215 protein-coding genes, 6 tRNA genes, 1 other RNA gene and 1 pseudogene (1 of these 223 cut by a window edge) are annotated in these 230686 nt (G+C 74.6%); 136 read left to right on the plus strand and 87 right to left on the minus strand.

Annotated elements, in window-relative coordinates:
• The first annotated feature begins 469 nt into the window (after positions 1–469).
• Positions 470–607, plus strand: coding sequence for a hypothetical protein (locus BMW62_RS22415; RefSeq protein ID WP_170852172.1), 138 nt, complete (start codon positions 470–472; stop codon positions 605–607).
• On the opposite strand, the gene cysN is transcribed toward BMW62_RS22415, so the two are convergent.
• The 4 genes from cysN to BMW62_RS02055 all read right to left on the minus strand — a co-directional run bounded on the left by cysN (position 600) and on the right by BMW62_RS02055 (position 5419).
• On the minus strand, positions 600–2498 hold the full coding sequence (gene cysN / locus BMW62_RS02040) for a sulfate adenylyltransferase subunit CysN (protein WP_091929189.1): 1899 nt from the start codon (positions 2496–2498) through the stop codon (positions 600–602). The two genes, BMW62_RS22415 and cysN, sit on opposite strands and share 8 nt — an antisense overlap.
• Positions 2498–3403, minus strand: coding sequence for a sulfate adenylyltransferase subunit CysD (cysD, locus tag BMW62_RS02045; protein WP_244523783.1), 906 nt, complete (start codon positions 3401–3403; stop codon positions 2498–2500). The genes cysN and cysD overlap by 1 nt, the downstream gene beginning before the upstream one ends.
• A gap of 16 nt (positions 3404–3419) precedes the next feature.
• Complete coding sequence (locus BMW62_RS02050) at positions 3420–4220, minus strand: 3'(2'),5'-bisphosphate nucleotidase CysQ (protein ID WP_170852173.1); 801 nt, start codon at positions 4218–4220, stop codon at positions 3420–3422.
• Between the two features lie 221 nt (positions 4221–4441).
• Positions 4442–5419, minus strand: coding sequence for a sulfite exporter TauE/SafE family protein (locus BMW62_RS02055; RefSeq protein WP_091929454.1), 978 nt, complete (start codon positions 5417–5419; stop codon positions 4442–4444).
• 520 nt (positions 5420–5939) lie between these two features.
• On the opposite strand from BMW62_RS02055, the gene BMW62_RS02060 reads away from it, so the two are divergent.
• The gene (locus tag BMW62_RS02060) at positions 5940–7346 is read left to right on the plus strand and encodes a sugar transferase (RefSeq protein ID WP_170852174.1); all 1407 of its coding nucleotides are present in this window, start codon (positions 5940–5942) and stop codon (positions 7344–7346) included.
• 348 nt (positions 7347–7694) lie between these two features.
• On the opposite strand, the gene BMW62_RS02065 is transcribed toward BMW62_RS02060, so the two are convergent.
• Both BMW62_RS02065 and BMW62_RS02070 read right to left on the minus strand, forming a co-directional pair.
• Positions 7695–9404, minus strand: a complete 1710-nt coding sequence (locus tag BMW62_RS02065) for a fibronectin type III domain-containing protein (protein ID WP_091929192.1) — start codon at positions 9402–9404, stop codon at positions 7695–7697.
• Positions 9401–10504, minus strand: a complete 1104-nt coding sequence (locus BMW62_RS02070) for a hypothetical protein (RefSeq protein ID WP_139206166.1) — start codon at positions 10502–10504, stop codon at positions 9401–9403. Before BMW62_RS02070 ends, BMW62_RS02065 begins: the two co-directional genes overlap by 4 nt.
• Positions 10505–10735: 231 nt before the next feature.
• On the opposite strand from BMW62_RS02070, the gene BMW62_RS02075 reads away from it, so the two are divergent.
• Both BMW62_RS02075 and BMW62_RS02080 read left to right on the plus strand, forming a co-directional pair.
• Positions 10736–11872, plus strand: coding sequence for a glycosyltransferase family 4 protein (locus tag BMW62_RS02075; protein WP_091929194.1), 1137 nt, complete (start codon positions 10736–10738; stop codon positions 11870–11872).
• Positions 11869–12639 (plus strand): polysaccharide deacetylase family protein, encoded by a 771-nt coding sequence (locus BMW62_RS02080; RefSeq protein ID WP_091929195.1) that lies wholly within the window; start codon positions 11869–11871, stop codon positions 12637–12639. Before BMW62_RS02075 ends, BMW62_RS02080 begins: the two co-directional genes overlap by 4 nt.
• Before the next feature lie 5 nt (positions 12640–12644).
• On the opposite strand, the gene BMW62_RS02085 is transcribed toward BMW62_RS02080, so the two are convergent.
• On the minus strand, positions 12645–13595 hold the full coding sequence (locus BMW62_RS02085; RefSeq protein WP_139206167.1) for a sulfotransferase family protein: 951 nt from the start codon (positions 13593–13595) through the stop codon (positions 12645–12647).
• A 77-nt stretch (positions 13596–13672) separates the two neighbouring features.
• On the opposite strand from BMW62_RS02085, the gene BMW62_RS02090 reads away from it, so the two are divergent.
• Both BMW62_RS02090 and BMW62_RS02095 read left to right on the plus strand, forming a co-directional pair.
• Positions 13673–14995 (plus strand): O-antigen ligase family protein, encoded by a 1323-nt coding sequence (locus BMW62_RS02090; protein ID WP_091929197.1) that lies wholly within the window; start codon positions 13673–13675, stop codon positions 14993–14995.
• Complete coding sequence (locus BMW62_RS02095; RefSeq protein WP_091929198.1) at positions 14992–16110, plus strand: sulfotransferase family protein; 1119 nt, start codon at positions 14992–14994, stop codon at positions 16108–16110. Before BMW62_RS02090 ends, BMW62_RS02095 begins: the two co-directional genes overlap by 4 nt.
• A gap of 78 nt (positions 16111–16188) precedes the next feature.
• Here BMW62_RS02095 and BMW62_RS02100 read toward each other — a convergent pair whose 3' ends face one another.
• The 7 genes from BMW62_RS02100 to BMW62_RS02130 all read right to left on the minus strand — a co-directional run bounded on the left by BMW62_RS02100 (position 16189) and on the right by BMW62_RS02130 (position 24355).
• Positions 16189–16920 (minus strand): calcium-binding protein, encoded by a 732-nt coding sequence (locus BMW62_RS02100; protein WP_091929199.1) that lies wholly within the window; start codon positions 16918–16920, stop codon positions 16189–16191.
• A gap of 235 nt (positions 16921–17155) precedes the next feature.
• Complete coding sequence (locus BMW62_RS02105) at positions 17156–18247, minus strand: aminoglycoside phosphotransferase family protein (RefSeq protein WP_091929200.1); 1092 nt, start codon at positions 18245–18247, stop codon at positions 17156–17158.
• 140 nt (positions 18248–18387) lie between these two features.
• Entirely contained in the window at positions 18388–19569 is a 1182-nt protein-coding gene (locus BMW62_RS02110; protein ID WP_091929201.1) for a YveK family protein, read from the minus strand.
• Positions 19570–19642: 73 nt separating this feature from the next.
• Positions 19643–20800 (minus strand): hypothetical protein, encoded by a 1158-nt coding sequence (locus BMW62_RS02115; RefSeq protein WP_139206168.1) that lies wholly within the window; start codon positions 20798–20800, stop codon positions 19643–19645.
• On the minus strand, positions 20797–21795 hold the full coding sequence (locus BMW62_RS02120; RefSeq protein ID WP_091929203.1) for a glycosyltransferase family 2 protein: 999 nt from the start codon (positions 21793–21795) through the stop codon (positions 20797–20799). Before BMW62_RS02120 ends, BMW62_RS02115 begins: the two co-directional genes overlap by 4 nt.
• The gene (locus BMW62_RS02125; RefSeq protein WP_091929204.1) at positions 21792–23435 is read right to left on the minus strand and encodes an oligosaccharide flippase family protein; all 1644 of its coding nucleotides are present in this window, start codon (positions 23433–23435) and stop codon (positions 21792–21794) included. The genes BMW62_RS02120 and BMW62_RS02125 overlap by 4 nt, the downstream gene beginning before the upstream one ends.
• Positions 23432–24355, minus strand: a complete 924-nt coding sequence (locus tag BMW62_RS02130) for a sulfotransferase family protein (RefSeq protein ID WP_091929205.1) — start codon at positions 24353–24355, stop codon at positions 23432–23434. Before BMW62_RS02130 ends, BMW62_RS02125 begins: the two co-directional genes overlap by 4 nt.
• 442 nt (positions 24356–24797) lie before the next feature.
• On the opposite strand from BMW62_RS02130, the gene BMW62_RS02135 reads away from it, so the two are divergent.
• The 8 genes from BMW62_RS02135 (at position 24798) to BMW62_RS02165 (ending at position 33149) form a co-directional block, all read left to right on the plus strand.
• On the plus strand, positions 24798–25481 hold the full coding sequence (locus tag BMW62_RS02135; RefSeq protein WP_091929206.1) for a nucleoside/nucleotide kinase family protein: 684 nt from the start codon (positions 24798–24800) through the stop codon (positions 25479–25481).
• Positions 25478–26452, plus strand: coding sequence for an NAD(P)-dependent oxidoreductase (locus BMW62_RS02140; protein ID WP_170852175.1), 975 nt, complete (start codon positions 25478–25480; stop codon positions 26450–26452). The genes BMW62_RS02135 and BMW62_RS02140 overlap by 4 nt, the downstream gene beginning before the upstream one ends.
• Positions 26453–26503: 51 nt before the next feature.
• Positions 26504–27400 carry an isocitrate lyase/phosphoenolpyruvate mutase family protein gene (locus tag BMW62_RS02145; RefSeq protein WP_091929208.1) on the plus strand — a complete coding sequence of 299 codons (897 nt, stop codon included), beginning with the start codon at positions 26504–26506 and terminating at the stop codon, positions 27398–27400.
• Entirely contained in the window at positions 27397–28800 is a 1404-nt protein-coding gene (locus tag BMW62_RS22420; protein ID WP_170852176.1) for a carboxylate--amine ligase, read from the plus strand. Before BMW62_RS02145 ends, BMW62_RS22420 begins: the two co-directional genes overlap by 4 nt.
• A gap of 2 nt (positions 28801–28802) precedes the next feature.
• Complete coding sequence (locus tag BMW62_RS02150; RefSeq protein ID WP_170852177.1) at positions 28803–29696, plus strand: sulfotransferase domain-containing protein; 894 nt, start codon at positions 28803–28805, stop codon at positions 29694–29696.
• Positions 29697–30027: 331 nt separating this feature from the next.
• Entirely contained in the window at positions 30028–30825 is a 798-nt protein-coding gene (locus BMW62_RS02155) for a hypothetical protein (RefSeq protein WP_139206169.1), read from the plus strand.
• A 51-nt stretch (positions 30826–30876) separates the two neighbouring features.
• Positions 30877–31611, plus strand: a complete 735-nt coding sequence (locus BMW62_RS02160; protein ID WP_139206170.1) for a hypothetical protein — start codon at positions 30877–30879, stop codon at positions 31609–31611.
• A gap of 179 nt (positions 31612–31790) precedes the next feature.
• The gene (locus BMW62_RS02165) at positions 31791–33149 is read left to right on the plus strand and encodes a hypothetical protein (protein ID WP_170852178.1); all 1359 of its coding nucleotides are present in this window, start codon (positions 31791–31793) and stop codon (positions 33147–33149) included.
• A gap of 168 nt (positions 33150–33317) precedes the next feature.
• On the opposite strand, the gene BMW62_RS02170 is transcribed toward BMW62_RS02165, so the two are convergent.
• On the minus strand, positions 33318–35336 hold the full coding sequence (locus BMW62_RS02170) for an Ig-like domain-containing protein (protein ID WP_170852179.1): 2019 nt from the start codon (positions 35334–35336) through the stop codon (positions 33318–33320).
• Positions 35337–35830: 494 nt separating this feature from the next.
• On the opposite strand from BMW62_RS02170, the gene BMW62_RS22050 reads away from it, so the two are divergent.
• Positions 35831–37789, plus strand: a complete 1959-nt coding sequence (locus tag BMW62_RS22050; RefSeq protein WP_170852180.1) for an Ig-like domain-containing domain — start codon at positions 35831–35833, stop codon at positions 37787–37789.
• Between the two features lie 27 nt (positions 37790–37816).
• Here BMW62_RS22050 and BMW62_RS02190 read toward each other — a convergent pair whose 3' ends face one another.
• The 3 genes from BMW62_RS02190 to BMW62_RS02200 form a co-directional block, all read right to left on the minus strand.
• On the minus strand, positions 37817–38431 hold the full coding sequence (locus BMW62_RS02190) for a nuclease-related domain-containing protein (protein ID WP_170852181.1): 615 nt from the start codon (positions 38429–38431) through the stop codon (positions 37817–37819).
• A gap of 203 nt (positions 38432–38634) precedes the next feature.
• Positions 38635–39684, minus strand: a complete 1050-nt coding sequence (locus tag BMW62_RS02195) for a PHP domain-containing protein (protein ID WP_091929456.1) — start codon at positions 39682–39684, stop codon at positions 38635–38637.
• Positions 39681–40253, minus strand: a complete 573-nt coding sequence (locus BMW62_RS02200; protein ID WP_091929217.1) for a DoxX family protein — start codon at positions 40251–40253, stop codon at positions 39681–39683. The genes BMW62_RS02195 and BMW62_RS02200 overlap by 4 nt, the downstream gene beginning before the upstream one ends.
• Positions 40254–40411: 158 nt before the next feature.
• Here BMW62_RS02200 and BMW62_RS02205 point away from each other — a divergent pair, with 158 nt between their 5' ends.
• Positions 40412–40747 (plus strand): hypothetical protein, encoded by a 336-nt coding sequence (locus BMW62_RS02205; RefSeq protein ID WP_091929218.1) that lies wholly within the window; start codon positions 40412–40414, stop codon positions 40745–40747.
• A gap of 73 nt (positions 40748–40820) precedes the next feature.
• Here BMW62_RS02205 and BMW62_RS02210 read toward each other — a convergent pair whose 3' ends face one another.
• Positions 40821–41351 carry a CGNR zinc finger domain-containing protein gene (locus BMW62_RS02210; RefSeq protein WP_091929219.1) on the minus strand — a complete coding sequence of 177 codons (531 nt, stop codon included), beginning with the start codon at positions 41349–41351 and terminating at the stop codon, positions 40821–40823.
• Between the two features lie 103 nt (positions 41352–41454).
• Between BMW62_RS02210 and BMW62_RS02215 the strand changes: the two genes are divergently transcribed.
• The 6 genes from BMW62_RS02215 to BMW62_RS02240 all read left to right on the plus strand — a co-directional run bounded on the left by BMW62_RS02215 (position 41455) and on the right by BMW62_RS02240 (position 50142).
• On the plus strand, positions 41455–42654 hold the full coding sequence (locus tag BMW62_RS02215) for an MFS transporter (RefSeq protein WP_091929220.1): 1200 nt from the start codon (positions 41455–41457) through the stop codon (positions 42652–42654).
• Between the two features lie 166 nt (positions 42655–42820).
• Positions 42821–42909 (plus strand) — tRNA-Ser (locus BMW62_RS02220).
• A 20-nt stretch (positions 42910–42929) separates the two neighbouring features.
• Positions 42930–43002 (plus strand) — tRNA-Arg (locus BMW62_RS02225).
• A 309-nt stretch (positions 43003–43311) separates the two neighbouring features.
• Entirely contained in the window at positions 43312–44619 is a 1308-nt protein-coding gene (locus tag BMW62_RS02230) for a heparin lyase I family protein (RefSeq protein ID WP_091929221.1), read from the plus strand.
• Positions 44620–45031: 412 nt separating this feature from the next.
• Positions 45032–47272, plus strand: coding sequence for an MMPL family transporter (locus tag BMW62_RS02235; RefSeq protein WP_091929222.1), 2241 nt, complete (start codon positions 45032–45034; stop codon positions 47270–47272).
• Between the two features lie 215 nt (positions 47273–47487).
• A complete protein-coding gene (locus tag BMW62_RS02240; protein ID WP_244523784.1) occupies positions 47488–50142 on the plus strand; it encodes a transglycosylase domain-containing protein in 2655 nt (884 codons plus the stop codon).
• Between the two features lie 195 nt (positions 50143–50337).
• Here BMW62_RS02240 and BMW62_RS02245 read toward each other — a convergent pair whose 3' ends face one another.
• A complete protein-coding gene (locus BMW62_RS02245) occupies positions 50338–51615 on the minus strand; it encodes an alpha-hydroxy-acid oxidizing protein (protein WP_091929224.1) in 1278 nt (425 codons plus the stop codon).
• A 340-nt stretch (positions 51616–51955) separates the two neighbouring features.
• On the opposite strand from BMW62_RS02245, the gene BMW62_RS02250 reads away from it, so the two are divergent.
• The 16 genes from BMW62_RS02250 to BMW62_RS02325 all read left to right on the plus strand — a co-directional run bounded on the left by BMW62_RS02250 (position 51956) and on the right by BMW62_RS02325 (position 69403).
• Positions 51956–52978: a hypothetical protein gene (locus BMW62_RS02250; protein ID WP_139206173.1), complete on the plus strand. Its 1023-nt coding sequence runs from the start codon at positions 51956–51958 to the stop codon at positions 52976–52978.
• A 40-nt stretch (positions 52979–53018) separates the two neighbouring features.
• Positions 53019–53519 carry a MarR family winged helix-turn-helix transcriptional regulator gene (locus BMW62_RS02255; RefSeq protein ID WP_091929226.1) on the plus strand — a complete coding sequence of 167 codons (501 nt, stop codon included), beginning with the start codon at positions 53019–53021 and terminating at the stop codon, positions 53517–53519.
• Between the two features lie 109 nt (positions 53520–53628).
• The gene (locus BMW62_RS02260) at positions 53629–55179 is read left to right on the plus strand and encodes an acetolactate synthase large subunit (protein ID WP_211434945.1); all 1551 of its coding nucleotides are present in this window, start codon (positions 53629–53631) and stop codon (positions 55177–55179) included.
• A 161-nt stretch (positions 55180–55340) separates the two neighbouring features.
• Positions 55341–56309 carry a tripartite tricarboxylate transporter substrate binding protein gene (locus tag BMW62_RS02265; protein WP_244523785.1) on the plus strand — a complete coding sequence of 323 codons (969 nt, stop codon included), beginning with the start codon at positions 55341–55343 and terminating at the stop codon, positions 56307–56309.
• 42 nt (positions 56310–56351) lie between these two features.
• Positions 56352–57344, plus strand: coding sequence for a Bug family tripartite tricarboxylate transporter substrate binding protein (locus BMW62_RS02270; protein ID WP_091929229.1), 993 nt, complete (start codon positions 56352–56354; stop codon positions 57342–57344).
• Between the two features lie 82 nt (positions 57345–57426).
• A complete protein-coding gene (locus BMW62_RS02275) occupies positions 57427–57879 on the plus strand; it encodes a tripartite tricarboxylate transporter TctB family protein (RefSeq protein WP_091929230.1) in 453 nt (150 codons plus the stop codon).
• 3 nt (positions 57880–57882) lie between these two features.
• Entirely contained in the window at positions 57883–59571 is a 1689-nt protein-coding gene (locus BMW62_RS02280) for a tripartite tricarboxylate transporter permease (protein WP_091929231.1), read from the plus strand.
• Positions 59572–59640: 69 nt separating this feature from the next.
• Complete coding sequence (locus tag BMW62_RS02285) at positions 59641–60306, plus strand: 3-oxoacid CoA-transferase subunit A (protein WP_091929232.1); 666 nt, start codon at positions 59641–59643, stop codon at positions 60304–60306.
• The gene (locus BMW62_RS02290; RefSeq protein WP_091929233.1) at positions 60303–60980 is read left to right on the plus strand and encodes a 3-oxoacid CoA-transferase subunit B; all 678 of its coding nucleotides are present in this window, start codon (positions 60303–60305) and stop codon (positions 60978–60980) included. Before BMW62_RS02285 ends, BMW62_RS02290 begins: the two co-directional genes overlap by 4 nt.
• A gap of 481 nt (positions 60981–61461) precedes the next feature.
• Positions 61462–62952, plus strand: coding sequence for an HAD-IIIA family hydrolase (locus BMW62_RS02295; RefSeq protein WP_091929458.1), 1491 nt, complete (start codon positions 61462–61464; stop codon positions 62950–62952).
• A complete protein-coding gene (locus BMW62_RS02300; RefSeq protein WP_091929457.1) occupies positions 62949–64025 on the plus strand; it encodes a glycosyltransferase family 9 protein in 1077 nt (358 codons plus the stop codon). The genes BMW62_RS02295 and BMW62_RS02300 overlap by 4 nt, the downstream gene beginning before the upstream one ends.
• Positions 64022–65005, plus strand: coding sequence for a glycosyltransferase (locus BMW62_RS02305; RefSeq protein ID WP_091929234.1), 984 nt, complete (start codon positions 64022–64024; stop codon positions 65003–65005). Before BMW62_RS02300 ends, BMW62_RS02305 begins: the two co-directional genes overlap by 4 nt.
• On the plus strand, positions 65002–66246 hold the full coding sequence (locus BMW62_RS02310) for a glycosyltransferase (RefSeq protein WP_091929235.1): 1245 nt from the start codon (positions 65002–65004) through the stop codon (positions 66244–66246). The genes BMW62_RS02305 and BMW62_RS02310 overlap by 4 nt, the downstream gene beginning before the upstream one ends.
• 52 nt (positions 66247–66298) lie before the next feature.
• On the plus strand, positions 66299–66988 hold the full coding sequence (locus BMW62_RS02315; protein ID WP_091929459.1) for a D-sedoheptulose-7-phosphate isomerase: 690 nt from the start codon (positions 66299–66301) through the stop codon (positions 66986–66988).
• On the plus strand, positions 66985–68349 hold the full coding sequence (gene rfaE2, locus BMW62_RS02320) for a D-glycero-beta-D-manno-heptose 1-phosphate adenylyltransferase (RefSeq protein WP_091929236.1): 1365 nt from the start codon (positions 66985–66987) through the stop codon (positions 68347–68349). The genes BMW62_RS02315 and rfaE2 overlap by 4 nt, the downstream gene beginning before the upstream one ends.
• Before the next feature lie 85 nt (positions 68350–68434).
• Positions 68435–69403 carry a glycosyltransferase family 9 protein gene (locus BMW62_RS02325; RefSeq protein ID WP_091929237.1) on the plus strand — a complete coding sequence of 323 codons (969 nt, stop codon included), beginning with the start codon at positions 68435–68437 and terminating at the stop codon, positions 69401–69403.
• 64 nt (positions 69404–69467) lie between these two features.
• Here BMW62_RS02325 and BMW62_RS02330 read toward each other — a convergent pair whose 3' ends face one another.
• The 7 genes from BMW62_RS02330 to BMW62_RS02360 all read right to left on the minus strand — a co-directional run bounded on the left by BMW62_RS02330 (position 69468) and on the right by BMW62_RS02360 (position 77704).
• Entirely contained in the window at positions 69468–71066 is a 1599-nt protein-coding gene (locus BMW62_RS02330; RefSeq protein ID WP_244523786.1) for a substrate-binding domain-containing protein, read from the minus strand.
• Positions 71067–71223: 157 nt separating this feature from the next.
• A complete protein-coding gene (locus tag BMW62_RS02335; RefSeq protein WP_091929239.1) occupies positions 71224–72210 on the minus strand; it encodes a UDP-glucuronic acid decarboxylase family protein in 987 nt (328 codons plus the stop codon).
• 307 nt (positions 72211–72517) lie between these two features.
• A complete protein-coding gene (locus BMW62_RS02340; protein ID WP_091929240.1) occupies positions 72518–73849 on the minus strand; it encodes an ABC transporter substrate-binding protein in 1332 nt (443 codons plus the stop codon).
• 122 nt (positions 73850–73971) lie between these two features.
• A complete protein-coding gene (locus tag BMW62_RS02345) occupies positions 73972–75156 on the minus strand; it encodes a branched-chain amino acid ABC transporter permease (RefSeq protein ID WP_244523787.1) in 1185 nt (394 codons plus the stop codon).
• Positions 75157–75158: 2 nt separating this feature from the next.
• The gene (locus tag BMW62_RS02350) at positions 75159–76043 is read right to left on the minus strand and encodes a branched-chain amino acid ABC transporter permease (RefSeq protein ID WP_091929242.1); all 885 of its coding nucleotides are present in this window, start codon (positions 76041–76043) and stop codon (positions 75159–75161) included.
• 34 nt (positions 76044–76077) lie between these two features.
• Entirely contained in the window at positions 76078–76842 is a 765-nt protein-coding gene (locus tag BMW62_RS02355) for an ABC transporter ATP-binding protein (RefSeq protein ID WP_091929243.1), read from the minus strand.
• Complete coding sequence (locus tag BMW62_RS02360) at positions 76835–77704, minus strand: ABC transporter ATP-binding protein (RefSeq protein ID WP_091929244.1); 870 nt, start codon at positions 77702–77704, stop codon at positions 76835–76837. The genes BMW62_RS02355 and BMW62_RS02360 overlap by 8 nt, the downstream gene beginning before the upstream one ends.
• A 346-nt stretch (positions 77705–78050) precedes the next feature.
• Between BMW62_RS02360 and BMW62_RS02365 the strand changes: the two genes are divergently transcribed.
• Entirely contained in the window at positions 78051–79271 is a 1221-nt protein-coding gene (locus tag BMW62_RS02365) for a PucR family transcriptional regulator (RefSeq protein WP_091929245.1), read from the plus strand.
• Between the two features lie 159 nt (positions 79272–79430).
• Here the strand turns inward: BMW62_RS02365 and BMW62_RS02370 are convergent, their stop codons facing one another.
• Both BMW62_RS02370 and BMW62_RS02375 read right to left on the minus strand, forming a co-directional pair.
• Positions 79431–79664 carry a DUF2630 family protein gene (locus tag BMW62_RS02370; RefSeq protein WP_091929246.1) on the minus strand — a complete coding sequence of 78 codons (234 nt, stop codon included), beginning with the start codon at positions 79662–79664 and terminating at the stop codon, positions 79431–79433.
• Between the two features lie 58 nt (positions 79665–79722).
• Positions 79723–80682 carry a prephenate dehydrogenase gene (locus tag BMW62_RS02375; RefSeq protein WP_244523788.1) on the minus strand — a complete coding sequence of 320 codons (960 nt, stop codon included), beginning with the start codon at positions 80680–80682 and terminating at the stop codon, positions 79723–79725.
• Here BMW62_RS02375 and BMW62_RS02380 point away from each other — a divergent pair.
• From BMW62_RS02380 to BMW62_RS02400, 5 genes are all read left to right on the plus strand, one after another.
• Positions 80681–81394: an O-methyltransferase gene (locus BMW62_RS02380; RefSeq protein ID WP_244523789.1), complete on the plus strand. Its 714-nt coding sequence runs from the start codon at positions 80681–80683 to the stop codon at positions 81392–81394. The two genes, BMW62_RS02375 and BMW62_RS02380, sit on opposite strands and share 2 nt — an antisense overlap.
• Positions 81391–81894 carry a tRNA adenosine deaminase-associated protein gene (locus tag BMW62_RS02385; RefSeq protein ID WP_091929248.1) on the plus strand — a complete coding sequence of 168 codons (504 nt, stop codon included), beginning with the start codon at positions 81391–81393 and terminating at the stop codon, positions 81892–81894. Before BMW62_RS02380 ends, BMW62_RS02385 begins: the two co-directional genes overlap by 4 nt.
• Positions 81891–82538: an HAD-IA family hydrolase gene (locus BMW62_RS02390; protein ID WP_091929249.1), complete on the plus strand. Its 648-nt coding sequence runs from the start codon at positions 81891–81893 to the stop codon at positions 82536–82538. Before BMW62_RS02385 ends, BMW62_RS02390 begins: the two co-directional genes overlap by 4 nt.
• Positions 82539–82644: 106 nt before the next feature.
• A complete protein-coding gene (locus BMW62_RS02395) occupies positions 82645–83085 on the plus strand; it encodes a deaminase (protein ID WP_091929461.1) in 441 nt (146 codons plus the stop codon).
• Positions 83086–83095: 10 nt separating this feature from the next.
• A tRNA-Ser gene (locus BMW62_RS02400) sits at positions 83096–83183 on the plus strand.
• A 62-nt stretch (positions 83184–83245) separates the two neighbouring features.
• Here the strand turns inward: BMW62_RS02400 and BMW62_RS02405 are convergent.
• The gene (locus BMW62_RS02405; protein ID WP_139206174.1) at positions 83246–84868 is read right to left on the minus strand and encodes a serine/threonine-protein kinase; all 1623 of its coding nucleotides are present in this window, start codon (positions 84866–84868) and stop codon (positions 83246–83248) included.
• Between the two features lie 19 nt (positions 84869–84887).
• On the minus strand, positions 84888–85235 hold the full coding sequence (locus BMW62_RS02410) for a hypothetical protein (RefSeq protein WP_091929250.1): 348 nt from the start codon (positions 85233–85235) through the stop codon (positions 84888–84890).
• Between the two features lie 161 nt (positions 85236–85396).
• On the opposite strand from BMW62_RS02410, the gene BMW62_RS02415 reads away from it, so the two are divergent.
• Positions 85397–85481: transfer RNA gene (locus tag BMW62_RS02415), tRNA-Ser, on the plus strand.
• A gap of 54 nt (positions 85482–85535) precedes the next feature.
• On the opposite strand, the gene BMW62_RS02420 is transcribed toward BMW62_RS02415, so the two are convergent.
• Positions 85536–86459, minus strand: coding sequence for a DMT family transporter (locus BMW62_RS02420; protein ID WP_091929251.1), 924 nt, complete (start codon positions 86457–86459; stop codon positions 85536–85538).
• 178 nt (positions 86460–86637) lie between these two features.
• Here BMW62_RS02420 and ffs point away from each other — a divergent pair.
• An RNA gene (ffs, locus tag BMW62_RS02425) (signal recognition particle sRNA small type) lies at positions 86638–86733 on the plus strand.
• Between the two features lie 115 nt (positions 86734–86848).
• Here ffs and BMW62_RS02430 read toward each other — a convergent pair.
• A complete protein-coding gene (locus BMW62_RS02430) occupies positions 86849–87391 on the minus strand; it encodes a GNAT family N-acetyltransferase (protein WP_091929252.1) in 543 nt (180 codons plus the stop codon).
• Positions 87388–87642: a type II toxin-antitoxin system TacA family antitoxin gene (locus BMW62_RS02435; protein WP_211434946.1), complete on the minus strand. Its 255-nt coding sequence runs from the start codon at positions 87640–87642 to the stop codon at positions 87388–87390. Before BMW62_RS02435 ends, BMW62_RS02430 begins: the two co-directional genes overlap by 4 nt.
• A gap of 231 nt (positions 87643–87873) precedes the next feature.
• On the opposite strand from BMW62_RS02435, the gene BMW62_RS02440 reads away from it, so the two are divergent.
• From BMW62_RS02440 to BMW62_RS02475, 8 genes are all read left to right on the plus strand, one after another.
• Complete coding sequence (locus BMW62_RS02440) at positions 87874–90312, plus strand: DNA polymerase III subunit gamma and tau (RefSeq protein ID WP_091929253.1); 2439 nt, start codon at positions 87874–87876, stop codon at positions 90310–90312.
• Between the two features lie 131 nt (positions 90313–90443).
• Positions 90444–90785 carry a YbaB/EbfC family nucleoid-associated protein gene (locus BMW62_RS02445; RefSeq protein WP_091929254.1) on the plus strand — a complete coding sequence of 114 codons (342 nt, stop codon included), beginning with the start codon at positions 90444–90446 and terminating at the stop codon, positions 90783–90785.
• Positions 90786–90827: 42 nt separating this feature from the next.
• Positions 90828–91427, plus strand: a complete 600-nt coding sequence (recR, locus tag BMW62_RS02450) for a recombination mediator RecR (protein WP_091929255.1) — start codon at positions 90828–90830, stop codon at positions 91425–91427.
• A gap of 249 nt (positions 91428–91676) precedes the next feature.
• Entirely contained in the window at positions 91677–93383 is a 1707-nt protein-coding gene (locus BMW62_RS02455) for an ABC transporter substrate-binding protein (RefSeq protein WP_091929256.1), read from the plus strand.
• Between the two features lie 104 nt (positions 93384–93487).
• Positions 93488–94492 (plus strand): ABC transporter permease, encoded by a 1005-nt coding sequence (locus tag BMW62_RS02460; RefSeq protein ID WP_091929257.1) that lies wholly within the window; start codon positions 93488–93490, stop codon positions 94490–94492.
• A 101-nt stretch (positions 94493–94593) separates the two neighbouring features.
• Entirely contained in the window at positions 94594–95535 is a 942-nt protein-coding gene (locus BMW62_RS02465; RefSeq protein ID WP_091929463.1) for an ABC transporter permease, read from the plus strand.
• Positions 95532–96572: an ABC transporter ATP-binding protein gene (locus BMW62_RS02470; protein WP_244523790.1), complete on the plus strand. Its 1041-nt coding sequence runs from the start codon at positions 95532–95534 to the stop codon at positions 96570–96572. The genes BMW62_RS02465 and BMW62_RS02470 overlap by 4 nt, the downstream gene beginning before the upstream one ends.
• Positions 96569–97741 (plus strand): ABC transporter ATP-binding protein, encoded by a 1173-nt coding sequence (locus BMW62_RS02475; protein ID WP_091929258.1) that lies wholly within the window; start codon positions 96569–96571, stop codon positions 97739–97741. Before BMW62_RS02470 ends, BMW62_RS02475 begins: the two co-directional genes overlap by 4 nt.
• Positions 97742–97819: 78 nt before the next feature.
• Here the strand turns inward: BMW62_RS02475 and BMW62_RS02480 are convergent, their stop codons facing one another.
• Complete coding sequence (locus tag BMW62_RS02480; protein ID WP_091929259.1) at positions 97820–98179, minus strand: Rieske (2Fe-2S) protein; 360 nt, start codon at positions 98177–98179, stop codon at positions 97820–97822.
• Between the two features lie 117 nt (positions 98180–98296).
• On the opposite strand from BMW62_RS02480, the gene BMW62_RS02485 reads away from it, so the two are divergent.
• Both BMW62_RS02485 and BMW62_RS02490 read left to right on the plus strand, forming a co-directional pair.
• On the plus strand, positions 98297–100375 hold the full coding sequence (locus BMW62_RS02485; RefSeq protein ID WP_091929260.1) for a TPM domain-containing protein: 2079 nt from the start codon (positions 98297–98299) through the stop codon (positions 100373–100375).
• 61 nt (positions 100376–100436) lie between these two features.
• Positions 100437–101195 carry a VOC family protein gene (locus BMW62_RS02490; protein WP_091929261.1) on the plus strand — a complete coding sequence of 253 codons (759 nt, stop codon included), beginning with the start codon at positions 100437–100439 and terminating at the stop codon, positions 101193–101195.
• Between the two features lie 48 nt (positions 101196–101243).
• On the opposite strand, the gene BMW62_RS02495 is transcribed toward BMW62_RS02490, so the two are convergent.
• From BMW62_RS02495 to BMW62_RS02505, 3 genes are read right to left on the minus strand one after another with little or no spacing between them, the layout of a single operon-like run.
• Complete coding sequence (locus tag BMW62_RS02495) at positions 101244–101678, minus strand: PPOX class F420-dependent oxidoreductase (RefSeq protein WP_091929262.1); 435 nt, start codon at positions 101676–101678, stop codon at positions 101244–101246.
• A 14-nt stretch (positions 101679–101692) separates the two neighbouring features.
• Entirely contained in the window at positions 101693–102661 is a 969-nt protein-coding gene (locus tag BMW62_RS02500; protein ID WP_091929263.1) for a pirin family protein, read from the minus strand.
• A gap of 10 nt (positions 102662–102671) precedes the next feature.
• Positions 102672–103685, minus strand: coding sequence for a pirin family protein (locus tag BMW62_RS02505; RefSeq protein ID WP_091929264.1), 1014 nt, complete (start codon positions 103683–103685; stop codon positions 102672–102674).
• A 188-nt stretch (positions 103686–103873) separates the two neighbouring features.
• On the opposite strand from BMW62_RS02505, the gene BMW62_RS02510 reads away from it, so the two are divergent.
• The 9 genes from BMW62_RS02510 to mnhG all read left to right on the plus strand — a co-directional run bounded on the left by BMW62_RS02510 (position 103874) and on the right by mnhG (position 114350).
• The gene (locus BMW62_RS02510; protein ID WP_091929265.1) at positions 103874–104470 is read left to right on the plus strand and encodes a winged helix-turn-helix domain-containing protein; all 597 of its coding nucleotides are present in this window, start codon (positions 103874–103876) and stop codon (positions 104468–104470) included.
• On the plus strand, positions 104467–105759 hold the full coding sequence (locus tag BMW62_RS02515; RefSeq protein WP_091929266.1) for an MFS transporter: 1293 nt from the start codon (positions 104467–104469) through the stop codon (positions 105757–105759). Before BMW62_RS02510 ends, BMW62_RS02515 begins: the two co-directional genes overlap by 4 nt.
• Before the next feature lie 26 nt (positions 105760–105785).
• Positions 105786–107606 carry an ABC-F family ATP-binding cassette domain-containing protein gene (locus BMW62_RS02520; protein ID WP_091929267.1) on the plus strand — a complete coding sequence of 607 codons (1821 nt, stop codon included), beginning with the start codon at positions 105786–105788 and terminating at the stop codon, positions 107604–107606.
• Between the two features lie 248 nt (positions 107607–107854).
• Entirely contained in the window at positions 107855–110734 is a 2880-nt protein-coding gene (locus tag BMW62_RS02525; protein ID WP_091929268.1) for a Na+/H+ antiporter subunit A, read from the plus strand.
• Entirely contained in the window at positions 110731–111267 is a 537-nt protein-coding gene (locus BMW62_RS02530) for a Na(+)/H(+) antiporter subunit C (RefSeq protein ID WP_091929269.1), read from the plus strand. The genes BMW62_RS02525 and BMW62_RS02530 overlap by 4 nt, the downstream gene beginning before the upstream one ends.
• Positions 111267–113033 (plus strand): Na+/H+ antiporter subunit D, encoded by a 1767-nt coding sequence (locus tag BMW62_RS02535; RefSeq protein WP_091929270.1) that lies wholly within the window; start codon positions 111267–111269, stop codon positions 113031–113033. The genes BMW62_RS02530 and BMW62_RS02535 overlap by 1 nt, the downstream gene beginning before the upstream one ends.
• Entirely contained in the window at positions 113030–113611 is a 582-nt protein-coding gene (locus BMW62_RS02540) for a Na+/H+ antiporter subunit E (RefSeq protein ID WP_091929271.1), read from the plus strand. Before BMW62_RS02535 ends, BMW62_RS02540 begins: the two co-directional genes overlap by 4 nt.
• Positions 113608–113937 (plus strand): monovalent cation/H+ antiporter complex subunit F, encoded by a 330-nt coding sequence (locus tag BMW62_RS02545; protein ID WP_091929272.1) that lies wholly within the window; start codon positions 113608–113610, stop codon positions 113935–113937. Before BMW62_RS02540 ends, BMW62_RS02545 begins: the two co-directional genes overlap by 4 nt.
• Positions 113934–114350: a monovalent cation/H(+) antiporter subunit G gene (mnhG, locus tag BMW62_RS02550; RefSeq protein ID WP_170852183.1), complete on the plus strand. Its 417-nt coding sequence runs from the start codon at positions 113934–113936 to the stop codon at positions 114348–114350. Before BMW62_RS02545 ends, mnhG begins: the two co-directional genes overlap by 4 nt.
• Before the next feature lie 42 nt (positions 114351–114392).
• Here mnhG and leuA read toward each other — a convergent pair whose 3' ends face one another.
• The 3 genes from leuA to BMW62_RS02565 all read right to left on the minus strand — a co-directional run bounded on the left by leuA (position 114393) and on the right by BMW62_RS02565 (position 118762).
• Positions 114393–116081 (minus strand): 2-isopropylmalate synthase, encoded by a 1689-nt coding sequence (leuA, locus tag BMW62_RS02555; RefSeq protein WP_348271446.1) that lies wholly within the window; start codon positions 116079–116081, stop codon positions 114393–114395.
• 253 nt (positions 116082–116334) lie between these two features.
• A complete protein-coding gene (locus tag BMW62_RS02560) occupies positions 116335–116964 on the minus strand; it encodes a helix-turn-helix domain-containing protein (RefSeq protein WP_091929274.1) in 630 nt (209 codons plus the stop codon).
• A gap of 205 nt (positions 116965–117169) precedes the next feature.
• Positions 117170–118762: a phospholipase D family protein gene (locus tag BMW62_RS02565; RefSeq protein WP_091929275.1), complete on the minus strand. Its 1593-nt coding sequence runs from the start codon at positions 118760–118762 to the stop codon at positions 117170–117172.
• A gap of 74 nt (positions 118763–118836) precedes the next feature.
• On the opposite strand from BMW62_RS02565, the gene BMW62_RS02570 reads away from it, so the two are divergent.
• Both BMW62_RS02570 and BMW62_RS02575 read left to right on the plus strand, forming a co-directional pair.
• Positions 118837–120105 (plus strand): aspartate kinase, encoded by a 1269-nt coding sequence (locus tag BMW62_RS02570; protein WP_091929276.1) that lies wholly within the window; start codon positions 118837–118839, stop codon positions 120103–120105.
• Positions 120102–121148 carry an aspartate-semialdehyde dehydrogenase gene (locus BMW62_RS02575; protein WP_091929277.1) on the plus strand — a complete coding sequence of 349 codons (1047 nt, stop codon included), beginning with the start codon at positions 120102–120104 and terminating at the stop codon, positions 121146–121148. Before BMW62_RS02570 ends, BMW62_RS02575 begins: the two co-directional genes overlap by 4 nt.
• Before the next feature lie 40 nt (positions 121149–121188).
• Here the strand turns inward: BMW62_RS02575 and BMW62_RS22425 are convergent, their stop codons facing one another.
• The 6 genes from BMW62_RS22425 to BMW62_RS02605 form a co-directional block, all read right to left on the minus strand.
• Positions 121189–121719 carry a hypothetical protein gene (locus BMW62_RS22425; protein WP_170852184.1) on the minus strand — a complete coding sequence of 177 codons (531 nt, stop codon included), beginning with the start codon at positions 121717–121719 and terminating at the stop codon, positions 121189–121191.
• 260 nt (positions 121720–121979) lie between these two features.
• Complete coding sequence (locus BMW62_RS02585; RefSeq protein WP_091929279.1) at positions 121980–122561, minus strand: RNA polymerase sigma factor; 582 nt, start codon at positions 122559–122561, stop codon at positions 121980–121982.
• Positions 122562–122640: 79 nt separating this feature from the next.
• Positions 122641–123216, minus strand: a complete 576-nt coding sequence (locus BMW62_RS22430) for a hypothetical protein (protein WP_091929280.1) — start codon at positions 123214–123216, stop codon at positions 122641–122643.
• A 174-nt stretch (positions 123217–123390) separates the two neighbouring features.
• Positions 123391–125184 carry a S9 family peptidase gene (locus tag BMW62_RS02595; protein ID WP_091929466.1) on the minus strand — a complete coding sequence of 598 codons (1794 nt, stop codon included), beginning with the start codon at positions 125182–125184 and terminating at the stop codon, positions 123391–123393.
• Positions 125185–125252: 68 nt separating this feature from the next.
• A tRNA-Pro gene (locus tag BMW62_RS02600) sits at positions 125253–125326 on the minus strand.
• 49 nt (positions 125327–125375) lie between these two features.
• On the minus strand, positions 125376–126287 hold the full coding sequence (locus tag BMW62_RS02605) for a metallophosphoesterase (RefSeq protein WP_091929281.1): 912 nt from the start codon (positions 126285–126287) through the stop codon (positions 125376–125378).
• Positions 126288–126338: 51 nt separating this feature from the next.
• On the opposite strand from BMW62_RS02605, the gene BMW62_RS02610 reads away from it, so the two are divergent.
• Positions 126339–126791 (plus strand): GatB/YqeY domain-containing protein, encoded by a 453-nt coding sequence (locus BMW62_RS02610; RefSeq protein WP_091929282.1) that lies wholly within the window; start codon positions 126339–126341, stop codon positions 126789–126791.
• Positions 126792–126851: 60 nt separating this feature from the next.
• Here BMW62_RS02610 and BMW62_RS02615 read toward each other — a convergent pair whose 3' ends face one another.
• The 3 genes from BMW62_RS02615 to BMW62_RS02625 are packed head-to-tail and all read right to left on the minus strand — an operon-like array spanning position 126852 to position 131376.
• Positions 126852–129101: a transglycosylase domain-containing protein gene (locus tag BMW62_RS02615; RefSeq protein ID WP_244523791.1), complete on the minus strand. Its 2250-nt coding sequence runs from the start codon at positions 129099–129101 to the stop codon at positions 126852–126854.
• A gap of 41 nt (positions 129102–129142) precedes the next feature.
• Positions 129143–130384, minus strand: coding sequence for an ATPase BagB (locus BMW62_RS02620; protein ID WP_091929283.1), 1242 nt, complete (start codon positions 130382–130384; stop codon positions 129143–129145).
• A complete protein-coding gene (locus tag BMW62_RS02625; protein WP_091929284.1) occupies positions 130384–131376 on the minus strand; it encodes an ATPase BagA in 993 nt (330 codons plus the stop codon). The genes BMW62_RS02620 and BMW62_RS02625 overlap by 1 nt, the downstream gene beginning before the upstream one ends.
• A gap of 159 nt (positions 131377–131535) precedes the next feature.
• Here BMW62_RS02625 and BMW62_RS22435 point away from each other — a divergent pair, with 159 nt between their 5' ends.
• The 3 genes from BMW62_RS22435 to BMW62_RS02640 are packed head-to-tail and all read left to right on the plus strand — an operon-like array spanning position 131536 to position 132970.
• Positions 131536–131706 (plus strand): DUF4177 domain-containing protein, encoded by a 171-nt coding sequence (locus BMW62_RS22435; protein WP_091929285.1) that lies wholly within the window; start codon positions 131536–131538, stop codon positions 131704–131706.
• Positions 131703–132182 carry a RidA family protein gene (locus BMW62_RS02635; RefSeq protein ID WP_091929286.1) on the plus strand — a complete coding sequence of 160 codons (480 nt, stop codon included), beginning with the start codon at positions 131703–131705 and terminating at the stop codon, positions 132180–132182. Before BMW62_RS22435 ends, BMW62_RS02635 begins: the two co-directional genes overlap by 4 nt.
• On the plus strand, positions 132179–132970 hold the full coding sequence (locus tag BMW62_RS02640; RefSeq protein WP_091929287.1) for an NUDIX hydrolase: 792 nt from the start codon (positions 132179–132181) through the stop codon (positions 132968–132970). The genes BMW62_RS02635 and BMW62_RS02640 overlap by 4 nt, the downstream gene beginning before the upstream one ends.
• 294 nt (positions 132971–133264) lie before the next feature.
• On the opposite strand, the gene BMW62_RS02645 is transcribed toward BMW62_RS02640, so the two are convergent.
• Together BMW62_RS02645 and BMW62_RS02650 are read right to left on the minus strand one after the other, a co-directional pair.
• Positions 133265–133939, minus strand: coding sequence for a Crp/Fnr family transcriptional regulator (locus tag BMW62_RS02645; protein ID WP_091929288.1), 675 nt, complete (start codon positions 133937–133939; stop codon positions 133265–133267).
• 145 nt (positions 133940–134084) lie between these two features.
• Positions 134085–134324, minus strand: coding sequence for a hypothetical protein (locus BMW62_RS02650; protein ID WP_091929289.1), 240 nt, complete (start codon positions 134322–134324; stop codon positions 134085–134087).
• Between the two features lie 100 nt (positions 134325–134424).
• Between BMW62_RS02650 and nth the strand changes: the two genes are divergently transcribed.
• From nth to BMW62_RS02675, 5 genes are read left to right on the plus strand one after another with little or no spacing between them, the layout of a single operon-like run.
• Positions 134425–135225: an endonuclease III gene (gene nth, locus BMW62_RS02655; RefSeq protein ID WP_091929290.1), complete on the plus strand. Its 801-nt coding sequence runs from the start codon at positions 134425–134427 to the stop codon at positions 135223–135225.
• Positions 135225–135797, plus strand: coding sequence for a TlpA family protein disulfide reductase (locus BMW62_RS02660; protein ID WP_091929291.1), 573 nt, complete (start codon positions 135225–135227; stop codon positions 135795–135797). The genes nth and BMW62_RS02660 overlap by 1 nt, the downstream gene beginning before the upstream one ends.
• Positions 135794–136546, plus strand: coding sequence for an NUDIX hydrolase (locus BMW62_RS02665; RefSeq protein WP_091929292.1), 753 nt, complete (start codon positions 135794–135796; stop codon positions 136544–136546). The genes BMW62_RS02660 and BMW62_RS02665 overlap by 4 nt, the downstream gene beginning before the upstream one ends.
• On the plus strand, positions 136543–137031 hold the full coding sequence (locus BMW62_RS02670) for a plastocyanin/azurin family copper-binding protein (RefSeq protein ID WP_244523792.1): 489 nt from the start codon (positions 136543–136545) through the stop codon (positions 137029–137031). Before BMW62_RS02665 ends, BMW62_RS02670 begins: the two co-directional genes overlap by 4 nt.
• A 2-nt stretch (positions 137032–137033) precedes the next feature.
• Positions 137034–138215 (plus strand): MarP family serine protease, encoded by a 1182-nt coding sequence (locus BMW62_RS02675; protein WP_091929293.1) that lies wholly within the window; start codon positions 137034–137036, stop codon positions 138213–138215.
• A gap of 172 nt (positions 138216–138387) precedes the next feature.
• Here BMW62_RS02675 and BMW62_RS02680 read toward each other — a convergent pair whose 3' ends face one another.
• From BMW62_RS02680 to acs, 3 genes are all read right to left on the minus strand, one after another.
• A complete protein-coding gene (locus BMW62_RS02680) occupies positions 138388–139314 on the minus strand; it encodes an alpha/beta fold hydrolase (protein ID WP_091929294.1) in 927 nt (308 codons plus the stop codon).
• 5 nt (positions 139315–139319) lie between these two features.
• Positions 139320–139820 (minus strand): phage holin family protein, encoded by a 501-nt coding sequence (locus tag BMW62_RS02685; protein WP_091929295.1) that lies wholly within the window; start codon positions 139818–139820, stop codon positions 139320–139322.
• A gap of 160 nt (positions 139821–139980) precedes the next feature.
• On the minus strand, positions 139981–141927 hold the full coding sequence (gene acs, locus BMW62_RS02690; RefSeq protein ID WP_091929296.1) for an acetate--CoA ligase: 1947 nt from the start codon (positions 141925–141927) through the stop codon (positions 139981–139983).
• Between the two features lie 133 nt (positions 141928–142060).
• Here acs and BMW62_RS02695 point away from each other — a divergent pair, with 133 nt between their 5' ends.
• Both BMW62_RS02695 and ygiD read left to right on the plus strand, forming a co-directional pair.
• Positions 142061–142759, plus strand: a complete 699-nt coding sequence (locus BMW62_RS02695) for a (2Fe-2S)-binding protein (protein ID WP_091929297.1) — start codon at positions 142061–142063, stop codon at positions 142757–142759.
• A gap of 91 nt (positions 142760–142850) precedes the next feature.
• A complete protein-coding gene (gene ygiD / locus BMW62_RS02700) occupies positions 142851–143702 on the plus strand; it encodes a 4,5-DOPA-extradiol-dioxygenase (RefSeq protein ID WP_170852187.1) in 852 nt (283 codons plus the stop codon).
• Positions 143703–143901: 199 nt separating this feature from the next.
• Here ygiD and BMW62_RS02705 read toward each other — a convergent pair whose 3' ends face one another.
• The 3 genes from BMW62_RS02705 to BMW62_RS02715 are packed head-to-tail and all read right to left on the minus strand — an operon-like array spanning position 143902 to position 145964.
• Positions 143902–144207 carry a helix-turn-helix transcriptional regulator gene (locus BMW62_RS02705; protein WP_091929298.1) on the minus strand — a complete coding sequence of 102 codons (306 nt, stop codon included), beginning with the start codon at positions 144205–144207 and terminating at the stop codon, positions 143902–143904.
• A 3-nt stretch (positions 144208–144210) separates the two neighbouring features.
• A complete protein-coding gene (locus BMW62_RS02710) occupies positions 144211–145065 on the minus strand; it encodes an ABC transporter permease (RefSeq protein WP_091929299.1) in 855 nt (284 codons plus the stop codon).
• Positions 145062–145964, minus strand: a complete 903-nt coding sequence (locus tag BMW62_RS02715) for an ABC transporter ATP-binding protein (protein WP_244523793.1) — start codon at positions 145962–145964, stop codon at positions 145062–145064. Before BMW62_RS02715 ends, BMW62_RS02710 begins: the two co-directional genes overlap by 4 nt.
• Before the next feature lie 255 nt (positions 145965–146219).
• On the opposite strand from BMW62_RS02715, the gene BMW62_RS22440 reads away from it, so the two are divergent.
• The gene (locus BMW62_RS22440; protein WP_170852188.1) at positions 146220–147056 is read left to right on the plus strand and encodes a hypothetical protein; all 837 of its coding nucleotides are present in this window, start codon (positions 146220–146222) and stop codon (positions 147054–147056) included.
• Positions 147034–147663 carry a class F sortase gene (locus BMW62_RS02725; protein WP_091929301.1) on the plus strand — a complete coding sequence of 210 codons (630 nt, stop codon included), beginning with the start codon at positions 147034–147036 and terminating at the stop codon, positions 147661–147663. Before BMW62_RS22440 ends, BMW62_RS02725 begins: the two co-directional genes overlap by 23 nt.
• On the opposite strand, the gene cobA is transcribed toward BMW62_RS02725, so the two are convergent.
• Both cobA and cobC read right to left on the minus strand, forming a co-directional pair.
• The gene (cobA, locus tag BMW62_RS02730; protein WP_244523794.1) at positions 147660–148883 is read right to left on the minus strand and encodes a uroporphyrinogen-III C-methyltransferase; all 1224 of its coding nucleotides are present in this window, start codon (positions 148881–148883) and stop codon (positions 147660–147662) included. The genes BMW62_RS02725 and cobA overlap by 4 nt on opposite strands.
• Before the next feature lie 11 nt (positions 148884–148894).
• A complete protein-coding gene (gene cobC, locus BMW62_RS02735; protein ID WP_348271443.1) occupies positions 148895–150139 on the minus strand; it encodes an Rv2231c family pyridoxal phosphate-dependent protein CobC in 1245 nt (414 codons plus the stop codon).
• Here cobC and BMW62_RS02740 point away from each other — a divergent pair.
• The 3 genes from BMW62_RS02740 to BMW62_RS02750 all read left to right on the plus strand — a co-directional run bounded on the left by BMW62_RS02740 (position 150054) and on the right by BMW62_RS02750 (position 151964).
• Positions 150054–150347, plus strand: a complete 294-nt coding sequence (locus tag BMW62_RS02740; protein ID WP_091929303.1) for a transcriptional regulator — start codon at positions 150054–150056, stop codon at positions 150345–150347. The two genes, cobC and BMW62_RS02740, sit on opposite strands and share 86 nt — an antisense overlap.
• A 191-nt stretch (positions 150348–150538) precedes the next feature.
• The gene (locus BMW62_RS02745; protein ID WP_091929304.1) at positions 150539–151603 is read left to right on the plus strand and encodes an AbrB family transcriptional regulator; all 1065 of its coding nucleotides are present in this window, start codon (positions 150539–150541) and stop codon (positions 151601–151603) included.
• Positions 151604–151667: 64 nt separating this feature from the next.
• Complete coding sequence (locus tag BMW62_RS02750) at positions 151668–151964, plus strand: hypothetical protein (protein ID WP_244523796.1); 297 nt, start codon at positions 151668–151670, stop codon at positions 151962–151964.
• A gap of 6 nt (positions 151965–151970) precedes the next feature.
• Here the strand turns inward: BMW62_RS02750 and BMW62_RS02755 are convergent, their stop codons facing one another.
• Positions 151971–152477, minus strand: coding sequence for a type II toxin-antitoxin system PemK/MazF family toxin (locus BMW62_RS02755; protein WP_091929473.1), 507 nt, complete (start codon positions 152475–152477; stop codon positions 151971–151973).
• A gap of 173 nt (positions 152478–152650) precedes the next feature.
• Here BMW62_RS02755 and BMW62_RS22065 point away from each other — a divergent pair, with 173 nt between their 5' ends.
• Positions 152651–152860, plus strand: a complete 210-nt coding sequence (locus BMW62_RS22065) for a hypothetical protein (protein ID WP_139206177.1) — start codon at positions 152651–152653, stop codon at positions 152858–152860.
• Positions 152861–152920: 60 nt separating this feature from the next.
• On the opposite strand, the pseudogene BMW62_RS02760 reads toward BMW62_RS22065, so the two are convergent.
• The 3 genes and pseudogenes from BMW62_RS02760 to BMW62_RS02770 all read right to left on the minus strand — a co-directional run.
• A pseudogene (locus BMW62_RS02760) lies at positions 152921–153535 on the minus strand (RNA-guided endonuclease TnpB family protein); the annotation flags it as partial.
• 22 nt (positions 153536–153557) lie between these two features.
• Positions 153558–153983 (minus strand): VOC family protein, encoded by a 426-nt coding sequence (locus tag BMW62_RS02765; RefSeq protein WP_091929306.1) that lies wholly within the window; start codon positions 153981–153983, stop codon positions 153558–153560.
• 75 nt (positions 153984–154058) lie between these two features.
• Positions 154059–154682 (minus strand): MSMEG_1061 family FMN-dependent PPOX-type flavoprotein, encoded by a 624-nt coding sequence (locus BMW62_RS02770; protein ID WP_244523797.1) that lies wholly within the window; start codon positions 154680–154682, stop codon positions 154059–154061.
• Positions 154683–154722: 40 nt separating this feature from the next.
• Between BMW62_RS02770 and BMW62_RS02775 the strand changes: the two genes are divergently transcribed.
• Positions 154723–155112: an acyl-CoA thioesterase gene (locus tag BMW62_RS02775; RefSeq protein ID WP_091929307.1), complete on the plus strand. Its 390-nt coding sequence runs from the start codon at positions 154723–154725 to the stop codon at positions 155110–155112.
• On the opposite strand, the gene BMW62_RS02780 is transcribed toward BMW62_RS02775, so the two are convergent.
• From BMW62_RS02780 to BMW62_RS02800, 5 genes are all read right to left on the minus strand, one after another.
• Entirely contained in the window at positions 155099–156616 is a 1518-nt protein-coding gene (locus BMW62_RS02780; protein WP_091929308.1) for a cobyric acid synthase, read from the minus strand. The genes BMW62_RS02775 and BMW62_RS02780 overlap by 14 nt on opposite strands.
• Positions 156613–157278, minus strand: a complete 666-nt coding sequence (locus BMW62_RS02785) for a lysophospholipid acyltransferase family protein (protein ID WP_091929309.1) — start codon at positions 157276–157278, stop codon at positions 156613–156615. The genes BMW62_RS02780 and BMW62_RS02785 overlap by 4 nt, the downstream gene beginning before the upstream one ends.
• Before the next feature lie 112 nt (positions 157279–157390).
• Entirely contained in the window at positions 157391–158104 is a 714-nt protein-coding gene (locus tag BMW62_RS02790) for an ANTAR domain-containing protein (RefSeq protein ID WP_091929310.1), read from the minus strand.
• Positions 158105–158251: 147 nt separating this feature from the next.
• Positions 158252–159700 (minus strand): MocR-like transcription factor YczR, encoded by a 1449-nt coding sequence (locus BMW62_RS02795; RefSeq protein ID WP_091929311.1) that lies wholly within the window; start codon positions 159698–159700, stop codon positions 158252–158254.
• Positions 159701–159936: 236 nt separating this feature from the next.
• Complete coding sequence (locus BMW62_RS02800) at positions 159937–160881, minus strand: cobalamin biosynthesis protein (protein WP_091929312.1); 945 nt, start codon at positions 160879–160881, stop codon at positions 159937–159939.
• Between the two features lie 65 nt (positions 160882–160946).
• On the opposite strand from BMW62_RS02800, the gene def reads away from it, so the two are divergent.
• The 6 genes from def (at position 160947) to BMW62_RS02830 (ending at position 164702) form a co-directional block, all read left to right on the plus strand.
• Positions 160947–161504, plus strand: a complete 558-nt coding sequence (def, locus tag BMW62_RS02805; protein WP_091929313.1) for a peptide deformylase — start codon at positions 160947–160949, stop codon at positions 161502–161504.
• 157 nt (positions 161505–161661) lie between these two features.
• Positions 161662–162156, plus strand: a complete 495-nt coding sequence (locus BMW62_RS02810; RefSeq protein WP_091929314.1) for an FBP domain-containing protein — start codon at positions 161662–161664, stop codon at positions 162154–162156.
• A 44-nt stretch (positions 162157–162200) separates the two neighbouring features.
• Positions 162201–163379, plus strand: a complete 1179-nt coding sequence (locus tag BMW62_RS02815) for a glucose-1-phosphate adenylyltransferase family protein (protein ID WP_091929315.1) — start codon at positions 162201–162203, stop codon at positions 163377–163379.
• A 41-nt stretch (positions 163380–163420) separates the two neighbouring features.
• A complete protein-coding gene (locus BMW62_RS02820) occupies positions 163421–163744 on the plus strand; it encodes a tetratricopeptide repeat protein (protein WP_091929316.1) in 324 nt (107 codons plus the stop codon).
• A gap of 133 nt (positions 163745–163877) precedes the next feature.
• On the plus strand, positions 163878–164393 hold the full coding sequence (locus BMW62_RS02825) for an FKBP-type peptidyl-prolyl cis-trans isomerase (protein ID WP_091929317.1): 516 nt from the start codon (positions 163878–163880) through the stop codon (positions 164391–164393).
• A gap of 108 nt (positions 164394–164501) precedes the next feature.
• Positions 164502–164702 (plus strand): hypothetical protein, encoded by a 201-nt coding sequence (locus BMW62_RS02830; RefSeq protein WP_091929318.1) that lies wholly within the window; start codon positions 164502–164504, stop codon positions 164700–164702.
• Positions 164703–164739: 37 nt separating this feature from the next.
• On the opposite strand, the gene BMW62_RS02835 is transcribed toward BMW62_RS02830, so the two are convergent.
• On the minus strand, positions 164740–165291 hold the full coding sequence (locus BMW62_RS02835) for a histidine phosphatase family protein (protein ID WP_091929319.1): 552 nt from the start codon (positions 165289–165291) through the stop codon (positions 164740–164742).
• Between the two features lie 65 nt (positions 165292–165356).
• Between BMW62_RS02835 and BMW62_RS02840 the strand changes: the two genes are divergently transcribed.
• Entirely contained in the window at positions 165357–166142 is a 786-nt protein-coding gene (locus BMW62_RS02840; protein ID WP_091929475.1) for a Fic family protein, read from the plus strand.
• Positions 166143–166152: 10 nt separating this feature from the next.
• On the plus strand, positions 166153–167121 hold the full coding sequence (locus BMW62_RS02845; protein ID WP_091929320.1) for an aldo/keto reductase: 969 nt from the start codon (positions 166153–166155) through the stop codon (positions 167119–167121).
• 3 nt (positions 167122–167124) lie between these two features.
• Here BMW62_RS02845 and BMW62_RS02850 read toward each other — a convergent pair whose 3' ends face one another.
• Positions 167125–167967, minus strand: a complete 843-nt coding sequence (locus BMW62_RS02850) for an HAD family hydrolase (RefSeq protein ID WP_091929321.1) — start codon at positions 167965–167967, stop codon at positions 167125–167127.
• Between the two features lie 156 nt (positions 167968–168123).
• Here BMW62_RS02850 and ssd point away from each other — a divergent pair, with 156 nt between their 5' ends.
• From ssd to BMW62_RS02880, 6 genes are all read left to right on the plus strand, one after another.
• The gene (gene ssd / locus BMW62_RS02855; protein WP_244523798.1) at positions 168124–169167 is read left to right on the plus strand and encodes a septum site-determining protein Ssd; all 1044 of its coding nucleotides are present in this window, start codon (positions 168124–168126) and stop codon (positions 169165–169167) included.
• Positions 169164–170303: a TadA family conjugal transfer-associated ATPase gene (locus BMW62_RS02860; protein WP_091929323.1), complete on the plus strand. Its 1140-nt coding sequence runs from the start codon at positions 169164–169166 to the stop codon at positions 170301–170303. Before ssd ends, BMW62_RS02860 begins: the two co-directional genes overlap by 4 nt.
• Complete coding sequence (locus BMW62_RS02865; RefSeq protein WP_091929476.1) at positions 170300–171088, plus strand: type II secretion system F family protein; 789 nt, start codon at positions 170300–170302, stop codon at positions 171086–171088. Before BMW62_RS02860 ends, BMW62_RS02865 begins: the two co-directional genes overlap by 4 nt.
• Complete coding sequence (locus tag BMW62_RS02870; RefSeq protein ID WP_244523799.1) at positions 171085–171816, plus strand: type II secretion system F family protein; 732 nt, start codon at positions 171085–171087, stop codon at positions 171814–171816. Before BMW62_RS02865 ends, BMW62_RS02870 begins: the two co-directional genes overlap by 4 nt.
• A gap of 114 nt (positions 171817–171930) precedes the next feature.
• Positions 171931–172206, plus strand: coding sequence for a DUF4244 domain-containing protein (locus BMW62_RS02875; RefSeq protein WP_091929324.1), 276 nt, complete (start codon positions 171931–171933; stop codon positions 172204–172206).
• 3 nt (positions 172207–172209) lie between these two features.
• The gene (locus BMW62_RS02880) at positions 172210–172584 is read left to right on the plus strand and encodes a TadE family type IV pilus minor pilin (RefSeq protein WP_244523800.1); all 375 of its coding nucleotides are present in this window, start codon (positions 172210–172212) and stop codon (positions 172582–172584) included.
• A 347-nt stretch (positions 172585–172931) separates the two neighbouring features.
• Here BMW62_RS02880 and BMW62_RS02890 read toward each other — a convergent pair whose 3' ends face one another.
• On the minus strand, positions 172932–175445 hold the full coding sequence (locus BMW62_RS02890; RefSeq protein WP_244523801.1) for a DEAD/DEAH box helicase: 2514 nt from the start codon (positions 175443–175445) through the stop codon (positions 172932–172934).
• A gap of 510 nt (positions 175446–175955) precedes the next feature.
• Here BMW62_RS02890 and BMW62_RS02895 point away from each other — a divergent pair.
• The 3 genes from BMW62_RS02895 (at position 175956) to BMW62_RS02905 (ending at position 182107) form a co-directional block, all read left to right on the plus strand.
• On the plus strand, positions 175956–178220 hold the full coding sequence (locus tag BMW62_RS02895) for a sodium-translocating pyrophosphatase (RefSeq protein WP_091929325.1): 2265 nt from the start codon (positions 175956–175958) through the stop codon (positions 178218–178220).
• Positions 178221–178478: 258 nt separating this feature from the next.
• Positions 178479–181340 carry a type I DNA topoisomerase gene (gene topA / locus BMW62_RS02900; RefSeq protein WP_091929326.1) on the plus strand — a complete coding sequence of 954 codons (2862 nt, stop codon included), beginning with the start codon at positions 178479–178481 and terminating at the stop codon, positions 181338–181340.
• A 5-nt stretch (positions 181341–181345) separates the two neighbouring features.
• Positions 181346–182107: a class I SAM-dependent methyltransferase gene (locus BMW62_RS02905; RefSeq protein ID WP_244523802.1), complete on the plus strand. Its 762-nt coding sequence runs from the start codon at positions 181346–181348 to the stop codon at positions 182105–182107.
• Positions 182108–182286: 179 nt separating this feature from the next.
• On the opposite strand, the gene BMW62_RS02910 is transcribed toward BMW62_RS02905, so the two are convergent.
• Entirely contained in the window at positions 182287–183099 is an 813-nt protein-coding gene (locus BMW62_RS02910; protein ID WP_091929327.1) for a trans-aconitate 2-methyltransferase, read from the minus strand.
• A 252-nt stretch (positions 183100–183351) separates the two neighbouring features.
• Here BMW62_RS02910 and tmk point away from each other — a divergent pair, with 252 nt between their 5' ends.
• The 3 genes from tmk (at position 183352) to BMW62_RS02925 (ending at position 186965) form a co-directional block, all read left to right on the plus strand.
• A complete protein-coding gene (gene tmk, locus BMW62_RS02915) occupies positions 183352–185619 on the plus strand; it encodes a dTMP kinase (RefSeq protein WP_244523803.1) in 2268 nt (755 codons plus the stop codon).
• Positions 185616–186800 (plus strand): DNA polymerase III subunit delta', encoded by a 1185-nt coding sequence (locus tag BMW62_RS02920; RefSeq protein WP_091929328.1) that lies wholly within the window; start codon positions 185616–185618, stop codon positions 186798–186800. The genes tmk and BMW62_RS02920 overlap by 4 nt, the downstream gene beginning before the upstream one ends.
• Before the next feature lie 92 nt (positions 186801–186892).
• Positions 186893–186965 (plus strand) — tRNA-Thr (locus tag BMW62_RS02925).
• Positions 186966–187126: 161 nt separating this feature from the next.
• Here the strand turns inward: BMW62_RS02925 and BMW62_RS02930 are convergent.
• Positions 187127–187621 carry an inorganic diphosphatase gene (locus tag BMW62_RS02930; RefSeq protein WP_091929329.1) on the minus strand — a complete coding sequence of 165 codons (495 nt, stop codon included), beginning with the start codon at positions 187619–187621 and terminating at the stop codon, positions 187127–187129.
• A 56-nt stretch (positions 187622–187677) separates the two neighbouring features.
• Between BMW62_RS02930 and dacB the strand changes: the two genes are divergently transcribed.
• The 12 genes from dacB to BMW62_RS02990 all read left to right on the plus strand — a co-directional run bounded on the left by dacB (position 187678) and on the right by BMW62_RS02990 (position 198918).
• Positions 187678–189102, plus strand: coding sequence for a D-alanyl-D-alanine carboxypeptidase/D-alanyl-D-alanine endopeptidase (gene dacB / locus BMW62_RS02935; protein ID WP_091929330.1), 1425 nt, complete (start codon positions 187678–187680; stop codon positions 189100–189102).
• Positions 189103–189440: 338 nt separating this feature from the next.
• The gene (locus tag BMW62_RS02940) at positions 189441–190526 is read left to right on the plus strand and encodes a zinc-dependent metalloprotease (RefSeq protein ID WP_091929331.1); all 1086 of its coding nucleotides are present in this window, start codon (positions 189441–189443) and stop codon (positions 190524–190526) included.
• Positions 190527–190531: 5 nt separating this feature from the next.
• A complete protein-coding gene (gene tilS / locus BMW62_RS02945; protein WP_091929332.1) occupies positions 190532–191560 on the plus strand; it encodes a tRNA lysidine(34) synthetase TilS in 1029 nt (342 codons plus the stop codon).
• Complete coding sequence (gene hpt / locus BMW62_RS02950; RefSeq protein WP_091929333.1) at positions 191557–192141, plus strand: hypoxanthine phosphoribosyltransferase; 585 nt, start codon at positions 191557–191559, stop codon at positions 192139–192141. The genes tilS and hpt overlap by 4 nt, the downstream gene beginning before the upstream one ends.
• 391 nt (positions 192142–192532) lie before the next feature.
• Positions 192533–194503 carry an ATP-dependent zinc metalloprotease FtsH gene (gene ftsH, locus BMW62_RS02955; RefSeq protein ID WP_091929334.1) on the plus strand — a complete coding sequence of 657 codons (1971 nt, stop codon included), beginning with the start codon at positions 192533–192535 and terminating at the stop codon, positions 194501–194503.
• Positions 194504–194516: 13 nt separating this feature from the next.
• Positions 194517–195134, plus strand: a complete 618-nt coding sequence (folE, locus tag BMW62_RS02960) for a GTP cyclohydrolase I FolE (protein ID WP_091929481.1) — start codon at positions 194517–194519, stop codon at positions 195132–195134.
• 13 nt (positions 195135–195147) lie between these two features.
• On the plus strand, positions 195148–196008 hold the full coding sequence (folP, locus tag BMW62_RS02965) for a dihydropteroate synthase (RefSeq protein WP_091929335.1): 861 nt from the start codon (positions 195148–195150) through the stop codon (positions 196006–196008).
• Entirely contained in the window at positions 195995–196363 is a 369-nt protein-coding gene (gene folB, locus BMW62_RS02970) for a dihydroneopterin aldolase (protein WP_091929336.1), read from the plus strand. The genes folP and folB overlap by 14 nt, the downstream gene beginning before the upstream one ends.
• On the plus strand, positions 196360–196866 hold the full coding sequence (gene folK, locus BMW62_RS02975) for a 2-amino-4-hydroxy-6-hydroxymethyldihydropteridine diphosphokinase (protein ID WP_091929337.1): 507 nt from the start codon (positions 196360–196362) through the stop codon (positions 196864–196866). The genes folB and folK overlap by 4 nt, the downstream gene beginning before the upstream one ends.
• Positions 196867–196875: 9 nt before the next feature.
• A complete protein-coding gene (locus tag BMW62_RS02980; RefSeq protein ID WP_091929338.1) occupies positions 196876–197391 on the plus strand; it encodes a DUF3180 domain-containing protein in 516 nt (171 codons plus the stop codon).
• A gap of 64 nt (positions 197392–197455) precedes the next feature.
• On the plus strand, positions 197456–198382 hold the full coding sequence (locus BMW62_RS02985) for a helix-turn-helix domain-containing protein (RefSeq protein ID WP_091929339.1): 927 nt from the start codon (positions 197456–197458) through the stop codon (positions 198380–198382).
• Positions 198376–198918 carry a dihydrofolate reductase family protein gene (locus BMW62_RS02990; RefSeq protein WP_091929340.1) on the plus strand — a complete coding sequence of 181 codons (543 nt, stop codon included), beginning with the start codon at positions 198376–198378 and terminating at the stop codon, positions 198916–198918. Before BMW62_RS02985 ends, BMW62_RS02990 begins: the two co-directional genes overlap by 7 nt.
• Here BMW62_RS02990 and BMW62_RS02995 read toward each other — a convergent pair.
• The gene (locus tag BMW62_RS02995; RefSeq protein ID WP_091929341.1) at positions 198915–200105 is read right to left on the minus strand and encodes an ABC transporter ATP-binding protein; all 1191 of its coding nucleotides are present in this window, start codon (positions 200103–200105) and stop codon (positions 198915–198917) included. The two genes, BMW62_RS02990 and BMW62_RS02995, sit on opposite strands and share 4 nt — an antisense overlap.
• A 26-nt stretch (positions 200106–200131) precedes the next feature.
• On the opposite strand from BMW62_RS02995, the gene BMW62_RS03000 reads away from it, so the two are divergent.
• The 3 genes from BMW62_RS03000 (at position 200132) to BMW62_RS03010 (ending at position 202706) form a co-directional block, all read left to right on the plus strand.
• Positions 200132–200833: an ABC transporter permease gene (locus BMW62_RS03000; protein WP_091929482.1), complete on the plus strand. Its 702-nt coding sequence runs from the start codon at positions 200132–200134 to the stop codon at positions 200831–200833.
• Positions 200830–201564, plus strand: a complete 735-nt coding sequence (locus BMW62_RS03005) for an ABC transporter permease (protein WP_091929483.1) — start codon at positions 200830–200832, stop codon at positions 201562–201564. Before BMW62_RS03000 ends, BMW62_RS03005 begins: the two co-directional genes overlap by 4 nt.
• Positions 201565–201707: 143 nt before the next feature.
• Positions 201708–202706 carry a glycine betaine ABC transporter substrate-binding protein gene (locus BMW62_RS03010; RefSeq protein ID WP_091929342.1) on the plus strand — a complete coding sequence of 333 codons (999 nt, stop codon included), beginning with the start codon at positions 201708–201710 and terminating at the stop codon, positions 202704–202706.
• Positions 202707–202849: 143 nt separating this feature from the next.
• On the opposite strand, the gene BMW62_RS03015 is transcribed toward BMW62_RS03010, so the two are convergent.
• Entirely contained in the window at positions 202850–203455 is a 606-nt protein-coding gene (locus BMW62_RS03015) for a DUF1684 domain-containing protein (RefSeq protein WP_091929343.1), read from the minus strand.
• 83 nt (positions 203456–203538) lie between these two features.
• On the opposite strand from BMW62_RS03015, the gene BMW62_RS03020 reads away from it, so the two are divergent.
• A complete protein-coding gene (locus tag BMW62_RS03020) occupies positions 203539–204912 on the plus strand; it encodes a DUF6779 domain-containing protein (RefSeq protein WP_091929344.1) in 1374 nt (457 codons plus the stop codon).
• A gap of 3 nt (positions 204913–204915) precedes the next feature.
• On the opposite strand, the gene BMW62_RS03025 is transcribed toward BMW62_RS03020, so the two are convergent.
• Positions 204916–205668 (minus strand): SDR family oxidoreductase, encoded by a 753-nt coding sequence (locus BMW62_RS03025; protein ID WP_091929345.1) that lies wholly within the window; start codon positions 205666–205668, stop codon positions 204916–204918.
• Between the two features lie 275 nt (positions 205669–205943).
• Between BMW62_RS03025 and BMW62_RS03030 the strand changes: the two genes are divergently transcribed.
• From BMW62_RS03030 to BMW62_RS03060, 7 genes are all read left to right on the plus strand, one after another.
• The gene (locus BMW62_RS03030; protein WP_091929346.1) at positions 205944–206909 is read left to right on the plus strand and encodes a Rossmann-like and DUF2520 domain-containing protein; all 966 of its coding nucleotides are present in this window, start codon (positions 205944–205946) and stop codon (positions 206907–206909) included.
• A 2-nt stretch (positions 206910–206911) separates the two neighbouring features.
• Positions 206912–207760: a pantoate--beta-alanine ligase gene (gene panC / locus BMW62_RS03035; RefSeq protein ID WP_091929484.1), complete on the plus strand. Its 849-nt coding sequence runs from the start codon at positions 206912–206914 to the stop codon at positions 207758–207760.
• Positions 207757–208182 (plus strand): aspartate 1-decarboxylase, encoded by a 426-nt coding sequence (gene panD / locus BMW62_RS03040; protein WP_091929347.1) that lies wholly within the window; start codon positions 207757–207759, stop codon positions 208180–208182. The genes panC and panD overlap by 4 nt, the downstream gene beginning before the upstream one ends.
• Before the next feature lie 4 nt (positions 208183–208186).
• Positions 208187–208993, plus strand: a complete 807-nt coding sequence (locus BMW62_RS03045; RefSeq protein ID WP_091929348.1) for a type III pantothenate kinase — start codon at positions 208187–208189, stop codon at positions 208991–208993.
• Positions 208994–209004: 11 nt separating this feature from the next.
• The gene (gene lysS, locus BMW62_RS03050) at positions 209005–210525 is read left to right on the plus strand and encodes a lysine--tRNA ligase (protein WP_211434948.1); all 1521 of its coding nucleotides are present in this window, start codon (positions 209005–209007) and stop codon (positions 210523–210525) included.
• A 144-nt stretch (positions 210526–210669) separates the two neighbouring features.
• Positions 210670–211020 (plus strand): histone-like nucleoid-structuring protein Lsr2, encoded by a 351-nt coding sequence (locus BMW62_RS03055; protein ID WP_091929349.1) that lies wholly within the window; start codon positions 210670–210672, stop codon positions 211018–211020.
• Positions 211021–211512: 492 nt separating this feature from the next.
• Complete coding sequence (locus tag BMW62_RS03060) at positions 211513–214050, plus strand: ATP-dependent Clp protease ATP-binding subunit (protein ID WP_091929350.1); 2538 nt, start codon at positions 211513–211515, stop codon at positions 214048–214050.
• A 175-nt stretch (positions 214051–214225) separates the two neighbouring features.
• Here the strand turns inward: BMW62_RS03060 and BMW62_RS03065 are convergent, their stop codons facing one another.
• Entirely contained in the window at positions 214226–215116 is an 891-nt protein-coding gene (locus BMW62_RS03065; protein WP_211434949.1) for an A/G-specific adenine glycosylase, read from the minus strand.
• Positions 215117–215193: 77 nt separating this feature from the next.
• On the opposite strand from BMW62_RS03065, the gene BMW62_RS03070 reads away from it, so the two are divergent.
• A complete protein-coding gene (locus BMW62_RS03070; protein WP_091929352.1) occupies positions 215194–215859 on the plus strand; it encodes a MucR family transcriptional regulator in 666 nt (221 codons plus the stop codon).
• 27 nt (positions 215860–215886) lie between these two features.
• On the opposite strand, the gene disA is transcribed toward BMW62_RS03070, so the two are convergent.
• From disA to BMW62_RS03090, 4 genes are all read right to left on the minus strand, one after another.
• The gene (gene disA, locus BMW62_RS03075; protein ID WP_091929353.1) at positions 215887–216972 is read right to left on the minus strand and encodes a DNA integrity scanning diadenylate cyclase DisA; all 1086 of its coding nucleotides are present in this window, start codon (positions 216970–216972) and stop codon (positions 215887–215889) included.
• A gap of 117 nt (positions 216973–217089) precedes the next feature.
• A complete protein-coding gene (radA, locus tag BMW62_RS03080; RefSeq protein ID WP_211434950.1) occupies positions 217090–218454 on the minus strand; it encodes a DNA repair protein RadA in 1365 nt (454 codons plus the stop codon).
• A 111-nt stretch (positions 218455–218565) separates the two neighbouring features.
• A complete protein-coding gene (locus BMW62_RS03085) occupies positions 218566–219117 on the minus strand; it encodes a copper chaperone PCu(A)C domain-containing protein (protein ID WP_139206178.1) in 552 nt (183 codons plus the stop codon).
• A gap of 135 nt (positions 219118–219252) precedes the next feature.
• Positions 219253–220101: a UbiA family prenyltransferase gene (locus tag BMW62_RS03090; RefSeq protein ID WP_091929356.1), complete on the minus strand. Its 849-nt coding sequence runs from the start codon at positions 220099–220101 to the stop codon at positions 219253–219255.
• 130 nt (positions 220102–220231) lie between these two features.
• Here BMW62_RS03090 and BMW62_RS03095 point away from each other — a divergent pair, with 130 nt between their 5' ends.
• The 6 genes from BMW62_RS03095 (at position 220232) to BMW62_RS03120 (ending at position 224872) form a co-directional block, all read left to right on the plus strand.
• The gene (locus BMW62_RS03095) at positions 220232–220714 is read left to right on the plus strand and encodes a CarD family transcriptional regulator (protein ID WP_091929357.1); all 483 of its coding nucleotides are present in this window, start codon (positions 220232–220234) and stop codon (positions 220712–220714) included.
• A gap of 38 nt (positions 220715–220752) precedes the next feature.
• Positions 220753–221436, plus strand: coding sequence for a 2-C-methyl-D-erythritol 4-phosphate cytidylyltransferase (ispD, locus tag BMW62_RS03100; RefSeq protein WP_091929358.1), 684 nt, complete (start codon positions 220753–220755; stop codon positions 221434–221436).
• Entirely contained in the window at positions 221433–221954 is a 522-nt protein-coding gene (gene ispF / locus BMW62_RS03105; RefSeq protein ID WP_091929359.1) for a 2-C-methyl-D-erythritol 2,4-cyclodiphosphate synthase, read from the plus strand. The genes ispD and ispF overlap by 4 nt, the downstream gene beginning before the upstream one ends.
• A gap of 10 nt (positions 221955–221964) precedes the next feature.
• A complete protein-coding gene (cysS, locus tag BMW62_RS03110) occupies positions 221965–223368 on the plus strand; it encodes a cysteine--tRNA ligase (protein WP_091929360.1) in 1404 nt (467 codons plus the stop codon).
• Positions 223350–224342, plus strand: coding sequence for a 23S rRNA (guanosine(2251)-2'-O)-methyltransferase RlmB (rlmB, locus tag BMW62_RS03115; protein WP_244523804.1), 993 nt, complete (start codon positions 223350–223352; stop codon positions 224340–224342). Before cysS ends, rlmB begins: the two co-directional genes overlap by 19 nt.
• A 98-nt stretch (positions 224343–224440) precedes the next feature.
• Entirely contained in the window at positions 224441–224872 is a 432-nt protein-coding gene (locus tag BMW62_RS03120) for a CBS domain-containing protein (RefSeq protein WP_091929362.1), read from the plus strand.
• A 21-nt stretch (positions 224873–224893) separates the two neighbouring features.
• Here the strand turns inward: BMW62_RS03120 and BMW62_RS03125 are convergent, their stop codons facing one another.
• The 3 genes from BMW62_RS03125 to BMW62_RS03135 all read right to left on the minus strand — a co-directional run bounded on the left by BMW62_RS03125 (position 224894) and on the right by BMW62_RS03135 (position 228377).
• Positions 224894–226174 (minus strand): DUF445 domain-containing protein, encoded by a 1281-nt coding sequence (locus tag BMW62_RS03125; RefSeq protein ID WP_091929363.1) that lies wholly within the window; start codon positions 226172–226174, stop codon positions 224894–224896.
• Between the two features lie 43 nt (positions 226175–226217).
• The gene (locus BMW62_RS03130; protein WP_091929364.1) at positions 226218–227495 is read right to left on the minus strand and encodes a S1C family serine protease; all 1278 of its coding nucleotides are present in this window, start codon (positions 227493–227495) and stop codon (positions 226218–226220) included.
• Positions 227496–227603: 108 nt separating this feature from the next.
• On the minus strand, positions 227604–228377 hold the full coding sequence (locus tag BMW62_RS03135; RefSeq protein ID WP_091929365.1) for an ABC transporter permease: 774 nt from the start codon (positions 228375–228377) through the stop codon (positions 227604–227606).
• 148 nt (positions 228378–228525) lie between these two features.
• Here BMW62_RS03135 and BMW62_RS03140 point away from each other — a divergent pair, with 148 nt between their 5' ends.
• Positions 228526–229197: a hypothetical protein gene (locus BMW62_RS03140; protein WP_091929366.1), complete on the plus strand. Its 672-nt coding sequence runs from the start codon at positions 228526–228528 to the stop codon at positions 229195–229197.
• Positions 229198–229257: 60 nt separating this feature from the next.
• Here BMW62_RS03140 and BMW62_RS03145 read toward each other — a convergent pair whose 3' ends face one another.
• Complete coding sequence (locus BMW62_RS03145; protein WP_211434951.1) at positions 229258–229710, minus strand: SRPBCC family protein; 453 nt, start codon at positions 229708–229710, stop codon at positions 229258–229260.
• Positions 229711–229814: 104 nt separating this feature from the next.
• Positions 229815–230686: the 3' portion of a polysaccharide deacetylase family protein gene (locus tag BMW62_RS03150; RefSeq protein WP_091929368.1), read on the minus strand. Its footprint extends 10 nt past the window's final position; the window shows 872 of its 882 coding nt (coding positions 11–882); its start codon lies off the right edge, out of view — the gene reads right to left on this strand; it ends in the stop codon at positions 229815–229817.

Below are 230686 nucleotides of genomic sequence, written 5' to 3' on the forward strand. Positions count from 1 at the left end.
ACGACCACCCCGCCGACGCCCACGACCACCCCGCCGACGCCCACGACCACGCCGACCACGCCGACCACGCCGACGACCGAGCCGCCGACGACCGAGCCGACGCCGACCATCGTCTAGCGGGGACGCCGACGTGCGCGGTTCCCCGCCGCACGTCCGGCACCTGCGCCCCGACGTGCGCTGCGGAAGGCGCCGGTCAGGCTCCTGCCGCCGAGCGGTCGAGGGGCGGTGGCGGAAGCGGTCCGGGGGCAGCCGTGACCGCTGCGGACCTCGTCCGCCCCACGGCTGCACGCCCGGACGCGCCGGGCACCCCCGGCCTCGAGGGCGACTCCAACCGTGCTGCCTCCATCCTCCTCGTGAGGCGGCGTCCGGAGACGGCGGGCGGTCACACCACCGGATGTCCACCTCCCCGCCGACGAGCTGTCAACGGGCCGTCGGCCCGCGGACAGCTCGTGCCCGCATGATGGTCCGCATGATGCTGACCGTGCTCGCGATCTGGGCGGTCGTCGCCGTCCTGGCCGCCGTCTTCGTCGCCGCGCTCGGGAGGAGCGCGTTGCACGAGGAGCAGGCGCGGGACCGGGAACGGGCCGGCGCGGCGCTGATCAGGTGATGACGCCCAGCTCCCGGAGCCTGACGACGACCTGCTGAGCCGCCTCCTCGGGGCTCGTCGCGGTCGTGTCGATGTGGATCTCCGGATCCTCGGGCACCTCGTAGGGGGAGTCGATGCCGGTGAAGTTCGCGAGCTCCCCCCGCCGAGCCTTGCCGTACAGCCCCTTGACGTCGCGTCGTTCGGCGACGTCGAGCGGGGTGTCCACGAACACCTCGCAGAACTCCCCCTCGCCGACCATGTCGCGAGCCATCCGTCGTTCGGACCGGAACGGGGAGATGAACGAGACGAGGACGACGAGGCCCGCGTTCACCATCAGGCGCGACACCTCGCCCACGCGGCGGATGTTCTCGACCCGGTCGGCCTCGGTGAAGCCCAGGTCCTTGTTGAGGCCGTGCCGGACGTTGTCGCCGTCCAGCAGCGTCGTGTGCACTCCGAGCGCGTGCAGCCGCTTCTCCACGAGGTTGGCGATGCTCGACTTCCCGGCGCCCGACAGCCCGGTGAACCAGACGACGCAGGGCCGGTGACCCTTCAGCTCGACGTGCGCCGCCTTGTCGACGTCCATCGCCTGCCAGTGGACGTTCTGCGAGCGCCGCAGTGCGAAGTGCAGCATCCCCGCCCCGACGGTGGCGTTGGTCAGCCGGTCGATGAGCACGAAGCCACCCATGTCCCGGTTCTCCGCGTACGGGTCGAAAGCGATCGGGCGGTCCAGGTTGAGGTTGCAGACCCCGATCTCGTTGAGCGCCAGGGTCGTGGCCGCCGTGTGCTCGAGCGTGTTGACGTCGATGCGGTACTTGGGCCGGCTCAGCGACGCGGGGACCGTGCGCGTCCCGAGCTTCAGCAGGTAGGGCCGACCCGGCAGCATCTCGTGCTCGGCCATCCAGACGACGTGCGCCTCGAACTGGTCGGCGGAGCCCGCCGGTGAGTCCGCAGCGCACAGCACGTCGCCGCGGCTGATGTCGATCTCGTCGGCGAGGGTGAGCGTCACCGACTGCTCGGCGACGGCCTCGTCGAGGTCGTCGTCCATGGTGACGACGCGCGTGACGGTGCTCTGCTGCCCCGACGGGACCACCCGGACCCGGTCGCCGGGCCGCACGCGGCCGCCGACGACGACCCCCGAGAAGCCGCGGAAGTCGTGGCCCGGGCGGTTGACCCACTGGACCGGCATGCGGAACGGCCCATCCTTCGCGTGCTGCCCCACGGGAACCGTCTCGAGGTGCCCGAGCAGCGTCGGGCCGTGGTACCAGGGCGTGTTCGGGCTGGGCTCGGTGATGTTGTCGCCGCGGAGCGCCGACATGGGGATGCAGACGATGTCGGTCAGCCCGATCCGGGCGGCGAAGTCGCGGTACTCGGCCTCGATCTCCTCGAAGACCTCGCGCGAGTAGCCGACCAGGTCGAGCTTGTTGACGGCGACGACGATCCTGCGGATCCCGAGCAGGGAGACCAGGAAGCTGTGCCGGCGGGTCTGCGTGAGCACGCCCCGGCGCGCGTCGATCAGGATCACCGCGGCCTCGGCGGTCGACGCACCGGTGACCATGTTCCGTGTGTACTGCTCGTGGCCCGGGGTGTCGGCGACGATGAACTTGCGCTTCTCGGTGGAGAAGAACCGGTAGGCGACGTCGATGGTGATGCCCTGCTCCCGCTCGGCGGCCAGCCCGTCGACCAGCAGCGCGAAGTCGAGTTCACCGCCTTGCGTCCCCGTCTTCGAGTCGGCCTCCAGCGCCTCGAGGTGGTCCTCGAAGACCAGGTGTGACTCGTACAGCAGCCGGCCGATCAGCGTGGACTTGCCGTCGTCGACGCTGCCGCAGGTGATGAACCGGAGCAGCGACTTGTGCTGGTGGATGTCCAGGTAGGACTCGATGTCCTCGGCGATGAGCCCCGACGGCACGGTCATCAGAAGTAGCCCTCCTGCTTCTTCTTCTCCATCGAGCCGGCGGAGTCGTGATCGATGACCCGACCCTGGCGCTCGGAGGTGGTGGTCAGCAACATCTCCTGGATCACCGCGGTCAGCGTGTCGGCGGTGCTCTCCACCGCGCCGCTGAGCGGGTAGCAGCCGAGCGTCCGGAAGCGCACGCTGCGCAGCTGCGGCTCCTCGCCGTCGAAGAGCGGGAAACGCTCGTCGTCCACCATGATCAGCGCCCCGTCGCGCTCCACCACGGGCCGCGGCGCACCGAAGTACAAGGATACGATCGGGATGCCCTCGAGGTAGATGTACTGCCACACGTCGAGCTCGGTCCAGTTCGACAGCGGGAACACCCGCATGGTCTCGCCCGGGTTGCGCCGCACGTTGTAGGTGCGCCACAGCTCGGGACGCTGCTGCTTGGGGTCCCAGCGGTGCTGCGCCGAGCGGAGGGAGAAGACGCGCTCCTTGGCGCGGGACTTCTCCTCGTCGCGGCGCGCGCCGCCGAACGCCAGGTCGAACCGCCACTTGTCCAGCGCCTGCTTCAGGCCCTGGGTCTTCCACATGTCGGTGTGCGTCGCCGACCCGTGGCTGAAGGGGTTGATGCCCAGCTCCAGGCACTCCGGGTTCTGGTGCACCAGCAGCTCGATGCCGAGCTCGGCGGCCATCTTGTCCCGGAACTCATACATCTGCTTGAACTTCCATGTCGTGTCGACGTGGAGCAGCGGGAAGGGCGGGAGCGCGGGGTAGAACGCCTTCCTGGCCAGGTGCAGCATCACCGAGCTGTCCTTGCCGATCGAGTAGAGCATCACCGGGCGTTCGCTCTCGGCGACCGCCTCACGGAGGATGTGGATGCTCTCGGCCTCGAGCCGCTGCAGGTGCGTGAGCGTGTCGGTCATCGTCGACCCCCGGTCTTCACTGGACATCCCGCTGCACCCTCTCGATCTCGGTGAGCACCCGCTCGGCCATCTCGGGCCGGCACACCACCAGGTCGGGGAGGTACGGGTCGGGCTGGTTGTAGCGGAGCGGCGACCCGTCGAGGCGGGACGCGTGCAGTCCGGCCGCCACCGCGACGGCGACCGGTGCGGCGGAGTCCCACTCGTACTGACCGCCGCCGTGCACGTACAGATCGGCCTCGCCGCGGACCACGGCGGCGACCTTGAAACCGGCCGATCCCATCGCGACGAGGTCGGCGCCGAGGGCCTGGGCGACGCCCGTCGCGATGGCCGGGGGCCGGCTGCGGCTCACCGCCATGCGCCACGGTGCCGCGGCGTCCCGGGAGGGGGTCACCGCGGCGGGGTCGGTGGCGAGCACGGTCCCCAGCCCGGGGAGCGCCACGGCGCCGGCGACCAGCGAACCGGCCTCCCACAGCGCCACGTGCACCGCCCAGTCGGACCGGCCCTCCGAGTACTCGCGGGTGCCGTCGAGGGGGTCGATGATCCACACCCGGCTCGCGTCGAGCCGGGTGGCGTCGTCGACCGCTTCCTCGGACAGCACGGCGTCGCCCGGCCGGGCCACGGCCAGCCCGGCGGCGAGGACCTGCTGCGCGGCCGCGTCCCCGCGCTTCTTCACCTCGTCGGCCGGCAGGTCGCCCACGCCGGACCGCAGCTCGAGCAGGGCACGCCCGGCCGTCCCGGCCAGCTCGACCGCCAGATCGACGTCCGACAGCCCCTCCCGGTCGAGGTCCCTGGTCGGCGGCTGCGGCTGCGGGGGCATGGTCGTCCTCACTGGTCAAGCCTTCCGGCACGGCCGGGGGGCGGTTCGAGGTGCGTCATCTTGCATGTCGACCGGATGTCGGAACAGGGGCTCGTTCCTGGTGCGCAGCGGTGGTCGGGCGAAAGGCTGCCGGGGCGGCGCTGCGGGGTCCGCTCGTGGACTACCTGTACCGGCTCGGCTACCTCCTGTCGCGAAGTGCATCGGGCAGTCGCGTTCATCCGTCAGTTCACCGGCGCGGACGTCGCGGTGGGTCCGGCTTCGCGGGCGGCCTGGCGGCGGCGGCGTTCCTGGCGGGCCAGGGGCGCCTCGCCGTGCCGGACCCGCACCCACGTCCAGGCCGCGAGGCCGCCGACCAGCGCCGCGGCGACGGTGACGAGGACGACCACCGTCGAGGCCCCGAGCAGCTTCACCCCGGACGCCAGGAGGATCACGGTGAGCGCCCGCCGGACCAGGCTGCCGGGCGAACGCGAGGAGACCCGGGCGCCCAGCCAGACCCCGGGGATGGCACCGACCAGCACGCTGGCGGTCAGGGCGAGGCCGAAGTCGCCGAACATGAGGTGCCCGACCGAGGCCGCCGCCACCAGCGGCACCGCCTGGACCAGGTCGGTGCCGACCAGCTGCCCGGCCCGGATGGAGGGGTAGAGCAGCAGCAGGGACACGATCATCAGCGACCCGGCGCCCACCGACGTCATCCCCACGACCAGCCCTCCGCCTGCCCCGACGAGCACGGTGGCCAGGCGCTTCACCGGGATGGTGCTCAGCGGCCGCTCCGGCGCGTCGGCCCGGCCGCGGGCCCGACGCCGTTCCCTCTCCCTCAGCCGGAGGTAGGCCTTCGCGGCCATCGCCAGGGAGGCGAGGACCAGGACGCCGCCCAGCGCGGTCAGGAGGATGTCCTGGAGGTTCCCGCCCGCACCGATGGACCGCAGCAGCAGTACTCCGGTGAACGCCCCGGGGATCGAGCCCACGCACAACCACGCGACCATGCCCAGGTGGACGGTGCCGCGTCGCAGGTGCACCACGCCGCCGATCGGCTTCATGAACAGGCTGGCCACGACGTCGCTCGACACGGCCGCCAGGGGCGAGACGCCGAAGAAGAAGACCAGGATCGGTGTCATCAGGGCGCCACCGCCCATCCCGGTCAGTCCGACGACGATGCCGACCAGCAGGCCGGCGACCGCGATCGCAGGATCCCAGTCCATGTCCACCCCGTGCCTCGGTCGGTGACGCATCGCGGTCTCGTCTGCCCCGGCCGGCCTCGACGACGGGCCGGGCCGGGGGCCCTTCGTTGGCCGCCGACCATAGGGGCTCGTGCGGCCGGCCAGTAGGTTTCGCGTCCCGGGAAAAGAACGCCGCCCGACGGGTCCGCGAACACTCGTCGACGAGCGGACGGCCACCCGGCGAGTTCCTGACCGACCGTATGTGCTGGGTCAGCGCTCCGTGGGGGCGGCCGAGAAAGGTCGGCCATCCCCGCCGTAGCGCGTGCCGACCACTTCTCCTGGACGCCTGCGATCCCTATGGTCCGGCTCCATCATCGGGACGGTTGCGGGCGAGGATGGCCATGGCTGCAGACGCACAGCAGACGTACCTGCGAGTTCTGCCGACCGAGCACAGCAGCCCGCCCGGCACCCTCGCGACGGCCCGCCGGCGTCGGAGCGCCGTCCGCAGCAGCGGATGCGAGGAGAGATGAGCGGGCGGGCGCATCCTCTCGAGAAGCGTCGGGTGCGGCTGTCGAGGAACACCGTCCGGCAGCCGTCGGCGTCGACCTCGCTCGGCCACCTCCGCGGCGGCCGCAAGCGCGGACGCAAGCGCAGGTTCTTCATCCGCACGGTGCTCGTGTGCGCGGACCTCGCCGCCTTCGCGCTGGCGATGACGCTGACGTCCCGGCCCAGCTGGAAGATCTTCGTCATCCTCGTCCTGATCCTGGTGCTCTTCCACGCCGGCGGTCTGTACCGACCGCGGCTGAGCCTGTCGGTGCTCGACGACGTCCCCGACATCCTCGGGCGGTCGCTCGCCGCGGGCGCCCTCGCGATGGTGCTCGGCGGGCTGAACGACGGGACGGCCGGACTCGCCAGGCTGGTCACCTGCGCCCTCTTCGGCGTGCTCTGCATCGTCGGCCGGGCGGTCGCCTACGGCCTCATCCGGGAGGCCCGGCGCCGTGGCCGGCTGCGACAGCGGGCACTGATCCTCGGCGCGGGCTCGGTCTCCGGCGAGCTGGCCGCGAACCTCGCGGCCCATCCGGAGTACGGCCTCATCCCGAAGGGCATGCTGGACGACGACCCGCTGCTGGACCAGCAGGAACGGCCCGTTCCCCTGCTGGGCGGTTACGAGGCGCTCACCGATGTCGTCCTGGAGCACCGGGTCGACCTGGTCATCGTCACCTTCGGCTCGGTCAGGGAGTCGGAGATCGTGCACCTGCTGCGGGCCTGCGACCGGCTGGCCTGCGAGATCCTCTTCGTCCCGCGGCTGTTCGAGGTGCACGCGGTCACCAAGGACACCGAGGTGCTGTGGGGGATGCCGGTCGTGCGCATGCGGCGGGCGCCGTTCCGCACCAGGGCCTGGTCGGTCAAGCGGGCCAGCGACATCTTCATCTCATCCAGCCTGCTGCTGGCGCTGGCCCCGGTGCTGCTCCTCTGCACGCTCATGAGCCTCTGGGAGACCAGGTCGGTCGTCTTCCACCAGACCAGGGTGGGTCTGGACGGGCGCCCGTTCACACTCCTCAAGTTCTGCTCGATGCGACCGGCGGAGGAGTCCGAGGCCAACACCCACTGGAACATCGGTGAGGACAAGCGGCTGGGCCCGTTCGGGAAGGTCCTGCGCCGGACCTCGCTGGACGAGCTGCCACAGCTCTGGAACGTCCTCCGTGGCGACATGAGCCTGGTGGGTCCCCGGCCCGAGCGCCCCTTCTTCGTCGACGAGTTCACCCGTCAGTTCCCGTGGTACTTCGCGCGGCACCGCGTCCCCGTGGGGCTCACCGGATGGGCACAGGTGCACGGGCTGCGCGGGGACACCTCGATCGAGGACCGCGCCCGCTTCGACAACTTCTACATCGAGAACTGGTCGATGTGGGGGGACCTGAAGATCCTGCTCCGGACGGCCAGCCAGGTGTTGCGGGCCGCCGGCAGGTGAGCCCCCACCCGTCCTGGAAGGGCGGTGACCGCGTGTGGTGCCCGCTGCACCGCTGAGCTCGGCGTCCGGCCTCGGACCCGGGCGCGCACCGACCCCGTGGGGCCGGGGACACCACCGGCCTCGTGGCCCGGCGCCGCACCTCGCCCCGTGGCCCGGCACCGCACCGCACCCCGTGGCCCGGCGCCGCACCGCACTCCGTGGCCCGGCACGGACCCGCCCCGTCCACCCGGCCGGTGCGACGGCCGACGGGACCGGATCCTCTTCGCCGGCGGCTGCGACCGGGCACCGGTCCGATCGCGCCCGGCCTGAACGGCAGCGGACCCGTGCACGGGCCGACGTGCACCGGGCTCAGGCGACGGGGGTGCGCTCCCGGGTGAGCTCGCGGGACCGCTGCGGGGGGCGCGGCAGCTGCGTACCGCGTACCACTCTCCAGCGGTACAGGAGGTAGCCCGCGGCCAGGACGGCGGCCAGGGCCAGCAGCCCGACGGCGACGAGGACCAGCGTGCGTGACGAGCCGCCCGCGGGGATCTCCACGGTCAGCGCGGCCGGGGCGGAGCGGTTGCCGGAGGCGTCGACGGCGGCGACCGAGTACTCGACCACCCTGGAGGCCGCGGTCTCCGACGCCGCCGGCAGCTGGTCCCGCATGCCGGTCGTGGGCACCGAGGCGATCTCCACGCCGTCGCGCGAGACGACGTACCCGGCCACCGGGACACCGGTGCCGCCCGGCACCCAGCGGTCCCCGTCGCTGGCGGCGGCCCAGGAGAGGGCGACCGCCCCGGAGGAGAGCACCTGGGCCTGCACCGTCGGCGGCGACGTGGGCGGCACCTGGTCGGCGGGATCGGCCGCGGGCGGCCCCAGCGGCATCTCCGCGTGCCGGTAGGTGCGGCTGTGCCAGTCGCTCGCCAGGACCACCAGGCCGGATCGCGCGTCCAGGACGTCCTTGGTTCCCGTCGGGTTGCTCAACTGGTGACCCGTGCCGTTCACCAGGGTCGTGCCCATCCCGGGCGGGAAGGCGATCGCGTCCAGGGGGGACGTCTTGCGCACGATCGAGCCGTTGTAGCTCGCGAGGACGTGCAGCGAGTTCGTCGCGAGGTCGACCTGGACGATCGGGTCGTTGAACCCCTCGTCCAGCGAGCTGACGAGGACGGTGGACCACTGCCCTCCGGGAGCGCGCACCAGGACGGCGATCTTGCCCGCGGCGGGGTTGCCGATCGGATCGCCGTCCGCGGTCTTCACCACGGCGACGAGCGTGTCTCCTGACGCCCCGGGGATGCGCCCGAGGCTGACGTGGTTGTCGGCGACGTTGGGCCCGCTCACCGCCACTTCCTGCGTCCAGACCGTGGGGTCGTCCCCGGCGCGGTGCGACGCGAAGCGGAAGGAGCCGCTCGCCTGGTCAGACCAGAGCATCCCGACGCGGTCATCGAAGGCGATGAGGGCGCCGGCCTCCACGGCCCCGCCTGGCCCTCCGGACGACAACGTCGTCACGCGGCCCCAGGTGAGCCCGCCGTCCAGGCTGCGGATGACCACGACGTTGGTGGCGGTGGCGTAGCCGACCCAGAGCGCGCCCGCCGCGTCCTTCGCGATGGTGGGTGGTGAGCCGGAGTTGCGCGGGGTCACCAGCACGGGGGCAGCGACCCGGTAGTCCCGCGCGGCTGCGTCGAAGGACAGGTTCACGTAGAACAGGGACGCGTCGCTGCTCCGGGTCACGACGTGGACGGCGTCACCGTCCCGGAGGGCGTCCCCGACGTCCCCGGTGTCGGTGTTGACGACCGCCGATGTCGGCCGCCAGGTGTGGTCGGGCATGAGCTCGAAGACCCGGGCCGAGCGGCCCGTCGGCTCGACGATCAGCGCCCACCAGGCGTCCGCGTGGAACCACAGCTTGCTCTGGTTCTCGCTGCCGGTCGGCGGATCCGCGTACTCCGGGCTGTACCCGGGGCCCTGGAAGGTCTGCGGCTGCGTGGTCGTGTCGGCCCCGGCCGGGACGGTCCCGCCGGTGGCCAGCGCGACGACGAGAGCGAGGAGCCACAGGCCGCGAGACCGCCGGCCCCTCCGCGTCACGCCGGCTCCGGGGCGGGCACGTCACCGGCCGGCTGCAGTGCCCGGGTCGCCTGGGCGGGCGACCGCGAGACCCCGCGCCGTGCGCGCAGCCCGAGCCGGCGCTTGACGAGGATGACGCCGAGCAGGCCACCGTCGAGGTAGTCCAGCGCCAGCGCGCGCAGCCGCCGGGGGGAGATGCCGAGCGGCGCCACGGCGATCACGTACACGGGGGCCGCGGCCGGGTCGACGAGCTCCGACGGGGACCCCCCGTCGACGAGGAGCAGCTCACCGGTCTCCTCGTGGCGGAGCTCGGAGGGCATGGCGTCCCCGGCCTGGCGCGTCTGCGCGCGCGCCGCGTCGACGATCTCCTGGGGTGCCTGCAACCGCACGGGCCGGACGGTGGACATCGCGATCGCGACCATGACGAAGATGCGGTGCCGCAACCCCTCGGCCGACGGGGAGCTGATCAGGGTGAGCCGCCCGGCCGGAGCGGTGGCGAGCCAGCGGGTCACCGCGGCGATGCCGCGCACCCCGCGGGCGCCCAGGTAGGTCCCCGGCGTCGCACGGGGCAGCTCCACGATCCCCAGCAGGGGCACGCCCACGGCGTCCTTGACGTCCGGAGACGTCACGCAGGGCTGGCGGAGGGCGGCGATCATCGCGATCAGTCCCAGCCCGAGGGCCAGGCCGGCGAGTGCGCCCGCTCCCGCCTGCAAGGGGTAGGAGACCGGGTCCAGCGGCGTGGTCGGCACGAGGGCGGGCGAGAGCACGGCGAACTCGCCGACGCCGGAGCCGGCGCGGTTCAGCTCCGCCGCGTACGCCTGGGCCGCCAGGTCGGCCACCCGCGCCGCGGTCACCGGGTCGTCGTCGCGGGCCTGCACCACCATCGTCACGGAGTCCGGCCCGGCGACCACGGACAGCGTGCCGGGGACGAGGCCGTTCGCCGCACCGCCCACCGCCGGGCCCAGCGCCGGGTCCGCGGCCACGGCGTTCGCGACGGCCCCGCCGGAGAACACCGACTCGGCGAGCGACGGGAGGACCCGCTGGTGGACCGTGAGCTGGCGGGCGACCACCAGCGCCTCGGCCTGGTACGTCCGCTCGGCCCGCACCACGAGCAGCGGCACGGCGGCTCCCACGAGGAGGCAGACCAGCGGCACCCAGCTGAAGTGCCTGAGGCACCAGCTCAGCTTGCGACCGAATCTCGGTTGTTCGGAGCTCACAGACATAGTCCCCGTCCTCCACCTGGCCGGCTCGGCGGAGCGCCACCATAACCGCTGATCGGCCGTTGGGGATGGGGTATCGTCCGCCCTCCCTCGGAGGCCTCCCGGCCGCCCCCACGACCCCGGAGAGACCGGATGTCGAGCTCACGGCAGAACGCCAGCAGGAAGACGGTGCTGATGGTGGGGAAGGGAGCGCCCGACCGCGGCGGCATCCCGACCTTCCTGGACACGCTGCTCGGCAGCCGCCTGGCCCTGGACCACGACCTCCGGTTCCTCAACGTGGCGCACGCGGGCACACCCGAGGGCGGGCACGTGACCTGGGGCAACCTCCGTCGCACCGTCCAGGACGCGGTGTCGGTGTGGCGGCGGGCCCGCGGGTGCGACATCGTCCACATCCACTCGGCCCTGGCGCCGGCCGTGACCGTCCTCCGTGCGGCGCTGCTCGCCGTCGCCGGTCGCGCCCGGGGCTGCTCCGTCGTGGTGCACGCGCACGGCGGGAACATCCAGTTCTGGCTGACCACGCCGCTGCGCCGCTTCCTCCTGCGGCTGGCCATGGTCCCGGCCTCCCGGGTGGTCGCGGTGTGGACGGCGGGCGAGCGGGCTCTCCGCCAGGTCCTGCCCGAGGGGCGCGTGCTGCTCATCGACAACGGGGTGCCGGTGGAGGGCCGTCCCCAGCGCGAGGGCGACCACGAGCCGCCGCGGGTCCTCTACGTGGGTCTGCTGACGCCGCGCAAGGGGGTGCTGGACCTGCTCGAGGCGTCGCGGCTGCTGCGGGACAGGGGGGTCGACCACGAGACCTGGCTCCTCGGAGGGACCCCGGACGAGGGGCCGGCCGCGGAGGCGGAGGTCCGCGCCGGCCTGGACGGGTCCGCGCGGCTGCTCGGTACCCGAACCCCCGAGGAGATGCCCGCCGAGTTCGCCGCCGCGGACGTGTTCTGCCTGCCGTCCTGGTGGGAGGCGATGCCCTTGTCGGTGCTCGAGGCGATGGCCGCCGGGCTGCCGGTCGTCGCCACCGACGTGGGGGACGTGGCGCGCTCGGTCGCCGACGGGGTCACCGGACGTGTCGTGCCGGTGCAGAGCCCGAAAGAGCTCGCGGATGCGCTCGAGCCGCTGCTCACCGACCCGGAGCTGCGGCGCCGCATGGGGGAGGCGGGGAGAGAGCGGGTCGTGGAGATGTTCTCCAGCGAGGTCACCGCCGCTAACGTGTCCGCTCTCTACGACCAACTCGTCCCGGCCGCACGGCGGCGGGGCCGCGCGGGAGGAGCCCGATGACCATCCTCTGCTACCACTCGGTGGAGCCGGACTGGGAGTCCCCCCTCGCGGTCAGGCCCGAGGCGTTCGCCCAGCAGATGGCGTGGCTCAGCCGCAGCCGCCACGTCCTCCCCCTCGCCGAGGCCCTTCCCCGGCTGGACGCCCGCATGCGGTTGCCGAGCGGAACGGTCGCGCTGACGTTCGACGACGGTTTCGCCGCGCTGCACGAGCACGTGCTTCCGGTGCTCACCCGCCTGCGCCTGCCGGCCACCGTCTTCCTCGTCGCGCAGACCCTCACGCCGGCCGGCCGGCCGGTCGACTGGGTCAAGGGCGCGGGCACCGCGCGCCTGACCACGCTGACCTGCGACCAGGTCCTCGAGATGCAGGACGCCGGTGTGGACTTCCAGTCGCACAGCTGGGCCCACCACGACCTCACGGACCTGTCCTACGAGGAGTGCGTCCGAGACCTGCGAGCGAGCCGGGAGTTCCTCTCCGACCTCCTCGGCCGGGAGGTCACCCAGCTGGCCTATCCCCGCGGGCTGCACGACGCCGGCGTGCGCAAGGCGGCCGCCGCGGCCGGCTACACGCACGCGTTCGCGTTGCCCGAGACGGCCGAGGTGCCAGGGCCCTACGCCGTCCCCCGGGTCGGCATCTGGCGCGGAAACGGGTTGCTCGCCGTCCGCGTCAAGGAAGCACGTCCGTACCTGCCCCTGCGCACGTCGGACCCGGTCGCCCGGAGCGCCCGTCGGGTGAAGGCCGTGGTCGGGAAGGTGCGCGCGAGGACCTGAGCAGGTCAGGCCGGACGGGACGTCCCGCCCGGGAGCGTGCGCCGCAGCGGCCACGTCAGCCCCTGCACCAGGAGCTGGCGGTGGCGCGGCATGCGCCGGCTCCACTCGTCGTCCAGGCGGATGGTGACCGGCCCGACGCGGAACCGGTTCGGGTTGCCGGCCACGGTGTGGTTCACGTCCAGCACCACGGAGTCGTCGTCGACGAACGGTGCGGCGGCGTCCTCGCCGAGGAAGGTGAGGATGCGCGAGACCGTCACCCGGGGCTGGGCGGCGAACTCCTCGTAGCGCACGAACATCCACCGGTCGGCCGGGACGTGCCGGCGCAGGGCCGCGGCACCCAGGCCGTTCTCCATCCAGCGGCTGACGCTCGACAGCAGCCCCCGGGTCCCCATCGGCCGGGATCCCCCGTCCACCCGGATCGTCTTGTCCCGCCTGCCCCACGAGAAGACGACCGCGCGAGGGTCGCGCACCATGTGCAGGACGTAGAGGTCGACGTCCGGGAGCCCGGCGAGCACGGCGGCGTCCTGCGCCCGCTTGGAGCTGTCGACGATGACGCGCGCCCCGGTCACCTCGGCGACCGCCCGCACGAGCTGGCCCGTGACCGTCCGGATCGGCTCGAGCGGCCGCCAGTCGGCGCCGGTCGCCGCGCTCCGGACCACCCGCAGCCGGCGCCGGCGGGAGGTCAGCAGCGCCTGGGCCGAGGCGATCTCCCCGGCGAGCGCTGCGACGGTCCCGGTCCGGCCGGCCGCGACCTCGGCGACGACCGCGGACCATAGGGGGCACTCGCCCACCGGGAGACCGCACCCGCACGTGCGCCGCTCCAGCAGTCCGCGCTGCCACAACCACCGCAGCTCGCCGACGTCGACCACCCCGTCGACCGCTCCCAGGATGCCGGCGAGCACCGTCGTGCCGCTGCGTCCCGGCCCCACGATCGACAGAACCTTGATCCGTGCCACCTCGCGAACAGTAGCGGTCACAAGGGGCCCGGAATGTGCGACGATCCCCGGCCTGTGAGCGGAGAGGCGGTCCGGGCGTGGATCTGACCACGGTGTTCGTCGTGGCTCTGTCGCCGCTCCTGGGCGCCTACGTCATCGCCTGCTTCCGCGACCCGGTGCGCTACGCGTTGCCCCCCTACGCGGTCCTGATCCCGTTCGGCTCGAGCTTCAAGGTGTTCCCCGGGGCGTTCGGCGGGATCTCCTCGCTGCTCGGCCTGCTGCTGGGAGCCGCGCTCCTGATCCAGCTGGTGACGACGCGGAGGGGGAGCGCCCGGATCCCGCTGGCGATCCCCGTGTGGCTGGCCTTCCTCGCCCTGTCCGGGTTCTCGCTCTTCTGGAGCATCGCGCCGGGCGCGACCTTCCTCGACCTCCGCATCCTGGCCAGCAACGTGGTCCTGCTGGTGGCGCTCGTGCTGACCCGCTTCGACCACCGGACGCTGCGGCTCTTCGCGACCTCGCTCATGGCCGGCGGGGTCGCCGTCGTGGGCTACGGCCTCGTGCAGATGACCCTGCTCGGCGGTCTCCCGGGGAAGAGGACGGGGCCCGGTGACGGCCCCCCGCGGTTCGGCGACGACCTGCTCGGGGCCAACAACGAGGCCGCCGCCCTGCTCCTCCCTCTCGCGGTGGCCGCGTCGCGCACCCTGACGGAGTCCGGCCGGAGCCGCCTCCTCCACGGCGCCGCGACGCTGCTCCTCCTCCTCGGGATCCTCATGACCGGTTCCCGCGGCGGGTTGCTGAGCGCCTTCGTCGTCTTCGCGGTCGTCCTGTGGCTCGGCATCGCACCCCGGGCCCGCAAGGCGGTGATCGCCACCTCGGTGGTGGTGCTGATCGCGCTGGCGCTGATGTTCCAGCCGTTCGGCTTCGGGCGGCGGCAGGTCGAGAACTCGACGAACTCCTCCGGGCGCACCGACATCTGGATGGTCGGCGCCCAGGCCTGCCCGCTGTACTGCCTGGGTGGGGCCGGCTGGGGTGCCTTCCCCACGGTCTACCAGCAGGAGCTGTCCTCGACCCCGGAGGCGCGGGTGCAGCCGCGCGGCGCCACCTTCGAGCCGCACAGCATCTTCCTGCTCGCGGTGATCGAGGTCGGCCTGCCCGGCTTGGTGATCATGGTGCTCGGCCTGGCGGTCGCCCTGCTGAGCGCGTGGCGACTGCCCGCCGCGATGCGGGCCCCACCGATGGCGGCCCTGCTGGGCACGTGCGTCTCCTCCTTCTTCCTGTCCAACATCAACTACAAGTTCTTCTGGGCCGTCATCGCCTACGTCGCCGTCTCGGAGACCGTCGCTGCGGCCACCCGGGAGCGGGCGGAGCCGGCGCGCCCGGCAGTGGGAGGTCTCGTGCCGGCCCAGCAGGAGGTGCAGTGACGCTCGACCGCCCGATCTTCGTCGTGGGCACCATGCGCTCCGGCAGCACGCTGTTCCGGCTGGTCCTCGACGCGCACCCGAACATCTCCATCTGCGAGGAGACCGGCTTCATGGGCGGCCTGACGGCCGCGAAGGAGATCCCGAACTGGGCGCGCGGCCGGAACTGGTTCGAGCGGCTGGGCTTCACCGAGGAGGAGTTCGACGCGCGGCTGCGCGAGTTCTACGCCGGCATGTTCGAGCGGTACGCGCGGTCCCAGGGCAAGAGCCGGTGGGGTGAGAAGACGCCTTTCCACTCGCGGTACATCGCCCAGATGGCGGCGCTGTTCCCGGACGCCGTCTTCGTCGCCATCGTCCGCCACCCCGGCGCGGTCGTGCACTCCCTGGTCGAGAAGTTCCACTACGAGACCTCGGATGCCGTCACCTACTGGGAGAGCACGAACAAGGAGATCCTGCGCCGGGGCCTCGAACTCGCCGACGACCGTTTCGCCCTGCTGCGCTACGAGGACCTCGTGGCGCACCCGGAGGAGACCCTGCACGAACTGGTCGAGTTCCTGGACGAGCCCTGGTCGGAGGACCTGCTGCGCCACAACGACGTGCAGGCCGCCCGGGGCACTCCCCGGATCTCGGCAGGCGCCACCAGGACCCGGGATCCCATCACCACCGACCGCGCGCACCGCTGGTCCGACTCGATGACGGAGGACACCCGCCGGCTGCTGGAGTCCTCCGCCGGCCCGCTGGCCCGCTTCCTCGGCTACCTGCCGACCGAGCCCGGGGCGCCCGGGGCGCTGGTGCCCCCGAACCCCGAGGGGCGGCGCCGGCTCCTGACCCGCGCCGGACTCGCGGAGCGGCAGGCCGGCGAGGGGGCGGTGTCGGTGGCCGAGGACACGGCGGCCGTGATCATGCCGGACATGAGCCCGGCAGAGCTCGCGAAGCGGCTGCAGGCGGCCGAAGCGGCTCTGGCACGGATCCGGTCGAGCCGGGCGGTGCGCTGGACCAATGCCGCCCGGCGGGCGCAGCGCCGGGCCACCGGGGTGCCGATCGAGTTGTTCGGCGCCGCGAGCGGCGCGGTGCGCAACCGGACAGCGCAGCGCCGGAAGCCGCAGCCCCGGGACTAGCGGCCCCCGGGCGGCCGGGGGCCGGCGACGCCCGCGCGCTCGTGGACGCGCCGCGGGCGCCGCAGAGCCTGCCGGTCGTCAGCCGACGGCTGACGACACCCGCCGGAGGTACTCCACACCGGTCACGGCGTCCGCCTGGCTCACCAGGGCGGAGTCGTGGTGCTCGTTGCCGTTGACGTAGTCCTTGCCCGGGCAGTACGAGGCGGTCCACCCCTCGAAGCTGGAGCGGTAGGACTCGAAGGTGTCGGCGCCTGTTCCGCCGTACAGGTAGGACGTGCTGCACTCCGTGTCGGTGATCGTGTCGTTGCCGGCGCCGCCGTAGGCCTTGTCGATCCCCCAGGCGACGGTGATCCGGTCATGTCCTCCGTCGCCGCGCAGGGTGTCGTTCCCCGCGTCCATGTCGGCGAAGGACTCGTCGACGACCTGGTCGTCCCCGGCGTTCCCCTGCACCACGTCCGCCCCGCGCCCACCGTTCACGACGTCGTTCCCGTCGCCACCGTTGATCTTGTCGTTGCCCGGACCACCCGTGACGGCGTCCGCTCCCGGGCCGCCGCACAAGAGGTCCGCCGCCAGCCCCGGCACCGCGTCGTCCGAGTAGAAGTCGCCGCCGACGATCCTGTCGTCACCTCCCGCGCCGTAGATGACGTCCGCCACGCCGGACTGCCCCACGAGCACGTCGGCGCCCGCCGTCCCGACGATGGTCGCCGGTTTTCCGAAGCACAGGGGAGTGGCGGCCTGCGCGGCCGTGGCCGGCGCCATCACCGTGGCCACCAGGAGGATCGCGGGCAGGGCGGACGTGCGTCGTCTCATGGCAGGTTCTCCTCGACCGTGGATGGCGTCGGTGAGTACGTTGTTGCGCTCGGCGCCGGGGAGACAGGGACCAACTGCTCTGTGCCACGGCCGGTGGCCGGTCGTGACCCCTGCGTCCGTGTCCGAGCACCGTGCGTGGTGAGGCCAGGTCGTGGAGAGGACCGGACGGGGCGCCGCTCGCCCCAGCGGGCGCACGCTGCCGGTTCCCGGGCGCGGCGGAGGTCGGGCGCGACGATCAGCCCGGTTCGGACCCGACGAGCCGGACGAGGCGCTCGGTCTCCCGCCGAAGGTATCCGGACGCCGCGCGGAGGGAGGCGCTGCGCACCTTCCCCGGGATGCTGCGGGACGGGCTGTCGACGAGCGCCGCCCACTTGTCCAGGGTGATCAGCAGCTGGTGGCAGCGCAACTCCTCCGCAGGCAGCGCACCGTCGCCACGGTAGCCGTCGATCACCGCTCGCTCGCGGCGGTCCAGATCCTCGGCGCTGTACGCCGCGCCGTGCGTGTGCAGCTGCAGACCTTGCATCCGGAGCGCCACGAGGAAGCGGCAGAGGTCTTCGACCCGCGGCACCCGCCACCGCGTGAGCGGGTCGAAGACGACGAGCCGATCGTCCTCGAGCAGGAACACGTTCCGCGGGGCGTAGTCGCCGTGCCCGACCGCCAGGGGCAGGCGGGCGGGCAGGACGTCGGCCGCCAGCCGCGCTCCAGACCGGACCGCCTCGCCCGCCGCCCGCCTGCCGAGCCGATCGGTCAGGAACCCGCCGAAGGCCTCGAACCGGTCGACCACGTCGTCCCGGGTCGCCTGCCGGACCGGCAGGCCGGCCGCCGGCATCTGCTGCTGGAAGACGCGCAGCCAAGCGCCTGCTCGCCGCCAGGTCTCCTCGTCACCGCGCGCGCGTCGGCCGATCCGTGGCGAGAACCGGCTGGCTCCCACCAGCACGTCGCGCAGCGTCGGCGCTGACACGTACTCCATGAGGACGGCGTCGTGGTCGGCCAGGTGGTCCAGCGGTCGGACGGCCCCGAACTCCGGGTTCCCGTTCCCGAACATCGCCTGGACGGCGGCCAGCCCGGTGAACTCCAGCGCGGTCTGCTCCGAGGCCGGGAGCAGCGACGGGGTGAGCCGCGGACGTGCTCCCACGTCGCGCACCGCGTCCGACCAGCCGCGGCGGACCTTGGCCAGGACCTGCGGCCGGGCGGTCCGGTCCCCGACGTGGACGGCGTAGAGCACCGCGCGCGGCCGGTCCACGAGCCGGCGGAGCCGCACGTGCGGTCGCGCGCCGGTGCCGGGGAACCACTGGTCCGCGCACTCGGCCACGCGCTGCCGGATCACCTCTTCGACACCGGTGGCCGGACGTCCGACCGGTCGCGCGGGCCTCACCACCGGCGCCCTCCCGGTCGACCTGCCGTCGCGCCGGTCGCGGTGTGCTCGTCCGACCGCGCACCACCGGGGGTCGCCACAGGTCCCACTGCCTACCGCCCCAGGGCTGGTTCCTCGACGACGTGCGGCGCATCCGCCCGCTTGCTCCCGGGCGCGGGTTCGGACCGGTACCGGCGGCCCCGCTTGACCAGCAGGACCCGGGCCTCGGCGCTGCCGCCCAGGTGCTCGAGCACGGCGGCCCGCAGGGCGGCGCTGCTGATGCCCTCCCGGGCGACGAGGACGGCGGCGGTGAGCTCGGGCGGCTGCACCAGGTCCAGCGGGTCGTTGCTGTCGATGACGGTCAGGCCGGTCGGGCCATCGGTACCCGAGAGGTCGAGCCGGCCGGGGTCGGCGCCCAGTGCGGCCTTCCGCTCGGAGACGACCTCGTGCAGGTCGGCGGGCCCGATGAACCGGACGTCGCGGACCCGCATCAGGACGCTCGTGAGGGCCACGGACAGCTTGCCGCGCATCCGCTCCTCGCCGGCCCGGCTGACCAGGACGATCGTGGGGGTCTTGAGCCGCAGCAGCCGGCGGCACACCGGGATGAGCCCGGGGAACTGGTCCGGCCGGGCAGACCGCCCCCGACGCGTGCGGGGCACGGTGACGGTGCCGAGCGCCGGCACCCCGGTGGCGTCGTCCACCCCCGCCGCGTCGATGACCGGGCGCCGGACGGCGAGGAGCAGGGACACCGCCGTCAGCCCGAGCACGAGCCCCGTGGCCCCGCCCGCCACGATGGCGAGCTTCTCGTTCAGGGCCGGGCCGGGCGGGGGAGGTGGCTGCGCCTGGCTCAGCAGCTGGAACAGCCCGACGCCCGCCCCTGGGGCGTTCAGGGCGTCGACGAAGGTGGTGGCCGCGGTGTTGGCCAGGTCGGCCGCGGTCTGCGGGTCGGGGTCGTGACCGATGACGCGGAAGACGATGGAGTCCTGGTCCGCCACCAGGGAGACCCGGTTCGGCACGATGTTCCTCAGCGGGACGACGTCACCGAAGCCGGCGGCCACCGCCTGCGCGACCTGGCCGTTGTCGAAGACCGTCTCGCCGTAGCGGGGCATCGCCGTGAGGCTCATGTCGAGCCGCGTCGCGACGATCAGGGCGTCGGCCTCCGCCGGCTTCTCCACCCTGCTCGCGGCCAGGGGCGCGGCGACGGCGCCGAGGAGGACGCACACGAGGAACACCGGCCAGTACCGGCGCAACCCCCACCGCAACATGCCGATCGCGTCGCCACCGGGTCCGTTCATGGTCTGCTCCTGTCCGTCGTGGCTGGAGTCGGCGCACTATGGCACGTATCACACGCCTGTGGCAGGGCTCGGTTCACGGCCGCTCGCCCAGCGCGGTCTCCACCGGTCCGACCAGGGACCGGAGGTCCACCGGGTACGGGTGCCGGAGGACGTGGCACGGCCGGTCACCCAGGTACCGCTGGAGCAGCGACCGCTCGATCTCCCGCGCCTCGTCGATCACCGCGCAGCGGCGCTCGGGGAAGAGGAAGCGGAACTGCCGGTACACCGCGAGCAGGGGGGTTCGCTCCTCCTCGAGGGAGGCGAGCATGTGCGCGGCCACCGCGGCCCCGGTGACGGGCTCGATCGAGACCTCGTCGTGGTCGTGGCTGAGCACGAACAGCACGTGGTCCACCCGGCCGTGCAGGGCGAGCGCATCCGCGCCGAAGATCCGGGCAGGGGGGACCTGGACGTAGGCCTGCCGTCGCAACACCGGCGCGGTGCGGCGCAGGACCGACGCGGGCAGGCCACCGAGACGGGTGGACAGACCCGCCGCCGACGAGGCCACCGCGGGGAGCGACCGGAGCCGGGCCCTCGTCGTGACCGGGAGGCGCGCGCGCAGCCCGGGCATCTGGTCGATGTGCCAGTTCCAGAGCCGGATGGGTTCCGGCACGCCGTGCATCCCGCCGTCCGGGGTCAGGTACACCCATTCGTCACCGACGTAGCGCGCGCCGTGCGCGGCGAAGGCGAGCAGGGCCTCGGTCTTCCCGCCCTTCCCCCAGCCGGTCGCCAGCACGCCGACGCCCTGGTGGGTGAACGCCGAGGCGTGCAGCGGCAGGACGCCTCGGCGGAGCGCGGTCATGTTGATGACGGCGAGCAGGTGCGGGACGTGCCCGGCGCGCCGCTCGCAGACGATCTCGCAGCGCTCCCCGATGGTGTCCACCGGGAACCGGGTGCGGGCGGCCACGCCGTCCTTGCCGCGGAGGAGGTAGAAGTCGTCCGCCGTGCCGGCGCTCTCCGGCCACGTGGCGTAGGTCATCGGCCGTGGCCCGTCGAGCTCGTCCACGAACCGGATGGTGATCTCCGGCTCGCGCGCCAGGGGGGCGGTGAGCGGACCGAGCTGGCGGGTGAGGGTCTCCACGTCCTCCGGGCGTGCGTCCACCACCCGGATGCCGACGATGCCGTGGAGGTCGAAGTCGACGTCCGGCCCGGTGACCTCGGCCTCCGCCACGGTCGTGCCTGCTGCTCCGGTCATGGCCTCCTGCTCTCGCTCAGCAGCTGCAGCGCCCGGGCCCAGACGCCCACGCCCCACCCGACGTGCATGGCGAGGAAGGCGGCGGGGACGTACACCCGGGACGTCGGGTCTTCGAGGGTCCGTGCGGTGCCGATGGACGCCGCCGTGAGCCCGGCTGCGTACGGGGCGAGCAGCGCACACCCGAGGAGAGGCCGCCGTGCCGCGACGACGGCCGCCGTCGCCAGGTACGGCACGAGCAGCGGCGGAACCAGGTGGCGGGGGCGCAGCGACGCCGGGTGCAACCGGGCCACGTCGAGCTTGCCCGCGCCGTAGCGCCGGTACTGGCGGTAGAGCGACCGCACCGTCTGCCGGCTCTTCCACGAGATCTTCAGCGCCGGGTCGAAGAGCAGCACCGCCCCGCTGCGGCGGAGCCGGTAGTCGAACTCGAAGTCCTCGTTGGCCACGAGCCGCTCGTCCCAGCCGCCGACCCGGCGGAGCAGCTCGGTGGGGTAGGCGCCGAACGGGATGTGATCGACCTCCTGCTCGGTGGTGCCGTAGTGGTACAGCGATCCGCCGACGCCGAACCTGCTGCCGAGAGCCGCTGCGATGGCCCGGCCCGCGGGCGTCGTCCCGAACCCGTCCTTGCGGCCGCCGACACCGCCCCAGCGGCCCTCGCGCAGACGGGCGACCGCAGCGCCGACGTACTCGCTGCCGACCGTGGAGTGGGCGTCCATCCGGACCACCCAGCGCCCGCGGGCCGCCGCGAGCGCGATGTTGAGGGCGGCCGGGATGATCTGCCGGGGGTTGGGCAGCAGCTCGATGCGCGGGTCCTCGGCCCTGTGCCGTTCGACCACCGCGACCGTGCCGTCGATCGAACCACCGTCGACGACGATGATCTGCAGGGCCGGGTAGTCCTGGCGGCGGAGCGAGGTCAGCGTCGCGTCGATCGACTCCTCCTCGTCGCGGGCCGGCACGATCACGCTGACCAGGTCCGCGCAGCTCCCGGTGGCGGTCATCGCAGCAGCCACCGCAGCACCGGGACCCGGCCCAGCTCGGGGAAGTTCTCCTCCAGCTCGATCGCCCGCCGGCCGACGACGAGGACGACCAGGGAGGCGGCCGTGGCGGCGACCAGACCCACCAGCAGGCCGGGGCGCAACGTCCACTGGAAGACCCACAGGGTCGCCGCGCACGCGACGATCGCGAGATAGCAGCGCAGGCAGCTGCGGTCGATGAAGCCCGTCCTGATCGACGAGCGCAGCGCCCACTGGTTGAGCACGTTCTGCACCACCAGGGCCGCGAGGTTCGCGATCGCCACCGCGACCGCCCCGTACCTCGGCACGAGCAGGATGCTCAGCCCGATGTTCAGCACCGCGACGGACACGTTGACGCCGACCAGGAACCGCAACCGCGCGCACACCTGCAGCGTGTAGGCGTTGAAGCCGAGGGCGGTGTTGAAGTAGTAGCCGATCGACAGCAGCGCCAGGACGAGGGCCGATTCGCTGTAGCGGGGGCCGAACAGCAGCAGCGTGAGGTCGTGGGCCAGGGGGCCGGTCAGCGCGAAGACCGGGAAGGTCAGGACCGCCACCAGCGCTCCCGTGTGCCAGTACGCCGCACGTAGGCCGTCGATGTCGCGTCGCTCGAAGAGCCGTGCCGCGAGGGGGAGGAACAGCGGGACGAAGGCGCCGAGCACCGCCGTGTTCAGCCGGGACGGGTTGAACACGGCCCGGTAGGTCGCGACCTCCTCGGCGGACTGGTAGTAGCCGAGGACCAGGACGCCGCCCACGACCAGCGACAGCTGGAGCAGCTCCCCGGTGAGCAGCGGCGTCGAGAAGGAGAAGACCGCCTTGAACGGGACGCGCAGGCGGCGCGGCCGCAGCTTCTCGAGCAGCCCGCGCTCCCGCAGGACCCGCACGAGCACCCCGAGGGACACCACCAGCCCGACGAGGCCGGCGGCCACGTACCCGATCGCGAGGAACTCGACTGATGCCCCGGTGAGGGCGAGCGCCACGACGACGGCCAGGCGCAGCCCGGGCGTGAACAGGTACTTGCGGAAGAAGATGGCGCCCGGGGCGCTGAAGACGGCGAAGATGTTGATGAAGACCTGGTCGAGGGCCTCCAGCGGCGCCAGGAGCAGCAGGATGAGCACGACCTGGACGGTCGCCGGGTCCGCAGTGTTCAGCAGCTGATCGGGGAAGCCGAGGAAGAGCCCCAGGCCGACGAGGCTGGTGACGACGATCGTCCCCACCGCGAGCAGCACCGCGCCGAACATGCGGTCGTAGTCCTGGTGCTCCTCGTACTTGGCCATGAACCGGCTGAGCAGCCTGCCCTGCCCGAGGGACAGCAGGGTGCGGCCGGCCGCCGCCAGCGCCAGCGCGTAGGAGAACGCGCCGAAGTCGCTCTGGGTCAGGACGCGCACGATCACGACCTGCGTGGCCGTGGTGAGCAGCAGGGTCACGATCCGGCCGACGACCAGGAGCGCCGAACCGCGGACCTGCGAGCGGCGCATCTGCCGGCTGGTCCCCGTGCCGTACCGCGGTGCGGTGGCGGCCTCGGCTTCCGTGCCGTCGGGGATGCCGTCGGGGGAGGGCAGCGGCTCGACCGGTGCCGGGTCGTCGGCCGGGGGCCGTTCCTTGGGCGGGCGGGGCGGCGAGCTCATGCGGGCGGGCTGACCGTGAGCCAGCCGGGGAGGTCGTGGTACCCCCGCGCCGCCAGGAGGCGGGCAGTGGACTGGTTCGACTCCCGGTAGATGTCCTGGACGTACCGGCGCAGTTCGGGGTCGAAGCTCTCGCTCAGCTCGCCACCGCTGTTGAGGTGCGCGTAGGCGCGGCGCAGGCCCCGTTGCGCCGCCGGTGGCAGGAGGCGCTCGCTGCGTCGTTTCACCGTGCGCGCCGCGGCGGCCAGCAGGGTGCTCCGGGGATGCCGGGTCACCTTCCGCGGCTCGGCGTCGAGCGAGGCGACCACGTCGACGTCGATGCCCAGCCAGGTGCACAGCGTCGCGACCACCGCCCGGGGGTCGCGCTTGAGGTCCTCCAGGAAGACGACCCGCAGGTCGTCCCCGAACTCCTCGAACCAGTCGCCGAGGTAGTCGGCGTAGAAGCCGATCCGCAGCCCGTGCAACCCGTCGCGGGGTACCGGCTGGACCCCCTCGCGGTGGCGCTGCTCGAGGACCCGCAGGTACTCCTCGAACGATCCGATCCGCACGTTGTTGCCCACCGAGCGCTGGAACGTGTAAGCCGACCAGAGCCGGTCCGCGGGATCGCGGAGGCTGATGATGACCTTCGGTTTGCCCAGCACCGTGCGGATCGCCTCGATGACCGGCCGGCCACCGTAGGAGTACGTGGGCGTCGCCTCGAGCGCGTACCGCTCCCCGCGTGCGTGGGCGAAGTGCCGTGCGTAGGTCTCGATCGGTGGCACCGGTCCGGTGTGGCGCTGCGGGTTGTAGTGGTTGAAGTACCCCGTCTCCTTCAGATCGGAGCCGCACACGTCCGGATGCTGGGCCAGGTACGCGAAGAGGGAACCGGTGCCGGCCTTGGGCACACCGGCGATCACCAGGTCCGCGATGCGGGTCTCACTCATCCCCGTCGGCTCCTCGTCTCGTGCGCGTGACCGCTCCGGCCCGGCAAGGTGCCAGAGGCTAGCGGCTGGAGGGGCAGTTGTGACCGGTCGTCACCGCGCCGCTGTCCGGACGGCCCACGACGGCGCCCGCAGCGGATCCGATCGGAGCCCTTCTGCAGATGCCGTGCGGGAAGGGGGTCAGAACGCCGTCGATCTGGGCTAGCGTCCCGCGGCACCTGACCAGGACCCCCCGGATCCGCAACCGATCCAGGGGATCCGCCGGGCCAACTTCCGGTGAAACCTGCGTGGCGCAGGACGGACACCCACGGGGGGACGCGTTGTCGGTACCCAGCGAGCGGCTCGCTCCGGCGCGCCTGGCGTCGACCTCGTCGAGCCGCGGTCGCACGCGCTGGATCGGCAGCCCGGCTCCGGCCGCGGGTACCACCGGCCGGGGACCTCGCTGATGTTCAGCGTGGCCCTCATCGGACCGGACGGCGCCGGCAAGAGCACCATCAGCGAGCTGCTCGAGCGGCAGCCGATGCCCGCGCCCGTCAAGCGCATCTACATGGGTGTGAACCTCGAGGCCAGCAGCCTGATGCTGCCCACGACACGGCTGGCCCTCGCGCTGAAGTCCGCACGCGGCCGGCGCTCGGACATGACCGCACCGTCGCAGCAACCCGTGCCGGCGGCCGGCAGCCCGGTCCGGCGCGTGGCGAAGGCAGGCGTGCGGGGCGCCCGGCTGGTGCTGTGGCTGGCCGAGGAATGGTTCCGCCAGATCGTCGCCGAGTACCACCGCAGGCGGGGCTCGATCGTCGTCTTCGACCGGCACTTCTACGCCGACTACTACCACTTCGACGTCGCGACCGAGGGTCGGCGGCCGCTCGCCTCCCGCGTGCACGGTTACCTGCTCGAGCACGCCTACCCGAAACCGGATCTCGTCATCTGCCTCGACGCCCCGGGTGCGGTGCTCTTCGCGCGGAAGCGGGAGGCGAGCCCCGAATGGCTCGAGCAGCGGCGCCGGCAGTACCTCCGGCTCGCGGAGGTCGTCCCGTCGTTCGTGGTGGTCGACGTGGACCGACCGCTGGACCTCGTCGCGCGTGACGTGGCGACGGTGATCACCGAATTCTCCGAGAAGAGGCGCGCGTGAAGATCCTCCTGGCCAGCTCCATCGACCCGGCGGCCATCAAGGTCCTGGAGTCCCACCACGACGTCGTGCGGGCGTTCAACGCGCCCGAGGAGCAGCTGATCGACCTCGTGCGGGACCGCGAGGCCGTGGTGTTCCGGAGCGGGGTCAAGATCTCCGCCGCGGTCCTGGACGCCGCCCCGAACCTCGAGCTCCTGGTCCGGGCCGGCTCCGGCCTGGACAACATCGACATCGAGCACGCCCGGTCGCGCGGGGTGCAGATCGTCCGGGTGCCGGGCTCGTCCGCCCAGCCGGTGGCCGAGCTGACCTTCGGGTTGCTGCTGAGCCTGGTGCGGAAGGTGGCCCTCGCCGACCGCCTGCTCCGTGAGGGGCACTGGCCCAAGGCGCAGCTCGGCGGCCCCCTCCTGGCCGGCAAGACGCTCGGCATCGTCGGGGCGGGACGGATCGGCAGCCGGGTGGGCGAGATGGGGGTCGCCTGGGGGATGCGGGCGATCGGGTGCGTCGACCGGGTCACCCCGGAGGTGGCCGGCGGTCTCGCCGGGCGCGGCATCATGCTGGCGGACTTCGACACCGTGGTGGCCGAGGCCGACTTCCTCTGCCTGCACCTCCCGCTCGACGAACGCACCCACCACATCGTCGACGCCCGCGTGCTCTCGCGGATGAAGGACGGTTCGTTCCTGGTCAACGTCGCCCGCGGCGGGGTCCTGGACGAGAAGGCGCTCTACACCGAGCTCACCGAAGGCGACCGCGTGCTGGGCGCGGCGCTCGACGTCCACGAGTCGGAGGGCGAGGGGGTGGTGTCACCGCTGGCGGCCCTCCCCAACGTCGTCCTGACCCCCCACATCGGTGCCATGGCGTGGGACTCCCAGCGGCTCATCGGCGAGCGCGTCGTCGAGTTGCTCGGCGCTCACGAGCGCGGCTGCCTCGACGACCTCCTGATCCCGGACGAGGTGGTCACCGGAACGGCCCTCTGACGCGGCCGCGGCCGCCCCAACCCCCGAGCACACGAGCAGAGGAAGGTCAGCATGCGAACGAATCGCGCGGAGAAGAAACGAGCTGCACTGCGGGAGGGCCTGGAGGCCGAGCGGCCGTTCGTGGCGGTCGGAGCCCACGATGCCATGAGCTCCCAGTTGATCGGGTCCTACGGCTTCGACGCCGTGTGGGTGAGCGGGTTCGCCGTCGCCACGATGGCCCACGCCCTGCCGGACCTCAACCTCACGACCATGACCGAGGCGCTCGAGGCGGCCGTCCGCATCGACGGCGCGACGGATCTGCCGGTCCTCGCCGACTGCGACAACGGCTTCGGTGGGCTGTCCAACGTGGTGCGCACGGTCATCGAGTACGAACGCGCCGGGATCGCCGGGATCTGCGTCGAGGACAACCTGTTCCCCAAGCGCAACAGCCTCTACACGGGCGAGTCGAAGAGGGAGCTCGTCCCCGTCGAGGAGCAGGCGCGGCGCATCCGCGCCGGCAAGGCGGCGCAGGAGACCGACTCCTTCGTGTTCGTCGCGCGGGTGGAGGCGCTGATCGCCGGCCACGGGGTCGAGGCGGCGTGCGAGCGCGCCGACGCCTACGCCGACGCCGGGGCCGATGCGATCCTCATCCACTCCAAGGACAAGTCGTTGGGGGAGATCGAGGGCTTCCTCGGGAGCTGGGGCGGACTGGGGAAGACCCCGCTCGTCGCCGTGCCGACCCTCTTCCCCGACTACACGGACCAGGAGCTCTACGACAAGGGCTTCTCGATGATCATCCTGGCCAACCACCCCATGCGCGCCGCGGTCGGGGCCATGGAGCAGGTGCTCGACACCCTCCGGAGGGAGCGGAAGGCGTCCGCGGTGGATCCGCACATCGCCCCGGTGGACCACATCTTCGAGCTGGTCGGGACCAAGGAGGCCATCGCGCTCGAGGAGTCCGGGGGTTGATCGCCGGCTCGCGCAGGACGGGCACGACGGTCGCCGGGGGGCCACCGGCCGTCGTGCTCGGCCTGGACACGATCACCGGGCTGCAGACCGCCCGGATCCTGGCAGCGCGCGGGGTCCCGGTCATCGGGGTGACCAACAGCCTCGAGCACTACGCGTGCCGCACCCGCGCGTGCACGCGCGTGCTGGAGGCGGACCTGCGCAGCGAGGACGTCGTCGACGTCCTCCTCCGCCTGGGGCCCGAGCTCGGTGACCGGGCCGCCCTCTTCCCCTGCACGGACCTGGCCGTCCTCCAGATCTCGCGGCACCGGGACCGGCTGGCGCCGTGGTACCACGTCGCGCTCCCCGAGCACGCCATCGTCGACATGCTCATGGACAAGGTGGGCTTCCTCCGGCACGCGCAGGAGCACGGCCTGCCGATCCCCGGGACGGTGATCATCGACAGCCGGGACGACGCCGAGCGCGCGGCCCGGAGCCTCACCTACCCGGTGGCCCTCAAACCGCCCCTGAAGTCGGCGGTCTGGCAGTCGCACACCAGCGCCAAGGCCTTCCCGGTGTCGGACGGCCGGGAGCTGCTCGAGGTGTACGACCGCGTGGCCTCCTGGTCGGACCGGTTCATCGCCCAGGAGTGGGTCGACGGCGGGGTCGACGCCCTGTACTCCTGCAACGCCTACTTCGGGGCGGGCTCCCGGCCGCTGGTCACCTTCGTCGCGCGGAAACTGCGGCAGTGGCCGCCGCACACCGGGACCAGCAGCCTCGGTGAGGAGTGCCGCAACGACGAGGTGCTCCGGGAGACCCTGCGCCTCTTCGCCGGGCTCGACTACCGGGGGCTCGCCTACGTGGAGATGAAGCAGGACGCGCGCACCGGCCGACACCTCATCATCGAGCCGAACATCGGGCGGCCGACGGGCCGCTCCGCCATCGCCGAGGCCGGTGGGGTGGAGCTGCTCTACACGGCCTACTGCGACATGGTCGGCCGCCCGCTCCCGGCCGCCCGTCACCAGCGGTACGTCGGGGCCAAGTGGATCGACGACCGCCGGGACGTGCAGTCCGCGCTGTACTTCGTCCGACGAGGCCAGCTCGGCCCGGGTGACTGGTGGCGGTCCGTCCGGGGACCCAAGTGGCACGCCGTCGTGTCCCGCTCCGACCCGCAGCCCTTCGTGCACGACCTGCTGCAGGCCGGCCGGCGGGGGGTCGGGATGCTGCTGGCTCGCGGGCGCCGGACCTGGGCGACTCGCCGCCGGGCGACCGGCCGGGTGCGACGCCCGGGCCCCGGACCGGGATCCCTCCCTGGGCCCGACGGCCCACGAGAGGGCGCGCGGACGGTTCCCGTCCCGCTGTCGCCGACCACGTCCACGGCCGAGCACGCGGGTGCGGCCCGCCCCGCCAGGAGAGAGAGGTAGCCGTGCCCGCCACGACCACGATCCCCGACTTCGCCTACATCGGTACGAGCAAGGCCGGGTCGACCTGGCTCTTCAACGCCCTGGCCGGTCATCCGGAGGTGTACCTGGCGTCGGACAAGGGTCTGTACTACTTCGACCAGCACTTCGACGAGGGGCCGCAGTGGTACCTGGACCACTTCCGGTCCGCCGGGGACCAGGCGGCCGTGGGCGAGATCTCGCACTCGTACCTGTCCTCGCCCGCGGCCGGGGCGCGCATCGCCGAGCTCAACCCGGGCATGCGCCTGCTGGTCTGCCTGCGCGAGCCCGTCGACCGGGCGTTCTCCGACTACCTGGACCTGGTGAAGAACGGCCAGTACGACGGCCCCTTCGCCGCCGCGCTGGAGAAGTTCCCACGGCTGCTCGACCGCGGCAGGTACGCGACGCACCTGCAGCGGTACCTGGACCTGTTCCCGCGCTCGCAGCTGCACGTCAGCCTGTTCGACGACCTGCGCGCGGACCCCCAGGCCTACGCCGACGAGGTCTTCGCCTTCCTGGGCGTCCGGCGTCTCGAGCTGCCGCCGGCCGACCTGAAGAGCCGGATGCCCGCCGGCAGGCCCCGGAGCGCCGCCGTCGCGGCGGCCGCCAAGTCGGCCTCGAAACTGGCCAAGCGGACGGGTCTGCGCCGGCTGCGGTCCCGGGTGAAGCGATCGATCGTCGTCCGGCAGGCGCTCTACCGGCCCTACAAGGACGACCGGCCCACCGTCGATCCGGCGCTGGCCGCCGAGCTCCGGCAGGGCTTCGCCGACGAGGTGCTCCGGCTGGACTCCGTGCTGGGCAGACCGGTCTCGGAGCTGTGGGGCTACTCGAGCGCGCCGGCGCCGGCCGCGGACCGGTCGCAGCCGTTCCCGGGCCGGTGAGGGAACTCACCCCCACCGCCGGGCGTTGGACCCGACCTCGGTGATGTCCCGATTCCCGGACCCGGCGAGGGGAGGCCTCGTGGGAACGTGCTCAGGCCGGCGGCGTCGGCCCGCGTCGACGTGCGGCGCCGGCGTCCTCGTGCTGTCCCTGGTCCTGAGCGGGTGCACAGCGGAGCCGCGGCAGCCCCGGCCCGGCGAGCCCGTCGACCGGGGCGAGGCGCCCCTCGTCGAGGGGGACCCCTTCCGCGCCTTCACCTCCGACTCCTGGTGGAACACGCCGGTTCCCGCCGACGCGCCGAGTCATCCGCGAGCGACGGACATCCTGCGGTACATGAGCACCGCCGAGGAGGCTGCCGGTGGCTGCGTGCGGCTGGCCGGGGCGCAGGACAGCCCGTGGGGGCAGCCCGTGTACTGGGCTTCGTCGGACGACCCGAGCTACCAGGTCACCGTCGGCAAGGATGATCCCCCGCCCGAGCTGCAGGACCTGCGCATCCCCGACGGGGCGCTGGCCGCGGACAACAACGACGCATCCATGTCGCTCTTCGACGTCGACCGCGGCTACGTCGTCGCGCTGACCGACGCCGAGTTCGACGCGGACAGCCGGACCTGGCGGGCGAGCGGCGCGACCGTCACCTACCTGGATTCCAACGGCCTGGACGTCCGCACCGGGCAGTCCACCGACGAGCGCAACCGCGGCAGCCACCGGGGCAACAACGCGGCCGTGATGATGGCCCGCTTCGACGAGGTGTCCGCGGGACGGATCGAGCACGTGCTCAAGGTCGCCTCCGGGCCGGACCCCTCGTCCCGGGCGGTCTTCCCCATGGTGGGCAGCGACGGGGACTCCTCCGACCCCGCCGCGCCGCCGCAGGGCCTGCGGTTCCGCATCAAGCCGTCGGTCGACCTGGAGTCCCTCGGCCTCCCGCCGCAGGCCCTGGTCATCGCACGGGCCCTGCAGGAGTACGGCTTCTACATCGGCGATTCCGGAGGGGTCACCGCGCTGAAGCTGGAGGACACCCGCATCCAGGGGCGGGGGGAGCGGTGGGACCTGCCCGCCGACGCGCTCTGCGAGCTACCGCTGAGCCCGAGGTACTGGGACGTGCTCCCGGAGGGGTACCGACCGACGGGATGAGTCGCGATGCCGAATGCCCTCGACCGCCTCGCCGGCCAGCAGGATGAGCCGGTGAGCACACTGCTGAGCAGCGCCGACCGGGCGCGCCACTACGCCCGCCGTCCGCTGGCCCGCACGCCCTACCTCTGGGACGCCGCGATGAAGGTGCGCCCCGAGAAGAGGGCGACCCTGGCGCGGCCGGACACCGCCATCGTCATCGAGGGGTTCCTGCGCTCGGGGAACACCTTCGGCGTGGCCGCCTTCGAGATCGCCAACGGGCCGGAGCCGCACGTCGGCAGGCACCTGCACGGCGCAGCCCACGTGTTGCGGGCGGTGCGCCTCGGCCTGCCGACGATCGTGCTCATCCGGCAGCCGCGGGACGCGGTGCTGTCCTACCTGGTGCGGCGGCCCACGCTCACCCCGTACGACGCCCTGGTCGAGTACCTGGACTTCTACCGGACCGCCTGGCCGGCCCGCGAGGGCTTCGTCGTCGCCCCGTTCGACCGCGTGACCAGCGACTTCGGTTCGGTGCTGGACCAGGTCAACGAGCGCTTCGGCACCTCCTTCCGTCGGTTCGAGGCCACCCCCGAGAACGAGGCGCGTGCCTTCCGGCTCGTCGAGGAGATGAACCGGCTCGAGACCGGGGGCGAGGTGGTCGAGTCGCTCGTCGGGCGGCCCTCGGTGGAGCGGTCGCGCCGCAAGGACGAGCTCCGCGCACTGCTGGAGCGGCCGCGGACCGCGAAGAAGTTGTCGGAGGCCACGGCCCTGTACGAGCGCTACCTCGAGCGGGCGCGCACGGCGTCCTGAGGCACCAGTTCGCTGGCCAGCGGGCAGCCGGGCGGCTGTCGGGCGCGCCCAGGTCGCTGCGGAGAGTATCTGTGTTAATACGTACAGTGTAGTTTTCTTGCCAGAATCACTGGCCGAAACTGTGCAACTACGCCTAGTCTCCGTGCGGTAACGATTCGTTATTGACCGTGAGGCTCCCCGTGCTCGATCAGACCCCCTCCCGCGGCCGGCACTCCGCCCGGGTTTCCCCCTCGATCTCCCACCGCGCACCGGCGCGTCGCCGGCTGGGCATCCCGATGTCCGTGGCGCTCACCGCCGTGACGGCGGCCCTGCTGCTGGCCGTCGCAGTCCTCTACGGCGCCCCCGCCGACACCCGGCAGCCGGCTGCGGCCGCCGGTGTCTCGCAGTCACTGGAGGAGGCGGGCAAGTCCTCGTCGTGGAAGGAGCGGCGTGCCGAGCGTGTGAAGGAGCGGCGGGCGCGGATCGAGGCGCGGGCGGCCGCCCGCGCCGAGGCCCGGGAATCGGCGAGCGCCACGCCCAGCCCTGCCGGCCCGGTGGCGGAAGCTGCTCCCGAGCCCGCCGCGCAGGCGCCCGCGCCGGTCGCCCCGGCGCAGCAGGGCAGCACCGCCGCATCGACGGTCCGGCCCGCCGGCCAGTCCGGCCTGCCCTACGGGGCCGGCTCCTTCTTCCGGTCGCGGGTCACCGGTGCGCCGGTGGACGCTGCCCGGACCAGCCAGTTCCGGGCCTTCATGGCGAGCCACCCGGACCAGGCCGGCATCGACTGGCCCAAGATCAACCTCAACCCCGACTGGGCCATGAGCTACCACGTCGGCACGGCGAACGACCCGGTGTGGCGACTGGCCGGCGGCAACACGTCCGACCCGCGCCTGGCCGTGCTGCGGACCCAGGGCTTCCACATGGCCGACTCGGTCGCCGACAGCTTCCCCAACGGCGACCAGGACCGGCCCGGCGTGATGGTCGACACGGTGTTCGGCTACACGGTCCAGTTCGCCGACGCCGTCCCGAACAAGGCCACGCGCACCATCACGGTGTCCAACGCCGGCATCATGTGGCACGGCTCCAACGGTCTGGACGGGCGCAACCCCGCCAGCGACGACGAGCGCAACTTCACCAGCCGCGGCCGCATCCCGGACGCCATGGTCATCCGGCGCGACCAGCTGGACCAGGCGATCGCCAACGGCACCGGGCTGGGGCACGTGCTGCACCTCTTCTTCGTGGAGACCAACACCGCCGACGGCGTCGTCCACCCCATGACCGGGGCAGAGGGTGACAAGGCCGGGTGGGGTGCCGAGGGCGAGCGCATCCGGATCCGCCCGGACCTGGACCTCGAGGCCCGCGGGCTCACCGGTGCGGCGCTCGCCATCGCCCGCACGCTGCAGGAGCACGGCGCCTACATCGGTGACAACAGCGGCTCCAGCACGCAGATCAAGGCGTCGCAGCCGCACCACTACTCCGGGACCAACCTCACCACCGATGCCCTCAAGGGCAAGATCAGCTGGGCCGACTTCGAGGTGATCCCGCGAGGCTGGCAGGGCTGATCGCACGACCGCGCGGCCGGGACCGCCGCTCGTCCCTCACGGGACGGGTGGCGGTCCTCCGCGTCCGGGGTCCGGCGCCCCGGTCGAGGCCGCCAGGCTGGCCCGGGTGCTCGTTCCGCGCGCCGCGCGGGTCCCGGTGGCTCACCGCGGCCGGCCGGGCGCCCGTGGTCACGCGCCCGTGGTGAAGCTCCAGGAATAGCCCGCGAACTGGTTCGGCGGGGTGGCGACGTCCGTGACGCCGTCCGTGATCGTCACGGTGTAGGACGTGTCGGCCGCGAGCGTCACGCTCGGGTCGAGCACCCACTTGCCGCTCCTGGTGTTGTAGCGGACCGCGGCGGTGACCGCCGGACCGCCGCCGGTCGGCGTCAGCAGGAAGGTCTCCGGCGTCACGTTCGTCACCTCCTCGCTGAAGGTCGCCGTGATGTTCACCGTCCGGCTGATGCCCTTGGCGCCGGCCCACGGGGTGTGGTGGGTCAGCATCGGAGCCGTGGTGTCGCCCTCCGTGGCGGCGGTCGTGGTGAAGGTCCAGCTGGTCTCGGCGAGGGCGTTCCCGCCGTCGTCGGTGATGGCGCTGGTCAGCCTCGCGGTGTAGCTGGTGCCGGCGGTCAGGTCGGCCGCCGGGTCCAGGGTCCAGGTGTTGCCGCTGCCTTCGGTGACCGAGGCGGCCACGGCCGTCCCGCCGGCCGGCGTCAGCGTGAAGGTCGAGGTGCTCACGCCGGTCACGGCCTCGCTGAAGGTCGCCGTGACGCTGGTCGCCACGGGGACGGCGTCGCCCGTCGGGCTGGTGCCCGTCACCGTCGGCGCGGTCGTGTCACCGGCCGGTGCGGCGGTGCTGAAGGTCCAGCTCGTCTCGGTGAGCTGGTTGCCGTAGCCGTCGGTGATGCCGTTGGTCAGCCTCGCGGTGTAGGTGGTGCCGGCGGTCAGGTCGGCCGCCGGGTCCAGGGTCCAGGTGTTGCCGCTGCCCTGGGCCACCGTGGCGGTCACGGCCGTCCCCCCGGTCGGCGTCAGCGTGAAGGTCGAGGTGCTCACTCCCTGCACGGCCTCGCTGAAGGTCGCCGTGACGCTGGTCGACAGCGGCACCGTGCTGCCCGCGGGGCTGGTGGCCGTCACCGTGGGTGCGGTGGTGTCGGCCGGAGCGGTGCCGGAGGGGAACATCGCGAAGTAGGGGAACTTCTTCTGGGTGCCGGCCTGGGTGAAGTCGCCCCCGACGTACAGGCGGCTGCTGGAGCTGGCCATCGCCCAGACGCCGGGCCACACGGTGACGAAGTTCGCGGAGAACGGGCCGAGCACCGGCTTGGTGCCGCTCACGTCGAACTCGGCCACGAGCATCCGCGTCACCCCGCCGACGCTGACGAAGTGGCCGCCGACGTAGAGCCTGCCGTCGGGTGCCAGGGTCAGCGCCTGGGTGTCGCCGTTGAAGCCTCCGAGCCGGTAGATCGGGGTGCTGCTGTTCGTGTCCAGGATGTATAGCCCTCCGGCGTTGCGTCCGGCGGTGTAGACCCGGTTGCGGGCGGCGTCGACCGTGAGGTCCCAGATGACGTTGCAGCCGCTGCACGCCATCGGCGGAGCCCATGCGTCCACGGTGTCGGACGACAGGGTGGCCGAGGCCAGGTAGTTGCGCGGCTGGCCGTTCACGGTGGTGAACTTGCCGCCGAAGAAGAGGCGCGTGCCGTTGGTGCCGAGCGAGTACACCTGCCCGTTGGTGCTGGCGGTGAACGTCGTGACCCGCTTGCCCGTGGTGGTGCTGACCGCGCCCAGGCCCCCCTGCGCCGCGCCGTTGTGCTGGGTGAACTGACCACCGAAGTACGCGGTGGTCCCTACGACGACGATGTCGCGCACGGTGCCGCCCACCGCGGGCTTGAACGTGTTGTCCACGGCACCCGTGGCGGCGTTCACCGCTGCCAGCTTCCGGTGGGTGGTACCGCCCACCGTGGTGAAGGCGCCGCCCAGCAGCAGGCGGGTGCCGTCGGACGTGAGCGCGAGCGCACGGACGTCCGCGTTGGCGCTGCCCCGCCACTTCAGGGCTCCGGTACCGGCGTCGAGCGCCGCGACCCCTCCGGTGAACGACCCACCCACGTACACCGTGCTGCCGCCGGCGACCACCGCGTGGACGCCACCGTCGGGAACCCACGCCGGCCCGACGGGTTCGGTGCCGTACGCGGCGGAGGCTGCGGGTGCCAGACCCACGACGACGGCGGCGGCGGCCAGGACGACGACCGCAGCCCGAAGTCCGTTCCACGCGCGTCGCGCCGAGCCGCGCGGCGAAGCCCCGGTTCTCGCGAGTCGACCGGATTCACGCATCTGCCCCACCCCGCTGGTCGGCTGTCGGTCGTCGTCCTGCCGGCAGGCGACGAAGTTGCTGCAGGCTAGGAATGGCCGGGGCGCGGCACAAGGTCCATCGGCCTGAACAGCCCGAGAAACAGGGACCCTGCGGACCCGGAGCCCGCTTCGTTGCGGTGAGTGCGTGCAGCGGGACGGAGTGTCGCCGTTCTCGACCACGGGGCGTCGTCGTCCCGGGGCGGTCCGGCACGGACCGCGCAGCCGACCGCCGTGCCGATCGGATCCGGCCGTGGACGCCGGTGCCCGAGGTGACGGAACGCTCCTACACTCCGGCGGCACGTGCGCCATCCAGGTCGCACACGCGTGCCGGGCGTCGTAGCCGGCAACCCCCAGGGGTCCCCATGATCTCCACGTCCGGCCCGCGCCGTCCCCGCCGGCCGCAGCCCACGCGCCTCCTCGTCGCCCTGGCCGCCACGGTCGGCTTGCTGGCTCCGGCGGTTCCCGCCACCGCCGCGGTGGGGGAGCCGGTCACCTACCTCGGCCACACGTACTCGTCCACGGTGACCCGGCCCAGCGCGGACAAGCCGCAGAGCAAGCTCTGGTACCTCGACGGGACGTGGTGGGCGCTCATGGTCGGCGCCGGCGGCAGTCAGGTGTACATCCACGAGCTGCTGCCCGACCACACCTGGCGCAACACCGGGGCCCTGGTCGACAGCCGCGCGAACAGCACCGGTGACGCCCTGTGGAGCGCCCGCGACAGCAAGCTGTACGTGGCCAGCCGGGTGAGCGGCGCGAACCTGCAGGTCGCCGCCTTCACCTACACCCCCGCGTCGCGGTCGTGGGCCATGGCGCAGTCCTTCCCGGTCACCGTGAACAGCGGAGGCGGCTCCGAGTCGGCGAGCATCGACCAGGACTCCCTCGGCAGGCTCTGGGTCACCTACACCCGGGGTTCCAAGGTCTGGGTCGCCCACTCCGATCCTGCGGGCGGCGGCTGGACCGCCGGATTCCTGCCCGCCGTGGTCGACACCTCGATCAAGGCCGACGACCTCTCGGCGATCATCGCCTTCGGCTCGAGCGTCGGCGTCATGTACTCGGACCAGGTGTCCGGCAAGTTCTGGTTCGCGATCCACGACGACGCCGATCCGGACGACGTCTGGCGTCTCGAGGACGCTACGGCGACCCTCAGCTCGGTCGACGACCACATCAACCTGAAGCAGCTCGTCGGCGACCCGCAGGGGCGCATCTACGCCGCGGTCAAGACGGCGGCGAACGGCGTCACCGGCGCCCCCGCGAGCGCACCGCTCGTCGGAGTGCTCAGCCGGACGGGACCGTCCGACGGTCAAGGCACCTGGCAGTTCGCGACGGCCGGGACGATCGCCGACGACCACACCCGCCCGATCATCATGATCGATTCCACGAACCAGGAGTTGTACTTCTTCGCGACCTCGCCCGGCAACGGCGGGGACATCGTCCACAAGAAGTCCTCGCTGTCGGCCGTCAGCTTCCCCGCCGGCCGCGGCGCTCCGTTCGTGGACGCCAAGCCGGTGGTCAACAACGCCTCCGGGGCGAAGGATCCGGTGACGGCCGAGACCGGCCTGGTGGTCCTCGCCGTGGCCGAGGGGCAGAAGCGGTACGTCCACGCCGAGATGGACCTCGGTGGCGGCGACGGCGGTGGGGGTGGTGGTGGTGACGTCGCACCGCCGACGGTCGGCACCTCGCCCTCGGCCGGCGCGACCGAGGTGGCGGTCGGCACCAGCGCGGTCGCCACGTTCAGCGAGGTGGTGCAGGGCGTGACGACGAGCACGTTCACGCTGACGACCGACGGTGGCTCCCCCGTCCCGGCGGCGCTCACCTCGGACGCTTCGGGCACGGCCTGGACCCTGGATCCGGCCTCCGACCTGGCAGCGGGTGCCGTCTACACCGTGACGCTGACCGGCGGACCCGATGCGATCCGCGACCTGGCGGGCAATGCGCTGGAGACCGAGAGCTCCTCCTTCACGACGGCGACGGCTGCCGAGCCCCCGGGTGACTCGGTCGAGCCGACGGTGACGGCCAAGACCCCGGCCCCAGGCGCGACGAGGTTCAGCCGCACCGGCAACGTCACGGTGACCTTCAGCGAACCGGTGCAGGACGTGACCACGGAGACCTTCGTGCTGAGGAACTCCGCCACCGGCGCCGTCGTCACCGCCGTCGTGAAGCGCAGCATGGACACGAACAAATACGTCCTGAACCCGAGCGCGACGCTGCCGGCGCGGACGAGCTTCACCGCCACGGTCGTCGGGGGAGCGAGCGGGGTGGCGGATCTGGCCGGCAACCGGCTGGCGGCGGACGTCGGCTGGAGTTTCACGACGAGGGCGTGACGCCGGGGCGCCGGTCGGCGTCAGCGGTCACCGATCGGAGGAGGTGGCGCACCGGGAGGGAAGCACGTGACGGCCGGTGAGTGCGACCTGGCGGTCGGAGTGCCGGGAGCGGTCGGACAGCCACTCGACGAGGTGGTCGCCGGCGACGTACGTGATGCCTCCGGCCACCGCGAGGCGCTCGGGGAACGTCGCCCAGACCACGACGACGGCGCGCGGAGCGACGGAGCGGCGGCCGGTCGTGGAGACGGTGCGGCCGAGGGCGGCAGCCGCGGGTGCCAACGAGCAGTGCTGCCCCCGGGCGGTCCAGGCGGTCTCGGGGCGACCGCCAGGTGTGATGGTGGCCCCCTTGTGGTCGACCGTGACCACACCGCCCCACGCCCTGCTGTCCAGGAGGTACGCGCCCGTGGGGCCGATGACGAGGTGGTCGGCCTGGCCGCCGCCGGGCAGGCGGACGAGCCGCGTGACCTGCCACTCCGCACGGTCCAGCGACCGGAGGACCATCCCTGTCCGGCGCCGACCTTCCGTCGTCGCTGCCCAGCTGTGCAGCTGCGCAGCGGCCACGGAGACGACGCGGAGGGCGTCGACGAGCCTGGCGCCCCCGGCGAGACGAGCGGTGGTGGTCCTGGTAGTCCCCAGCGTCATGGCGTGGCCCATCCCGAACGGGCGGTTGTGACGACCTCGGACAAGTTAGTGGCACAGCCGGTGCCTGAACATGGGTTCGCTCCTCCGGGGCGACCGGGGACCCGCCGGTGGTCCGGCTGGTGCTGGCCGCGGCCGTTCGGGCGCCGGGTTCCTGCGCCGGTCCCCGTCACGTCCCGGGCGTCCACCTCGCTCCGCGCCGGCGGTCAGCCCCGGGTCCAGGCCAGGAGGTCGTCGGCCGTCCGCGTGTTGATGACGCGCTCGACCGGGACGCCGCACTCGACCGCCCGCTCGCAGCCGTTGTACTGCCAGTCCAGCTGGCCGGGCGCGTGCGCGTCGGTGTCTATGGCGAACTCGCAGCCGAGCTCCACCGCCAGGGTCAGCAGCCGCCGCGGCGGGTCCAGCCGCTCGGGGCGCGAGTTGATCTCGACCGCGGTGCCGAACTCGACGCAGGCCGAGAACACCGCCTCGGCGTCGAACTGGCTCTCCGGTCGCGGCTTCTGCGTGCCGTTCCGCTGCCTGCGGCCGATGACCAGCCGGCCGGTGCAGTGGCCGAGGACGTCGGTGTGCGGGTCGGCGACCGCGGCGAGCATCCGCTCGGTCATCTGCGCCTCGGGTGCTCGCAGCTCGGAGTGCACGCTGGCGACGACGACGTCGAGGCGGCCGAGCAGCTCGTCGGTCTGGTCCAGGGAGCCGTCGACGTTGATGTCGCACTCGATGCCGGTGAGGATCCGGAACGGGCTGAGCTCCTCGTTCAGCGCGGCGACGACGTCGAGCTGCTGCTCGAGGCGCGCGGGGCTCAGGCCGTTGGCGACGGTCAGCCGGGGGGAGTGATCGGTCAGCGCCAGGTACTCGTGGCCCAGCGCGAGGGCGGCCTCGGCCATCTCGCGGATGGGGCTGCCGCCGTCGGACCAGTCGGAGTGCGCGTGCAGGTCGCCCCGGAGCGTGGCGCGGAAGGCGGCGACGTCCTCGGCCGCCGGCAGCTCCCCGGCGTAGGTCTCCTCGAGCCCGGCCAGGTACTCGGGCACCTCGCCGCGGTGCGCCTGGGCGATCGCCGTCGCCGTCTTCGGGCCGATGCCCTTGAGGTCCTTCAGCGTGTCCGTGCGGATGCGGCGGTCCAGCTCGGCCTCGTCCAGGCCGTCGACGACCGCCGCGGCGGTGCGGTAGGCGCTCACCCGGTAGGTGGCCTCGCGGGCGCGCTCCAGGAGGAAGGCGATCCTCCGGAGCGCGGCCGCAGGCGGGAGCGGGGTGCTCAGCTGAACACCTTCAGGGCTCCCTTGCCGGTCTTCTTGCCGGCGGTGCGGGAGGCCTTCTTCTGCGCCTTGAGAGCGCGCTTGGTGGCCTTCTCGTAGTTCTTCTCCGTGACGTCGGCGGCGCGCTTGGCCGCGCGACGGGTGCGGTAGCCCACCGACGGCCTGCCCTCGGTGTCGACGGCGGCCAGCAGCAGCCCGCCGAGCAGGCCGGTGTTCTTCACGAAGTTCGAGATCTGCCCGAATTTCTCCGTCGGGTCCTCGTGCTCCCAGAACCGGTGGCCGGACAGCGTGGTGGGCACGATCGAGGCCGACAGCACGATGGCGGTCAGCCGCGGGAACTTGTTCAGCGCGAAGAGCGAACCGGCGGCGACCTTGATCGCGGCGTCGGCCTTCACCCACTGCTCGACGTCCCTGGGCAGCGTCACCGGGAGCTGCTTGTCGGCGGTCTGGGCGATCTTCTCGACCACGGGACGCGCCCCCGCCACGCGGTCCTGCGGCTTGCGCAGGGTGCTGACCCCTCCGTAGATGAAGGGCGCGGCGAGCAACGGCCGGGCGATCCGGCGAACCAGCATGGGGAACCTCTTTCCTCGGAGGGCCTGGGGGCAGTCGCACGGTGCACTGCCCCGAAGATCCACCCGGCAATCACCCGGTCGGGGCCGGGATCGCCGTCCCCGTGCCCGGCCTGCCGGGAACGGCACCGCCGGCGCCTGATCGCGGCTACCGTGCCGCCATGTCGCTGCTCCCGGCCGTGCGCCAGGTCGCCGGCTCGCTCGTCGTCGCGGCCCTGGCGGCGGCGGTCGCCGGCGGGGTCTGGTCGGCGGTCACCGGCGAGGGCTTCCGGGTGCGCTTCGCGCTGTCGCTGATGGTGGTGGCGGGGCTGCTCGCGCTCGCCGGCGGCACGCTGGTCCCCCGCATGGCCACCGCCGAGCTCCACGCCTTCCTCGGCCGCGGTCCCGGCAACGAGGAGCCGGGTGACCACGGCGAGGCGCTGACCCCGCTGGGCGTCTTCCTGTTCGTGGCGCTGCCACTGTTCGCCGCCGGCCTGGTGGCCTACGGCAGCGGGTGACACCGGCTCACGACGATCGGCCCACCGTGTCGCGGCACGCTCGATGTTCAGGTCCCCTGATCGAGGCCGGGGGTCAGCTCTTCTGGCGGGCGCGGTAGGCGGCGACGGTCGACCGGCTGGCGCAGGTGTTGGAGCAGTAGCGGCGGCTGGCATTGCGCGAGGTGTCGACGTAGACGTCGTCGCAGCCCTCGGCCGAGCACACGCCCAGGCGCTGCCAGCCGTGCTGCACCACCACCTGCGACAGGCCCATCGCCACCGTCGTCGTCAGCTGCTCGAGCGCCGGGGCGTCGGGGCGGGCGTAGTGCAGGTGCAGCTCGCCGTCGTGGTCGGTGGCGTAGGGCCCTGGGCGGGCCAGGGCGAGCAGCTCGTTGAGCCGGGTGAGGACGTCGTCCTGCGACTCCGCCAGCGCGACGGCGCGCACCAGCCGGGCGGTGACGGCGGCCTTCTCGACGTCGGCGGGCGTGAGGTCCAGCGACGTCCCCGTGGCGAACCACTCGTCGTGCGACGCCAGGAACCGCGCCACACCGTCGTCGGGCGCCAGGTCGGCGTTGGCCAGATCGATGGCCAGCTCGACCGCGGTCGACCCGTAGGTGTCGTAGTCCAATTGACTCCCTACCGTCGAGTCCCTAGTCTCGGGACTGCGTAGGCGGTCAACGCTCTTTGACCGCCTACTGTTCCGTTCCCTGCAGTGCGAAACGAGTGCAAGCGTGCGTGCCTACCTCGCCGTCTGGCGGCTTCCCTCCGCCCCGGTCCTCCTCCTCTCCGGCTTCGCGGGCCGGCTGCCGTCGGCCATGGTGCCGCTGGCGCTGCTGCTCATGGTGCAGCAGCAGACCGGCTCCTACGCGATCGCCGGCCTGGCGGCGGCCACGCTCGGCCTCGCGTCGGCCGTGATGGCACCGGTCCTGGGCCGGCTCGCCGACCGGCGGGGGCCGCGCCCGATCCTGCTGACCCAGTCGGCGCTCTACCCGCTGCTGCTCGGGCTGCTGGTGGCGGTCGCTCTCGGCGGTGCGCCGGACGTCGCCGTCATCGCGGCCTCGGCCCTGGCCGGCGCGAGCACGCCGCTGGTCTCGGGCACCGTCCGTGCCCTCTGGTCGCGCACCGACCCGCGCAGCCGCCCCGCCGCCTACGCCCTCGACGCCACCGCCACCGAGCTGGTCTTCGTGGTCGGCCCCACGCTGGTCGCCACGCTCGCGGTGCTCGCCCGGCCGGCCTGGGCGGTGGGGCTCGCGGGTGCGCTGGCCGTCGTCGGCGCGCTCGGCGTCGCCCGTGCCGCCCGGTCCTGGGTCCCCTCGCCCGCTCCCTCGGCGGGGCTGTTGAGCACCGTGCTCACCCCTGGCATGCCCCGCGTCCTGGTCAGCGGATCGGGCCTGATGCTCGGCTTCGGCGCGCTCGAGGTCGCCATCCCGGCCTTCGCGGACTCCGCTGGCAGCCCGGGGATGTCGGGGCTGTTGCTGGCGGTCTGGTCGCTGGGCTCGGTCGCCGGCGGGCTGTGGTTCGGCGCCCGGGTGATGAGCGCGTCGCTGCCCCGGCAGTACCGCTGGCTGCTGTTCGGCGTCACCATCGGCCTCGCCCCGCTGGCCTGGGTGTCCAGCCCGTGGGCGCTGGGCGTGCTGCTCTTCCTCGGCGGGACGGCGATCGCGCCCACCCTGACCGTGCAGAACTCGCTGGTGGGGTCGCTGGCGCCGGTCCATGCCACCACCGAGGCGTTCACCTGGCTGTCCACGATCGCCGTGGGCGCCTCTGCGATCGGTGCGGCCCTCGGTGGCGCGCTGATCGAGACCACCGCCGGGGTGCCCGGGGCGCTGCTGCTGGCCTGCGCGGGAGCGGCCGCCGCGGTCGTCGTCACCCTCGTGCCCGGTCGCGGGCCCCGCGTGGCGGCCGCCCGCCGGGAACCGGTCGCCGCCTGATCGCGGTGCCGAGTGCGACGGGCTCGTGGTGATCGCCCGCCCGATGGCCACGGGCTCGTCGCACTCGCCCGTCCGCGGAGGGGGGTGTCGGCCCACCCCCGGGACGACCGGCCGCGGGGCGCTGGTAGTCTCTTTCCTCGGTGGTTCCGAGGTGACTCGAGCCCCGGGAGGCTTCGCCTAGTCCGGTCTATGGCGCCGCACTGCTAATGCGGTTTGGGTTAATCCCCATCCCGGGTTCAAATCCCGGAGCCTCCGCGCACGACAACTGAACACAGGCACCCGTAGCTCAACGGATAGAGCATCTGACTACGGATCAGAAGGTTAGGGGTTCGAATCCCTTCGGGTGCACGTCTGGTTGAGACACCGATCTGCCGCGCAGCCCCGACGGGGGCGGCGCGGCAGGTTCGTTTTCCGGGGTCGTGCGGGCGCACCCGGGGCAGGGTCGGGCCGGCGCGCCGTCCCTGCAGCCGCGCCGTGGCCCGGCTGCACGTCCGGTGACCCGGCTGCTGCACCCGCTCCGCGCCCCGAGGTGCGCGTCGTGCGCCCTCAAGTCGTAATTGCTCGACTACTCTCGGTCAGCGTCCGTAGCGGCGCCCTCGCCAGCCCGGCCCGCCGGGTCGCAGCCGCCGTGCTCGACCCGATCCGAGGACCGACGTCATGAACAAGCGCAACCTGGCCGTCCTGGCCGCCATGACCGTGATCGGCGGCTCCGGACTCACCGGCGCCGCCCTCGCAGCTCCCCGCCCCCTGGCGTCGCAGACCCAGGCCGCCGCCGCGCTGCCCGCTCCGGCCGAGTTCACCGGCGAGGCCGTCGACCAGCGGGCACTGCTGGACTGGTCCCACGTCGCCGGAGCTCGTGACTACCTCGTCATCGACGTCACCCGGAGCGACGCCGGGCGCGTGGTCGGCTCCACGAGCGGCACGTCCTGGACATCGCCGCGCCTGCCGCTGTCGACGCCGGCCTACTCCTTCGTGGTCGTGGCCCGCGACTCCGCCAAGAAGCAGGGTGCGCGCAGCCAGGCGGTGCAGGTCTTCCCGGGCGGGCAGTCGTCGACCCCCGCCACGACGCCCACGGAACCGACGACGACGCCCACCGAGCCGACGACGACGCCCACCGAGCCGACGACGACGCCCACCGAGCCGACGACGACGCCCACCGAGCCGACGACGACCCTGACGGAGCCCGCGACGCCGCCGGCGACGGAGCCGGAGCGGTCCGTCACCCAGCCCACCCGCGTCTGGGGCTACGAGAACTCCACGAACCTCCTCCCGGACCCGTGGGACGAGGTCCACTCCCCCCGGCCCGACGCCCAGGGCGTCACCACGGAGAACCCGTACCCCGGCAGTCCCCGGACCGCCTTCTTCACCGTCCACCCCGGTGACACGGGCTGGAACGGCACCACGGGCACCCTGCGGTCCGAGGTGCGCGACTCCATCGCCGACTCCGGCGACGTGGAGCCCGGCGACGAGCAGTACTGGGCCTGGTCGACGTTCTTCCCCGCGGATTTCGACTGGGACGAGCGTGGCCAGTTCCTGATCTTCACCCAGTGGCACCAGACGGCGAACTCCGGCAACCCGAACGTCCACTTCTGGTCCGACGTCGACGAGAAGCTCATGCTCGACGTCCGCGGCGGCACCGGCGGCCGGGTCGCCGGTGACGCGCAGTACGCCGAGACATTCGACCTGGGCGTGATCGACAAGGGTGCCTGGAACGACCTCACGGTCCGCTTCGTGTGGTCCCCGGACCCGGCGACGGGCCTGATCGAGGTCTGGCACCAGGGCGAGAAGGTCCTGTCGGAGAACGTCGCCAACTTGTACGCCGACCAGTCGGTCTACATCAAGCAGGGGATCTACTCGGCGGCCGGCACCTCGCGGTCGCACCACCTGCAGCACGCACCGATCGGGTTCGGCCCCACCCTCGAGTCGGTCTCGTCGCTCAACGTGCTCCACCGGCCGGCGGGCTGATCGCCGACCGCAGGCGCCGACGGACCACCGGAGGGCTGGGCGCCGATCCGTCCGGAGACCGTGCCGGCGCCGGGCGCACGTGATCGAGCCACCGAGCGGCCCCGCACCCCGAGGGAGTGCGGGGCCGCTCGTCGTCCGGACCGTCCTCGCCCGCACCGTCGGCTCGGGGTCGGGTGCTCCCGCACCGCGGGTCCGCACGCAGGTCGGAGCCGCTCCGTGATCAAGATCAGGGACGACCTCAGGGGTTTCCCTGATGTTCGGCCACCTCTCCTCCGGAAGTCTCTCCGCCGACGGGACGGGCCCTGATGGTCGGGCCGGCCCGACCCCCGACCGGCCAGCTGGCGGGATGGGCGCACGCCCGCCTGACCAGCAGATTGACCTGCGGACACCCGCACACGGACAGGAGACGACGATGGATGGATCCCGCAACCTCGCGGGGCGGGTCGGCCGGTGGAGCGCGCGGCACCGGAAGACGGCGGTGCTCGGCTGGCTGGCCTTCGTGCTGGCGGCCGTCGCCGTGGGCGCGTTCGTGCCGCAGGCCCAGCTGACCTCGGCCGAGCAGACGATCGGCGCACCCGCCCGGGCGCAGCAGATCCTCGACGACAACGGTTGGGCGGAGCCGGCCTCGGAGATGGTCCTCGTGCAGCGCGAGGCCGGCGTCCCCGAGGCCGCCGCCACCGCCGCGCTCACCGACCTCGTCGACGAGCTGCGCGGGACGCCGGAGGTGGCGAACCTGGTCAGCCCGCTCGACGGCGCCCCGCTGGTCTCCTCCGACGGCCGCTCGGCGCTGGTCACCTTCGATCTCGCCGGAGACCCGGACGACGCCGCCGAGCAGATCGCGCCCGTGCAGGACGTGGTCGCCGCGGTGGCAGCAGAGCACGACGACGTCCGCGTGGAGCAGTTCGGCGGCACCAGCGCCGACCTCGCGCTCTCGGAGACCCTCGACGCCGACTTCCAGCGCGCGGAGCTCCTCTCCATCCCGATCACGCTCGCCGTGCTGCTGCTGACCTTCGGCGCGCTGGTCGCCGCCGTCCTCCCGCTGGTCTTCGCGCTGACGGCGTTCGTCGGCGCCCTCGGCCTGCTGAGCCTCACCAGCCAGATCTGGCACGTCGACCAGACCGCGCAGATCGTGATGCTGCTCATCGGCCTGGCCGTCGGCGTGGACTACTCGCTCTTCTACCTCAAGCGGGAGCGCGAGGAGCGCGCCAAGGGCGCCGGACCGGTCGACGCGCTCGACATCGCCGCCGCGACCTCCGGGCACTCGGTGCTCATCTCCGGCATCACCGTCATGGTGGCCATGGCCGGCATGTTCCTCACCGGGTTCTCGGTGTTCACCGGCGTCGCCTCGGCGACGATCCTGGTCGTCGCCTGCTCGGTGCTCGGCTCGCTGACCGTGCTGCCGGCGATGATGGCCTGGCTCGGCGACCGGGTGGAGAAGGGCCGGCTCCCGTTCGTGGGCCGCCGCACCGCCGACCGGCCGGGCCGCTTCTGGCCCGTGGTCCTCGGTGCGGTGCTGCGCCGGCCGCTCGTCGCCGCCCTGGTGGCCGGTGGTGCGCTGGTCGCACTCGCCGTCCCGGCGGTGTCGATGGATATGCGCGCCGAGGGCGTCCAGGACCTGCCGCAGGACCTCCCGGTCATCCAGACCTACAACCGGATCACCGAGGCGTTCCCCGGCGGCCCGTCACCGGCCGAGGTGGTGATCGAGGCGCCCGACGTCGCCGCCCCGCAGGTGCAGGCCGTCATCGCCGAGCTGCGCGAGCACGCCCTCGCCAGCGGGCAGATGAACGAGCCGATCACCGTCGAGGCCAACGAGGCCGGCACCGTCGCCGTCGTCAGCGTGCCGCTGGTCGGCGACGGCGAGGAGGAGGCCTCCCGCGAGGCCCTGGCGACGCTGGCCGACGAGCTGGTGCCGGCGACCGTCGGTTCGCTGGACGACGTGACCGCCGTCGTCAGCGGGAGCACCGCCTACTCGGTGGCGTTCGACGAGCTGATGGCCGAGCGCACGCCGTGGGTCTTCGGCTTCGTCCTGGTGCTGGCGTTCCTGCTGCTGCTGGTCTCGTTCCGCTCGGTCACCGTCGCGGTCACCGCGATCGTGCTGAACCTGCTGAGCGTCGCGGCCGCGTACGGCGTGATGGTGCTGGTCTTCGAGGAGGGCGTCGGCGCCGGTCTCATCGGCCTCGACGGCACCAGCGCGATCGTGAACTGGATCCCGCTGTTCCTGTTCGTCATCCTCTTCGGCCTGTCGATGGACTACCACGTCTTCATCCTCAGCCGGATCCGCGAGGCCCGGGACCGCGGGCTCGCCACCCGGGACGCCGTCGCGCAGGGCATCACGTCCTCGGCCGGGGTGGTCACCAGCGCCGCCGTGATCATGGTGTTCGTCTTCCTGACCTTCGTGACCCTGTCGATGACGAGCATGAAGCAGATCGGGCTGGGGCTGGCGGTCGCGGTGCTGCTGGACGCCACCGTCGTCCGGGCGCTGCTGCTGCCCGCCGTGATGCAGCTGCTGGGCGAGCGCAACTGGTACCTCCCGCGCTGGCTCACCTGGCTGCCGTCGGTGCGGCACGAGCCGGCCCCGGTGCCGGCCGCCGCCGTCGTCCCGGTGCCCCGCCGGGAGGTGGTGGACGAGCCGCTGGTGCTCTCCGCCGACTGAGCTGCCCGCTCCGGGGATCGAGCTCGCGGTCGAGGGGTCCGTCCGGGCCCGCGGACCGCGAGCTCGACCCCCGGAGCCGTGTCCGGGGGCGACGGGCGGACTTTGCGATCGCGTGACAGACCGGCCGTTCGGATGGCGCCGCGCGATCCGGGGGGTACCGAGGAGAGCGGCCCCGTCCGCGGGAGCCGCCGTTGCCCCCTGCGCCGAGGAGTTCCGTGTCGCCCCGTCCCGTTCCCGCCGGCCTGCCGCTGCCCGGGGTGGAGGAGACGCCCGTCCGGCGTCGCCGGCGGGGGAGTGCGCTGCTGAAGCTGGTGCTGGCGGTCGTGCTGGGCGGGGCGCTGCTCGCCGGTTTCGCCGTGCCGGTCGTGGGTGGTGCCACGTTCGCGACCCGTACCGGCACGGAGCTGATGCGCCCGGTCGGTGACGAGCTGCTCGACCGCACGCCGCCGGGCAACACCCGCGTGCTCGCCGCGGACGGCTCCCTCATCGCCGAGTTCTACCGGCGCAACCGCACGGTGGTGCCCAGCGAGGCGATCGCCCCGGTGATGAAGGACGCCCTCGTCGCCATCGAGGACAGCCGCTTCTTCTCCCACAGCGGCGTCGACGGCAAGGGGCTCGCCCGCGCCCTGCTGCGCAACCTGAGCGCCGGCGAGGTGGTCGAGGGCGGCTCCACCCTCACCCAGCAGCTGGTCAAGCAGATCCGGCTGCAGACGGCGACCAACCCCGACGCGCGGCAGGCCGCCACCGACGAGAGCATCGGCCGCAAGCTGCGGGAGGCCCAGCTCGCCCTGGCGCTGGAGCAGGAGTACACCAAGGACGAGATCCTCACCCGGTACCTGAACCGGGTCTACTTCGGCGCCGGTGCCTACGGCGTCGCCGCGGCGGCCGAGACCTACTTCGGCGTGACGCCGGACGCGCTGACGCTCGCCCAGGCGGCCACGCTCGCCGGCCTGGTGCAGAGCCCTGCGGAGTACGACCCGTTCGTCGCCGTCGACCGGGCCACCGAGCGCCGCGACGTCGTCCTCGCGCGGATGGCCGAGCTGGGTCTGGCCGACCAGGCCGCCGTCCAGGAAGCCCGCAGCGCCCCGGTCGTCCTGACGCCCGGGGAAGGGGCGCCGCGCGGCTGCCGCGAGGTGCGGCTCGGTGCGTTCTTCTGCGACTACGCGCTCAGCTACCTGACCGGAACCCTGGGCATCTCGCGCGAGCGGATCGAGACCGGGGGCCTCACCGTCGAGACGACGCTGGACCCGGCGATGCAGCAGGCGGGGGACGCCGCCGTCCTGGGAGCCCTGGCCCGGGAGGACTCCCGCGCCGGCATCTACACCGCGGTGGAGCCCGGCACCGGCCGGGTGCTCGCCATGGCGGTGAACCGGATCTTCGGCGCCGCCGAGGGCGACCCGACGCAGACGACGGTCAACCTCAACGTCGTGGCCGGTCAGGGCACCGGGTCGACCTACAAGGTGTTCACCGCGGCCGCCGCCCTCGAGCAGGGCTTCGGGCTCGACCACGTCATCACCACGCCCGACCCGTACGTGTCGACGGTCTACCGCGACGGCGACGGGCCCTACGACGTCGAGAACGCCGGCCGCTACCGCCAGCGGCTGGACATGGAGCAGGCGCTCTACATGTCCTCGAACACCTACTTCCTGGCGCTGGAGGACCAGCTGGGCAGCGTGGAGGCGCCGGTGCGCATGGCGCAGCGGCTGGGGCTGGCCTCTCTGGACCCGGTCGCCGACCAGGTCATCGCGGAGAACCGCGGCTCGTTCACCTTCGGCGCCGAGGCGACCAGCCCACTGCACCTGGCGAATGCCTACGCGACCCTCGCCGCCGGGGGTACCCGCTGCGCGCCGACGCCGATCCACCGCGTCCTCGACCGCGATGGCCAGCCGCTGCTCGGTGAGGACGGGCAGCCGCTCGGGGGCCCTCGGTGCGAGAGCGAGGTGGTGGCGCCGGGGCTGGCGCACACGATCACCCAGGCCCTGCGCAAGGACGTCGAGCCGGGGCATCCGGGGCAGACCGGCCGCCGCGCCTACGTCCCCGGGCACCAGATCGCCGGGAAGACCGGGACCACGCAGGACAACTTCTCCGTCACCTTCGTCGGGTACACCCCGCAGGTGGCGGCCAGCGTGATGGTCTACAACCCGGTGGAGAACCAGGACGTCGGCGGCTTCGGCGGCGGCGTGCCGGCCCGGATCTGGCACGACGCCATGCAGCCGATCCTCAGCGCGCGGGAGCCGGTCCCCTTCCCGCCGGCCGATCCGTTCTACGTGGAGGGGACGCGGGAGACGGTGCCCGCCGGTTGCGTCGGCCGGTCCGCCGACCGCTGCCGCGGCCTGCTGGGCTCACGGGACCTGGGCGCGACCGTGGTGGCCGTCGACAGCGGCCGCCCGCCGGGTGTCGTCGTCGGCGTCGACCCCGGTCCGGGGGCGATCCTCGACCGGAGCCGGCCGGTGACGGTGCTGGTCAGCAACGGCGCCTGGTGGGCCCCGCCGCCGCCGCCTCCGCCTCCGCCGCCGCCTCCGCCGCCGCCGCCTCCGCCGCCGCCTCCTCCGCCGCCGCCGCCGCCGCCTGCGCCGGAGCCCCCTCCGCCGCCCCCGCCGGCACCCGAGCCGCCGCCGGCGCCCGAGCCCCCGCCTGCGCCGGAGCCCCCGCCGCCTCCGCCGCCGGCCGAGCCGGAGACGCCGCAGCCGCCTCCGCCGCCTCCGCCGCCGGCCGAGCCGGAGACGCCGCAGCCGCCTCCGCCGCCGTCGGAACCGCCCCCGCCGCCGTCGGAACCCGAGCCGCCGCAGCCACCGGCCGAGCCGGAGCCGCCGCAGCCACCGTCGGAGCCGCCTACGGAGCCGACGACGCCGCCGGACGCGGTGCGGTGAGCAGCGGTGCGGTGAGCAGCGGTGCGCTGAGCAGCGGTGCGGCGGAAAGGGGGCGGGGGGCCGGTCCTGGCGGTCTGGCCGCGTTGGTCGGTCTACCCAGCAGTGGGTAGCCACTGTTTCCCGGCTTCCCCCGCCCGCCCCTACTGTGACCCAGGCCACAGCCATCGTCAACCCGCGGCACGGGACCGTCCGGACTCAGACCCGACGGAGGACGTCCGGGCTGAGCTGGTCGACGGCGGTGTGCCCTGTCAGGCCCAGCGTGAGGTCGAACTCCCCGACCACGTCCTCGACGACCTGGCGCACCCCCGCCTCGCCCGCGAGCGCGAGACCCCACGCGAACGGCCGCCCGAGCAGCACGGCACGGGCACCCAGCGCGACGGCGGTGAAGACGTCGGCGCCGCTGCGGATGCCGCTGTCGAGCAGCACCGGCGCACGGTCGTCCACCGCCGCGACGACGTCGGGCAGCGCGTCGAGCGCCGCGATCGACCGGTCGACCTGCCGCCCGCCGTGGGTGCTCACGACGATGCCGTCCATGCCCTCGTCCAGCGCGCGTCGCGCGTCGTCGGGGTGCAGCACGCCCTTGAGCAGGATCGGCAGCTTCGTGCGGGAGCGCAGCCAGGCCAGGTCGTCCCAGCTGATCGAGGGCCGCGAGTAGATGGCCAGGAAGGTCTCGACGGCCGCGCGGGGGAGCGGGGAGCGCAGGTTCTCCCGGAACGGGCCCGGCCAGGCGCGGGCCATCGTCACCAGTGCCCGCACCGCCGCGGGGGTGGGCCGGGGCTGCGGCTCCCGGGGGCCGGCAGCGGCCGCGCGCTCCTCGACCAGGCGCCGGAACACCGGGTCGGAGGTGTACTGCGCGATGCCCTTGCCCAGCGCGAAGGGGAGGTGGCCCAGGTCGAGGTCGCGCGGACGCCAGCCGAGCATCGTGGTGTCGAGGGTGACCACCAGGGCCTCGCAGCCGGCCGTCTCGGCGCGGTGGACCAGGCTCTCCACGAGCTCGTCGGAGGTCGACCAGTACAGCTGGAACCACCGCGGTGAGCCGTCCATCGCGGCCGCGCACTCCTCCATGGAGCGCGAGCCCTGGTTGGAGAACACCATCGGCACGCCGGTGGCGGCGGCGGCCCGCGCGACGGCCAGGTCGGCCTCCGGGTGCACCAGTTCCAGCGCACCGACCGGCCCGAGCAGCAGCGGGGCGGGCAGCCGGCGTCCGAACAGCTCCACGGAGGTGTCCCGGGCGCTCGCGTCGCGCAGCACCCGGGGGACCACGGCCCACCGGTCGAAGGCGGCCCGGTTGGCGCGCTGGGTCGCCTCGTCGCCGGCGCCGCCCGCGACGTAGGCGTAGGCGCGGGCGTCCAGCGCCCGCTTCGCGCGCTCCTGCAGCCGGCGGATGCCGACCGGCACCCGCGGGGAGCGGCCGTACACGCCGGCCCGGTACACCTCGTTCTGCCGCCGTCGGCCGGCACCTGCTTCGTCCACGCGGCCACCGTAGTGACCCGCCTCACGGGCGACGAGGCAGGGCGGGGCGATCGACCCGGGCGGAGGTGGGATCGGCCGATTCCGGGTAGCGCGCGGGATGGATTCAGGGGGCGCTGCGGTTCCCCCGGACGGGTGGTCGGCGGGTATCTCGCGACACGCCGCGCGACACGCGCGACACGCGCGTAACGGGCTAGCAACGAAGCGTCACTTCCGTCATCATCTGGAACTCGAGCGCATCGGAAAGGAGGGGGCAGGGCTGAACAGCGGTTTCGGGCAGATCGCCGGGCCGACGTGGACGGCGTCGGCGCGGGTGGCCCGCGGTGCCCTCCCCGCCGGTGTGGTGACCGGCCTCCTCGTGGTCCTCCTCGGCATCGCCGTCTCCGGTGCCGCCCCGGCGCGTGCGGTCGACGACCCCACCCGTCCCGACGCCCGGGTGACCCACGGACCCAGCTGCCGCCCCGGCGGCATCGTGGTCGAGGTCGTCGCGGGCAACGCCCCCTACAGCGTGGTCCTCGCCACCGTGCGGACGCCGTCCGGTGAGGACGAGGCAGTCCTGGAGCCCTTCGCGAGCGTGGTGCTGCGCACCGGCGACGTCGCTCCCGGCGAGACCATCGACCCGCGGCTGGTGTTCACCGCCCGCGACGGCTCGGGGCCGGCCTTCGTCGACGAACTGGCCGACTACACGCTCACCCGGCCCACGGTCGAGGACTGCGAGGCGGCCATGTCCCCGCCGCCCCCGCCGCCGGCGCCGCCCACCGCCAGGGTGGAGGCCGCCGAGCCGGCACCTCCGCCGTCGGCCGGGTCGGGCACCGGCACGCCGCACACCCCCGGCACGACGACGGCACCGGCCCCGACCACCGGCCGCGCCGGCGCACCGACGAGCCCCGAGCCCACCACCGGCGGTCGGGCGCCGCGCACCTCCGACGCCGCGGGGGCGGTCGTCCCGGCCGGATCCGTGGGTGGGGGCGCCCAGGTGCAGGCCGGCGGCACGGTCGTCCTGCGCGGCGCCGGCTTCATCCCCGGCGAGCGGGTGGACGTCCTGCTCCACGGCGGCGAGACCGTGCTGGCCAGCGCCACCGCGGACCCCGCCGGGGAGATCCGTGTCGATGTGCGCATCCCCGAGACGGCAGCGGCGGGCCCCGCGACGCTCGACCTGGTCGGGGCCGACTCCGCGGTGGGCACGAGCGTCGCCCTGCAGGTGGCGGCCGCCGCCGAGGAGGCCGCGACCGCTCGCGGGGTCCTCTCGCTGGCGTCGCTGACCATCGCCGCCGTGGCGCTGGTGGCCACCGCCGCGGGGCTGGTCTCGGTCGCCGGGCGCCAGCACGCCGGCCGACGCGCCGTGGGTTCGGTCTCCGCGGGCTGAGGTCGGTTTCACCGTCGCCCGATCAGGGGACCCTGACCGAGTGCCACTGTCCGAGGACGCGCTCGCGCGCGGCGTCCCCCGGGACGCCGCCGCTCTTCCCGGAGCCGCTCCCCGCCCCGCCGAGACGTGGTTGCGCATCGTCCAGGTGCACGACCACATCACCCGGCGGGTCGACTCGGCGCTCCACCGCCACCACGACCTCTCCCTCACCGGCTTCGAGGCGCTGCGGCGCATCGCGGAGTCGCCGGGGGAACGGGCCTCGATGGGAGAGGTTGCCGAGGCCGTCGGCCTCTCCCGGCCCGGCGTCACCAGCACGATCAACCGCCTGGTCGCCCAGGGGCTGGTCATCCGGGAACGGGTGGACGGCGACCGCCGCCTGCTGCACGCCCGGCTCACCGCCGCCGGCCGCGCGCGGGTGACGGCGGCCTGCACCACGCACGACGAGCTCGTCGCCCACCTGCTGACCCTGCTCGGTGACGACGCCACCGTCGTCACCGACGCGCTCGCCCGGGTCTCGGCCGCCACGCGCACCCGCCGCTGACGCCCGCGCCGACCGCGGACGGGCAGGCGGCCGGTCCCGCGTACGGTGCCCCCATGGCTGTCCAGGGTGACCTCCGCCACGCATGGTCCGAGCGGGTGGGGGGTGCGGCGTGAACGGCGCGCAGGCCCTCATCCGCACGCTCGTCGACGGTGGGGTCGACGTCTGCTTCGGCAACCCGGGCACCTCGGAGATGCACTTCGTCGCCGCGCTCGACACCGTCCCCGAGATGCGCGGCGTCCTGTGCCTGTTCGAGGGCGTGGCGACGGGCGCCGCGGACGGCTACGGCCGGATGACCGGCCGGCCGGCCGGCGTCCTCCTCCACCTCGGGCCGGGGCTGGCCAACGGCCTGGCCAACCTGCACAACGCCCGCCGCGCGGCGACGCCGATGGTCCCGGTCGTCGGTGACCACGCCGGCTACCACAAGCAGTACGACTCCCCGCTGGACTCCGACATCGACGCGCTCGCCGGCACGGTGTCCCGGTGGGTGCGCCGATCCGAGACCTCCGCGGACGTGGCACGCGACGCGGCGGAGGCGATCGCCGCGGCCCGCACGGCCCCCGGCGGGATCGCCACGCTGATCCTGCCCGCCGACGTCTCCTGGTCCGAGGGGGCCGCGCCCGCGGCGCCGCAGCCGGCGGGCGGACCGCGGCCGGTGCCGGAGGACGCCGTCGCCGGCGTCGCCGCGCTCCTGACCTCCGGTGAGCCCTGCGCGATCCTGGTCGGCGGGGCGGCGACGCGGGAGGCGGGGCTGCGGGCCGCCGGCCGGGTCGCGCGGGCCGCCGGGGCCCGGCTGTTCTGCGAGACCTTCCCGGCGCGGCTGGAGCGCGGGGCCGGCCTGCCGCCCGTCGAGCGCCTGCCCCGCGTCGGGCAGCAGGTGGCAGCGCGCCTGGCCGGCGTCCGTCACCTCGTCTGCGTCGGAGCGCGCCCGCCGGTGGAGTTCTTCGCCTACCCCGACCGCCCCAGCAGCTTGGTCCCCGAGGGGTGCGCGGTGCACGTGCTCGCCGAGGGAGCGGACGACGTCGTCGGCGCGCTCGACCGGCTGGCAGATCTCGTGGCCCCGGGCGTGGAGCCCGACCTGCAGCCCCTGCAGCGGCCCGACCTGCCCACCGGGCCGCTCACCCCGGACGCCGTGGGCGCGGCGCTGGGTGCCCTCCTGCCCGAGGGGGCGGTCGTGGTCGACGAGGGGGTCACCTCCACCCGGCAGATGCCCGTCCCGACCGCCGGTGCACCGCGGCACGACTGGCTGACCCTCACAGGGGGCGCGATCGGCCAGGGCCTCCCGGTCGCCACCGGGGCCGCGGTCGCCGCCCCGGAGCGGCGGGTCGTCTGCCTCGAGGGCGACGGCAGCGCCATGTACACCATCTCGGCGCTGTGGACCCAGGCGCGCGAGCAGCTCGACGTGACCACGGTCGTGTTCAGCAACCGGTCCTACCGCATCCTCGAGGGCGAGCTCCGCAACGTCGGGGCGGAGGCCTCCGGGCCGCGCTCCAGGGACCTCCTGGAGCTCAGCCGGCCGGATCTGGACTTCGTCTCGCTGGCCGCCGGGATGGGCGTCCCGGGCAGCCGGGCGACGACGGCGGAGGAGTTCGTCGAGCAGTTCCGCCGGGCGGTCACCGAGCCCGGACCGCACGTGATCGACGCCGTGCTGACCGTGCCCTGACCGAGTCCGGATCGTTGCCTTTTCGAGGCGCTGGGGATCGGCCCCTGTGCTTGTATCCAAGTGGTCCACACCACCGAGCGGGCGCGACCCGGGTGTGGCGAACCGGTCAGTGGTGACCGTTGGGGGGAAGAAGCATGCGCATCTCGGCAGGCCTCGCAGGCGTGGCACTGATCGGTCTGGTCGCCGCCTGCGGCGGTGAGGACGGCGGCGGCGGCACCGCTGCCGAGGGCGGCGGGGGCGGCGACGCGTCGTCGTACCCGACCGAGTCGATCCGCATGATCGTGCCCTACGGCGCCGGCGGGCCGACCGACCTGACCACCCGCACCGTCGGCGCCTGCATCGAGGAGGAGCTCGGGCAGACCGTCGTCGTCGAGAACCTCCCGGGTGGCTCCGGCGCCCTGGCGACGACCGAGCTCGTCGCCGCCGAGCCCGACGGGTACACCCTCTCCCTGGTCACCGCGGGCACCATGGTGCTGACCCCGCTGGCCAACGAGGTGGGCTACACCAAGGACGACATCACGCCCGTCGGCGTCATGACCGAGGTGCCGTCGGTGCTGGCGGTGGGGGAGAACTCGCCGTACGCCACCGCGGAGGACTTCTTCGCCGCGGTCGAGGCGCAGCCGGGGACCGTCACCGTGGGTACACCCGGCGCCTCCACGCCCCAGGCCATCGAGCTGCAGCGGCTGGCCGAGGAGCACGGCGTCCAGGTCACCGCGGTGCCGTTCAACGGCAACGCCGAGATGACCACCGCCCTCCTCGGCGGGAACGTCGACGCCGTGCTCATCAACGCCTCGAGCGACGTCGTCCAGAACATCGAGTCGGGCGCCTTCGTCCCGCTCGTGGCCTCGCCCGAGGAGCGGCTGTCCTGGCTGCCCGACACCCCGACGTTCACCGAACTGGGCTACGACGGCCTGACCCTCTCCGGTTCGACGTTCGGCCTCGCCGGCCCGGCCGGGCTGCCCGACGACGTCGTCTCGACGCTGGAGGACACCCTGCAGACCTGCCTGGACAAGCCCGAGGTGCAGCAGACGCTGGGCGAGGAGTACGTCCTCGAGGAGTTCGCCGGCGCCGAGGAGCTCGGCGGGGTCCTCGACCGCACGCAGGAGGTCTACGAACCGATCCTCGGCTGACCCCATCCCCGTACGACCCGCCCCCGACCACCGGAGGAACCCATGCGCCGTACCCGCTCGACCTGGCCCGCGCTGATCGCCGCGTCCGTGCTCTCCCTCGCCGCCTGCGGCGGGACCGAGGACGCCGGCACCGAGGACTCGGCGGAGGCCGCGCCGGACTACCCGACCGAAACCATCAACCTGATCGTCCCCTACGCCGCCGGTGGCCCGACCGACCTGGCCGGGCGCACCATCGGCAGCTGCATCGAGGAGGAGCTGGGCCAGACCGTCGTCGTGGAGAACCGCGAGGGCGCCTCCGGCTCGGTCGGCATGCAGGCGATGATCGCCGGCGGGAACGACGGGTACACCCTGTCGCTGATCGCGGTGCCGGCCTCGGCCACCAACCCGCTGCAGGACGACGTCGGCTACACCAACGAGGACTACGTCCCCATCGCCGCGGTCACCGAGATCCCCTCGGCCCTCATCGTCGGGGAGGGCTCGCAGTTCACCACCGCCGAGGAGTTCTTCACCTACGCCGAGGAGAACCCGGGCGAGCTCAACGTCGGGGTCCCCGGCACCACGACGTCGCAGGCCATGGAGCTGCGGCGGCTGGCCGAGGAGTACGGCATCGAGGTCACGGCCGTGCCGTTCACCGGGAACGCCGAGATGACGACGGCGATCCTCGGCGGCAACGTCGACGCCATCTTCATCAACAGCTCGCAGGACGTGCTGGAGAACATCGACGCCGGCAGCTTCCTGCCGCTGGCGGTCAGCCCGGCCGAGCCCGTGGACTACATCGACGCGCCGACCCTGGCCGAGTCCGGCTTCCCGGAGCTCACCAACAGCGTGTCGGTCTTCGGCCTCGCGGCCCCGGCGGGCGTCCCCGACAACGTGGTCTCGACGCTCGAGGAGACGGTCGACACCTGCCTGCAGAAGGACGAGGTGCGCGAGCAGCTCGGGGAGCAGTACGTTCCCGACGAGTTCGTGGACAGCGCCGCCTTCTCCGACCGGATCGACAGCATCATCGAGGCCTACGGGCCGATCCTGCAGGAGTGACCACCCGCAGCCGCGGGGGACCGGCGCCGTCCCGGTCCTCCGCGGCTGCCCGGTCGCGTCCGCACCTTCCCCCGGAGAGTTGATGACGAAGCAGTTGCACCGGCTCGCGCCGCTGATCCTGGTGCTCCTGGGTGTGGCGGGGATGCTGGGCGCCCGCAGCCTGGGCCTCGGTGAGCTGAACGCCCCCGGCCCCGGCCTGTGGCCGTTCATCGTCGCGATGCTGCTCACGGGGACAGGGATCGTGCTGCTCTTCATCGACGACCCCGAGGACTACGAGCCGTGGACCCGCGGCACCCTCGGGATCGCCCTGGGGCTGGCCAGCCTCGCGGTGTTCATCGTCCTCTTCGAGACGATCGGCTTCCTGGTCTCGGCCATCCTGATGCTGCTCTTCTGGCTGCGGATCTTCGCCCGCGAGCCGTGGCGCTGGGCCGTCCCGCTAGCGGTGCTCGGTGCGCTGGCGTTCCACCTCGTCTTCGTCGAGGCGCTGGCCGTACCGTTCCCTGACGGCATCGTCTTCGCACCGGTCGGGAGCTGAGGCATGGGCATCCTCGAAGGCATCGGCCAGGGCTTCTCGGTCGCGCTGGACCCGACGAACCTGCTCTACGTCTTCATCGGCGTGCTCATCGGCACGGTCATCGGTGTGCTGCCGGGCCTCGGGCCGACGGCGACCATCGCGCTGCTGCTGCCGATCACCTACGAGATCGAGCCCGTCACCGCCGTCATCCTGCTGGCGGGCATCTACTACGGGTCGATGTACGGCGGCACGATCACCTCCGTCCTGCTGCAGCTCCCGGGCGAGGCAGCCTCGGTCGTCACCACCTTCGACGGCTACCAGATGGCCAAGCAGGGCAGGGCCGGCCCCGCGCTGGGCATCGCCGCGATCGGCTCCTGGGTGGGCGGCACGGTCTCCGTGATCGGGCTGGTCCTCCTCGCGCCGCCGCTGGCCGACCTGGCGGTCGAGTTCGGTTCCCAGGAGTACGTGGCCCTCACCGCGCTGGGCATCCTGTTGGTCACCTACCTGGGCACCCGGCACCCGGTGAAGAGCCTGTCCATGGCAGCGCTCGGCCTGCTGCTGGCCACGGTCGGGCAGGACCTGATCACCGGGACCAACCGCTTCACCTTCGGGTCGATCTCGCTGTTCGACGGCTTCGACTTCGTCGCCGTGGCGATGGGGCTCTTCGGCGTCGGCGAGATCCTCTACAACGTCGAGAAGACCGAGAAGGCGCAGGCGCTCAAGAGCAAGATTTCCAACATCTGGCCCAGCCGCAAGGACCTCAGGGACTCCTCGGGTGCGATCGCCCGCGGGTCGGTGATGGGCTTCTTCATCGGGGTGCTGCCCGGCGGTGGTGGCGTCATCTCCTCGCTGGCCTCCTACGCGACCGAGAAGCGGCGGGCCAAGGACCCGACCCGGTTCGGCAAGGGCGCCATCGAGGGCGTCGCCGGGCCGGAGACGGCGAACAACGCCTCGTCCACCTCGGCGTTCATCCCGCTGCTCACCCTCGGGATCCCGCCCAACGTGGTCCTGGCCCTGATCTTCGGTGCGCTGCTGATCCAGGGCATCACGCCGGGCCCGCAGCTGATCGACCAGCAGCCCGAGATCTTCTGGGGCGTCATCGCCTCGATGGCCATCGGCAACCTGATGCTGCTGATCCTGAACATCCCGCTCGTCGGTTTCTTCGTCCAGCTGCTGCGGGTGCGCGCGGGCATCCTGGCGGCGTTCGCCCTGCTGGTCACGATGGCCGGCGTCTTCTCGGTGAACAACGACATCTTCGACATGTGGGTCGTGCTGGTCTTCGGCGTCATCGGCTGGCTGATGAAGAAGACCGGTTTCGAGCCCGGCCCGCTGGTGCTGGCCTTCGTCCTGGGCGCGATCCTCGAGTCGAACTTCCGCCGGTCGATGCTGATCTCGGGCGGCGAGTTCTCCACCTTCTTCACCCGCCCCATGTCCGGGACGCTCTTCGCCCTGATGGCCCTGGTGATCATCTGGAGCACCGTCCAGGGCATCCGTCGCCGGCGGCGTCGCAGCCGCCCGTCCACGCCGGGCGAGGAGGACCTCGCGGCGACCGGCACCACCGCCGAGCCCGAGGGCACGCCGGGTGCGGAGAACACCGACGACACGGAGGGCGCTACGACCGGAGCGCCGCGGGACGGGTCAGGCTCGACCGGGGCGACGGGTTCGACCGCCTCGGGGGCGCAGGACGGGGGGCCGGGGCCTGACCGTGGCTGACCGATCCCGGCGGCGGGTACCGCCGCCAGCAGCCGGTCGCTCCGCACCGGCCAGACCATCGGGGGCGCAGTGATCGACAAGCGGGTGGCGTCGCTCGCCGAGGCGGTCGCGGGCGTGCCGGACGGCGCGACCGTCCTCGTGGGCGGGTTCGGTGCCGCCGGCGTGCCGGTCGAGCTGGTGCACGCGCTCCTGGAGCAGGGCGCCCGCGACCTGACGATCGTCACCAACAACGCCGGGAGCGGGGAGACCGACGTCGCCGCGCTCATCCGCGAGCGGCGGGTGCGCAAGATCATCTGCTCGTACCCGCGGTCGGCCGGCTCCATCTGGTTCGAGGAGTTCTACCGGGCGGGGGACATCGAGCTCGAGCTCGTGCCGCAGGGCACCCTCAGCGAGCGGATGCGCGCCGCGGGAGCGGGCCTGGGCGGCTTCTTCACCCCCGCCGGCGCCGACTCGCTGCTGGCCCGCGGCAAGGAGGTGCGCATGATCGCCGGACGGCGGCACGTCTTCGAGGAGCCGCTGCGCGGTGACGTCGCGCTGGTCCAGGCGCTGCGCGCGGACCGCTGGGGGAACCTGGTCTACAACAAGGCGGCCCGGAACTTCGGCCCCACCATGGCCACCGCCGCCGGGCTCACCGTGGTGCAGGTGCGGGAGTTCGTCGAGCTGGGCGAGCTGGACCCCGAGGCCGTCGTGACCCCGGGCATCTTCGTCGACCGGGTCGTCGAGGTGGCGGCATGACCGCGACCCCGCTCTCGCACACCGGCATGGCCGCCCGGGTGGCCCAGGACATCCCCGACGGCTCCTACGTGAACCTGGGCATCGGCATGCCCACGCTGGTCGGCGACGTCGTCTCCGCCGGCAAGGAGATCGTCTTCCACAGCGAGAACGGCATCCTCGGCATGGGGCCCGCACCAGCTGCGGGGGAGGAGGACTGGGAGCTGATCAACGCCGGCAAGGCACCGGTCACGCTGGTTCCCGGCGGCTCCTACTTCCACCACACCGACTCGTTCATGATGATGCGCGGCGGCCACATCGACGTGACCGTGCTGGGCGCCTTCCAGGTCTCCGCGCAGGGCGACCTGGCGAACTGGGCGACCGACGACGCGCACCTGCCCCCGGCGGTCGGCGGCGCGATGGACCTCGCGGTCGGCGCCAAGCGGGTGCTGGTGCTGATGATGCACACCACGCCGGACGGCCGGCCCAAGCTGCTGCCGGAGTGCACCTACCCGCTGACCGCCGCGCAGGTGGTCGACCGCATCTACACGGAGCTCGCGGTCATCGACGTCACCTCCTCGGGCTTCTTGGTGCGCGAGATGGTCGCCGGGCTCACCCGCGAGGAGCTGGAGCGGCGCACCGCTGCGCCGCTGGCCTACGCCGAGGAGGTCGCGGTCCTGGCACCCACCGGCCGCTGACCCGCTCGGGCGCCGCGCCGGACTCCGGCCGGGCCGGGGTGCTTTCCGCCGGTCCGGTACTCGCGGCCGCGCTCGCCGCCGACCTGTTCCCCGGGCCCTACCTGTTCCCTGCGCAGTAGCGTTCTGCCCCGCCGGGGTGGGCAGAGCGCTACTCCTCCCGGAACACCTTCTCCGGCGCGGCCTGCGGCGGCGGTTGGCCGGCGTCGTCGACCCCGTTCCCGGCGGTGCTGCGCCGGGATGGTGCTTCGGCGCCGCGGGGCGCCGTACCTGTCCTGCGGGCAGTGGCCCTCTGCCCCGCCGGGGTGGGCAGAACGCTACTGCCCTGGGGCACCTCCCACGGTCGCGCCCGTCTCTGGCAGGTGGTCCGGTCCGGGCTCCGGCGGGCGCGGGCGCAGCGCCCGGGGTTCCCCGTCCACCTGCCGGCCGCGGACACTTCAAGCCCGTAGTGTTTCGCCGGTACGAGAACGGGCAGGACGCGATCATGCTCGCGCAGTGCACCGTCGTCGTGCCGACGATCGGACGTCCCTCGCTGGACGTCCTGCTCGACGCGCTGGCCGCTGCCCCGGGCCCCCGCCCGGCCGAGCTCGTCGTGGTCGACGACCGCCCCACCGGCGAGCCGCTGGACCCCGACCGCCCCGGCCTGCCGCCGGTCCGCGTGGTGCGCACCGGGGGAGGGGGCCCCGCCCGGGCCCGCAACCTCGGGTGGCGCACCGCCCGCACCGAGTGGATCGCCTTCCTCGACGACGACGTGGTGACCGACCCCGACTGGTACGAGCGGCTCGCGGCCGACCTCGCCGACCTGCCCGACGACGTCGCCGGCAGCCAGGGCCGGGTGCGCGTACCGCTGCCCGAGGACCGCCGGCCCAGCGACTGGGAACGCGGCACCGCGGGGCTGGCCACCTCCAGCTGGATCACCGCCGACCTCGCCTACCGCCGCAGCGCGCTCACCGCGGTCGGCGGCTTCGACGAGCGCTTCCCCCGCGCCTTCCGCGAGGACTCCGACCTCGCCCTGCGGGTCATGGACACCGGCTCCCGGCTGGTGCGCGGGGAGCGGTGGATCACCCACCCGGTCCGGCCCGCGGACCGTTGGGTCAGCGTCCGGGTGCAGGCCGGCAACGCCGACGACGTCCTCATGCGCCGGCTGCACGGGCCAGGCTGGCGGGACCGTGCCGTCGCCGCGCTCGGCCGCCGTCCGCAGCACACCGCGGTCACCGCCGCCGCGCTGGCCGCCGTCGGCCTGGCCGCCGCCGGCCGGCCCCGGGCCGCGCTGGCTGCCGCGGCCGCCTGGGCCGCCGGCACCGCCGAGTTCGCCTGGCGGCGGATCGCGCCCGGCCCGCGCGACCGCGCCGAGGTGACGACGATGCTGGCCACCAGCGCGCTCATCCCGCCGCTGGCCACCTGGCACTGGCTGCGCGGCGTCGTCCAGCACGTGGGCGTGCCGCGCTGGCGCGGCCTGCCCGACCTGGTGCTCCTCGACCGCGACGGCACGCTGGTGCACGACTTCCCCTACAACGGCGACCCGGACTGGGTGCGCCCGGTGGACGGTGCGCAGCAGGCTCTCGACCGGCTGCGCGCCCGTGGCGTGCGGGTCGGCGTGGTGAGCAACCAGTCCGGCGTGGCCCGCGGGCTCATCACCCCCGACCAGGTGGACGCCTGCATGAAGCGGCTCGACGAGCTGCTCGGCCCCTTCGAGACGGTCCAGGTGTGCCCGCACGGTCCGGACGACGGCTGTGCCTGCCGCAAGCCCGCGCCCGGCATGGTGCTGGCCGCCTGCGCCGAGCTCGGCGTCGACCCGGCCCGCTGCGTCGTGATCGGCGACATCGGTGCCGACGTCGAGGCGGCCGCCGCGGCCGGTGCCCGCGGCATCCTGGTGCCCACCCCGGTCACCCGCCGCGAGGAGGTGGCGGCGGCCCCGCAGCGGGCCGCGAGCCTGCCCGACGCGGTCGACGACGTCCTGGCCGGGCTGTGGTGAGCGCCCCGCGGACCGTCCTGGTCGCCCGGCTGGACAACGCCGGCGACGTCCTCCTGCAGGGCCCGCTCGTGCGCGCCGTCGCGCACGGCGCCGGCCGCGTGGTGCTGCTCGCCGGGCCCGCCGGTGCGGCCGCCGCGGAGCTGCTGCCCGGCGTCGACGAGGTGTGGACCTGGTCATGCCCGTGGATCCTCGGCGACCCGCCGCCGGTCGACGCCGACGACCTCGCCGCGCTCACCGACCGCGTGCGGGCGCTCGCGCCCGACGAGGCGGTCGTCTCGACGTCGTTCCACCAGTCGCCCCTGCCCCTGGCGCTGGTGCTGCGGTCGGCGGGCGTGCCCCGCATCTCGGCGATCAGCGTGGACTACCCCGGCACGCTGCTCGACGTCCGCCACCGGGTCGACGACGACCTGCCCGAGTCCGAGCGGGCGCTCTCCCTGGCCCGAGCGGCCGGGTTCGAGCTCCCGCCCGGGGACGAGGGCCGGCTGGAGGTGCGCCGACCCCTGCCCCCGGTGGCGCACCGACCCGGCTACGTCGTCCTGCACCCCGGCGCCTCCGTGCCGGCGCGCGCGTGGCCCGCGCAGCGCTGCGCCGAGGCGGTCGAGGCGCTCGCCGACGCCGGACACCGGGTGCTGGTCACCGGTGGGCCGGGGGAGCGGGCGCTCACCGCCGCCGTGGCCGGGAACCGCGGCGTCGACCTCGGCGGGGCGACCTCGCTGGCCGAGATGGCTGCGCTGCTCGACGGCGCCGCGGCGGTCGTCGTCGGCAACACCGGCCCGGCGCACCTGGCCGCCGCCGTCGGCACCCCCGTCGTCTCGCTGTTCTCGCCGGTGGTCCCCGCCGCCCGCTGGGCGCCCTACGGCGTGCCCAGCGTGCTGCTGGGCGACCAGTCGGCACCCTGCGCCGGCACCCGGGCCCGCGAGTGCCCCGTGGCCGGCCACCCCTGCCTCACCGAGGTGACCGCGTCCGACGTGGTCGCCGCGGTGGAGAAACTGCTCACGGTCCAGCAGCCGGCCGTCGACCGCATCCCTGCCGCAGCCCGAGAGGCGGCGACGAGCATCCAGGTGAGAGCGTGAAGATCCTGATCTGGCACGTGCACGGCTCCTGGACGACGGCGTTCGTCCAGGGTCGCCACGAGTACCTGCTCCCGGTGACCCCGGGACGCGACGGCGACGGCCTGGGCCGGGCCCGGACGTGGGACTGGCCGGTTTCGGCGCGGGAGGTCACCCCCGCCCAGCTGCGGGAGGAGGAGCAGCCCGACGTCGTCGTGCTGCAGCGCCGGCGCGATCTCGAGCTGTGCCGCGAGTGGCTCGGGCGCGAGCCCGGCCGCGATCTGCCGGCGGTGTTCCTCGAGCACAACGCGCCCGGCCTGGAGCCTGGTGACGGACCGGTCCCGCACACCCGGCACCCGGTCGCCGACCGCGACGACATCCCGATCGCGCACGTCACGCACTTCAACGAGCTGTTCTACGACAACGGCCGGGCGACGACGACGGTGATCGAGCACGGCATCGTCGACCCGGGGGAGCGGTGGACCGGCGAGCTGGCCCGCGCCGCCGTCGTCACCAACGAGCCGGTCCGCCGGGGGCGCACCGTCGGCGCCGACCTGCTGCCCGGCCTCGCCGCGGCCGCGCCGCTCGACGTCTTCGGCATGGGGCTCACCGGCCTGCACGAGCAGTACGGGCTGGACCCGGCGCGGGTGACCCTGTTCGACGATCCGCCCCAGCACGCCATGCACGCCGAGCTCGCCCGCCGCAGGCTGTACGTGCATCCGGTGCGCTGGACGTCGCTGGGCCTCTCGCTGCTGGAGGCCATGCACCTGGGCATGCCGGTGGTCGCGCTGGCCACCACCGAGGTGGTCGAGGCGGTGCCCACCGAGGCCGGGGTGGTCTCCACCCGACCCGAACGGCTGTGGGCCGCCGTGCGCGAGTTCCTGAACGACGAGGACGCCGCCCGGCTGGCCGGCAAGGCCGCGCGCGCCGCCGCCCTGGAGCGCTACGGCCTCGACCGTTTCCTGCGCGACTGGGACGCGCTGCTCGAGGAGGTGACCCGATGAGGACCGACCAGCTGGGTCCGTACCGGTTCAAGATCGACCTGGTGTCCGAGCACGCCAGCCCGCTCGCCGCCATCGGCGGCGTCGACGCCGGCGGGCAGAACGTGCACGTCGCGGCCCTCGCCGCGGGGCTCGCGCAGCGCGGGCACGAGGTCACCGTGCACACCCGCCGGGACGACGCGTCGCTGCCCGAGCGGGTCGTGGTGCAGGACGGCTACAACGTCGTCCACGTCACCGCGGGGCCGGCCGAACCGCTGCCCAAGGACGAGCTGCTCCAGCACATGCCCGCCTTCGCGCGGGTGCTGCGGCACGGCTGGGCGGCGCAGCCCCCCGACGTCGTGCACGCGCACTTCTGGATGAGCGGCCTGGCCTCGGTGGAGGCGTCGGCCAGCCTGCTCGCCCCCGTGCCGGTGCTGCAGACCTTCCACGCCCTGGGCTCGGTCAAGCGCCGGCACCAGGGCGACGCCGACACCTCCCCGGCCGAGCGGATCGACCTCGAGCGCGGGCTCTGCCGCGACGTGGCCCACGTGGTGGCCACCTGCTCCGACGAGGTGTTCGAGCTGCGCCGCCTGGGGCTTCCCAGCGACCGCGTCTCGATCGTGCCCTGCGGCGTCGACACCGCGGTGTTCACGCCCCGCGGCCCGGTGGCCCCGCGGGGTGAGCGGCAGCGGCTGCTGGTCCTCGGCCGGCTGGTCGAGCGCAAGGGCCAGGACGACGCCGTCCGGGCGCTGCGCGCGGTGCCCGACGCCGAGCTCGTCGTGGTCGGCGGCCCCCCGGCCGGGGAGCTCGACGCCGACCGCGAGGTGCGCCGGCTGCGCGCCATCGCCGGCGAGGCCGGGGTCGCCGACCGCCTGGTGTTCACCGGGGCCGTCGCCCGTGCCGACGTCCCGGCCTGGATCCGCTCGGCCGACGTCGTCCTCGCCGTCCCCTGGTACGAGCCCTTCGGCATCACGCCGCTGGAGGCGATGGCCTGCGCCCGGCCCGTCGTGGCCACGGCCGTCGGCGGGCTGCAGGACACCGTCGTCGACGGGGTCACCGGCGACCTCGTCCCGGCGCGCGAGCCCGAGCGCCTCGGCGCGGTGCTCGCCGCGCTGCTCGCCGACGACGAGCGCCGCACCGCCTACGGCGCCGCGGGCGTGAAGCGGGCCCGCACCCGCTACCGCTGGGCCCGCGTCGTCGCCGACACCGAAACCGTCTACCGCCAGGTGCTCACCCGGCACCGTCCCGTGGAGGTCGCCAGGTGATGTGCTCGACAGCACGGCGAAGCCGTCCCGTTCCTACACCGGAGGTGGGTCGATGAGCGTCACCCCGCACTCCTTCTTCGAGAACGTCGTGGCGCAGCGCGACGTCCCGGCGCCGGACACCTGCACCCACCTGACCGGGGCCGACCACGTCGCCTCGCTGCGGAACGCGCTGCGCTCGCTGGAGGACCAGTTGCCGGCGCTCGACCGCTGGGGCCGGCTGCTGGCCGACGTCCTCTGCGGGCCGTCCCGCGGCCGGCTGCTGGCCGCAGGCAACGGCGGGAGCGCCGCCCAGGCCCAGCACCTCACCGCCGAGCTGGTGGGCCGCTACCGCGCCGACCGCCCGCCCTTCTCGGCCATCTGCCTCACCGCGGAGACCTCCTCGCTGACCGCGATCGCCAACGACTACCCGGCCGACGAGCTGTTCGCCCGGCAGGTGGAGGCCCACGGCCGGGCGGGTGACGTGCTGGTCCTGCTGTCGACGTCGGGCCGCTCGCCCAACGCGGTCGCCGCCGCCCGGCGGGCCCGCGAGTGCGGCATCACGACGCTGGCGATCACCGGGCCGGCGCCGAACCCGCTGGCCGCCGCGGCCGACGACGCGGTCTGCATCGACTCCCCGTGGACCGCCACCGTGCAGGAGTGCCACCTGGCCGCCCTGCACCTGGTCTGCGCCGCCTTCGACGCGGCCGTGCTCGCCGCCCCGCCGCGGGTGCCCGCGGGGCCGTCGTTCGAGGCGGCGACGTGAGCGCCCGGCCGCTGGTCGTCGTCGGGGACGCGCTGCTCGACGTCGACCTGGTCGGCACCGCGTCGCGGCTGACCCCCGACGCCCCGGTGCCCGTGGTCGAGGACGTCGAACGGCGGGAACGCCCGGGGGGCGCCGCGCTCGCGGCGGTCATCGCGGCCGCGGCGGGGTCCCGCGAGGTGGTGCTCGTGGCGCCGCTGGACTCCGACGAGGACGCCGACCGGTTGCGCGCCCTGCTCGCCAGCCGCGTCCGCCTGGTCGAGATCCCGGCCACCGGGGGCACCGCCGTGAAGCAGCGGGTGCGCGTCGGCGACCACTCCGTTGCCCGGCTGGACAGCGGCGCGGCGGTCGCCGTGCTCGGCGAGCTCCCCGCCGCGGCCGCCGCCGCGATCCGCGACGCCGCCGCCGTCCTCGTCGCCGACTACGGCCGGGGGACGACGGTCGACCCGGCGGTGCGCGCGGCCCTGGCCGAGGCCCGCGGCCCCGTCGTCTGGGACCCGCACCCGCGGGGCGCCGACCCGGTGCCCAGCGCCCGCCTGGTCACGCCCAACGGCGCGGAGGCGGCCCGGGTGGTCCCGGCCGTGGACGGCGAGGGCCTGGCCGCCGTCGGTGCCCGAGCGGAGGCGCTCATCCGGCACTGGGGCGTGGGCGCGGTCGCGGTGACGATGGGCGCCCGCGGCGCGCTGCTCTCGTACGGCACCGGTGCACCGATGGTCGTGCCCGCGGTCGCGGTCACCGGCGGTGACCCCTGCGGCGCCGGGGACTCCTTCGCCGCCGCCGCGGCGCTGGCCCTCGCCGACGGCGCGGTCACCGGCGAGGCGGTGGCCGCCGCGGTGGCCTTCGCCTCGGCGTTCGTCGCCCGCGGGGGAGCGACCGCCTGGGACGCCGACGAGCGGGTCGAGGCGGTGGCCCCCGAGCCCGGCGCCGAGGCCGTCATCGCGCGGGTGCGCGCCGCCGGGGGCACCGTCGTCGCCACCGGGGGCTGCTTCGACCTGCTGCACCCCGGGCACGTCGCCACGCTGCGCGCCGCCCGCGGGCTGGGCGACTGCCTCGTCGTCTGCATCAACTCCGACGACTCGGTGCGCCGGCTCAAGGGCCCGTCGCGGCCGCTGGTGACCGCCCCCGACCGCGCCCGGGTGCTGGAGGCGCTGGAGTTCGTCGACGCGGTGGTGGTCTTCGACGAGGACACCCCCACGCAGGTGCTCGACCGGCTGCGCCCCGACGTCTGGGCCAAGGGCGGCGACTACGCCGGTGCGGACCTGCCCGAGGCCGAGGTGCTGCGCTCCTGGGGTGGACAGGCCGTCGTCCTGCCCTACCTGGACGGCCACTCGACCACGGCCCTGGTCGAGCGCTCGCGCGTATGAGGCACGCCGTGCTGACAGGCATAGGAAGCTTTACGTGTGGATCCGCCCCCGTTTCCGCAGGTAAAGCTTCCTATGCCAGGGGCCGGTGAGCGTCGAGGCGCCCGCGGCGGTCGTCCTGCGGCCGCTGGGGCTGGGCGACCTGCTCACCGGGGTACCGGCCATCCGGGCGGTGCGGGCGGCCGTGCCCGGGCACCGGCTGGTGCTGGCGACGACGACGGCGCTGCAGCCGCTGGCCGCGCTCATCGACGCCGTCGACGAGGTGCTGCCCGCCCGCGAGCTGGAGCCGCTGGACTGGTCGGGGCCGCCGCCGGAGCTCGCCGTCGACCTCCACGGCAAGGGCCCGGCCTCGCACGTGGTCGTCGCCGACCTGCACCCGCAGCGGCTGCTCACCTTCGCCGGCCCAGGCTACCCCGGACCCACCTGGTACCCCGACGAGCACGAGGTCCGGCGCTGGTGCCGGCTGGTCTCCGAGGGACTCGCAGTCGACGCCGATCCCGACGCGCTGGACATCGCCGTGCCCGCCGCGCCGCCGCCGGTGCGCGGGGCCACCGTGGTGCACCCGGGGGCGGCGTTCCCCGGCCGCCGCTGGCCGGCCGACCGCTTCGCCGCCGTCGCCCGCCACCTCGCCGCCCGCGGCCACGACGTGCGCATCACCGGCGGCCCGGCGGAGGTGGAGCTAGCCCGGTCGGTGGCCGCGGCGGCCGGGCTGCCGGAGTCGGCCGTGCTGGCCGGCCGGACGACGTCCGTGGAGCTCGCGGCGGTGGTGGCCGCGGCGCGGGTGGTCGTGTGCGGCGACACCGGCGTCGCGCACCTGGCCACCGCCTACCGGCGACCGTCCGTGGTGCTTTTCGGCCCGGTGCCACCGGCGCTGTGGGGGCCGCCGCCGCGCCCGCAGCACGTGGTGCTCTGGCACGGCGACGGCACCGGCGACCCGTGGGGCACCGACCTCGATCCCGCCCTGGCCCGCATCACCGTCGACCAGGTGGAGGGGGCACTCGACGAGCTCCTGCCCGGTCACGCCGAGTGGATCCCGGAGGGGTCCGCGCAGGCGTGACGCAGCGGCTCCACGCCGCCGGGGGACGGCACCTGGTCGCGGTGTCGTCCGGAGGACGACGATGTCACGAGCGCTGGCGGAGGGCGTCGAAGAGGACCATCTGCAGGTCCTCCTCCTCGACGGCGGAGTACGCCGCGCCGCCGGTGGCCTCCGCGATCTGCTCGAGCGCGCTGAGGTCGGCGTCCGGCCCCAGCGCCACCCCGATCACCTTGACCGGCCGGTCGGGGTCGGCCTCGGCGGCCAGCGTGATCAGCAGGTTGTCCAGGCTGGTCCCCTCGGCGTCGTCCTCGTTGGTGCCGTCCGTGACGACGAGGACGCTGTTCACCGCCGTCGGGTCGTAGTTCTCCCGCGCGGCCCGCACGGCGGCCAGCGTGGTGTCGTACAGCCCGGTCCCGCCGGGGGTCAGCCGCTCGGGGATGGTCTGCAGCTGCTCGTCGAGGACGGCGCGCTGCGTCTCGCCGTCGACGACGGCGTCCAGCTCGCGGGTGGGCACCAGCTCGGTCCAGTCCTGCTCGCCGTCCAGCTCGTAGGCGAACGCCCAGATGCCCAGGGCGTAGTCGTCGGGGACGAGGGAGAGCGTGCTCCTGGCGGCGTCGCGGGCGAGGGTGGCCCGCGTGCCCCCGTTGACCGGCGCCTCCATGGACGTGGAGACGTCGAACACCGTCAGGACGCGCGACGGCGCGGCCAGGCTGGAGAGCCGGGTCAGCAGACCCTGCACCTGCGGGGCGTCCAGGGCCAGCACCTCGGGGGCCGCCTCGGCGATCCCGGCGCCGGCGCCGGCGCCGGGCGGGGCGTCGCCCTCCGGCCCGCGGAAGCCCGCGTCCCGGACGGCCGCCTGCGCTTCCTCGGACAGCAGCCGGTCGGTGACGATCTCGACGGCGCGGGCCTGGGCGCCGGTGGGCGAACCCACCCGCAGCACCGGGTAGTCGAGCACCGGGGAGCCCTCGGCGGGGTAGACGGCGAGCAGAGCGGAGTCCTCGGCCTCCTGGTGGATGGCGTAGACCTCCTGCTCGCTGACCGGCACCAGCGGGGCTTCGGAGCCGCCCTCGCTGCCGGCGGTCAGCGCCTCGCCCGCGGTGAGCTCGGTGCTGCGGGCGGCGGCGAGCACCGCGGCCACCACGGCGTTGTCGGCGTCGGCGTCCCCACCCAGGGCGGTGCGCACCGCGGCCAGCGCGGAGAGCGCCTCGGCGCTGGCGGCGAGGTCCGGGACGGCCAGCGGCCGTCCGGTGCCCAGCGCCTCGGCCCAGCCCGGGCCCTCGCCCGTCCAGCCGAGCTCGTCGATGACCGATTCGCTGGTGGCCAGGACGACGGGGGAGAGCGCCATCGAGCCCACCGGCTCCAGCTCGGCACCGCCGGCGACGCGGGCCGGCCACAGCGAGGAATCGGGCACCCACACGTCGGGCAGGGAGCCCTCGTCGAGCGCGCCCAGGTCACCCGCGGTCTGGAGCGGCTGCTGGGCGGTCACCTCCGCGCTGACGCAGAGCGCGTCGTCGGGTGACTCGACCGAGCTCAGCAGCTCCTCGGTCAGCGTGCCGAGCTCCGGGGCCACCGTGACGTCGACGGTGACGTCCTCGTCACAGCCACCGCTCCCGGCCAGCCACCAGACCAGGCCACCGAGGACCAGGACGATCGCGAGGCCGGCGGCGACGAGAACGGGAGGCACCGGACGGCGCGTGGCTGCGGGATCTGCGTGACGGCCCATGCTCGCTCTCTGAGGTCGACTCGGGGTGGGTGCGGCTCCCCCAGAGCTCGCCGTTCCAGATTAGATGTGTCCCGCGTCGCGTCGGGGTGACACTCGTCGCACGAGTCGTGACGGACCGTCAGCCGGTCGGTGCCGCGGCCGTCCGCTGGGCGGCGAACCAGTCGACGGTGCGGCGCAGCCCCTCCTCGGAGGTCACCCGGGGGCGCCAGCCGAGCAGCTGCTCGGCGCGGGTGGTGTCGGGGCGCCGGACCTTGGGGTCGTCGACGGGCAGGGGGATGTGGTCGACGGGGGAGCCCGACCCGGTGAGCTCCACGATCCAGCGGGCCAGCGCCAGCATCGACAGCTCGTCGGGGTTGCCGATGTTCACCGGCCCGGGGTGGTCGGAGAACGCCAGCGCCAGGATGCCCGCGGCGGTGTCGTCCACGTAGCAGATCGAGCGGGTCTGCGAGCCCGTCCCGGCGACGGTGAGCGGCCGGCCGTCCAGCGCCTGGTTGACGAAGGCGGGGATGGCACGGCCGTCGTCGGCGCGCATCCGGGGACCGTAGGTGTTGAAGATCCGGACGATGCCGGTGTCGGTGCCCTTCGACGTCCGGTAGGCGGTGGTCATCGCCTCGCTGAACCGCTTGGCCTCGTCGTAGACGCCGCGCGGGCCGACCGGGTTGACGTTGCCCCAGTACTCCTCGGTCTGCGGGTGCTGCAGCGGGTCGCCGTAGACCTCGGAGGTGGAGGCCAGCACGTACCGGGCACCCTTCTCGTGGGCCAGGCCCAGGGTGTGCAGGGTGCCCAGGCTGCCGACCTTGAGGGTCTCGATCGGCATCTTCAGGTAGTCGATCGGGCTGGCCGGCGAGGCGAAGTGCAGCACCAGGTCCACCGGGCCGGGGACGTGCACGTAGTCGGTGACGTCGCAGCGGACCAGCCGGAACCCCGGGTGCTCCATCAGGTGCGAGACGTTCTCGGGAGCGCCGGTGAGGAAGTTGTCGAGGCAGACGACCTCGACGCCGCGGTCCAGCAGCTGTTCGCACAGGTGCGAGCCGAGGAACCCCGCACCGCCGGTGACCACCGCCCGCCGGATGCTCCGTGCCCCGCGTACCGGTCCGTCGACCATGCCGTCGCCCTCCTGCGCTCCATCCGGTGCGCACGCCTGCGGACGCACCTGGCGGGCGTCCTACCCGTAGATCAACTCCGCACACACTTCGAGAGCGAAGTGTTCTCCGCGCTCCGGGCGGTGCCGGAGCCCTGCGGTGCGCGGACGACCGCGGCCCCGGTGCCGGGGAGCGTGGTCCGCGCTGCGCCCCCTGACGCGGACGGGCCGCCGGTCTCCGAGAGGAGACCGGCGGCCCGCCGGTGAGGTGCTGGCCCCCTGCAGGGCCCGCCCGCGAGCTAGCGAGCGGTGGGGGGCAGGGGGTGCTTCATCAGTCGACCACGGACTCCTCGTCGGGGATCGCGTTCGCCGGCGGGGTGGCCGGCTCGCGGTCGAACTCCTCGATCGGGGCGTCACCGATGTCGGTCACCCGGACCGGCTGGACCTCCTCCGAGCCGTTGCCCACGATGCGCTCGATGGACATGCCGCTGGTGCCCATGTGGCTGTCCTCCGAGTAGCGGAAGGGCGCGAAGACCGGGCCTTCCCACTCGCTGCCGGCGGTCTCGATGGCCTCGACCAGGCCGTCGCGGGTCGGGTTCTGACCGGCCGCCTGCAGCGCCTGAGCCGTCGTGTAGGCCTGGGCCATGCCGTAGACGCGGTAGTTGGTCAGCTCGCCCTCGCCACCGCACTCGTCCCAGATCCGCTGGAACTCCTGGATCCACGGGTTGTCGGTCTGGTCGACCGTCGGCAGGTAGCCGGTGGTCAGCGCGCCGTCGAGCAGGCTGGCGTCGGAGACCTGGCCCTCGCTGAAGCGGTTCAGCAGGCCGCCGACCAGCGTCGGGTCCGAGCCCACGTTGGAGTAGAACCACTGCGGGTCGTAGCCGAGCTGCAGGGCGGTCAGCTGCGAGAGCGCGGTGTAGCTGGGCACGTTGAACCCGACGACGAAGTCGGCACCGGCCGCCTGCAGTGCCGCGATCTGCGGGCCGACGTTGGTGTTGCCCGGGGTGTACCGCTCGGCCGCGACGATCTGGTCGTCGATGTACTGGCGGATGCCGGCCTCGCCGTCCTCGCCGAAGTCGTCGTCCTGGAGGAAGAGCCCGACCTGGGCGTCGGGGAAGTTCTCGGCGATGTACTCGCCGATGATCTTGCCCTCGCTCATGTAGTCGGTCTGCCAGCCGAAGGTGTACGGGTAGGTCTCGGGCTCGTCACCCCAGGTCAGGGAGCCGGACGCGACGAACAGGTCCGGGACGCCCTCGTCGTTGAGGAAGTCGACCACGGCGCTGTGCGTGGGGGTGCCCAGGCCACCCATCATCGCGAAGATCTCGTCCTGGAGGACCAGCTCGTTGGTGACCTGCGCGGTCTGGGTCGGGTTGTAGGCGTCGTCGCGGAAGATGAACTCGACCTCCCGGTCGTAGATCCCGCCCGCCTGGTTCAGGCACTCGAAGTAGGCCTGCACGCCGGTGGGGATCTCGCTGTAGCCGGGGGCGGCCACACCGGTCAGCGGGTAGTGGGCGCCGAGGCGGATCGAGTTCTCGGTGACGCCGATGTCGGAGGCCTCGTTCTCGCCCCCGCCCCCGCCACCGGCGGAGCCGCCGCCGCTGTCATCGCTGCCGCCGCAGGCGGCGACGGTGGACAGGACGGTCGCCGCGGCGATCGTGGTCATGAGACGTCGGGAGGATCTGGACAACGGTGCTCCTCTGGTGCGGCCCGGGCATCTGTGCCCGGGAGTCGGTGGGGGGTGGTGCGGGTGGGGGTGTCGCGTGCGGCGGATGGAGGGGGTCGCCCTCACCCCCTGCTGCTCGCGCCGTCGGCACCGGCCTGGGCCATGGCTCGCTTGGCCTTGCGGGTCATCCAGCGGAGGCGGATGGTGCCCACGAAGCCGGCCGGGACGAAGATCATCACCACGATGAGCACGACGCCGTAGACGAACGGCGCGAGCTGGGCGGCCTCGGTCTGGCTGAGCCCGAAGTCGCCGCCGAGGTTCGTGACGAACGGCGGCAGGAAGACCAGCAGCGCCGAGCCGAGCAGGGCACCGACCAGGCTGCCCAGGCCACCGATGACGATGGCGGTGAGCAGCGCCAGCGAGAGCACGATGGTGAAGCCGCTGGGGGCCGCGAGCCGGACCACGATGGCCAGCACGCCGCCGGCGAGCCCGGCCGCCGCGGCGCTGACGACGAAGGCCAGCACCCGCCAGGCCCCGAGGTTGATCCCGGCCAGCTCGGCGGCCACCTCCTGGTCGCGCACCGCCCGCCAGGTCCGCCCGATGCGGCTGCGGATCAGGTTGGCCAGGAAGAAGTAGGTGATCAACAGGCAGATCGCGCCGACGTAGGCCAGCCACTTGGTGCTCGAGGCCGAGTTGCCCGAGACGGCGTCGATGAAGCCGTCGAACCACTCCGGCGACTGCGGAGCGCGCACCCGCAGGCCTTGCTCGCCGCCGAAGACGTCGTGGAAGTAGATCGCCAGACCGGGGAGCCCGACCGCGAGGGCGAGCGTCGCGCCGGCGAGGTAGGGGCCGTGCAGGCGGGCGGCGGCCACTCCGACGAGGGCGCCGATCGCCGTGGCGACCACGACGGCGGCCAGCAGGATGACCGGCAGGGGCAGCGGCTCCTCGGCGTCGAGGAACAGCGCCGTCGTGTAGGCGCCGGCCGCCATGAGCGCACCGTGCCCGAGCGAGATCTGGCCGTTCATGCCGGTGAGCACGGTCAGTCCGCCGGCGGCGATCGCGTAGTAGGTCAGCGTCGCCAGCTGCGAGTTCTGGAACGGGCTGGTGATCTCCAGGATCACCACCGCCAGCACGGCGCAGACCGCGAGCACCAGCAGGTGGCGCAGCAGCGTGGACTGCGGCAGGAACGAGCGGCCGGACGTCGCCGGGCCCGAGGGCGCATCCCCTCCGGCGGTCGCCTTGACCGGGGCGTCGTCGCTGGCCTTGCCGGCGGTGCCGGTGGAAGCGGGGCTCTGCAGGTCGCTCATCGTCATGCCCTCCGAGCCGTGGTGCTGCTGAACAGACCGCCGGGTCGCACCAGCAGGACGACGATCAGGATGACCAGGGCGGAGATGTTGACCAGGGCGCTGCCGCGCGGGGCGTAGCCGCTCACGTAGCTGAGCGCCAGGCCGAGGATCAGCCCGCCGACGATCGCGCCGACCGGCGAGTCGAGGCCGCCGATGATCGCGGCGACGAAGCCGAACACGATCAGCGCGTCCATGTAGGCCGGCCAGACGAACGTGCCGCCGGCGATCAGCAGCCCGGAGAGCGAGCCGACGACGGCGGCCAGGCCCCACCCGAGGGTGAGCATGCCGCCCACCTTGACGCCGAGCAGCCGGGCGACCTCCTGGCTGAACGCCGAGGCGCGCATGGCCAGGCCGATGCGGGTGAACCGGAAGAGCGCGACCAGCAGCGCCATGACCACCAGCACCGAGCCGATGACGTACAGGCTGGTCGGGGTCAGCGGGATCGTCGAGCCACCGACCTCCAGGCCGCGCACGCCGAACGGCGTCGGGAAGGACTGGAACGACGAGCCGAAGATGATCGCGATGGACGCCTGGATGGCGACGAAGAGCCCGAGGGTCACGATGACGGCGTTGAGCTCGGGCCCGCCCTCGACCGGGCGGATGATCACCCGCTCGACGATGGCCCCGAGGACGAACCCCGAGGCGAGGGCGACGATCAGGGCGACCCAGTAGGACTGGCCGGCCTGGATCAGGGCCAGGGCGATGAACGTGGTGGCGGCGGCCATCGAGCCCTGGGCGAAGTTGACGATGCGGGTCGATCGCCAGATGAGCACCAGGGCCAGGGCGAAGGCCGAGTAGATCATGCCCTGGGTCAACCCGGTGAGGGTCACGTTGACGAAGTAGTCCACGGAGGAGGAAGCCTTCCTGGCTGTGCGGGGAGGGTCAGAAACCGAGGTAGGCGTGCCGGAGGTCCTCGTCGGCCATCAGCGTGCGGGCGGAGTCGGTGACGACCACCTTGCCGAGGTTGAGGACGACGCCGACGTCGGCGACCGACAGGGCGCTGCGGGCGTTCTGCTCGACGAGCAGGACCGAGAGCCCCTCGGAGTCGACCAGCTGGCGGAGCAGCCCGAAGATCTGGGCGACGATCCGCGGGGCCAGGCCCAGCGAGGGCTCGTCGAGCAGCAGGATGCGCGGCTTGGCCAGCAGCGCGCGGCCGATGACCAGCATCTGCCGCTCACCGCCGGAGAGCGTGTGTGCGGCGTTGTTCCGCCGCTCGGCGATGCGCGGGAACAGGTCGTAGACCCGGTCGAACTCGCTCCGGTCGACCTTGCCGCGGAAGAGCGATCCGACCCGCAGGTTCTCGTCGACGGTCAGCTCGGCGATGACGCCGCGGCCCTCGGGCACGTGCGCCATGCCCTTGGCCACCATCGACTCGACCGGCGCCTTGGTGATGTCCTCGCCGTCGAGCACGACGCGGCCGGAGACCGGGCGGACGAGGCCGCTGATGGTGCGCAGCAGGGTGGTCTTGCCGGCCCCGTTGGCGCCGAGGACGGCGGTGATCCGCCCGGTCTCGGCCGCCAGGCTGACGCCGTCGAGGGCGCGGACCGGCCCGTAGGCGGAGGTGAGGCCCTCGACCTCGAGCAGGCGCGTGGCGGTGCTGGTGCCACCGGTGGCCGACAGGGCGGTGCTGCCGTGGGCGTCAGGCATGGGGGCGTCCTCCCTCGGCGTGGGTGAGCTCGGCGGCGTCGGTCTCGCTGTCGACCGCGTCGCCGAGGTAGGCCTCGGTCACGGCGGGGTCGGCCTGGACCTCGGCCGGCGTGCCGGCGGCGATCTGCTTGCCGGAGTCGAGCACGGTGATCCGGTCGCAGACCCGCATGACCAGGTCCATGTGGTGCTCGACGAGGAGCACGCTCATCCGGCCGACCACCGAGCGGATCAGCTCGCCGAGCTCGTGCATCTCGTCCTCGGACAGACCGCTGGCGGGCTCGTCGAGGAGCAGCAGCTCCGGCTCCGCGACCAGCGCCCGGGCCAGCGCGACCCGCTTCTGCACCGGGTAGGGGAGCGAGCCGGGGTAGCGGCCGGCGTAGTGCGCGGCGTTGAGCTCGGTCAGCGCGCGCATGGCCCGCTCGCGCAGCAGCCGCTCGTCCTTGTCCGACGTCGGCAGGGCGAAGAGGGCCGAGGCGAAACCGGCGCGGGCGTGGCGGTGCGCCCCGACCATGACGTTCTCCAGCACGGTCATGCCGGGGAAGAGACCGACGCCCTGCAGCGTGCGGGCGATGCCCAGGGAGGTGAGCTTGCTCGGCTTGAGCCGGCGCATCTCCTCGCCCCGCCAGACGATCCGGCCCGACGTCGGGCGGACCAGGCCGCAGGCGACGTTGAACAGGGTGGTCTTGCCGGCCCCGTTGGGGCCGATGAGGCCGTGCACCTGGCCCGGCTCGACGGTCACGGACACGTCGGTGAGGGCCAGCACGCCGCCGAAGGCGACGTTGATCCCGGTCATCTCGAGCCGGGCGGTGGGCGTCTTCTCCGGTGTTCGCTGGCTGCCGGTCGGCTGCGCCAAGGGGCCCACTGCTCCTCTGCATCGGTGCGGCACCACCCGGACGCGGGTGGTGACGGTCGGGTCGCGAGTACGTCCCGCTGAGCCTGCCCGCCCGTGTCACCCGTCACAATGGGCGCACCGCACAGCGATCACAAGAGCGTGTTGTGCTGTGTGTCGACCTGTTGCCAGGTCGATATCGGGCGGCGCTCGCGGGCCCGCACGGCCACGTCGCGGGCGGTCGATCCCGGCCTCGATTGGGTCACGACTGCGCCCCGCCGCGCGTGTCCGCACGGGGTCGACCGCACAATGGGCGCAGAGCACAATTGCGCGCTCGCCGTGTTGTGCTGTCAGCGGTGCGCCAGGAGGAGGTCGACGAGTGCAGCCCTTCCGCCCGGAGGTGGCGACGAGGCTCGCCGAGCTGGCGCCGCGGCTGCTGGAGCAGCTCGACGCGATGACCGATCGCATGGTCGACGTGCTGGTGCGCACCGAGCCCGCCTACCGGGAGCTGGTCGAGGAGTCCGAGCAGGACCTGCGGGACTCCACCCGGTCGAACCTCGAGGGCGGGCTGCGCTCGCTGATGGCCGCCGCCGCGGGCAGCGGGACCCCGCACCTGGCCTCGGCCCGGGCGGTGGGTGCGCGGCGGGCCGCCCAGGGGCTTCCCCTGGAGGCGGTGCTCCGGGCCTACCGGCTGGGCGGGCAGGTGACCTGGGAGACGCTGCTGGCGGTCTCCCGCGACGGCACCGCGCACCACGACACGCTCCTGCTCGAGGTGGCCGGGTCGGTCTGGCGGACCAACGACGCCGAGTGCGCCGCCCTGGCCGAGGGCTACCGGCTGGAGCAGCGGCGCCTGGAGGGCGTCGACGAGCGGGCCCGCCAGCAGGCGCTCGACGGGCTGCTGGAGGGCCGGGGCAGCGACCCGGCGTTCGTGCGGGCCGCCGCGGAGATCCTGGGCGTCCCGCTGGACGGGCGGCTCATGGCGGTCGTGGCGCTGCCGGGGCCCGACGGCGTCCTGGCGCTGCGCTCGCCCGGGGAGGCGCTGCTCAAGCGGGGGGTGCGCTCGACGTGGGGCGTGCGCGGCGACGCGCAGGTGGGGCTCGTCGGGCTGGGTGCCACCCGCCTCGGTGACCTGCTGGCCCTGCTGCGGGGGACGGCGCACGGCCCGGTCGGCGTGTCCGACGTCGTGGACGGTGCGCCGGCGGTCGGCACGGCCTACCGGCTGGCCGAGACCGCGGTGCGCACGCTCCCGGCAGGGGTGAGCTGCGTGGTGAGCATCGACGACCGGCTCCCCGAGGCGCTGCTGAGCAACTCGCCCGAGATCAGCTCCCGGCTCGTGGGTCAGTCGCTCGGCGGGTTGCTGGAGCTGCCCGAGGACGAGCGCGCCGTGCTGCTGGACACCCTCGCGGCCTTCCTCGCCACCGACGGCTCGCCGACGCGGGCCGCGGACGCCCTGTACTGCCACCGGAACACCGTGATGCACCGGCTTCGGCGCATCGAGTCGGTGACGGACCGCAAGGTGACCGACCCGCGGTCGCGGCTGCTCTGGCAGCTGGCGCTGCTGGGCACCGAGCACGCCCAGCCCGCCCGCCGCTCCGCATAGGCGCCATCGCCGCAGGACTGGGGACCCTCTGCGGGCAGTCTCTCTCTGCCCACTCCGGCGGGGCAGAGCGCGACCGTCGGCGGAGCAGGCCTGCTGCCGGCTCGCGGCCCTCCTGCAGGGCCCCGCCGCGAGCGCGCCGGCGGTGGGCGGGCGGGTCTCCTACTGCAGGTAGCTCTCGACCTGCTGCTCGGGGCGCGCCTGGGCCTCGTCGGGGTCCTCGTCGTACTGGCGCTTGGCGCGGCGCTGCCGCAGCAGGTCCCAGCACTGGTCGAGGTCGGCCTCGAGCTTGCCCATGCGAGCCCGCGTCTCGTCGGTGTGCTCGCTGTTCTCGCGCAGCGCGTGCTCCTCGTCCACGAGGGCGTGGATGCGCTTCAAGATGTCCTGCTCGTCCATGCCCGGGTGCGTGCCCGGGGACGCGGGCGCGAAACCGGAACTGCCGTGCCCGGGGCGGTCAGCCCTCCCCGGGGACCCAGCCCTCCACGAAGGCGGCCAGCCGGCGGTGCACCGCCCCGCCCGCGCGGCCGAGGGCCAGCAGGGCGGCCCGCTCCAGCGGCACCCGGACGGTGCGGCGGTCGGCCGCCCGGGTGGCGACGGCGTGACCGGTGGCCACCAGGTCGGGCCAGGGGCGGGCCAGCTGAGCGCGGACCCGTTCCAGCGCCTCGGCCGTGGGGCCGGCGTTGCCCTCCACCATGGCGGTCACGAAGGACGGGTCGCTGCCGATGACCCGGGTGCCGTCGCGGAAGCTGCCGGCCGCCAGCGCCAGGGCGAGCGGACCGGCCTCGGCGGCCGCGCCGGCGAGCGCGGCGGCGAGCAGGTGCGGGACGTGGCTGATCGCGGCGACGGCGTCGTCGTGCTCGGCGGCGGTGACGGGCACGACCTCCGCGCCGACGGCGAGCGCCACCTCCGCGACGCGCAGCCACCGCGGCAGCTCGGTGTCGCGTTCCAGGCAGAGCGCCCAGCGGGCCCCGGCGAACAACTGCGGGTCGGTGGCCCCGTGGCCGGACCGTTCCGTGCCGCACATGGGGTGGCCGCCGACGAAGCGCCGGCCCAGCACCGGGCCCAGCGCGTCCAGCACCGGCACCTTCACCGAGCCGAGGTCGGTCACCGTCGCGTCGGCATCGACCACCAGCCCGTCCAGCGCGGTCGCCATCGCCGGCAGCGGCACGGCCAGCACGACGACGCCGGAGAGCTCGCGGGTGATCCGCACCCCGCGCGCGGCGGCGGCGTCGCGGGCCGCGGGGTCGACGTCCCAGCCGGACACCGGGCGCCCGGCGGCGGCCAGCGCGGCGGCCAGCGACCCGCCGAGCTGGCCCAGCCCGACGACGCCGACCGGGGGAGCGGGCATGGTCGGGACCGGGAACGACGGCGCACCGCCGACGGGGGCGGCCCCGGGTCCAGCGGTATCGGCCATGATCAGAGGCTATGACGCCGACCTGCCCGCTCCGGCCTCCCCACGCGCCATGACGCCCCGGTCGTTCCTGCTCACCCCCGAGCTCGCCGATTACGTCCGCGCCTCCTCCGATGCCGTGGACGAGGTGATGGCCGACCTGATCCGGGAGACCGCGGAGATGGCCGAGCGCGGCGAGGCCTCGCCCACGCTCCAGATCGCCCCCGAGCAGGGCGTGCTGATGCGGCTGCTCACCGCGGCGCTGGGCGTCCGGACGGCGATCGAGATCGGCACCTTCACCGGCTTCTCGGCGCTCTGCATCGCCCGGTCACTGCCGGCGGGCGGCACGCTGCTGTGCCTGGACAACAGCGAGGAGTGGACGGCGGTGGCGCGGCGGTACTGGGAGCGGGCCGGGGTCGCCGACCGCATCGAGCTGCGCCTGGGCGACGCGTTGCCCACGCTGCGCTCGCTGCCGGCCGAGGAGACCTTCGACCTGGCGTTCGTCGACGCGGACAAGACCGGCTACGCCGCCTACGTCGAGGAGCTGCACCCGCGCATGCGGGCGAACGGCGTGGTGCTGCTGGACAACACGCTCTGGTCGGGCCGGGTGCTGGACCCCGCCGACGAGTCCGACCGCGCGCTGGTGGAGCTCAACGCCGCGCTGGCCGCCGACCCGCGGTGGGAGACGGCGCTGCTGCCGCTCTCCGACGGGCTGACCATGCTGCGCAAGCGATGAGCCAGGGTGCCGTGGAGGGACCGGCCAGCTACGCGGTCCGGGTCAGCCGGGCCGGCGCCCGCTGGCAGGTGGAGCTGCTGGCCGCCGACGCCGGCGACGAGCTGCCGGTCCTGGAGCGGGCGCTCGGCGACCCGGGCAGCGCGGGCTGGCCGCCGCCGTTCGTGCTCGTCGTCGACTCGCGGCTGTACTTCGTCGCGCTGCGGCACGGCCCCGGGGGCATGGTCCGCGCGCTCATCTCCGATGCCACGATGCTGGAGTGGGTGCTCGCGGCCGAGGTGGTCGAGCGCTACGGCATCGGCGTCGACACCGAGGGCGCCTTCGACGACGACGAGACCGGCTGGCCCGGCGGCGACCTGGACCTGTTCGCCGACGACGGGCTGCCCGCCGAGGAGCTGCGACCGATCGTGACCGCCGACGACCTGTGGGCCGACGAGATGGTGGGCCGGATCGCCACCCGGCTGGGCTTCGCCGACGAGCTGGCCGCGGCGGTGACCTCGTGACGGTCACCGCGGTGGTGTTCGACCTGGGCGGGGTGCTCACCGAGAGCCCGATGACCGCCTTCGCCGCCTACGAGCGGGAGGCCGGGGTGCCCGAGGGGCTGATCCGGCAGCTGAACTCCACCGACCCGGACACGAACGCCTGGGCCCGGTACGAGCGCAACGAGCTCGACGTCGCCGGGTTCTCCGCCACCTTCGAGGCCGAGGCCGCGGCGCTGGGGCACCGGATCGAGGCCGCGCGGGTGCTGGCCGCGCTGCAGGGGGAGCTGCGCCCGGCGATGATCGCGGCGGTGCGCCGGCTGCGCGAGGCCGGGCTGCCGCTGGCGCTGCTGTCGAACAACGTGGCGCCGATGGAGCGCGGCGGCCGGCTGGACGACGTGCTCGGCCTGTTCGACGCGATCGTCGAGTCGTCGGTCGAGGGCGTGCGCAAGCCCGAGCCGGAGATCTACCGGCGGGCGCTCGACCGGCTCTCCGAGGCCGTCGGGCGGCGCATCGAGGCCGCCCACTGCGCCTACCTCGACGACCTGGGCATCAACCTCAAGCCCGCCCGGGCGGTGGGCTTCTCGACGATCAAGGTGGTCGATCCCGCCGTCGCCCTGGCCGAGCTGTCCGAGCTGGTCGGTTTCCGGGTGGACGGCGCCGCGTGACGGCGCTCCGGGGGGTGCTCCCGCCGCGCTCTGCCTCTGAGTGCGGTGGCACTCAGAGGCAGAGCGCCCGGAGCGCCACCCGGTGAGCCCCGACCTGGACGCCGCCATGGCGCGTGCCCTCGAGCTCGCGGCGGGAGCGGAGCAGTGGGGCGACACGCCGATCGGCGCCGTCGTCCTCGGTCCGGACGGCGCCGTCCTCGCCGAGGCGGCCAACGAGCGGGAGAAGCGCGGCGACCCCACCGCGCATGCAGAGGTGCTCGCGCTGCGCGCGGCGGCGCAGGTGCACGGCGACGGCTGGCGGCTGGGCGGCTGCACCCTGGTCGTCACCCTGGAGCCCTGCACCATGTGCGCCGGGGCCAGCGTGCTGTCGCGGGTGGCGCACGTCGTCTACGGCGCCGACGACCCGAAGGCCGGCGCGGCGGGGTCGCTGTGGGACGTGGTCCGCGACCGCCGGCTCAACCACCGGCCCGAGGTCACCGGCGGTGTGCGGGCGGAGGAGTGCGGCGCGCTGCTACGTGCCTTCTTCCGCCGTCAGCGGGGCCTGTAGTCTCTTCGGCGGTGGCGTGTCCGAGCGGCCGAAGGAGCACGCCTCGAAAGCGTGTGAGGTGCAAGCCTCCGTGGGTTCAAATCCCACCGCCACCGCCAGCAGGAACAGCCCTCGTCCTCCCGTTCCGGGAGGGCGGGGGCTGTGTCGTCCCGAGGGTCGCTCAGGCGGGGAAGTCGCTGTCCAGGGCCAGCTGCCCGTCCCGGACGAGGAACGTGAAGACGTGCGGGCCGGTCTCGCGGCGGCCGTCGGCGTACCGCAGCTCCATGGTGGCGGTCGCCGTGGTCCGCCCGTCCGCCGCCTGGATGTCGCTGAGGCGCACGTCCTCGAACTGCTCCCAGTACCGGATGTAGTTCTCGCGGCTGATGTTCGCGCGCAGCGTCGGGCCGGTGAGCTCCCACGCCTGTGCCGGGTCCTGGAGCACCAGCTCGTGGTAGTCGCGCACGAAGTCGCGGACGTTCTGCTCGGAGAGCGGATCGTCGCGGTTCCCGCCGTCGCCGTCGCCGTCGCCGTCGCCGTCGCCGTTCCCGTTCCCGTTCCCTCCCTCGTCCTCGTCCTCGTCGTCCTCCGCAGGCGGCGGGACGACCGGTGCCGGGGGCTCCTCCTCCAGCGGCTCCGTGGGCACCGGCTCCGCGCTGGAGGTGGGCGCCGCGGACGACGCCGACGTGGGCGACGCGGCCGTGTCGTCGGGGTTCCGGCCGCCCGAGGTGCCCAGCCACACCCCCAGCGCGCCCAGCAGCACGACGGCGACGACGGCGACCGCCACCCACGCTCCCCGGCCCCCTCTGCGGCGGCCGTCCGGCGCCGGTTCCGCCGCGGCTGCGGCGGGGGCAGGGGGAGCGGTCGGGGTGCCGCCGGCGGCGAGCACCGCGGTGCCGGCCGGCCCGGACGCGGGCCGCAGGTCGGTGCGGGCCAGCAGCACCGTCGTCGGGTCGCCGTCCCGGCCGGCGGCCAGCCGGGCCAGCTCGTCGCGCACCTCGGTCATGGGTGGCCGCGCGGCCGGGTCCTCGGCGAGCATCCGCAGCAGCGGATCGGTGAGCGTCCCGGCGCGCTGCGGGGGAGTGATCCGCCCCGCCGCGACCCGGTGCAGCATGCCGAGGGCGTTGTCCTCCATGCCGAACGGCGGCGCGCCCTCCAGGCAGGTGTAGAGCGTGGCGCCGAGGGAGAAGACGTCGCTGGCCTCGGTCATCTCGTGGCCCTGGGCGACCTCCGGTGCGAGGAACGCCGGGGTGCCGGTGATCTGGCCGGTCCGGGTGAGGGTGACGTCGCCGCTGGCGTGCGAGATGCCGAAGTCGGTGATCTTCACCAGGCCGGCGACGCGGCCGCCCTGACCGATCAGGACGTTGGCCGGTTTGACGTCCCGGTGGACGATCCCGGCCGCGTGGGTGGCCGCCAGCGCGTCGGCGACCTGCGCTCCGATCTGCGCCACCAGGCCGGCGGGCAGCACGCCGTCGGTGCCGAGGACCTCCGCGAGGCTGCGGGAGGGCAGGTACTCCATGACCAGCCAGGGAGCCCCGCCCTCGAGCGCCACGTCGTAGACCGAGATCGCGTGCGGGTGGGTCAGCCGGGCGGCGATCCGGCCCTCGCGCAGTGCCCGCTGCCGCTGCTCGTCGATCTGCTGCTCGTCGGCGCCCAGCGGCGACAGCACCTGCTTGACCGCGACCTGCCGGCCCAGCCGCTCGTCGCGCGCCAGCCAGACGGTGCCCATCCCGCCGCCCCCGATCTGGGACTCCAGCCGGTAGCGGCCGGCGACGAGGCGGCCGGGCCCGGTACCGGGAGGGGTCATCGAGGGCGGGCGCGCCGGGTCAGACCGTGGAGGGCGCGCCGTACCGGCGTGCGTACTCCTCCTGCGCGCCCGCGGGCAGGACGTCGTAGAGCTCGCCCAGCTCGGTGTGCACGCCGGCGTCGAGGTCGTCGAAGATCCGCTGCCAGGTGGGCGGCTCGTCGTAGCTGCGGGTCAGCAGCAGCTCCCACGCCTGGGCCTGGCGGTCGCGCTTGCCGCGCTCGGCGGCGAACTCCGCCAGGTAGCGGTCCTTCGCGGCGGTCTTCTCCGCGGCCGTGGCCCCGGCCGGCAGCGCCGCGGCGTCGCCGCCCTTGAGCACACCGACGATCGCCTCGACGACGTCCGGCCGGACCTCGCTGTGCTCACCCATGTCCTGCGCCTCCTCCTGTGCGGCCCGCAGCTGCAGGCCTTCTCCGCCGTCCGCCCGGTGAACCGCGCTGAGGTGAGGATGCCGCACGGCGCCGCGGGTGGCCTCCCCGCGGTGTCCCGGCGAGCCGCGCGAGGGCGCCCGGTACGATCGACGCCGTACCTGGAGGATTCGCCTAGTGGCCTATGGCGCTCGCTTGGAAAGCGGGTTGGGGGCAACCCCTCGGGAGTTCGAATCTCCCATCCTCCGCCGCACGACGGGCCCCCGGCAGCGCGCCGGGGGCCCGTCGCGTTCCCGCCGCCCTCAGGCGCCCGCCGTCGGCACGGGTTGCCGCAGCCGGCGCAGGTACAGCCCCGCGACGGCGGCGAGCACGAGCAGCCCGCCGGCCAGGGCGAGCGGTGCCAGGCGTTCACCCAGCAGCAGCGTGGCCAGCGCGGTGGCCGTCAGCGGCTCCAGCAGCGTGACGATCGAGGCGACCGCGCCCGGCACGGTGCGCAGCCCGGTGAAGAACAACGCGTAGGCGACCGCGCTGGGGACGACGCCCAGGTACAGCAGGACACCGAGCGCCACCGGGTCGGTCGTGAGGCGCAGCCCGGTGGCCAGCGCGACGGGGGTGAGCAGCAGCGCGCCGCCGGCGAAGCCGACGAGGGTCACCGGCACCCCGGCCGGCACCCCGGCACCGGACAGCGTGACGACGGCGTACCCGAGGGCGGAGCCGACGGCCAGGAGAGCGCCGAGCAGCACCGCCGTCCCGGTGTCCGCCCCGGCCGAGACGCCGACGAGCAGCACCAGCCCCACGAGGGCGACGACGAGGGCGACGACCGTGGGCGCGTCCGGGCGGCCGTGTCCGAGCAGCGTGGCGCCGACGGCGATCAGCAGCGGGGCGAGGCCCAGCGCCACCAGGGTCGCGATGCTCACCCCGGCCGTGGCGACCGCCGCGAAGTAGGCCAGCTGGTAACAGGCGAGCCCGGCGCCGACGAGCGCCAGGCGGACGGCGGTGCCGCGCCCGACCGCCGGTGCCGGGCCGCTCCGGCGGCGGGTGAGCGCCCAGGGGACGAGCAGGGCCACCGCACCGATGGCCATGCGGTGCCAGGCGATGTCGAGGGGGCCGAGGTCGCTGTGGCGGGCGACGATCGAGCCGCTGAAGCCGGAGGTGCCCCAGCAGAGGGCGGCGAGGACGACGAAGGAGAAGCCGCGGGTGGGCGCGGCGGTGCTCGGGGTGGGCATGACGCTCCAGGGACGGTGGCCGGGACGGGACTCGTCGGCCGGAGCGCGGGACGGATCAGCCCGCCGGGCTCCGGCTCAGGAGCGCGGCGGGGGAAGGACGAGCGAGCACCGGGGCGTCATGCGCGGCAGCGTAGCGGGGCGCGCGCCCGCCGCCCGAGGGGTTTCCTCTACAGTGGTGGCCGACCCCTCGTGTGGCGTCATCCTGTGAACCTCCCCAGGGCCGGAAGGCAGCAAGGATAAGCGGGCTCTGGCGGGTGCGCGAGGGGTCCTTTGCGTCCGCGTGCTGTCTTCGATGCGCAGAGATGCAGGCGTCGACCCATCTGGGTCCTGATCGCGTCGTCGATCAAACCGCGCAGGTCGCCTCGCGTCTGTCCAGGACCGGAATGCCGCTAACCCGGCGTGAAAGATCCGGGCTCATCGCTCGAGCCGAAGCCTGGGATCTTCGCCAGCTCGGGGATCGAGACCATGAGGTGCAGCGGTTCGACCGGCGACTCGATGAAGTCACCGTGCCGCATGTGGAAAGCGTGGGCCGCCTCGTCGCGGGCATGCGCGAGGAACAGGCGCGCCCCCACGCTGCCGCTGATGAAGACAGTGCGACGGAGTGCGTCCCTGAGGAGCGCGGCGCCCATGCCTCGGCCGTGCCAGGATTCGTCGACGGCGAGTCGTGCCAGCAGTATGCAGGGAACCTGGGCCGGCGCTCCCTTCACGAGCGACGAAGGGGCGCCGGCCCGGTCGTAGGAAGCAACTGTGATGGCGTAGTAGCCGACGACGGTTCCACCCACGTGACTGACGTACGTCGTGACGTTGTTGGTGCGCTGGTTCTGCCAGGCGTATTGGCGTAGCCACTCATCGAGTTCAGTGGCACCCGATGTGAAGCCCGATCGGTCGAGATTCCGCTCGAGCTTGACCGGACTGCTGGGCTTGTCGCTCACTCGTCGTCTGCGAACGGGCTCTCACGACGGGCGAGTGCCTGGAACCTGGACGTCGAGGGCAGGGGTGTGTCCAACAGCCTCTGGAGCTCTGCCCATTGCTCGTCAGTGGCCAGGAACCAACGCCGGTCCGCAAGAACCCGTTCGGCATGCTCGACGACACTCTCGAGGATGAAGTCGGTCATCGTGCGATCAGACGCCGCCGCGGCCTGTCGGATCAGCTGCTCCTGGCGCCCGCTGACGCGCAGGTTCACTCGCTGATCCTTGGCTGCACGGGTCTCGGAGCGCCGAGCTGACATGATCCTCTCCTCGGTCGGTGAGTACATCGTATGTACGCATCGGCTCCTGTCGATGCGAACTCGACTCGAAGGCTTCTCCTGGTACGCGCTTCCCTCGTTCGGGTGGCGCGTGCCGTGCTCGGCGGGTCGTAGGGGGGCTTCTCGTCGCCGTCATCGAACGTCGGTGGTGCCGCGTAACCTGCGTCCGTGGCTCTGGCGCTCTACCGCAAGTACCGCCCGGCGACCTTCGCCGAGGTGGTCGGGCAGGAGCACGTCACCGCACCGCTGGTCAACGCGGTCGACGGCGGCCGGATCAACCACGCCTACCTGTTCAGCGGCCCGCGCGGCTGCGGCAAGACGTCCTCGGCTCGGATCCTGGCCCGCTCCCTGAACTGCGAGCAGGGGCCGACGTCCACGCCGTGCGGGGTCTGCGCATCCTGCGTCGCCCTGGCGCCGGACGGGCCGGGCTCGCTCGACGTCATCGAGATCGACGCGGCGAGCCACGGTGGTGTGGACGACGCCCGCGACCTGCGCGAGCGGGCGTTCTTCGCGCCGGTGAGCAGCCGCTACAAGGTCTACATCGTCGACGAGGCGCACATGGTCACCACGCAGGGCTTCAACGCCCTGCTCAAGGTGGTCGAGGAGCCGCCGGAGTTCCTGGTCTTCGTCTTCGCGACGACGGAGCCGGAGAAGGTGCTGCCGACCATCCGGTCGCGCACCCACCACTACCCGTTCCGCCTGGTGCCGCCCACGACGCTGCGCACCCTGCTGGAGCGGACCTGCGAGGCCGAGGGCGTGCAGGTCGAGCCGACGGTGTTCCCCCTGGTCGTGCGCGCCGGCGGTGGCTCGGTGCGCGACTCGCTGTCGATCCTCGACCAGCTGCTGGCCGGGGCGGGGCCCGAGGGCGTCACCTACAAGAGCGCCGTCGGCCTGCTCGGCGTCACTGACGACGCGCTGCTCGACGAGACCATCGACGCGCTGGCCGCGCACGACGCACCGGGTGTCTTCCGGGCGGTCGACCGCGTGGTCGAGGCCGGGCACGACCCCCGCCGCTTCGCCACCGACCTGCTCGACCGGCTGCGCGACCTGATCGTGCTCGATGCCGTCCCCGACGCCGGGGGCAACGGTCTGCTCGACTGCCCGCCCGACCGGCTGGACCTGATGAACCAGCAGGCCAAGGCCCTGGGCTCGGCGACGCTGTCGCGAATGGCGGACACCGTGCACGAGGGCCTCACCGAGATGCGCGGGACGACGGCGCCGCGGCTGCTGCTGGAGCTCGTCTGCGCACGCATGCTGCTGCCCGCCACCGACGGGTCGGCCGCCGCGACGCTGCAGCGCCTGGAGCGGCTCGAACGCCGGATGTCCATCGCCGGTGAGCACGCCGGCCGGCCGCGGGAGGAGACCGGCCACCGCGAGAGCGCCCCGGTCGAGGCCGCTCCGGCCGCCGCCCCTGACCAGGGGCAGGCCGCGCCGTCGGGGCCGCGGCGGGAGTTCGTCCGCCGGTCGCAGGCGACGCAGCCCCCGACCGCCCCGGCGCGGACGGACGCCCGGCCGCCGGCCGGTGCCCCCGCCCAGCAGCCGCCCGCGCCCGCGGCTCCTCCCGCTCCCGCTGCACCTGTGGCTCCCGCTCCGGCCGCCCCCGCGGCCGCTGCTCCCGCTCCGGCCGCTCCCGCTCCGGCCGCTCCCGCTCCGGTCGCCCCCGCGCCGGTCGCCCCCGCGGCCGCCGCTCCCGCGCCGGCGGCGTCCGCCCCGGCGGCCGACGGCTGGCCCGAGCCCGCGCGCCCGGGCGGGGGTCCGCGTCCCGCGGCGGCGGCCGACGACTGGCCGGAGACCGCGCAGCCGGGCAGCCGTCCGCGGCCCGCCGCCCCTGCGCCGGCTGCCGCTGCGCCGGCTGCCGCCGCGCCGGCCCCGCCCTCGCCGGCGGACGCGCCCGCCCCCCGCCCGCGGGTGACGGCCGAGGAGCCGGACATCCCGCTCCCGCCCGAGCCCACCGACGACGAGGACTGGCCGCACCCGGCGCAGCCCACCGCCGTCCGGGCCGCGGCCGCCCGGGTGGAGCAGCCGCGTCCCCCGGCGTCCCCGCCCCGGGCTGCCGCGGAGTCCTCGCCCGCCCCGCGCGGCGGCGAGCCGACGCCCGTGGTGTCGGCCAACCCGCCGGAGCCGGCGGGCGAGGGCGAGCTGACCACGACCGACGTCCGCCGGGTGTGGCCCGAGCTGCTCGCCATCGTCAAGAAGCACAAGCGGACCACCGAGGCGCTGCTGAACAGCTTCCAGGTGCACCAGCTGGCCAATGGCGTGCTCACCCTCTCGACGTCCTCGCCCGCGCTGGCCCGCCGGCTGAACGACGACCTCAACCGGGAGATCGTCCGGCAGGCGCTCAACGAGCTCCTCGGCGTCCGCTGGCGCATCGACGCCGTCGTCGACGGCGCCGGGTCGGCCGCCCCCGGTGCCCGCGCGGTGGCGCCCGAGGCGGCGCGGGAGGCGGCGCACGCCGCCGAGGCCGCCGAGGCGCGCGAGCTCATGGCCGAGCGCGCCGCGGAAGGGGCGGACGGGGGAGCCCGCGAGCCCGGGCCGGTCGTCGACCAGGAGCAGGCGGCCCTGCAACTGCTGCGCGCCCAGCTCGGCGCCCGGCCGGTCGACAGCTGAGAAAGGACCCCCTGCCCCCCGCCGCTCGCAGGCTCGCGACAGGTCCCTGCAGGGGGCCGAACAGCAACTCGACGCAGGCAGCATGGGGCGGCGCGCCCTCACGTGTCGCACCTGCGGCCTACTCTCGTGGCATGTTCCCCGGAGGCCAGCAGCCCGACCTGTCGCAGCTCATGAAGCAGGCGCAGCAGATGCAGCAGCAGCTCGCCGTCGCCCAGCAGGAGCTGGCGGCCACCGAGGTCACCGGCACCGCCGGTGGTGGGCTGGTGTCCGCGACGATGACCGGGGACGGCGACCTCACCGCGCTCACCATCGCGCCGGCCGCCGTCGACCCGGATGACCTGGAGACCCTGCAGGACCTCGTCGTCGCCGCCGTCCGGGACGCCAAGCGCGCGGCGGACGAGCTGACCGCCAGCCGGATGGGGCCGCTCGCCGGCGGCCTCGGCGGCGGCGGCCTGGGGCTGCCCGGCCTCTGATCGGGCGCCCGGCCCGATCCACTTCGCAACCCGAGGAGCACCGTGTACGAGGGTGCCGTCCAGGACCTGATCGACGAGCTCGGTCGCCTGCCCGGCGTGGGGCCCAAGAGCGCCCAGCGCATCGCCTTCCACCTGCTGTCCGCCGAGTCGGCCGACATCGGCCGCCTCGTGGCCGCCCTGACGCGGGTGCAGGAGTCGGTCCGCTTCTGCATCACCTGCTACAACGTCGCCGAGGCCGAGCAGTGCCGCATCTGCCGCGACCCGCGCCGGGTCGAGGACGTGCTCTGCGTGGTCGAGGAACCCAAGGACGTCGTGGCGATCGAGCGCACCCGTGAGTTCCGGGGCCGCTACCACGTGCTCGGTGGGGCGATCAGCCCGATCGACGGGGTGGGGCCCGACGACCTGCGGGTCAAGGAGCTGATGACCCGGCTGATGGACGGCGCGGTCAAGGAGCTGATCATCGCCACCGATCCCAACCTCGAGGGTGAGGCGACGGCCGCCTACCTGGCGCGGCTGGTCGGGCCGATGGGGTTGGCCGTGTCGCGGCTGGCCAGCGGCCTGCCGGTGGGCGGTGACCTCGAGTACGCCGACGAGGTCACGCTCGGCCGCGCCTTCGAGGGTCGCCGCCGCATCGACGCCTGACAGCACCTGAGGGGGGCCTCGGAGCCGGCCTGACGACGGGCCGGAGTGCTCTGGCGGCGTCGCGTGACGGTGCTGACCTGCACGGCGAGGACGAAGGTCACGGCTTGGTGTCGATGGACGACCGGCACTGCCGGGGAGCGACGGGCGCCGCCTAGGGTCCACAGGCGATCCGTGGACGCCTTCGCGTCCGCGGGCTCCACGTCCGGAACTCGTCCGGCCCGCCGTGGCCGAGGAGGCAGGTCTTCCGCGATGACACGTCGTCGTACCAGTCGAGCGCTCGCCGCGTCCGCGGCCGCGCTCACCGCAGTCACACTCTCGGCCTGCGCCTCCAGCGACCGGGAATCCGGCGAGGGCGGCGGCGAGGAGGGTGCCGCGTCCGGAGGGACGATGGTCTTCGGCGCCGCCGGCGACCCCGCCATGTTCGACCCGGCGTTCGCCAGCGACGGCGAGACCTTCCGGATCGCCCGCCAGATCCACGAGGGCCTGCTGACCACCTCGGCGGGCAGCACCGAACTCGAGCCGGCCCTGGCCGAGGACTGGGAGGTCAGCGAGGACGGCCTGGAGTACACCTTCAACCTGCGTGAGGGCGTGCAGTTCCACGACGGCACGGACTTCAACGCCGAGGCGGTCTGCTTCAACTTCGACCGCTGGCACAACTTCACCGGCCTGGCCCAGAGCCCGAGCGCGTCGTACTACTACCAGGCCGTGTTCGGCGGCTTCGCCGACAGCGAGAACCCCGGCATCTACGAGGGCTGCGAGGCCGTCGACGAGAACACCGCGGTCGTCACCTTCAACCAGGTGACCAGCAAGATCCCTGCCGCCCTGTCGCTGCCGGCGTTCTCCATCCAGAGCCCGACCGCGCTGCAGGAGTACGACGCCGACAACCTGTCCGGCAGCGAGGACGCGATCACCTACACCGAGTACGCCCTCGAGCACCCGACCGGCACCGGCCCGTTCAAGTTCGACAGCTGGGACCGCGGCAACTCTGAGGTCACCATCGTCCGCAACGAGGACTACTGGGGCGAGCCGGCCCTGCTCGACGAGATCATCTTCCGCACCATCCCCGAGGGGAACACCCGCCGGCAGGAGCTGCAGGCGGGCACCATCGACGGGTACGACTTCGTCTCCCCGGCCGACTACGACACGCTGGAGAGCGAGGGCTTCCAGGTCCTCGTCCGCGACCCGTTCAACATCCTGTACCTGGGCTTCAACGGCGGGAACGTCGAGGGCACGCAGGCCAACCCGGCCCTGCAGGACCCGCGCGTCCGGCAGGCCATCGCGCACGCGATCGACCGCGAGACCATCGTGAACTCGCTGCTCCCCGAGGGCGCGGAGGTGGCGACGAACTTCATGCCGCCGACGGTCGACGGCTGGGCGGACGACGTGCCGACCTACGAGTACGACCCGGAGCGGGCCCGCCAGCTGCTGGAGGAGGCCGGTGCCGCCGGCACCACGCTGCGCTTCTACTACCCGACCGACGTCAGCCGGCCGTACCTGCCGGACCCGGCCGCGATGTTCCAGGTGATCGCGGAGGACCTGCGTGAGGTCGGCCTGACCATCGAGCCGGTCGCGCTGCAGTGGAACCCGGACTACCTGCAGGCGGTGCAGTCGGGTCAGGCCGACATCCACCTGCTCGGCTGGACCGGTGACTACAACGACGCCTACAACTTCATCGGCACGTTCTTCGCCGAGGACCAGGACAACCAGGCGTCCGCGGAGTTCGGCGCGTTCAGCGCCCCGGAGATCTTCGCCGCGCTGGCCGAGGCCGACGCCGAGCCGGACCCGTCGACCCGGACCGAGCTGTACCAGGAGGCGAACCGCCTGATCAAGGAGTACCTGCCGGCGGTGCCGATCTCGCACTCGCCCCCGGCGCTGGTCGTGGCCGACAACGTCCAGGGGCTGGAGCCCAGCCCGCTGACCGCCGAGGACTTCTCGACGGTCTCCCTGGAGGAGTAACCCCGTTCCACCTCGACCGCGCCGGCGGTGGCAGCGACGCCACCGCCGGCGCGGTCGGGGGTCCGGCATAGAACAGCGGTGTCCGGAAAGGCTGGTCCGAGCGCGTGCTCCGCTTCATCGTCCGGCGGCTCCTCCAGCTGATCCCGATCCTGCTGGGGCTGTCCGTCCTCCTGTTCGCCTGGCTACGCGCCCTTCCCGGTGGCCCCGCGCAGGCCGCCCTCGGCGAGCGCGCCACCCCCGAGGCGATCGCCCAGTACAACGAGCTGTTCGGCCTCGACGAGCCGCTCTACGTCCAGTACTTCCGCTTCCTGGGGCGCGCCGTCCAGCTCGACTTCGGCAGCTCCACGCAGTACGGCCGACCGGTGAGCGAGGTCTTCCTCGAGCGCTTCCCGGGCACCATCGAGCTGACGCTGTTCGCGATGTTGTTCGCGATCGGCGTCGGCATCCCGCTCGGGTACCTGGCCGCGCGGCGGTACGGCAGCTTCCTCGACTCGGCGTCCGTCGTCGGCTCGCTGATCGGCGTCGCGATCCCGGTCTTCTTCCTCGCGTACCTGCTCCGGCTGCTTTTCGCCGTCGAGCTGGGCTGGCTGCCGGGGTCGGGGCGCCAGGACGTGCGCATCGACGCCACCCGGATCACCAACTTCTACGTCCTGGACGGTCTGCTGACCCGCGAGTGGGACGCCGCCTGGGACGCGGTGCTGCACCTGGTCCTGCCGGCCATCGCGCTGGGCACGATCCCGCTGGCGATCATCGTCCGGATCACCCGGGCCTCGGTGCTCGACGTGGTGAACGAGGACTACGTGCGGACGGCGAACGCCAAGGGCCTGGCGATGGCGACCGTGCGCCGCCGGCACATCATCCGCAACGCCCTGCTGCCGGTGTCGACGACGATCGGCCTGCAGACCGGGCTGCTGCTGTCCGGGGCGGTGCTCACCGAGACGGTGTTCGCGTTCGGCGGTGTCGGCTCGACGCTGTACGACGCGATCCGGTTCCGGGATTTCGCCGTCCTGCAGGGCTTCATCCTCATGCTGGCGGTCGTGTACGTGCTGGTGAACCTGCTGGTCGACATCTCCTACGGCCTGCTCGACCCGAGGGTGAGAGTCCGATGAAGCTTGCGGAATCGGACCGGAGAGCAGAGCGATGAAGCGCGCGGGATCGGACCGGAGAGCAGAGCGATGAAGTGCGCGGGATCGGACCGGGGGGCAGCGCGATGACCGCGCTCGGGAACTACAAGCGCGAGCGCATCGACGCCCTCGCGGCCCGGGCCGGGCAGCTGCCCGAGGGCGACGCCGGGCTGTCGCTGACCCGCAGCGCCTTCCGCCGGCTGCGCCGCGACCCGGTCGCGATCACCGGCGCGGTCATCGTGCTGGTCTTCCTCCTCGTGGCGGCGTTCGCGCCGCTGCTGGCGCCGAAGGACCCGGTCACCCAGTACCTGCTGTCCGAGATCCGCCCCGGCACCATCCCCGGGTCGCAGGAGGGGTTCCCGCTCGGCGTGGACAACCTCGGCCGCGACCTGCTCTCCCGGCTGATCTACGGCTCACGGCAGTCGCTGCTCATCGGCGTCGTCTCCACCGTGCTCGGCCTGGTGGTGGGGATGAGCCTGGGCGTGCTGGCCGGCGCCTTCGGCGGCTGGGTCGACACCGTGGTCATGCGGTTCGTCGACATCATCCTGTCGATCCCGGGCCTGCTCATGGCGATCACCGTCTCGGTGCTGCTGGGGCAGAGCCAGCTGTCGCTGATGATCGCCATCGCCGTCGTCCAGGTGCCGATCTTCGCCCGGCTGCTCCGCGGCTCGATGCTGGCCCAGCGCGGCAGCGACTACGCCGTCGCGGCCCGGGCGCTGGGCGTGCGGAAGGGCCGGATCGTGTTCGGGCACGTGCTGCCGAACTCGCTGTCGCCGGTCATCGTCCAGGCGACGCTGTCCCTGGCGACGGCGATCATCGAGGCCGCCGCGCTCTCCTACCTGGGTCTGGGCGACCCCGACATCGCCCGCCCCGAGTGGGGCGCGATGCTGGCCAACGCCCAGGACTTCCTCTCCATCCGCCCGGCGCTCGCCGTCTGGCCGGCGCTGTGCATCATCGTCGTCGCGCTGGGCTTCACGCTGCTCGGGGAGCGCCTGCGCGAGGCCCTCGACCCGAAGTTCCGGAGGTGAGCTCCCTGCAGGCACCGGTGCTCGAGGTGGAGGACCTCGCCGTCCGCTTCACCCGCCGCGGTGAGCAGTCCACCCGCGCCGTCGACGGCGTCAGCTTCTCGGTGGCCCCCGGCGAGACGATCGGGCTGGTGGGGGAGTCCGGCTGCGGGAAGTCGGTCACCTCGCTGGCGATCATGGGGCTGCTGCCGCGGCGCGGCGTGGAGGTGACCGGCTCGGTCCGCTTCGACGGCAACGACCTCGTCGGCGCCCCCGACCACGTGCTGCGCGGGCTGCGGGGCGCCGACATGGGCATGGTCTTCCAGGACCCGCTCTCCTCGCTCAACCCCACCGTGCCGATCGGTACGCAGGTCACCGAGGTGCTGCTGGAGCACCGCGAGATGTCCAAGGCCGAGGCCCGGGACGAGGCCGTCCGTCTGCTCGACAGGGTCGGCATCCCCGACCCGTCCCGGCGGTTGAAGGAGTACCCCCACCAGCTCTCCGGCGGCATGCGGCAGCGGGCGCTGATCGCGATGGCGCTGGCCTGCGCGCCGCGGCTGCTGATCGCCGACGAGCCGACGACGGCGCTCGACGTCACCATCCAGGCGCAGATCCTGGAGCTGCTGCGCGAGCTCGTCGTCGACTCGGGGACGGCGCTGGTGATGATCACCCACGACCTCGGCGTGGTCGCCGGGCTGTGCGACCGGGTGCACGTCATGTACGCCGGCAAGATCATCGAGACGGCGGACCGGCGGGACCTGTTCGCCCGCCCCCGCCAGCCCTACACCGGCGGGCTGCTGTCGTCGGTCCCGCGGCTGGACTCCGCCCGCGGGGCCCCGCTCACGCCCATCCGCGGCTCGGCCCGCGACGCCATCCCGTGGTCGGAGGGGTGCGCCTTCGCCCCGCGCTGCGACAACGCCCAGGACGACTGCCTGACCGAGGTGTCGGGCAGCACCGTGCCGTTGGTGCCGGACGGCCCCGGCCGGGAGCTGCGCTGCCGCCACCCGCTCGAGCACCCGTCCGCGCCGTCGGGCGCCACCGCCTCCGGAGCCGCCCGATGACCGCCGTCCCCACCGCCGGCGTCCCGACCACCGGGCAGGACGACCTCCTGCGGGTGGAGGACCTCAAGGTCCACTTCCCGATCCGCAAGGGGATCTTCTTCGACCGCACGGTCGGGCACGTGCAGGCGGTGGACGGCGTCTCGCTCACCGTGCCGCGGGGCGCCACCTACGGGCTGGTCGGGGAGTCCGGCTGCGGCAAGTCGACGCTGGGCCGCGCCATCCTGCGGCTGGAGGAGCCCACCTCCGGGCGGGTGCTCTTCGACGGCACCGACGTCGCCGCGCTCAAGGGCGAGCCGCTCCGGCAGATGCGGCAGCGGATGCAGATGGTCTTCCAGGACCCGCTGGGCAGCCTGGACCCGCGGCAGAACGTGGAGTCGCTGCTCTCCGAGCCGTTGCGCGCGCACGGCCTCGCCGGCGGGAAGGCCGGGATCGCGGAGAAAATCCGCGGGCTGCTGGACGCCGTCGGGCTGCCCTCGGCCGCGCTGCGCCGCTACCCGCACGAGTTCTCCGGCGGCCAGCGGCAGCGGATCGGCATCGCCCGCGCGGTCGCGCTGGAGCCGGACCTGCTGATCGCCGACGAGCCGGTGTCCGCGCTGGACGTGTCGGTGCAGGCCCAGGTGCTCAACCTGCTCGAGGAGCTGCAGGAGCGGCTGGGCCTCACCTACCTGGTCATCGCGCACGACCTCGCCGTCGTCCGGCACATCAGCGACGTCGTCGGCGTCATGTACCTGGGCTCGCTGGTGGAGCAGGCGCCCGCCGACGACCTCTACGAGCAGCCGCTGCACCCCTACACGCGGGCGCTGATGAGCGCCGTGCCGGTGCCCGACCCGGAGATCGAGGAGGAGCGGGAGCGGATCCTGCTGGCCGGTGACCTGCCGTCGCCGGCCGACCCGCCCAGCGGCTGCCGGTTCCACACCCGCTGCCCGTGGCGGCAGGAGACCCGCTGTGACGACGAGGTCCCGGTGCTCCGGGAGCTGGGCCCGGGCCGGCTGGTCAGCTGCCACTGGGCCGAGGAGATCCGCGACGGCGTCCTCCACCCGCGGTCCCCCGAGGAGGTGCTGCACGCCGGTGCGGCCACCCGGCCGGGTACCGGCGGGCGGGCCCGGGACGACGACCCGACCCCCTTCCTCGGCCGGGACCAGCCCCTGCCGCGGGCCGAGCAGGGCTGACCCGCCGATTCTCCCCCAGGCATAGGAAGCTATCCATGCGTCTGCGCGCCAGAAAACGCATGGATAGCCTCCTATGCCTCAGTCGGTGACGACGACGTCGTCGCCGCGCACCGCCCGGCGGACCCGCAGCCGCGCGATGCTGCTCACCAGCCGGACCAGCCCGCTGTAGCCGGGCGCCGGCCCGTGGTAGCCCAGGAAGCCGCGGGGGCCGTCGACCATCTCGCCGGTGCGCACGTCGTAGCGGCTCTGGTGCCACGGGCAGACGAGGCACCCGTCGGCGTCGACGCTGCCCTCGGCGAGGTCGGCCAGCTGGTGGCGGCAGCGGCGGGAGACGGCGAAGTACTCGTCGTCCCCCCGGTTGCCCACGGCCCAGCCGCCGGCCCGGCGAACCGTCCGCGGCGGCAGGTCGGCGGCGGGGACGGAGTCGGGCTCGGGCACGCGGGTCTCCTCGCAGGCGGTGGGTCGGCGGGTGCGGGCTACCCACCGCGCCCGGGCCGGACCCCTCCGCCGTCGGTAGGGTTCTGCCGACCGACGTCCGCCGTCCTGGAGGTTCCCGTGCGCCGGCTCTGCGTGGTGCTGGGGGTCCTCGCCGTCCTCGTGCTCGGCGGCGGTCCGGCGTGGGCGGTGCCCCCGTTCCGGCTGGCCGACCAGGTGACCGACGAGGTCGGTGCGCTCGACGGCAGCGTGGCGCAGGTGCGGGACGTGGTCGAGGACCTGCGCGCGGACACCGGGACCGAGCTGCACGTGGTCTTCGTGTCCAGCTTCGACGGCGCGGACCAGGGCGAGTGGGCCCAGGCCACGGCCGAGCTGAGCCAGCTCGGCGAGGAGGACGCGCTGTTCGCCGTCGCCGTCGACGACGAGCGGTACGGCACCGTGCGGCCGGCCGACTTCCCGGTCACCGGCGGGGAGTTCGACGAGCTGACCGACGATCGGGTCGCCCCGCAGCTCTCCGACGGCGACTGGGCCGGCGCGGTGGCTGCCTTCGCCGAGCTGCTGCGCGACGGCGGGGCGGCGGCGGGGGACGAGCCGGTCGAAGCCGCCGACGGGGACTCCGGCGGTTCGGGCGTGCTGCTGGTCCTCGGCGGGATCGCCGTGGTCGGGGGCGCCGCCTACCTGCTCACCCGGTCGCGCCGCGCCCGCGGCGGTGCGCTGCCCCCGGGTCGCCGGCGCACCGAGCCCGACCCGCACGAGGGCGTGCCCACCGACCAGCTGCAGGGCCGCGCCAGCGAGGCGCTGCTCGCGCTGGACGAGGCGGTCAAGACCTCGCAGCTGGACCTCGACTTCGCCCGCGCGCAGTACGGGGAGGAAGCGGTCGCCGGCTTCGGCGCCGCGCTCGCCCAGTCCGGGGAGGAGCTCTCCCGCGCCTTCACGCTGCGCCAGGAGCTCGACGACGACGTGGGCGGGCGGGGGACCGGCACGGGTGAGCCCACCGCCCGCCGGATGCTGGCCGGGATCCTGGCGCTCACCGGCGCCGCCGGCGCCCGCCTCGACGAGCTGAGCGCGGCGTTCCAGCAGCTGCGCGACCTGGAGCGGACCGCCCCCGAGGTGCTCGCCGGCCTGGAGCCCCGCATCGCGGCGCTGCGCGCCCGGCTCCCCGAGGAGGAGCGGCGGCTGGCGGGGATCCGGCAGCGGTACGCCGGTTCGGCGGTGAGCGCCGTCGCCGACAACGTCCACGAGGCCGTCGCCCGGCTCGACGCCGCCGACGACGAGGTGCGCGAGGCCAGGGAGGCGCTCGCCGCCGGCCGCGGCGGCCAGGCGGTGGGAGACATCCGCGCCGCCGAGGACGCGGTCGCGCAGACCGGCACGCTGCTGGACGCCGTGGACCGACTGGCCGCGGACCTCGATGCGGCCGCCGACCGGGTGGGCGCGGTGCGTGCGGAGACGGAGAAGGACCTCGCCGAGGCCCGGGCGCTGGTGTCCGGTGGCGACCGCAGCGGCCTGCCGCCGCAGATCGCCCGCGCCGAGGCCGCGCTCGTGGCGGCGGACGCCGCGCTGCGACCGGCCGACGGCGCCCCGGGTGACCCGCTGGCCGCGCTGCGGCAGCTGGAGGACGCCGACGCCGCCCTGGAGGAGGCGCTGGCGACCGCCCGCGACGCCCAGACGCAGGCGCGCCGGGCCGCGGCCGCGCTCGACCAGGCGCTGCTCACCGCCCGTGCGGCCGTGGGTGCGGCGGCCGACTTCGTCGACACCCGGCGCGGGGCCGTGGGCCCGGAGGCCCGCACCCGGCTGGCCGAGGCCCGGCGGCACCTGGACGCCGCCGTCGGGCTGGGGCGCACCGACCCGGTGGCCGCCCTCCGCGAGGCCCACCAGGCCGGCCTGCTCGCCCAGCACGCGCTCGACCTCGCGCAGGACGACGTCGGCCGCTGGCGATCGGGGTACGGCTCCGGGGGCCCGGGTGGCTTCGGGGGCTACGGCGGTGGCTACCGCCGCGGCGGCGTCGACCTGGGCAGCCTCGTGCTCGGCGGCATCCTGATGGGCGGCGGCCGCGGGTTCGGTGGGAGCTCCGGCGGCTCCGGCGGCTTCGGTGGCGGGTTCGGCGGCCGCTCCGGGGGTGGCGGCTTCGGCGGCGGGGGCCTCGGCGGCGGTGGCTCGTTCGGCGGCGGCGGCGGCCGCAGCGGCGGCGGGACGTTCTGACCTGCCGGACTGTCGGTGGTCGATGGGACGGTGACCTCCCCCACAACAGGAGGAGGCAACCATGCCCACTCGAGAGACCCCCTGGCCGCCCGGCACCCCCTGCTGGGTCGACTACGGCGCCGCCGACCTGGAGGCGGCGAGGCAGTTCTACGGCGAGCTGCTGGGCTGGCAGTACACCGGCGGTGACCCCGAGTTCGGCGGCTACCTGAACGCCGAGAAGGACGGGCGGCAGGTGGCCGGGCTGGGCCCGCAGCAGGACCCGGACGACCCGCCCCGGTGGACCACGTACTTCGCGAGCGACGACGCGGCCGCTGCGGTCTCCCGCATCCGGGAGGCGGGCGGGACGGTGGTGGTGGAGCCGATGGAGGTCGGGCCCATGGGCACGATGGTCATCGCGCTCGACCCGCAGGGGAACCCGTTCGGGCTGTGGCAGTCCGGTGAGCACACCGGTGTGCAGCGCTACAACGAGCCCGGCTCGCTGGTCTGGAACGAGCTCGCGGCGGACGACCCGGCGGCGGCCCGGGAGTTCTACACCGCGGTCTTCGGGTTCCGCTTCGAGGAGATCCCCGGCGCGGAGGGCTACACGACCTTCGCCACCGGCGGCGACCCGCTGGGCGGCCTCGGCGGCGTCGTCCCCGGGGCGCCGAAGGGCTGGTCGACCTGCTTCGCGGTGACCTCCACCGACGGCGCGGTCGCCACGGTGACGGCCGGCGGCGGGAAGGTGCTGCTCCCGGCCGAGGACAGCGAGTACGGCCGGTTCGCGGTCGTCGCCGACCCGTGGGGTGCGTCGTTCTCCGTGATGGAGGTCCCCGCCGGGTGACCCCTGCCCGGCAGCCGGTGCGAACGGGGCGCACCGGCGCCGCCGGGGTCAGGACGGCAACTGGCCGTACGCGTGCTCGGGGCGGAACCGGACGACCAGGCGCCGGTCGGCGACCATCGCGGCCCGGTACTCGTCCCAGTTCTCGTGCTCGCCGGAGACGCCGCGGTAGTAGGCGATGAGCTCCTCGACGGCGGCGTCGTGCGGGTCCTGCGCCACCGGGGTGAGCTCGACGGTGCCCTCGACGGCGACCCACGTCCAGAAGTCCTTCGACGCCACGTGCAGCGTCACCCGGGGGTCGCGCTGCAGGTTGCGGGTCTTCGCGCGGTCGGCGGTCACCGAGACGCGGACGAGGCCGTCGTCCCAGGCGTAGCCGACGTTGGACAGCTGCGGCCGGCCGTCGCGCTTGATCGTGGCGAGCACGCCCCAGCGCTGCTCGGCGACGAACTGCAGCAGCCGCGGGTCGGGTCCGGTGGAGTCGGTCATGGTCGCAGCCTGCCTCAGCGGACCCGGCCGCGCGGCCGGAGTGCGACCGGGGGCAGCGGCGGGGCCTCGAGCCGCTCGCCGTCGTAACCCACCACGGCGCCGAAGCGGCGGGACTCGGCGTTCCACTGCTCGGCGTACTCCGCGACCTCCTCGCCCGACCGGCCGATGAAGTTCCACCACATGACCAGGCGCTCCTCGAACGGCTCGCCACCGAGCAGCAGCAGCCGGGACGCCGCACCCGCGCGCACCCGGAGCGTCCGCCGGCCGGTGCCGAGGTAGAGCATCGCGCCCGGTTCGAGCGGGACGCCGTCGACGGACACCGAACCCGAGGAGGTCAGCAGGCCGTACTCGAAGTCCGGTTCCAGGGGCACCTCGACGTCGGCGCCGTCGGCGAGGTCCAGGTCGACGCCGACCAGCGGGGTGTACGCCCGCCCCGGTGAGGTCACCCCGCCGAAGGAGCCCATGAGCACCGTCGCGCTGAGCCCGTCGGAGCTGAAGCCCGGCAGCTGCGCGTGGTGCTCGAAGTGCGGGGCCACCTCGCGGTCGCCCTCGGGCAGCGCCACCCACAGCTGGGCTCCGTGCAGGAACCGCGGGTGGGTGGCCGGCGACTGCTCGGAGTGGGCGATCCCGTGCCCCGCCGTCATCAGCGCCAGCTCGCCGGGGCGGAACCGCACGTCGCTGCCCAGCGAGTCGCGGTGGTGCACCTCGCCGTCGAGCAGCCAGGACACCGTCTGCAGGCCGGTGTGCGGGTGCGGCGGCACCTGCATGCCGGGGGAGGAGGTGATGTCGTCGGGGCCGTAGTGGTCGACGAACACCCAGGCGCCGACCATCCGCCGCCCGAGCGTCGGCAGCAGCCGGCGCACGCGGGTGCTCTCGCCGAGCAGCACCTCCTTGCCCGGGAGCAGGTCCAAGGCGGGGCCGGCGGTGGTGCCGGCCAGCCCGCCCATGTCGCGGGCGGGCGGACGCGGTTCCAGGTTGCTCATGGCGCGGCTCCTACCGCTCGTCGTCCCCAGCAGTCTCACCCCGGACGCCGGCGTGGGGAACCGGTCCCTCGACGCGCTGTGCCGGGATCGACCCGAGCCGGCCGGCCTGGAAGTCGGTGAAGGCGTCCGCGACCTCCTGCCGGGTGTTCATCACGAACGGGCCGTACATGGCGATCGGCTCGCGGATGGGGGCGCCGCCCAGGATGACGACGTCGAGCGCCGGCGTGCGCGACTCCTGGCGCACCGCCCCGCGCACGGTCACCGTGTCGCCGGGGCCGAGCACCGCGAGCTGGCCGGTGCGCACCGGAGCGCCGTCGATGCCGACGGAGCCGGCGCCGGAGAGCACGTAGACGAGCGCGTTGAAGTCCGGCCGCCAGGGCAGGTCCAGCGTCGCGCCGGGGGCCACGGTCGCGTGCACCATCGCCATCGGGGTGTACGTCGACCCTGGCCCGGTGTGCCCGCCGACGTCGCCGGCGATCACCCGCAGCAGCGCGCCGGCGTCGGGGCTGGCCAGCAGCACCGACTCCTCGGCGCGCAGGTCCTGGTAGCGCGGCTCGACCCACTTCTGCGCCTTGGGCAGGTTGACCCAGAGCTGGAGCCCGTGGAAGAGGCCGCCGCTCATCACGAGCTGCTCCGGCGGCCGCTCGATGTGCAGGACGCCGCCGCCGGCGGTCATCCACTGGGTGTCGCCGTTGCTGATCGTCCCGCCACCGCCGTGGGAGTCGGCGTGCTCGAAGGTGCCGTCGAGGAGGTAGGTGACGGTCTCGAAGCCGCGGTGCGGGTGCCAGCTGGTGCCCTTGGGCTCGCCGGGGGCGTACTCGACCTCGCCCATCTGGTCCATGTGGATGAACGGGTCGAGCGCGCGCAGGTCGACCCCGGCGAACGCCCGGCGCACCGGGAAGCCCTCGCCCTCGAAGCCGGACGGCGCCGTCGTCACCGACCGGGTGCGGCGACGCACCGTGCGGGGGGCGGGCAGCGGGACCCGCGGCAGGGTGGTGGTGTCCTCGACGGTCACGGCAGGCATGCCGGCCTCCTTGGTTGAGGGCTCAACTAGCGCTGAGCCTAACCCCGGGAGCGCCCGGCGTCTTCCCCTGCGCACCGGAGGCGTCCACCGGGTGGCCCGGCGGTGCCGGTCGGCGGTCGCGGGTGGTCGTGGCGGAAAAGTGCAAAGAAGCCTTTGCAAACAACTCTTTGCACCCCTAGCCTCCGGCTGTGACCCGTCCACCCGAACCCCCGGAGCCGGCCGTCCAGGTGACCGGCGTCCGCGCCCTGCGCGCGCTGTCGCACCCGCTGCGCAACCGCCTGCTCGGCCTGCTGCGCCTGCACGGCCCGGCGACGGCCAGCGGCCTGGCCCGCGCGGTGGGGGAGAGCAGCGGGTCGACGAGCTACCACCTGCGCCAGCTCGCGGCCCACGGCTTCGTCGAGGAGGTCGAGGGCCAGGGGAGCGGTCGCGAGCGCTGGTGGCGGGCCCGGCACCGGATGACCAGCTGGCAGCGTTCCGACCTCCAGGCCCAGGAGGGCGGCGCGGAGGTCCAGGACGAGATGACCCGCCTGCAGCTCGACGTGCACGCCCGGGTGCTCGACGCCTGGCAGGCGCAGGAGGCCGAACTGGGGCCGGAGTGGAAGGCCGCGGCGTCGATGAGCGACTACGTCGTCCGCGTCCGCCCCGAGCAGGCGCGGGCCCTGGCCGACGAGCTCGGTGCCGTGCTGGAGCGCTGGATGGACGAACACCCCTCGGGCACTCCGGCAGAGGGTACCGAACTGGTGTTCGCGCTCGTCGACATCGTCCCGGTGCGGGACCCGCTGTGACTCCGCCCGGGACGATCCGCTCCGCCACCCGGCGGCTGGTCGGCCTGACGGCGCTGCGCTGGCTGCCGGTGGGGCTCACCACGCCGATCACGGTCCTGCTCGCGCAGGCGCGCGGCCTCACCCTGGGTGAGATCGGCGTCCTGTTCACCGTGCACGGCGCCGTCGTCGTGGCGCTGGAGCTACCCACCGGCGGGCTGGCCGACGTGCTCGGCCGCCGCCCGGTCGTGGTCGCCGGGGCGGCGCTGCACCTCATCTCCTGCCTGCTGTTCGCAACGGCGACGTCCTTCGCCGGGTTCCTGGTCGGCATCCTGGCGCTCGGGCTCGGGCGCGTGCTCGATTCCGGCCCGGTCGAGGCCTGGTACGTGGACACCGTGCACCGGCTGGAGCCCGGCGCCGACGTCGCCCCCGGGCTGGCGAAGCACTCGGCCGCCGACGGCGCGAGCCTCGCGGTCGGCGCGGTGGTGGGCGGGTTCCTCCCGGCGCTGGCCGGGAGCTCGGGGGCGGCGGGGCTGGCGCTGCCCTACCTCGGCGCCGCGGTGCTGGACGTCGTCTACGTGGTGGCCGTGCTGCGGCTGCTGACCGAGGTCCGGCCCCCTCGGCAGGGCAGCGCCCGGGCCGCGCTGGGGAGCGGGCTGCGCGCGGTGCCGGCGACCGTGGGCGCGGCCGTGCGGCTGTCGGTCACCGACGGGCCGATGCGGGTGGTCCTGCTGCTCACCGGCATCGGCGGGGCCGGGCTGGTGGCGTGCGAGCTGCTGGGCCCCGTGCGGTTCAGCGAACTGGCGGGCGACCGCGACGACGGGGCGGCCGTCTACGGCGTCGTCCTGGCCGGCTCCTTCGCCGCGGCTGCGCTCGGTGCCGTGGCCGCGCCCGCGCTGCGGCGCCTGCTGCGCGGGTCCACCCGGGCTGCCTGCGCGGTGCTCTCCCTCCTCGGCGGCGTGGCGCTGGCCACGCTGGCCGGCCCCGACCTGCTCGCCGTGGCCGCCACCGGCTTCGTGCTGCAGTACCTGGCGCACGGCTCGGCCTGGCCGCTGCTCAGCGCCGTGCTGCACACGCGGGTGGCCGCCGCGCACCGGGCCACCGCCGTCTCGGCGATGTCCCTGGCCGTGGCGCTAGGCGGCATCGCCGGCAACCTGGTGATCCCGCCACTGGTCGCCGCGGCCGGGCTCGAGGGCGCCTTCCTGGCCGTCGGGGTCGTCGTCGCGCTCGGCGTCCTGGCCTGCCTGCAGCTGCCGCGGTCGACCTCCTCCGGGGCCGCCGTGGTCCCGGAGGAGGCACCCGTCGGATACTGAAGGCCCATGACTTCTCCTCGCAGCCGATGAGCGCCCCCCTCAACCTGGTCAACCTCGAGCGGGTGCACAAGGCGCACGGCACCACCGTGATCCTCGACGACGTCTCGCTCGGCGTCGCCGCCGGCGAGCGGATCGGCATCGTCGGCCGCAACGGTGGCGGCAAGAGCACGCTGCTGTCGCTGATCACCGGTGCCGACGACCCGGACTCCGGCCGCGTGACCCGCCGCGGCGACCTCGCGATGGGCGTGCTCGACCAGTCCGGCACCCTCCCGCCGGGGACGACGGTGCGCGACGTCGTGCTGCCGCCGTCGATGTTCGCCGCCGAGCACGAGTGGGCCGGCGACCCCGCCGTCCGCTCGGTGCTCACCGGCCTGGAGCTCGACCGGCTGGGCCTCGACGCCCCGGTCGCCCCCATGTCCGGTGGCGAGCGACGGCGGGTGGCGCTGGCTGCCCAGCTCATCCGGCCGCTGGACCTGCTGGTGCTCGACGAGCCCACGAACCACCTCGACGTCGAGGGCGTGGCGTGGCTCGCCGAGTACGTGAAGCAGCGCAGCGGCGGCATGGTCGTCGTCACCCACGACCGCTGGTTCCTCGACGAGGTCTGCACCACCACGTGGGAGGTCGCCGACGGGAGCGTGCACTCCTACGAGGGCGGCTACTCGGCCTACACGCTGGCCCGGGCCGAGCGGGCGCGGATCGCCTCGGTCACCGAGGAACGCCGGCTGAACCTGGTGCGCAAGGAGCTGGCCTGGCTGCGGCGCGGCCCGCCCGCCCGCACCAGCAAGCCGAAGTTCCGCATCGAGGCCGCCCAGGCGCTGATCGCCGACGAGCCGCCGGCGCGGGACTCGATGGCGCTGAAGGGCTTCGCCGCCCGGCGCCTGGGCAAGACCGTCTACGACGTCGAGGACGTCGACTTCGCAGTCCCCACCGACGATGGCCCGCGGCCGCTGTTCCGGGACCTGACCTGGCACGTGGGCCCCGGCGACCGGATCGGCATCGTCGGGGTCAACGGCGCGGGCAAGACGTCGCTGCTCAAGCTGCTGGTGGGGGAGACGCGGCCCGACTCGGGCACCGTCGTCGTCGGGCAGACCGTGGCGCCGGCCTACCTGTCCCAGCACGTCACCGAGCTGCCCCGGACGCTGCGCGTGGTGGAGGCGGTGCAGGAGGTCGCCCGCGTCGCCCGCATCGGCAACCAGGAGATCTCCGCCTCGTCGCTGGCCGAGCGGTTCGGCTTCGCGGCGAACCGGCAGTGGACGCCGGTCGGCGACCTCTCCGGCGGCGAGCGGCGGCGGCTCCAGCTGCTGCGGCTGCTCATGGCCGAGCCGAACGTGCTGATCCTCGACGAGCCGACCAACGACCTGGACATCGACACCCTCACCGCGCTGGAGGACCTGCTCGACAGCTTCCCCGGCACCGTGCTGGTGGTGAGCCACGACCGCTACTTCGTCGACCGGGTGTGCGACAAGGTGGTCGCGCTGCTCGGCGACGGGACGCTGGCCGAGCTCCCCGGCGGGGTGGAGGAGTACCTGCGCCGCCGCGCCGCCGGCGGTGCCCCGCTGACCACGGCGGCCGGGAGCGACGGCCCGCGGCCGGTCGGTGCGCCCTCCACCGCGGCCCCCGCGGTGTCGGCGGCGGAGGCGCGGGCGGCCAAGAAGGAGGCGGCCAAGCTGGAGCGGCGGATGCTCAAGCTGGACGCCGACGAGAAGAAGCTGCACGAGCAGCTGGCCGCGGCGGCCACCGACTACGCGAAGGCCGCCGAGCTCGACGCCCGGCTCAAGGAGCTGCAGGCGGAGAAGGAGCAGGTCGAGGAGGTGTGGCTGGCCGCCGCGGAGACCGCGGAGGGCTGACGGACGCCGTCCTCCCGCACCGCAGCGCGTCCTCCCTCGCCGGTCACCGTGAGGGAGGACGCGCCACGATCGGGGAACCTGATCGTGGCCAACCCTCGCGGGTCGATTCGGACTGCCCCGGGTGCACCGCATCGGACGGTGACGGCAGCGGGGTGACGCCGGGGCGCTGAGTTTCGCCGCGGCGGGACGGCGGTACTGCCCGATCGGGCGCGCGCGCGTCCCGAGACCGCCGTGCCACCTGGAGATCCGTGACCCTGCTGCTGCTCGCGCACGTCGTCGCGGCGCTCGCCGCGCCGGTGCTCGTGCGGTGGTGGGGCCGGCAGGCCTTCCTGGCCCTCGCGCTGGTCCCGGCCACCGGCCTGGCGTGGGCGCTGACCCGGCTGCCCACGGTGCTCGACGGCGGGGAGGTCACCGAGACCGTCCCGTGGGTCCCCGCGCTCGACCTGTCGGTGGCCCTGCGGCTGGATGCGCTGGCGCTGATCTTCGCCGGCCTGGTCACCGGCGTCGGGGCGCTGGTGCTCGTCTACTGCGCCCGCTACGTGGAGCCCGACGACGAGGGCGCCGGGCGGCTCGCCGGCCAGCTCACGGCGTTCGCCGGTGCGATGCTCGGCCTGGTCCTGGCCGACGACGTCTTCCTGCTCTACGTGTTCTGGGAGCTGACCACCGTCTTCTCCTACCTGCTGATCGGTGACTCCGGCGCCAAGGTGGCTGGCCGCCGGGCCGCGGGCCAGGCGCTGATCCTCACCACGGCGGGCGGCCTGGCGATGCTGGCCGGGTTGATCCTGCTGTCGCAGGCGGCCGGCAGCACGCTGCTGTCGGAGATCGTCGCCGCGCCGGGCGACGGCGGCCTCGTCGTCGGCGGCGTGCTGCTGGTGCTGCTCGGTGCGCTCACCAAGTCGGCGATGGTGCCCTTCCACTTCTGGCTGCCCGCGGCCATGCAGGCGCCGACGCCGGTCAGCGCCTACCTGCACGCCGCGGCCATGGTGAAGGCCGGCATCTACCTGGTCGCCCGGCTGGCGCCCGGGTACGCCGACGTGCCCGGCTGGCGGTTCGTCGTCCTCGGCGTCGGCGTCACCACGATGCTGGTCGGCGGCTACCGGGCACTGCGCCAGTTCGACCTGAAGCTGCTGCTCGCGTTCGGGACGGTCAGCCAGCTGGGCTTCCTGCTCACCCTGGTGGGCGGCGGCAGTGCGGCGCTGGGGAAGGCCGGGCTGGCCATGGTGCTGGCCCACGGGCTCTTCAAGTCCACCCTCTTCCTCTCCGTCGGGGTGCTCGACCACGCCACCGGGACGCGGGACATGCGGGAGCTCTCCGGGCTGGGGCGGCGGCTCCCGGTGCTCGCCACCGCCGCGGTCCTCGCCTCGGCGTCCATGGCCGGCCTGCCACCGCTGATCGGCTTCGTCGGCAAGGAGGCGGCCTTCACCGCGCTGTGGGACGGCGCCCTGCCCGACCGGACCGCCGCCACCGTCGTGCTCGTCGGGCTCGTCGTCGGCTCGGTGCTGACCGTCGCCTACACCGCCCGCTTCCTCTGGGGCGCCTTCGCCCGCAAGCCCGACCTGCCGGCGACGGCGCCCGAGGAGCTCGAGCACCCGCCGGGGCCGCTGTTCGTCACCGCCCCCGTGGTGCTGGCCCTGGCCGGCCTCGCCGGCGGGCTGGCGGCGTCCGCCCTCGACCCGCTCGTCGCCGCCGCCACCGAGCCACTGCCGCAGCTGCTGCCCGAGGAGGAGCACCTGGCGCTGTGGCACGGCCTCACCCCGGCCCTCGCGCTCTCCGCGGTCACCCTGCTCACCGGTGCGGCGCTGTTCCTGGCCCGCCGCCCGGTCTGGCGGCTGCAGCGCCGGGTGGGCGTCCCGGTCTCCGCGGACACCGGGTACTGGAACGTCCTCCAGGGGCTCGACCGGCTGGCCGTCGTGGTCACCGGGTCCACCCAGCGCGGCTCGCTGCCGGTCTACCTCGGCGTCATCCTGGTCACGGTGCTCGCCCTGCCCGGGGGTCTGCTCCTCGTCCGGGGTGTCTGGCCCGCGGAGTGGCGGGCCTGGGACAACCCGCTCCAGGCGATCACCGGGGCCCTGGTGCTGGTGGCCGCGGTGCTCGCCGTGCGCATCCACCAGCGCCTGGCCGCCGCCGTCGTCGTCGGGCTCACCGGGTACGGCCTGGCCGTCCTCTTCGTCGTGCACGGGGCACCCGACCTCGCCCTGACCCAGGTGCTCATCGAGACGGTCACCCTCGTCGCCTTCGTCCTGGTGCTGCGCAAGCTGCCGCTCGAGGTCGGCGGGAGCTCCCGCGCCCGCACCCGCTGGAGCCGCGGCGTGGTGGCGACGGCGGTCGGGGTTTTCATGGGCGTGGCCAGCGCGGTGGCCCTCGCCGCCCGGGAGGCGCCACCGGTGTCGGTGGAGTACCCGGAGCTGGCCCGGGAGGCCCACGGCGACAACATCGTGAACGTCACGCTGGTGGACATCCGCGCGTGGGACACCTTCGGCGAGATCTCCGTCCTCGTCGTCGCCGCGACCGGCGTGGCCAGCCTGGTCTACCTGCGCGGCCGGGCCGGGGCGCTCGCGCGGGCCACCGCCGAGGACGAGCAGCGGGTGCCGCAGGGCCGCCGGGCACCGCGGGCGCAGTGGCTGGCCGCCACCTCGACGCTCTCCCCGCGCCGGCGCTCGCTGATCTTCGAGGTGGTCACCCGGCTGCTGTTCCACGCAGTCCTGGTGCTCTCGGTGTTCCTGCTGTTCGCCGGGCACAACGCGCCCGGCGGCGGGTTCGCCGGCGGGCTGGTGGCCGGGCTCGCGCTGGTGCTCCGCTACCTGGCCGGCGGGCGGTACGAGCTGGGCGAGGCCGCGCCGGTCGACCCCGGCGTCCTGCTGGGGCTCGGCCTGCTGCTCTCCGGCGGCACCGGGGTGGTGGGGCTGGCGCTGGGTGCGCAGGTGCTCGAGACGGCGTTCTTCGAGGCCACCCTGCCGGTGCTCGGCCACGTGACCCTGGTGACGGCGCTCTTCTTCGACATGGGGGTCTACCTCGTCGTGGTGGGGCTGGTCCTCGACGTGCTGCGCAGCCTCGGCGCCGAGCTGGACCGCCAGGAGGAGGAGGGCGAGGACCGCGATCCCGCCGCCGAGGAGGTGATCGCACGGTGACCCCCACCGTCGTCCTGCCCGTGGTCATCGCCGGCCTGTACGCCGCCGGCGTCTACCTGCTGCTCGATCGCAGCCTCACCCGCGTCCTGCTCGGGTTCCTGCTGCTGGGCAACGCCACCAACGTGCTCCTGCTGTCGTCCGGCGGCCCGGCCGGGGAGGCGCCGATCCTCGGGCACGCCGGTCCCGGGGAGATCAGCGACCCGCTCCCGCAGGCGCTGATCCTCACCGCGATCGTCATCACCTTCGGCATCTCGGCGTTCCTGCTGGCAGTCATCCACCGCTCGTGGCGGCTGGTCCGCCAGGAGGTCGTGCACACCGACGAGGAGGACCGCCGGGTCGCCGCGCGGAGCCCCCGGCACGCCGACGCGATGGACCCCGACGACATCGACCCGGTCGACCTGGACCCCGAGGACCGGGCGATGGGCGACGTCGTCGGCGGACCGCCCGACCCGGAGGCGCAGCTGGCGCGGCGCTTTCCTGACACCGCCTCCGACGACGTCGACCTGCCCCCGACCCGCGGGCGGACGACGTGATGCGCGTCCTGGCGCCGGTGCCGGTGCTCGTCCCGCTGCTCGGTGCCGCGCTGTCGCTGCTGCTCAGGCGCTATCCGCGGGTGCAGCGGCTGGTCAGCCTGGCGGCCATCGGCACCGTGCTCGGCGTGGCGGTTGCGATGCTCGTGCTCGCCGACGCCAACGGCGCGGTGGCGGTGGCCGTGGGCGACTGGCCGGTGCCGCAGGCGATCATGCTGGTCGTCGACCGGCTGTCGGCGCTGATGATCGTGGTGGCCTCGACCGTCGGGCTCGGGGTGCTGCTGTTCTCCGTGGGCCAGGGCGTCGCCGACGGGCCGCACAGCTCGCCGGTCTCGGTCTTCCACCCCACCTTCCTGGTGCTGATGGCGGGGGTGGGCTTCGCCTTCCTGGCCGGCGACCTGTTCAACCTCTACGTCGGCTTCGAGGTGCTGCTCACCGCGAGCTACGTGCTGCTGACCCTCGGCGGCACGGCGCCCCGCATCCGCGGCGGCATCACCTACATCATCGTCAGCCTGATGAGCTCGCTGCTCTTCCTCGCCGCGATCGGCCTGGTCTACGCGGCCACCGGGACGACCAACCTGGCGCAGCTGGCACTGCGCCTGGGAGACATCCCCGACGGCACGCGGATGCTGCTGCACGGGATGCTGCTGGTCGCCTTCGGCATCAAGGCCGCGGTCTTCCCGCTGTCGGCGTGGCTGCCCGACAGCTACCCGACCGCGCCCGCACCGGTCACCGCCGTCTTCGCCGGGCTCCTCACCAAGGTCGGGGTCTACGCGATCATCCGCACCCAGACGCTGCTGTTCCCCGGCGGCGCGCTGGACACCCTGCTGATGTGCGCCGCGCTGGCCACGATGATCGTCGGCATCCTGGGCGCCATCGCCCAGACCGACCTGCGCCGCATGCTCTCGTTCACGCTGGTCAGCCACATCGGCTACATGGTGTTCGGGATCGCGCTCTCCACCGAGGCGGGGCTGGCCGGGGCGATCTTCTACGTGGTCCACCACATCGTCATCCAGGCGACGCTGTTCCTCGTGGCCGGGCTGGTCGAGCGCCAGGGCGGCAGCACGACGGTCGCCCGGCTGGGCGGTCTCGCCGCGGCCTCGCCCCTCCTCGCCGTCCTCTACCTGGTGCCGGCGCTGAACCTGGCGGGCATCCCGCCCATGTCGGGCTTCCTCGGCAAGCTCGGGCTGCTGCAGGCCGGCGTCTCGGCCGGTGGGGTGCTGCCGGGGCTGCTCGTGGCCGCGGGGGTGGTCACCAGCCTGCTGACGCTCGTCGCGGTCAGCCGGGTGTGGTCGCGGGCGTTCTGGCGGCCGCCGACGCAGGCCGAGCACCTGGAGACCCCGGCCGACGCGGCCGCCGACAGCGGGCCGGGCACCGGTGCGGACGACGGCACGGGCAGCGGCGCGGCCGGCGACGAGCACGGCGCCGCGGGCGGGTCGGAGCCGCGCGGGTCGTCGCGCTCGGGGCTGGGCTCGACCCGGCGCGGGACGCGGGACGCCGCCTGGCAGCGCCAGGTGGCGCTCGCCACCGGCACCCCGGGCCCGGAGCCCGAGCCGACGGAGGAGAGCCTCGACGAACGGGACCGGTTGCCCCGGGGGCTGCTCGGCGCGACCGCCGGCCTGGTGACGGTGAGCGTGGCGCTCACGTTCCTGGCCGGGCCGCTCTACGCGCTGGCCGACCGGGCGGCCATCGACCTGCTCAACCGCACCCCGTACGTGGAGGCGGTCTACGGGGAGGGCCCCGCGAGCTCGGCCGAGGACGTGCCGTGAGCCCCGGCCCGCTCGTCGGCCGCCGCGCCCGCCAGCTGCCGCTCATCGGCTGGCTGGTGCTCATCTGGGTGCTGCTGTGGGGCACCTGGTCGTGGGCGAACGTGCTCTCCGGGTTGCTGGTCGCGGTCCTCGTCACCCGGGTGCTGCCCCTGCCCGGGATCACCGAGCACGCCCGGTTCCGGCCGCTGGCGGTGCTGGCCTTCCTCGGCGACTTCCTGCGCGACCTCGCTGTCTCCAGCGCCCAGGTCGCGTGGGCGGCGCTGCGGGCGGGCGGGCGGGTGCGGTCCGCGGTCATCGTGGTGGAGCTGCGCACCGACTCCGACCTGCTGCTCACCGTGATCGCGGAGACGCTGAGCCTGGTGCCCGGGTCGCTGGTCCTCGACATCGACCGGACGCACCGGACGATGCTGGTGCACGTGCTGCCGGTGGAGACCGAGGACGACGTCGACCGCCAGCGGGCCGAGGTGCTGGCCGTGGAGGAGCTGGTGGTGCGGGCGTTCGGCAGCGCCCGGGAGATCGCCGCGCTGGACGAGCCGCGGCAACCGGCTCCGGCGGACCCTGACGGGAGGACGACATGACCCTGGTGTGGGTGGCCGCCTACTCGATGCTCTCCGCGGGCGCGGCGCTGGCGATGGTGCGCGTCTGGCTCGGCCCCTCCCTGCTGGACCGGGTGGTCGCCACCGAGACGCTGCTGGCGATCATCGCCGCGGGGGTCGCGGTCTACGCCGCGCTCGCCCGCGACTCCGCGGTCGTGCCCGTGCTCCTCGTGGTGGCTCTGCTCGGCTTCGTCGGCGCCGTCTCGGTGGTCCGCTACGTGGGCGGGATGCTGCTGATGTCCGGGGACGACGACGGCCAGGGCGCGGGGTTGCCCCCGGCCGCCGAGCAGTCCACCGAGGGGCGGTGACGGCGGTGCAGACGGTGCTCGACGTGGTTGCGATCGCCTTCCTGCTGGTCGGGTCGCTCATGGCGCTGGCCGCCGGGATGGGGCTCGTGCGCTTCCCCGACGTGATCTCCCGGCTGCACGCGGGCACGAAGCCGCAGGTGGCCGGCGTCCTGCTGATCACGGTCGGCGGCGCCATCCGGCTGGTCGGGACGCCGGTGGTGTGGATGCTGCTGCTCGGCGGCCTGCTCCAGTTGCTGACGGTGCCGGTGAGCGCGCACATGATCAGCCGCATCGCCTACCGGCGCCGGCACGTGCGGCGCGACCTGCTGGTCGTGCACGAGGCGGGCTTCCTCGGCCTGGTGGGGCCCGACGCGGACGACCCGCCGGGCGACCAGCCCGCCGACGCACCGCGCGACCAGCGCGACCGCGGGTGACCGCCGGGGCCGGCGCGTCGCGCGCCCGGCCCCGGCGGTGCCTCAGCGCTCGGCGCGGTTGACGGCGGAGACGACGGCCCGCAGCGAGGCGCTGACGATGTTCGGGTCGATGCCCACACCCCACAGCACCCGGTCGCCCACGGCGCACTCGACGTAGGCGGCGGCGCTGACGCTCGCGTGTCCCGGATCCATCGCGTGCTCGGCGTAGTCCAAGACGCGGACGTCGACGTCCAGGCTCTTCAGCGCGTCGACGAACGCCGCGATCGGGCCGTTGCCGCGGCCCTCGATCGTCACCGGGACGCCGTTGTCGGTGAGCTCGACGACCATCTCGTCGACCGTGTCGCCGTGGGCGGTGTGCCGGTGCCCGGCGAGGGCGAACCGGCCCCAGGGCGCGGCCGGGTCGGGCAGGTACTCGTTGCTGAACGCCGTCCACATCTGCGCGGCGGTGACCTCGCCGCCCTCGTCGTCGGTGTGCCGCTGGACGACCGCGCTGAACTCGATCTGCAGCCGGCGCGGCAGGTCCAGGTGGTTCTCGGTCTTCATGATGTAGGCGACGCCGCCCTTGCCGGACTGGCTGTTCACCCGGATGACGGCCTCGTAGCTGCGGCCGACGTCCTTGGGGTCGATCGGCAGGTAGGGGACGGCCCACGGCATCTCCGCCACGGCCTTCCCGGCCGCCTGCGCGTCCGTCTCCAGGGCCTTGAAGCCCTTGTTGATGGCGTCCTGGTGGGAGCCGGAGAAGGCGGTGTAGACCAGGTCGCCGCCGTAGGGGTGCCGCTCGTGCACGCCGAGCTGGTTGCAGTACTCGACGGTGCGGCGGATCTCGTCGATGTCGGAGAAGTCGATCTGCGGGTCGATGCCCTGGCTGAACAGGTTCAGGCCCAGGGTGACCAGGTCGACGTTGCCGGTGCGCTCGCCGTTGCCGAACAGGCAGCCCTCGATGCGGTCGGCGCCGGCGCGGTAGCCGAGCTCGGCGGCGGCGACGGCGGTGCCGCGGTCGTTGTGCGGGTGCAGGCTCAGGACCACCGAGTCGCGGCGGCCCAGGTTGCGGTGCATCCACTCGACCTGGTCGGCGTAGACGGTCGGCTCGGCCATCTCGACGGTGGCCGGCAGGTTCAGGATCGTCGGCCGGTCGGGGGTGGGCTCCCAGACGTCGGTGACGGCGTCGCAGATCTCGACGGCGAAGTCGAGCTCGGTGCCGGTGAACGACTCGGGGGAGTACTCGAACCGGATGTCCGTGCCGCCCATCTGCTCGGCCAGCTTGCGCACGACCTGGGCGCCGTGGACGGCGATGTCCACGATGCCGGCGCGGTCGGAGCCGAAGACGACCCGTCGCTGCAGGGTGGAGGTCGAGTTGTAGAGGTGCACGATGGCCTGCTTCGCGCCGCGCAGCGACTCGAAGGTGCGCTCGATCAGCTCGTCGCGGGCCTGGGTGAGCACCTGGATCGTCACGTCGTCCGGTACCAGGTCCTCCTCGACCAGCTGGCGGACGAAGTCGTAGTCGGTCTGGCTGGCCGCCGGGAAACCGACCTCGATCTCCTTGTAGCCCATGCGGACGAGCAGCTCGAACATCCGCCGCTTGCGGTCGGGCGTCATCGGGTCGATCAGCGCCTGGTTGCCGTCGCGCAGGTCGACGGCGCACCAGCGCGGGGCCTGCGTCGTTCCGGTGCCCGGCCAGGTGCGGTCGGGCAGCACCACCGGGGTGAAGGGTGCGTACCGGTGGATCGGCATGCCGGACGGCTGCTGGGGGTGACGGGCGTGCGGGTGGGTCTCGCTCATGGGAAGGCTCCTGGGGCGGGGCTGCCGTGCGCGGAGTGCGCACAGCTCCGGGGCGGTCAGCGGCGCCGGGAACGCACTCGGTCACGGCAGGACACCGCGGCGAGGGGGCCGACCTAGGAGAGGGCCTCGCCGCGGCGGGTAAGCAGGAGGCTGCCGCGCACGCAGCCACGGTAGCAGCGCGTCGGCTCCCGCCGCAGGATCACGCTCAGTCCACGTCGCAGCGGCAGGGGCACTCCTCGGTGTGGAACGGTCGCAGGCCGTCGTCGCCGTCGGCGCAGTCCGGCGGGCACTCGCAGGTGAAGTCGGTCAGCGGAGGCAGCTCACCGGCGACCCGCCGGCGTTCCAGCTCCTCGCGCCGTCGCTGCGCCGCCTCCGCCCGCCGGGCCGCCCGGCGCTCCGCGGGGGTGTCGCCGGGGAGCCACGGGTGGTGGTCGGTCGGCGTGCCGCGGGCATCACGGCGCGCGTCCCGGGCCGGCCGGTCCCGGGTGAAGGTGTAGCCGGTCTCCGGCCGGTCCCGACGCTGCTCGTGGAAGGAGATCCCGGCGGCGGTGCGGCGCGTGTCGAGGTGCGCCGGGAAGCGCCGCCGGCCGAGGTCCCGCACGGACCCGCCGGACATCGGGGGGACCTCGAGGCCGTCGCCGTCCAGCAGGGCCAGCCGGAGCCGGGCGAGAGTGGCCGCGCGGGCCAGCGCGGTCACCGGCAGGTCGCGCCGCCCGGTCTCGGCCTGGGCCACGGCGGACTGGGACAGGCCGCAGCCCTCGGCCAGCTCGCGCTGCGAGAGGTCCCCCTCCCGACGGATGCGTCGCAGGGCGCCGGGCAGGTCGAAGGGCTCCACGCCGCCACTCTCCGGTGCTGCTGCGCCGCTGGAACGGGCTGACGAGCGGGACGGTGGAGGACCCGACCCCCTGTGGACACCGACGTGCGGGCCGCCCCCGGCATGTGCTCCCGGGAAGGTCTGCCTCTGAGTGCACGTGCACTCAGAGGCGGACCTTCCCGGGGGAACCGGTCGTGGGGTCCAGGGACACCGGTCGTCCCGGCGGTCAGAACGCCTTGCGCAACCGCAGGCGCAGCGGCCGGCCGTCGGGGTCGACCAGCAGCCGGTAGACCGGGGTCGCCCACAGCCGGGTGAGCCAGGAGAGCTTCTCCGGCCGGTGCGGGCGGAGCCGGCCGGGTGGGCGCGGCCCGCGCCGGCCGCCCTCGTGCCACTCGGCCAGGGCGGCCGCCCGCGCCTCGAGCGTGGCCACGAAGCGCTCGGGGTCGAGCAGCAGGTCGTCGTCGCCGCCGGGATCGAGGTCCAGGTGCTCCTGCGCCAGTTCCAGCCGCAGGTCCCTCGGGAAGGTGCGGGCGCAGTCCCCGGTCCCCGCCGGGTCCAGGGGCTCGCGCGGGTCCGGCGTCGTGTCCAGGACGGCGGTGGACAGCTCGCTGTCGTGCGTCCAGGAGCGGCGGTTGAAGTTGTCGCTGCCGACGCTGGCCCAGACGTCGTCGACGACGCACACCTTCGCGTGCACGTAGACCGGCGTCCCGGCGTGGTTCTCGACGTCGAAGACGTGCACCCGCTCCTCCCCGCCCGCCCGGATGCAGAGGTCGATCGCCTGGCGGCGGCCCACGTACTGCGGCGTCGCGTTGAACGCACCCTCCTGGTCGGGGATGCGGGGCACGACCACGACCAGGTGCAGGTCGGGATTGGCCGTCAGGGCGTCGGCGAACAGCTGGGCGACCTCCCCCGACCACATGTACTGGTCCTCGAGGTAGACCAGCCGCCGGGCGCGCCGCACGGCCTTGCTGTACCCGCGGGCGATCGAGCGCTCGCCCTCGGGTGCGAAGTCGTACCGGGGGCGGATCTTCGGGTACGTCCGCAGGATCTGGACCAGGTGCGGCCCGCTCGGCGGGGGCGGCGGCAGCTCGGGCGGCAGCGGCGAGGGGTCCAGCCGGGCGCGGCGGAACCGGTCGACGAGGTAGGCGATCGGGTTGCCCTGGACGGGGCTGGTCGGGTCGTCCCAGCGTTCGCGGAAGCTGGTCTCCAGGACGGCGACGGCGGGCCCGCGGATCTCGGCCTGGACGTCGTGCCACGGCGGGGTCGGGCCGTACCCGGAGGCCATGTCGACCGCCTGCGGGTCCCCGTGGTGCCGTGCGTCGTCGCGGCGGCTGTGGCACAGGTCGATGCCGCCGGCGAACGCGACGTCGCGGGACGGCTCCGCGGGGCACCTGATGATCACCACCTTCTGGTGGTGGCTGCCGACCCGGCGCACGCGCTGGTCCAGCACGACCTTCCCGCCGTCCTCCTCGATCTCCCGGTCCAGCGACCGGTTCTGCTCCTTGCTGTACGACAGCCAGTCGGTGTGCGAGCGCCACACCAGGCCGCGCACGTCGACGCCGCGGCGTGAGGCCGCGCTGAACAATTCGTCCACGGTCGGCCCGTCCGGGCGCAACCGCTGGTCGGGGTCGCCGCGCCAGTCGGTGAACCACAGGCGGTCGCCCGCGCCCAGCTGCTCGACCACCTCGACGAGCCGGTCGAAGTACACCGACCCGTGGACCAGCGGGCGGACCAGGTTCCCCTCGGTCCAGCTGGGGACGGCGGCGCCGCGGTTGTGGCGCTCCTCCGAGGTGAGCAGCCAGCGGCTCGGGTCGTCCACCCGGTGATCACAACGGTCGGGTCCGCCGGATGCAAGCGCCAGCGTCGTGGACGACGTCGGTAGCCTCATGTCCCGTGGCCCTCGTCGTCCAGAAGTACGGCGGCTCGTCCGTCGCCTCCGCCGAGCACATGAAGCGCGTCGCGGAGCGGATCGTCGCGGCCAAGAACAACGGCGACGACGTCGTGGTCGTGGTCTCGGCGATGGGCGACACCACCGACGAGCTGCTGGACCTCGCCAGCCAGATCACCGACACCCCACCCGGTCGCGAGCTCGACATGCTGCTCACCGCCGGCGAGCGGATCTCCATGGCGCTGCTGGCCATCGCCATCTCCGAGCACGGCTACGAGGCGCGCTCCTTCACCGGGTCGCAGGCCGGCGTCATCACGACGTCCAGCCACGGCAAGGCGCGGATCATCGACGTCACGCCGGGCCGGCTCAAGTCGGCGCTCGACGAGGGCTCGGTCGTCATCGTCGCCGGGTTCCAGGGCGTCAGCCAGGACACCAAGGACATCACCACGCTGGGCCGCGGTGGCTCGGACACCACCGCCGTCGCCGTCGCCGCGGCGCTGAACGCCGACGTCTGCGAGATCTACACCGACGTCGACGGCGTCTTCACCGCCGACCCGCGCATCGTCCCGAACGCCAAGCGGCTGGACACCATCACCTACGAGGAGATGCTCGAGCTGGCGGCCTCCGGCGCGAAGGTGCTCATGCTCCGCTGCGTCGAGTACGCCCGCCGCTACGGCATCCCCGTGCACGTCCGCAGCTCCTACTCCCAGCTCCCCGGCACGACCGTGACCGGTTCGATGGAGGACCTCACCGTGGAACAGGCGATCATCTCCGGCGTCGCGCACGACCGCTCCGAGGGCAAGATCACCGTGTTCGGCGTGCCGGACCGGCCGGGCGAGGCGGCGCAGATCTTCCGCGTGCTCGCCGACGCCGAGGTCAACATCGACATGATCGTGCAGAACGTCTCGGCCGAGGCCAGCAAGCTCGCCGACATCTCCTTCACGCTGCCCAAGAGCGACGGCCCGACCGCGCTGGCCGCCCTGGAGCGGGTGAAGCACACCGTCGGCTACACCGACGTGAGCTTCGACCAGCACATCGGGAAGGTGTCGCTGGTGGGGGCGGGGATGCGCTCGCACCCCGGCGTGTCCGCCAAGTTCTTCGGCGCGCTCGCCGACGCAGGTGTCAACCTGGAGCTGATCAGCACCTCGGAGATCCGCATCTCCGTGGTGTGCCGCGACACCGACGTGGACATCGCCGTCCGCGCGGTGCACGACGCCTTCGACCTGGGCACCGACGAGGCGCAGGCCGTGGTCTACGGAGGGACGGGACGATGAGCACGAGTGGTGGGCTGCGCGTCGGCATCGTCGGCGCCACCGGGCAGGTCGGCCGGGTCGTGCGCGACCTGCTGGCCGAGCGGGACTTCCCGCTGGCCGAACTGCGCTTCTTCGCCTCCGCCCGGTCGGCCGGCAGCACGCTGCCGTGGGCCGGTGGCGAGATCACCGTCGAGGACGCCGCCACCGCCGACCCGACGGGCCTGGACATCGCGATCTTCTCCGCCGGGGCCACCACCTCGCGGGCGCAGGCGCCGCGGTTCGCCGAGGCCGGCGTGACCGTGATCGACAACAGCTCGGCGTTCCGGCGCGACCCCGACGTCCCCCTGGTCGTCAGCGAGGTCAACCCGCACGCGCTGGGCGAGATCCGCAAGGGCATCATCGCCAACCCGAACTGCACCACCATGGCGGCGATGCCGGTGCTCAAGCCGCTGCACGACGAGGCGCAGCTGACCCGGATCGTCGCCAGCACCTACCAGGCGGTCTCCGGCAGCGGTGTGGCCGGCGTCGAGGAGCTGCACGGCCAGGCCAGGGCCGTCGTGGAGAAGGCCGATGCGCTCGCCCACGACGGGTCGGCCGTGGCCTTCCCCGACCCGGTCAAGTACGTCGCGCCGATCGCGTTCAACGTGCTGCCGATGGCCGGCTCCGTCGTCGACGACGGCTCGTTCGAGACCGACGAGGAGCAGAAGCTCCGCAACGAGAGCCGCAAGATCCTCGGCATCCCGGACCTCCGGGTGGCGGGTACCTGCGTGCGGGTGCCGGTCTTCACCGGGCACTCGCTGTCGCTGAACCTGGAGTTCCAGCGTGAGCTCTCCGTCGAGCGGGCGACCGAGCTGCTGCAGGCCGCGCCCGGGGTGGAGCTCTCCGATGTCCCGAACCCGCTGCAGGCCGCCGGCCGCGACCCGAGCTACGTGGGCCGCATCCGGCAGGACCAGAGCGTCGACGGCGGCCGCGGGCTGGTGCTCTTCGTGAGCAACGACAACCTGCGCAAGGGTGCGGCCCTCAACACCGTGCAGATCGCGGAGCTCATCGCCGCCTCCCGCTGAGCCCGCCCCTCCTTATCGCCGTGGGAGGGCAGGAAGGCCGTCACTGGCCGTCCGCGGCTTCCTCGGCGGCGTCCGGGGCGGCGTCCTCCGCCTCGCCGTCGGCGTCCTCCGCCTCGTCAGCGGCGTCGCGGGCGTCCTCCGCCTCGGCGTCGTCCTCCGCGTCGTCCTCCCTGGTATCGGCTGTCTCCTCGGCCGCGTCCCGGGCGTCATCGTCGGCGTCCTCGGCCGCACGTTGCCGGTCACGGGCCGACCGCTCGGCCGGGGAGGGAGCCGGTGCGCTGCGGGCCTCGCTCGGAGTCCCGCCGGTGCCCGCCGGTGGGGGGTTCGTGGGGGAGGGGCGCGGTGCCTCGAGCGGCGCCGGCCGTTCCAGGCTCGGCAGATCAGGACCGAGGAGGGGCAGGTCCGGACCGGTGCCGGGCCGACGGGCCGCGGGCGCGGGCTCGGCGGGCGCCGACCGCGGGAACTCGAAGGGCGTCAGCGCGTCCACGACGTCGGCGAGGCCGTCCTGCACCGCCGCGGGCAGTGCCTGGGCGGTGCCGGCCAGCAGCACGGAAGCGAGACCGGCGGTCACGACGGCACCGACGCGGCGCCGCAGGCGACGTCCCGCGTGCCGGGCGGGCCCTACCGCGACGGCTGTCACCGGCACGGGGCACGGCTCGAACCCACGGTCGAGGAGTTCGGCGAGGGCCGGTGCAGGTCGGGGAGCCGGACCCGATGCGATCGAGCGGAGCAGGCCCACGGCCTCCTCGAGTTCCCGGTGACCGGTCCCGGTGCCGTGATCGAGCAGTCGGGCGGCCACCCGGTCATCGAGACCCGACGATGTGCGACGCATCACAAGATCCCCGGCGTCATGGCGTGGACCGCGCCGCTGTCCTGCAACCGGGCGCGCAGTGTCAGCAATCCCCGGCGCTGCAGTTGCTTCACCGCGCCGGTGCTACGCCCCATGGCCTGCGCGGCCTGCTCCACGCTCAGGTCGCCCACCACCCGCAGCAGCAGGACGTCACGCTGGTCGTCGGGGAGCACGGCCAGCAGGGCGCGGACCTCCTCGGTGCTGATCCGCTCCACGGCCTCGTCCTCCGACGACGCCGACGTGCGTCGGTCCTGCCAGTCCTCGTAGGGAACCCCGGCACCGCGAACGGCCTGTCGGCGCAGGTCGTCGACCAGTCGGGCGTGGGCGACCGAGAAGGCGAGCGTGCGCAGGCCCGAGGCGCCACCGGTCACGGTGGCCAGCTTCGAGTACACGGTCAGGAACACCTCGCTCGTCAGGTCGTCGGGCTCAGCGGCTCCGCGGGAACGCAGGTAGCCGTGCACACGGGGTGCGAGCTCCTCGTAGACGGCGCGCAGGGCCCAGGGGCGGCCGGCCTGGGCGGCCAGGAAGGCGTCCTCGAGGCGCGAGGATCCGTCGGAGGCCATGGCCTTCCTATCGGCGCAGGGGCGGGCGGACTGAAGCAGTCCGCCCGCCCCTGTGCGTGCTGGGGTCAGCCGTACCCGGTCAGTCGTCCTCGCCGTCCTCGTCGTCGGCCACGTCGGCGGCCCCGCGGGCCTGCTCCTCTGCCACGTCGGCGTCCTCGCGGGCCTGCTCCTCGGCCTCCTCGGCGGCCTCCCGGGCCTCCTCCTCGGCCTCCGCAGCCCGCTCAGCGGCCTCTTCGGCGTCCTCGCGGGCCTGCTCCTCGGCCTCCTCGGCGGCCTCCCGGGCCTCCTCCTCGGCCTCCGCAGCCCGCTCAGCGGCCTCTTCGGCGTCCTCGCGGGCCTGCTCCTCGGCCTCCTCGGCGGCCTCCCGGGCCTCCTCCTCGGCGTCCTCCCGGGCCTCATCCTCGGCGTCGTCGGTCAGGGCGTCCTCGCTCCCGTCGTCGGCCCCGAGGTCCGTCGCGACGTCGACGAGGTCGTCGGTCGCGCCGTCCTCGACGGCGACGGACGCGTCGTCCTCGGGCAGCAGGTCGGCGACCGGGACGACCCCGGTGGCTCCGGCGGTGCCGATGGCGACGGCCGAGACGGCGCCGGCCACGGCGACCTTGGTGGTGAGGGCGGCTGCGCCGGCCTTGGCGATGAGGAGGGTGAGCAGGTCCATGGTGGTGCCTTCCGTTCGGTAGCCCCGATGCCCGCGTGGGGCCGGTGGCGTTGCTGACTGCCGTCGCCGGCAGGTCGCCCTTGTCGTGGGTTGACGCTGCTGTGATCGACCGGACCCGCATCCGGGTTACGCGCTTCCGCGGGCCTCCCCCGATCGGGGGAGGCCCGCGGCGGCTCACGGCGTCACGTGGCGCAGCGCGAAGGCGAGCGCCACCTCCACCTGCCGGATCGTCTCCTCGATCACCAGCGAGCCGTGGCCGGCGTCGAAGCGGTACACCTCGTGCGGCTTACCCAGGCGCTGGAGCTCGCCGAGGTAGTTGTCGATCTGCCGGATCGGGCAGCGCGGGTCGTTGGCGCCCGCGACCACCAGCACCGGCGCGGCGACGGCGTCGACGTAGGTGAGGGGCGAGGAGCGCACGTACACGTCGCGCACCTCCTCCGGTGAGCCGCCGAACAGCGCGCGGTCGTAGGCCCGCAGGCCCTCCATCTCGTCCTCGTAGGCGGCCAGGTAGTCGGCCACGGGCACCTCGGCGATCCCGGCCGCCCAGCGCTCGGGCTGGGTGCCCAGGCCCAGCAGCGTGAGGAATCCGCCCCACGAGCCACCGCTGAGGATCGCCCGCTGCGGGTCGACGACGCCCTCGGCCACCAGCGCGTCGTAGACGGCGCCGACGTCCTCCAGCTCGGTGAGCCCCGGCCGCCCGGTCAGCGCGTCCCGCCAGGTGGAGCCGTAGCCGGTGGAGCCCCGGTAGTTGACGTGGACGACGGCGTAGCCGGCGTCGACGTAGGCGGCCCGCCGGGCGCGGTAGGAGTCGTCGTCGGCCGCCTCGGGGCCGCCGTGGACCAGGAACGCGGTCGCGTGCGGGCCCTTGCCGGCCGGACGCACCAGCAGGGCGTGCACGTCGCCACCCGGGCCGGGGACCCACCGGTCCTCCACCGGGTAGGCGGCCGGCGGCTCCTCGTCGGACACCGAGAGGATGACCGGGCCGTCCGCGCGGCGGATGACCGGGGGCTTCGCGGAGTTCGACCAGGCCAGCTCCACCGTGCCGTCGGGGCGGGCGGTGGCGCCGCGGACGACGCCCGGCGGGGTGTCCAGCCGCTCCAGGGCACCGGTGGCGAGGTCGTAGCGGTACAGCTCGCTGCGGGCGGCGTGGTCGTGGCCCACCAGCAGCGCCGAGCCGTCCGGGTACCAGCCGGCGGTCACGTCGCCGGGCAGGTCCAGCACGAGCTCGGTCTCGGTGCCGGCGGCGACGTCCCAGACCAGGAGCTCCTCGCGGCCGCGCCGCTCGTGCCCGACCAGCAGCCGGCGGTCACCGGGCAGCGGGGCGAACTCCAGCGCGTGCAGCCTGCGGCCCTCGCCGTCCCACTTCTCCGCGACCACGGCATCGTCGCTGGTGCGGAGGACGCGCAGCGCGGGGTAGCGCGGGTCGCCGTGCTCGGAGTGCGAGATGACCAGCAGCTCGTCGTCGCGGGTGAGCGCGTCCACCGACGCTGGGTCGGGGTGCCGGTAGACCACCCGCGGCGCCCCGCCGGTGGGGGCCAGCCACAGCTCGCTGCCGTCGTCGGTGCTGCGGCCGATCGCCACCAGCTCCCGGCCGAGCTCCAGCCCCGCCGGGTAGGCGGGCCCCACCTCGGGGACGGCGACGGTGTCCTCGCCGCCCTCGAACGGCTGGGTCATCCAGACGCCGAACTCGTCGCCGTCGGTGTCGGCGAACCACCAGATGGTCGACCCGTCGCGGTCCAGCGTCGCGATGAGCGTGCCGTTGGGCCGGTCGGTGACCTGGCGGTGGGCGCCGGTCTCCCGGTCCCAGGCGTACTGCTCGACGACGCCGCTGACGTCGGAGCTGTACAGGTTGCGGTGCGGCGCCTCCTCGGCCCAGTCCGGCAGCGACACCCGGGGGGCGCGGAACCGGGCCTGCCAGCGGGCGGTGACCTCGGGGGGAAGGGCGGGGACGGTCTGCTCGGCGGTCACGACCGCCATCTTCGCAGCGCCCCGGGAACGACTCAGGGGCCGCCTCGCGGCGGCCCCTGAGCTGAGGGTCGGGGTGACAGGATTTGAACCTGCGGCCTCGTCGTCCCGAACGACGCGCGCTACCAAGCTGCGCCACACCCCGAGGTGCGTCGACGAGTCTAACGCTCCACCGCGTGCGCTCCGGCAGCGGGTCAGGACGGTCGCGCGGTGAGGGTCAGCAGCGTCGCCTCGGGCAGGCAGGCGAACCGCACCGGGGCGTACGGGCTGGTGCCCAGACCGGCCGATACGTGCAGCCAGGTGCCGGCCGGGTGCGCCGGCGTCGGCTCCGCCCAGCGGTGCAGCCAGCGCACGCGGTCGCGGTCGATGCCGCAGTTGGTGACGAGCGCGCCGTAGAAGGGCACCCGCAGCTGGCCGCCGTGCGTGTGGCCGCAGAGCAGCAGGTCGTGGCCGTCGGCGGCGAACCGGTCGAGCACCCGCGGCTCGGGGGAGTGCGCCAGCCCGATCCGCACGTCGGCGTCCGGGTCGGCCGCGCCGGCGACCAGGTCGTAGCGGTCCCGCTTCACGTGCGAGTCGTCCACGCCGGCGAAGACGATGCGGCGCCCGCCCACGGTGAGCTCCCCGCGGGCGTTGGTGAGGTCCAGCCAGCCGCGGTCGCGCATGCCGTCGCGCAGGTCTCGCCAGGGCAGCTCGTCGCCGTGCACCCGCTTGTGGTCGCGCTTGAAGTACTTGAGCGGGTTCTTCGGCCGCGGGGCGAAGTAGTCGTTGCTGGCCAGCACGAAGGCCCCCGGCCGGTCCATGAGGGGGTCCAGTGCGCGCAGGGTGGGCGGCACGGCGTCGAAGCCCGCGAGGTTGTCACCGGTGTTGACCACCAGGTCGGGCTCGAGCGCGGCCAGGCCCGCGACCCACTCCTGCTTGCTGCGCTGCCCCGCCGTCATGTGCAGGTCGGAGAGCTGCAGGATCGTCAGGGGCGCCGACCCGGGGGCGAGCACCGGCACGTCGAAGCGCCGCAGCGTCCACCTGGTGCGCTCGTAGAGGCTCGCGTAGGCGGTCACGGCCGTGCCGGAGGCGACGGCGGCGGTGGGGAGGGCGGTGTACCAGCGCACCCGCCGAGCCTACGGGCGCCCCCGGGTGCGGCGTCGTGCAAGGCTTGACCCGTGTCCGACCTCAAGGAACAGCTACGCACCGACCTGACCACCGCCATGAAGGCCCGCGACGAGCTGCGCACCGCCACGCTGCGCATGGTGCTCGCCGCCGTCAGCGCCGAGGAGGTGTCGGGCAAGGAGTCCCGCGAGCTCAGCGACGACGAGGTGCAGGCCGTGCTCCGCCGGGAGGCGAAGAAGCGCCGCGAGGCCGCCGAGGCCTTCGGCTCGGCCGGACGGACCGAGCAGGCCGCGCGGGAGCAGGCGGAGGGCGAGGTCCTGGCCGGCTACCTGCCGGCGCAGCTCGACGACGCCGACCTGACCGCGATCGTCGCCGACGTCATCACCCGCACCGGTGCCTCCGGCATGAAGGACATGGGGAAGGTGATGGGGGCCGCGAACGGCGTTGTGGCCGGCCGGGCCGAGGGCTCGAGGGTCGCCGCCGAGGTGCGCCGCCAGCTGGGCTGATCCCCCCCGGGAACGCACAAGGGGCCGGACCTGCCGGTCCGGCCCCTTATCGTCTGCGGCTCAGTTCGTCGTGGTCTCCGGCGCCGGGGCGCCGGTGTCGGTCCCGGCCTGCGGCTCCGTCGGCGCCTCAGCCGGCGCCTCCGGCTGCTCCGGCGCCTCGGGCTCCGCCGGCGGCGGGGTGGTGTTCCCGGCCGTGGTGCCGGACCGGTTGCCTGAGCGGCTGGACGCGTTGTCCTGGAACCGGGTAGGCCCCTGCGGGGCGGCGTCGACGCCGCGGCCGGCGTACCGCGGGTCGGCCGGCGGGAACGGCACGGCCTCCTGGTTGGTCAGGATCGGCGCCATCGCCTGGCGCCAGATGCCGGCCGGCAGCCCGCCGCCGTAGCTGCCCACGTCGTTGGTGTCCCGCGGGCGGAACACCATGACGCTGGCGGCGTACTGGGGCGTCGTGCCCACGAAGGCCACCGAGTCCCGCTCGTTCACCGTGCCGGTCTTGCCGGCGATCTGGTGGCCGGGGATGTGCGCCCGGGCACCGGTCTGCAGCCGGTTCCCCGGCTGGACGTCCTTGATCATCATCTGGTTCAGGGTGTCGGCGATGCCGGGCTCGATCACCTGCTCGCAGGCGTTCTCCCCGACCACCGGCTGCCCGTCCTCGCCGAGGAGCGGTTCCCCGTTCGGCGTGGTGATCGACAGCACCGGGGTGGGCGTGCACCTGACCCCGCGGGCGGCGACCGTCGCGTAGGCGTTGGCCAGGTCCAGCGGGCTCACGCCGTCGGTGCCGAAGGCGAAGGACGGGCGGTTCTCGTCGATGATCTGCTGCGCCGGCGTCTGGGTGACCGAGTAGTCGAAGGTCATGCCCAGCCGCTCGGCCATGCGGACGGCCGGCTCGATGCGGCCGAGCGCGTCCTCCAGCGCCAGGAAGTAGGTGTTGGAGGACATGTAGAGCGCCTGCGTCATGGTCAGCGTGCGCGGGTAGCTGCTGCCCACGTTGCCGATCGAGTACGGCCCGATCTCCTGCGTCTCGGGGTCGTAGCTCTCGTAGACCTTCGACTCGTAGGGCTCGTCCGCGGTGATCGTGTGGCTGGCGGGCAGGCCCTGCTCCAGCGCCGCGGCTGCGACGAACATCTTGAAGGTCGAGCCCGAGCCCTTGGTGGGGATGGACGCGAAGTTCACCGACTCGCACTCGGGGGCGTCGCAGCCGTAGCGGCGGTTGACGCTCATCGCGAGCACCTGCCCGGTGCCGGGCTGGATCACGTCGTAGACGCCCACGGTGTCCGCGCCCATGGCCACGGTGTCCAGCACGGCCTGGTCACCGGCGCGCTGCATGTCGGGGCGCAGCGTCGTGGTGATGGTGAGGCCGCCCTTGTCCAGCTGCGCCTTGGTCAGCCCCAGCTCCTGGACCAGGTACTGCCGGGTGAAGTCGCAGAAGAAGCCGCCGATCGACGCGTCGATGCAGCCGTTCGGCGGGGCCTGGCCGGGGGTGACCTCCACCGGCGTCGGGGTGATTTCGCTGAGCTGCTGCGCGGTGATGTGGCCCAGGTCGTGCATGCGCTGCAGCACCTGGTTGCGCCGGATCTGGGCGTTCTCCGGGTTGTTGATCGGCTCGTCGTAGAACGGGCTCTGCACCAGCCCGGCGAGCATCGCCGCCTGGGGCAGGGTGAGGTCGGCGGCGTTCACGCTGAAGTAGCGCTGGGCGGCGGCCTGGATGCCGTAGGCGCCCTGCCCGAAGTACACGATGTTCAGGTAGCGGGTGAGGATCTCGTCCTTGGAGTAGGTGTCCTCCAGGGCGAGCGCGAGCCGCGCCTCCCGCAGCTTGCGGCCGACGGTCTCGGCGTCGGCGGCCTCCCGGTCCTCCGGCGTGGTGGCCGTCTGCAGCAGGGTCTGCTTCACCAGCTGCTGGGTGAGGGTGGAGCCACCCTCCTGCACCTCGCCGGCGGCGACGTTCTTCACCAGCGCGCGCAGCGTGCCCTGCACGTCCAGGCCGTTGTGGTCGTAGAAGCGGGAGTCCTCGATGTCGACGAGGGCCTGCTTCATGACGTCGGCGATCTGGTCGGAGGCGACCGGGGTGCGGTTGTGCTCGTAGAAGTTCGTGATGAGCGAACCGTCCGAGGCCAGCACGCGGGTCACGCCGGCCGGCGTCTTGTCGGTCAGCTCCACCGGCAGGGCGTCGAGCAGCGACACGGAGTTGCGCGCCGCCAGGCCCGGGCCCCCGATCCAGGGCAGCATGAGTCCTGCCAGCAGCGCACCCGCGACGACGATCGTCGCGGCGAGCTTGGCGAGCAGACAGGTCGTGGCGCGCGCGTTCTCCGACATCGCGGGCAAGGGTACGTCGCCCGGACGGGTGAGAGCGGTGCTCAGCCGCGGCGCGCGGGGAGGACGCGCGTCCGCGGCGTGCCGGTCGGCGTGTCGTGGTCCGGCCCGGTCAGGGCGGCGGCCATCATCCGCAGCCCCTCGAGGTCGTGCACGTCACCGGCGGTGGCCGGCACCGTCCGCAGCGCGACGTCGGGGTGGGCGCTGGTGAAGCGGTCGGCCAGGTGCTGCTCGCGGGTGGCCTGCTGCATCCGCTCCGCGTGCACGCGCAGGGCCGCCGCCGCGAGCGCGGCGCCGTCGTCCCCGCTCTCGGCCACCTCCTCGGCGGCGCCCTCCGCCCGGGTCGCGGACAGGGCGGTGGTGGCCGGCGGGTGGGTGCGGTTGACGACCAGCCCGGCGAGCGGCATGCCCTCGGCCGAGAGCCGGTCGACGAAGTAGGAGGCCTCGCGCAGCGCATCGGGCTCGGGGGCGGCGACCACGACGAACCACGTGCCGGGACGGCGCAGCAGCTCGAAGGTCGCCGTGGCGCGCTCGCGGAACCCGCCGAACATGGTGTCCAGCGCGGCGACGAAGGCGGAGATGTCGCGCAGCAGCTGCCCGCCGAGGATCTTGCTGATGATCCGGCTGAAGAACAGGAAACCGGCGCTGGCGAACTTGAAGCCGGTCCGGCTGGGCGCCATCAGCAGCCGGATCATCGTGCCGTCGAGGAAGCGGCCCATCCGGTTGGGGGCGTCGAGGAAGTCCAGCGCCGACCGCGACGGCGGGGTGTCCACGATGATCAGGTCCCACTGGTCGCTGGCCCGCAGCTGCCCGAGCTTCTCCATCGCCATGTACTCCTGCGTGCCGGCGAAGGACGACGAGAGCGCCTGGTAGAAGGGGTTGTCGAGGATCTGCTGCGCGCGCTCGGGCGTGGAGTGAGCGGTGACGACGTCGTCGAACGTCCGCTTCATGTCCAGCATCATCGCGTGCAGCTCGCCCGGCGCCCCCGTGGCCGCGCCACCAGAGATGTCGACCTTCCGCGGCTCGTTGTCCAGCTCGGTCAGCCCGAGCGACTGGGCCAGCCGGCGGGCGGGGTCGATCGTCAGCACGACGACGGTGCGCCCGGCCTCCGCGGCGGCGAGCGCGAGGGCGGCCGACGTCGTCGTCTTGCCCACGCCGCCGGCGCCGCAGCAGACGACGATGCGTGTCTGCCGGTCGGCGATCAGCTCGGCGAGGTCCATGGCCGGCGCCTGCCGGGGCGCGCGGGCGCCGGCGGGGGTCCCGGTCGTGGCGGTGTCCGCGGCCATCAGCGGGCCACCGCCGCGGCCAGGTGCTCCTCGAGCCGCCCGGCGAGCTCGAACAGGCAGCCGAGGTCCATGGGCCCCGGCATCAGCGGGACCTCGACGGTCGGGCGGCCCAGCGCCTCGACCTGGGCGCGCAGCGCGTCCTGCGCGGCCCAGCGGCGGGCGTGCTCGACGACCTCGGCGACCAGCGCGTCGGCCAGCTGCCCGGCGCCGGGCAGGTGCGCGGCGCCCAGCGCGGGGGCGAGGTCGGCGCCGGTCAGCTCGCCGGCGACCGCACGGGACAGGGCGTCGGGCGGCAGCACGGGCTCGGCGGCCATGTTCACGACCACCGAGCCGATCGGCAGCCCGGCGGCCTGCAGCTCGGCGATGGCGTCCGCGGTCTCCTGCACGGGCATGTCCTCCAGGAGCGTGACCAGGTGCACCGCCGTCTGCGGGGAGCGCAGCACCGCCATGACGCCGTCGCTCTGGGTCTTGATCGGGCCGGACCTGGCCAGCTGCGACATCTCCCCGGTGACCCCGAGGAAGCGGGTGATCCGCCCGGTGGGCGGTGCGTCGACGACGACGGCGTCGTAGACGGGCCGGCCGTCGCGCCGCCGGGTGACCGCCTCCTTGATCTTCCCGGTGATCAGCACGTCGCGGAGGCCCGGGGCGATCGCGGTGGCGAAGTCGATGGCGCCCATCTTGCGCAGCGCCCGGCCGGCCCGCCGGAGGTTGTAGAACATGTCCAGGTAGTCGAGGAGCGCCTCCTCGACGTCGATGGCCAGCGCCTTGACCTCGCCCCCGCCGCGCGCGACGGCGACCCGGCGCTCCTCGTAGGGGAGCGGTGGGGTGTCGAACAGCTGGGCGATGCCCTGCCGTCCCTCGGTCTCCACGAGGAGCACCGACCGCCCGTCGGCGGCGAGCGCCAGGGCCAGGGCGGCGGCGACGGTGGTCTTGCCCGTCCCGCCCTTGCCGGTGACCACGTGCAGGCGCGTGGGTGTCAGTTCGGGGGGCACCGCCCCAGCCTATGAGCCGGCCGATGCTCCTGCCCCTCGCCGTCGCGGAGCTCACGGCCGCCGCCCGCAGGTGCCCCCGGGTCTCGCGAGCCCGGCCCGGGACCCTGCAGGGTGGCCGTGGCGGCCCCTCGCCGGAGGGGCTGCGCTAGCGTCGGCCCCATGAGCGAAACCGCCCGCCAGAAGTGGGAGTACGCGACGATCCCGCTGCTCATCCACAACACCAAGGCGATCCTGGACTCCTGGGGCGTCGACGGCTGGGAGCTGGTCACCGTGCTCCCCGGCCCTGGTGGGGCCGAGCAGCTGGTCGCCTACCTCAAGCGGCCGGTGTGACCGCGCCCGGCGCACCGGCGCAGGGCTGGCACGCCCGGCTCGCCGAGCTGGGCATCCGGCTGCCCCCGGTGGCCGCGCCCGTCGCCGCCTACGTGCCGGCCGTGCGGGCCGGGTCGCTGGTGTTCACCTCCGGCCAGCTGCCGTTCGTCGACGGCGGGCTGCGCCGCACCGGCAAGGTCGGCGGATCGGTCGACGTCGAGGCCGCCGCGGCCGACGCCAAGGTCTGCGCGCTCAACGCGCTGGCCGCCGTCGACGACCTGGTGGGACTGGACTCGGTGGCCCGCATCGTCCGGGTGGTCGGGTACGTGGCCAGCGTCGAGGGCTTCACCGGGCAGCCGCGCGTCGTCAACGGTGCCAGCGAGCTGATGGGCCGGATCTTCGGCGAGGCCGGGCAGCACGCCCGCAGCGCCGTGGGCGTGGCCGAGCTGCCGCTGGGCGCCCCCGTGGAGGTCGAGCTCACCGTCGAGCTGCGGTGACCGCCGAGCCCAAGCAGGCGGCGACCGTCCTGCTGCTGCGCGACGGGGAGCCGGGGCTGGAGGTCTACCTCCTGCGGCGCACGAAGGGGATGCCCTTCGCCGGCGGGATGACCGCCTACCCCGGCGGGGGCGTGGACCCCCGCGACGGCGACACCGAGACCGGCTGGGCCGGCCCCGCCCCGGCGCAGTGGGCCACCGCCTTCGGCTGCGACGAGCGCACGGCCCGCGAACTCGTCTGCGCCGCGGTGCGCGAGACCTTCGAGGAGGCCGGCGTCCTGCTGGCCGGCCTGCCCGACGGCAGCGTGGTGCCGGACGTCTCGGGCGACGACTGGGAGCGGCAGCGGCAGGGGCTGCTCAGCCGCGAGCTGTCGCTCGCCGAGCTGCTCGCCGAGCGGGGGCTGGCCCTCCGGTCGGACCTGCTGCGCCCGTTCGCGCACTGGATCACCCCGCCGGTCGAGCCCCGCCGCTACGACACCAAGTTCTTCGCGGCCGCGCTGCCGGTGGGCCAGGAGGCGCGGGACGTGTCCGGCGAGGCCGACGAGGCTGCCTGGTTGCGCCCGGCCGCCGCCCTGGCGGAACTGGACGCCGGGACCCGCCCGATGCTGCCACCGACGTCCCACACGCTGGGCCAGCTGACCGGGTTCCCCGACGTCGCCGCCGCGCTGGCCGGCTCGCCGCCGCAGCCGATGCACCCGATCAGCCCGCGGTTCGAGGAGACGCCCGACGGTCGCTGGGCGGTGCTGCCCGACGGCACCCGCATCAGGCTGGCCGTGCCGCTTTCTTCGTGATCCTCCGGATCACACCGCGGTCAGGTGCCGTTCCCGATCGGCGCTGAGCCGCTGCCCGTGTTCCCGCGGGGGACCCTCCGGGCCCCGCCCCGGGCCCACACCGCGGCCAGGTGCCGTTCCCGATCGGCGCTGAGCCGCTGCCCGTGTTCCCGCGGGGGACCCTCCGGGCCCACACCGCGGCCAGGAACCGTCCCGACATCCGCTGAGCCGCTGCGTCGACGCCGGGGGCAGTGAACGCGAGAGGCCCAGAACCGTCGTGGTTCTGGGCCTCCCGCGTTCAGCGGTCCGGTGGTGTCACCGCGCGCGGCGGCGCAGGCGCTCCTCGTCGAGGACGACGACGGACTTGCCCTGCAGCTGGATCCAACCGCGGTGCACGAAGTCGGCGAGCGCCTTGTTGACCGTCTCGCGGGAGGCGCCCACCAGCTGGGCCAGCTCCTCCTGCGTGAGGTCGTGCTTGACCCGCAGGCCGTCGGTGTCGCGGCTGCCGAACCGGTCGGCCATCTGCAGCAGCGCCTTGGCCACGCGGCCGGGGACGTCGGTGAAGATCAGGTCCGCGACCGAGTCGTTGGTGCGGCGCAGGCGGCGGGCCAGCACGCGCAGCAGCTGCTCACCGATCTCCGGGTGCGCCTCGATCCAGGGCAGCAGGACCGACTGCGGCATCCGCGCCAGCTTCACGTCCGTGACGGCGGTGGCCGTCGCGGTGCGCGGCCCCGGGTCGAAGACCGAGAGCTCGCCGAACTGGTCGGAGGGCCCCATGACCGCGAGCACGTTCTCCCGGCCGTCCGGGGACCGGCGGGAGAGCTTGATCTTGCCCGTCATGACGATGTAGAGGCTGTCGCCCGGCTCGCCCTCGTTGAAGACCACCCGACCCCGGGGGAGGGTGATCGTCTCCAGACGGCTGATGACGGGGTCCACCGCGTCCTCGGAGAGCCCCTGGAAGAGCCCCGACTGGGCCAGCACCTCGTCCACTGCACGTCCTCTCGCACTGTCTGCGGGCGCAGGTGTGCCCGCGCCCGACGGAGAGTCTAGGCGGCTGTGCGGTCGGTCACCCGATCGGTGGCACCGGAGTCCCCCCTCCGAGCGAGATGACCGGCGCCACGACGGGTCGCCCGGCTCAGACGAGCGGCGGGTTCTGGGAGCGCCGGCCGCGGTGTCGACGACGCCGCCAGCGGAACAGCGCGCGCCGGATGCCCGAGGTCGCGAGGGTGTCGACCTCGCCGGGCGTCGCCGTGTCCAGGAACTCGCTGACCTCGCGCGAGGACGCGGGGCGGCGGAGGGGTTCCTCGACGCGCTCCATCACCAGCAGGAAGGCGATCAGCAGCGGGGGGAAGAGGATGACACTGAGGGCGACCAATCCCGATCTCCTCTGCATCGTCGGCGGGACGGGGGAAGCGGTCCGTCCTCGATCATGGCACGCGGGAAGAGGGTCAGCAGGGCCGCATACCCTCGACCGCGTGTCCGCCCCCGCGTCCTCACCGGCCTACGCGCGCCCCACCCGGGCCCGCCGCCCCACCCCCGCCGCACGGACCGGGGCGTCGCCGTACGACCCGGGGGAGACCCCGCTCGCCCGTACCCGCCGGGCCCGCCGGATGGCCCGCGAGCTGACCGTTCTCCACCCCGACGCGCACTGCGAGCTCGACTTCACCAACGCCTTCGAGCTGCTGGTCGCCACGGTCCTCTCGGCGCAGACCACCGACAAGATGGTCAACAAGGTGACGCCGACGCTCTTCGCGCGCTACCCCGACGCGGTCGCCCTCGCCGGCGCCGACCGCGAGGAGCTGGAGACCATCCTCAAGCCCACGGGCTTCTTCCGGGCCAAGGCGAACTCGGTGCTGGGGCTGAGCCAGGCCCTGGTCGAGCGCTTCGACGGCGAGGTCCCGGCCCGGATGGCCGACCTGGTGACCCTGCCGGGCGTGGGGCGCAAGACGGCGAACGTCGTGCTGGGCAACGCCTTCGGCGTCCCGGGGCTCACCGTCGACACGCACTTCGGCCGCCTCGTGCGCCGGTTCGGCTGGACCGAGGAGGAGGACCCGGTCAAGGTCGAGGCCGAGATCGCCCAGCTGGTGCCGAAGAAGGAGTGGACCGACTTCAGCCACCGGGTGATCTTCCACGGCCGCCGGGTGTGCCACGCGAAGAAGGCCGCCTGCGGCGCGTGCGGCCTGGCGCAGTGGTGCCCGTCGTTCGGCATCGGCCCGGTCGATCCCGAGCTCGCTCTCAAGCTGGTCAAGACGCCGACCGCCTCGGACACCGAGTGATGCGCCGTCTCGCGCTGGGCGCCGTCGCGCTGCTCGCCGTCGCCGGCTGCAGCTCCGGCGAGAGCCCGGGAGTCGCGGCGCCGTCGCCGACGTCGTCCCCCGCCGAGGTGCTGGCCGCCTGCCCGGAGCAGCCGGCGGCGGAGGCCGCCGGTGCCGAGCGCCTGCCGCCGCTCTCCTTCGACTGCCCCGGCGGCGGCTCCCTCGACCTGGCCCGCGCCCCCGGCGTCCCCATGGTGGTCAACCTGTGGGGCAGCTGGTGCCCGCCGTGCCGCGAGGAGATGCCGCTCCTGCAGGAGTTCTCCGAGATCGCCGGCGACCAGGTGCGGGTGGTCGGCGTGATCAGCAAGGACGGGCTGCCCCAGGCCGCCTCGTTCGCCGAGGACGCCGGGGTCACCTTCCCCAGTGCGTTCGACGGCGACGGCGAGCTGATGGCCGAGCTGGGCCTGAACGTGCTGCCGTTCACCTACTTCGTCGACGCCGGCGGCGCGCTCGTGCACACCGAGGCCGGCCCGGTCAGCTCGGTGGACGAGCTGCGCGGGCTGGTCACCGAGCACCTGGGGGTGCAGCTGTGACCGGCACCGACGGGCTGCCCGCGTACCTGCAGCGGCTGGTCCAGCGCGCCGAAGACCTCCCGCTGCGCCACCGCATCCCGCAGGCGACCGCCACCGCCCGCCGGTCCGCCGTCCTCATCCTGTTCGGCGAGGGGCCGGCCGGCCCCGACCTGCTGCTGATCGAGAAGTCCCCCCACCTGCGCAGCCACGCGGGCCAGCCCGCGTTCCCCGGCGGCGGGGTCGACCCGGGGGACGACTTCCCCGTGGGCACCGCGCTGCGCGAGGCGCACGAGGAGGCGGGCATCGACCCCGCCGGCGTCCGCGTCGTGGCGACGCTCCAGGAGCTGTTCCTGCCGCCGTCGAACCGGCTCGTCGTCCCCGTCGTGGGCTGGTGGGACGACCCGCGGGACGTCGCGGTCGGCGATCCCCACGAGGTGGCCCGGGTCGCCCGGGTGCCGCTCGCCGACCTCGTCGACCCGGCCAACCGCTACCGCCTGCGGCACCCGGCCGGCTTCATCGGGCCGGCGTTCTGCGTCGCCGACATGGAGGTGTGGGGCTTCACCGCCGGGCTCCTCGACGCGATCCTCGAGGCCGCCGGGCTGGCCCGCCCGTGGGACGCCACCGACGTCCGGCCGATCGGCCCCGAGCGGCTCCGCCCGTACACCCTGCCCGGCTCCGGGGACGACGACCCGGCGAGCGACAGCGCCGCGCCGACGGTGGCCGATCCCGCGCCCGACGGCGCCGCGGCGCGTACGGTTCGGCCCCGATGACCAGGAGCAGGCCCTCGTCCCCCTTCCCGTTCGCACGCTCGTGGCGAGCCCCTGGACGGGGCCGGGTCGTCGCGCTGGCCGCCGTGCTGGTCCTGCTGACCGGCTGCGGTGGCGGTGGCGGCGCGGCGCAGGAGGTCGCCGAGGCGCCGATCCCCGAGGGGCTCGGCGAGGTGACGATCGCCGAGGACGGCGTCCAGGAGGTCACCCTCCAGACCCAGGACGACTACGTGTTCACCCCCGACACCTTCACGGTCGCGCCGGGGCCGGTGCGGCTGACCCTGGTGAACGTCGCCGAAGGCATGCCGCACAACCTCGAGTTCACCGACGAGGAGCTGCCCGAGCCGATCGACGCCGGCATCTCCATGCTCGCCGCCGGCGAGGAGAAGACGATCGAGTTCGAGGTGTCGACGCCGGGCGAGTACCCCTTCGCCTGCACCTTCCACCTCCAGCTCGGGCAGGTGGGCACGATGACGGTCAGCGGGTAGCGGTGTCCCTGGTCGACCTGCTGCTGATCACGCTGGCGCTGCTGTTCGCCCTGTCCGGGTTCCGGCAGGGCCTGCTGGTCTCCGCCACCTCGATCCTCGGCTTCCTCGGCGGGGCCGTCCTCGGGGCGCAGCTGGCCGGACCGGTCGCCGATCGCATCGACGGCTCCAGCGTCAGCCGGGTCTTCGCCGCCCTCGTGGTCGTGCTCGCCGGAGCGCTGCTGGGCCAGATCCTGGCCGGCGCCGCGGGCCGGGCGCTGCGCTCCCGGGTCACCTGGGAGCCGGCCAAGATGGTCGACTCCGTGGCCGGCGCCGTGGTGTCGGCGGCGGCGGTGCTGCTGGTCGCGTGGATGGTCGCCTCCCCGCTGGCCAGCTCGCCGTTCCCCCAGGTCTCCGGCCAGGTGCGCCAGTCGGCGCTGGTCCAGGCCGTGGACCGGGCCGTCCCCGACGAGGTGCGCGCGGTCTACGAGGACCTCCGGGAGGCCATCGACCGACGGGGGCTGCCCGACGTCCTCGACCCGCTCACCCCCACCCAGGCGCGGGAGGTCCCGGCCCCCGACCCCGAGCTGCAGAACAGCACCGTGGTGGCCTCGGTGCAGGGCTCGGTGGTGCGGATCCGCGGGGTGGCGCCATCGTGCTCCCGGCAGATCGACGGCTCCGGTTTCGTCTACGCCCCCGAGCGCGTCATGACCAACGCCCACGTGCTGGCCGGCGTCACCGACCCGGTGGTGGTCGCCGAGGGCCGGGAGTACGACGCGGTCCCGGTCGTCGTCGACGAGGAGATCGACGTCGCGGTGCTCGCGGTGCCGGGGCTGCCGCAGGTGCCGCTGCGGTTCACGCCCGGGACGGCGGACTCCGGCGACGACGCGATCATCATGGGATACCCCGGGGGCGGGCCGCTGTACGTCGGACCTGCGCGGGTGCGCGACCGCGGCGAGATCAGCGGGCCCGACTTCCGCAACGCGCAGACCGTCGTCCGCGACGTGTACGCCCTGTTCGGCCAGGTGCGCGCCGGCAACTCCGGCGGTCCGCTGTTCGCCCCCGACGGGAGCGTCCTGGGCGTCGTCTTCGCCTCTGCGATCGACGACCCGCAGACCGGCTACGCCCTCACCGGCCCCCAGGTCGCCCGGGCCGCGGAGGCGGGCAACGTAGCGCGCACCGAGGTCGCGACGGGCCCCTGCGAGTAGAAGGACCCCCGTTCCCCCCCACGCCTCGCAGGCTCGGCGCGGGGCCCTGAACGGGGGCCGTTCCAGCACGTCACCGCGCTCGCGGCGGGACCCTGCAGCGGGGCCGTTCCAGCACGTCACCAGGGCCGTTCCAGCACCTCGCCGGGGGCCGTTCCGCGCGGTGACCTGCGGGTCACCGCGCCCAGGCGGCGATGGCGCGGGTGACCTCGTCGGGGGCTTCTTCCTGGGGGAAGTGGCCGATGCCGGGGAGCTCGCGCCACTCGTACGCCCCGGCGACGTAGCGGCCCGAGCCGTGCGCCGTCCGGGGGAGGACGTACGGGTCGGCCGCCCCGTGCAGCTGCAGGGTCGGTGCGGTGACCGGGGCCGCCATGCGGCGGGCGTAGCGCAGGCCGTCGGGTCGCAGCTGCGACCGGCCGGCCCAGCGGTAGTACTCCATCGCGCCGTAGGCGGCCTGCGGGATGCGCGCCGCGGCGCGGTAGCGCTCCACGGCGGCGGCGAAGTCCGCGGTGCGGGCCCACTCCGGCCCGGCCCAGCGCTGCATCAGGTCGGCGACGGGGTCGTCGTCGGCCCGGGTCAGCCGCCGCTCCGGCAGCCGCGGCACCTGGAAACCCAGGGCGTGGCGTAGCGCCCGCCGCTGCCGGCGGTCGGCCATGCCGGCCCGGAGCAGCCGCGGATGGGCCATCGAGACGACGACCAGCCGGCGCACCACCCGCGGGTGCAGCGCGGCCGCGGTCCAGCCGAGCAGTCCACCCCAGTCGTGGCCGACGACGACGGCGTCGCGCTCGCCGAGCGCCCGCACCAGCGCCGCGACGTCGGAGGAGAGGGTGGGCAGGTCGTAGCCGCGCGGGGGCTTGTCGCTGGCCCCGTAGCCGCGCAGGTCCGGCGCGACCACCCGGAACCCGGCCTCGGCCAGGCCGGTGAGCTGGGCGCGCCAGGTCCACCAGAACTGCGGGAAGCCGTGGAGCAGGAGCACGAGCGGCCCGTCACCGGCCTCCGCCGCGTGCAGCCGCACGCCGTTGGCGGAGATGTCGCGGTGGGTCCACGGACCCGGGAGCAGGACGCTGATGGCGTCGGGACGGCCGTCCGCGGGGACGGTCACCGGCCTCAGACCCGGTAGGGCCCGTTGCCGCGCAGCTGGACCTTGCCGCCGCTCACGGTGGGCACGTCACGGCGCCGGGCACCCGGGGCCTCGCGGTGCATCACCTCGGGCAGCTCGCGCAGCGACTCGATCGTGCGCTCGGGCTTCTCGATCTTCTTGATCAGGCGCTTGCCGATCAGCGCGAGCAGGCCGGCGACGACGATCAGCGCCACCCAGACGATGAGGTAGGACAGCCAGCGGGGCACGCCGAGCGCGGTGAGCCCCTCGGCGAGGGCGATGAAGAGGAAGAACATCGAGAAGCCGGCGACGACGCCCGCCGCCCCGAACATCCCGCCGCCGATGGCGCCCTTCTTCGCGGACGCGCCGATCTCGGACTTGGCCAGCTCGACCTCGCCACGGATCAGCGTCGAGACGTCGGCCATGGCGCTCTGCACCAGCGTGCCGATCGAGGGCTCGGCCGCCGCGCTGCTGCCGTCGGCGCGGGTGGGCGACACACTGTGGGCCACGGGTGGCTCCTCCTCCGGTCGGACGGTGCTGGTCAGGACGATCGTGCCCCATGGGCACCGGGCCCGCGCGTCCCGATCCCCAGGTCGGGGGGAGGCATAGGAAGCTTTACCTGCGGGTCGGGGGCCCGAGACGCAGGGAAAGCTTCCTATGCCCGTGAGGTCAGCCCTCCGCGGGGGCGGTGGGCAGCTTCTCCTTGATCATGTTCATCACCGACGAGTCGGTCAGCGTGGTGACGTCGCCCAGTTCGCGGTTCTCGGCGATGTCGCGCAGCAGCCGGCGCATGATCTTCCCGGAGCGGGTCTTGGGCAGCTCCTGCACGACCATGATCTGGCGCGGCTTGGCGATCGGGCCGATGTCCTTGGCGACGTGCGTCTTCAGCGTCTGCACCAGCTCGTCGCCGGAGTCCTCGGCGTTCCCGCGGAGGATGACGAAGGCGACGATGCCCTGGCCCGTGGTCTGATCGCTGGCGCCGACGACGGCGGCCTCGGCGACCGTCGGGTGGCCGACGAGCGAGGACTCGACCTCGGTGGTGGAGATGCGGTGGCCGGACACGTTCATCACGTCGTCGACCCGGCCGAGCAGCCAGATGTTGCCGTCGGCGTCCTTCTTCGCGCCGTCACCGGCGAAGTACATGTTGCCGAACCGGGACCAGTAGGTGTCGACGTAGCGGTCGTCGTCGCCCCAGATGGTGCGCAGCATCGACGGCCACGGCTCGGTGATCACCAGCAGGCCGGTGGAGTCGTCGGCCAGCTCGTTGCCCTCGTCGTCGACGACCTTCGCGGAGATGCCCGGGAAGGGCACCTGCGCCGACCCCGGCACCAGCGACGTGACGCCGGGCAGCGGGTTGAGCATGTGACCGCCGGTCTCGGTCTGCCACCAGGTGTCCACGATCGGGCAGCGGCCGCCGCCGACGTGCTGGTGGTACCAGCTCCAGGCCTCGGGGTTGATCGGCTCGCCGACCGAGCCGAGCAGCCGCAGCGACGTCAGGTCGAAGCCGGCCGGGACGTCCTCGCCCCACTTCATGAACGTGCGGATCACCGTGGGCGCGGTGTAGAGGATCGTCACGCCGTACTTCTGGATCAGCTCGAACCAGCGGCCGCGGTGCGGGGTCTCCGGCGTCCCCTCGTACATGACCGAGGTGGCCCGGTTGGCCAGCGGCCCGTAGACGATGTAGCTGTGGCCGGTGACCCAGCCGACGTCGGCCGCGGTCCAGAAGACGTCGGTGTCGGGCTTGAGGTCGAACGTCGCCCAGTGGGTGTAGGCGACCTGGGTCAGGTAGCCGCCGGAGGTGTGCAGGATGCCCTTCGGCTTCGCCGTCGTGCCCGAGGTGTACATGATGTAGAGCGGGTGCTCGGCGTCGAAGAACTCGCAGGTGTGCTCGGCGGCCTGCCGGCCGACCACGTCGTGCCACCACAGGTCGCGGCCCTCGGCCCACTCGACGTCCTGCTCGGTCCGCTTCACCACGACGACGTTCCGGACGCCGGGGCTGCGGCCCACCGCGTCGTCGACGGCGGGCTTGAGCGCGCTGGGGGCGCCGCGGCGGTAGCCGCCGTCGGCGGTGATGACCAGGACGGCGCCGGCGTCGTCGAGCCGGCTGGCCAGCGCGTCGGCGGAGAAGCCGCCGAAGACCACCATGTGCACCGCGCCGATGCGGGCGCAGGCCAGCATCGAGACGATCGCCTCGGGGATCATCGGCAGGTAGATCGCGACGCGGTCGCCGGCCTGGACGCCGAGCTCGGTGAGCGCGTTGGCCGCCTTGCAGACCTCGTCCTTGAGCTGGGCGTAGGTGATCGTGCGGGTGTCGCCGGGCTCGCCCTCCCAGTGGTAGGCCACCTGCTCGCCGTGACCGGCCTCGACGTGCCGGTCGACGCAGTTGTAGGCCACGTTGAGCTTGCCGCCGACGAACCACTTCGCGAACGGCGGGTCGTCCCAGTCGAGGACGGTGTCCCACTCCTGCTCCCAGGTGAGCCGGCGCGCCGCGGACTCCCAGAACGCCAGCCGGTCGCGAGCGGCCTCGTCGTAGACGTCGGGTCCGACGTTCGCCTGGGCCGCGAGTGCCTCGGGCGGGGCGAAGCTCCGGCCGTCCACCTGGGTCGTCTCGCTCATGGGGTCCCTCCCGAGTCCGGCGCCGCGTGCCGTCCGCGGCGGTGCAGCGTGTGCCACGACACACCGTATGGCCGTGGCGCCCGGTCGTCTGCCCCATGTGACGTGCGGAGCGACGACCGGCCACACTGGCCCGGTGAGCGGTCCGCAGGCGCAGGTCGCGGCCCGCATCCCCGGCGCCGCCGTCCTGGGCCTGGTCCCTCGGACGGGGGCCCCGGCGGTGCCGGCCGACCGGCTCACCGACCCGGCGTGGCTCGGCCCGGTCCTGGCGGCGCGCGCGGCCCGCGGCGGTGGTGACCTGCGGGTGCACGCGACGGTGTGGTGGTACTCGGCGTCGGCGGTGCTGATGGCTCCCGTGCTGGCCGGCCTCGCGGTCGGGCGCCCGCTGTCGGCCCGCCCGGCGGACACCACGGTCGTCCTCGGGCCCGGCGGGCTGCCCGTGGCCGCGGTCTCCGCGGCCGCCGCGGGGGATCCCGCGGCCGAGCTGCGGGAGTGCCTGACGGCGGTGATCCCGGCGGTGGCCACGGCCGGCCGGATGCGTCCGCGCCCGCTCTGGGCGATCGCCACCGACTCGCTGGCCAACGGGCTGCTGACCCTCGGGCGCGCCCTCGGCGACGTCCCCGCCGTCACCGCCCTGGCCGCCCCGCTGGCCGAGGCGGTCGGTCCGCCGCTGCCGGTGCCCCGCTACGTCGACGTCGACGGCGTGCGGTTCACCGCGCGGGTGTCCTGCTGCCTGGTGGACCGGTTGCCCGGCGGCGGCACCTGCCTGTCCTGCCCGCGGCGCCCGCCGGCCGAGCGGCAGATCCTGCTCGAGGACGCCGCCCTCCGCGGCTGATCGGTGCAGCCGGAGGCGCCCCCTCGCACTCCGCCGTCCCCGGGGCGATGATCGCGGGGCGACCGCAGTCGAGGCGACCAGGGAGGGCCGGATGTCCGTGATGCCTGCCGCGTTCTTCGGTCACGGCAACCCGATGAACGCGCTGGAGAGGAACCGCTACACGGAGGCCTGGCGCGCCTTCGGCCGGTCCGTGCCCCGGCCCCGGGCCATCCTGGTGGTCTCCGCGCACTGGTACGTGCAGGCCACCGCGATCACCGCGATGCCCCGGCCGCGCACCATCCACGACTTCTTCGGCTTCCCGCGCGAGCTCTTCGACGTCCGCTACGAGCCCCCGGGGCTGCCCGGGCTGTACGAGGAGGTGGCCGACATCGTGCACCCGGCGTGGGTCGGCGCCGACCACGACAGCTGGGGCATCGACCACGGCACGTGGTCGGTGCTGATGCACGCCTTCCCCGATGCCGACATCCCGGTGGTGCAGCTGTCGATCAACGCGCTGAAGTCCTTCGACTACCACCTCCAGCTCGGAGCGGCGCTGGCACCGCTGCGCGAGGACGGCGTGCTGGTGATCGGCAGCGGCAACGTCGTGCACAACCTCGGCGGCGTCAGCCGGGCGCTGCCCGACGCCGGGTTCGACTGGGCGCAGCGGTTCGACGAGGCCGCCAAGGAGTGCATGCTCACCGACCCCACCGACGTCGGCCGGCTGGACGGGCACCGCGACTTCGACCTCGCCGTCCCGACGCCGGACCACTTCCTGCCGCTGCTCTACGTCGCCGGCGTCGCCGGTGCCACCGACGCACCGGTCGACGTGCTCGTCGACGGGTACGCCTACGGATCGCTGTCCATGACCGCGTACAGCGTGGGCATGGACGCCCCCGAGCTGTCGGGGTCGGGCGTCGCCGCGGCGCTGCCCGAGGGCCCGCCGCCGGACGGCGCGAACATCTAGGAGGACCCCTTCGCCCCCCACCGCTCGCTGCGCTCGCGGTGGGCCCCTGCGAAGGGGCCGTTCCAGCAGCTCGCCAGAGGCCGTTCCAGCGGGTCGCCGACTGGGGCATAGGAAGCTATTCATGCGTTCCTGGCGCGAGAACGCATGAATAGCTTCCTATGCCCAGGGGTGGCGCTGGGCCGTGCGCCCCAGGGTGGCGCTACGCGGTGCGGGGGTTCTCGTCGGCGGCGCGGTGCAGGTCGGTGATCCGCGGGAAGGGGCGCGTCGAGAACACCGCCTCGACCGGCACGCCGAAGAACTCGGCGATGCGCAGCGCCAGGTGCAGGCTCGGGTTGTACTCGCCGCGTTCGAGGTAGCCGACCGTCTGGTAGTGGACGCCGAGGGCGTCGGCGAGCTCCCGCCGGGTCACCTGCTGCTCGGCGCGCAGCAGCGCGATCCGGTTGTGGACGGCGTCGCCGGGGCGGTCGGCGGCGGGGCGGTCGGCGGCGGGGCGGTCGGCAGCCACCGATCAGTGCACCCACTGCAGGGTGGCCTCGCGGGCCGCCTGCACCTGCGACCCGGACTGCCGGCGGGCCATCCGGCGCAGCACCCGCGGGGTGACCAGTGCGCCGAGCACCGCCCACGTGACGAGCACCAGCACCGTGACGCCGGTGCGCCACGAGTCGCCGAGCTCGACGGTCACCGCCGAGTCCGGCAGGAACGCCGACCGCAGCCCCAGGCCGATCCAGTAGACGGGGAAGACCTGCGCGATCGCCTGCACCCAACCCCACATCACCTGGATCGGGAAGAAGATCCCCGAGATGGCGGTGAGCAGCAGGACCGGCAGCATCCCCCAGGTGCCCACCTTCTGCGTGCTGGGCACCACCGAGCCCAGGATCATGCCCAGCGGCAGCGTCGCCAGCAGCCCGAGCACGACCACCCAGGCGACCGTGAGCCACCCGGCCGCGCCCCCGTGCATCAACCCGTCGAACAGCAGGAAGCTCGGCACGAGGATGGTCAGCAGCGAGGGGAGCAGACCGAGGGAGTGGTAGGTCAGCTGCCCGGTCACGTAGCCCTGCATGCCATGCGGCAGCGCCTTGTGCCGCAGCAGGGTGCCGTCCTCGCGCTCCATCGCCAGCGCGAACGCGGGGCCGATCACCACGCCGAAGGCGACGAGCGCCCCGAGGATGCTCGGCAGCGCGTACGTCGGGTACATCAGCCCGGTGCCCTCGAGCTCGTTGTCCCGGTTGAACCACAGGTAGACCAGCGTGCCGACGGCGGTGAACAGGTAGAAGCCCTGGTCCTGCGGGCTGCGCAGGCTCAGGACGAACTCCGTCCAGCCGCGGCGCAGGCCCAGGCCGATCGCGTGCCGGGTGGGATTCACCGGGTGACCTCCTCCAGGACGGGCCCGGCCGGCCGGCCGGACTCGGCGCGCTGCACCATCGCCAGGTAGGTGTCCTCGAGGCTGGCGCGGCGGACCTCGAGGTCGGTGAGCCGGTCGCCGTGCTCCTCGAACAGCCGGCGGACGAAACCGACGACGTCGTCGGTCGGGTGGACGAAGCGGTCCGGGCCGCAGGCCCAGCGGACCTCGGCCGTGCCGGCGACCTGCCGGGTGAGCTCGTCCGCGCTGCCGGAGGCGACGATCCGGCCGTGGGCCAGGATGAGGATCCGGTCGGCCAACTTCTCCGCCTCGGCGAGGTCGTGGGTGGTGAGCAGGATGCTCGTCCCCTCCAGGTCGGACAGCCGGTGCACCAGCTCGTGGAAGTCGCGCCGCGCCTGCGGGTCGAAGCCCGCCGTGGGCTCGTCCAGGAAGAGCAGCTCCGGCCGGCCGATGATGCCGACCGCGACGTCCAGCCGCCGGCGCTGGCCGCCGGAGAGCGTGCCGATCTTCCGGTCGGCGTGCTCGGCCAGGCCGACGGTCGCGAGCAGGTGGTCGACCTCGTAGGGGCGCGGCCGCTCGGGGGTCGAGAACGGCTCGAAATAGCCGCCGAGCTGGGTGAGCAGCCGGCGCGGCGTCCAGCGCGCGTGGTCGCGCCAGGACTGCAGCACCACCCCCACGCGCGCCCGCCAGGCGTCGCCGGCGGTGGCCGGGTCCTCGCCGAGCACCCGGACCTCTCCGGCCGACGGTAGCCGGAAGCCTTCCAGGATCTCGATGGTCGTGGTCTTGCCGGCGCCGTTCGGGCCCAGGAGGCAGACCACCTCGCCGGGGTGCACCTCGAGGTCGACGCCGGAGAGGACCTCCTGGTCGCCGTAGCTCATCCGCAGCCCGCTGGTCCGGACCACCGCTCCACCTGACGCGTCCTGCCGAGGTTCCATGCCGCCACACCCCTGTGCGCTCGTTGTGCCGGAGATAGTAGGAGTGCTACATCCGCAGCACAAGTGCCATGCGAGCGAACGCCGGGACGAGCTTCGCGCAGTCGGACGTGCACGGAGAGCGAGGGCGCTCCGCGAGGACGGACGCCTCCGTCACCCCCGCGCCCAGGCCTCGTTACGGCTGTGCAAGTGGCGTCACACGTAATCAGCACCGGGAGGCCCTCCTTGTCGTCGCGTTCCCTGCCCCGCCCCGGAGGGCCGCGCGGCCGCCGGGCCCTGGTCGCCTCCGGGCTCGCCGTCGCGCTCGCGACTGTCCCCGGCCTCGCCCGGGCGGACGAGCCGGTGGGACCGTCGGACCCGCTGCAGCCGGTGACCGACCTCCTGGACGGGGGAACCGGCGGACCCGGCACCCCGCCGGCGCTCCCCGGCCTGCCGGCCGGTGACGACGCGGACCCGGCCGCGGACGGGGAGGAGCAGCAGCCCGAGGTCGTCCCGGTGCCTGCCGTGGAGGTGCCCGCCGAGCTGGAGGCGGCGCTGCAGCAGCTCGGCGCGGCGCTGCAGCTCCCGGAGAGCTGCGTGGCCGGGATCGTGGAGTCCGTCGAGCTCGTCGTCGCGGGGCTCGTGGCGGTGCCCGTGCAGCTGGTCGAGGTGGTCACCGAGCTGGGGACGGCGCTCGAGGGGCTGGCCGGCGGTGGCGGGCTCGAGGGGCTGCTCGGGCTGGGGGAGGGGCTGCAGGGGGCGTTCGACCCCGCGGTGCTCGCCGATTCGTCCGTCGTCGAGGGCCTCCAGCTGCTGGCCGAGACCCTGCCCACGTGCGTGCCCGCGCCGCCGGCCGAGGAGGAGCCCCCCGAGCCGCCGCACGTGCCCGCACCGGCGGCCGCCGCGCCGGTCGAGCACCCGGTGGCCCAGCCCGTCGCCTACCCGGGGTACGCGCCCACCGCCGGGGACGCGGAGGACGACGGGGTGCCTCCGGCGCTCGCCGGTCTGGTCCTCGCGCTCGCGGCCGGTGCGGGGAGCGCCGGCTGGCTGAGGTCTCGTCGTGCGGCCGACCCGGGGGCCTGACCTCCGCACCGTCGCAGCCTTCGTCGTCGTGCTGGCGACCGGCCTCGCGGTGCTGTGGGTCGTCACCGCCCGCCCGCCGGCCGGGGACGACGTGCTCGCGCTGTCGGAGCAGGCGGCCGCGGGGCCCATCGAACCCGCCTGGCTGGCCATCCCCGCGATCGGCGTCGACGCGCCCGTGGAGCACCGCGGCACGGCGACGTACGAGAACCCGTTCACCGGGCGCACCGTCGAGGGCTACGGCGTCCCGGAGTCGATGCTGACCACCTCGTGGTGGTCCGACGGGCCCGCGCCCGGGTCGGGGCAGATGGCGGTCGTCCTCGGGCACCAGCAGGACGGGGGCGACGCCGTCTTCAACCGCCTCCACGAACTCGCTCCCGGCGACGAGGTGGTGCTGCGCGACGCCAGGGGTGCGGCGCTGCGGCTGACCGTGCTCGGCGAACCGCTCACCGGTCTGGACAAGGCGACGTCGGCGCTCTCCGACGCGCTCAACGGGCACCCCGCGGAGGCCGACGTCGCGCTGGTGACCTGCGGCGGCGAGTTCGACGACGCCGCGGGCACGAGCACGGAGAACACCGTGGTGTTCGCGACCGTGGCCGGCGGTGCCTAGCCCTGCGGGGTGAGCCGGGCCACCTCGCCGACGACCCAGACCGCCGGGGGGCGGACTCCGTGCTGGGTGAGGGTGGCGGGGAGGTCGGCCAGGGTGGTGCGCAGGGCGCGCTGGGTGGGGGTGGAGCCGTCGGTGACGACGGCGACGGGGGTGTCCGGCGCGCGGCCGTGCCCGATCAGCGCGGTGGCGATGGCGGGGGCGGTGTCGACGCCCATGAGGACGACCAGGGTGCCGCGGAGCCGGCCCAGGGCGGCCCAGTCGACCAGCGACTGCGGGTGGCCCGGCGGCAGGTGGCCGGAGACGACGACGAACTCGTGGGTGAGGCCGCGGTGGGTGACGGGGATGCCGGCCAGGGCGGGGACGGCGACGGCGCTGGTGATGCCCGGCACGACCTCGACGGGGATCCCGGCGGCGGTGCAGGCCTGGAGTTCTTCGTAGCCGCGGCCGAAGACGAAGGGGTCCCCGCCCTTGAGGCGGACGACGCGGCGCCCGGCCCGGGCGTGCGCGACGAGGAGGTCGTTGATGGTCTCCTGGGCCATGGAGCGGCCGCGGGGCAGTTTCGAGGCGTCGATGATCTGGACCTCGGGGGGCAGGGAGGCCAGCAGCGGCTGGGGGCCGAGGTGGTCGGCGACGACGACGTCGGCGGTGGCCAGGGCCTGGCGGCCGCGGACGGTGATCAGGCCGGGGTCACCGGGGCCCCCGCCGACCAGCACCACGCTGCCGCCGGGGGTCGGCCGCGCGGCGCGGTCGCGGATGCTGCCGTCGGTCAGGCCGGCGACGATCGCGTCGCGCACCCCGATCGCACGCTGCGGGTCGCCGCCCCCGTGCACGCCGACGACGAGGTCGCCCTGCCGGCCGACCGCCGGCGTCCAGACGCTCGAGGCGGCGCGGTCGTCGGCGCGGGCGCAGAAGATGCGGGCGCCCTCGGCCTCGTCGGCGACCGCGGCGTTCACCGCCGGGTCGTCGGTGGCGGCGACGGCGTACCAGGCGCCGGTGAGGTCGCCGGGCCGGTAGGTGCGCCGGTGCCACGTCGCCCTGCCCGCCGCGGCCAGCGACTCGAGCGCGGGGGTGACCTCGGGGCTGACCACCGTGACGCGGGCGCGGGCCTCCAGCAGCCCGGCGACGCGCCGGTGGGCGACCCGGCCGCCGCCCACCACGACGACCGACCGGCCGCGCAGCCGCAGGCCGACCGGGTAGACCGTGCCCGACTCGGGGGGCACCGGGGTGGCGTTCAGCAGATCTCCTCGGGGACGCCGGTCGCCGTCTCCTCCGCGGAGCCGGACCGGGGCAACCCGGACAGGATCCCAGCGAGCGCCGCGGCGAACGCGCGGGAGGTCTGCGGGTCGCGCACGGCGACCCGCAGGTGGTCGGCGCCCAGGCCCGGGAACGAGTCGCCGCGGCGGACCGCCCAGCCCGCGTCGCGCAGCTCCTGCCGCACCCGTGCACCGTCGGGCACGTGGAGCAGGACGAACGAGGACCGCGGGGTGCCCAGGACCGCCACCTCCGGCGGGAGCGCGGCCAGCAGCGCCGCGCGGTGGCCGGCGAGCGCGACCGCGGCCTCGTGCGCCTCGGCGCGGGCAGCCGGGGTGGTGCAGGCGGCCAGCGCGGCCAGCGCCGGGGTGCTCACCGGCCACGGCGGCTGCCCGGCGGCGAGCGCGGCCACGAGGTCCGCCGGCCCCAGCGCGTAGCCCACCCGCAGGCCCGCGAGGCCCCACGTCTTGGTCAGGCTGCGCACGACGACCAGGCCGGGCAGGTCGGTGCGCCCGGCCAGCGACTCCGGTTCCCCGGGCACGGTGTCGGCGAACGCCTCGTCGACGACGAGCACCCGGCCGGGGCGGGTCAGGGCCCCGAGGTCCGCGGCCGGGTGCAGCACCGACGTCGGGTTGGTCGGGTTGCCCAGCACCACCAGGTCGGCGTCCTCGGGGACGGCGGCGGGGTCGAGCCGGTAGCCGTCGGCCCCGCGGAGGAGCAGCCGGGTCACCGGGTGGCCGGCCGCCCGCAGCGCGGCCTCCGGTTCGGTGAACGAGGGGTGGACCACGACGGCGTGCCGGGGCCGCAGGGCGCGGGCGAGCAGCACGAACACCTCCGCGGCACCGGCGGCGAGCAGCACCTCGGCCGGGTCGCGGCCGTGGGTGGCGGCGACGGCGGTGCGGGCGGGGGAGAGGACGGGGTAGCGCGCGCTGTCCTCCAGCGCCTCCCGCAGGACCTCGCGCAACCACGGCGGCGGCGTCCCGGCCCGCACGTTGACGGCGAGGTCGACCAGGCCGGGCGCCAGTTCGGCGTCGCCGTGGTGCCGCAGATCGGTCACGTCTCCTCTTCGCTGTCGCACACGGGGTCGGCGGTCATGAGACCACGGCGCCGTGCAGCAGGCGCATCTACGTCGCCGAGCTGTGGCCGCAGTCGAGCCGCGGTTCGACCCGGTCGTGCACGCGCCGCCCCGGCTGCAGGTCTGCGGACTGCTCGCCGTCGTCGACACGATGGACTTCGCGGCGGTGCGCGAACAGGTCGGCGTCAGCGACTCGGTGCTCTCCAAGCACGTCAGGCAGCTCGAGGAGGCCGGCTACGTGCGGGTCCGCAAGGCCACCCGCGCCTCCCGCGTGCGCACCAGCCTCGCGCTGACCCCGGCCGGCCGGGCCGCCTTCGACGCCCACGTCGCCGAACTGCGCCGGATCACCGGGGCCTGAGTCCAGCAGCACATGCCCAGCCGCTCCGCCGGACGTCCAGCCACGTCACGGCGCGGCTGGACGTCCGCCGGCGCGGCTGGACCCGCGGGCGGGGCGCCGAGGTGGTGGCACGTCCGGCCGGCCTTCGCGCGCCACCACCCGGCGCACCGGCAGAGTGATCGCCGGCGGGCGGGGGCGAGACGGGGGGACGGATGCGGGGCCGGTGGGGTGCGGGGCTGCTCGACGCGGCCGTCGTCGTCGCCGGGGCGGTCGGCCTGGGGCTGCTGCTGGGGCTCGCCGGCCTGCCCTCACCCGCGCTGTTCGGCGGCCTGGCCGCCGGGCTGGTCCGCGCCCTGGCGGTGCGCACGCCGGCCCGGGTGCCCGAACCGCTCGGCACCGCCGGGCAGGCCGTCATCGGCGTCTCCATGGGCGCGTTGGTGGACGTCGGCACGCTGCGGGCGGTGGCCGCCGACTGGCTGCCGGTGCTCCTGGTCACCGTCGCGACCCTCCTGCTCAGCCTGCTGGCCGGGCTCGCGCTCCGGCTGCACCCCGGCATCACGCCGGTGACCGGCGCCTTCGCCATGATCGCGGGGGGCGCCTCCGGGATCGTGGTGATGGCCCGCGAGCTCGGCGCCGACGAACGGGTGGTCGCGGTGCTCCAGTACCTGCGGGTGCTGCTGATCGTCCTGCTCATGCCGGTGGTGGCCACCACCGCCTTCGGCGCCACCGCGGGCGCCGGGCTCGTTCCCGACGACGCCGGTGGGCCGGGCTGGCCGGGCGGGCTGGCGTTCACCGCGGCCTGCGCGGTGGCGGGGCTGATCGCCGGGCGGCTGCTCCGGGTGCCCGTCGCCGCCCTGCTGGGTCCGCTGGTCGCCGCCGCCGTCGCGGACCTGAGCGGCCTCTCCGGCGGTGCCGGGGTGCCGGCCCTCGTGGAGAGCGCGGCGTTCCTCGTGATCGGCCTGCAGGTCGGCGCCGGCTTCACCCGCGGCAGCCTGCGGGGCATCGGCCGCGTCCTGCCGCTGGCGCTGGCGATCGTCGTCGTCCTCGTGCTGGGGTGCGCCGGTCTGGGCGGGCTGCTGGCCGCGGCCACGGGGGCGACGGCGCTCGAGGGATACCTGGCGACGACGCCCGGTGGCCTCTACGCGGTGCTGGCCACCGCCCGCGACTCCGGCGCCGACACCACCTTCGTCCTCGCCGTCCAGGTGCTGCGGCTGTTCGTGATGCTGTTCAGCGCCCCGCTGGTGGCCCGCCGGCTCCGCCGGGGGCCGCCGGGCTGAGGGCCCCGTGCGCCGGGCGCCCGGGGGCGGGCACCTGACGAGCGGGCCGGACGCGCCTACCCTCGTGGACCGGCGCACGAGCGGGAGGAGACCGGAGCTGTCCGAGGAGAACGCGGCCACGACGGGGCCGGACCCCGACGACGCGGTGCTGCTGTTCGTCGGCGGCCCGCTGGACGGGCGCGTGCAGATCCGGGAGGCCCGGCACGGCGACCCGCTGCCGACGGTCACCCACGTCCACCTCCACGGCGGGCCCAAGGTCGTGCACCGCTACGACCTGGAGCCGATCGCTGACGGCGTCGGGGTCTACAACCTGCGGCCGCCGGTGCGGCGGCCGGCGCGGGACGAGTCGGTCGCGGACTGACCCGCGTCACCAGCCCTGCACGCGGCGGGCCTCGCCGACGACGCGGTCGAAGCGGGCACGGTCCAGCGCGGCGCCTTCCCGGCGGACCGTCGCCGGGTCCAGCACGAGCAGCCGGTCCAGCCGCACCTCGCTCGGTCGGCCCCGGGGGTCCCAGGCGCCGCTGCCGATGTCGGTCCAGACCCGCCCGTGGCGGGCCTCGTCGGCGGCGTCCCGGTCGTGGTCGCGGCTGGTGAGCGCCAGGCCCAGGAGGTCGCCGTCCCGCCGGCCGATGACCAGCACCGGGCGGTCCTTGCCGCGGCCGTCGTCCTCCTCGAAGGGCACCCACGCCCAGACGATCTCGCCGGGATCGGGACGCCCGTCGTCGCGTGGCCGGTACGCCACGTCCGGCGCACCGGCCGGCCGCGGCCGGGCCGAGGGCGGCCGGATGCTCCCCGGCGCCGGGGTGCGCAGTAGGTGCAGCACGCGCCCGGCGGTGCGCGCCGCCGTCCGACCGAGTCGCCGGAGAGAGGCCATGGGGAACACCGTACGGAGCAGCGGTGGGGTGACCCAGGACACGGAACCATCACCGCTCGTCCCACGTGACCCATCGGCACCAGGTGGTCACCGTCGGGGTTGGCCGGGGCGGTGCGGGGGCAACCATGGGCCTGCGGGGAGCGTGCCGGCGTCCCCCGGGAGAGGGGGTCTCCATGACTTCGGCCGAACCGGCGCGCCCTGCGATTCCGCGTGCCCGCGAGGTCCAGGCGAGCGTGCTCGCCGCGTTCCAGCTGGTGGAGGACGCGCGCTACCTCGGCTCGAGCCGCAGACGCCGCCGGCTGCGCGTGCGCGCGATGGCCGAGCGGGCCGTCGCCGACCGGAAGCTCGCCCGGGACCTGCGCGCCGGCCCCCCCTTACGGTGAAGGTGTGACGGTTGCCCACCGCACCGTTCCGTAAGCGCCCCTGTCCGGGGCGTCCAGTGCTTACGCCACGCCGAGACGTGGCCGGCTGGTTCCTGCTTCACCGGGCAGCACCGGACCAGCCTGGGCGGCTGGTCCTGACACCCACCCTCCACAGGCATGCCGGCTCACGCCGGCTGTCGGGCCGCCCGGGTGGCGGTCCCCGGCCTGGGTCACGCACGGGCAGAGCCCGAGCGTGTGCTCGCCCCAGGCGGCGAGGTTCGCGGCGGCGTTGACGTCCCGGTCGGCTGTGTAGCCGCAGGAGTCTTCGCCGCAGCGGTAGGTGCGCTCGGCGAGGGCGAGTTCGGGTCTCACCGCACCGCACGCCGAGCACGTCTTCGATGACGCGAACCAGCGGTCCGCGACGAGGCACCGCCCGCCGTGGCGGGTCGTCTTGTAGGCCAGCTGCCGGGCCAGCTCGGCCCAGCCCTGGTCACCGATCGCTGCGGCCAGGGACCGGTTGGCCATCAGGTTCTTCGTGGCGAGGTCCTCGACGACCACGACGCCGTGCTCGAGCGCGAGAGTCGCGGTGAAGGTGTGCAGCGCGTCGGCCCGGACCGCGGCCGCCGTCGCGTGTGCCCGGCCGAGCCGGGCGACCGCCTTGCGCCGGTTTCTCGAACCTCTCTTCGATCGGCTGAGGGGGGCGCCGGCTGAGGCGGCCTCAGGTCACGCAGAACTCGTTGCCCTCCGGATCGGCGAGCGTCACCCACGCGAACGGTCCCTGCCGGCCGCGCCACAGCTCGCGGGCACCGAGCCCGATCAGGCGGGCCACCTCGGCCTCGACCCGTTCCGGCCCCACCCGGACGTCGAGGTGCAGCCGGTTCTTGACCGCCTTGGGCTCGGGGACGAGCTGGAACAGCACCCGCGGCCGGCCCGGGTCGGGTGAGGTGATCGCCGCACCGACCTTCCAGACCAGCGCGTCGCGGTGGGTGGTGGTGTCCTCCGCGGTGGCCGCGCCGGTGTCCACCGTCCGGCGGATGAAGGCCTCGTCCTGGGGCTCCACCTGCCAGCCCAGCGCCTGGGCCCACCAGTCGGCGAGGTCGTGCGGGGCGGAGCAGTCGACCGTGATCTGGACGTCGAACGCCATGGCCGGAGGCTAGGCCCCCGGCCCCGTCCAGAGGCTCGCCCCGAGCGTGCGAGGGGTGAGGAGGACGGGGTCCTTTCACAACTCCTGGGCGAGCTCCGCCCGGATCGTGGCGTCGTCGGGCAGGTCGTCCGCCAGTGCGCAGTGGTCCTTGATCACCCGGCCGAACGGGGTCAGCGCCTTCGGGTCGATCCGCTTCGCCGGGTCCCACAGGCCCGAGCGCATGACCGACTTGGGGCACTGGAAGTACGCCCGCCGCACCTCGAGGACCAGCACCGACAGCGGCGCCCGGCCGAACTCGGTGAGGTCCAGCGGCAGGTCCTCGGGGGCGACCAGCGTCGTCGTGCCGTACACGCGCAGCGTCTGCTCGACGCCGGGCACCAGGAACATCAACGCGGCGCGCGGGTTCACGGCCACGTTGCGCAGGCTGTCGACGCGGTTGTTCCCCGGCCGGTCGGGCAGCACGACCCGGTGCGCGTCGAGCACGTGGACGAAGCCCGGGTCGCCGCCGCGCGGGGAGACGTCGGGCCAGCCCTCGGCGTCGGCGGTGGCCAGCGTCGCGAAGGGGGAGTGCGCGATGAACTCCCGGCAGTGGGCGTCGAGGTGGTCGATCACCTTGTCCAGCACCAGGCCCCCCGGCGTCCGGTAGCCGGCGAGCACCGGGTCGTCGGTGGGCGGTGGCGGCAGCGGGGTGGCGGGCACGCGACGACGGTAGACGGTGGCGCGGCTAGCGTGACCCCTCGTGCCGCAGGTGTGGAGCTCCCCCGTCCGATACGTCGAGTGCGACCAGCAGGGCGTCGTCTTCAACGCCCACTACCTGACCTGGGCCGACGAGGCGTCCAACGGGTGGTGGGCGTCCCACGGCCTCGCCTGGGACGAGCTGGTCACCCGCGGGGTGGACCCGGTGGTCAAGGCCAGCGCGCTCGAGTGGACGTCGTCCGCCCGCTGGGGCGACACCGTCGCCGTGGACGCCGAGACCGAGGAGGTGGGCCGCACCAGCGTGACGGTGCGCTTCACCGTGCGCGTCGGCGAGCGGGTGTGCTGCGTCGTCCGCACCACCTACGTCTCGATCACCGACGGCCGGTCCGCCCCGTGGCCGGACGACGTGCGGGCGCGGCTCACCGGGGGCTGAAGCCCGAGCCCGGCGGCAGCAGCGGCAGGTCCGCGGGCGCGCCCTGCTCGATCAGCCGCCAGAGCGCGTCGGTGTCGGCGTGCTCGGCGACCAGGTCGCCCAGGCGGTCCAGCCGGGCCTCGCGCACCGCGGCGAACTCCGTCGCCGGTGCCGGCACGAACCGGCGGCCGGTGATGCGGGCGACCTCGGTGAGGAACGCCCGGCGGAAGCCGTCGTTCTCCAGCGCGCCGTGCCACGTCGTCCCGAACACCGCCCCGGCGCGGGCGCCGTCCAGGAACGGCAGGGCGGGTGGGGCGTCGGAGGACCAGTCGACGGTCACGACGCCGTGGTGGATCTCGTAGCCGTGCACCGTCTCGCCCAGCGCGCTGCCCACCGGGCGGGCGAGCGTCTTCTCCGGGGCGAAGCGGACGTCGGCGGGCAGCAGCCCCAGCCCCGCCACCGTCCCCGCCCGCGACTCGACCTCGTCGGTGATCGTGCGGGCCAGCATCTGGTGGCCGCCGCAGACGCCGAGCACCGGCGTCCCCTCCGCCGCCCGGCGCAGCACCGCGTCGGCGAGGCCGGTGGCGCGCAGCCACGACAGGTCGGCCACGGTCGCGCGGCTGCCCGGCAGGACGACCAGGTCGGCGTCGGCGAGCTCCTCCGGGCGGGTGGCGTAGCGCACCAGCACCCCCGGCTCGGCGGCGAGCGCGTCGAGGTCCGTGAAGTTCGACAGCCGGGGCAGCCGGGCCACCGAGACGCGGAGGACGTCGTCCCCGGCCGGCGGCGCGCCCGACGCCGCCACGGGCACGTTCAGCGAGTCCTCGGCGTCCACCTCCAGGCCGCCGAGCCACGGCAGGACGCCGAGCGCCGGACGGCCGGTGAGCGCGGTCAGCTGGTCCAGCCCCGGGCGCAGCAGTCGCACGTCGCCGCGGAACTTGTTGACCAGGAAGCCGGCGACCAGCCGCTGGTCGGTCGGCGGCATGAGCGCGACGGTGCCGTGCAGGGCGGCGAAGACCCCGCCCCGGTCGATGTCGCCGACGACCACCACCGGCAGGTCCGCGGCGGTGGCCAGCCCCATGTTGGCGATGTCGTCGGCCCGCAGGTTGATCTCGGTGGGGGAGCCGGCGCCCTCGCAGACGACGACGTCGAACCGGGCGCGCAGCTCCGCCAGGCTGCTGAGCACCTGCTCGAGCAGCGCCGCCTTCATCGGCCGGTAGGAGAGCGCGGTCACGTCGGCGACCGGCCGGCCCAGGACGACGACCTGGCTGGAGTTCTCGCCGCCCGGCTTGAGCAGCACCGGGTTCATGGCCGCCTCCGGCTCGACCCGCGCCGCCGCGGCCTGCATCACCTGGGCGCGGCCGATCTCGGCGCCGTCGGGGGTGACCACGGAGTTGTTGCTCATGTTCTGCGCCTTGAACGGGGCCACGGAGACGCCCTCGCGCACCAGCCACCGGCAGATCCCCGCGGTGACCACGGACTTGCCGGCGTCCGAGGTGGTGCCGGCGACGAGCAGCGCCCCGCTCACACCGCCTCGCGCGGGACGTCCCAGCCGGCCTTCTCCTGACCGGAGAGGTCGGCGATCGCCAGCATGATCCGGTCGGTCACCTCGCGGCGGGCCTTGTTGCGGTCGGCCTGCCCGCGGTGCTCGGGGAAGGTCAGCGGTTCGCCGAAGGTGATCGCGATGCGGTGCGGGCGGGGCCAGCGGGCACCGACCGGCTGCACCCGGTCGGTGCCGTGCACCGCGACCGGGACGACGGGGCAGTCGGCGGTCAGCGCCAGCCAGGCCACGCCGGTCTTGCCGCGGGCCAGCCGGCCGTCCTTGGAGCGGGTGCCCTCCGGGTAGAGGCCGAAGGCGGTGCCGCCCCGCAGGATCCGCAGGGCGGTGTCCAGGGCCGCCTGCGCGGCGCGGTGGGTCTCCCGCTCGACCGGGTGCGCGCCGAGCGCCGTGAACAGCGTGCGGGTGAGCCATCCGCCGATCCCGCGGCCGGTGAAGTACTCGGCCTTCGCCAGGTAGGCGACCCGGCGCGGGGCCGCCAGCGGGATGGCGATGCTGTCGATGAAGGACAGGTGGTTGCTGGCGAGGATCACCGGGCGGTCGAGCGGCACGTTCTCCCGTCCGGCGATCTGCGGCCGGCACAGGGCGAAGAACAGCGGGCGCAGCACGAACCGGGCCAGGACGTAGAACATCGCAGGCTCCCTCCTCGGCGGCTCCGGGAGCCGCGCCCCCGGACACCGCGGGCAGCCCCGATCCTGCCGGACCCCGCCCGGCGGCAGGGCGGCGGCTCCTGCGCGCGGGCGGCTACCCCGGGGGGCAGGCGTCGCGCAGGATGGCGCGCACGTCCTCGGGCAGCCCGCCGTGCCCTGTGGCCGAGGCGGTGATCGCCTGCGCGACGTCCCGCACCTTCCGGTGGGTGTGGCTGGAGATGTGCGCCAGCAGGTCGAACGCGGTCTGCTCGGCGCAGCCGGTGAGCAGCATGAGGATGCCCTTGGCCTGCTCGATGACCGCCCGGCTCGCCATGGCCGTCCGCAACTGCTCGACCTCCATCCGGAGGGCGTCGGTCCCGGCCGGGTCGGGGACCCCGGAGCGGGCGCCGGTGAGGTCGACGCAGAACCCCTCGACCGCCCGCACGCCCCCGGCCCCGTCCGGACCGGGTTCGCCGACCAGCAGCACCGGCCGCGGGGGCCGGTCGGGGTGGTGCAGGCGCGTCTCGATGGCGAACGCCTGCCCGGCGCCGCAGGCGGACAGGGCGGCGAGCAGCCGGGCGCCGTCCTCGGGCCGCTGGACGCGGAGCAGCGCCTCGGTGGAGGGCGTGGTGCCCGCGGCGTCCAGGCCGAGCAGGTCGTGCATCTCGGGGGACCACCACCAGGTGCCGGCGTGCCCGTCGAAGCGGTAGCGGCCGGAGATCCCCGGCGACGGGACGGGGTGGCGGGTGACGGTGCGGCGCGGCTCCTGCCCGCGGTCGTGCGCCGGGCGGGCGGCGGGACGGGAGCGGGTCAGCGGCGGCGAGGACATGGTCGACCTCCAGGACGGAGGTGTGCCGGTGACCGGCAGGCCCGAGGTGCCGGTTGCTCGACGCCCGGTGCCCCGACCCCGCGGAGGGGCCGGACCTCCCGAATACCGAGACCGTACGTCCCGGCGGCGGTGCCCGCCAGCACGGGATCAGACGACGGTGAGCGGGCGCGGCGGGCTGGCGGCGGCTGCGGTCGTGCGCGCCTCCCGGTCGAGCCGGGCCAGCACGCCGACGGCGGCGCGCAGGCGCTCCGGGGGCAGGGTGAACGGCAGGCGGAGGTGGTCGTCGAAGGCGTGCCCGGTGCCGAACGCGCGGCCCTCGGCGAGCAGCAGCCCGCGTTCCGCGGCGGCCGAGGTGAGCGCGGCCGAGCTGGTCCCCGGGGGGAGCCGGCACCAGACCGCGAGCCCGCCGGTGGGCGCCGGTGCCGTCCAGTCGGGGAGCTGCGCGGCGAGCTCGGCCAGCAGGACGGTGCGCCGCTCGCGGAGCAGTGCCCGCCGGTGCTCGAGGATCTCGTCCAGCTGCGTCACGAGCACGGTGGCGGCCAGCTGGTCGAGCACCCCCACGGAGAGCTGGCGGCGGCTCAGCGCCTCGCCCAGCCGGCCGGCCAGGCCCGCCTCGGTGCGCAGCCAGCCGATGCGCAGGCCGCCCCAGACCGCCTTGGACAGCCCGCCGACGGTCACCGTGGCCGCGTCGGGGACGCCGGCGGCGAACGGTGGCGCGGTGTGGGTGTCCAGCTCCAGGCCGGTGGACACCTCGTCGACCAGGGTGACCACGCCGTGCTGCCAGAGGGTCGCCGCCAGCCGCCGCCGGCCGGCCGCCGAGAGGGCGACGCCGGTGGGGTTGGAGCAGTCGGGCATCAGGTATGCCAGGCGGGGACTGCTCTGCCGGGCCACCAGCTGCGCGGTGCCGACGAGCGCGTCGGGGTCGGCGGGATCGACCGCGGCCGGGACGCAGCGCCCCCCGGCCGCCGCGACCAGCCCCACCGCGCCGGGGTACGTCGGGTGCTCGACCAGGACCCGGTCGCCGGGCTCGAGCAGGGTGTCCAGGGCGAGCGCGGCCGCGTCGCCGACGCCCGCGGTCACCACCACCTGGTCGGCGTCGGTGGGCAGCCCGCGTGCGGTGAACCAGCCGGCGACCGCCGCGCGCAGCTGCGGCAGCCCGCTGGGCGCGTAGCCGTGGGCCGGGAGGTGCGCCGGCAGCTCGCCCAGCGCCTGCTCGTAGGCGGGCAGGAGCTCCGGCGCCGCCTCCGGTGCCGCGTGCGCCAGGTCGATCACCCCCGGGGTGGTGCTCGGAGGTGTCCAGCCGGACCGGACGTCGGGCAGCGCGGTGACGGTGCCCGACCCGTGCCGGGTGCGGGCGAAGCCCTCGTCGCGCAGCACCCGGTAGGCCGAGGCGACCGTGACCCGGCTGACGTCCAGCTCGGTGGCGAGCTCCCGTTCGGCGGGCAGCCGCACCCCCGCGGGGAGGGCTCCGGCGGTGAGCAGGTCGCGGACGCGGCGGGCCAGGCCCGCGTACCGGGGCGTGGGCAGGCCCACGACGGGGCCGACGAGCGTGGCGAGCTCGCGGGCACCGGTGGACCGTTCCGATCCAAGTGGCATGCGACCACCATGCCGGATTGGCCTGCCAAACGCCAGCACGGATCATGCCACCCTCTCGTCATGGACACAGGTGGAACCGTCACGCTGGTGCTCGTCCTGCTGGGGCTGGGATACCTGTCGGTGGCCACGCTCCGCGTCACGCTGCGGGGTGGCCCCGGCCCGGGTGATCCGCCGGCCAGCCATCCCCGGGTCGATCCGGCCGGCTTCCCGGTGGCTGCCCGGCCGCACCGGGACGGTCAGCGCCGGAGCAGGCGCGCCAGGACCGCCGCGGCCGCCGCGGCGGTCCACACCGCGCGGGAGAGGGCCACGGCGCGCGGGACGTCCGCCGTCGCCGGTGGCCGGCCGTCGCCGAGCGCCGGCCGCTCCTCGACCCGGCTGCCGTAGACGTTGCGGCCGCCCAGCCGCAGGCCGAGCGCCCCGGCGAGCGAGGCCTCGCACCGCCCGGAGTTCGGGCTGGGGTGCGCGGCGCCGTCGCGGCGCCAGACGCGCCACGCCCCGGCGGAGGATCCACCCACCAGCGGGGCGCAGGCGACGGTCAGCGCCGCGGTCGAGCGGGCGGGGAGCCAGTTGGCGACGTCGTCGGCGCGGGCGGCGGCCCAGCCGAAGCGCGCGTACCGCGGCGACCGGTGGCCGACCATGGCGTCGAGGGTGTTGACCGCGCGGTAGGCCAGCAGCCCGGGGAGGCCGGCCACCGCACCCCAGACCAGCGGGGCGACGGCGGCGTCGGAGGTGTTCTCGGCGACCGACTCCACGGTCGCGCGCGCCAGTTCGGCCTCGCCGAGCCCCTGCGGGTCGCGTCCGGCCAGCGCGGGCAGCGTGGCCCGGGCGGCGGGCAGGTCCCCGGCGGCCAGGGCGTCGTGCATCCGCACCGCCACCCGCCCGAGCGAGGTGCCGCCCAGGACGGCCCAGGTGGCCGCGGCGGTCACCGCGGTACGCAGCACCGGGCGGGAGCGGGTGGCGCGGTCGGCGGCCACGCCGACCGCGGTGGTGCTCCCCACGAGCACGGCCCAGTGGCCGGCGCCCGCACCGATGGAGTCGCGCCACGTGCGGCGCTCCAGCGCGGCGGCGGCCTTCCCGAAGCCGGCCACCGGGTGGCCCCGCCGCGGATCGGCGAGCGCGAGGTCGGCCAGCGCGCCGAGGGCCAGCCCCAGCGCGGTCGCGGCATCGGGGCTCGGTCGCACCGAGCCATGGTGCCAACCCGCCGGCGGGCGCCGGTGCGCCGGTGCGGTCTCCCTAGGATCGGCGCATGCGCCTGTTCGGCCGTTACGACGGCGTCGCCCGGCCGATCGTCACCTACGGCAGCAACCCGGTCCTGCACCGCCGCTGCACCGAGGTCACCGCGTTCGACGACGGGCTGCGGCGGCTGGTGCTCGACATGTTCGCCAGCATGGAGGCCGCCGACGGCGTCGGTCTGGCCGCGAACCAGATCGGGGTGGACGCCCGGGTCTTCGTCATCGACTGCCCGGACGCCGACGGCGAGGACGTCGTCGGCTACGTCGTCAACCCCGTCCTCACGGTGCTCCAGCCGGTGGGGGACGACCCGGCGGACGAGGTCACCGAGGAGGGCTGCCTCTCGGTGCCCGGCCCCTACGCCGAGCTGCCGCGCGCCTTCCGGGCCCGGGTCGACGGCGTCGACCTGCACGGCGACCCGGTGAGCATCGAGGCGACCGGCATGGCCGCCCGCTGCCTGCAGCACGAGGTGGACCACCTCGACGGCACCGTCTACGTCGACCGGCTCCCGGCCGAGCTCCGCGAGCGGCTGCTGGCCGAGGCGGCCGGTCCCGGCGGTGAGCTCCCCGCCTGATCGCGGCCCCACCTCGGCGACGGGGCGCGCCGATGCGCAGTTCGAGCCGGTGGGCTGCGCACCGGCGCACGTGGTCCGAGATCCGGGTGAACGCGCCGGGGAGATGGTCGATGATCCTCCGTCGGCACCCGCACCACCCAGAGGAGAGGCACCACCGGTGACACCGCTGTCCGAGACCGAGGTCCGGCGCTCGTTCGTCAACTGCTCGCGCGGCGAGGCGAAGACCCTCACCCTCCCCAGGGACTTCGACGAGCTCGACTGGAGCCGGCAGGTCGTGCTCGGCTGGCGCGACCCGAAGGCGCCGCTGCGGGGGTACCTGGTCGCGCAGGTCGACGACGAGGCCGTCGGGATCGCCGTCCGCGCCGCCGAGAGCAGCATGTCCGGCCGGACGGCGGCGATGTGCCTGCTCTGCCAGACGGCGCAGCCCGGCGACGCCGTCTCGCTGTTCACCGCGCGGCGTACCGGTGACGCGGGGCGCAACGGCAACACCGTGGGCACCTACATCTGCGCGGACCTGCGCTGCTCCACGCGGGTGCGCACCGAGATCCCGCCGTGGTTGCGCGACCGCGACCCCGCGGAGGTCGTCGCCGAGCGCTCCCTCGAGCTGCGGGAGCGCGTGCGCGGGTTCCTCGACTCGGTCCGCCGGCCCTAGCGGCCGGTGGGTGGACGTGCCCCCGGCGGGGTAGCGGGCCGCCCATGGCGCTCCCGCGGATCCTCGCCCTGGTGCTGGCCGGTGGTGCCGGCGGCCGGCTCGAACTGCTCACCGAGCGGCGGGCGAAGCCGGCCGTCCCCTTCGGCGGGGTGTACCGGCTGATCGACTTCCCGCTCAGCAACTGCCAGCACTCGCAGATCTCCGACGTCTGGGTCTCCGTCCAGTTCCACCCCACGTCGCTGCACGACCACCTGGCCAACGGCCGGCCCTGGGACCTCGACCGGACCGTCGGGGGCCTGCTCACCCTGCCGCCGTACAAGGGCACCGAGCGCGGCGGGTGGAACACCGGCACGGCGGACTCGCTGTGGCGGCACGCCGACCTCATCCGGGAGTTCGACGCCGACGCGCTCGTCGTCGTGAGCGCCGACGCCGTCTACAAGCTCGACTACCGCGAGGTGGTCGAGGCGCACCTGGGGTCCGGCGCCGAGGTCACGATGGTCACCACCGAGGTGGCGCCCGACGACGCGTCCCGCTACGGGATCGTCGAGGTCGGCGACGGCGGCCGCGTCACCGGCTACTCGTACAAGCCCGACGAGCCGGCGACGACGACGGCGACCAACGAGGTGTTCGTCTTCACCCCGTCGCCGACGCTGGACCGGCTGGAGGCGCTGAACGGGGACGTCGGCGACGAGGGCCTGGAGGACCTCGGCACCCACCTGCTGCCCGCGCAGACCGCCGAGGGGCTGGCGCGGGCGTACCCGCTGGACGGGTACTGGCGCGACGTGGGGACGGTGCCGGCGTACTGGGAGGCGCACCGCGAGTTCATCGCCGAGGAGCCGCCGCTGGACCTCGACGACCCCCGCTGGCCGGTGCACACCCGCGGCGGGCGGCGCAGCGCGGCACGGGTGCTCAGCCAGGCGCACGTCGAGGACAGCCTGATCTCCGGCGGCACCCGGGTGGGCGGGGACGTGCGCGGTTCGGTGCTGTCGCCGGGCGTGGTGGTCGAGTCCGGGGCCACCGTCGTCGACTCGGTGCTCCTGCCCGGCGTCCGGGTGCGCGCCGGGGCGACCGTGACCCGGTCGGTGCTCGACGACGGGGTGGACGTGGGGCGGGGCGCGTCGATCGGCGGCGAGGGGGAGATCACCCTGGTGGGCCGGGCGGCCCGGGTCGCCGGCGACAGCGAGCTCGCCGCGGGGGCCCGCTTCCCCGAGCCGGAGGGATGACCGGCGGGAAGCGGCGACCGCGCGCGGGCGTTGCAGGCGGCATGACCCAGCCCATCGACCTGCACTCGGAGTTCCTCCGCGCCGACCTGCTCTTCAGCATGGGCCAGCCCGACGCCGCCGCGCGCATCCTGCAGCCCATCGTCGACACCGAGCCGCGCAACGAGGCGGCCCTGGAGCTGCTGGCCCGGGCCTACTACGGCTCGGCGCAGCTGGGGCCGGCCGAGGCGGCGCTCGACCGGCTGGTGGACCTGGCGCCGAGCAACGGCTGGGCCCGCCGCGCCCTGGCCCGCACGCTGGAGCGGCAGAGCCGGGGCGGGGAGGCGGCGGTGCACCACCGGGTCGCCGACGCCCTGGGCGCCGCCTGACCGGGCTCCCCGGCGCGGGTGGCGCGCTCTGGGACGATGGCGGGAGGGCCGCGCCGCCCCGTGGCTCCGCCCGCGGCCCGCGCCGGCCACCTCGCCCGCCCCGATCCGAGCGCCCGCTCGCCCAGGAGACCTCATGACCCGCCGCACCGTGCCCGGCACCCTGCTCGCCCTGACCGCCGCCCTCGCCCTGACCGCCTGCGGCGGGGAGGACGGGAGCGGCTCGTCGATCGAGCAGCCCACCTCGGTCGTCGCCGAGGAGATCGGCACCGACCTCTCGGAGGCCCCGGAGGTGCCGGCCTCCGACGCGCCCGCGCCGACCGAGCTCGTCGTCGAGGACGTCGTGCGGGGCGACGGCGAGGAGGCCGTCGAGGGTTCCACCGTGGCGGTGAAGTACGTCGGCGGCTTCTACGAGACCGGCGAGGAGTTCGACTCCTCCTGGAGCCGCGGGGCGGACGAGACGCTGCCGGTGACCCTCGGCGCGGGCCAGGTGATCCCGGGCTTCGAGCAGGGGATCACCGGCATGCAGGTCGGCGGCCGGCGGGTGATCACCATTCCCAGCGAGCTCGGCTACGGCGAGCAGGACCGCGGGCCGATCCCGGGTGGCTCCACGCTGGTCTTCGTGGTCGACCTCGTGGAGGTCACCGGCTGACCTGCGCACAGTCCCTGTCGACGTGCGTTCGGTGACGACGCGCCGCGCCAGGCGGCGGTCGGCTCCTGGGGTGCGTCGACGGAGTGGCCGGCGGGCACCTTGCCCTCCATGAGCATCCTCGGAAAGCTGATGGGCACGGCGCAGAGCGCGACCCGGGGTGCGGCGCGAGGTGGACGCGGCGCCGCACGGCCGGGACGCGGCATGGGCCGCGCCACGTCCGCGCGCAGGGGCACCGGGCGCGGACGCGCGGCCCCCACCACCGGCGGCGGCATCGGCCGCCTGGTGCAGGGCTTCCTGCGCCGGCGCTGAGTGGCGGGGTGGCCCGGCCGCACGGCCGGGCCACCCCTCACTCGCAGATCTCCAGCCGGGTCACCGTGCCGTTGTGCGGGGTGATCGCGGGCATCGCGTCGGCCCCCAGCCCCGCCGCCACGGCCTGCGCGGCGCGGATGGTGTCGCCGTGGGTCACCAGGGCCACCACGTCGGCCGGGGGCTCGGCGCAGAGTTGGGTGAGGTAGGCCGCCACCCGCGCGTGCAGCTCGGCCAGGCTCTCGCCGCCCTCGGCGGACCAGTGCGCGTCGGACCAGTCGACGACGTCCCACAGCTCCCGCGACGGCCGCCCCTCCAGCACCCCGTAGCCCTGCTCGCGCAGCGCCGGGGTGGTCGTGAAGGGCAGGCCCGTGGCGCGGGCGCAGTGCTCGGCGGTCTGCACCGCGCGCAGCAGGTCGCTGGAGAGCAGCACCCCCGGCCGCAGCCGCGTCAGCTCCGCGGCGGCCGCCTCGGCCTGCGTGTGGCCCAGCGGCGTGAGCGGCACGTGCGCCACCTGGCCCTGCATGCGACCTGCCGCATTCCACTCGCTCTGCCCGTGGCGCACGAGCAGCAGGGTCAGCGGTCGGGCCATGGCAAGGAGGCAGCGTAGGGCAGGGGTCCGCGAACCTCCGCGGCCCGCCTCGTACCGTCGTGGTCGTGAGCATCCCCGTCCGTCCCGGCGCGGCACGTCCCGCCGCGCCCGGCACCCCGGACCCGCTGGTCCCCCTGCTCGACCTGCCGGGCGTCCGGGACGCCGCCGACGCGGCCCGGGCGGGCGTCGACCGGCTGCTGGGCCACCGCGTGCTGCGCCGGGAGTCCGCCGGGGTGAGCACCGAGTCGGCGCTGCGCGGCGCGCGCGCCTCCGCCGCGCTGGCCGGCGTCGACGTGCCGCTCGCCGAGCTGCGGGCCGGGTCGGTCGACGACCCGGTCGTGCAGGGCGCGCTGCGCGTCTCGGCGGGGCTGGGCTCGATGGTGGAGACGTGGCCGCGGGCGCCCGGGCAGGTGATCGCCCGCCTGCACGTGCTGGCCGCCGCCGACCTCGACGACCGCGCCGACCTCGGCCGGCCGGCCGCGCACGCCGGCCCCCGGCTGGCCGGGCTGTTCTCCCTGGCCACCGGCACCACCACCGTCCCCGCCGTCCTCGTCGCGGCGCTGGTGCACGGCGAGCTGGCGGCGCTGGCCCCGTTCGGTACCGCCGACGGCGTCGTCGCCCGGGGCGCGGCCCGGCTGACCGGGATCGCCCGCGGGCTGGACCCCAAGGCGGTCTCGGTGCCCGAGGTGGGCTTCGCCGAGCTGGGCCGGGACGCCTACGGCGAGGCGCTGGCCGGCTATGCGACCGGCACCCCCGAGGGTGTGGCCGCGTGGCTGGTGCACTGCTGCCGGGCCACCGAGCACGGGGCGCTGGAGGGCCTGGCCATCTGCGAGAGCCTGCTCCGCGGCTGAGACTGGGGGCATGCGCACCCTCGACGTCCCGGGGCTCGGCCCCGTCAGCCGCATCGGCCTGGGCACCTGGCAGTTCGGGTCCCGCGAGTGGGGGTACGGCGACAGCTACGCCGATCGGGCCGCCCGCGACATCGTGCGCCGGGCCCGCGAGCTCGGCATCACGCTCTTCGACACCGCCGAGGTCTACGGCTTCGGGCGCAGCGAGCGGATCCTCGGCGAGGCGCTGGGGGAGGAACGCGACCGCGTCGTCGTCGCCAGCAAGATCTTCCCGGTGGCACCCTTCCCGAAGGTGGTGCGGCAGCGCTGGGCCGGGAGCGCCCGCCGGCTGGGCGTGGGCCGGATCCCGCTCTACCAGGTGCACCAGCCCAACCCGGTGATCCCCGACTCCGTGACGATGCCCGGGCTGCGGGAGCTGCTCGACGAGGGGGCGATCGGCGCGGTCGGCGTCTCCAACTACTCCCTGGACCGCTGGCGGGCCGCGGACGCCGCGCTCGGTGCGCCGGTCGTCGCGAACCAGGTGCAGTTCTCCCTGGCGCACGCCGGACCGCTGGAGGACCTGGTGCCCTTCGCCGAGCGCGAGGACCGGCTGGTCATCGCCTACAGCCCCCTCGCGCAGGGGCTGCTCGGCGGGAAGTACTCGGCCGAGAACCGGCCCGGGGGCGTGCGCGCGGTCAACCCGCTGTTCGGCACGGAGAACCTGCGCCGGGTCGAGCCGCTGCTCGACGTCCTGCGCCAGGTGTCCGACGCGCACGACGCGACGCCGGCGCAGGTCGCGCTGGCCTGGCTCGTCGCGCAGCCGCGCGTGGTGGTCATCCCCGGCGCCTCGAGCGTGGAGCAGCTCGAGTCCAACGCCGCGGCCGACGAGCTCGCGCTGGCCGACGACGAGGTGGCGGCGCTGACCGCGGCCGCGCGGGCGTTCTCCCCGGTGTCCGGCGTGCGGACCCTGGTCGACGGGCTGCGGGAGCGGTTCGGGCGCTGAGCGTCAGGCGCCGCGGCGGCGGCGCCGGCCCGGCGCCGGGTCGTCGGTGGGCAGCAGCCCGGCGCGCACGGCCCGGTGCCGGGCGTACCAGGCCAGCCCGACGACGGCGGCGCCCACGCCCATCGCGGCACCGGTGACCACCGGCGCGGGCGGCACCGAGAAGCGGGAACGCATGCTCACCGGCCGCTCGAAGCGCAGCACCGGCCAGCCGTGCTGCAGCGCGGCCTTGCGCAGCCCGCGGTCGGGGTTGACCGCGGTCGGGTGGCCGACGACGGAGAGCATCGGCAGGTCGGTGATCGAGTCGCTGTAGGCGTAGCAGTCGGCCAGGTCGTAGCCGCCCTCGGCGGCGAGCCGGCGGATCGCCTCGGCCTTGTGCTCGCCGTAGGCGTAGAACTCGATCTCGCCGGTGTAGCGGCCCTCCTCGGTGACCATCCGGGTGGCGACGACGCGGTCGACGCCGAGCATCTCGCCGATCGGCTCCACCATCTCCGCACCGCTGCTGGAGACGATGACGATCTCCCGACCGGCGGCGCGGTGCTCCTCGATGAGGTCGGCGGCCTCGGCGTAGACCAGCGGGTCGACGATCTCGTGCAGCGTCTCGCGGACGATCTCGTGGACGGTGGCGGCGTCCCAGCCGGTCACCATCGCGGTGAGCTGGGCGCGCAGCCGCTCCATCTGCTGGGCGTCGGCGCCGGCGAGGGAGAAGACGAACTGGGCGTACGCCGTCTTCAGGACGGCGCGGCGGTTGATCAGCCCGCCGTTGAAGAACGGGCGACCGAAGGCCAGCGTGCTGGACTTCGCGATGACCGTCTTGTCGAGGTCGAAGAACGCCGCGGAGCGGGACACGTCAGCCACGGTAGCTGGATCGGCAGGTAGCCGACCGGAGTGGACGGTGTCCACACCCGATGGGGTCATCCACAGTTCCGCTCCCGTTCTGGTCCCGTCCGCCCGGTGTCCGGTGGGCTCGCTCCCGTGCCCCTGCCACCCCCTTCCCGTCCCCTCGTGGTCAGCGCCGACGAGGACCTGCTCGACGAGCTGCTCCGGCTGGTCGCGGCCGCCGGCGCCGAGGCGGAGCTCGCCACCGGTGGCCCGGCGCTGCGGCGCGCCCACCGGGAGGCGGCGCTGGTGCTGGTCGGCGCGGAGGCGCTGGCCGCCGGGGTGCTGCGCGCGCTGCCCCGCCGCCCGGGAGTGGTCGTCGTCGCCACAGCCGAGCTGCCCGCGGAGGGGTGGGCGGCGGCGGTCGAGGTGGGTGCGGAACGGGTCGCGGTGCTGCCCGCCGACGAGGGGTGGCTGCTCTCCCGCTGCGCCGCCGCCGTCCGGGCGCCGGCCGAGCGCGGCCGGCTCGTCGCCGTGGGCGGGGCCTGCGGCGGGGCGGGCGCCAGCACGGTGGCCGCCGCGGTCGCCCTCGCCGCACCCGGCGGGGCCGTGCTGGTCGACGCCGACGCCTGGGGTGGCGGGCTGGACCTGCTGCTCGGGGCCGAGCTCGCCGAGGGGCTGAGGTGGCCCGAGCTCGCCGGGCTGCGCGGGGAGGTGGCCGGCGACGCGCTGCTGGCCGCGCTGCCCGGGATCGGCGACGTCCACCTGGTCTCCGCCGGCCGCGCGGGCGCGACGCCGATCCCCGACGCGGCGCTGACCGCGGTGGTGGGCGCGAGCCGCGGCACCGGGCTGCCGGTGGTCGTCGACCTGCCCCGCCCGGGGTGCGGCGGCCCGGGTCGCGGGGTGCAGGAGGTGCTGGCCGACGCCGACCTGGCCGTGCTCGTGGTGCCCGCCCGGCTGCGCGCCGCCACGGCCGCCCGCCGGCTGGTCGAGGCCCAGGGCTCGCCGTGGTCGGCGGCGCGCCTGGTGGTGCGCACCCTGCCCGGCGGGCTGCTGCCCGGTGACGTGGCCGAGGTGGTGGGCCGGCCGGTGCTGGCCGAGCTGCCGCACGACCGGGGAGCCGTCGCCCGGGCCGAGCGCGGGCAGCCGCCGGGTGCGCAGCCCCGGTCGCCGCTGGCCGCCGTCGCCCGGCGGTTGCTGGCGGAGCTGGCCGAGGGCGCCGGCCGGTGAGCGAGCCGTCGCTGCTGGACCGCGTGCGCGCGCGGCTCGCCGTCGCCGACGAGGTGCCCTCCCGGGCGGGGGTGGCGGCGCTGGTGCGTGCCGAGGCGGGCGGGCTGCTGGGTGACCGCGACGTCCTGCTCGCCGCGCGCGACGCCGTCGACGAGCTGGCCGGGGCCGGCCCGCTGGAGCCGCTGCTGCGGCTGCCCGGGGTCACCGACGTCCTGGTGAACGGGCCCGGCGAGGTGTGGCTGGACCGCGGGGCCGGGCTGGAGCGGGCCGCCGGTGTCCGCTTCGCCGACGACGACGCGGTGCGCCGGCTGGCGGTGCGGCTGGCCGCGTCGGCCGGCCGCCGCCTCGACGACGCCGCGCCGTGGGTCGACGTCGGCCTCCCCGGCGGCACCCGGCTGCACGCGGTGCTCCCGCCGGTCTCCGCCGGCGGCACCTGCCTCTCCCTGCGGGTGCTGCGCCGGTGCGCCCAGGCGCTGGCCGACCTGGAGGCGCTCGGGGCGCTGCCCGGCGAGAGCGGGGCGCTGGTGCGCGCGGTGGTGGCGCGGCGGGTGGCGTTCCTCGTCACCGGCGGCACCGGCTCGGGCAAGACCACCCTGCTGTCGGCCCTGCTGGGCGAGGTCGCCCCGGCCGAGCGGCTGGTGCTCTGCGAGGACGCCGCGGAGCTGACCCCGCCGCACCCGCACGTGGTGCGGCTGCTCACCCGGCCGCCCAACGTCGAGGGCGCCGGTGCGGTCGGCCTGCGCGACCTGGTGCGGCAGGCGCTGCGGATGCGGCCCGACCGGCTGGTGGTGGGGGAGGTGCGCGGGCCGGAGGTGGTCGACCTGCTGGCCGCGCTGAACACCGGCCACGACGGCGGCTGCGGCACCCTGCACGCCAACCGGGCCACCGAGGTGCCGGCGCGGCTGGAGGCGCTCGGCGTCGCCGCCGGGCTCGGTCGCGCCGCGGTGCACAGCCAGACCGCGGCCGCCCTGGACGTGGTGCTGCACCTGCGGCGGACGCCCGCCGGCCGACGGGTGGCCGAGATCGGGCTGCTCCGCCGGCAGGGGGAGCTCGTGGTGGTGGAACCCGGCTGGCGGGCCGACGGCGGGCCGTGCCCGGCCGGCGACGCGCTCCGGCGGCTGCTGGCCGGGCCGTGACCGCGGCGCTGCTGGCCGCGGCCGGCGCGGTGCTGCTCTGGCCCGACGGGCGCGCGGTCGCCCGGCGCCGGCTGCTCCGCGCAGGTCCGGCCGGGGCCCGTGCTCCCGGGCGGGTGCCGCTGCCGCTCGTCGCCGCGGTGGTCGCCGGCGGCGCGGGTGCGCTGCTGGCCACACCCCTGGTCGCGGTGCTCGCCGCCGGCTGCGCCGCGCTCGCGGCGCGCGCCCGGTCGGCCGGCCGCCGGGCGGCCGACGACGTCACCCGGCAGGCGGTGCTGGCCGAGGCGCTGGGCGCCGTCGCGGCGGAGTTGCGCGCGGGCCGGACGCTGACCGAGGCGGTGCGCACGGCCGCGGCCGACTGCCCCGACCCGGTGTGCGCCGCGGCGCTGGGGCGGGCCGCCCGCGCTCCGGTGACGGACGCGACCGGCGGGGGCGCCGACGGCGACGGGACGCCGGCTGCGCTCGCCCGGCTGTCGGCCGCCGTCGCGCTCGGCACCCGCACCGGCTGCTCGCTGGCCGCGGTGGTCGCCGCGGTCGAGGACGACCTGCGGGCCCGGCTGCGGCGGCGCCGCGAGCTGCTGGTGGCCACCGCCGGGCCCCGGGCCAGCGCCCGGCTGCTGGCCGGCCTCCCGCTGCTGGGGCTGGCGATGGGCAGCGGCGTCGGCGCCGATCCGTGGCACGTGCTCACCCGCACCGGTGCCGGGCAGGGGCTGCTGGTCGCCGGGGTGCTCCTCGAGGTGGCCGGCATCGCCTGGACCGGCCGCCTGGTCCGCCGGGTCGCGCGGTGACCGCCGCGCTGCCGGTCCTGCTGCTCGCCGCCGCGGTGGCGCTGTGGCCGCCCGGCGCGGCCGTGGCCGGCGAGCGGGTGCGCCGGGTGGCCGCGGGCGCTGCCCGTGCCGCCGCTCCCGGGGACGCCCCGGCGGCGGGGGCCCGGCGCCGGTGGCTGCTCGCCGGCGCGGCCGGGCTCGCGGCGGGCCTCCTGGTCGGGGGCGCGGCCGGGGCGTGCGCCGCCGTCGTCGTCACCGCGGCGGGGGAGCGGGCGCTGCGCGCCGCGGCGCCCGACCGGGACGCCGAGGAGCGGGCGGTCCTCCTGCGGGAGCTGCCGGTGGCCTGCGAGCTGCTCGCGGCGTGCCTGGGCGCGGGGCTGCCCCTCGCGGGCGCGCTCGCCGCCGTCGCCGGGGCGGTGCCCGGACCGCTGGGCCGGCGGCTGCACGGCGTGGCCGCGCTGCACCGCATGGGTGCCGCGCCGCGGCGGGCCTGGGCCGACCAGCCGGCCGAGCTCGGCGGGCTGGCCCGCGTGCTGGTGCGGGCGGGGGAGTCCGGCGCCGCCGCGGTGCCGGCGCTGCACGCGCTGGCCGGGGAGGCCCGGTCGGCGGCGCGCGCGCAGGCGCAGGCGGCGGTGCAGCGGGCCGGGGTGTGGGTGCTGGCCCCGCTCGGGCTGTGCTTCCTGCCCGCGTTCGTCTGCCTGGGCGTGGTCCCGCTGGTCCTCGGCATCGCCGGCGACGTCTTCGGCTGACGCGTCCACAGCCACCGGCCCCCTCCACAGATCGCCCGCACGCGCGGGACGGGCCTGCACCGGCCGCCAGGCTCGGAGCACCGCCCCACCGGGGCACGACCGAGAGGACCGACCATGACAGCCGACCAGCCCGTTCCCGATGCCGACGCCACCCCCGCCGCCGATCGGCCGGCTCCCGACACCGACGCCACCCCCGCCGCCGGACGCCGCCCGGGCCGCCTGGCCCGCCTGCGGAGCCGGGCGGAGGCCGGGATGAGCACCGCCGAGTACGCCGTCGGCACCGTGGCCGCCTGCGCCTTCGCCGCCGTGCTCTACCGGGTCGTCTCCGGTGACTCCGTCGTCACCGGCCTCACCGACCTGGTCGAGGCCGCGCTCGCCACCCTCTCCTGACCGGTGCGGCGTCGAGTGGCCCGGCGGGGCGAGGCGGGGATGGTCACGGCCGAGACCGCGGTGGTGCTGCCGGTGCTGCTGCTCGTGCTCGCCGGCGCCGTCGCCGCCGTGACCGTGGTGGGCGCCCAGCTGCGCTGCGTCGACGCCGCCCGGGAGGGCGCGCGGGCGGCGGCGCGCGGGGAGGATGCCGCGGTCGTCGCGGAGTGGGCCGGCCGGGCTGCGCCGGCCGGTGCGCGCACCGGCCTCACCGGCAGCGGCGACGAGGTCCGGGTGACGGTGGCGGCCGAGGTGCGGCCGCTGGGGCCGCTGCCCTGGCGGGTCACGGTGGTCGCGGAGGCGGTCGCCTGGCGCGAGCCCGCCGCGGGGCTCCCGGGATGAGCGGGGAGCGCGGCTCGGCCACCGTGTGGGTGCTCGTGCTCTCCGCCGTCCTCGTCGCGGTCACCGCCGGTGCGGTGCTCGTCGGGCTGGCGACGGCCGCCCGCCACCGCGCGGGGTCGGCCGCGGACCTCGCTGGCCTGGCCGCCGCCGGCCGGGCGGTGCTCGGGGACCCGGACCCGTGCACCGCGGCCGTCGAGGTCGCCGCCGCCAACGGCGCCGAGCTGGTCGGCTGCCGGGTCGGGCCGGGGGCGGTCGTCGCGGTCGAGGTCCGCGTCGCCTTCCGGCTGGGCCGGCTGGGGGTGCACGACACCCTCGGCCGGGCGCGGGCCGGCCCGGTGCCGGCCGGGTCAGAAGACGAGGTCCTCCTCGGCCGGTCCGGGCGGGACGTCGGCGGTCGGCGGTCCGACGGGGGCCGGCGCCGCCGCGCGCACCTCCTCGATGTCGGCGTCCGTGTCGTCGTCGGCCGCGTTGGCGACGTCGGCTGCGGCCAGCTCGTCGAGCACGATGTCGAGCACCCGCACCGCGCCGGCCTTGTCCAGCGGGTCGTTGCCGTTGCCGCACTTGGGCGACTGCACGCACGACGGGCAGCCCGCCTCGCACTCGCAGCTGGCCACGGTCGCCCGCGTGGCCTGCAACCACCGGCGCAGCGCCGCGTACCCGCGCTCGCTGAAGCCCGCACCGCCCGGGTGCCCGTCGTAGACGAAGACCGCCGCGGTCCCGGTGTCGGGGTGCACCGCCGTCGACAGCCCGCCGAGGTCCCACCGGTCGCAGGTCGCCAGCAGCGGCAGGATGCCGATCGCCGCGTGCTCGGCGGCGTGCAGCGAGCCGGGCAGCGCCGCGTCGTCGACGTCGGCCCGCTCCACGGCCCGGTGGTCCAGCGTCAGCCACACCGCCTTGGTGCGCAGCTGGCGGGGCGGCAGGTCCAGCGGGAACTCCGCCAGCACCTCGCCGGTGCCCAGCCGGCGCCGCTGGTAGGCCACCACCTGGTTGGTCACGTCGACCACGCCGGTGTGCGCGGTGACCGTGCCCAGCGGCCGCGTCCGCTCGATCGAGACGATCGACAGGTCCGTCACGTCGCGGGCCACGGTGGTCCACTCCGGGCTCTCCGGGTGCACGACCGCGCAGGCGTCGTCCAGGTCGAACTCGTCCACGACGAAGGTGTCGCCCCGGTGCACGTAGAGCGCGCCCTCGTGCACCGTCGAGTGCGCCGCCCCACCGTCGACGGTGCCCAGCAGCCGCCCGGTGCCCGCCTCGATGATCGCCACCGGCTCGTCGCCGCTGCCGCGGATGTCGACGTCGGGGCGGCCGCGCCCGGCCCAGTACCAGCCGGCGGGGCGCCGGCGCAGCTGCCCGGCGGCCACCAGCTCCTCGAGCTGCGCCTCGGCGACCGGGCCGCCGAAGTCGGCGAGGTCGGCGGGCACCAGCGGCAGCTCGGCCGCCGCGCAGCACAGCTGCGGGCCGAGCACGTAGGGGTTGGCCGGGTCGGTCACGGTGGCCTCGATCGGCCGGCCGAACACCGCCCGCGGGTGGTGGGCCAGGTAGTGGTCCAGCGGGTCGTCGCGGGCGACGAAGACGACCAGCGACTCCCGCTGCGCCCGCCCGGCGCGGCCGGCCTGCTGCCACAGGGAGGCGAGCGTGCCCGGGTAGCCGGCCAGGACGACGGCGTCCAGCCCGGCGATGTCGATGCCGAGCTCCAGGGCGTTGGTCGTCGCGACACCGAGCAGGTCGCCCGCCGACAGCGCCCGCTCCAGCTCCCGGCGTTCCTCGGGCAGGTAGCCGCCGCGGTAGGAGTCCACCCGGGCCACCAGGTCGGGGCGGCCGCGGTCGTGCAGCAGCCGGCGGGCCTGCTCGGCCACCGACTCGGCGCTCCGGCGCGAGCGGACGAACGCGAGCGTGCGGGCGCCGCGCTCGACCAGGTCGGCGAGCAGCCCGGCGGCGTCGGCGGCGGCCGAGCGGCGCAGCGGCGCCCCGTGCTCGCCGGTCCGCTCGGTCAGCGGCGGCTCCCACAGCGCGAAGGTGGCGCCCGGGCGCGGCGAGCCGTCGTCGGTGACGGCGAGGACCTCCGCGCCGACCAGCCGGGTGGCCGCGGCGGCCGGATCGGCGACGGTGGCCGAGGCCAGCACGAACACCGGCTCCGCGCCGTAGCGCCGGCAGATGCGCCGCAGCCGCCGCAGCACGTGGCCCACGTGGGAGCCGAAGACGCCGCGGTAGGCGTGGCACTCGTCGATGACCACGTAGGCCACCCGGCGCAGCGTGCTCGACCAGCGCTGGTGGGCCGGCAGGATCCCGCGGTGCAGCATGTCGGGGTTGGTGACGATCCAGCGCGAGTGCCGGCGGACCCAGTCCCGCTCCTCGGCCGGGGTGTCGCCGTCGTAGGCCGCCGGCCGCACCGAGGGGTCGGCCAGCTCGGCCACCGAGGCCAGCTGGTCGCGCGCCAGCGCCTTGGTGGGTGCGAGGTAGAGCACGCAGGCGCGGGGGTCCTCGGCCAGCCGGGTGAGGGCCGGCAGCTGGTAGGCCAGCGACTTGCCCGACGCCGTACCCGTGGCGACGACGACGTGCCGGCCGTCGCGGGCGGCCTGCGCCGCCGCCACCTGGTGCTGCCACGGGGCGCTCACCCCCCGGGCGACCAGGCGGTCGCGCAGCCCGGGCTCCACCCACCCCGGCCAGCCGGCGGTGCGGCTCTCGCGCACCGGCAGGTGGTGGACGTGGGTGACCGGCTGCTCGTCCTCCGCCGTGCCGGCGAGGAGCGCCGTCAGCAGCTCGCCGCCGTGCGGTACCTGCCCGGTCGGCGCCGCGCCGCCCCCGGACCGGTCGTCCGTGCCGGGAGGGGGAGCCGACCGGACCGGGTGGAGCGTGGTCACGGGCTCCACTGTCACACCCGCGCGCAACCCGCCGCGTTCCCGGAGAGCACCTGCGCGGCAACACGTGGGCATCGATGTGGGACTTCCGCACCGGGCCGACGCTCGAACCAGCCTTCTGACCTGTGCGCCCCCTCGTGAGATGGGTGAGATCGGAACGGGCCGCCCGGCACGGTCGAGCATCCGATGGTGTGCGCTGCACCCCACTTCCAAGGGGGTCAGAAGCGGGCGCACTTCGTCGGCCGGTGACCGGCTCGCGCGACCCGCCACACCCACGTCGTGAGGGAGGCGCGCGCGTCAGGGCCTCGACCCCAGTGGTGACGTCCCACAGGACCGCCCACGTGTTGCCGTACCGGGGAAAGCACGAGGAGCGAAGGGGTCGCACGGAGTGTGATCTGCCTTACACTTCGCCGCGTTCGTGTCCCGGCGGGTCCGTCGGGGCGCGGACGCCGATCTCCGCCCGGGCCGGGGGGCACGGCGCCACCCGGGCGGCCGCCGACGCCTGGAGGACACATGCCCGAGGGTTCGCTGTCCGGCGGGGAGACCGCGCTCGTCGCCGTCGTCCTCGTCGTCTCCCTGGCCGCCCTGGTCTTCGCCGCCTACCTGGTCCGTGCGGTCCTCGCCGCCGATCAGGGCACGGTGAAGATGCAGGAGATCGCGCGGGCAGTGCAGGAGGGAGCGGCGGCGTACCTGCGCCGGCAGTTCCGCACGCTCGCGGTCTTCGCCGTCATCGTCTTCGCGGTGCTGCTGGTCCTCCCGGTGGCCGAGGGCGGTCTGGGCACGCGGCTGGGCCGGGCGGTGTTCTTCCTCGTCGGCGCGCTGTTCTCGGCGCTGGTGGGCTTCATCGGGATGACGCTGGCCACCCGCGGCAACGTCCGGATGGCCGCGGCGGCGCAGGGCGGCGGCTACCGCCCCGCCTTCCGCATCGCGTACCGCACCGGCGGCGTGTGCGGGATGATCACCATCGGGCTGGGCCTCTTCGGTGCCGCCCTGGTGCTGCTGCTCTTCGACGACACCGCGCCGGTGGTCCTCGAGGGCTTCGGCTTCGGCGGCGCCCTGCTGGCGATGTTCATGCGCGTCGGCGGCGGCATCTTCACCAAGGCCGCCGACGTCGGCGCCGACCTCGTCGGCAAGGTCGAGGCCGGCATCCCCGAGGACGACCCGCGCAACGCCGCCACCATCGCCGACAACGTGGGGGACAACGTCGGCGACTGCGCCGGCATGGCCGCCGACCTCTTCGAGTCCTACGCCGTCACCCTGGTCGCCGCGCTCATCCTCGGGCAGGTCTTCTTCGGCTCGATCGGCATGGTCTTCCCCCTGGTGGTCGCCGCCATCGGCGTCATCGCCTCGGTCGTGGGCGTCCTGGCCACCAACCCGGGCAAGAACGACCGCAACGGCCTGGCCCCCATCAACCGCGGCTTCTTCGTCTCCGCCGCGGTGTCGCTGCTGCTGGTCGCCGTCGCCTCGTTCACCCTGCTCCCCGACACCGGCGGCGGCATCGACCTGCCGGTCAGCCCGCAGGTGCTCGGCTTCGTCGCCGTGCTCGTCGGGGTCGTCCTGGCCGCCGCGATCCAGCAGCTCACCGGCTACTTCACCGAGACCAGCCGCAAGCCGGTCCAGGACGTCGGCCGCAGCTCGCTGACCGGGCCGGCCACCGTCATCCTGTCGGGCATCTCGCTGGGGCTGGAGTCGGCGGTCTACGCCGCGCTGCTCATCGGCGGGGCGGTCTACGGCGCCTTCCTCATCGGCGGCGGTGCCGCCCTCTACGCGGTCGCGCTCGCCGGCTGCGGGCTGCTCACCACGGCCGGCGTCATCGTCTCCATGGACACCTTCGGCCCGGTCAGCGACAACGCGCAGGGCATCGCAGAGATGTCCGGCGACATCGACGACGACGGCGCCCGCGTGCTGACCGACCTCGACGCCATCGGGAACACCACCAAGGCGATCACCAAGGGGATCGCCATCGCCACCGCCGTCCTCGCGGCCACGGCGCTCTTCGGCTCCTACAACGCCCAGGTCGCCGTCGCCCTGGACGAGGCCGGCGCCACGCTCGGCGACGCCTTCGGCCTGGTGAACCCGAACAACGTCGTCGGCGCGGTGCTCGGCGCCGCGGTGGTCTTCTTCTTCTCCGGACTGGCCATCAGCGCCGTGTCCCGGGCGGCGGGGCGGGTCGTGTTCGAGGTGCGCGAGCAGTTCCGCACCCACCCCGGGATCATGACCTTCACCGAGCGTCCCGACTACGGCGCCGTGGTCGACATCTGCACCAAGGACTCGCTGCGCGAGCTGGCGACGCCGGGGCTGCTGGCCGTGCTCGCCCCGGTGGCCGTGGGCTTCGGCCTGGGCATCGGGCCGCTGGCCGCCTACCTCGTCGGGGCGATCGCGGCCGGCACCCTCATGGCGGTGTTCCTCTCCAACTCCGGCGGAGCCTGGGACAACGCCAAGAAGATGGTGGAGGACGGCAGCTACGGCGGGAAGGGCAGCGAGGCGCACGCGGCCACCGTCATCGGCGACACCGTGGGTGACCCGTTCAAGGACACCGCCGGCCCCGCGATCAACCCGCTGATCAAGGTGATGAACCTGGTGGCGCTGCTCATCGCGCCGGCGGTGGTCGCCCTGTCGGTGGGGGAGGACGCCAACACCCCGGCGCGGGTGGCGATCGCGCTCGCCGCGGTGCTCGTCGTCGTCGCCGCGGTCGTCGTCTCCAAGCGCCGCTCGGTCGTCGTCGGCGAGGCGACGCCGGCCTCGACGGGCTCCGAGCTCACCACCAGCGCCCCCTGAGCCTGACCCCTTGGCGGTACGCCGCCTTCCACCTGCGGGAACACGGCCGCACCATCCACGTTGGTCGGGGTGGCGGCACGCCCACGAGAAGGTCGCGCCCGGCGCACCGTCGCCGGCGTGGCTTACCGTGGCCCGCCGAGGGGCGTTCCGCGGTGACGCCCGCCCGGTCCCGGACTCCCGGGGCCGGTGCACCCGGGCCGCCCGGCCCGGCAAGGCACGCCGCACCCGCACCACCTCAGCACCACCGACAGGAGTCCCGTGCCCACGAAGACCACGCAGCCCGGCACCGAGAACGAGCCCACGACGGACGACGCCGCGAAGACGCCGACCCGCCGGGGCTCGGCCGCGCCCGGCGGCCGGCCGCTGGTCATCGTCGAGTCGCCGACCAAGGCCAACAAGATCGCCGGCTACCTCGGCAACGGCTACGTCGTCGAGGCGAGTGTCGGGCACATCCGCGACCTGCCGCGCAACGCCGCCGACGTGCCGGCCGAGCACAAGGGCGCGGCCTGGGCCCGGCTCGGTGTCGACGTCGACAACTCGTTCGAGCCGCTCTACGTGGTCAGCCCCGACCGCAAGCAGCAGGTGACCCGGCTCAAGCAGCTGGTCAAGAACGCCAGCGAGATCTACCTCGCCACAGACGAGGACCGCGAGGGCGAGGCCATCGCCTGGCACCTGATCGACACCCTCAAGCCGCGGGTCCCGGTGCGCCGGATGGTCTTCCACGAGATCACCCCCGAGGCGATCGCCCGGGCCGTGGCCAACCCGCGCGACCTCGACACCCACCTGGTCGACGCCCAGGAGACCCGCCGCATCCTCGACCGGCTCTACGGCTACGAGGTCAGCCCGGTCCTCTGGAAGAAGGTGCTGCCCAAGCTCTCGGCCGGCCGCGTCCAGTCGGTCGCGACCCGCATCGTGGTCGAGCGCGAGCGGGAGCGCATGGCGTTCACCGCGGCCGACTACTGGTCGCTGGAGGGCACCTTCGCCGTCGCCGGCCAGCGCGCCGGTGCCGACGCCGGGGAGCCCGCCACCGTGCGGGCCAAGCTGGTCAGCGTCGACGACAGCCGGGTCGCCACCGGCCGGGACTTCGACGCCGCCACCGGCCGCGTCACCGGCGACGTCGTGCACCTCGACGAGGCCGGCGCCCGCGGCCTCGCCGCCCGGCTCGAGGGTCGCCAGGTCAGCGTCAGCCGGGTCGACGAGAAGCCCTACCGCCGTCGTCCGTACGCGCCGTTCACCACCTCGACGCTGCAGATGGAGGCCGGCCGCAAGCTCGGCTGGTCGTCGGCGCAGGTCATGCGGGTGGCCCAGCGGCTGTACGAGAACGGCCACATCACCTACATGCGGACCGACTCGACGAACCTCTCCGACGAGGCGATCAACGCCGCCCGCACCCAGGCCCGGGAGCTGTACGGCGACGCCTACGTCCCGGCCGAGGCGCGGCGCTACGCGAAGAAGGCCAAGGGCGCACAGGAGGCCCACGAGGCGATCCGCCCCGCCGGGGACAACTTCCGCACGCCCGGGCAGCTGGCCGCCGGGCTCGCCCGCGACGAATTCCGGCTCTACGAGCTGATCTGGCAGCGCACCATCGCCTCCCAGATGGCCGACGCCGTCGGCCAGACCGTCAGCATCCGGCTGGCCGGCCGCAGCACCACCGATGAGGCGGTCGAGTTCACCGCCAGCGGCCGCACGATCACCTTCCCCGGCTTCCTCCGGGCCTACGTCGAGTCCCGCGACGAGGGCGCGCAGGCCTTCGGCGACGACGACCACGGCAGCGACGACGCCGAGCGGCGGCTGCCCCGGCTGGAACGCGGCCAGCAGCTCGACACCCAGGCGCTGGACGCCAAGGGGCACAGCACCCAGCCGCCGTCCCGCTACACCGAGCCGAGCCTGACGGCGCGGCTGGAGGAGCTGGGGATCGGCCGGCCCTCCACCTACGTGTCGATCCTCCAGACGATCCAGGACCGCGGGTACGTGTGGAAGAAGGGCTCGGCGCTGGTGCCGTCCTTCGTCGCGTTCGCGGTGGTCAACCTGCTGGAGCAGCACTTCGCCCAGCTCGTCGACTACCAGTTCACCGCCTCCCTCGAGGAGGAGCTCGACGAGATCGCCGGCGGAACGCTGCAGCGCGTGACCTGGCTGACCGAGTTCTACTTCGGCGGCGAGGGGCGGCACGCCGGCGCGATCGCGCAGTCCGGCGGCCTCAAGCACGTGATCGGCCAGCGGCTGGAGGAGATCGACGCCCGCGGCGTCAACTCCATCCCGCTGCGCGCCACCGACGCCGACGGTCGTGCGGTCGTCGTGCGGGTCGGCCGCTACGGCCCCTACCTGCAGGCCGGTGGCGAGGACGGAGCCCGGGTCAGCATCCCCGAGGACATCGCGCCCGACGAGCTGACCACGGAGAAGGTCCGGGAGCTGCTGGAGGCGCCGTCGGGCGACCGCGAGCTGGGCACCGACCCGGAGTCCGGGCACCCGGTCGTGGTGAAGGCCGGCCGCTACGGCCCCTACGTCACCACCGTCGTCCCCGAGGGCAGCAAGGAGTCGCCCCGCACGGCGAGCCTGTTCTCCTCGATGTCCCCGGAGACGGTGACGATCGACGACGCGCTCAAGCTCCTCACCCTGCCGCGCACCGTGGGCACCGCGCCCGACGGCGAGGAGATCCAGGCGCTCAACGGCCGCTACGGCCCGTACCTGAAGAAGGGCACCGACTCCCGCTCGCTGGAGGGGGAGGAAAAGCTCTTCACCACCACGCTGGAGGAGGCGCTGGCGATCTTCGCCCAGCCGAAGCAGCGCGGCCGGGCGGCGGCCAAGGCCCCGCTCAAGGAGCTCGGGCCCGACCCGGTCACCCAGGGCGTGGTCACCGTGCGGGAGGGCCGCTTCGGCCCGTACGTGACCGACGGCGAGACGAACGCCAGCCTGCGCAAGGACGACGACATCGAGTCGATCACCATCGAGCGCGCCGCCGAGCTCCTGGCCGACCGCCGCGCCCGCGGCCCGGCGACCAAGAAGAAGGCAGCCAAGAAGACCACCGCGAAGAAGACGGCGGCCAAGAAGACCACCGCCAAGAAGGCGACGGCGAAGAAGACGACGGGGAAGCAGGCCGCGGACCCGGTCTCGGCCGGCTGAACTCCGTGACCACCCCCGAACCGGCCGCCCTGCAGGCCCGGGCGCGCTCGTTCGGGGGAGTCGCGGGGAGCTACGCGGCGCTGCGCCCGACCTACCCCCCGGGCGCGGTGGAGTTCCTGCTGGGCCGTGGAGGGGCGCTGGACGTGCTCGACCTCGGCGCGGGCACCGGGCTGCTCACCGAGGTGGTCCTCGGTCTCGGCCACCGCGTCCGCGCGGTGGACCCGTCACCGGAGATGCTGGCCGAGCTCGCCGCCCGCCTGCCCGCCGTCGCGACGGCCGTGGGCACCGCCGAGCAGATCCCCACGGAGGACGCTGCGGTCGACGCCGTCGTGGCGGGCCAGGCCGCGCACTGGTTCGACCCGGGAGCGGCGGCCCGCGAGCTCCGCCGGGTGCTCCGCCCGGGCGGGTTGCTCGGGCTGGTCTGGAACACCCGCGACGAACGGGTGCCCTGGGTCGGCGCGCTCGGGGAGGTCATCTCCGGCGAGGCGCGCGGGCACGAGGCGGACCGGGCCGTCGTCGACCGCTTCGCCGCCGAGCTCGGGGCCGACGTCGAGGTCGTCGAGTCGGCGGTCGTGCAACGAGTGACCCCCGAGGACGTCGTCGCCGGGATCGCCACGCGCAGCTACGTCGCGGTCATGGACGACGCCCGGCGCGCGGAGTTCCTCTCCGGCATCCGGGAGCTGCTGGGCGAGCACCCCGGCACCCGGGGGCGGACGGAGCTCGAGCTGCCCTACCGGACGCACGCCTACCGGCTCACCCCACGCTGAGCGCGGGTCCGCCCCCTCGACGGTGCGCACTTCCGGGCGCTCGAATTGCGCGTCAGCGAACACCGTCCGCTGGTCACCCCGCGCGCGCCGGCGTATAAGTCGCGCAGCTCGTCCTCGCTCCCGGGCGGTCAGGCGACCTGGCCGTGGTGCAGACCGGTGAGCACGGGCGACCTCCGGGGTCAGGACGGGCGGGTGCCGACGGCGAAGACCCGCCGGAAGGGCAGCAGCGTGGTGCCGTCGGGGCGCGGCGGGTAGGCGGCCCGCAGCGCGGCGGCGTAGGCGTCGGTGAACGCGGCCGCGGCCTCGTCGTCCAACCGGGCGAGGACCGGGCGCAGCACCGTGGAGCGCACCCAGGCCAGCACGGGGTCCGGGCCGCGGAGCACGTGCAGGTACGTCGTCTCCCAGACGTCGGGCACCAGGCCCGCCGCGGTGAGCACCTCGGCGTAGCCGGCGGGCTCCAGCACGGTGTCGGCCCGTGGCGCGACGTCGGCGGTCCGGTCGGCCCACTCCGGGCTCCGGCACAGCTCGGCCAGCAGCGCATGGGTGGGAGCCCGGAAGTTGCCCGGCACCTGCACGGCGAGCCACCCGCCCGGGGGCAGCGCCGCGGCCCAGCGCGCCATGAGTTCGGGGTGCCCGGGCACCCAGTGCAGGGCGGCGTTGCTGACGACGACGTCCACCGGGCCGGGCGGCATCCAGTCGCGCACGTCGCCGAGCCGGAACTCCACCCGCCCGTGCGCGGCGGCGCCGGCGGCGGCGAGCATCTCGCGGGAGGAGTCGACGCCGGTGACGCGGGCGCCCGGCCAGCGCTGCGCCAGCGAGACGGTCAACGAGCCCTCGCCGCAGCCGAGGTCGACGACGGTCCGCGGGGCCTCGGCACCCACCCGGGCGAGCAGCTCGGCGAAGGGGCGCGCGCGTTCCCCGGCGAAGCGGAGGTAGCCGCCGGGGTGCCATGCACCGGCCGGTCCGCCCGCTGGAACTCCGGCACCCGTCACCGCTCGCCACCCTAGTGCGCAGGGTGAACGGCGGTGGAACCGCAGGGATCCGATCAACCCTGCGGAGCGGCGAGGGGCCGGAAACGTCACGGGGGACCGGTACCGTTGCCCCGCTGGGGCCCGCTCCGCCCCGGTGCCCTCCGACTTTGGGAGCCCGCGATTCCGGCCGAGCCGACGCCCCCGGTACCCCCGTCCGACGGGGCTGCCGGTGCTGCCCCGGGGGGCGACGGTCTGCCGCCCGCCGGTACACCGGTGCCGCCGTCCGCGGGCCCACCGCTGATCGAGGTGGCGGAGGACGGCGCGCCCTCGGGCACGTCCTCCTCGGGCACGGCCGACCCGGGCACGGCCGACTCGGGCACGGCCGATTCGGACACGGACGGCTCGGGCGCGGTGGGCACCGCGGCCAAGATCCGCGCGGTGCTGCGGGTGCGCGACTTCCGCAAGCTGTGGTTGTCGACGTTGCTGTCCAGCTTCGGCGACTGGCTGGGGCTGCTCGCCATCACCGTGACCGCGACGCTGACCTTCGAGGACTACGCCGCGCAGAACTTCGCGCTCGCGGGCGTCCTGCTGTTCCGGCTGCTCCCGGCCATCGTGCTCGGCCCGGTGGCGGGGGCCTTCGCCGACCGGTTCGACCGGCGGAAGACGATGGTCGTCACCGACGTCTTCCGGTTCGGGCTGTTCGCCTCGATCCCGATCGTCGACAACCTCATCTGGCTGTTCATCGCCCAGTTCGTCATCGAGGCCTTCAGCCTGTTCTGGATCCCGGCCAAGGACGCCGCCGTTCCCAACATGCTGCGCAAGGACCAGCTGGAGGCGGCCAACCAGCTCTCCCTGGTCACCACCTACGGGGTGACGCCGGTGATCGCGGCGGTCGTGTTCGCGGTGCTCACCAGCGTGGGCAGCAGCGTCAGCGACGTGCTGCCCGGGGTGAACGAGGTGGATCTCGCCCTCTACCTGAACGCCCTCACGTTCCTGGTCGCCGCCGTGGTCATCTGGAACCTGCCCTCGATCAGCGGCCGCCGTGCCGCGGGAGCGGTCGTCGGCCAGCAGGAGAGCTTCCTGGGCTCGCTGGTCAAGGGCTTCTCCTTCGCCGGCCACACCCGGCTGGTCCGGGGCCTGGTCGTGGGCATCACCGGGGCCTTCGTCGCGGCGGGCGCGATCATCGCCACCGGCCAGGCCTACGTCGAAGTGCTCGGCGGCGGGGAGGCGGCCTACGGGCTGCTGTTCGGGGCGGTCTTCATCGGCCTGGGGCTCGGCATCGGGATCGGCCCGAGCGTCGCCCGCGACCTGGCCCGCGAGCGGATCTTCGGGGTGGCGATCGTCGGCGCCGGCATCGTGGTGCTGCTGCTGTCCTGGTCCTTCGCGCTGTGGATCTCGCTGCTGCTCGTGGTCTTCATGGGGTTCTTCGCCGGCATGGCCTTCCTGGCCGGCATCACCCTGATCGGCACCGAGGTCGAGGACGAGATCCGGGGCCGCACGTTCGCCATCGTGCAGTCCCTGGTCCGGGCGTCGCTGATCATCTCCCTCGCGCTCGTGCCGATCGGGGTGGGCCTGATCGGGCGGCAGGAGCTCGACCTCGGCGCCTTCGCGCTGCCGCTCTCCGGCGAGCGGATCATGCTGTTCGCGGCCGGGCTGCTGGCCGTGGGCGTCGGGCTGGCCGCCTACCGGCAGATGGACGACGGCCGGCCGGTGCCGCTGCTGGCCGACGTCGTCACCGCGCTGCGCCGCGACACCACGGCCCGGCGCCGGCTCGCCGGGGGCGGGGTGCTCATCGCCTTCGAGGGCGGGGAGGGTGCCGGCAAGTCCACCCAGGTGCGCCGGCTGCAGGAGTGGCTCGCCGACGAGGGGCTGACCGCCCGCGCCTCCTTCGAGCCCGGGGCCACCCCGCCGGGGGCGGGCATCCGCTCCATCGTGCTCGACCGGGCCCAGGTGGGCATCGCACCCCGCGCCGAGGCGCTGCTCTACGCCGCCGACCGCGCCCAGCACGTGCACGAGGTGCTGCGGCCCGCGCTCGACGCGGGCGAGGTCGTGATCACCGACCGCTTCATCGACAGCTCGTTGGCCTACCAGGGCGCCGGGCGCACCATCCCGCTCGACGACGTGCGCATGCTCTCCCGCTGGGCCGCGCAGGGGCTGCGCCCCGACCTGACCGTCCTGCTCGACCTGCCGCCCGAGGTGGGGCTCGCCCGCGCCCGCGGCCGGGCCGCCGCCGACCGGCTGGAGTCGGAGTCGCTGGACTTCCACCAGCGCGTGCGGCGGACCTTCCAGGAGCTCGCCGAGGCCGACCCCGACCGCTACCTGGTGCTCGACGCACGGCGGTCCCCGGACGAGCTCGCGGCCGCCATCCGGGTGCGGGTGGCCGAACTGCTCTCCGGGCTGCCGCTGCAGACCCCCGCCCCGCCGGCCGCCCACCCGCAGGTCGCGCCCGAGCTCCGCCGCGACGGCCACGGCGGCCACGACGGTCCCGTGGCGCACCACCCGCACGCCCAGACCGGCGCCACGCCGCAGCTGCACCCGTGACCGCCCCGGTGGTGGCGCCCGACGAGGGCGTCTGGACGCAGGTGATCGGGCAGCCGGCCGTGGTGGCCGAGCTCAGGGCGGCGATCGCCGACCCGACCGCCATGACCCACGCCTGGCTGTTCACCGGGCCGCCCGGCTCGGGACGGTCGGTCGCCGCCCGGGCCTTCGCCGCCGCGCTGCAGTGCCCGGCGGGGGGTGACGGCACCTGCCACCAGTGCCGCACGGTGCTGGCCGGCACCCACGCGGACGTGCACGTGATCGTCCCCGAGGGGTTGTTCATCCGCGTCGAGGAGGCTCGTGACCTGGTGCGCGTGGCCGGCCGTGCGCCGTCCGGCGGGCGCTGGCAGGTCATCATCGTCGAAGACGCCGACCGGATGAATGAGGGCGCGGCCAACGCGGTGCTCAAGATGATCGAGGAGCCGCCGCCGCGGACGGTCGTCATGCTGTGCGCGCCGAGCCTGCACCCCGACGACATCTCCGTGACCGTCCGGTCCCGCTGCCGGGTGATCGGCCTGCGGACGCCGACGGTGGACGCGATCGCCGACGTCCTGATCCGGCGCGACGCCGTCGACCCCGCGCTGGCCGCCTGGTCGGCGGGTGCCTCCGGCGGCCACGTCGGCCGGGCCCGCCGGCTCGCCCGCGACGAGGAGGCCCGGCTCACCCGCAAGGCGGTGCTGGACGTGCCGCTGCGGCTGGTGTCGCTGGCCGCCTGCCTCGACGCTGCCGACGATCTCCTGGGCGCGGCCAAGGAGGAGACCGAGGCGGCCACCGGGGTCCGGGACGCCGCCGAGACCGAAGCGCTGAAGGCGAGCCTGGGCGTGGGCGCCCGCGGGCCCGGCGTGGCGGCCGGCCGGGGCGGTGCCGGGCAGCTGAAGGAGCTGGAGCGCCAGCAGCAGCGGCGAGCCACCCGCATCGGCCGCGACTCCTTCGACCGGGCACTGGTCGACCTCGCCGGGCTCTACCGGGACGCGCTCGTCCGGTGCTCCGCACCGGGGGAGACCCTGCCGCTCAACCACCCCGACCGTCGGGCGGACGCCGAGGAGCTGGGCCGGCGGATCGGGGCGGAGGGGGCGCTGCGCCGCATCGAGGCGATCCTCGACTGCCGCCGTGCGCTGGAGCAGAACGTGAAGCCGCAGGTCGCTCTGGAGGCGCTCACCGTCGCGCTCCGCCTGCCGTCCTGAGGAAGGGTCTCCGACGCTCGCGCCGGACCCTGCAGGAGGGCCACCCCTGCGCCGATCCGGCGGCGCGGTGTCGTAGGCTGTGCGGGCAGTTCGCCGCCTTAGCTCAGTCGGTAGAGCATCTCACTCGTAATGAGAAGGTCGTCGGTTCGATTCCGACAGGCGGCTCGCGCAGCACGGGCCCGTCCACCAGGACGGGCCCGTCGTCGTCCCGGGGTCCGCGGGCGCCGCAGCTCCCCGTCCGCGGGGTCGGCTGACGGCGGCACGCCCCGGAGGGTGTGCCGCCGTCGGTGCGTCCGGCGCCCGGACCCGAGGGTCCCGGCGATCGGTCAGTGGTGCGCGGAACCGTTCTTGGCGCGCTCGATCGAGGCGTTGATCTCGGCCTCGGCGGCCTCGCGGCCCACCCACTCGGCGCCCTCGACCGACTTGCCCGGCTCGAGGTCCTTGTAGGTCTCGAAGAAGTGCTGGATCTCGAGGCGATCGAACTCCGACACGTCCTCGATCTCCTTGAGGTGCGCCACCCGCGGGTCCGTCGCCGGCACGCAGAGGACCTTGTCGTCCCCTCCGGCCTCGTCGGTCATGCGGAACATGCCGATGGCCCGGCACGTGACCAGGCACCCGGGGAACGTGGGCTCCTCGAGGATCACCAGGGCGTCCAGCGGGTCGCCGTCCTGCCCCAGGGTGTTCTCGATGTAGCCGTAGTCCGCCGGGTAGCGGGTGGAGGTGAACAGCATCCGGTCCAAGCGGATGCGTCCGGTCTCATGGTCCAGCTCGTACTTGTTCCGCTGGCCCTTCGGGATTTCTACCGTCACGTCGAACTGCACGGACGTAGTGTGGCCCACGGGGGACGATCCGGTCGGCGCAGGCCCCCCTGTAGGGGGTGGGCACCATCTCGTCGAGCGGCTCGACGATCGTCACGGCCAACTACGGCCGGTTCCGGCGGCGGATGACCATCGGCATCGTCCTGCTCGTCACCCTCCTCGTCGGAGGCGGTGTCGGGCTGGGTGTCTTCCTGGGCACCGACCCGGGCGCGGGGGACGGCGCCGTCGCCGTCCCCGACGCCGTGCTGCCCGACCTCGGCGAGGCCGATCCCGTGCTGGCCGCGCTCTCCGCCGACGCCCCGGTGCCCGACCCCGCCGTCCTCGACGCCGTGCTCACCCCGCTGGTCAGCGGCCCCCCGCTGGGGCCCGGGACGACGGCCCAGGTCGTCGACGTGGCCACCGGTGCGGTCCTCTACGACCGGGACGCCGGGGCCCCGCTGACGCCGGCCTCCACCGCCAAGCTGCTCACCGCCACCGCCGCGCTCACCACCCTCGACCCGGCCGAGACGTTCGAGACCCGCGTGGTGGCCGGCTCGGTGCCCGGTGAGGTGGTGCTCGTGGGCGGTGGGGACCCGACGCTGTCGCGCACCGAGCCCTCGCTGACCTACCCCGGCGCCCCGACGATGGCCGACCTCGCGACCCAGGTGGTCGCCGCGCTCCCCGCCGGTACCCCCGTCACCCGCATCGTGGTCGACAGCTCCCTGTTCAGCGGCGCGCTCACCGCCAGCGGCTGGGGCCCGGGGGACGCGCCCTCCAGCTACGCCGCACCGATCACCGCCACCGCCGTCGACGGCGCGCGGGTCAGCCCCGGGGCGCTCGCGCGCAGCGGCCAGCCCGGCCTCGACGCGGGCGCCGCGCTGGCCGACGCCCTGGGTGCCCCCGGTGCCGCGGTGGTCCTCGGCCAGGCCCCCGCCGGCGCGCGGACCCTCGGCACCGTGGAGTCCGCGCCGGTCGCGCGGCTGGTCGAGCAGGCGCTGTCGCAGTCGGACAACGTGCTCGCCGAGGTGCTGGCCAGGCACGTGGCGCTGTCGCGGGGGGAGCCGGCCACGTTCGAGGGCGCGGCGCGGGCCGTCGTCGCCGCGCTGGACGAGGCCGGGCTCGACGTCACCGGCGTCACCCTGGCCGACGGCAGCGGCCTGTCCCGGGAGGACGTCGTGACGGCCGAGCTGCTCACCGCCCTGGTGCGCGGTGCGGCCGACGGCAGCCTCGGCGACGCCGCCGGGCTGCTGCCCGGCCTGCCGGTGGCCGGCTACGACGGCACGCTCGCCGACCGCGGCGACGACGACCCCACGACCGCGCCGGGCACGGTGCGCGCGAAGACCGGCACGCTGCTGGGCGTCAACGCCCTCGCCGGCACGGTCGTGACCGCGGACGGGCGGCTGCTGGCCTTCGCGGTGGTGGCCGACGAGGCGACCGGCAGCGAGGTGGCCGCGGAGGCCGCCCTGGACCAGTTCGCCGCCACGCTGGCCGCCTGCGGCTGCTAGGAGGACCCCCGCTCGCACGAGTACGGCACAGGTGCGCGGTCCTGTGGGACATCACCACGGGAGCCGAGACTCCGACGCGCCGGCCCCTCACGGATCTCACCGGCCGGCGTGTGCGCTGACGACCCCTTCTGGCCACCCTCGGAATCGGACATCAGCGCGCGCGCTGGTCGGTGTTCGATCGTCTGGTCTGAGCGTGGGCCCGGTCCGATGTCCCACATCCATGCCCACCTGTTTGCCGCACCGGTGCCCGCAGGTTGCGGTGAGCCTCTGGACGGGGCCGGACGGCAACCGGTCGCACGCTCGCGGCGGGCCCCTGCGGCAGGGCCTACGGTGAAGCGATGAGCAGCGCCTCCTCGATGGTCGACTGGGACCTGGCCGGACGTACGGCCCGCCGGCTGGTCAGCGGCGGCCCGAGCACCACCCGGGAGGAGGCCGCCGCGGTCGTCGCCGAGCTGCACCGCGCCGCGGCCACCGCCGTCGCGCACGTCGAGGAGCTCACCGGGCTGCGGCCGGTGCCCGGGGGGCCGGTCCCCGAGGTCGCCGTCGTCGACCGGCCGGGCTGGGCCGACGCCAACGCCCGCGGCATGGCCGCCCTGCTCGACCCGCTGGTCGAGAAGCTGGCCGAGCGCACGGGCAACCGCCCCGGCGCCCTCGCCACCGCGATCGGCTCGCGCGCCACCGGGTTCCAGGCAGGCGGGCTGCTGGCCTTCCTCTCGTCGCGGGTCCTGGGGCAGTACGAGATCTTCGGGACCGGCGGCCGGCTGCTGCTCGTGGCGCCGAACATCGTGGCGACCGAGCGGAAGCTGGGCGTCGACCCCTCGGACTTCCGGCTCTGGGTCTGCCTGCACGAGGTCACCCACCAGCTCCAGTTCACCGGGGTGCCGTGGCTGAGCGGCTACCTCGAGGCGCAGATCGCCGAGTTCGTCGCCGCCACCGACCTGGCACCGGACGTGCTGCGCGAGCGCCTGCAGGACCTGCTGCGCAGCCTCGCCGACGCGGTCCGGGGTGGTGGGGACGGCGCCCCGGAGGGCCTGATGGCGCTCGTGCGCGACCCGCGGCAGCGGGCGGTGCTGGACCGGGTGACCGCGGTGATGAGCCTGGTCGAGGGGCACGCCGAATACGTCATGGACGGCGTCGGCCCCGACGTCGTGCCGTCGGTGCGCACGCTGCGCAAGCGGTTCGCGCAGCGCCGCAAGGGCCGGGGGCCGCTGGACCGGGTGCTGCGCCGGCTGCTGGGCCTGGAGCAGAAGATGAAGCAGTACGCCGACGGCCGGCACTTCGTCGGCGGCGTGGTGGAGCTCGCGGGCATGGAGGGCTTCAACCGGGTCTGGGAGGGGCCGGCGAACCTGCCGCTCGTCGAGGAGCTCACCGCCCCGCACCTGTGGGTCGAGCGGGTGCTCGGGCGCCCCGCCCTGCCCGCCTGAGGCCGGTGGCAGGACCACCCCGCGCGGTCGCGGAGGTGCGGCGCGCGGTCCGCGACGGGCTGCGCGCCGACGACCGGCCGGTGCTCGCCGCCTGCAGCGGCGGAGCGGACTCGGTGGCCCTGGCCGCCGCGCTCGCCTTCGAGGCCCGCCACGCGGGGGCGCGGGTCGGCGGGGCCACCGTCGACCACGGGCTGCAGCCCGGATCGGCCGGGCGCGCGAAGGGCACGGCCGCGGTGCTGCGCCGGCTCGGCCTGGACCCGGTGCTCGTGCTGACCGTCCGGGTGGGGGACGACGGCGGCCCCGAGGGCGCGGCGCGCACCGCCCGCTACGCGGCGCTGGCGACCGCGGCCCGGGAGCACGGCGCCCGCGTCGCGCTCGGGCACACCCTGGACGACCAGGCCGAGACCGTCCTCCTCGGCCTGGGCCGCGGCTCGGGCCCGCGGTCGGTCGCCGGCATGGTGCCCGAGCGCGAGGTCGACGGCGTCGGCTGGTGGCGCCCGTTCCTGGGCGTCCGCCGGGTGACCACCCGGCAGGCGTGCGCCGACCAGGGCCTGCCGGTCTGGGACGACCCGTGGAACGCCGACTCCGCCTACACCCGGGTCCGGCTGCGGACGGAGGCGCTGCCGCTGCTGGAGGAGGTGCTCGGCGGCGGGGTGGCCCCCGCGCTGGCCCGCACCGCGGTGCTGCTGCGGGAGGACCTCGACGCCCTCGACGCCCTGGCGGCCGCGGAGCTCGCGCGGCTGGCGGCCGGGTCCGGGGACGGCGGGCTCCCGGCCCGGCCGCTCGGGGCGCTGCCGGCCGCGCTCCGCCGGCGGGTGCTGCGCGGCTGGCTGCGCGGCGCCGGCGTCCCCGACCTGCAGGCGGTGCACCTCCGCGCGGTCGAGACGCTGGTCACCCGCTGGCGGGGGCAGGGCGTGGTCGACCTACCCGGCGGCGCAGGTGTCGTCCGGGCGTCTGGCACCCTGGTGCTGCTGCCGCCGGAGCACCGGCGCGGCACCCCCGGACCCGCACCCCACGAGGAGCTCACTCCGTGACGGAGCCTGCCAGCACGCCCGGCGCACTCGGTCCCGACCACGGCTACGGCCCGGACATCGACCACGTCCTGCTCAGCGAGGAGCAGATCCGCGAGAAGATCGCCGAGCTCGCCGCGGCGGTCGCCGCCGACTACGCGGGCCGGGAGGTCCTCCTGGTCGGCGTGCTCAAGGGTGCGGTGCTCTTCATGAGCGACTTCGCCCGCGCGCTGCAGCTGCCCACCCAGATGGAGTTCATGGCGGTCTCGTCCTACGGGTCGTCCACCAGCTCCTCGGGGGTCGTGCGCATCCTCAAGGACCTCGACCGGGACATCACCGGCAAGCACGTGCTGGTGCTCGAGGACATCATCGACTCCGGGCTGACGCTCTCGTGGCTGCTGAAGAACCTGGGCGGCCGTGCACCGGCGTCACTGGAGGTCTGCGCCCTGCTGCGCAAGCCCGACGCGGTCAAGGTCGAGGTGCCGGTCAAGTACATCGGCTTCGACATCCCTAACGAGTTCGTCGTCGGGTACGGCCTGGACTACGCCGAGCGATACCGCGACCTGCCCTACATCGCCACCCTGAAGCCCGAGGTCTACCAGTAACTCTGTCGTCCTCCGGACGACGACCGCCACCAGGTGCCGTCCCCCGGTTGCGCTGAGCCCTGTCGTCGCAGCCGGCGAGGACCCTCCGGGCCCGTCACCGTCTCCGACCCTCGCGGGGCGGCTCACCTCGGTGCCGCGACTCCCGACTGCCCCCGGCTCGGGCTCGGCGGCCTCGTCGTGTCCGCCGAGGACCCTCCGGGCCCGTCGCCGGCCACGACACCCGGGCGGGTGGGCTCCCAGCTCGCACGCAGGAGTTCTCCAGGTCCACCGGTGTACCGTCGATCCCGACGACGCTGCACCCGAGCGCCGGGGTCCGTACCCGGGCCGTTCGAGGCGTCCCCGGGACGATCAGGAGGGTCGACGGGCGCCATCCGGCGCCCGGTATCGGTGTATGGAACGCAAGAAGATCTTCCGCTCCGTGTGGTTCTGGGTCGTCCTGGTCATCCTGCTGGCCTTGACCGTCTCCTCGCTGTTCAGCGGTGAGGGCAGCAGGCAGGAGATCACCACCTCGACGGCCCTCGAGCAGATCGAGAGCGGCAACGTCGAGTCGGCGACGCTGAACACCCGGGAGCAGACGCTCGAGCTGGACCTGGCCGACGAGGTCGAGGGCAGCACCGAGGTCGTGACGTCCTACCCCGTGGCGGTCGAGGGCGACATCGTCGACCTCCTGCGCGCCCAGGACGACGAGCAGTTCGACACCAACGTCACCCAGGACAGCCTCCTGGTGAGCCTGCTGGTCAGCTTCCTGCCGTTCCTGATCCTGCTCCTGCTGCTCTTCTGGCTGTTCAACTCCATGCAGGGCGGCGGCCGCGGCGTCATGGCCTTCGGCAAGTCCAAGGCCAAGCAGATCACCAAGGACATGCCGAAGACGACGTTCGCCGACGTCGCCGGCGCGGACGAGGCGATCGAGGAACTGCACGAGATCAAGGAGTTCCTCGCCAACCCGGTGAAGTTCCAGGCCGTCGGCGCGAAGATCCCCAAGGGCGTGCTGCTGTTCGGCCCACCCGGCACCGGCAAGACCCTGCTCGCCCGCGCCGTCGCCGGCGAGGCCGGCGTGCCGTTCTTCTCCATCTCCGGTTCGGACTTCGTCGAGATGTTCGTCGGCGTCGGCGCCAGCCGCGTCCGCGACCTGTTCACCCAGGCCAAGGAGAACTCCCCGGCGATCATCTTCGTCGACGAGATCGACGCCGTCGGTCGCCAGCGCGGCGCCGGCATGGGCGGCGGCCACGACGAGCGCGAGCAGACGCTGAACCAGATGCTCGTCGAGATGGACGGCTTCGACGTCAAGGGCGGGGTCATCCTGATCGCCGCGACCAACCGGCCCGACGTCCTGGACCCGGCGCTCCTGCGCCCGGGCCGCTTCGACCGGCAGATCGCCGTCGACCGCCCCGACCTCGAGGGCCGCAAGAGGATCCTCGAGGTGCACGCCAAGGGCAAGCCGCTCGCGCCCGACGTCGACCTGGAGACCGTGGCCCGCCGGACGCCGGGCTTCACCGGTGCCGACCTGGCCAACGTGCTCAACGAGGGGGCACTGCTCACCGCCCGCAACAACGGCTCGCTGATCACCGACGACACCCTCGAGGAGGCGATCGACCGCGTCATCGCCGGTCCCGAGCGCAAGACGCGGGCGATGAGCGAGAAGGAGAAGAAGGTCACCGCCTACCACGAGGGCGGGCACGCCCTCGTGGCGCATGCACTGCCCAACCTGGACCCGGTGCACAAGGTGACGATCCTGCCGCGCGGCCGCTCGCTGGGGCACACGCTCGTGCTGCCGACCGAGGACAAGTACACCCAGACCCGGTCGGAGATGATCGACACCCTCGCCTACGCCCTCGGCGGGCGGGCGGCCGAGGAGCTGGTCTTCCACGAGCCGACCACCGGCGCGGGCAACGACATCGAGAAGGCCACCGCGATGGCCCGCGCGATGGTCACCCAGTACGGCATGAGCGCCAAGCTCGGCGCGGTGAAGTACGGCAGCAGCGAGTCCGAGCCGTTCCTCGGCCGGGACATGGGCTCCCGCCCCGACTACTCCGAGGCCGTCGCCGCCGACATCGACGCCGAGGTCCGCGCGCTGATCGAGGCCGCGCACGACGAGGCGTGGGAGATCCTGGTCGAGTACCGGCACGTCCTCGACGCCCTGGTGCTGGAGCTGATCGAGAAGGAGACGCTGTCCAAGGACGACATGGCGCGCATCTGCGCGCCGGTCGCCAAGCGCCCCGCCCTCGCGCCGTACAACGGCTTCGGCAAGCGCACCCCCTCGAACGAGCCGCCGGTGCTCACGCCGGCGGAGCGCGCCGGCCAGAACGGGTCGGGCCACGACACCACCCCCGTCGGGGATGTCGGGGCCCCGGTCCAGCGGTGAGCCGGGCCGACCGATGAGCGAGATCCCGGCCGAGCCGGAGGACCAGCTGCTGACCCCGGCCCCCGGGGTCGACCAGGAGCGGGCCGCGGCGGCGATCCGCGAACTGCTGGTCGCGGTCGGTGAGGACCCCGACCGCCCGGGCCTGCAGGACACCCCGGCGCGCGTCGCCCGGGCCTACGCGGAGACCTTCGCCGGTCTCCGGCAGGACCCGTTCGACATCCTCGCGACGACGTTCGACGAGGACCACGACGAACTGGTGCTGGTCAAGGACATCCCGATGTACTCGACCTGCGAGCACCACCTGGTGCCCTTCCACGGGGTCGCGCACGTCGCGTACATCCCCGGGGAGGACGGGCGGGTCACCGGGTTGTCCAAGCTCGCCCGGCTGGTCGAGGTCTACGCCCGGCGCCCCCAGGTGCAGGAGCGGATGACCCGGCAGATCGCCGACGCGCTCAACGACGCGCTGAAGCCGCGCGGCGTCCTGGTGGTCGTGCAGGCCGAGCACCTGTGCATGGCCATGCGCGGCATCCGCAAGCCCGGCTCCTCCACGGTCACCTCCGCGGTCCGCGGCATCTTCCGCGAGAACGCGGCGACCCGCAGCGAGGCGATGGGCCTCGTCCTCGGCCGGTGAGCAGGAGAGGGCGATGACCGCGGCGGAGCTGCCGCGGCCGGGCCGCTGCCTGGTGATGGGCGTCCTCAACGTCACTCCGGACTCCTTCTCCGACGGCGGCTGCTTCGCCGACGCGGGCAGCGCGATCGCGCACGGCCTGGCGATGCACGCCGCGGGCGCGGACTACGTCGACGTCGGCGGCGAGTCGACCCGTCCCGGCGCCGACCGGGTCGACGCCGAGGAGGAGTCCCGCCGCGTCGTCCCCGTGATCCGGGAGCTCTCCGCGGCGGGGGTGCGCACCAGCGTCGACACCACCCGTGCCGAGGTGGCGGAGGCGGCGCTGCACGCGGGCGCGGTGCTGGTCAACGACATCAGCGGCGGGCTGGCGGACAAGAACATGGCCGACCTGATCGCCGAGGCCGGTGTGCCGTGGGTGCTCATGCACTGGCGCGGGCACAGCCGGGAGATGTACGCGGCCGCGCAGTACGGCGACGTCGTCACGGAGGTCTGCGCCGAGCTGACCGCCCGGGTGGAGGACGTCGTCGCCGCCGGCGTGCGTCCCGGGCAGCTCGTGCTCGACCCGGGCCTGGGCTTCGCCAAGCGCGCCGAGCACAACTGGGCGCTGCTCGCCGGGCTGGACCGGCTGGTGATCCTGGGGCTGCCCGTGCTGGTCGGCGCGTCCCGCAAGACGTTCCTGGGCCGGCTGCTGGCCGGGCCCGACGCCCAGCCCCGCCCGGCCGAGGAGCGCGACGCCGCGACCCTCGCCACCACGGTGCTCGCCGCGGAGGCCGGTGCCTGGGGCGTACGCGTCCACGACGCCGCTGCCTCGGTGGACGCCGTCCGAACCGTGGCCGCCGTGCGCGCGGCGAGAGGAGCCGGCCGTGGCCACCCCTGACCGCATCACCGTGCGCGGGGTCCGCGCCCACGCCCACCACGGCGTCTACGACTTCGAGCGCGAGCGCGGGCAGGTGTTCCGCGTCGACGCCGTCCTGGAGCTCGACACTTCGGCGGCCGCGGCCGACGACGACCTGGCGCGCACGGTCAACTACGCCGACCTCGCCCAGCAGCTGCACCACGTGCTGTCCGGCGAGCCGGTCCACCTGCTGGAGACGCTCGCCCAGCGGCTGGCCGACGTCTGCCTCGCCGACGAGCTGGTCGACGCCGTCGAGATCACCGTGCACAAGCCGGAGGCGGAGCTCGGGGTGCCCTTCGACGACGTCGCCGTCACCATCCGGCGCGAGCGCGCATGAGCCGCGCCGTCCTCTCCCTGGGCGCCAACCTCGGTGACCGCGCGAACGAGCTGCGCACCGCGCTCACGGCGCTCAAGGGCGACGGCGTGCTGGTCGCCCGCTCCACCCTCTACGAGACCCCGCCGTGGGGGCCGGTCGAGCAGCCGCCGTACCTGAACGCCATCGCCGTCGTCCGCGGCGACCGGGACGCCGGCGGCTGGCTGGCGCGGGCCCAGGAGCTGGAGGAGGCGGCCGGCCGCACCCGCGAGGTGCGCTGGGGCGCCCGCACCCTGGACGTCGACGTGGTCACCGTGACCGGGGACGACGGCGCGCCGGTGATCTCCGACGACCCGGCCCTGACCCTGCCGCACCCGCGGGCGCACGAGCGGGCGTTCGTGCTGGTGCCCTGGGCGGTCCTGGACCCGACCGCCGTGCTGCCCGGCCGCGGCCGGGTCGCCGACCTGGTGGCCGCGCTCGACCCCGCCGACGTGGCGGCGGTCGTGCGCTGGGACCACCTCCACTAGGCGCCGGCCGTGACCCCCGTCCGCCGCCGCGACCTCGTCGTCCTCGCGCTCGGGCTCACGCTCGCCGCGTGGCTGCTGGTCCGTGCCTGGTACGGGGACCTGCCGCCGCTGCGCTGGTGGCTGCCGGCGCCGGTGGCCGTCCTGGCGCTCGCCGAGGCGCTGGGGGCGCGGGTGCTCCGCACCCGGCTGCAGGCGTTGCGCGAGGCGCGGGCGGGCCGGGGCCCCACCGGGCGCGATGCCGCGGGCGTCCGCCCGGTGGAGCCGATGCTGGTCGCGCGGCTGGCGGTGCTGGCCCAGGCCAGCGCCTACGTGGGTGGGGTCTTCACCGGCATCTGGCTCGGCGTGCTCGCCTACGCCGGCCCCGCGGTCGGCCGGCTGCAGGCGGCCGGGAGCGACACGGTGACCGCGTCGCTGGGCCTGCTGGCCTCCCTCGCCCTGGTCGCCGCGGCGCTGCGGCTGGAAACCGCCTGCCGGGTCCCGCCCGGCTCGGCCGACGACGAGCCGTCCCCGGGGGTGGCGGCCTAACCGGATCGGGTGCCGCGCAAGAACGGTCAAGCGCCGGCGCCGGTCGAGCCAGCACCCTGGACGCATGACGGGACGTGACCGGCTCCGCGAGCTGCTCGACGCAGTGCTGGACGAGGAGAACCACACCCTCGCCGAGATGGCCGGCGACGCGTACGCCTCGCCGTTCCACTTCAGCCGCACGCTGTCCCGCGACGCCCGCGAGGCGCCGGTGGCGATGCGGCGGCGGGTGATGCTGGAGCGCGCCGCCTGGCAGCTGCAGCAGGGCAGCAGCGTCACCGACGCCGCATGGGCGGCCGGCTACGAGTCGGTGGAGGGGTTCAGCCGGGCCTTCACCCGCGCCTACGGCCGGCCGCCCAGCGCGGTCGACGCCGGGTCCGGGCACTGGCTGCCGGCGCCCAACGGCATCCACTTCCACCCGCCCACCTCCCTGTGGGTGCAGAGCACGGAGCACGCGATGAACCCGCTCACCGAGCAGCTGGTGGCCCACGGCCTCGACGACACCCGGTACCTCATCGACGTGGCGAAGGGGCTCACCGACGAGGCCTTCCGTGCCCAGCGGCTGCCCGGCCTGGTCGTGCTGCCGTGGGACGGCCCGGAGGAATCGGTGCAGACCGTGCTCGAGCACCTGGTGTTCACGGTGGAGGTCTGGCTGGCCTCGATCGAGGGCCGCGACCTCCCCGAGCGGGCCGACGACCCCGACGCCGCCGCGCTGCTGGCGCGGCACGACGCGGTCGCCCCGCGGTGGCTCGCCACGGTGCGGGAGATCGACCGCCGAGGCGGCTGGGACGACCGGCTGGTCGACGCCCTCTGCGACCCGCCGGAGAGCTTCGTGCTCAGCAGCGTCGTCGCGCACGTGCTCACCTACTCGGCCCACCGGCGCCAGCTGGTGCGGCACCTGCTGCGGACGGCCGGCCACGAGGCCGGTACCGGCGATCCCATCCTCTGGCTCCGCGCGCGGCGCGGCGACACCCCGGGAGGCACCCCGTGCTGACGTACCACACCGCCACCACCCTCGATGGCTGGATCGCCGACCCCGACGACTCCCTCGAGTGGCTCTTCCGCCAGAAGCAGGGCGACGCCGGAGAGCTCGGCTTCGACGCCTTCATGGCCCGGGTCGGCGCCCTGGTCATGGGCCGCACGACCTACGAGTGGGTGCTGGAACACGAGAACGGGTCCTGGCCGTTCACGCTGCCGACCTGGGTGATGACCCACCGCGAGCTGCCGGCGGCCGGCCGCGACGTCCGGTTCACCTCCGGCGACGTCCGCACCGTGCACGCCGAGATGACCGCCGCGGCGGGCGACCGGGAGCTCTGGCTCGTCGGCGGGGGAGACCTGGCCGGCCAGTTCGCCGAGGCCGGGCTGCTCGACGAGGTCGTCGTCTCGATCGCACCGGTGACCCTCGGCGCGGGGCGACCGCTGCTGCCGCGGCGGCTGGACCTCGAGCTGGTGGAGGCGGCGGTGAACGGCTCGTTCGTCAGCGCCCGGTACCGCGTGGCCGGCCCGCTGCTGGAGGACCGCCCGCGTTAGGCGGAGGCGGCGCCGGCGGTCTCGGGGACCCGGCCCTCCACCGAGCGGCGCAGCGCCGAGTGCAGCGACTCGGGGGTGAGGACGCCGAGGAACTGGTCGCCGTCGAGGACGGCGACCCAGCCCGCCTCGTGCTGCAGCATCGTCGCGAACGCCGCCTTCAGCGATGCGTCCCGGGGCACCCAGGCCTCCATGCGCCGGGCCGCGGCGCCGACGGTCCCGGTGCCGGCGGCGCGGTCCAGCGACAGCCAGCCGTGCAGGTGGTCGGCGTCGTCGAGGACCACGGCCCAGCGCGCACCGGAGCGCTGCAGCGCCGCCCGTGCGTCGGCCAGCCCGTCCTCGGCGTGCAGCACCGGAGGGTGCTCCAGGTCCTCGGCGTCGATCCCGGTGACGGCCAGCCGCTTGAGGCCGCGGTCGGCGCCGACGAAGTCGGCCACGAAGCCGTTCGCCGGCCGGCCCAGCAGGTCGGCGGGCGTGGCGAACTGCTCGACCCGGCCACCTTCGCTCATGACGGCGATGCGGTCGCCGATGCGCACGGCCTCCTCGATGTCGTGGGTGACGAACACGATGGTCTTGCGCACGGTGGCCTGCAGCCGCAGGAACTCCGCCTGCAGCCGCTCGCGCACCACCGGGTCGACGGCGGAGAACGGCTCGTCCATCAGCAGCACCGGGGGGTCGGCCGCCAGCGCCCGGGCCACGCCGGCCCGCTGGCGCTGCCCGCCGGAGAGCTGCCCGGGGTAGCGGTCGCCGTGCACCGCCGGGTCCAGGCCCACGGTGGCGAGCAGCTCGTCGACCCGCGCCCGGGTCTCCTCCTTGCCCCAGCCCAGCAGCCGGGGGACGGTGCCGACGTTCGCGCGGATCGTCTGGTGCGGGAAGAGCCCGACGTTCTGGATCACGTACCCGATGCGGCGGCGCAGCTCCACCGGGTCGGCGCGGGTGACGTCGTCGTCGCCGATGACGATGCGGCCGGTGGTGGGCTCGATGATCCGGTTGATCATCTTCATCGTGGTCGTCTTGCCGCAGCCGGAGGGGCCGACCAGCACGGTGAGCTCGCCCGCCGCGAAGGTGAGGTCGAGCTCGGCCACCCCCACGGTGCCGTCGGCGTAGACCTTGCTCACGCCGTCCAGCCGGATCTCCACCGCCTCGCCGGATCCGCTCGCGGACCGGGGAGCGTGCGCAGTAGCGTCCACGGGGTGGTCCTCCTGGTGTGCGCCCGGTGCTGAGCGCCGAAGCGGGGACGTCCGCGGTCCTCGCCGCGGACGCGGCGCCGAATCCCTGGTTCGACGCAACCTATGTGGTCGACAACTGGGACACCATTCTGCGGTACCTCGGCGAGCACGTCAGGCTGACCGTCGCCGCCGTCGTGATCGGGGCCCTGATCGCGCTGCCGCTGGCGCTGGTCGCCCGCCGCGTCCGGTGGCTGGCCGGCCCCGTGCTGGGCTTCTCCTCGATCGTCTACACGATCCCGTCGCTGGCGATGTTCGCCCTCATCTTCCCGTTCACGGGGCTGACGGCGACGACGGTGCTGGTGGGGCTGGTCGTCTACTCGCTGGTGATCCTGGTGCGCAACTTCCTGACGGGGCTGCAGGGCGTGCCCGGTGACGTGCGCGAGGCGGCGCAGGGCATGGGCTACGGCCGGTTCCGGCTGTTCTGGCAGATCGAGCTCCCCCTGGCCCTGCCGGCCTTCATGGCGGGGCTCCGCATCGCCACGGTGTCCACCGTCGCACTCACCACCGTGGGGGTGCTGGTCGGTCACGGCGGGCTCGGGCAGCTGATCTTCGGCGGCTTCAACTCGAACTTCTACCGGGCGGAGATCGTCACCGGGGCGGTCGGCTGCGTGCTGCTGGCGCTCGTCGCCGACCTGCTGCTCGCCGGGGCCGAACGCTTCCTCACCCCGTGGGCGAGGGCGCGGTCGTGACCGGCTTCGGTGACGCGGTCGTCTACCTCAACGACCCGTTCAACTGGACCCGGCCCGGCGGGCTGCTGGACCTGCTCGTCGAGCACCTGGCCGTCTCCGGGACCGCCGTCCTCGCCGCGCTGGTCCTCGCGCTCCCGCTGGGCATCGCGCTGGGCACCAGCGGGCGCGGCGGGGGAGCGGTCGTCGTCCTGTCGAACGTGAGCCGGGCGGTGCCGACGCTCGCGCTGCTCACCCTCTTCGCGGTCAGCCCGATCGGCTTCGGCAACCGGGCCACGGCGATCGCCCTGGCCGTGTTCGCGTTCCCCCCGATCCTGACCAACACCTACGTGGGGTTCCGCGGCGTGGACGGCGACGTCCGGGAGGCGGCCCGTGCCATGGGCATGACCCGGGGTCAGGTGCTGCGCCGGGTGGACCTGCCGCTGGCGCTGCCCCTGGTCATGACCGGCGTGCGCACCGCCGCCGTGCAGGTGGTGGCCACGGCGGGGCTCGCCGCCCTCGTCGGCGGGGGCGGCCTGGGGCGGGTGGTCAACCTCGGCTTCGGGCAGCAGGACTACGGGCTGATCATCGCCGGCGCGATCCTCATCGCGGTGCTGGCGCTGCTCACCGAGCTGGTGCTCGTGGGGCTCACCTGGGCGGTGCGGCCCGGCCCGCGGCGGTTGCCCTTCGTGCCGGGGCGGCGGCGGACCGTGCGCGGCGAGCCCGAGCTGACCGCTACCGGCGTGCCCCAGTGATCACACCTCGGTAACGAAGCTCCCAGGGGCGGGAACCCGATTGCGTCGTGCACAACGGGACGGTTCGATGGAGCGCGCGGGAATCCTCCCGCCAGACACGCGTGCCGGTCCGGCACGGGACACAGAAGGCGGGGCGTCCAACCATGCGCGCACGCATCAAGACCCTGGCTCCACTCGTCTTCGCGGTCGCGCTGACCGCGGCCTGCGGGGAGTCGGGCTCCTCGGGCACCGGCGGCGGCGGTGACACCGGCGGTGGCCAGGCCTCCGGTGACGCCTGCGCCCCGGTCGCCGGCGACCAGCTCGTCGTCCTCGAGGACGACCAGGGCCTGCAGAACGCCGACAACATCATCCCGGCGGTCAACGCGCAGGCCGCGCAGGCCAACCCGGCGCTGCTGCCCGTGCTGAACCAGGTCTCCGCCGAGATGACGACCGAGGAGCTGATCCAGCTCAACGCCGCGGTGGAGGTGCAGCGGGAGAGCGCCGAGGACGTCGCGGCCGGCTGGGTCGAGGAGAACATCGACGCCGCCGCCCTCGAGCAGGGCAGCGGGGCGATCACCGTCGGCGGGGCCAACTTCCCCGAGTCGTCGATCCTCGCCAACGTCTACGCCGACGTGCTGCAGCTGGCCGGCTTCGACGCCACCGTGCAGGAGGTCGGCAACCGCGAGCTGTACATGCAGGCCCTGATCAACGGTGAGATCCAGGTCTTCCCCGAGTACCTGGCCACCGCCACCGAGTTCCTCGAGGGCGACGACGCCAACCAGGTGGCCAGCGGCGACGTCGAGGAGACCCGGCAGGCGCTCGAGCCGCTCGCGGCGGAGGCCGGCCTGGTGTTCGGCGAGCCGTCGGAGGCCGCCGACCAGAACGCGTTCGCGGTCACCCAGGCCTTCGCCGACGAGCTCGGCGTCAGCACCCTCTCCGAGCTGGCGGAGGCGTGCGGCGACGGCTCGCTGGTCCTCGGCGGTCCGGCCGAGTGCCCGACCCGCCCGTTCTGCCAGCCCGGGCTGGAGGAGACCTACGGCCTGGAGTTCGCCGACTTCCGCGAGCTGGACGCCGGTGGCCCGCTGACCCGCGCCGCCATCGAGCAGGGCGAGGTCTCCATCGGCCTGGTCTTCAGCTCCGCCGGGTTCCTCGCCCAGGGCTGATCGACCGTCCTGGCTCACCACCAGGGGTCCTGGCTCACCGTCGACCGTGAGCCAGGACCCTTGTTGATCAGCAGAAGGACCCCCGTGCCCCCCACCGCTCGCAAGCTCGCGGCGGGACCCTGCACGGAGGCCGTTCCAGCAGCTCAGTACCAGCCGCCGGGGGGCAGCTGCTCCCCGGCGGCGACGGGCGTCTCCACCCGGTTGCCCTCGGGTGCCAGCGGGCAGGACCAGCGCGAGTCGTAGGCGCAGGACGGGTGGTAGGCGAAGTTGAGGTCGACCACCAGCCGCTCGCCGTCGCCCCCGAGGTCGGCGCCCTTCACGGTGTCCAGCAGGTAGCGCCCCCCGCCGTAGGTCGTGTCGCCGGCGCTGCCGTCGCGCAGCGGCAGGAAGATCCCGCCGCCGTAGAGCGCCACCCACCAGACGTCGAGCCGGCCCACACCGGGCAGGTCGACGGCACCGATCCGGTCCAGCGGCACCATGCCGTCGGCGGCGGTGGGGATCTCCAGCCGCAGCGGCGCCACCGGCTCGAGGACGGGCTCGAACCGCAGCGCCGGGTCGTACGGCGCCACCGGCAACCCGCGGAACGCCGCCCGCCCCGAGGCGTCCAGCGGCGACTGCGGGTGGCCGGCGAACAGCTCGTCGCGGCCCTCCCGCCACCGCAGCCAGCCCTGCTCGGCATCGGGGTGGGCGCGGACGTCGGCGTGCAGCGCGGCCACGCGGCGGCGCCAGTCGAGCAGCGAGAGGGTCACCCCAGCACTGTGACACCTGCGACCACTGTGGGCACGGGTGCGCTTCCTCCCGGTGAGCGCCACTCGTCGCTACGCTGGGTGCCATGCCCCGCCGCGAGGACGACGTCGCCCGCGGCCCCGCCCTCGCCGGCACCCGGGCGCTCCTGCAGGCCGGCGGGTTCGTGCTCGCCGTCGGCGCCACGCTCGCCGTCTTCCTCACCGACAACGCCCAGTTGCTGCGGGTCGCCGTCGTCGCCGTGGCCTGGGCGTTCGTGCTCGCCACCTTCGCCGCCGGCCGGCGCGGCACCGACCGGGCGCGCGCCGCGGCCCGGGAGGCGGAGCTGCGCCGCGCCTACGAGCTGGAGCTGGAGCGCGAGGTCTCCGCGCGCCGGGAGTACGAGCTGGAGCTGGAGAACGAGCTCCGCCGCGAGGCCGAGGACGCGATGCGCGACGAGCTCGACGCGCTGCGCGGGGAGATCGCCTCGCTGACCGGTCTCCGTGACGAGGTCGCCCGCGTGGCCGGCATGCGCGGTGACATCGCGGCGCTGGGCGAGCTGCGCGACGAGGTCGCCCGCGTGGCCGCCCTCCGCGACGACGTCGCCGCGCTCGCGGGCCTGCGGGCCGAGCTCGGCCAGCTGGGCGCACTGCGGGAGGACATGGGTCGGCTGCGCGCCGAGCTCGCCGAGCAGCTGTCCAGCGAGATGCTGGTCGAGCGGATCGTGATGCGCACCCAGGCCAGCCGGCTGGACGGGTCGGCCCGCACCCTCGAGGGCGCGCCGTGGAGCGACGACGCCCCGCCGCGCGAGCTCACCGGGGGGTGGCCGGCGATCCGGCTGGACGAGCCGCGCCCCACCCAGCAGTTCGAGCAGGTGCGCACCAGCACCTGGTCCGCGGTCCCGCCGTCCGCCCCCGTCCCGCCGCCGGTGCGCGCGGCCGCGCCGCCCCCGCCGGTGCGACCGCCCGTGCCGCCGGTGCCGGGCCGCCCGTCCGCGCCATCGGGCTTCGGCCGCCACGAGCGCGCCGCGGCGCACGAGGACGACCCCTACCTCGGCTCGGCCGCCCTGCGGCGCGGCGTGGCCGAGCCGCCGGTCACCGTGCACTCGCCGGTGGTCACGCCGTCGTCGACGCTGCCCCCGTCGCCGCCGGCCGCTCCGCCGTCGCCGCTGGAGTGGCTGGCCGCCCGGTCGTTCGTCGAGCCCCCCGCGCCGCCCCGCATCGACGACGCGCCGCGCCGCCGGCGCACCGACGAGGCGGTGGAGCCGGCACCGCTCGCCGAGTTCGCCCCCACCACCGCCCAGCCCGCGGTCACGCCGACCTGGGCGGCGCCGCAGGAGCCGGACCGCCCGGCGACCCCGGTCCGCCTCGCGCAGATCCTGGCCGAGAACGGCGCAACCCCCGCCTCGGGCGGTCGCCGCCGGCGGCGGTACCGGGAGGACGGCGAGAGCGACGACGTCCTGGCCCGGGTCCTCGGCCGCTGACCCCTAGCGCGGTCCGCGGGAGAGCCCGCCCCCGTCGAGGACGAGCGTCTGGCCGGTGACCCAGCCCGCGCCATCGCCCAGCAGGTAGGCCGCGGCCTCGCCGATGTCCTCCGGCGTGCCCAGGCGCGCCATCGGGTAGACCGCAGCGACCTCGGCTTCCCGGTTCTCGAACAGCGCGCCGGCGAAGCGGGTCTTCACCACGGCCGGGGCGACCGCGTTCACCCGCACCTTGGGGGCGAGCTCGACGGCCAGCTGGGTGGTCAGGTTGATCAGCGCCGCCTTGCTCACCCCGTACGCGCCGATCTCCTGGGACGAGCGCAGCCCGGCCACCGAGGCGACGAACAGCACCGCGCCGCCGTGCTCGGCCATCCAGGCGCGCCAGGCCTCCTGCGCCAGGCCGAGCGAGGCCACGACGTTGGTGTCGAGGATCTTGCGGCAGGCGTCGAGGTCGAGGTCCATGAGCGGCCCGTACGCGGGGTTGATGCCGACGTTGCCCACGAGCGCGTCGAGGCTGCCGAACGTCTCGACCGCGGTGCGCACCGCGGCGGCCCGGTGCTCCGGGTCGCCGGCGTTGCCGGCCACCGCCACGGCGACCTCCGGTCCGCCCAGCGACTCCACCGCCTCGGCCAGCGCATCGGGCTTCCGGGCGGTGAGCACCACCCGGGCGCCGCGCTCCACCAGGCTCCGGGCGATGCCCAGGCCGATGCCGCGGCTGCCGCCGGTGACCAGTGCGGTCTTTCCCTCGAACGTGTGCACGCTGCCTCCTTCGCCGATGTGCCGGCCGTCACGGTAGGGCGGCGCGCGCGGGGGCACTCGGGCGGGTGTACCGAGGTGCGTGAGCCACGACACAGCGACCAGGCGTTGCGACGGCCGCGCGGGCGTCACACACTCGCCATCGGCAGGTCGCCCGCGTGACACGGAACGGTTGCAGCGGACGACGAGCCGGAGCTCCGCCCGCACGACCACCGCGATCCCCGGGGATCGATCCCGACGTCCGGTACCCGCCAGGGACTGGAACGAGAGGTGCACCGATGCCTGCTGCCCGCAGGACCGTCCGCTCGCTGCTGGGCCCCGCCCGCACGCACGCCCGCCCGTCCGACGCGCCCGCCCGCCTCCGCGTGGGCGTCATCGGCGCCGGCCGCGTCGGCGCCGTCCTGGGCGCCGCCCTCGCCACCGCCGGCCACGACGTCGTCGCCGCCTCCGGCCTGTCCGCCGCCTCCGCCGAGCGCGCCGCGCGCCTGCTGCCCGGCGTCCCCCTGCTGCCGGCCGACGCCGTGGTGGCCGCCGCCGACCTCGTCGTCCTCGCCGTCCCCGACGACACCCTGGCCGGGCTCGTCTCCGGGCTGGCCGGGACCGGGGCCTGGCGCGCCGGGCAGCTGGTCCTCCACACGTCCGGGGCGCACGGGCTGGCCGTGCTGGCCCCTGCTGAGCAGGCCGGGGTGCTCGCCCTCGCGCTGCACCCGGCGATGACCTTCACCGGTGCCCCCGAGGACGCCGACCGGCTCGACGGCGCGCCCTTCGGCGTGACCAGCCGGCCCGAGCACCGCCCCGTCGCCGAGACCCTGGTCCTGGAGATGGGCGGTGAGCCGTTCTTCGTCGCCGAGGCCGACCGCCCGCTGTACCACGCGGCGCTGGTCACCGGCGCGAACCACCTGGTCACCCTGGTGGCCGAGGCCGCGGACCTGCTGCGCACCGCCGGCGTGGCCGAGCCGGGTCGCGTGCTGGCCCCGCTGCTCACCGCCGCGCTCGACAACGGCCTGCGCCGGGGCGACCGGGGGCTCACCGGGCCGGTCAGCCGCGGCGACGCCGGCACCGTCGACCACCACCTGCGGACCCTCGGCGAGCGCGCCCCCGCGTCGGTGGCCGCCTACGTCGCCATGGCGCAGCGGACCGCCGAGCGCGCCGTGGCGGCCGGCCGGCTGCGCACCCACGACGCAGCGCCGGTGCTCGACGTCCTCGCCGCCGCACGGCACGACGACCCGGCGGGGTCGCGGTGACCGTGGGCACCCGTCCGGCCGTCGCCGGGTCCGCCGCCGAACTGCGCCGGCTGGTGGCCGCGCTCCCCGGCCCGATCGCGCTGGTGCCCACCATGGGTGCCTTGCACGAGGGGCACCGCACGTTGGTCCGCGCCGCCCGGGAGCGGGCCGGCGGCGTCGTCGTCTCGGTGTTCGTGAACCCGACGCAGTTCGGCCCCGGTGAGGATCTCGACCGCTACCCGCGCACCTGGGGCGCTGACCTCGCCGCGCTGGCCGAGGAGGGCGCGGACGTCGTCTTCCACCCGCCGGTCGAGGAGGTCTACCCGCCCGGCGGGGCAGGCGTCACCGTCGACCCCGGGCCGCTGGGGTCGGTGCTCGAGGGCGCGGTGCGCCCCGGCCACTTCGCCGGCGTGCTGACCGTCGTCGCCACGCTGTTCGGCCTCGTGCGGCCCGACCTCGCGCTGTTCGGCGAGAAGGACTACCAGCAGCTCACGCTCATCCGGGCCATGGCCCGGGAGCTCGCCCTCGGCGTCGAGGTGGTCGGCATCCCGACCGTCCGGGAGGACGACGGCCTGGCGCTGTCCAGCCGCAACCGCTACCTCTCGCCGGAACAGCGGGCCCGTGCCGCGACGTTGCACCGGGCGCTGCGCGCGGGCGCCGACGCCGGCCCGCAGGGGCCCGACGCCGTCCTGGCCGCCGCCCGCGCCGTCCTGGCCGAGGCGCCCGACCTGCTGCAGGACTACCTGGAGCTGACCGATACCGATCTGGGACCGACGCCGGCCGCCGGCCCCGCCCGCCTGCTCGTCGCGGTCCGCGCGGGCAGCACCCGGCTCCTCGACAACACGGCAGTCCGACTGGGAGGCCCCCGATGATGCGCACGATGCTCAAGTCCAAGATCCACCGCGCCACGGTCACCCAGGCCGACCTGCACTACGTGGGGTCGGTGACCGTCGACGAGGACCTCCTCGACGCCGCCGACCTGCTGCCCGGCGAGCAGGTCGCGATCGTCGACATCACCAACGGCGCCCGCCTCGAGACCTACGTCATCCCCGGCGAGCGGGGCAGCGGCGTCATCGGCATCAACGGTGCCGCCGCGCACCTGGTCCACCCCGGCGACATGGTCATCCTCATCAGCTACGGCCTGATGGACGAGACCGAGGCCAAGAGCTACCTCCCCAAGGTCGTGCACGTCGACGGCGCCAACCGCGTCGTCGAGCTCGGCGGCGACCCGTCGGCCCCCGTGCCCGGCGCCACCGACCACCGGCGCAGCGACCTCGGCGTCCCGATCCGGTGACGCGGTGCTGCTGACCGTCGACGTCGGCAACAGCCAGACCGTCCTCGCCACTTTCGACGGCGACCGGCGGGTCGGCTGCTGGCGGGTGACGACGGCGCCCCGCGCCACCGCCGACGAGCTGCGCATGCTGTGGCGCGGTCTGCTCCGCGACACGGAGGTGACCGGCGTCGCCGCCTGCTCGACGGTGCCCGCGCTGCTGCCGGCGCTGCGCCAGCTGCTGGACTCCCTCGAGGTGCCGGTGGTGCTGATCGGGCCCGGCGTGCGCACCGGCGTCCCGCTGCACGTGGACAACCCCCGCGAGGTGGGCGCCGACCGGGTGGTCACCGCCCTGGCGGCCGCCGAGCTGTTCGGCCGCGCACCGGACGGCGGCCGGCGTCCGGTGGTCGTCGTCGACTTCGGCACCTCCACCAACGTCGACGCCGTCGGCCCCGACGGGCAGTTCCTCGGCGGCGCGCTCGCCCCGGGGGTCGAGGTCAGCCGCGACGCGCTGGCCAACCGGGCGGCGCAGCTGCGGTCGGTCGAGCTGAGCTGCCCGCCGCACGCCATCGGCAAGAACACCGTCGCCGCCCTGCAGTCGGGGCTGGTGCTGGGGTTCGCCGGTCTGGTCGACGGACTGGTCGGCCGCATCTCGGCGGAGCTGGTCGCGCAGTTCGGCACCGCGCCGGTCGTCGTCGCCACCGGCGGGCTGGCGCCGCTGCTGGTGGACAGCTGCCGCACGATCGGCGAGCGCGAGCCCGACCTGACCGTGCACGGGCTGCGCCTGGCGTTCCAGCGGCAGCAGGCCGCCGAGCGGCGGCCGGCCGCCCCGTAGGCTGAGCCCCCGTGACGGACGTGGGACCGAACGGTACGGGCGGCGACGACGGCGGCGAGGAGCTGCCGGAGCAGATGCGGGTCCGCCGCGCCAAGCTCGACCGGCTGCGCGACTCGGGGGTCGACCCCTACCCGGTGAGCGTCCCGCGCACGACCACGCTCGCCGCGGTCCGCGCCGGCCACCCCGACCTGGAGCCGGACACGATGACCGGCGAGCGGGTCGGCGTCACCGGCCGGGTGATCTTCTTCCGCAACACCGGCAAGCTCTGCTTCGCCACGTTGCGTGAAGGGGACGCCGAGCTCCAGGTGATGCTCTCCCGCGACCGCGTGGGCGAGGAGGCGCTGGCCGCCTGGAAGTCCGACGTCGACCTGGGTGACCACGTCTTCGTCGAGGGCGAGGTCGGGACGTCGCGCCGCGGCGAGCTCTCCGTCTTCGCCGACTCCTGGCAGCTGACCGCCAAGGCGCTGCGCCCGCTCCCGGTGGCGCACAAGCCGATGAGCGAGGAGCTGCGGGTCCGCCGCCGCTACGTCGACCTCATCGTGCGCGACGAGGCCCGCCGCACCGTGCGGCAGCGCGCCACCGTCATGTCCACCCTGCGCGCGGGGCTGGCCCGACGGGACTTCATCGAGGTCGAGACGCCGATGCTGCAGACCGTGCACGGGGGTGCGGCGGCCCGGCCCTTCCGCACCCACATGAACGCCTTCGACCTCGACCTCTACCTGCGCATCGCACCGGAGCTGTTCCTCAAGCGGTGCATCGTCGGCGGGCTGGACCGGGTCTTCGAGATCAACCGCAACTTCCGCAACGAGGGCGCGGACAGCTCGCACTCCCCGGAGTTCGCGATGCTGGAGTTCTACGCGGCCTACCTGGACTACCAGGACATCGCCGTCCTCACCCGTGAGCTGGTCCAGGAGAGCTGCGCGGCGCTGTTCGGCGACCACGTCGCCCGCCACCACGACGGCACCGAGCTCGACCTGTCGGGCGAGTGGCGGCAGGTGCGGCTGTTCGACCTGGTCAGCGAAGCGGTGGGGGAGCCGGTGTCGCCGGAGACCCCGGTCGAGCGGCTGCGCGCGCTGGCCGAACGGCACGAGGTCGGCATCGACCCGGCCTGGATCCACGGCAAGGTCGTCGAGGAGATCTTCGAGGTGCTGGTGCAACCCTCGCTCCAGGAGCCCACGTTCGTCATGGACTACCCGGTGGACACCTCGCCGCTGACGCGGGCGCACCGCACGGATGCCGGCGTCGCCGAGAAGTGGGACCTCTACATCGGCGGGATCGAGCGGGGCACCGGCTACTCCGAGCTGGTCGACCCCGTCGTCCAGCGGGAGCGGTTCACGCAGCAGGCGCTGCTGGCCGCGGCCGGCGACCCCGAGGCGATGGTGCTCGACGAGGACTTCCTCGAGGCGCTCGAATACGGCATGCCGCCCACCGGCGGGGTCGGAATGGGGATGGACCGGTTGATGATGACTCTCACCGGTCTCGGCATCCGCGAGACGATCCTGTTCCCGTTGGTCCGGCCAATCAGTTCCTGATCGGTCCGTATCCCGATTGCTCCCAATGGGAGACCAATCACGCAGCCATTTCCTATTGCCGCGTGCGCGTGCTGTAATAGGCCTCGCACCCGTCGGGTGCTATTTCAGTCCGGCCCCCGGGTCGTAGCGAAAAGCGAGGAACGAATGGCGCGCAAGGTCCAGGTCATCCTGAGCGACGATCTCGACGAGAACCTCCCGGCCGACGAGACCGTCAGTTTCGCGCTGGACGGCACGTCGTACGAGATCGACCTGGCGGAGAAGAACGCCCAGGAGATGCGCGACGCCTTCGCCCGTTACATCTCGGCGGCGCGCAAGGTCGGTCGCGGCACCCGTTCCTCCGGTGGTGGCCGCTCCCGGGCCACCGGCGGTGGCGGTCGCATGGACCGCGAGCAGGCCGGCGCGATCCGCGACTGGGCCCGCAAGAACGGCCACGCGGTCAGCGACCGCGGCCGCATCCCGGCCAGCGTCGTCGAGGCCTACGAGGCCGCGCACTGACGGCCTCGTCCGGAGGCTCGGCCCGAGCGTGCGAGGGCTGAGAGGGGCGAGGTCCTTCTGCTCGCCCCCGGCACTCGCTCCGCTCGCCCCCGGCACTCGCTCCGCTCGCGCCGGGACCCTGCGAGGGGGCCGTTCCACCACCTCACCCGACGTAGTCGGACTTCGACCCGCGTGGCGGGGGCGCGCAGCGTCCCCACCCGCGGGTCGATTCGTCTCGGCTCCACGCAGCTCGACCCGGTACCTGGCCGCGGTGGAGGCCGACAGGCCGACGGTGTGCACCGTCCGCTCACGGCGTAACGGGGGCGGAACAGCACCCCGGGGCCCGTGGTTGGAACGAGCAGCCACCCACGGGACCCGTCGGACGACGACGGGACGGCGTGGTCCGCGACTACAGTGGAAAGACCGGTGCCCCCGCGCGCCGACGGATGTCGGGTGCTCCTTCCCACACGGGGAGGGCAGTGCCGGACCAGCCGGTCAGAGGAGAAGCAGCAGATGTTCGAACGGTTCACCGACCGAGCCCGCCGTGTCGTCGTCCTGGCCCAGGAAGAGGCCCGGATGCTCAACCACAACTACATCGGCACCGAGCACATCCTCCTGGGTTTGATCCACGAGGGTGAGGGCGTCGCTGCCAAGGCCCTGGAGTCCCTCGGCATCTCGCTCGAGGGTGTCCGCCAGCAGGTCGAGGAGATCATCGGGCAGGGCCAGCAGGCGCCGTCCGGGCACATCCCCTTCACCCCGCGGGCGAAGAAGGTCCTGGAGCTGTCGCTGCGCGAGGCGCTGCAGCTCGGCCACAACTACATCGGCACCGAGCACATCCTGCTCGGCCTGATCCGCGAGGGCGAGGGCGTCGCCGCCCAGGTCCTGGTGAAGCTCGGCGCCGACCTCAACCGCGTCCGCCAGCAGGTCATCCAGCTGCTGAGTGGCTACCAGGGCAAGGAGCCGGCCGCGGCCGGCGGCCCCGCCGAGGGCACCCCGTCGACCTCGCTGGTCCTCGACCAGTTCGGCCGCAATCTGACGCAGGCCGCCCGCGACTCCAAGCTCGACCCGGTCATCGGGCGGGCCAAGGAGATCGAGCGGGTCATGCAGGTCCTGTCGCGGCGGACCAAGAACAACCCGGTCCTCATCGGCGAGCCCGGCGTCGGCAAGACCGCCGTCGTCGAGGGCCTGGCGCAGGCCATCGTCAAGGGCGAGGTGCCCGAGACGCTGAAGGACAAGCAGCTCTACACGCTGGACCTCGGCGCGCTCGTCGCCGGTTCCCGCTACCGCGGTGACTTCGAGGAGCGCCTCAAGAAGGTCCTCAAGGAGATCCGCACCCGCGGCGACATCATCCTGTTCATCGACGAGATCCACACCCTCGTCGGGGCGGGTGCCGCGGAGGGCGCGATCGACGCCGCCAGCATCCTCAAGCCGATGCTTGCCCGCGGTGAGCTGCAGACCATCGGTGCCACCACGCTGGACGAGTACCGCAAGCACCTGGAGAAGGACGCCGCGCTCGAGCGGCGGTTCCAGCCGATCCAGGTGGGTGAGCCGACCCTGGCCCACACGATCGAGATCCTCAAGGGCCTGCGCGACCGCTACGAGGCGCACCACCGGATCAGCATCACCGACGGCGCCTTGGTGGCCGCGGCGACGCTGGCCGACCGGTACATCTCCGACCGCTTCCTGCCGGACAAGGCGATCGACCTGATCGACGAGGCCGGCGCCCGGATGCGCATCAAGCGGATGACCGCGCCGCCGGACCTGCGCGAGTTCGACGACAAGATCGCGGCCGTCCGCCGCGAGAAGGAGTCGGCGATCGACGCCCAGGACTTCGAGAAGGCCGCGTCGCTGCGCGACACCGAGAAGCAGCTGCTGGGCGAGAAGGCCGAGCGCGAGAAGCAGTGGAAGGCCGGCGACATGGACGTCGTCGCCGAGGTCGACGACGAGCAGATCGCCGAGGTGCTGGCCAACTGGACCGGCATCCCCGTCTTCAAGCTCACCGAGGAGGAGACCACGCGTCTGCTCCGCATGGAGGACGAGCTCCACAAGCGGATCATCGGCCAGGAAGAGGCCATCAAGAGCGTCAGCCAGGCGATCCGGCGCACGCGGGCGGGCCTCAAGGACCCGCGCCGTCCCGGTGGTTCCTTCATCTTCGCCGGCCCCTCGGGCGTCGGTAAGACGGAGCTGGCGAAGGCGCTGGCGCAGTTCCTGTTCGGTGAGGACGACGCGCTCATCCAGATCGACATGGGCGAGTTCCACGACAAGTTCACCGTGTCGCGGCTTGTCGGTGCCCCTCCCGGTTACGTCGGTTACGACGAGGGTGGGCAGCTGACCGAGAAGGTGCGGCGCAAGCCGTTCTCGGTGGTCCTCTTCGACGAGATCGAGAAGGCGCACGCGGACGTGTTCAACACACTTCTGCAGGTGCTGGAGGACGGCCGGCTCACCGATGGTCAGGGCCGGGTCGTGGACTTCAAGAACACGATCCTCATCCTCACGACCAACCTCGGTACGCGGGACATCTCCAAGGCCGTCGGCCTCGGCTTCCAGGCCGGCAACGACGACCAGTCGAACTACGACCGGATGAAGCTCAAGGTCAACGAGGAGCTCAAGCAGCACTTCCGGCCGGAGTTCCTCAACCGGATCGATGACATCGTCGTGTTCCACCAGCTGACCGAGAACGAGATCATCCAGATCGTGGACCTGATGGTCGCCCGGCTCGAGACCCAGCTGGCGAACAAGGACATGTCGCTGGAGATCACCCCTGCGGCCAAGAAGCTGCTGGCCTCCCGTGGCTTCGACCCCGTCCTGGGTGCCCGGCCGCTGCGCCGGACCATCCAGCGCGAGATCGAGGACGCGCTGAGCGAGAAGATCCTCTACGGCGACCTGACCGGTGGTCAGATCATCGTGGTGGACGTCGACGACGCCGAGGGCCCCGCGCAGAAGTTCACCTTCCGCGGCGAGGCCAAGCCGATCGACCTGCCCGACACCCCGCCGGTGGCCCTCTCGGGCGCCGAGGGTGACGAGGACGGTCCGGCGGCGGCCGCCGAGTAACACCTGCACGACCGAAGGGGCCGCTCCCACCGCGAGGTGGGGGCGGCCCTTCTGTCTGTCGTCCTCCGGACGACACCGCGGCCAGTTGCCGTACCCCGCATGCGTTGAGCCGTGTCGCACGCCCTGCCCGGGGAGCCTCCGGCCCCGCCCGGCAGGTCGACCCTCGCGGGGCGTCTTACGTCGGCAGCGTGAACCTCCCGCATCTTGTCTGCTCGACCAGGCCATCGGTGAGCAGGGAGTCCAGGCAGCGGGACCGCTGGACGGCGTCGTCCCACGCGGGTTCGAGCGCCGCGGCGTCCACGGGCTCGTGCGCCGCCCGCAGGACGTCGAGCAGCCGCCCGCGCACCTGCCGGTCGGTGCCGGCGAACTTCTGCACCCGCCGGGGCGGCCCGTCGTGCGGCGGGGCGCCGGCCAGCCGCCACGCGCACCGGTCGCGCACCGGGCAGGCGCCGCACCGTGGCGTACCGGCGACGCACACCAGTGCACCCAGCTCCATCACCGCCACCGAGAAGCGCACGGCGCGCGCGTCGTCCTCCGGCGCCAGCGCGGCGACGTCGGCGAGGTCGGCGGCCCGCGCGTTGCCCGCCTCCGCGCGGCCGTGCACCAGCCGCGCCACCACCCGGCGGACATTGGTGTCGACGACGGTCTGGCGCCGCCCGTACCCGAAGCACGCGACCGCGCGGGCGGTGTAGGTGCCGACGCCGGGGAGTGCCTCGAGCGCGTCGACGTCCTCGGGGACGATCCCTCCGTGCCGCTCGGTGATCGCGATCGCCGCCTCCCGCAGCCGCAGCGCCCGGCGCGGGTAGCCGAGCTTGCCCCATGCCCGGATGACCTCTGCGGCCGGCTCTGCGGCCAGGTCCGCCGGGGTGGGCCACCGGGCCGTCCAGACCCGCCAGACGGGCTCCACGCGCGCCACGGGGGTCTGCTGGAGCATCACCTCGCTGACCAGGACGGCCCACGGGTCGACCTCCGGCGTCCGCCACGGCAGGTCACGGGCGGCGGTGGCGTACCAGTCGACGATCAGCTCGCCGACCGGGGTGGCGGTGGGGGAGGACGGCCGGCTCACGGGCACCCAGTGTGCCGTGCGCGCGGCGCGGCGTGCCGAGCGGACCAGTCCCGACCGGGCGCACTAGCGTTCCCCGCGTGTTGCACCCGGTCGGCCCGCTCCCCGCAGCCGTGTACTGGCGGCGCCGGCTGACCGTGCTGGTGCTGCTGCTGGCCCTCCTCGGCGGCCTCACCTGGCTCGCCCTGACCCTGGTGCCCGGCGGCGGCGGCGGGTCCGCTGCTTCGCCGGCCACCGCGGCCGCACCGACCGAGCCCCCGGCGCTGGAGCGCGTCGTGCCCGCGGTCTCGGGGGTCCGGACGCCGGGCACCACGGCGCCGCCGAGCGAGCCGCCGGTCCCGGCGGGGCCGGCCCCCGGGGGTCCGTGCACCGACGAGATGCTGGGTCTGGAGGTGCGCACCCCGGGGACGGCGCCCGTGGGCGGCAAGCCGACGTTCGAGCTGGTCGTCGTCAACACCTCGCCCGTTCCCTGCGTGCGTTCGCTGGACAAGCAGCTGCAGGAGCTCGTGATGGTCGACGCCGCCGGGGCGCGGGTCTGGGGCAGCAACGACTGCTTCCCCGAGAGCAGCAGCGACCAGCGCACCCTGGCGCCGGGGGAGCAGGTGGTCTTCCCGGTCCGGTGGGGCGGGCTCACCAGCGAGCCGACGTGCACCGCTCCGCGGGTGACGCCCTCCCCGGGGAAGTACGTGCTCCGCGGCCGCCTGGACACCAAGGTCTCCGGCGACGCCCCGCTGACCATCGGCTGACGCGTGCGGCCCCCGACGGGGCGGCGATCAGCTGTAGCGGTCGAGGATCGAGGTCTCGGCCAGCCGGGACAGCCCCTCGCGGATGCCGCGCGCCCGGGCCTCCCCGACGCCTTCCACGGCCAGCAGGTCCTCGATGGTGGCGGCCAGCAGCTTCTGCAGGCCCCCGAAGTGCTCGACCAGCCGGTCGATGATGCCGGCGGGCAGCCGGGGCACCCGGGCGAGCAGGCGGTAGCCCCGCGGGCTCACCGGCGAGTCGAGGGCGTCCGGTGACGTGGGCAGGCCGTAGCAGCGGGCGACGGCGGAGAGGTCGAGCAGCTCGGTGGCGGTGAGTGCCCGCAGATCGGTGAGCACCTGGTCGATCGTGCGGGTCCGGCGACCGCCCGCGGGGAGGTAGTCGCGGACGAGCAGCCCGCGGTCCTCCTCGACGCCGGCGAGCATCTCGTCGAGCTGCAGGGCCAGCAGCCGGCCGTCGGTGCCGAGCTCGACGACGAAGCCCTCGATCTCGTCGGCGATCCGGCGCACCATCTCCAGCCGCTGGCTGACGCTCATCGCGTCGCGCACCGTCACGAGGTCCTCGATCTCGAGGGCGGAGAGGGTGCTCGCCACCTCGTCCAGGCGGAGCTTGTAGCGCTCCAGCGCGGCGAGGGCCTGGTTGGCCCGGGCGAGGATCGTCGTCGGGTGCTCGAGGGTGTACCGCCGGCCGGCCACGTACACGCTGATGATGTGCATCGACTGGCTCACCGAGATCACCGGGAAGCCGGTCTGGACGGCGACCCGCTCCGCGGTGCGGTGCCGGGTGCCCGACTCCTCGGTGGGGACCGTCGGGTCGGGCATGAGGTGGACGCCCGCCCGGACGATGCGGCTGCCGTCGTACGAGACGATCACCGCGCCGTCCATCTTCGCCAGCTCGCGCAGCCGGGTGGCGGAGAGCGCGACGTCCAGGGCGAAGCCGCCGGTGCAGATCGACTCGACCACCCGGTCGTATCCGAGCACGATCAGCGCGCCGGTGCGGCCGGCCAGGATGCGCTCGAGGCCGTCGCGCAGCGCCGTGCCGGGGGCGATGCGGCCGAGGAGTTCGCGCAGGGCGATCTCGGGGTCCACGGCGGCGGGCACGAGCTCTCCTGACGGTCGAGTGGTACGGCAGCCGAGTCTACGTACCCGCGTGAGGGGCCGGGCACGCTCGGGCTGCGGGGGCGTCCGCCCCGCGCTCTCATGCGGAACCCTACGGGCTCAGAACATGCGGTGGAAGGCCGCACCCAGGTCGGGGACCTCGATCAGCCGCATGCCGGCCGGCGCGGCCCCGGCGTCCGGCGGCACCAGGGCCACGCGGTAGCCCTGGCGGGCGGCCTCGGCCAGCCGGCGCCCGGTGCCGCCGACCCGGCGGATCTCCCCGGAGAGGCCGACCTCGCCGAGCGCCACCAGCCCCGGGGGCAGCGGGTGGTCCTTTGCGGCGGAGGCGATCGCCAGCGCCAGGGCCAGGTCGGCGGCCGGCTCGGCGATCCGCACCCCGCCGACGGAGGCCGCGAACACGTCGGCGTCGGCCAGCTTGACCCGGCCGCGACGCTCGACCACGGCGTTCACCATCGCCACCCGCTGGGAGTCCAGCCCGCTGACGGCCCGGCGGGGGGAGCCACCACCGCTCGTGCTCGCCACGAGGGCCTGCACCTCGGCGAGCAGCGGCCGGCTGCCCTCCAGGGTGACGGTGACGCAGCTGCCGGGGACCGGGTCGCTCCGCCGCGACACGAACAACGCCGACGGGTCGGGCACGCCGACGACCCCGCTGTCGCCGATCTCGAAGCAGCCGATCTCGTCGGCCGGGCCGAACCGGTTCTTCGTCGCCCGGACCATGCGCAGGGTCGAATGGCGCTCGCCGTCGAAGGAGACGACGACGTCGACCAGGTGCTCGAGCGTGCGCGGGCCGGCGATGGCGCCGTCCTTCGTCACGTGGCCGACGAGGATCGTGGTCATGCCCCGGGTCTTCGCCACGCCGGTCAGCGCCGAGGCCACGGCGCGCACCTGCGTCGAGCCGCCGTCGGTGCCCTCGGCGGCGGGGGAGCGGACGGTCTGCACGCTGTCGAGGACCAGGAGCGAGGGGTTGACCGCCTCGACGTGGGCCAGCACCGCGGACAGCTCCGTCTCGGCGGCGAGGTACAGCCGGTCGTGCAGGGCGCCGATCCGCTCCGCGCGGAGCCGGACCTGGCCGGCCGACTCCTCGCCGGAGACCACGAGCGTGGGGCCGCCGGCCGCGGCGACCCGGTGCGCCACCTCGAGCAGCAACGTGGACTTGCCGACCCCGGGCTCCCCGGCGACCAGCAGCACCGCTCCCGGCACGAGCCCGCCGCCGAGGACGCGGTCGAACTCGGCGATCCCCGTCGGCACGGCGCGGGCGCCGGCGAGCTCCACCTCGGCGATCGGCCGGGCCGGCGCGCTCACCTGGCCGGCCGAGACGGCCCGCAGCCCCGTGGCCGGGGCGCCGAGCTCCTGCAGGGTGCCCCACGCCTGGCACTCGGGGCAGCGCCCGACCCACTTGGCCGAGGCGTAGCCGCACTCGGTGCAGCGGTGGGCGGGGCGGGACTTCACTGCGGGGGAGGGCACACCGAGGACGTTAACCGCCGGCACCGACAACTCCCGGGAACGCGTGATGGCGGCTCCCGGGAGGAGCCGCCATCGGCGATCTCGGTGGCCTGGGTCGGCCTCTCGGGCGTGCTACTCGTGGTGGAAGTCGAAGTGCTCCCCGCGCTCGAGCACCTCGCCGGCAGCCGCTACCGGGGCCGCGACGGTGACCTCGCCGGCGTCCTCGAAGGTGAAGGTCAGATCGACGGACCCGCCGCTCGTGAGTGACTCGTCGAGGCCGCTGAGGGTGATGGTGCGGGGGTCGTCGACGCCGACGAACACGGCCTCGTCGGCCGGGATCTCCAGTTCGTCCGAACCGCCCGTCGTGCCAGGAACGGCGACGGAGGTGCCGATGACCGCCTCGTCGAAGCCCTCGCCGGAGACGTCGATCAGCGTGTCGTCCTCGTTGCCGTCGTTGATGATCGCGACCTGGAGCGAGGCGTCGTCGCCGGCCTCGTAGGCGCCGCCGTCGGGAGAGGCCACGTTGATCGCGCGCAGGGTGAGGTCACCGACCTCGGCCATCGCGCCGACCCTGTCGCGCTCCTGCTCGACGGTCTGCGTGACCTGGCCGGCGCTGCACGCCGAGAGGGCGAGGGGGGAGAAGAGCAGAACGCCCATCGTGGCGGCGCGCAGAGCGCGATTCACGGCTGTCGACCTCCAGCAGGACCGTGCCGGCCACCGGGGATCGGTGGCGCGGAGACCTGCCGAGCGTATCGGTCGGCCACCGGGCCTGCCCGCAGGGAGCCGTCTGCGCCGCGCCCCGGCGCCCCGCGGAGCCCGTCAGGCCAGGCTCGACCCGCTGCCGACCAGCAGGGCGACGTCCAGCACCGTCAGCAGCATCACGGCGGGGAAGGCGAGCCCGCGGAAGCGCGCGGTGCCCGCGAGGGCGGCCACCGCGGCCGCGGGCACGGCCAGGGCGAGGGCGGCCCAGCCGGTGGGCCCGGGTGGGCCCGGCGGGGCCAGCACGAGCAGCAGCGACGCCCCGGCCAGCAGGAGGGCGCCGCAGACCGCGGAGACCTGCGCCCCGAGCCGGTGCGGCAGCCCGCGGACCCCGGTGGCCGCGTCGTCCTCGAGGTCGGGGGCGACGTTCGCCAGGTGGGCCGCGCCACCGAGCGCCGCACCGGCCGCCACCAGCCACCAGGGGGGTGCGGGCGTGCCGGGGGCGGCCGCGACCACCCCGGCGGGCAGCGCCCCGAAGCCGACCACGTAACCCGCACCGGACCACACGGTGCGCTTGAGCCCGGCGTTGTAGGCCCACCCGCTGGCGACGAGCAGCAGCAGGAGCGCGCCGGGGAGGGGGCCCAGCAGCAGCGAGAGGACGACGGCCGCGGTGGCGGCAGCGAGGGCGGCGCCGCGCAGCACGGCCGGGGCGACGGCGCCCTGCACGACCGGTTTGTCGGCCCGTGCGACGGCGCGGTCGCGGTCGGCGTCGAGCCAGTCGTTGCTCCAGCCGATGGACGCCTGACCTGCGAGTACGGCCGCGCAGAGGAGGGCTGTGCGCGCCGGTGGGACGTCCGCGGCGACGGCCAGCAGGGTGGCCGCGGTGGTGACCGCCAGGGTGGGCCCGAGGTGGGTCGCGCGGACCAGCGCGCGGGTCGTCGCGCCCCGCCGGGCGGCGCCCGCAGGCACATCAACCACGCTCTGTCAACCCCTCCGACGCGTCGACTCAGGCCGCTGACCTGCATATTTGCTGCCCGGCGCCGATCCGCTGGTCAGTCTGCCGTGCTAACCTTGGGGGAGCGAAAGGGGTCACATCCACATGGGCTTCACTGTCGGCGAGACCGTCGTCTACCCGCACCACGGTGCCGCGCTCATCGAGGCGATCGAGAAGCGCACGATCAAGGGTGAAGAGAAGGCCTACCTCGTGCTGAAGGTCGCCCAGGGCGACCTCACCGTGCGTGTGCCGGCCGACAACGCAGAGATCGTCGGCGTCCGCGACGTCGTCGGTCAGGAGGGGCTCAACCGGGTGTTCGAGGTGCTCCGCGCCCCGCACACGGAGGAGCCGACGAACTGGTCGCGCCGCTACAAGGCCAACCTCGAGAAGCTGGCCTCCGGCGACGTCAACAAGGTGGCCGAGGTCGTCCGCGACCTGTGGCGCCGCGACAAGGACCGCGGCCTCTCGGCCGGCGAGAAGCGGATGCTCTCGAAGGCCCGCCAGATCCTGGTGAGCGAGCTCGCGCTCGCCGAGGGCACCAACGAGGACAAGGCCGAGGTCCTGCTCGACGAGGTCCTCGCCAGCTGAGCGCTCCGCGTCCGCGCAGATCCCACCGAACCGCTCCCGTGCACGCTGTCGCCATCGTCGCAGCGGCCGGGAGCGGTTCGCGTCTGGGCGCCGGGCAGCCGAAGGCACTGGTCCCGCTCGCCGGGCGGCCACTGGTCGCCTGGGCCGTCGATGCGCTGCTCGCCGGCGGCGTCGACGAGGTGGTCGTCACCGTGCCGCCCGCGGAGCGCGCCGCGTTCGCCGCTGCGCTGCCCGGGACGGTGCAGCTCGTCGACGGCGGCGTCACCCGCACCGCGTCGGTGCGCGCCGGGCTCGCCGAGGCCGGCCCGCGGGCCGACGTCGTCCTGGTGCACGACGCCGCCCGGCCGCTCACCCCGCCCGAGGCCGTGGCGCGGGTGCTGGACGCGCTCGCCGGCGGTGCTCGCGCCGTGGTTCCCGTGCTGCCGGTCGTCGACACCACCGTCCTGGTGGACGACGACGGCGTGGTCGCCGAGGCCGTCCCCCGGGCGCCGCTGCGCCGGGTGCAGACCCCGCAGGGCTTCGACCGCGCCACCCTGGTCGCCGCCTACGCCGCCCTCGACGACGCCGCCGAGCTCACCGACGACGCCGCCGTCGTCCGCGCCGCCGGCGTCCCGGTGCGCACCGTCCCCGGTGACGAGCGCTCCGCGAAGATCACCGTCCCCCACGATCTCGCGCTCGCCGAGCTGAGCGTGGGCCTGACCGCGAGCGAGGTGCACCCGTGACCGTACTGCCACGCGTCGGCATCGGCACCGACGTCCACCCCGTCGTCGCGGGCCGGCCCTGCCGGCTGGCGGGGCTCGACTGGCCCGGCACCTACGGCTGCGCCGGTCACTCGGACGGCGACGTGGTGGCCCACGCACTCACCGACGCCGTGCTGTCCGCGGCCGGGCTCGGTGACATCGGCGGCCTGCTGGGCACCGACGACCCGCGCTGGGCAGGGGCTGCGGGCATCGCCGTCCTCGAGTACGTGCGCGAGGTGGTCACCGCCCTCGGCTGGGAGATCGGCAACGCGTCGGTCCAGCTGATCGCGAACACCCCCAAGCTCGGCCCCCGCCGGGCCGAGGCCGAGGCGGCGCTCTCGGCCGCGCTCGGTGCCCCGGTCAGCGTGGCGGCCACCACCACCGACGGCCTCGGGCTGACCGGCCGGGGGGAGGGGCGGGCCGCCGTGGCGACCGCGCTGGTGATCCGGACGGGGGAGGCGGCCTCGCCGCAGGCGGAAGGGGCCGCAGGCACTCCGTAGACTCCCGGCAGTGAGCCTCCGCCTGTACGACACGGCCGCCCGTGCGGTCCGCGACTTCACGCCCCTGCGTGCCGGTCACGCGTCGGTCTACGTCTGCGGTCTCACGGTGCAGGGCCCGCCGCACGTCGGGCACGTCCGGGCGGCGGTGTCCTTCGACGTCCTCCGCCGCTGGCTGGTCGCGCGGGGCTTCGAGGTCACCTACGTCCGCAACGTCACCGACATCGACGACAAGATCCTCACCAAGGCCGGCGAGCACGACGTCCCGTGGTGGGCCTGGGCGTTCGACAACGAGCGCGCCAGTACCCGCGCCTACGACGTCCTCGGCGTCCTGCCGCCCACCTACGAGCCGCGCGCCACCGGGCACGTCCCCGAGATGGTCGAGCTGATGCAGCGGCTGATCGAGCGCGGGCACGCCTACGCTGTCGACGGCGACGTCTACTTCGACGTCCGCTCCTTCCCCGGGTACGGGGCACTCACCGGCCAGCGGCTCGACGCGCTCGAGCCCGCCGCCGACACCGACAGCGACGAGCGCAAGCGCGACCCCCGAGACTTCGCGCTGTGGAAGGCCGCCAAGCCCGCCGAGCCGGCGACGGCCTCGTGGCCGACCCCGTGGGGGCGCGGCCGGCCGGGCTGGCACCTGGAGTGCTCGGCGATGGCCGGGAAGTACCTCGGCCCCGAGTTCGACATCCACGGCGGCGGACTGGACCTGCGCTTCCCGCACCACGAGAACGAGCAGGCGCAGTCCCGGGCCGCCGGTGACGGCTTCGCGCAGTACTGGCTGCACAACGGCTGGGTCACCCTCGGCGGCGAGAAGATGAGCAAGTCGCTGGGCAACACCGCCCTGGTGGACGAGGTCGTCCGGCGGGTGCGGCCGGTGGAGCTGCGGTACTACCTGGTCGCGCCGCACTACCGCTCGACCGTCGAATTCACCGACGCCGCGCTGGAGGAGGCCGGTCAGGCCTACCGCCGCATCGAGTCCTTCGTGAAGCGGGCGGCCGAGCGGGTCGGCGCCGACGCCGGGGCTCCGGTGCTCTGCGCCGACTTCAGCAACGCGCTCGACGACGACCTCGGCACCCCGGCCGCGATCGCCGCGATCCACGACATGGTGCGCGAGGGCAACACGGCGCTGGCCGACGGGGACGACCGGGCGGTCGCGGGGACGCTGGGCTCGGTCCGCGCCATGCTGGGCGTGCTCGGGCTGGACCCGCTCGACCCGCAGTGGGCCGCCGCCGGCGGCGACGACCGCCTGGCCCGGGCGACCGACGGCCTGGTGGCGCTGGCGCTCGAGCAGCGGCAGGCGGCCCGGGCACGCAAGGACTTCGCGGCGGCGGACGCGATCCGCGACCAGCTCGCCGCCCTCGGCGTCACCGTCGAGGACACCCCGCAAGGACCCCGATGGGAGCTGACCCGCTGATGGCCGGCAACAGCCAGCGCCGCGGCCGCACGACCGGTGCGGGCAAGAAGACGGCGACCGCCGGGACCGGTGGCAAGAACCGCCGGTCGCTCGCCGGCCGCGGTGCCACCCCGCCCGCCGAGATGCGCACCGGGCACCCCGCCCAGCGGCGCGCCCAGGCCGAAGCGCGCCAGCGGGCCGACCGCGCCCGCGCCCGCCAGCGCGCCGAGGAGACGCCGGAGCTGCTGCTCGGCCGCAACCCGGTCGTCGAGGCGCTGCGCGCTCAGATCCCGGCCACGGCCCTGTACGTCGTCACCGGCGACACCACGCGCGGCGGCACCGACGAGCGGATCGCCGAGGCCCTCGCGCTGGCGGCCGACCGCGGGCTGCCGCTGCTCGAGGTGGGCAAGGGCGAGTTCGACCGCATGGCGCAGGGCGCCCTGCACCAGGGCATCGGCCTGCAGGTGCCGCCCTACGACTACGCCCACCCGGACGACCTGCTGGACATCGCCCGTGACTCGGGCCGGGCGCCGCTGATCGTGGCGATGGACGGGGTGACCGACCCGCGCAACCTCGGCGCCGTCGTCCGGTCGGCGGCCGCGTTCGACGCTCACGGCGTCGTCGTGCCGCAACGCCGCGCGGTGGGGATGACGGCGTCGGCCTGGCGCACCAGCGCCGGTGCGGCGGCCCGGCTGCGCGTCGCCCGGGCGGTCAACCTGCCGCGGGCGCTCGCCGCCTACCAGGACGCCGGGCTGCAGACGGTGGGCCTGGCCGGTGACGGTGACGTCGACCTGCACGAGTACGACGGCTTCGCCGACGCCGTCGCCCTGGTCGTCGGCGCCGAGGGCACCGGGCTGTCGCGGCTGGTCCGGGAGAAGTGCGACGTCGTCGTCCGCATCCCGATCTCGCGCGAGACCGAGTCGCTCAACGTCAGCGTCGCCGCCGGGATCGCGCTGTACCAGACCGCGATGCGCCGCAGTCCGGACGCCCGCTAGCGACCCGGTTGCGCCGGGCCGGGCAGTCCGCGCGCCGCACCGTTGCACCCGCGTCGGGGCAGGAGCACACTCCCGGCACCGCTCCCGAGGAGGACAGCGTGCGCATCAGCCAACTGCTCCGGCGCAAGGGGTCCGAGGTCGCCACCGTCGACGGGTCCGCGAGCATCCGGTCCGCCCTCCAATTGCTGGCGGAGGAGGGGATCGGTGCGCTCGTCGTGTCCTCCGACGGCCGCCGGATCGACGGCATCGTCTCCGAGCGGGACGTCGCCCGAGGGCTCCACGACCGAGGGGCCGATCTCCTCACGCACCCGGTGTCCAGCGTGATGACCACCGAGGTGCACGTCTGCCCGCCCGACGCCACCGTGGACGGCCTCGCGCGCACGATGACCGACCACCGGGTCCGGCACGTCCCCGTCGTCGCCGACGGCGTCCTGGTCGGCATCGTCTCGATCGGCGACGTCGTCAAGGCGCGGCTGGACGAGCTGGAGGCGGAGCGGCAGCAGCTCGTCGACTACATCCAGACCTCCTGACGCCCCGCGGGGGCAGCACGCTCAGCCGAGCAGCTGGGCCACCGTGTAGATGACCAGGCCGGCGAGCCCGCCGACGACGGTGCCGTTGACCCGGATCCACTGCAGGTCGCGGCCCACCTGCAACTCGATCCGCCGGCTGGTCTCGTCGGTGTCCCACCGGGCGACGGTGCTGCTGACCAGGTCGGCGAGGTCGCCGGAGAGGCGCTCGGCGACATAGCCCGCCACCTGCCCGCTGTGCCGCTGCACCAGCTCGCGCACGGTCGGGTCGGTCTGCAGCAGGCGCGCGCCGTCGAGGATCAGCCCCGTCACGCGGGCGCGCAGCGGTGACGTCGGGTCGGCCGCGGCGGTCAGCACCGCGTCCTTCGCCGTCGTCCACAGCGAGCCCGACCAGTCGCGCACCGCGGGGTGGGCCAGCACCTCGTGCTTGAACTCCTCCACCCGGGCGGCGGTGGCGGGGTCGGTGCGCAGCGCGTGCACGTAGGCGCGCAGCCGGGCGTCGTAGGCGCGGCGCAGCTCGTGGCGCGGGTCGGCGGCGACCTCGGCGAGGAAGCGGTGCACCCCGGCGAAGGCCCGGTCGAAGACCCGGTCGTCCACCCAGTCGGGCACCCAGGCCGGGGAGGCGTCGCCCAGCTGCGCCCGGAACACCAGCCGGTTCTCGTCGAGGAACCGGGCCGTCAGCCGCATCGCCGCGGACAGCACCTCCTGGTGCCGGTCGCCGTCGACCACGAGCTCGAGCACCCGGGCCAGCGCGGGGGCGGCGGGGGTCTCGTGCAGCTTGCGCTCGACCAGCGTCGCGACGGCGGGCTGCACGTCGTCGTCCTTGAGCAGCTGGGTGAGGCCGGTGAGCGCGGTGGCGGCATCGCCACCCAGGCGTTCGGCCCGCCCGGGGGCGGCGAGGAACGCGCCCAGCCGGCCGGGGACGTCGATGGTGGCGAGCTTCTCCGCGACGACGGCGCGGGTCAGGAAGTTCTCCTGCACGAAGGTGCCCAGGCTCTCGCCGATCTGGTCCTTCTTGCGCGGGATGATCGCGGTGTGCGGGATGGGCAGCCGCAACGGGTGCCGGAAGAGCGCGGTGACGGCGAACCAGTCCGCCAGCGCCCCGACCATGGAGGCCTCCGCCGTCGCGCGGACGTAGCCGACCCACGCGCCGGCGTCCTCACCCAGCAGGACGCAGGCGAGGAAGACCAGAGCGGCGAGCAGGAACAGGCCGGTCGCCAGCCGCTTCATGCGGGCCAGGTCGCGAGCCCTGGCCGGGTCGTCGAGCGAGCCGGCCAGGGGGACGGTCAGTCGGGGGGCGGCCACCCGGCCCAGCCTAGGGAGCCGGGCCGGGCGGTCGCCGGAGGTCTCAGCTGGTCTCGCCCAGGGTGACCTCGATGGTGCGGGAGCCCGAGCCGCGGCGCACGGTCAGCTCGATCGTCTCGCCGGGGGTCCGGCTGCGGATGGCGGCGGTCAGCTCCGTGGACGTGGTGACCGGGCGCTGCCCGACGGCGGTGACGACGTCCCCGGGCTGGAGCCCGGACTCCTCGGCCGCGCTGCCCCGCTCCACGGTGGCCACCTCGGCACCGGTGCCGACCTCGCGGTTCTGGTCGTCGGCGGCGGTGCCGGCCCGGACGCCCAGGTAGGCGCGGGTGGCGGTGCCGGTCTCGATGATCTCCTGGGCCACCCGCTGCGCGGTGTTGCCGGGGATCGCGAAGCCGACGCCGATGTTGCCGCTCCGCCCCTGCCCGCCGGGCGTGCCCGAGGCGACGGTGGCGATCGCGGTGTTGATGCCGATCACCTCGCCGGCGCCGTCGACCAGCGCCCCGCCGGAGTTGCCGGGGTTGATCGCCGCGTCGGTCTGGATGGCGTCGAGCACGGTGGCCTCGAGCGCGGTGGCGTCGTCCTCGGTGGAGCCGGTGGAGCCGGTGGCCACGGCGCGGCCGGTGGCGCTGATGATGCCGTCGGTCACGGTGTTCGACAGGCCCAGCGGGGCGCCGATGGCGACGGCGACGTCACCGATCTGCACCTCGTCGGAGTCGGCGAAGGTGGCGGCGACGAGATCCTCCGCGTCGTCCAGCCGCAGCACGGCCAGGTCGAAGGCGGGGTCGGTGCCCACGACCTCGGCGTCGTAGAGGGTGCCGTCGGCGGTGCGCACCTGGACGGAGCCGGCCCCGCTCGCCCCCTCGGCGACGACGTGATTGTTGGTGAGCACGTAGCCGTCGGCGGTCAGGACGACGCCGGAGCCGCTGCCCGCGCCGGAGCCGGTGCTCACGTAGACGGTGACGACGCTCGGCGCCGCCTTGGCCGCGGCGGCCGTGGCGGTGGTCGCGCGGTCGGGGTTCTCGATGGTCACGCTCTGCGCGGTCGTCGTCGACCCGCCGCCCGCGGCCGGCTCGTCGACGAGGGCGATCACGCCGGCGCCGGCGCCACCACCGATCAGGGCGCCGGCGACGAGGCCGGCCAGGCCGATCCGCAGCCGGCTCCCTCGCCGGGGGGCGGCCGGCTCGGCCGTGGGCGTCGGCAGCCCGCCGTACCCGGGGTAGCCCGGGGTCGGCACGGGCTGGGGCGTCGTCGGCTGCGGCGTCGGCGGCTGCCAGGCGAACTGCTGTCCCGCGCCGGGGTACTGGTGCTGGTGCTCGGTCACGCGTCGTTCCTCTCCTCGCAGCCGTGCGGCCGCTGCGTCGGAACCCACTGTCGGCCCTTCCTCTGGCGCAACGCTGGAGGAGTGCTGTGAGCTTCCTGGATGCCGGGATCAGCGCGGGATGGGGAGCACCCGGCCGCGGGCGACCAGCTCGGTGACCGCCCAGACGGCCAGTACCTCGGCAGCCAGCAGCCCGACCAGCACCAGCAGCTGCGCCGCCCCCGCCTCCAGCGGGCTGCCGCCACCGAGCAGCACGCCCACGAAGGCCCCGGGCAGGGTGACCAGCCCGACCGTGCGGGTCTGGTCGAGGGGCGGCACGAGGGCGGTGCCGGCGACCGGTCGGCCGACCAGCAGGACCGCGTCGCGGGGGAGCAGCCCGACCGCGAGCGCGGCCTCCACCTCGCCGCGCCGCTGCCCGAGCTCCTCGCGCAGGCGCCGGCCGGCGAGCGAGGTGGCGGTCATGGCGCCGCCGATGAGGATGCCGGCGATGGGGATCACCGCCTCCCCGCGCAGCGGTACCGTGCCGCTGGCCAGGACGAGGGCGACCACGGGCGCGGCGCCGCCGATCACCGGGACGGCGGTGGCCGTCAGCCGGGCGATGGCGCCGGGCGAACGCAGCGGCCGGCCGGTGGCCCGCCCGGCCGCGGTGGCGGTCGCCACCGACACCATGAGCAGGACGAAGGCGGCGGAGAGCCAGAGCGACCCGACGACCACCAGGAGCAGGGCTGAGACGACGGCGAGCTGCACGGTGGCGCGCCCGACCGCGATCAGCACCGAGCGGCCCTCACCCAGCCCGGACAGCCGCCCGCTCACGGCGGCCAGCGCGGTCAGCGCGACCAGGACGACACCGAGGCGGAGGTCGACGTCGACCACCGAGGACCCCACGGCGCCGATCCTGCCTGGTCACCTCCGCTTCCCGGCGGTGCGGGTGGCAGTTCGCGCAACTCCGTGTGCAGCAGCGCCCGCGGGCGGGTAGTGGGCGGGCCTGAGCCGGGGTCCGCACCCGCGGCCCGCTGCCCGTCCCGTCGGCCTCGTGGAGCTGTCCGTGCCCGTCCGTGGTCCTCTCGTCCGGTTCCTCATCGGCCTCGGTCTGGTCTGCGCGGCCGTCCTGGCGGTCGTCGGCGGCATCGCGCTCCGCGGGCCGGGGCTGGTGGCGGTCTGCGTCTCCGGCGCGCTCGCCGGGTGCGTGGCCGCCGGGGTGGCTCGCGAGGCGCCGAGGCCGGCAGGCCGGTCGGTGCTCGAGTCGGCGGGCCAGGCGGCGGCCGTGACGATCGGGGCCCTGCTGGTGGTGAGCGGGACGGCGGTGCTGGCCGGTGGCGCGGTGGCGCTGCTGCTGGTCGGGTCCGGCGCCGCCGGCTGGGCGGTGCTCCGGTGGGCGCGCGACCGGCGCGAGGCCGCACTCCGCGCCGTGCCGCCGGCGGGCACCGGTGCCGGGTCCGCGGCCGCCGTGGCCGGTGCGTCGACGGCGGCCCTGGGGGAGGAGTGGCGGCGCACCGGTGCCCAGCTGCAGCGCCCCCTGGCGCCCGCGGCGCGGCAGCGGGTGGTGACCCGGCGGGCGCAGGTGCTCGACGAGCTGGAGCGCCGCGACCCGGACGGTTTCGCCCGCTGGCTGGCCGCCGGGCCGCTGGGCAGCGTCGACCCGACCGGCTTCGTCCGCGGCACGCCGCCGCGCGCCGACCCCAGCACGGAGACCGAGGCGGCCTGACCTGCGTCCCTCGGGCAGCGCGACCACCGGGAGGGTGACCGGGCCCGAGGGCGAGCCGGGTCAGGCTCGCTCGGCGGCCGCCGCGATGTCGTCCAGGTCCTGCTGCAGCGCCTTGGTCACGGCCCGGCGTCCCAGCGGCGCGGTGACCGCGCCGAGCAGCCGCGCCACGTTGCTCGTCGGCCGGCCGCCGAAGGTCATCGTCATGTCCGTGCCGCCGTCAGCGGACGGGGCGACGGCGAAGGTCGAGACGTAGTGGGCGCCCCGGCTCGCTGCCTCGACCCGGTAGGAGCGCTGCGGTTCCACCGCGGTCACGGCCATCTCCTCGGTCGCCGACCGGCCCATCATCGTGCGGGTCTCCCGCCAGCGCGTACCGACGCCGAAGGGCTCCGGGGTGAGCACCTCCACGGCATCGACCCCGCGGAGCACGTGCGGGGAACCCGTCAGGTCGGTCGCCACCTGCCACACCCGCTGCACCGGCGCCGCCACGTGCTGGCGGACCTCCACTTCCTGCACGGCTGCTCCCTCCCTCGGCTCCTCGCGCCGCCGCTCTGCGGCACGGTCAGCCTGCCACCGGGGGACGACGGGATCGAGGGAGAGCGTCATGGCCCGGGATGACGTCAGGCACGGGACCACACCTGCTGCAGCCGCCCGTAGTCGGTGACCACGATGCCCTCCGCCGCCACGACGTCGCGGGTCAGCGGGGACACGAGGAAGGCGTGGTCGGAGCGACGCACCGCCCAGCCCAGGTCGGCCGCCGTGGTGGGCTCCGTGCCCAGGGCCGGGTGCACGGCCCACTCGCTCAGGCCGGCGGGCAGCTCGCGCAGCAACTGGAGGAAGCGGTCGTCCTTCCCGGCGACCGGGAGCGCGAAGCTGTCGAGGAAGTCGTGGTCGACGACCGGTAGCCCTCTCTCCCGCGCACGCCGGCGCCCGTCGTCCAGCCACACCCTGGCTGACAGTCCGTGCTCCAGCGCCAGAGCGATCGTCAGCTCGAGGACGTCGCCGCGTCCACCGTCGGCCATGACGTGCCAGTCCAGGTGCGTGGGGTCCAGGCCGTGCCGCACCACCGTGTCGATCTGCGCCCGCAGCTCGCGCTCGACCTCCTCGATGCGGGCGCGCTCCAGGAGCTGTGCCGATTCCGCGCCCGTGTGCAGCAGCCCGTGCTCGTCGAGGAGCGAGGGGACGTCGTCGCGGGCGCTCACGGGTGCCCAGCGGTGGGCCGGGCCGTCGCGGGTCAGCGTCAGGTGGATGCCGAAGGGCACCTCCGGCTCGGCATGGAGGAGTTCCAGCGCCTGCGCGGCCGCCGGGGCGGGGACCATGAGGCTCGTCGAGCTCGCCACCCCCTGCCGCACCGCCTCGAGCACGGCCGCGTTCACCGACGGGTGGAGGCCGAGGTCGTCGCAGTTGACGATCAGGACCCGGGCGCCCGCGGGGAAGCCGAGCGCCAGCGCGGCCGTCTGCCCCTGCGTCTCCCCTTCGGGCGGCTTCGCCT

Source organism: Blastococcus sp. DSM 46786 (assembly GCF_900109665.1).
In the GTDB taxonomy this organism is placed as follows: Bacteria; Actinomycetota; Actinomycetes; order Mycobacteriales; family Geodermatophilaceae; genus Blastococcus; species Blastococcus carthaginiensis.

Bases quoted from the DNA above. Each gene is read 5' to 3' on its own strand.
- leuA (WP_348271446.1), bottom strand. From the start codon at position 116,081: ATGCCGATCCACCGGTACGCACCCTTCACCCCGGTGGTGCTGCCCGAC.
- BMW62_RS02355 (WP_091929243.1), bottom strand. From the start codon at position 76,842: ATGCCTGACGCCCACGGCAGCACCGCCCTGTCGGCCACCGGTGGCACC.
- BMW62_RS02335 (WP_091929239.1), bottom strand. From the start codon at position 72,210: ATGGTCGACGGACCGGTACGCGGGGCACGGAGCATCCGGCGGGCGGTG.
- BMW62_RS02120 (WP_091929203.1), bottom strand. From the start codon at position 21,795: ATGACCGCCACCGGGAGCTGCGCGGACCTGGTCAGCGTGATCGTGCCG.
- BMW62_RS02275 (WP_091929230.1), top strand. From the start codon at position 57,427: ATGACGAAGCAGTTGCACCGGCTCGCGCCGCTGATCCTGGTGCTCCTG.
- BMW62_RS02100 (WP_091929199.1), bottom strand. From the start codon at position 16,920: ATGAGACGACGCACGTCCGCCCTGCCCGCGATCCTCCTGGTGGCCACG.
- BMW62_RS02075 (WP_091929194.1), top strand. From the start codon at position 10,736: ATGTCGAGCTCACGGCAGAACGCCAGCAGGAAGACGGTGCTGATGGTG.
- BMW62_RS22435 (WP_091929285.1), top strand. From the start codon at position 131,536: ATGAGCGAAACCGCCCGCCAGAAGTGGGAGTACGCGACGATCCCGCTG.
- BMW62_RS02535 (WP_091929270.1), top strand. From the start codon at position 111,267: ATGCGCGTCCTGGCGCCGGTGCCGGTGCTCGTCCCGCTGCTCGGTGCC.
- BMW62_RS02985 (WP_091929339.1), top strand. From the start codon at position 197,456: ATGACGGGACGTGACCGGCTCCGCGAGCTGCTCGACGCAGTGCTGGAC.
- BMW62_RS02050 (WP_170852173.1), bottom strand. From the start codon at position 4,220: ATGCCCCCGCAGCCGCAGCCGCCGACCAGGGACCTCGACCGGGAGGGG.
- BMW62_RS02340 (WP_091929240.1), bottom strand. From the start codon at position 73,849: ATGACCACGATCGCCGCGGCGACCGTCCTGTCCACCGTCGCCGCCTGC.
- BMW62_RS02110 (WP_091929201.1), bottom strand. From the start codon at position 19,569: ATGAACGGACCCGGTGGCGACGCGATCGGCATGTTGCGGTGGGGGTTG.
- BMW62_RS03010 (WP_091929342.1), top strand. From the start codon at position 201,708: ATGCGCGCACGCATCAAGACCCTGGCTCCACTCGTCTTCGCGGTCGCG.
- folE (WP_091929481.1), top strand. From the start codon at position 194,517: ATGAGCGAGATCCCGGCCGAGCCGGAGGACCAGCTGCTGACCCCGGCC.
- BMW62_RS03020 (WP_091929344.1), top strand. From the start codon at position 203,539: ATGCCCCGCCGCGAGGACGACGTCGCCCGCGGCCCCGCCCTCGCCGGC.
- BMW62_RS02585 (WP_091929279.1), bottom strand. From the start codon at position 122,561: ATGGCCTCCGACGGATCCTCGCGCCTCGAGGACGCCTTCCTGGCCGCC.
- BMW62_RS22430 (WP_091929280.1), bottom strand. From the start codon at position 123,216: ATGGACCTGCTCACCCTCCTCATCGCCAAGGCCGGCGCAGCCGCCCTC.
- BMW62_RS02785 (WP_091929309.1), bottom strand. From the start codon at position 157,278: ATGTTCTACGTCCTGGCCCGGTTCGTGCTGCGCCCGCTGTTCTTCGCC.
- BMW62_RS02280 (WP_091929231.1), top strand. From the start codon at position 57,883: ATGGGCATCCTCGAAGGCATCGGCCAGGGCTTCTCGGTCGCGCTGGAC.
- BMW62_RS02475 (WP_091929258.1), top strand. From the start codon at position 96,569: ATGACCGCCGTCCCCACCGCCGGCGTCCCGACCACCGGGCAGGACGAC.
- BMW62_RS03060 (WP_091929350.1), top strand. From the start codon at position 211,513: ATGTTCGAACGGTTCACCGACCGAGCCCGCCGTGTCGTCGTCCTGGCC.
- BMW62_RS02395 (WP_091929461.1), top strand. From the start codon at position 82,645: ATGGCGCGTGCCCTCGAGCTCGCGGCGGGAGCGGAGCAGTGGGGCGAC.
- BMW62_RS22415 (WP_170852172.1), top strand. From the start codon at position 470: ATGATGCTGACCGTGCTCGCGATCTGGGCGGTCGTCGCCGTCCTGGCC.
- BMW62_RS02575 (WP_091929277.1), top strand. From the start codon at position 120,102: ATGAGCACGAGTGGTGGGCTGCGCGTCGGCATCGTCGGCGCCACCGGG.
- BMW62_RS02080 (WP_091929195.1), top strand. From the start codon at position 11,869: ATGACCATCCTCTGCTACCACTCGGTGGAGCCGGACTGGGAGTCCCCC.
- BMW62_RS02200 (WP_091929217.1), bottom strand. From the start codon at position 40,253: ATGCTGGTTCGCCGGATCGCCCGGCCGTTGCTCGCCGCGCCCTTCATC.
- rlmB (WP_244523804.1), top strand. From the start codon at position 223,350: ATGGGAGCTGACCCGCTGATGGCCGGCAACAGCCAGCGCCGCGGCCGC.
- BMW62_RS02420 (WP_091929251.1), bottom strand. From the start codon at position 86,459: ATGCCCACCCCGAGCACCGCCGCGCCCACCCGCGGCTTCTCCTTCGTC.
- BMW62_RS02875 (WP_091929324.1), top strand. From the start codon at position 171,931: ATGACAGCCGACCAGCCCGTTCCCGATGCCGACGCCACCCCCGCCGCC.
- BMW62_RS02795 (WP_091929311.1), bottom strand. From the start codon at position 159,700: ATGCCACTTGGATCGGAACGGTCCACCGGTGCCCGCGAGCTCGCCACG.
- BMW62_RS02490 (WP_091929261.1), top strand. From the start codon at position 100,437: ATGCCCACTCGAGAGACCCCCTGGCCGCCCGGCACCCCCTGCTGGGTC.
- BMW62_RS02290 (WP_091929233.1), top strand. From the start codon at position 60,303: ATGACCGCGACCCCGCTCTCGCACACCGGCATGGCCGCCCGGGTGGCC.
- BMW62_RS22065 (WP_139206177.1), top strand. From the start codon at position 152,651: ATGACTTCGGCCGAACCGGCGCGCCCTGCGATTCCGCGTGCCCGCGAG.
- BMW62_RS02825 (WP_091929317.1), top strand. From the start codon at position 163,878: ATGACCCGCCGCACCGTGCCCGGCACCCTGCTCGCCCTGACCGCCGCC.
- cysN (WP_091929189.1), bottom strand. From the start codon at position 2,498: ATGACCGTGCCGTCGGGGCTCATCGCCGAGGACATCGAGTCCTACCTG.
- BMW62_RS02445 (WP_091929254.1), top strand. From the start codon at position 90,444: ATGTTCCCCGGAGGCCAGCAGCCCGACCTGTCGCAGCTCATGAAGCAG.
- BMW62_RS02545 (WP_091929272.1), top strand. From the start codon at position 113,608: ATGACCCTGGTGTGGGTGGCCGCCTACTCGATGCTCTCCGCGGGCGCG.
- BMW62_RS22050 (WP_170852180.1), top strand. From the start codon at position 35,831: ATGATCTCCACGTCCGGCCCGCGCCGTCCCCGCCGGCCGCAGCCCACG.
- BMW62_RS02270 (WP_091929229.1), top strand. From the start codon at position 56,352: ATGCGCCGTACCCGCTCGACCTGGCCCGCGCTGATCGCCGCGTCCGTG.
- folP (WP_091929335.1), top strand. From the start codon at position 195,148: ATGACCGCGGCGGAGCTGCCGCGGCCGGGCCGCTGCCTGGTGATGGGC.
- BMW62_RS02765 (WP_091929306.1), bottom strand. From the start codon at position 153,983: ATGGCGTTCGACGTCCAGATCACGGTCGACTGCTCCGCCCCGCACGAC.
- BMW62_RS03095 (WP_091929357.1), top strand. From the start codon at position 220,232: ATGGGCTTCACTGTCGGCGAGACCGTCGTCTACCCGCACCACGGTGCC.
- BMW62_RS02455 (WP_091929256.1), top strand. From the start codon at position 91,677: ATGACACGTCGTCGTACCAGTCGAGCGCTCGCCGCGTCCGCGGCCGCG.
- BMW62_RS02135 (WP_091929206.1), top strand. From the start codon at position 24,798: ATGTTCAGCGTGGCCCTCATCGGACCGGACGGCGCCGGCAAGAGCACC.
- BMW62_RS03030 (WP_091929346.1), top strand. From the start codon at position 205,944: ATGCCTGCTGCCCGCAGGACCGTCCGCTCGCTGCTGGGCCCCGCCCGC.
- BMW62_RS02670 (WP_244523792.1), top strand. From the start codon at position 136,543: ATGACCAGGAGCAGGCCCTCGTCCCCCTTCCCGTTCGCACGCTCGTGG.
- BMW62_RS02620 (WP_091929283.1), bottom strand. From the start codon at position 130,384: ATGGCCGCGGACACCGCCACGACCGGGACCCCCGCCGGCGCCCGCGCG.
- folK (WP_091929337.1), top strand. From the start codon at position 196,360: ATGAGCCGCGCCGTCCTCTCCCTGGGCGCCAACCTCGGTGACCGCGCG.
- BMW62_RS02115 (WP_139206168.1), bottom strand. From the start codon at position 20,800: ATGACCGGAGCAGCAGGCACGACCGTGGCGGAGGCCGAGGTCACCGGG.
- def (WP_091929313.1), top strand. From the start codon at position 160,947: ATGCGCCTGTTCGGCCGTTACGACGGCGTCGCCCGGCCGATCGTCACC.
- BMW62_RS02295 (WP_091929458.1), top strand. From the start codon at position 61,462: ATGCTCGCGCAGTGCACCGTCGTCGTGCCGACGATCGGACGTCCCTCG.
- BMW62_RS03055 (WP_091929349.1), top strand. From the start codon at position 210,670: ATGGCGCGCAAGGTCCAGGTCATCCTGAGCGACGATCTCGACGAGAAC.
- BMW62_RS02745 (WP_091929304.1), top strand. From the start codon at position 150,539: ATGCGGGGCCGGTGGGGTGCGGGGCTGCTCGACGCGGCCGTCGTCGTC.
- acs (WP_091929296.1), bottom strand. From the start codon at position 141,927: ATGAGCGAGACGACCCAGGTGGACGGCCGGAGCTTCGCCCCGCCCGAG.
- BMW62_RS02145 (WP_091929208.1), top strand. From the start codon at position 26,504: ATGCGAACGAATCGCGCGGAGAAGAAACGAGCTGCACTGCGGGAGGGC.
- BMW62_RS02505 (WP_091929264.1), bottom strand. From the start codon at position 103,685: ATGCCTGCCGTGACCGTCGAGGACACCACCACCCTGCCGCGGGTCCCG.
- BMW62_RS02055 (WP_091929454.1), bottom strand. From the start codon at position 5,419: ATGGACTGGGATCCTGCGATCGCGGTCGCCGGCCTGCTGGTCGGCATC.
- BMW62_RS02125 (WP_091929204.1), bottom strand. From the start codon at position 23,435: ATGAGCTCGCCGCCCCGCCCGCCCAAGGAACGGCCCCCGGCCGACGAC.
- BMW62_RS02520 (WP_091929267.1), top strand. From the start codon at position 105,786: ATGAGCGCCCCCCTCAACCTGGTCAACCTCGAGCGGGTGCACAAGGCG.
- cysD (WP_244523783.1), bottom strand. From the start codon at position 3,403: ATGACCGACACGCTCACGCACCTGCAGCGGCTCGAGGCCGAGAGCATC.
- BMW62_RS02315 (WP_091929459.1), top strand. From the start codon at position 66,299: ATGAGCGTCACCCCGCACTCCTTCTTCGAGAACGTCGTGGCGCAGCGC.
- BMW62_RS02895 (WP_091929325.1), top strand. From the start codon at position 175,956: ATGCCCGAGGGTTCGCTGTCCGGCGGGGAGACCGCGCTCGTCGCCGTC.
- BMW62_RS02230 (WP_091929221.1), top strand. From the start codon at position 43,312: ATGAACAAGCGCAACCTGGCCGTCCTGGCCGCCATGACCGTGATCGGC.
- BMW62_RS02155 (WP_139206169.1), top strand. From the start codon at position 30,028: ATGAGCACCGCCGAGGAGGCTGCCGGTGGCTGCGTGCGGCTGGCCGGG.
- BMW62_RS02835 (WP_091929319.1), bottom strand. From the start codon at position 165,291: ATGGCCCGACCGCTGACCCTGCTGCTCGTGCGCCACGGGCAGAGCGAG.
- BMW62_RS02310 (WP_091929235.1), top strand. From the start codon at position 65,002: ATGAGGACCGACCAGCTGGGTCCGTACCGGTTCAAGATCGACCTGGTG.
- BMW62_RS02660 (WP_091929291.1), top strand. From the start codon at position 135,225: ATGCGCCGTCTCGCGCTGGGCGCCGTCGCGCTGCTCGCCGTCGCCGGC.
- BMW62_RS02830 (WP_091929318.1), top strand. From the start codon at position 164,502: ATGAGCATCCTCGGAAAGCTGATGGGCACGGCGCAGAGCGCGACCCGG.
- BMW62_RS02205 (WP_091929218.1), top strand. From the start codon at position 40,412: ATGTCGCTGCTCCCGGCCGTGCGCCAGGTCGCCGGCTCGCTCGTCGTC.
- BMW62_RS02405 (WP_139206174.1), bottom strand. From the start codon at position 84,868: ATGACCCCTCCCGGTACCGGGCCCGGCCGCCTCGTCGCCGGCCGCTAC.
- BMW62_RS02235 (WP_091929222.1), top strand. From the start codon at position 45,032: ATGGATGGATCCCGCAACCTCGCGGGGCGGGTCGGCCGGTGGAGCGCG.
- BMW62_RS02385 (WP_091929248.1), top strand. From the start codon at position 81,391: ATGAGCCAGGGTGCCGTGGAGGGACCGGCCAGCTACGCGGTCCGGGTC.
- BMW62_RS02615 (WP_244523791.1), bottom strand. From the start codon at position 129,101: ATGTCGGAGAACGCGCGCGCCACGACCTGTCTGCTCGCCAAGCTCGCC.
- BMW62_RS02370 (WP_091929246.1), bottom strand. From the start codon at position 79,664: ATGGACGAGCAGGACATCTTGAAGCGCATCCACGCCCTCGTGGACGAG.
- BMW62_RS02130 (WP_091929205.1), bottom strand. From the start codon at position 24,355: ATGAGTGAGACCCGCATCGCGGACCTGGTGATCGCCGGTGTGCCCAAG.
- BMW62_RS02820 (WP_091929316.1), top strand. From the start codon at position 163,421: ATGACCCAGCCCATCGACCTGCACTCGGAGTTCCTCCGCGCCGACCTG.
- BMW62_RS02815 (WP_091929315.1), top strand. From the start codon at position 162,201: ATGGCGCTCCCGCGGATCCTCGCCCTGGTGCTGGCCGGTGGTGCCGGC.
- panD (WP_091929347.1), top strand. From the start codon at position 207,757: ATGATGCGCACGATGCTCAAGTCCAAGATCCACCGCGCCACGGTCACC.
- BMW62_RS02380 (WP_244523789.1), top strand. From the start codon at position 80,681: ATGATCAGAGGCTATGACGCCGACCTGCCCGCTCCGGCCTCCCCACGC.
- BMW62_RS02345 (WP_244523787.1), bottom strand. From the start codon at position 75,156: ATGAGCGACCTGCAGAGCCCCGCTTCCACCGGCACCGCCGGCAAGGCC.
- BMW62_RS02190 (WP_170852181.1), bottom strand. From the start codon at position 38,431: ATGACGCTGGGGACTACCAGGACCACCACCGCTCGTCTCGCCGGGGGC.
- ftsH (WP_091929334.1), top strand. From the start codon at position 192,533: ATGGAACGCAAGAAGATCTTCCGCTCCGTGTGGTTCTGGGTCGTCCTG.
- BMW62_RS02790 (WP_091929310.1), bottom strand. From the start codon at position 158,104: ATGTCCTCGCCGCCGCTGACCCGCTCCCGTCCCGCCGCCCGCCCGGCG.
- ygiD (WP_170852187.1), top strand. From the start codon at position 142,851: ATGTCCGTGATGCCTGCCGCGTTCTTCGGTCACGGCAACCCGATGAAC.
- BMW62_RS02755 (WP_091929473.1), bottom strand. From the start codon at position 152,477: ATGGCCTCTCTCCGGCGACTCGGTCGGACGGCGGCGCGCACCGCCGGG.
- BMW62_RS02940 (WP_091929331.1), top strand. From the start codon at position 189,441: ATGAGCAGCGCCTCCTCGATGGTCGACTGGGACCTGGCCGGACGTACG.
- BMW62_RS02495 (WP_091929262.1), bottom strand. From the start codon at position 101,678: ATGACCGACTCCACCGGACCCGACCCGCGGCTGCTGCAGTTCGTCGCC.
- BMW62_RS02500 (WP_091929263.1), bottom strand. From the start codon at position 102,661: ATGAGCAACCTGGAACCGCGTCCGCCCGCCCGCGACATGGGCGGGCTG.
- BMW62_RS02845 (WP_091929320.1), top strand. From the start codon at position 166,153: ATGCGCACCCTCGACGTCCCGGGGCTCGGCCCCGTCAGCCGCATCGGC.
- BMW62_RS02375 (WP_244523788.1), bottom strand. From the start codon at position 80,682: ATGGCCGATACCGCTGGACCCGGGGCCGCCCCCGTCGGCGGTGCGCCG.
- BMW62_RS02465 (WP_091929463.1), top strand. From the start codon at position 94,594: ATGACCGCGCTCGGGAACTACAAGCGCGAGCGCATCGACGCCCTCGCG.
- BMW62_RS02410 (WP_091929250.1), bottom strand. From the start codon at position 85,235: ATGGGTGAGCACAGCGAGGTCCGGCCGGACGTCGTCGAGGCGATCGTC.